We start from the raw sequence: 229,298 nt of genomic DNA on the forward strand, positions 1-229,298 counted from the left end.
CGCCTCGCTGACCCGCCACTGGCGGTTGGCGTCGCGGGTGTAGAAGTAGGCGGCGAGGCCGAATTCGCTGTCGTTGGCGTAGCGCACCGCCTCCTCTTCCGTATCAAACGGGATCAGCGCCGCCAGCGGGCCGAAGGTCTCCTCATGGGCGACGCGCATGGAAGGCGTCACGCCGGTGAGGATGGTCGGCTGGAAGAAGGTGCCGCCCAGGGCGTGCAGGTTACCGCCGGTCACCAGCGTCGCCCCCTGTTGGCAGGCGTCATCGATATGCTGCTGCACCTTGGCGACGGCGGCGTCGTCAATCAGCGGCCCCTGCTGGCTTGCGGCGTCCCGGCCGTCCCCGACCTGCAACTGCGCCACGGCGTCGGTGAGGTGGCGCACAATCTCCGGGTAAATACCGCGCTGCACATAGATGCGGTTGGCGCAGACGCAGGTCTGCCCGCTGTTGCGGAACTTGCTCGCCATGATGCCCTGCACCGCGGCCACCGGGTCGGCGTCGTCGAACACCAGGAACGGTGCGTTGCCGCCCAGCTCCAGCGAGAGCTTTTTAATCGTCGGCGCGCACTGTGCCATCAGCAGGCGGCCCACTTCCGTGGAGCCGGTAAAGCTCAGTTTGCGGATGACCGGGCTGGCGCAGAGCGTCTTGCCGACGGCCACCGCATCGCCCTGCACATGGATCAGCAGGTCATCCGGCAGCCCGGCGCGGCGCGCCAGGTTCTCCAGCGCGAAGGCGGTGAGCGGCGTCTGTTCCGCCGGTTTGACGATCATCGCGCAGCCCGCGGCCAGCGCCGGGGCGGCTTTGCGGGTGATCATCGCCGCCGGGAAGTTCCACGGGGTGATGGCGGCGCAGACGCCCACCGGCTGCTTGAGTACCAGAATGCGCTGGTGCGTCTGCGGCGGGGTAATCACGTCACCCTGCACCCGGCGCGCCTCTTCGGCAAACCAGCGGATAAAGGAGGCGGCATAGGTAATCTCGCCGCGCGCCTCGGCCAGCGGTTTGCCCTGCTCAGCCGTCAGGATCGCCGCCAGCGCGTCGCGCTCGGCCAGAATCGCCTGATACCAGGCGAGCAGGGTGTCAGCACGCGCCAGCGCGGTCTGCGCTTTCCACGCCTGTTGGGCCTGTGCGGCGCGCTGGATGGCGGCCTCCACGTCGGCGGCGTCCTGCTGTTTGACCCACGCCAGCACAGTGCCGCGCGACGGGTCAGTGACTTCAATAAACCCGGCCGGGGCGGGCTGGTTGGCTTCCGGCTGGCGAACCAGCGGGTGGTCGAGTAACGGATGCAATGCGATCATCGGGGGCCTCAACGTACGGTCAGGGAGTGGCTGAGAATATCCATCGCCTGCTGGAACTGGGCGTCCGGGATGGTCAGCGGGTAGAGGAAACGGATCACGTTGCCGTGCTGGCCGCAGGAGAGCAGCAGCAGCCCGGCGTCCATCGCCCGCTGCTGGACGGCGGCGCACAGCGCCTTGTCCGGCGCGCCGGTGGCCGGGTCGCAGAACTCCACCGCAATCATCGAGCCGAGGCCGCGGATGTCGGCAATCGCCGGGTTCTGCTGCTGCGCCAGGCCCAGCACTTCGCGCAGGTGCTGGCCGAGGTGTTCGGCGCGCTCACAGAGGTTCTCCTCCTGGATCACATCCAGCACCGCATGGGCGGAAGCGATCGCCAGCGGGTTACCGGCGTAGGTGCCGCCCAGCCCGCCGGGGGCCGGGGCGTCCATCACTTCGGCACGGCCGCAGACGCCGGAAAGCGGCAGGCCGCCCGCCAGGCTTTTCGCCATGGTGATCAGATCCGCTTTCACCTCCGGGAAGTGCTCCATCGCGAAGAGTTTGCCGGTGCGGGCGAAGCCGCTCTGTACCTCATCGGCGATCAGCAGGATGCCGTGCTGGTCGCACAGGACGCGCAGTTCACGCAGGAACGCGGCCGGCACCGGGCGGAAACCGCCTTCGCCCTGAACCGGCTCGAGGATAATCGCCGCCACCTGATCGGGCGCGATGTCACAGCTGAAAAGCTGGTCGATGCTCGCCAGCGCCTCTTCCACGCTTACGCCGTGCTGCTCGCTCGGGAAGCGGGCGTGGAACACCGACGGCGGCATCGGGCCGAAATCACGTTTGTAGGGGGCCACTTTGCCGGTCATCGCCATGGTCATCATGGTGCGGCCGTGGAAAGCGGCGGTGAAAGCGATCACCCCTGGGCGGCCGGTGTGGGCGCGGGCAATTTTCACCGCGTTTTCCACCGCTTCCGCGCCGGTGGTGAAGAAGGTGGTTTTCGCCGGGCCGCTGATCGGGGCCAGCGCGTTGATGCGCTCCGCCAGGGCGACGTAACTCTCATAAGGCACCACCTGATAGGCGGTGTGGGTGAAGGCGTTGAGCTGCTTTTCGACGGCTGAGATGATTTTCGGGTGGCGGTGGCCGGTGTTCAGCACCGCGATGCCTGCCGCGAAGTCGATCCACTGATTGCCCTCTTCATCCCACAGGGTGGCGTTCTCAGCACGGTTTACAAAAAAGTTACACATGACACCGACGCCACGCGGGGTAGCGGCGGCTTTTCTGTCATTAAGTTGCTGATGTTTCATGGCATTCTCCAGGGGCGGGCAGGGCCGCCGAAATAACGTGCATCAATGTTGTTAATTAGTAGCAGGGTCTATTAACATCAGGCGAGAGCCACTTAACGAAAACGGAGAGGGCCAATTGCGATCTTTACACGCGGATCTGCTTTTACAGCGTTTGCAGCTCACCACCGGCGGCCAGCTGCGGTTACGGGTCTGCCAGTGCCTGCGCACGGCGATTGCCGACGGCAGCATCCCGCCCGGCAGCCGCCTGCCCGCCACGCGGGATCTGGCGCGGGAGCTGGGGGTGTCACGCAACACCGTGCTCTACGCCTACGAGCAGTTGCAGGCGGAGGGCTATTTGCAGGCGAAAACCGGCAGCGGTACCTCGGTGGCGGAGATCCTGCCCGACAGCTACCTTATGGCCACCACCGGCCAGCCCGGCAGGCCGCACCGCTATGTGGAGGAGATGGAGCTGTCGCGGCGCGGCAGCAAACTCATGGGCTACGCCAACGCCTCGCCGCACCAGTGGGGCGCGTTTGTGCCCGGCGTGCCGGATGTGCGCGAGTTCCCGCACGCGCTGTTCAGTTCGATCCAGCGGCGCATCAACCGCGACCCGCTGCACCACCACCTCACCTATAGCCACCAGGGCGGCAGCTATGAGCTGCAACAGGAGTTGGTGGAGTACCTGCGCGTGACGCGATCGGTGCAGTGCGAGGTGGATCAGATCCTGATCACCGAAGGCACCCACCAGGGGATCGACCTGATCGCCAAAATGCTTTGCGATCCAGGGGATCGCGTCTGGTTCGAGGAGCCGGGCTACTGGGGGGCGCGCAATATCCTGCGCATCAACGGCGCGGACATTCTGCCGGTGCGGGTAGACCAGCACGGCATGGTGCCGCTGGCGGGCGGCAAGGGGCCGCCGCCGAAGCTGATTTTCGTCACGCCGTCGCACCAGTACCCGCTGGGCGCGGTGATGAGCCTGCCGCGCCGCAAGCAGCTTCTGGCGCTGGCGCGGGAGCAGGGGAGCTGGATCATCGAGGATGACTACGACAGCGAATTCCGCTTCGCCGGCAACCCGATCCCGGCGTTGCAGGGGCTGGAGCCGGACGCGCCGGTGATCTACCTCGGCACCTTCAGCAAAACCCTCTACCCGGCGTTGCGCATCGGCTACATGGTGTTGCCGAAACCGCTGGCGGCGGCGATGAAGCTGGCCTGTGCCGAGCTTTACCGCGGCGGCCATTTCCTGATCCAGACCGCGCTGGCGCAGTTTATGCGCGAAGGGCACTACAACGCCCACATCCGCCGGATGCGCCTGCTCTACGGCCGCCGCCGCGCTTACCTGGTGTCGCTGATTACCCGCTACCTCGGCCCGGAGTTTCTGCACGCCTATGACCATGACGCCGGGCTGCATCTGGTGCTGGTGCTGCCGAAAGGGTGTGACGACGTGAAAATCGCCGCCCATGCGCTGCGGCGCGGCGTCAGCGTGCGGCCGCTGTCGCAATATTTTATGCACCGCCAGTCGATGCGCGGGCTGCTGCTGGGCTTCGCCTGTGTGGAGGAGAGCGCGATGCTGCCGGCGTTTAACGTGCTGCGGGAGAGTTTGATCAGGGCCGGGCTGTGTCCGGCGGAGCCACATCCGGCTAATGTATTATCCTCAGGCTGAACAGGGGAGGCGGGCGTGCAGGGCGTTCCAGAGCAATTTGAGTACGAGACCGACCGGGCGCAGTTCCGGCAGCTTTCCGGCGTGGAGGGCGTCGAGCTGTACCGGGCGCATATCAGCCGCCATGTGTTTGAGCCGCATACCCACGAGGCGTTCGGCATCGGCACCATTGAGGCGGGGGCGGAGCGTTTCCGTTACCGCGGTGCGCAACATGTGGCGGGGCCTGGCTCACTGGTGCTGATGAACCCGGACGAACTGCACACCGGCCAGGCGGAAACCGAGGAGGGCTGGCGTTACCGGATGATCTACCTCGACCCGGCCCGGCTGGCGGCGATCGCCGGTGAGCCGGGCTGGTGGTTCAGTAACGAGGCGGTGCGCCGCGATCCGCACACCGCGCAACAGCTGGGCATGACGCTGGCGGCGCTCTGGCAGGCGGAAGATACCTTAACGGCGGACGGCCTGCTGCTGTCGCTGGTGGATCTGCTGCGGCCGCACGCCCGCAGGCCGTTGCCCGCGCGCCCGGATGCACCGCACCGGTTTGACCGGGTAAAAGCCTGCCTGCATGCCCGTTTCGCCGACCCCCTGACGCTGGCGGAGCTGGCGGCGGAGGCGGGGCTCAGCCCTTACCACTTCCAGCGCCAGTTCAAGGCGCATTTCCACGTCACGCCGCACCAGATGCTGATGGCGATCCGCCTCTACCGCGCCAAGCTGCTGCTGGCCGCCGGCGTCAGCGCCGCGCAGGTGGCCGCCGACGTCGGCCTCACCGACCAGGCGCACCTGACCCGCGCCTTCGCCAACCGCTACGGCGTAACCCCGGTGCGTTACCAGCGGGCGGTGGCGCAACGCTGAGGCCGTTGCGCACGCCGGTCGCATTGCGCAAGCTGGTACAATACCGGCCGCGCCGCCTGCGCTAAGGTCACGGTTTTCACGCGGGAGCAGTGGTTTATTATGATGGCAGGTGTCCTTTTTGCCCTGGCCGCAGGGCTGATGTGGGGGCTGATCTTTGTCGGCCCGCTGGTGGTGCCGGAGTACCCGGCGATGTTGCAGTCGGCCGGGCGCTACGTCGCCTTCGGGCTGATTGCGCTGCCGCTGGCGTGGTTTGACCGCCGCCGGTTGCGGCAACTGACGCGCGGCGACTGGGTGGAGGCGTGCAAACTCAGCGCGGTGGGGAACCTGCTCTACTACGTCTGCCTGGCGGGGGCGATCCAGCGCACCGGCGCACCCATCTCCACCATGATCATCGGCACCCTGCCGGTGGTGATCGCTGTCTCCGCCAACCTGTTTTACGGGCGGCATGAGGGGCGGCTGGCGTGGCACCGGCTGCTGCCGTCACTGCTGCTGATCGGGGCCGGGCTGTGCCTGGTGAATATCGCGGAGTTGCGCAGCGGCGGCGGCCCCACCGACATCGGGCGTTACCTGAGCGGCATCGGGCTGGCGCTGGTGGCGCTGGTCTGCTGGACGTGGTACCCGTTGCGCAATGCGCGCTGGATGCGGTCACACCCGCAACACCGCGCCGGTACCTGGGCCACGGCGCAGGGGCTGGCGGTGCTGCCGATGGCGCTGGTGGCCTATGCGCTGGCCTGCGGGCAGATGGCACTGACCAACGGCCCGTTCCCGCTGCCGTTCGGCCCGCGGCCGGGGCTGTTTATCGCGCTGATGGCGGCAATTGGCCTCTTCTGCTCCTGGCTCGGTACGCTCTGCTGGAGTGAGGCGAGCCAGCGGCTGCCGACGGTGCTGGTCGGGCCGTTGATTGTGTTTGAGATCCTGGCCGGGCTGGCCTACACCTTCCTGCTGCGCCAGAGCTGGCCGCCAGTGCTGACGCTGTGCGGCATCGCCTGCCTGATGATTGGGGTCATCAGCGCCATGCGCATCAAGCCGGAACCGCTGCCGGCCTGATGCGCAAAAGGGGGGTTATTTGGCGGGGTGCTCAGCAAGCCAGCGCTGCATCCGTTCAATCTCCGGCTGCTGCGCCGCGATGATCTCCTGCGCCAGTTTGCGCATCGCCGGGTCTTTGCCATATTTCAGCTCGGTGTTCGCCATGTCGATCGCCCCCTGATGGTGGGCGATCATCCCTTGCGCAAAGGCGATGTCCGGGTCGCTGGATTTCACCGCCTGCATCATGTCGCCATGCATGGCATTCATGCCGTTCTCATACGCCTGTTGCGAGGCGGACGCCGTGCCGCTGTGGTCATTGTGTGCGGCAGGGGCGGCACAGGCAACCAGCGGGGCCAGCAGCAGGCCCGCGGCCCAGGCTCGGTAACTACGCATCTTCTCTTCCTCATGTGAATGGGTTCGCCCTTCAAGGTAAACCTTGCCCTAAGGGCAAGGTCAAGGGCGGCTCACTCTTTCTGTGCGGCGGTGACGTGCAGATCGTTATGCTCCAGCGTTACCGGCCGCCCCTCCTGTGCCGAACGGTAGATCGCCTCGATAAAGATCTGATCCTGCAACCCCTCTTCGCCGGGCGTGCGCGGTGCGCGGTCGTTGCGCACGCAGTCGGCAAAGTGTTCAATCTCCAGCACAAACTGCGGCCCGGCGCTGAGTTTGCGCTCCTCCAGCGATTGCGCCTCGCCCTTGCGTTGCGCCACCGTCAGCCGCTGGCCGCTGTAAGCGAAGGCGTTGTCGAGTTTGACCCAGCCGTTTTCCAGCCGCACCGTCATCTCTTTGCCCTCGTGGGCCCCGTAGCTGGTGACGCAGTGCGCAATCACCCCGGAGCGGAAGCGCAACACGAAGCTGATGGTCTCCTCCACCTCAGCGTAGCGCGGGTCGCCGGTGGGGTTGACGGCCTGGGCATAGACCTCGATCGGGTTCTCGGCCAGCATCATGCGCACGCCGTTCAGGCAGTAGAGGCCGATGTCCGGCAGCGCGCCGCCGCCCGCCAGCCCCGCTTTAAAGCGCCACTGGCCGTCCGGCCCCATCATCTGCACGTTGGTGGCCTCAATGATGCGCGGCCGCCCCAGCTCGCCGGACTGCACCAGCCGCGCCGCCTCTTTGTTGAAGGCATCGAACTGGCAGCGGTAGGCGATCATCAGCTTCACCCCGGCCTGTTGGCAGGCATCGATCATCTCCTGCGCCTCCCGGGAGGTGTTGGCCATCGGCTTTTCGCACAGCACATGCTTCCCGGCGGCGGCCGCCGCCAGCACATGGTCGCGGTGCAGGCCGTTAGGGGTGACGATGTAGACCGCCTCAATCTCCGGGTTGTCGGCCATTTTCTGCATCTCGTCATAGCCGTAGATGGCGTCACTGCGGATGCCGTACTGGGCGGCCACGGTTTCCGCTTTCTCCCGGTAACCGGAGACTAGCGCCACCGGCCGGGCATTTTTGCTGCGGTGCAGCGCCGGGAGGATCTGGTTCAGCGTCAGCCGCCCCAGCCCGACCACCGCGAACCCGACGCGCTGCTCAGGCGGCAGCGCCACCGGCGGTGACGGCTCCGGCGTGTCCGCCGCGCCTTTCCAGTTGGGAAAAGTCACCTGCTCGCCGTCAACGCGGCCGCTGTCGATGCCGGACGGCGGCAACGGCGCACCGGCCGCCGGTAACGCATGGCCGATGGCCGTCGCCGGGCCGCGGTTCTCATAAGGAAAAGCCTGGTCATCACTCATACTTCCTCCAGTAGGGCGGGGTAAGTAGAGACTATAGACTATGGAAAAGCGGCAACGGAGGCGGGAGGAAGGCGAGACAGGCCGGGGAGCCGCCCGGCCTGTTCAGGGCACGGGCGGTCATGGTTATTTGATGTCAGCGGTTTTTACATCCTCCAGCTCGGTGGCCGGAATGACGTGGCCGGGCCAGTCGCTGCTGATGCGGTCGCCGATCTGCGCCGGGGTCATCGGGCGGCCGAGCAGGAAGCCCTGGAGGGTGTCGCAGCCCAGGCGGCTGAGGAACGCCTGCTGTTCCACGGTCTCTACCCCTTCGGCCACCACTTTCAGGTTCAGCGTCTGGCCCAGTGCAATGATGGCGGAGACGATGCTGGCATCCTCGTTATTGGTGGTCAGCTCGTTGATAAATGCCCGGTCGATTTTCAGCTCACTGGCGGGCAGCCGTTTTAAATAGAGCAGGCTGGAGTAGCCGGTGCCGAAATCATCAATCGACGCCTTGACCCCCAGATCCGTCAGCTGGTCGAGAATCGCCACGCTGACGTCCGGGTTGAGCATCGCGGTGGTCTCCGTGACCTCCAGCGTGAGTTTTTCCGCCGGGATCTGGTGGCGGGTGATGATATCCACCACTTTCTCCACCAGGTCCGGCTGCTCGAACTGCAACGCCGACAGGTTCACCGCCACGCTCCACTCCTGATGCCCCTGGCGGTGCCACTCGCTGAGCTGGCGGCACGCCTCGTTCAGCACCCATTCGCCCATCGGCAGGATAAGCCCGGTCTTCTCCGCCAGCGGCAGGAACACCGCCGGGCTGAGCATCCCGCTGCCGGGGCGCTCCCAGCGCACCAGCGCCTCGAAGCCGGACACCGGGCCGGAGGGTGCGGTGAATTTCGGCTGGTAGTGCAGGCGTAGTTCGTTGCGCTCAATCGCCAGCCGCAGGTCGTGCATCAGTTGCAATTGCTCCTGCGCATTGGCGTTCATCGATTTCTGGAAGAAGCTGTGGCTGTTGCGGCCGGAATTTTTGGTATGGTACATCGCCGCATCGGCGTTCAGCATCAGCTCCCGCTCGGTGAGCCCGTCACTGGGGTAGACGGCGATGCCGATGCTGATGGAAACCAGCAGCTCGTAGCGCGACACATTGAACGGCTGCTCAATCAGCATCACCAGCTGGGCGGCCAGCGTCGCGGCGTCGGCCGGGTCCGTTATCTCCATCAGCACCACAAATTCGTCACCGCCGAGGCGCGCCAGCGTGTCCTGCGTGCGCAGGCTGCCCTGGATACGCTCGGTCACGGCGATCAGTAACTGGTCGCCGATGTGGTGGCCGTAGGCGTCGTTCACCGCTTTGAAGCCGTCGAGATCCATAAACAGCACCGCGAACAGGGTGCCTTCGTGCTCCCCTTTCTGCAACGCCTGCTGGATACGATCTTCCAGCAGCAGCCGGTTCGGCAGCTTGGTCAGGTTGTCATGCAGCGCGAGCTGCATCAGCTCGCGGTTGGCCTGCTCCAGGGACTGCGCCAGGATCGCCGTGCGCGCCTGGAGGCGGGCGTCCAGCACCGACACCACCAGGGTGATCGCCAGCACCGCCAGCGTAAACACAATCACCACCACCGCCAGCCAGTTGGTGTTCACCCCGCCGTGGTGGGCCATGCCCGCCATGCTGCCCATCATGTGGAAGTTGGCGGCCGTCATGCCGGTGTAGTGCATCCCGACAATCGCCACGCCCATGATGATCGCCGCCAGCGCGCGCAGCAGCTTGACGTTGTTGACCTGGGTACGCAGCCGGAAGGCCATCCACAGCGCGCCTGCCGAGGCGAGCACCGCAATCACCACCGAGAGCAGCACCCAACGCAGGTCGTAGCTCATGCCCGGCATTACGCTCATCGCCGCCATGCCGGTGTAGTGCATCCCGGCGATGCCGCCGCCCATAATCAGTGAACCGGCCACCAGCCGCGGCAGGGAGAGGGCGGCGGCGGTGACAAACCAGAGGGCGAAGATCGACGAGGCGATGGCGATCAGCATCGACAAACCGGTGATCAGCGGGTCATAACTGATGGAAACCGGCAGGCTGAAGGCCAGCATGCCGATGAAATGCATCGACCAGATGCCGATGCCCATCGCCACAGAACCGCCGCCGAGCCACCAGCGGGCGGCGGCGCGGTCAGTGGTGGCGACGCGCCCCACCATGTCGAGGGCGGTATAGGACGCAAGAATAGCCACGATGAATGAGAACAGCACCAAAACATCGTTGTAACTGCTGGCAAGCATGACTTGCTCTCCAAATAACAGGGTAAGGGCAACCCTGCCCCGTTATTGCGTTGCAATGTCGGTCAGGCGATCGCCGGGAAGAATAAACATCACATCACCTTAACCATCAGGGTGTGGGCCGCGTCGTGGGGCAAAATTTTGGTTAAGTTTAATTATGTGATATTTCAAAACAGTACAGCGATATTAGCGACTTTTTCACCAACGTTAAACCAGCGTATCCGCGGTATTGCTAAACGTAACGAAAGTATAAAGTAAAAACAGTATTTATCATTAATAGGCCAAGTTTAGATGATTTTACTCGGTTGATTTGGCTTTAACCGCGATCGCCGGCGCGGGAAAGAGGCAGGGAAGGGGGGCCGGATTGACCGGGGCAGAATCAACTATAGTTACCGCTGGCCCCGTGTAATGACCCAGGAGACAGGCATGATCACCCTTCACCACCTCAATAACTCCCGTTCGCAGCGTATTTTGTGGATGCTGGAGGAGCTGGCGGTGCCCTACCAGATTGAGCGCTACCAGCGCGACCCAGACACCATGCTGGCCCCGGAGGCGCTGAAGAAGGTTCACCCGCTGGGGAAGTCCCCGGTGCTCACCGACAATGACCTGACGCTGGCGGAGTCCGGCGCGATCATTGAATACCTGCAAGAGACTTACGACGCACAGGGGCTGCTGAAACCTACCGATCACTTCGCGCGCCAGAGCTACCGCTACTGGTTGCACTATGCCGAAGGCTCGCTGATGCCGCTGCTGGTGATGAAACTGATCTTCAGCCGCCTGGGCAAGCCGCCGGTGCCGCTGCTGGCGCGGCCGATTGCCGGGGCGATTGGCAAAGGGGTGCAGAAGGCGTACCTGGACAAGCAGCTCGCCACCCACCGGGCTTACCTGGAGCAGCATCTGGCAGAGAACGCCTGGTTTGCCGGGGCGGATTTCAGCGCCGCCGATATTCAGATGAGTTTCCCGGTCGAGGGGCTGAACGCGCGGGGTGGGTTGTCCGGCTGCCCGCATCTCAGCGACTGGCTGAAGAAGGTGCAGGCGCGGCCCGCGTACCAGCAGGCGCTGAAACAGGGCGGGCCTTACCAGATCGCTGGCTGAACGGCGGAGAGCACGGGCCGGGCGGCCGCGTGGTTAACGCAGGCTGTCGTGACTGCGTTGTTTGATTAATACATTCTTTTACCGGCACCGACAAAATCCTGCCCCAGTGCGTGCAGCACGCGATGCAGCCAGGCGAAACGCGTGGCCGGTTTCGCAGGCGCTGGGGTGCGGGTGGTCTGGCCGGACGTCAGCGTCAGGGACAATTTCATGTTTCCTCCAGAGGTCAGGAAGTGCGGTAAACGTCAGGGGCATTGGGCGGCCCCGCAGTAAAGTGTGATGTGTATCACATGAAAATCCTACGCTTAACAATTCATCAGATCAATGGTTTTGTGATGAACATCACAAAAATATTGAAACCCTGTTTTATCCGGCAGGGCAGTGCCGCAGGCAGGCGTGTTGCGCAACAGATGCAGGAAATCTCCGCGCTTTCCGCTTTTTTTCTCACCGGCGAGCGATGTGATCCAGCCCGCAATTTCACCATTGCCGCTTAAATACGCAAACAACGCGAAAATGTCGCGATTCAGAGTTGAAAAAGCCCGCTGGCTCGCTGGATAATCGTTTGCCTTTTATTGTTCGCCCATTTTAATAACGTCTGGCGGGTACAAAGTTAATCGTTTGCCTTGTTTTCTGGCCTCCCTTTCAGAAAACGCGGTGCCAGGGAAGTAAACGCACGACGCCTTAACGGCATGAGGCCGTAACCACACCACGCACCGACATTCCAGGATCATTTTCAGAGGACATCAGCATGTCTAGCCATAACACCCAAGCGGGCGGCACCGTTCAGCCGACCGGCCCGCTGGATGCATTTTTCAAAATCAGCGCGCGCGGCAGCTCCGTGCGGCAAGAGGTTGTCGCCGGGCTGACCACCTTCCTGGCGATGGTTTACTCCGTCATTGTGGTGCCGGGCATGTTGGGCAAAGCGGGCTTCCCGCCGGCGGCGGTGTTCGTCGGCACCTGTCTGGTGGCGGGCATCGGCTCGCTGCTGATGGGGCTGTGGGCCAATCTGCCGCTGGCGATCGGCTGCGCCATCTCGCTGACCGCCTTCACCGCGTTCAGCCTGGTGCTCGGCCAGCACATCAGCGTGCCGGTGGCGCTGGGCGCGGTGTTCCTGATGGGGCTGCTGTTTACCCTGATCTCCGTGACCGGCATCCGCGCCTGGATTTTGCGCAACCTGCCGATGGGCGTGGCGCACGGTACCGGCATCGGCATCGGCCTGTTCCTGCTGCTGATTGCCGCCAACGGCGTCGGGCTGGTGGTGAAAAACCCGATTGACGGCCTGCCGGTGGCGCTGGGGGACTTCACCTCGTTCCCGGTGCTGATGACCTTGCTGGGCCTGGCCGCCACCATCGGGCTGGAGAAGCGCCGCGTGCCGGGCGGCATCCTGCTGGTGATTGTGGCGCTGTCGGTGATCGGGCTGATTTTCGACCCGGCGGTGAAATACCAGGGTCTGTTTGCGATGCCTTCCCTGACCGATGCCAACGGCCACTCCTCGATGTTCAGCCTCGACATCATGGGCGCGTTGCAGCCGGTGGTGCTGCCGAGCGTGCTGGCACTGGTAATGACGGCGGTATTTGACGCCACCGGCACCATCCGCGCGGTGGCCGGGCAGGCGAACCTGCTGGACAAGCAGGGCCAGATCATCAACGGCGGCAAAGCGCTGACCTCCGACTCCGTGAGCAGCATGGTGGCCGGGCTGGTGGGCGTTGCCCCGGCGGCGGTCTACATTGAATCTGCGGCCGGTACGGCTGCCGGCGGCAAAACCGGCCTCACGGCCACGGTGGTCGGTGTGCTGTTCCTGCTGATCCTGTTCCTGTCGCCGCTCTCCTACCTGGTGCCGGGCTACGCCACCGCCCCGGCGCTGATGTACGTCGGCCTGCTGATGCTGAGCAACGTCACCAAGCTGGACTTCACCGACTTTGTGGATGCGATGTCCGGCTTGCTCTGCGCGGTGTTTATCGTGCTGACCTGCAACATCGTCACCGGCATCATGCTCGGCTTCGGCGCGCTGGTGATTGGCCGGGTGATTGCCGGGGAATGGCGCAAGCTCAACGCCGGGACGGTGATCATCGCCGTCGCGCTGGCGGCGTTCTACGCCGGCGGCTGGGCGATCTGACGCGGCCACGGTGAGCAGGGGAGCCGGGCGGCTCCCCTTTTTTATGCCTGTGAATTCCCCTGCGGCGGCACATTCGCCCAAAGCGCACGCCTGGGTTTAACAGCCCGGCGGTTCTGGTCTACTATCACCCCTGCGAATGCCGGGCCGCCCGCGCCCGGCTGAAACTGATAATGATGACAAGAGCCCAAGGAACGCATGGAAATCTTTTTTACCATCCTCATTTTGATCCTGGTGGTGTCACTCTCGGGTGTCGTGACCAGAATGTTACCCTTCCAAATCCCTCTCCCCCTGATGCAGATCGCCGTCGGTGCCTTACTGGCCTGGCCCAATTTCGGCCTGCATGTCGACTTTGACCCGGAACTGTTCCTGGTGCTGTTTATCCCGCCGCTGCTGTTTGCCGACGGCTGGAAAACCCCGATGCGCGAGTTCCTGCACCACGGCCGCGAGGTGCTGGGGCTGGCGCTGATGCTGGTGCTGCTCACGGTGGTCGGCATCGGCTACCTGATCTACCTGATGGTGCCGAACATCCCGCTGGTGGCGGCGTTTGCGCTGGCGGCGGTGCTGTCGCCCACCGATGCGGTGGCGCTCTCCGGCATCGTCGGCAAGGGGCGCATCCCCAAATCGATCATGGGTGTGCTGGAGGGTGAGGCGCTGATGAATGACGCCTCCGGCCTGGTGTCACTGAAGTTCGCGATTGCGGTGGCGATGGGCACCATGGTGTTCACCGTCTCCGGTGCGACGGTGGAGTTCCTCAAGGTGGCGATAGGCGGCCTGCTGGCCGGGGTCGCGGTGACCTGGCTCTACAGTAAGTCGCTGCGCATCATGAGCCGCTGGAGCGGGGATGACCCGGCCACCCAGACGGTGTTCCTGCTGCTGCTGCCGTTCGCCTCTTACCTGATCGCCGAGCATATCGGTGTCTCCGGCATCCTGGCCGCCGTGGCCGCGGGGATGACCATCAGCCAGTCCGGCGTGATCCGCAATGCGCCGCTGGCGATGCGGCTGCGCGCCAACGGCGTCTGGTCGATGCTGGAGTTCGTGTTCAACGGCATGGTGTTCATCATGCTCGGCCTGCAGCTGCCGGGCATTCTGGAGACCTCGATCCTGATGGTCGAGAACGACCCGACCATCCCGACCTGGCAGCTCTTCGCCGATGTAGCGCTGATCTACCTGGCGCTGCTGATGCTGCGTTTTGTCTGGCTCTGGTCGATGAAAAAGCTCAGCAACCGCCTGCTGAAGAAGCGCCCGCTGATGTTCGGCAGCTACAGCACCCGCGAGCTGTGGGTGGCGTCCTTTGCCGGGGTGCGCGGGGCGATCACGCTGGCCGGTGTGCTCTCTATCCCGCTGTTCCTGCCGGATGGCGAAGCCTTCCCGTCACGTTACCAGCTGGTGTTCCTGGCCGCGGGGGTGATCCTCTTCTCGCTGATCGCCGGGGTGATTGCACTGCCGTTCCTGCTGCGCGGGGTGAAAACGGTGGATAAATCGGCCTATAAGCAGGAAGAGCACATGGCGCGCGCCGTGGCCGCCGAAGTGGCGATTGAGAGCCTGCACAAGATGGAGGAGCGCATCGCCGCCGATGCCGAAGAGAACATCGACGAGCAGACGGTGCGCGAGGTCAGCTCGCGGGTGATCGGCAACCTGCGCCGCCGCACCTACAACAAAGACGATATGGAAAGCATGCTGGTGGTGGAGAACCTCGAGCGCCGCTTCCGCCTCAGCGCCCTGCGTGCTGAGCGCGCCGAGCTTTACCACCTGCGCGCCACCCAGCGCATCAGCAACGAGACGCTGCAAAAACTGCTGCACGACCTCGACCTGCTGGAAGCGCTGCTGGTGGAAAAAGAGGTGTGACCCACGCGGCGCGGCGACCCGGCCGCGCCCGTTACTGACCCAGCGCCACGCGGGCCGCGTGGCGCGTGGCGTAGTTCACCGTCTCCCCCTCAATCACTCTCCCCTGCAATAACAGATGGCACACCGGCGCCTGCGGCCGGTTCAGCCGGTATTGCAGCAGGTGTACCGCCTCACTCCCCAGCTCACGGCAGGGCACCGCAATGCCGGTAACCGCCATGCCCGGGCCGTTTTCCAGGTGCCAGCGGAAATCGGTGGTGATCAGCGACATATCCTCCGGCACGCGCAACCGGCGGCGCGCCAGCACCCGCAACACGCCTGAGGCCATGCCCATGCAGCCGGGGAAAATCACCTCCGGCCAGCATGACACCGGGTGTGACGCCAGCCACGCCTCCAGCGCCTGTTCCGCCTCTTCTGCTGAAAAGCCCTCGGTGACAATCAGATCCTGTTGCGCATCAAAGGGCACATGGAAATGACGGTAGGCCTCCTGGATGCCGTGCAGCCGGGTGTAGAGGGTGTTGCGGCGCAGGCAGCTCAGGGAGAGGATGCGCCGGTGGCCGCGCCCGAAGACGTGGCGCACCGCGTTAAAGCCGATGGCGTAGTGGTCAGGCGAGATGGCGTCGAGGGCCATGTCGCGGTCCGTGGTATTGATCAGCACGCAGGGTTTATTCAGCGCCGCGGCCAGCCTGAAGATGGCGGCGTCATCGGTGCCGATGATGATTACCGCGTTGATCTGCTTGTTGCCCGCTTTGTCGAGAAAGGCTTCGATGTCCGCATGTTGCTCCTCCAGCCCGCAATAGCTGAGGCAGACGTTGTGCGCCGCCAGCGCCTCGGCGATGCCGCGCGTCACCTCGCGGTAGAAGAGGTCGCCACGCGGGTTGAAGGTGCGGCCCGGCGCAAACACCGCCACGTTGCCGAGCAGCAGCCGCCCGCCGGCCAGCGCATCCAGCACGCCGAGCTGGCGTGCGCAACGGAGGATCAGCTCGCGCGCCCGCTCGCTGGTGTAGGCTTTCCCCGCCAGCACGCGCGACACGGTGCTGACGGAGTAGCCCGTCAGGGCGGAAATTTTATCCATCTGTAGCTTGCCCGGCATAGGCGTGACCCCGCTCGCAATAAATTTCTGCAACTATTCTCAGAGAGAGTCTGCTGATTTATCAACCAAATCCCGGCCACCGGGCGGCCGGGATTCTGACCCTGGGATTCCTCTCACACATTCCGTTTGTGGCGCTTGCCCGGCTTCATTATGTTCCCGCTATCCCTTCACACAGTGGAATACAGGTGAGTTATGGAGAAGCTACGTTTCGGCATTATCGGCATCGGCAATATCGGCACGGTGCACGCCCGCTATCTGCTGGAGGGCGTCGTCCGCGATGCCTGCCTGGCCGCCGTCTGTGATAACGACCCGGCGAAACACCCGGCGATCCGGCAATTCGTGGGCGACGGCCTGCCATTGTTTAACGAGGCGGAGGCGATGCTCAGCAGCGGGCTGATCGACGCGGTGATCGTCGCCACGCCCCATTACGACCACCCGCGGCTGTCGATGCTCGCCATGCGCCACGGCATCCATACGCTGTGCGAGAAACCGGCCGGGGTCTATACCGCGCAGGTACAGGAGATGAACGCCTGCGCGCGCGAATGTGATGTGGTGTTCGGCATCATGTACAACCAGCGGCCCAACCCGCTCTACCAGAAAGTAAAAGCGCTGATTGCGCAGGGCGAGCTGGGCGAGATCCGCCGTTCTAACTGGATCATCACCAACTGGTACCGTTCGCAAAGCTACTACGACGCCGGGGGCTGGCGCGCCACCTGGAAAGGCGAGGGCGGCGGGGTGCTGCTCAACCAGGACCCGCACCAGCTCGACCTCTGGCAGTGGCTGGTGGGGATGCCGGTGCGGCTGCGCGCCTTCTGCCAGTTCGGCAAGTACCGGCAGATCGAGGTGGAGGATGAGGTCACCGCTTACGCCGAATACGCCAACGGCGCGACCGGGGTGTTTATCACCACCGTGGCGGAAACGCCCGGCACCAACCGGCTGGAGATCATCGGCGACCGCGGCAAAGTGGTGGTGGAGGAGGGGCGGCTGCGCTACTGGCGGCTGTGCGAGCCGGAACCGGCGTTCAACGCCCGCTGGCAGCACGGCTTCGGCGAGCCGGAGTGCTGGGAGGTCACGGTGCCGGTGGCCCCGCCTTACAGCGAGCACCATGTCATCACCGCCAACTTCTGCGCGGCGGTGCTGCGCGGCGAGCCGCTGATTGCGCCGGGGCCGGAGGGCATCCACGGCCTGACGCTCTCCAACGCCATGCACCTCTCCACCTGGACGGATGACTGGGTCTCGCTGCCGCTGAACGAGGCACACTATCTGCAGCTGTTGCAGGAGCGCATTGATGCCTCGGTGGCGAAACCCGCCGCCGGCCGCACGCTGGATGCCCGCGGCAGCTGGTGAGATCAGCGGGGCAGGCGGCCCGCGCGTGTATTCCGCCGCCCCCGCGGGCGGCACCCTGACAGGAAACGATCCGCAGAAAGGAGAGAGGTAATGAACCCTAATGACGGTATGCATTATGCACCGGTCGGCAAACCGGAACCGGTAGTGAAAGCCGGGGAGTTTGTGTTTGCCGCCGCCGCCCTCGACCACGGCCATATCTACGGCATGTGCAACGGCCTGCTGGAGGCGGGGGCCACGCTGAAATGGGTCTACGACCCAGACCCGGCGAAAGTGAATGCGTTTTTGAAACAGTACCCGCAGGCGCGGGCGGCGGCGTCGCTGGCGGAAATTCTGGCCGACAGCGAGGTCAGGCTGGTGGCCGGGGCAGCGATCCCCAGCCGGCGCTGCGCCCTGGGGCTGAAAGTCATGGCCGCAGGCAAAGACTACTTCACGGACAAAGCGCCGCTCACCAGCCTTGAGCAGCTCGCCGACGCCCAGGAAATGGTGGCGAAAACCGGGCGCAAATATGCGGTCTATTACAGTGAGCGGCTGCATGTGGAGAGCGCGGTGTTCGCCGGGCAACTGGTGCGGCAGGGGGCGATCGGCCAGGTGGTGCAGACGCTCGGCGTCGGGCCGCACCGCGAGGGGCAGGGCCGCCCCGGCTGGTTCTACGAGCGGCGCTATTTCGGCGGCATTTTGTGTGACATCGGCAGCCACCAGATCGAGCAGTTCCTGTTTTACACCGGCAACCGTGATGCCACCGTGGTCGCCAGCCAGGTGCGCAACGTCAGCCACCCGCAGTACCCGCAGTTTGAGGATTTCGGCGATGCCATGCTGCGCGGCGAAAACGGGGCCACCGGCTATTTCCGCTGTGACTGGTTCACCCCGGACGGGCTGCCGACCTGGGGCGACGGGCGGCTGACGCTGCTCGGCACTGAGGGCTATATCGAGATCCGCAAATACATCGACCTCACGCGCGGCGAGCAGGATGTGGTCTACCTGGTGAACCGGGCGGGTGAGTTCCGCTACCCGGTGGCCGGGCAGGTTGGTTTCCCCTATTTCGGCGCGCTGATCCTCGACTGCCTGCACCGCACCGAACACGCCATGACCCAGGCGCACGCCTTCAAGGCGGCGGAGCTGTGCGTGAAAGCGCAGATGCTGGCGAACGCAGGCCGCTAAAGGAGGCGCAGATGAACAGACTCAATGCCGCGATTGTGGGCGGCGGCGCAATCCACGTCTGCCACGCCGACGCGCTGCGGCAGGTGCCGGGCGCACGGCTGCAGGCGCTGGCGGAGATCGACAGCGGCACCGGGCAGGCGCTGGCACAGGCCTACGGCTGCCGCTTCTATCAGGATTACCACGCCCTGCTGCGGGATGATGAGATCGACGTGGTGCACATCTGTACGCCGCACCACCTGCACAAAGAGATGGTGATCGGGGCGCTGGCCGCCGGGAAGCATGTGTTTTGTGAAAAGCCGGTGGCGATGAACCGCCTCGAGGCGGCGGAGATCGCGGCGGCCGCGGCGCGCGCGCCGGGGCTGCTGGCGGTCTGCTACCAGAACCGGCTCAACCCTACCAGCCGCCAGATCCGGTGCGAGCTGGCGGGCGGCACGCTCGGCAAGATGCTCGGCATGAAGGCGGTGCTGACCTGGTCACGCGGCGGCGGCTACTACACCCGCAGCCCGTGGCGCGGCCGCTACGCCACCGAAGGCGGCAGCCTGCTGATCAACCAGGCGATCCACACGCTGGACCTGATGCAGTGGTTCGCCGGTGGGGTGACGCGGGTCAAAGGCGTGGTGGACAGCGGCGAGCTGGCGGCCGTCACTGAAGCGGAGGACAGCGCAATGGCGACACTGCATTTCCGCAACGGCGCGCGCGGCCTGTTTTACGCTAGCAACAGCTACACCACCGACGCCCCGCTGCTGCTGGAGATCCACTGTGAGGCGGGGATGCTGCAACTGCGGGACAACCAGCTCTGGCGCTGCTGCGCGGGCGGGCGCACCCATTTGATCAGCGACCCTTCGCCGGACGACGACGCCAAAGCCTATTGGGGGGCGGGCCATCTGGCGGCGATCCGCCAGTTTTACCAGACGCTGCACCACCCGACGGTTCCGGCGGACTATACCGCGGTGGATGAAGCCCAAAAATCACTGGCGATCGTGGAGGCGATATATCACTCCTCCCAGACCCGGCAATGGATAACAGTTAACCCGTAATTCATGCCTGACACTCTCTTTATAACTGACGCGAACTGTTTAATAAAAACGGGGTTACTCCTATTCCCTAAATAAATAATAACAGCCGGGTGCGCCCGGTATTTCCCTCTCTTACACACTGGACGATTATTATGGTCAAACCTACTGAACGCAGGGTCGGCTATGGCGTGGCGATCGGCTACGGCATTACTGACCTTTTCGGCGGCGGCGCTTTCGCCATTATTGGTACCTGGCTTCTCTTTTTCTACACCAGCTATTGCGGCCTGTCGGTGCTGGAGGCCGGCTCTATTTTCGCCATCGCCCGGGTCATTGATGCGGTATTAAGCCCGATTATGGGCTATATCACCGACAATTTCGGCAACACCTGGCTGGGGCGTAAATTTGGCCGCCGCCGCTTCTTTTTAATGCTCAGTTGCCCGTTGATGTTCTTATATGCGCTGCTGTGGCTCACCGACATGGGCTACTGGTATTATCTCGGCACTTATCTTTCGATTGAATTATTGTCGGCGATGGTGCTGGTGCCGTGGGAGACGCTGGCGGCGGAGATGACCCACCGCTACGAGGAGCGCAGCCGCCTGTCGGGCATGCGGATGATCTGCTCGCAGCTCGGCGGCTTTCTGGCGGTCTCGGTGCCGGGCCTGATTATGCAGTTCACCGGCAAAGATAACCCCTTCACCTATACCCTGACCGGCCTGATCTTTTCCTGCGTCTTCTGCATCGCGGTGTTTATTACCTGGCGCTGCACCTGGGAAGCGAAAGATATTGAACAGGAGAGTGACTTTAAAGCGGAAGTGCAGCGCAGCAGCGGGATGCTGAACCATTTAAAATACCTGGTGCAGGATCTTTTTTCCTCTTTCCGCATCCGTGCCTTCCGGCTGCATATTATTATCTACATCTTCTCGTTTACCGCGATGGATGTTTTCGGCGCTGTTTTTACCTATTACGTGGTCTATTGCCTGAGCCAGGATGCGGTGGCGGTCTCCGGCTGGTTAAGCATTGCGGCCTTTGCCTCGGTGCCCGGCACGTACGGCTTTATTCTGCTGCTGAACCGGTGGCATTTTACCCCGTCTGCCGCGCTGCGGCTCTCTTATGGCTGTATATTCAGCGTGCTGCTTTTCCTGTTTTTTGTCTATTACGGCCGGATTCAGGTGCCCGGCCTGGTTTTTTCCGCCGTCTTTGTATTATTGGGCGCGGCGCGCGCCGGGCTTTATTATATTCCGTGGAATATCTACAGCTTTATTCCCGATATTGATGAGATCGTCACCCAGCAGCGCCGTGAGGGCATTTTCGCCGGGGTCATGGTGCTGACCCGCAAAAGCACGGTGGCGGTCGCCATTCTGATTATCGGCATGGTGCTGGAGCAGGCCGGGTTCGTGAAAGGCAGCGGCACGCAGCCGGAGGGGGCATTGCAGGCGATTATCGGCCTGATGATTTTCGCCACCGGCGCGCTGCTGGCAGTGAGCTTCTACACCACCTATCCCTTCAAACTCACGCGGGAGACCCACCAGCTGCTGCTGAATGAAATCGCCCGGCGCAAACAGGGCGGCGACTGCCGCGACTGCGATGAGCCGACGCGGGTGGTGATCCGCCAGCTCACCGGTTATGAGTATGACGAGGTGTGGGGCGGCGAGGCGACGCGCCGCATTGTCGGCACGGTGACGCTCTCCGGCGCGAAATAGGGGGCAGCGATGTATACGCAATGGCCCGCGGAACAGGCGCGCGAGTGGTACCAACAGCAGCGCTGGGGCTGCGGCTTTAACTACCTGCCGCGCACGGCGGTGAACTGGCTGGAGATGTGGCAGGCGGAGAGCTTCGACCTGCTGACCATTGAGCAGGAGCTGCGCTGGGCGAGCCGCTACGGCTACAACCAGTTGCGCACCAACCTGCCGTTTACTGTCTGGCAGGCTGACCGCAACGGCCTGCTGAACCGCATCGACCGCTTTCTGGCAGTGGCTGACGCCTGCGGTTTTCAGGTGATGCTGACGCTGCTCGACGACTGCGCCTTCTCCGGGGATGAGCCGGTCACCGGGCGGCAGAAAGCGCCGCGCCCGGGGGTGCATAACAGCCAGGCCGCCGGCAGCCCCGGCCGGGCGAAGGTGCTCGACCCGGGCATCTGGCCGCAGATCAAAGCCTATGTGCAGGATGTTATCGGCTGCTTTGGCCGGGATGCGCGCGTCACGGTATGGGACCTCTACAACGAGCCGGGCAACGGCGGCATCTTCTGCGGCGTAAACCAGTACGCCGAGTATGACGACCGGCTGGCGATCTACGCCTTGTCGCTGATGATTGAGGTGTTCCGCTGGGCGCGGCAAGCCGTTCCCCGCCAGCCGCTGACGGTGGCCGCCTGGCACCTCCCCGACCGGCAGGCGTGCCATCAGGCGTTCCGTCACCCGATCGACGTCGCCGCGCTGCATTTGTCCGACGTGGTCAGCTACCACGCCTATGTGGATACGCCGGGGCAGGTGGCGCTTCTGGCGCGGCTGGCCGCCTTCCAGCGCCCGGTGCTCTGCACCGAGTGGCTGGCGCGCCACGTCGGCAGCGTGATGGAGGAGCAGTTGCCGCTGTTCCGGGCGCAAGGAGTCGCCTGTTACCACTGGGGGCTGGTGCAGGGCAAAACCCAGACCTGGCTGCCGTGGCCGGGCATCCCGCCGGATGACACCCCCGCCGGGCTGTGGTTCCACGATGTGCTGACGCCGGACGGCCAGCCCTTCAGCGAGCGGGAGATGGCGCTGGTAACACGGCTGAACCGGATGTGAAACCGCTGCGCCGGGCGGGTACCCGGCGCAGCGGTTCAGGGGATAAACATCAGTGGATCACCTGGGAGAGGAATTCGCGGGTGCGCTCCGATTTCGGGTGTGAGAAGAACTCCTGCGGCGGGGCCTGTTCGACGATTTCGCCGCGGTCCATAAAGATCACCCGGTCGGCCACGGTGCGGGCGAAGCCCATCTCGTGGGTGACGCAGAGCATGGTCATGCCGTCCTGCGCGAGGCCGATCATGGTGTCCAGCACCTCTTTCACCATCTCCGGGTCGAGCGCCGAGGTCGGTTCGTCAAACAGCATGATTTTCGGCTTCATGCAGAGCGAGCGGGCGATCGCCACGCGCTGCTGCTGGCCGCCGGAGATCTGCCCCGGGTATTTGTGCGCGTGCTCGGCAATCCTTACCCGCTTCAGGTAGTGCATCGCCAGCTCGTCCGCCTCTTTCTTCGGCATCTTGCGCACCCAGGTCGGGGCCAGCGTGCAGTTCTGCAACACCGTCAGGTGCGGGAAGAGGTTAAAGTGCTGGAACACCATGCCGACTTCGGTGCGCACTTTCTCAATGTTGCGCAAATCGTCATTCAGCTCGATGCCGTCCACCACGATGCGCCCCTGCTGGTGCTCCTCCAGGTGGTTGATGCAGCGGATGGTCGTGGACTTGCCCGACCCTGACGGGCCGCACAGCACAATGCGCTCGCCCTGTTTTACGTTGAGGTTGATGTCTTTAAGCACGTGGAACTGTCCGTACCACTTATTGACCGCTTCCAGCGTAATCATCATCTGTTTATCGTCTGTAACCCGATGGTCGCTCATGGTGTACCTCAGTGGTTGGAACGTCCGGTGTGAAAGCGCCTTTCCAGATGCTGGCTATAGCGCGACATGCTGAAACAGAAAACCCAATAGACCAGCGCGGCGAAGACGTAGCCCTCGGTGGACATCCCCAGCCACATCGGGTCAACGGTGGCCTGCTGCACACTGCTGAACAGGTCAAACAGGCCGATAATGATCACCAGGCTGGTGTCTTTGAACAGCGCGATAATGGTGTTCACCAGCCCCGGGATCACCATCTTCAGCGCCTGCGGCAAAATCACCAGCCCCTGCGTCTTCCAGTAGCCCAGCGCCAGGGACTCCGCCGCCTCGTACTGGCCTTTCGGCAGCGCCTGAAGGCCGCCGCGCACCACTTCCGCCACGTAAGCGGACTGGAACAGAATCACTCCGACCAGCGCCCGCAGCAGTTTGTCGATGCTGGTGCCCTCCGGCAGGAACAGCGGCAGCATCACCGAGGACATAAACAGCACGGTGATCAGCGGCACGCCGCGCCAGAACTCGATAAAGCAGATCGACAGAATACGCACCACCGGCAGGCGGGAGCGCCGCCCCAGCGCCAGCAGGATGCCGAGCGGCAGCGCCCCGGCAATGCCGATGGAGGCGATGATCAGCGTCAGCGTCAGACCGCCCCACTGGCGGGTCTCGACGCGCGGCAGGCCGAGGAAGCCGCCATACATCAGCCACCAGGTGAAGAGCGGGTAGACCACCGCCCAGCAGGCGATGTAACGCCCGCGCCGCGGCATCCCGCGCCAGAACATCAGGCCGACAGTGATCAGGCCCACCACCAGTGCGAGGTTGATGCGCCAGCGCTGGTCTGTGGGGTAGAGGCCATACATAAACTGGCCGAAGCGGGCGTGGATAAACACCCAGCAGGCACCGTCTTTGGTGCAGTCGGCGCGCGTGGTGCCGATCCAGTTGGCCTGGAACACCGCCCACTCCAGCAGCGGCGGGATAATCAGCCACAGCAACCAGAGGCAAAGCAGCGTCAGCAGGCTGTTGAACACACTGGAAAACAGGTTGCGGCGCGCCCAGCGCACCGCCCGGCCTACCGGGCCGGAAGGCGGTGCCGCGCTGCGTGATGGCGGGGGTAACGTCATGGTCATGGAAGCCTCTCAGCGCTCGACCAGCGCGATGCGCCGGTTGTAAACGTTCATCAGAAACGAGATCAGCAGGCTGATGATCAGGTAGACCGACATGGTCATGGCGATGGTCTCAATCGCCTGGCCGGTCTGGTTCAGCACTGTCCCGGCAAACAGGGACACCATGTCCGGGTAGCCGATGGCCGCCGCCAGCGAGGAGTTTTTCACCACGTTGAGGTACTGGCTGGTGAGCGGCGGGATGATCACCCGCAGCGCCTGCGGCAGTACCACCTGGCGCAGCGTCACCGGGTTCGGCAGCCCCAGCGACCGCGCCGCCTCATGCTGGCCGCCCGGCACCGACTGGATGCCGGAACGGATCACTTCGGCGATAAACGCCGAGGTATAGACCGACAGCGCCACGGTGAGCGCCGCCAGTTCCGGGATCAGCACCATGCCGCCGCGGAAGTTGAAGCCGCGCAGGGCGGGCAGATCCCAGTGCAGCGCCGCCCCGGACAGCATATGCGCCAGCAGCGGCAGGCCAACGATCAGCAGCAGCGCCCAGGGCCAGATGCGCCACACCCGGCCGGTGTGGATCTGGCGGAAGTGGTTGTAGCGGGCGAGGGCGGCAATCATTCCCACCGCCAGCAGCAGGGCAACGGCCCCGGCCAGCGCGCCTTCGCCCAGCTGGGGCGACGGCAGGTAGAGGCCGCGGTTGCTCATAAAGATCACGCCGAAGGCGTCAAGGCTCTGGCGCGGGCCGGGCAGGTTGCGCAACACCGCGAAATACCAGAAGAAGATTTGCAGCAACGGCGGGATATTGCGGAAGGTCTCGACATAGATCGTCGAGAGCTTGCGGATCAGCCAGTTGTCCGAGAGCCGCCCGAGGCCGACCACAAAGCCGAGCAGCGAGGCGAACACAATGCAGAGCACCGACACCAGCAGGGTATTGAGCAGCCCGACCACAAACAAACGGCCATAGGTGTCGCCCTGCTCGTAGTCGATCAGGTGCTGGATGACGCCGAACCCGGCGCTGTTATTCAGGAAGGCAAACCCCGAGGTGATGCCGCGGGTGGAGAGGTTAACAATCGTGTTGTGCAGCAGGTAGCCGCCACAGGCGAGCAGCAACGCTACCGCGATAATCTGGTAAATCCAGGCGCGTACCGCTGGGTTGGTCAGCGAGAGGCCGCCTTTTCCGGTTGGGCGTTGCGACATAACAGGAACCTCAGAGTGGGCGGTAAAGCCGGGGCTGGCGGTTAACAGGAAGAAACGCTCCGGCGGGGGTGCCGCCGGAGCCGGGCCGGGTTAACGTACCGTCGGCGCGTACTGGATGCCGCCCTGGTTCCAGAGGGCATTGAGGCCGCGTTTGATTTTCAGCTCGCTGCCCATGCCGACGTTGCGCTCAAACACTTCGCCGTAGTTGCCGACCTGCTTGACGATCTTCACCGCCCAGTCGTTCGGCAGCTTCAGGTCTTTGCCGTAGTTGCCCTCTTTGCCGAGCAGGTGTGCCATGTCCGGGGTTTTCGGGTTGGCGGCCAGCTGGTCCACGTTGGCAGAGGTCACGCCCATCTCTTCGGCGTTCAGCATGGCGAACAGCGTCCAGCGCACGATGGCCAGCCAGTCTTCATCACCGCGGCGTACCACGGGCCCCAGCGGCTCTTTGGAGATCACTTCCGGCAGCACGATGAACTCTTCCGGCTTGCCGAGTTTGATGCGCAACGCATAGAGCTGGGACTGGTCAGACGCCAGGGTGTCGCAGCGGCCGGAGTCCAGCGCTTTGGCGCTTTCGTCGGAGCGGTCAAAGGTCACCGGGGTGAACTGCATGTTGTTGGCTTTGAAGAAGTCCGCCACGTTCAGCTCGGTGTCGGTGCCTGCCTGTAAGCAGACGGTGGCACCGTCCAGCTCTTTAGCGCTTTTCAGGCCCGCTTTCTGGTGGGTCAGGAAGCCGATGCCGTCATAGTAGTTGACCCCGGCGAAGATCATGCCCATGCCGCCGTCGCGGGAGGAGGTCCAGGTGGTGTTGCGTGACAGGATGTCCACTTCGCCCGATTGCAGCGCGGTGAAGCGCTCTTTGGCGGTCAGCGGGGTGTATTTTACTTTGTTGGCATCACCAAAGACCGCCGCGGCCACGCCCCGGCAGAGATCCACGTCCAGCCCGGAGAATTTGCCGCTGGAATCGGCATAAGAGAAGCCCGGCAGGCCGTCACTGATGCCACACTGGATAAAGCCTTTTTTCTGCACGGCGTCGAGGGTGGCGCCGGCCTGCGCCTGGTGGGTCACGGTAATCAAGGAAGCAGCAGCAAGTAATGTCGAAAGCATCATCTTCTTCATAAAGCGTCCTGTGTGGCAAAGTCGGTGGGTTTTCATTATCGGCACACCCTGGTGCACCTTTTCTGTTCAGGGGCAAAAGCCCTGACAGGGTATTAGCAAAGGCAGTGCCAACTTTGAAAAAGCTTATGAATCAACGGCAGGAAAGCGGGAAAGGCAAATGATTCCCCGCAGTATGAAAGCTATAGCACCAAAAAGGTGCAGGCGCGCTTTTTTTGCCGCGTTCTGGCGCAAAAAGATGCATTCTGTGCCGCAGCTCACATCTTTAAGGTTAAAAAGCTTTTTAATCAAATGGTTAATTATCACCCTTCACGGGGATAACTTGTAAGAAATGCTTTGCCGGGCAATGGTTTTAAGCGTGATTATATGGCTCAGAATCAAAAAGGCGGGAAAGGCGGGCAAAAAGCGCGTTGGGCGCAGAGGTGGGGGCAAAGGCAGGATAAAAAAATCCCGGCCTGGGGCCGGGAGGGGCGTGTATCAGTAGAGCGACGGCGTGCCGGCGGGGCGGGTCTTGAAGCGGCGGTGCAGCCACATATATTGATCCGGCGCGCGCATGATCTCGCGTTCGACAATCCGGTTCATGTAGGCGGCGGCACTCAGTTCGTCATCCAGCGGGTAGTCCTGCAATGCCGGTTGGATCAGCAGTTCATAGCCGCGGCCATCTTCCCGGCGCACCAGCACCACCGGCACCAGCGCCGGTTTGGCCAGCCGGGCCAGCATAAAGGTGCCGCTGGTGGTGGCAGCCTGATCCACCGCAAACAGCGGGGCAAACACGCTGCCGCGCGGGCCGTAGTCCTGATCCGGCGCGAACCACACCGCTTCACCCCGTTTCAGGGCGTGCACCATGCCGCGCAGGTCTTTGCGGTCGAGCATCGCTTTGTTGGAGCGCATCCGGCCCCAGGTCTGGACCACTTCCATCGCTTTGTTATTGTGCGGGCGGTACATCGCCATCATCGGCTGGCAGAGGCCCATCGCGCGGCCGCCCAGCTCCAGGGACATAAAGTGGATGCCGATCACCAGCACGCCGCGCTGGTCCTGTTGTGCCATTTTCAGGTTATGCAGGCCGTTGACGTCAAACCAGCGTCTGACACGGCGGTCAGGCCAGAACCAGGCCATGCCGGTTTCAATCAGGCCCATCCCTAAGGATTCGAAATTGCTCACCACTTTGCGCTCCAGCAGGCACGGGTCCATGCCGGGGAAGCAGAGCTCAAGGTTACGGCGGGTAATAGAGACACGGCGCTTTAAAAAGCGCATTGAGGTGCGGCCCAGCCAGATCCCGAGGCGGTAGAGCACCGGGTAGGGCAGTTGCACCAGCAGGAACAGCACACCCAGCCCAAACCAGGTCAGCCAGTAACGGGGGTGCAGCAGGGCGCGGGTAAATCGTTGCGGTTTGATCATTAAGACAACTCATCCAGGCATTCAAGGGGGGCGTAACGCCTATCGAGCAGGCTCATCAGCGGTACGGGGGTGTAGACACTGTGAGGGGGCAATCGTTTAGAAAAATGCCTGAAATCACACAATCTTTACACAAAAGCGGAGATCGCGAGGTAAACCGGAAAGGGGTGTTTAGCGGGCGAGGCGACTTTCGGCGCGGAGTATATCACGGCGTGTTGTAAAGTTATCGCGGGCGGAATGAATAAAAAACGGGCGGCAGAAAATGCCTGAAAAGCGGGATCGCAGCCGATAAAAAAGGCGCTAATCCATGCCGATTAACGCCTTAGTCAACAGACAATTAACTGATCGGAATCAGTTCATGCCATATTTTTTCAATTTTTTGCGCAGCGTACCACGGTTGATACCCATCATCAGGGCAGCACGGGTCTGGTTGCCACGGGTGTATTGCATCACCATGTCCAACAGTGGCTGTTCAACTTCAGCCAATACCAGCTCATACAGGTCATTAACATCCTGACCGTTCAGTTGAGCAAAATAGTTCTTCAGTGCTTGTTTAACCGAGTCACGCAGGGGCTTTTGGGTCACTTGATCCTGAGAGTTTACGGTAGAAACGGTCAGTACGTCAGAATTCACGCGTTGTTCGAACATAGTTCTGTCAGCTCTTTTTTTACGCTAAGATTTTCGAAATATGCTTCCAACGCCTCCAGCTGTTCGCTGGCATCCTCTATAGCGTTGAAGGAGCGCCGAAACTGGTCATTTGGGGCATTCTCCTGGATATACCAGGATACGTGCTTACGAGCGATGCGGAATCCCTTGCCTGGACCATAAAAGCCGTGCAATTCCCGTACATGCTCAATCAACAAGCGCTTCACCTCACCGAGTGGCATGGGTGGAAGCAGCTCCCCTGTGTCCAGATAATGCTGGATTTCCCGGAAGATCCAGGGTCTCCCCTGAGCCGCGCGGCCTATCATCAGGGCATCAGCCCCCGTATAGTCGAGCACAGCCCTGGCTTTATGCGGGTCAGTAATGTCGCCATTCGCGATAACCGGAATGGAAACAGTCTGCTTAACTGTCCGAATGCTGTCGTACTCCGCGTTGCCGTTAAACAGGCAGGCACGGGTTCGGCCATGAATGGTCAGGGCCTGAATACCACAATCTTCAGCCAGTTGGGCAATTTCTACACAGTTACGATGTTCTGGTGCCCAACCAGTGCGAATTTTCAGCGTCACCGGCACGTCCACCGCGTTAACCACGGCGTGAAGGATCTGTTTCACCAGATCGGGGTACTGCAATAACGCAGAGCCTGCCAGTTTGCGGTTCACTTTCTTGGCCGGGCAACCCATATTGATATCGATGATTTGGGCACCATTTGCCACATTGATTCTGGCGGCCGCCGCCATATCCTCCGGGTCGCAGCCGGCAATCTGCACGGCCCGGATCCCGGGTTCATCTTCATGCACCATGCGCAAGCGCGATTTATCCGTCCGCCACACTTCCGGGTTGGAAGAGAGCATCTCAGAGACCGCCATCCCCGCGCCCATCGCGTGACATAACGCACGAAACGGCCGGTCGGTGACACCGGCCATCGGGGCGGCTATCAGGCAATTTGTTAGTTGGTGGTGTCCAATGCGCATAGACAAAATTTTGACCATACTGTGTCCGCAAGGGCGCGTATATTACGCATTTTTACGGCGATATGAAAGGCCAAACTTTGAACAATCCGCACGGGATTACCCGGAAAAGGTGACGGCTGTCACTTTCTTAAAAAATTTATCCATTAATAACAATAAGATAACTTTTATCGGTTAACAAATAACCACAAAAATAATCCCTATAACGCAGCATTTTATCTGCAAAAGCAGCAGAATCCGCCGTTATTGTAAGCGGGCGCAGGCAGGTTATCAGAAGATTACGTCGGGGTGCGGTTAAAGAATAACCAATGTAAGCGAAGCGGGGCACGGCAAAACGTGCGGTTTACCGGCCTGTGGATCACAGGCCGGAGAAAAGTGCCTTACTGAACCACCACGCGGCCATGCAGCGGCTGCACCGGGCGGTTATTGGCGTGGTGCATCAGCTGGACGAACTGGGACAACTGCGCCTGGGAGAGGGTCAGCGGCTTTTTCATCACCAGCCAGCGCACCCCTTCGGTGCAGGGCGGGGTGGTCAGGGAGCCGGAGAAGCGGTAGTGGGTGAGTGACGCCGGCAGCAGGGCGTTGAGATCCACTTTCTGGCTGAGCACCACCGGCTTATCCACCTGTTGCGGCAGGTTCTGCCACAGGGAGGCCAGCGCCGGGTTGGCCGCGCCGAGTTTGAACATGACCGCCACCACGGCTACTTCGCCGTTGGCATCGGCGTGCACCAGGTGCATCTCCAGCGGGAAGGATTTGCCCTTGATGGTGTTTTCGCTCGGCGCATGGAAGTGGAACTGTTGCAGGGTAAAGGTTTCGCCATCCAGCGTGATGGTATTGCCCGGCGGCACGTTGACCTGCACGGTGTGGCCGTTGTTGACGATGCTGTTCGGCGCAAGGCTGTATTTTACCTTCAGCGGGCGCGGGTGGGCGGTCAGGGCGTCATGGATGTCGATAGGCGACTGGTTGCGGCCCATTTCACACAGGTGGAAATCGCTGGAGAGGGCACCCCAGTGGGCGGGCGCGCCTTCGCCTTCATAGCCCCAGTGGGGGTGGGCATCAGCGACAGGGGCAGCCGCCGTGGTGTGATCAGCGGTAGCCGCATGGTCAGCCGTGGGTTCGGCAGCCACAGCGGGCAGGGCGGCCAGCAGCGAGGCGGCCAAAAACAGGGCGTGTTTCATCTCTTTCTCTCAGTCAGTGTCAGGGCGCGAAAATAAACCAGCCGGAAGCTCACCGGCGGATGCGGCGCGCAGAGTACACCTGCTTTTTCTGAGGAAAAGGGCAAATTGTGGCATTTCGGCCACCCGGAGGTGGCCGATTGTGCTGTGTATTCTCTATACAGCGAAGATATTAATTGTCTATTAACAGGATGTTAACGGCGGACGCCGGTGATGCGGCACCACTCCTCTTTCTCCGCCACCGGGTCGAGTTCGAACAGATCCCGGTAGGCTTCAGAGACGCTTTCCGCCTGGGTGGCGAGCACGCCGGAGAGGCCGAGGTGGCCGCCCTGCTTCGGCAGGCAGCCGATCAGCGGTGCCAGTTCGCGCAGCGGGCCGGCGAGGATGTTTGCCACCACCACATCGGCGCTGAGGTCAGCGGGCTGATCCTGCGGCAGGAACAGTTCCAGCCGCTCAGAGACGCCGTTGCGCTGGGCGTTGTCGCGGCTGGCCTGGATCGCCTGCGGATCGATGTCGATGCCGATGGCGCGCGCCGCGCCCAGCTTCAGCGCCGCAATGGCCAGGATGCCGGAGCCGCAGCCGAAGTCGATCACGGTTTTGCCCGCGAGATCCAGCCCGTCGAGCCACTGGAGGCAGAGCGCGGTGGTCGGGTGGGTGCCGGTGCCGAACGCCAGGCCCGGGTCGAGCATCACGTTAACGGCGTCCGGGTCCGGCACATCGCGCCAGCTTGGGCAGATCCAGAGCCGCTCGCCGAAACGCATCGGGTGGAAGTTATCCATCCATTCGCGCTCCCAGTCTTTGTCTTCCAGCTGCTCAATACGGTGAAGGAAGCCCGCGCCCAGCAGCGGTGACTGCTCCAGGATCGCGACCACCTCTTTCATGTCGGTTTCTGCGTCATACAGGCCGATGACGTCGGTGTCGCCCCAGAGGCGGGTTTCGCCCGGCAGCGGCTCAAACACCGGCGTGTCGTGGGTGTCCTGGAAGGTCACGGAGACCGCGCCGCTTTCAATCAGGGCATCGCCCAGGCTCTCCGCATCACTGCCGCGGGTGTTAATTTTCAGTTGAATCCAAGGCATGGCACTTCTCTTCTTTTATGATTGTGGCCCGGCTGCCGGCAGCGTGCTTACCGCTGCCTTACCGAACCGGTTACCGATAGTAAACGCTAGCAGGCTGAGCAGCAGCGACGGAATAATAGGGTGTAACCCGGCAATATGCAGATCAAGGCTTGCCAGCAGCGTGTAGCTGAGCGCCCCGGCTACCATTGAGCTTAGCGCACCGGTGGCGTTAGCCCGCTCCCAATAGAGGCCGAGCACCAGCGGCCAGAGGAACACCGCCTCCAGCCCGCCAAAGGCCAGCAGGTTAAGCCAGATGATCATCTGCGGCGGGTGCCAGGCGGCCAGCAGCACCAGCAGCCCCAGCACTAGGGTGGCGAGGCTGGTCATGCGCGTCAGGCGCTTTTCATGCTTCAGCGCTTCCGGCCGGGCGTTCAGGTAGAGATCCTTCACGATGGTCGCGGAGGACTGTAACAGCTGCGCATTGATGGTGGACATGATCGCCGCCATCGGCGCGGCCAGGAAGATCCCGGCGGCAAACGGCGGCAGCACCGCGATCATCAGCGTCGGGATCACCTGATCCGGAATGGTCAGATCCGGCAGGATCGCCCGCCCCAGCGCGCCCGCCAGGTGCATCCCCAGCATCAGCACCGCCACCACCACGGTGCCGAGCACGATGCCGCGATGCACCGCTTTGCTGTCACGGTAAGCGATGCAGCGCACCGCCGTGTGCGGCAGGCCGATCACCCCGAAGCAGACCAGCACCCAGAACGAGGCCATAAACGGCAGGCTGAGAATATCATCCCCGCCCTGCGGCGACACCAGCTTCGGGTCGATCTGCTGGAGTTTGCCCACGGCCGCGGGCAGCCCACCGGCGGCATGCACCACCGCCACCAGCAGCAGCACGGTGCCGAGCAGCATCACCAGCCCCTGCATCGCATCGTTCAGCACGCTGGCGCGGAAGCCGCCAAACGCGGTGTAGAGCGCGATGCTGATGCCGAAGATCAGCAGCCCGGTGTCGTAGGGAATGCCGGCCGCCGTCTCCAACAGGCGCGCGCCGCCGATGAACTGCACCGTCATCGCGCCGAGGAACGCCACCAGCAAACTGAAACTGGCGAGCCACACCAGCAGACGGCTCTGGTAGCGGGCGTAGAGCATGTCATTGAGCGTCACCGCGTTATAGCGGCGCGCCAGGATCGCGAACTTCTTACCCAGCACCCCCAATGAGAGCCAGACCGCCGGGAGCTGAATCATCGACAGCAACACCCAGCCGAGGCCATATTTATACGCCGCGCCGGGGCCGCCGATAAAGGAGCTGGCGCTGATGTAGGTGGCGGTCAGGGTCATCGCCAGCACAAAGCCGCCCATTGAGCGGTTGCCGAGGAAATATTCGGTGAGGAAGTTGCCTTTCTGGCGGCGGCGGTAGGCGATCACTGACAGCCCGAACACCAGCAGCAGATAACCGATCAGCGGCAGCAGCACATCAGTTTGCATGGTCGCGCTCCTCAAGCGGCATGTCGCGGAACACCACGCGCACCATCAGCCAGCAGAGCAGAATAAACAGCAGCGGCACCAGCAGGCAGGCCATCTCAAACCAGTGGGGCAGGCCGGTGATGCCCGGCGCATTGCCCGGCAGGTAAGCCGCCAGCACCCAGGCCAGCAGGTAGGCCACCGTCAGGCCGAGTGCCCAGCGCGCCTCCCGGTGGGCCTGAATAAATCGCGTATCCATAGCGTTTCCAAGTGAGTAAAGATGGGGGGATTGTACGGATTGCGCGGGGGTAGCCCAAAGATTTTCTGCGGCACCCGCTGTGGGGCGCCGCAGAAGTGAAGACCAACAGGGAAGGTTGAACTGAATCGGGAGACCCTGCGGCAGCCGGCTCCGTTTATTTACTGATGGTCAGCGGGATATTCACATTGGCTGACCAGACCGGGTTTTTCCATTGCGCAGCGATTAACGGCAGGGTGCCGTTGTACTCACCGCCTGGCAGGTGGGTATTATCTTCCGGGTGGTAACTCACTGACAGATAAATGCTGGGATCGGATGAGCCGCAGACAACAGCCGCGTTCACCGCCCGGCCTGCGCAGCCGCCCATTGACCGGGTGCCGCGCAGTGTTACGTTGTACGCCCGGTTTTGCGTGTCCACTACCTGGGTATGCAACCGGGTATCCCTGTCCCCTGTCCAGACCAGCGAGCGCGGGCCGACCTTATCGGAATTGGTGATAAAGGCGATGCCTTTGCTGCCCAGGTTATCCTTAATCACCAGCTTCGCGGTGGTCGGCGTGCTGCCGGTGTGGGTCAATGTCGTTTCATAGGTGGCGACCGGCTGGGCAGGCTGCGGCAGCTTCATGGCGGCGATCTGCTCACGCGCTTCAGCGCTGTAAGAGAGCGTCCAGAGGTCGAAGAACTCACGCAGGTCATAGCCGCTCAGGCGGCTGGCATTGACGGCGAACCAGTCAATTTTCTCCTGATTCTCATCCAGCATCGCTTTGTTTGCCCCCCGGTTATAGAGGTCGCGGTAGGCTTTGCCCAGTGCCGGGTAGAGATCCGGGTAACTCGCCAGCAACTGCCCGAACATATTTAAACGGCGTGACAGATCGCGATCGGTCGCAATATCCCAGCGCTGGCCCGCTTTAATCACGCTGCCGACCGCCTGCTGATCCCAGCTGAAGCCGAGTTCCGGGGCTTTTTTATGGCACTCATTCAGCGCGGCATAACCCCACTCTTTATAGCAGGCCGCCAGGGAATAGAGGTTAACCGTGACCTCAGTCAGCCCACCCCATGACCAGCCCATCTGGTAATGATGGCCATATTCATGCCAGCTGGCCCAGTTGCCGATATTTGGGATCGTCTTATACCGGCCGATCGCCACACGCCCGGCACCGCCGCCTGCCCAGCAGCAGGCGTCATAGCTCACCATAAACAGTGAGCGCGGCGGCTGATGCAGATCAGACGAGCCATCCAGCCCGTTCACCTTGTCATAGTTGATGGTGCGCGTCAGGTTTTCGCGCAGGGTTTTCAGGATGTTGGTGTCGGTTGAGCGGGCGAGCCTTTCCTGGCTGGCGACGTAGCGGCTGCGGCCATCAAAGAAGATGCCATAACCGCTCGGCATGGTTTGCTGAGTGAAGTCCACCCAGTCACGCTGGCTGTTGGCACCGAAAATAAACAGCGGATGGCGCTGCGAGCCGCCCTGCAGGATCTGCACCGGGACATAGGTATCCAGGTTTTTCATGTGCTTGTTGGTGTCTTTGCAACCCAGTAGCAGGATGCCGTCGTGAGGCAGCACATAGGTGGTGGTGCCGTTAGCCTTCAGCTCGGACTGATTGCTGGTAGGGCGCAGCAGGCCCAGGTCACCGTCCATCGCGGCATAACAGATGACGCCCGCCGGGACTTCCCCAGTTTTAATGGTAATCGCTTCACCGGCTTTGCCGTATTCACGCGTCAGGAAGAAGTTATTGCGATCCTGAACCGTAGTGCGGCCGCCCATCACGCTATTGCTTTCGGCCACCGGGAGATTGTAGTGGTCAGGGCTATGGGCCGGGTAAGTCTCCAGGGTACGTTTCAGCCAGAATAACGGGTCATTCGGGTTTTTCGCGCGCGCTTCCATCTCTCTGGAATTGTGCCCCATCTCCTCGATGGTCAAACCGAACTGGGCGATCGCTTCTTTAAACCCCTCGGAGGTTTGATAACCCGACCACCAGGCATCACCGATAAAAAAACTGCCTTCCGTGGGAAGATCATCCGGGAGCGTCGGCCCGACCGGGGTAGGGTTGATAATAAACGAGCCGGGCTCTGCCATCGCCGTGCCTGCACTGAACAATAACGCAACGGCCAGCGCGACCTGACTTAATTTATAACATTTCATTTATTATTCCTTAATAGAAAAATCCAATATTGTGATGATGTGTTATTAAACGCGATGCAGGCGTGCATGATAGGGGATTTAATAATATGCGTGAAATAACGGCGCGCTATCTTATCACCCTTTTAAACGCGTTAGCAGAACCGGTAACGGGAAAATGTATCGGATGGCGGGGAGTTATTGATGTAATTAATAATGCTCGTGCAATACAGACGTTATTTTAATAGCTTGGGATATTATTATCGCTGCAATCAGCTACGTTGCCGGTGACGTGGCCCCTGGCGGCGCAGTGGCGGCGGGGGCGGCCGCGGAGGTTAAGGTCAGCGCCGGGCATAACGCCGGTTTATTACCCTGTTAACCTTTCCTTTATTATTTTTCATTGTGAGATCTCATAGTGTTATATAACTGGTAATGCATGTTATGCAGGCGTTGTTATTGTCCTGGGGTAAAGCCATGAAAAAAGGCACGGTATAGCCGCATACTTTTCAAAAGAATTAACAGACTGAGAAGAGCAGGGGAAGGGGAACGTTGCGGGGCGTTACTGCGGTAAATAATAACGCCCGCATAAGGCGGGCGTTAAGTCAGGTGCTCAGGAAATTATTTTTCCTGCAGGCCCAGTTTCTTCTCCAGATAGTGGATGTTGGTGCCACCATGCTGGAAGTTTTCATCGGCCATGATGCGCTGCTGAAGTTCAACGTTGGTTTTGATGCCGTCGATGATCAGTTCAGCCAGGGCGTTTTTCATGCGGGCAATCGCCACGTCACGGTTTTCACCGTAAGTGATCAGTTTGCCGATCATGGAATCGTAATACGGCGGGACGGTATACCCGGCGTAAATGTGCGATTCCCAGCGCACGCCAAAGCCACCCGGCGCGTGGAAACGGGTAATTTTACCCGGGCTCGGCAGGAAGGTGTTCGGGTCTTCCGCGTTGATACGGCACTCGACCGCATGGCCCTGGATACGCACTTCGTCCTGAGTGATAGAGAGCGGCTGACCGGCAGCGATGCGCAGCTGCTCTTTGATCAGGTCCACGCCGGTGATCATCTCAGTGACCGGGTGCTCTACCTGAATACGGGTGTTCATCTCGATGAAATAGAACTCGCCGTTTTCATACAGGAACTCGAACGTACCTGCACCACGGTAGCCGATGTCCACACAGGCTTTGGCACAGCGCTCGCCGATGTAACGGCGCATTTCGCTGGTGATGCCCGGTGCCGGTGCCTCTTCCACCACTTTCTGGTGGCGGCGCTGCATGGAGCAGTCGCGCTCAGCCAGATAGATGGCGTTGCCCTGGCCGTCTGCCAGCACCTGGATCTCGATGTGGCGCGGGTTCTCCAGATACTTCTCCATGTACACCATGTCGTTGTTGAAAGCCGCTTTGGCTTCCGCTTTCGTCATGTTGATGGATTCTTCCAGATCTTTGTCACTGCGCACTACGCGCATACCACGGCCGCCGCCGCCGCCGGAGGCTTTGATGATGACCGGGTAACCGATGCGCTTCGCAAAGGCACGGTTCTTTTCCATGTCATCAGTCAGGGAGCCGTCGGAACCCGGGACAGTCGGTACGCCCGCTTTCTTCATCGCGTTGATCGCGGAGACCTTGTCGCCCATCAGGCGGATCGTCTCAGCTTTCGGGCCGATGAAGATAAAGCCGGAACGCTCAACCTGCTCGGCAAAGTCGGCGTTTTCAGACAGGAAACCATACCCCGGGTGAATCGCCACGGCGCCGGTGATCTCAGCGGCAGCAATGATGGCCGGAATATTCAGGTAACTTTTTACAGAAGGTGCCGGGCCGATACAGACGGTTTCGTCTGCCAGCAGCACATGTTTCAGATCGCGATCCGCGGTGGAGTGAACGGCTACGGTTTTGATGCCCAGCTCTTTACAGGCACGCAGAATACGCAGGGCGATCTCACCACGGTTGGCGATGACGATTTTATCTACCATGAGACGCCTCGTTATTCGATGACGACCAGCGGCTCGTCAAATTCAACCGGTTGACCGCTTTCTACCAGAATGGCTTTCACCACACCCGATTTATCAGCTTCGATTTGGTTCATCATCTTCATGGCTTCAACGATACACAGGGTATCGCCCGCATTCACTTTCTGGCCCACTTCGATGAACGGCTTGGCGTCCGGGCTTGGGGTGCGGTAGAAGGTGCCGACCATCGGCGAACGAACGATGTGACCGCTGACGGCAGCGGCAGGCGCCGGTGCGGCGTCTACAGTGGCAGCCGGGGCAACGGCAGCGGCCAGAGCCGGCTGTTGTTGCTGCATCGGCATGGCATACGCCTGCTGCATCATTGGGTAGTTCGGCACGGCCGGGGCACGACTGATACGAACTGATTCTTCACCTTCAGAAATTTCCAGTTCAGCGATGCCGGATTCTTCAACCAGTTCGATCAGTTTCTTGATTTTACGAATATCCATGAGTGTGATTCCGTACTCTTTTTGCTTGATTTAATTGGATTGTGACAAGCGGCGCGCCGCTGCCTGTAATGCAAAGGTATAACCGTCAGCCCCCAGTCCGCAGATGACGCCGACGGCAATATCAGAGAGATAGGAGTGATGGCGGAACGGCTCCCTGGCGTGCACGTTGGAGAGGTGAATCTCGATAAACGGGATCGCCACCCCCAACAGGGCATCGCGCAGGGCCACGCTGGTGTGCGTGAACGCCGCCGGGTTAATCAGGATAAAATCCGTGTTGCCACGCGCCTGATGAATGCGATCAATCAGGGCATGTTCCGCGTTGGATTGCAGGTGACTCAGGGCAAGGCCCAATTCGCTGGCCTGGGTTTCCAGACGGCTGACAATCTCGGGCAACGTCGTGTGCCCATACTTCTCCGGCTCGCGTGAACCCAGCAGGTTCAGGTTGGGGCCGTTAAGAAGTAAGATGTGAAACTTGTCTGCCATCGTGCGCCTATCTCCGTCAATTTGACCTGTATTCTAGAAAATAACCCGATGTCATCGTTTTGTCACCTATTTAGCGGCCAATCGCCTGTGCATTGGCCACCAAAGCGGGGCATTATAATGATATCGTGGCAAATCGCAGCTAAATACTGGTCTTATCAGCGAAGATAATCAACCCTTTATCGACATTAATCACTGATTTGGCCCCGGTTATGTGGTGCAGGACACAGAACGTTCAGGGGCATTAACGCCACCATTGCCTGACCTTTTTGTAACGGAATGCCAGCAATATCGCAGCAAAAACGGCATAAATCACCGGCTGGGGCGACACGGTTTTCACTGACCAGAGATAATGGATGGGCGTGAGGATCGCAATCAGATAGATGACGTTATGCAGCCGTTGCCAGTTTTTCCCCAACCGGCGCTGCGCGCCCATCGTCGAGGTGGCGGCCAGCGCCAGCAGCAGCAGCCAGCTGATGATGCCGAGCGTCAGGTAGGGGCGGGAGATCAGCTCACTGCCGAGCAGGCCGAGGTTATTGATGCCCAGCTCCAGGAAGGCGTAACTCAGCAGGTGCAGCGAGGCCCAGGCGAAACACCACAACCCGGTCAGGCGACGCACGCGGATCAACAGCGGCTGTTTGCCGTAACGCGCCAGCGGAGTGACCAGCAGCGTGGCCAGCAGCAATTTCAGGGCCATCCGCCCGGTAAAGTGCTGGATGTCTTTGGCCGGGTCGGCGCTGAAGCCGCCCTGGCTCACCGACCAGACCAGCCACACCAGCGGCAGCAACGCCGCCAGGTGGATCAGCACCTTCAGGCCGGTAATCTGTTTTGCCGTCAACCGTTTCACTCAGAAGTTCTCCCGCAGGTCGAGGCCCTGATAGAGCGACGCCACCTGATCGGCGTAGCCGTTGAACATCAGCGTCGGCTGGCGTTTCACATCCAGGATGCCGCCGCTGCCGATCACACGCTCCGTGGCCTGCGACCAGCGCGGGTGGTCAACATGCGGGTTCACGTTGGCGTAGAAACCATATTCATCCGGCGCAGAGAGGTTCCAGGTAGTCGGCGGCTGGTCGTGGGTCAGGCGGATATTCACAATCGACTTAATCCCTTTGAAGCCATATTTCCACGGCGTAATCAGGCGGATCGGCGCACCGTTCTGCGGCGGCAGTGTTTTGCCGTAAACGCCCACGGTGAGCAGGGTAAGCGGGTTCATCGCCTCATCGAGCCGCAGCCCCTCCACGTAGGGGTAGGCCAGCCCGCCGCCGATAAAGCGATCTTTCTGGCCGGGCATATGCTCCGGGTCGTAGAGCGTCTGGAACGCCACATAGCGTGCGTTGCCGGTCGGCTCGACCGCCTTAATCAGTTTGCCCAGCTCAAAGCCTACCCACGGCACCACCATCGACCACGCTTCCACGCAGCGCAGCCGGTAGATGCGCTCCTCCAGCGGGAAGCGCTTCAGCAGGTCATCCATGCTGAGGGTCATGGGTTTGCCGACCTCGCCGTCGATGCGGATTTTCCAGTCCGCGGTTTGCAGCGTCCCGGCGTTGGCGGCCGGGTCTGCTTTATCGAGGCCAAACTCATAGTAGTTGTTGTAGCCGGTAACTTTGTCTTCCGGCGTCAGCGGCCAGTCCGGCTGGTAGGCCGTGGGTTTGCTGAAATCCAGCGGCTTGCCGGGCGGGGCCTTGGGGGCCTCACTGCCTTTCAGCCAGGAGAGGATGTCAGCCCGCGCCGCGGCGGGCAGCGCCAGTGAGGCGGCGGAGATCCCCAGCGCCTGCATAATCCGGCGACGATCCATCATAAAAAGGGATTCCGGCGTGACATCAGACTCGGTGAGTTTACGGGGTTTGCGCATGGCGGCTTTTCTCCAGGAAAAACGGGCAATAGGTGAAGTATTGCTGTTAACCGCCATTCTGGCAGCTTACCCCGCCATTTGTTACACATTATCAGCCAGGCTGACAATGCGGTGACCAGACTTTACCCGCCGATGCGCACCAGCGTGCGGCCGGTGATGCGGTTGTCCATCAGCGCGGCGGCCGCGTCCGGTACCTGATCGAGGCTGATTTCCGTGGCGGCCTGCTCATAGAAGCGGGCAGGCAGCAAGCCGGCCAGCCGCTCCCAGGCCGTCTGGCGGCGGTGCAGCGAGGCGCGCACCGAGTCGATGCCCTGCAACCGGACGTTGCGCAGAATAAACGGCATCACCGTGGTCGGCAGCAGGTAGCCCCCGGCCAGCCCGCAGGCGGCCACCACGCCGTTATAGTTCATCTGCGCCAGCACGTTGGCGAGCAGGCGGTCACCCACGGTGTCGATCGCCCCGGCCCAGCGCTGCGTCTCCAGCGGCCGCGCCGCCTCGAAAAATTCCTCGCGCGGCAGGATCGTCGACGCGCCGAGCGCGCGCAGGTACGGATGGGTATGGGTGCGGCCGCTCACCGCCGTGACCCGGTAGCCCAGCTGGGCGAGGAGCGCCACGGCGGTGCTGCCGACGCCGCCGCTGGCCCCGGTGACCAGCACCTCGCCGCTCTGCGGGGCCACGCCGCCCTCTTCAAGCGCCATCACGCAGAGCATCGCCGTCAGCCCGGCGGTGCCGATGATCATGCTCTGGCGGGCCGACAGGGCAGGGGGCAGGGCCACCAGCCACTCCGCCGCGACCCGCGCCTGCTCCGCCAGCCCGCCCCAGTGGGTTTCGCCGACGCCCCAGCCGGTGAGCACCACCTGCTGGCCCGGGCGAAAGCGGTGGTCTTTGCTTTCACGCACGGTACCGGCGAAATCGATGCCCGGCACCATCGGAAAGTTGCGCACAATTTTGCCCTTGCCGGTGATTGCCAGCGCATCTTTATAATTCAGCCCGGACCAGCCCACGTCGACCGTGACCTCTCCCGCCGGCAGCCGGTCAGCCGCGATCTCCTGCACGGCGGCGGTGGTCTGCCCCTCATGTTGTTCCAGCACAAGCGCTTTCATACAGCCTCTCTCAATAAATATAAAAAATGAATTATTTGGGATAAGTGTTGTCAGTGTATGAATATAAACGCTCCGTTGCGGGAACAGGATGCGGCAGGACAAAAAACGCGAAGAACCCTGTTTTCGCCGTCAGCCAATACCGCCCCTGTGCGGCCATTAACGGAATAACCAGGCCGTTGCACGGGTTTACTGCCGATCGGGCCGGGCTATTCTGGTTTATAGTAGCGCGCCATGACGGAAGGCCGTCCTTTACTCAACCGCGGTACGCAAGGCACAGGGATGCGATTCACGACCAAACTTTCAGCCTTTATTACCCTGCTGGTGGCGCTGGCCATGCTGCTGATGCTGCTGGGGTGTGCGTTCAGCTTTTTTAACCTCAGCCACCAGCGGATGCAGAGCCGCCTCACGACGCTGGCCACCACCTTTGACCAGGCGCTGCTGAGCCAGCCGCCCGGCACGGTGCAGAACTGGCTGCCGCTGGCAATGCGCACCGTCGGCGTGGCCGAAGTGAAGGTCATCAACGGCCATAACCTGTTCTACCGGCTGGCTCTGCCGCCGGACACCCGCCAGCCGCCGCTGCCCGGTGACTACCGGGAGACCACGCTGCCGCTGTTGCAGCACCCCGGCTCCTTTATCCGGCTGACCTACCTCGACCCGATCGCCGGGTACACCCAGTCGATGCGCTCATCACTGCCCATCAGCGTCGCCATCCTGGTTATGATCGGCGTGATGGGGCTGAGCTACCGCTGGCTGACGCGGCAGATTGCCGGGTATGAGCAGCTTGAGGCGCGGTCACGGCAGATTTTGCGCGGCGAGCGCGACAGCGTAATGCAGGGTGACGTCCGGGAGTGGCCGCCGGCCGCCAGCAGCGCGCTGGACAGGCTGCTGCGGGAGTTGCGCGAGGTGCAGGAGGAGCGCGGCCGGGTGGATACCCTGATCCGTGCCTTTGCCGCCCAGGATGCGGGCACCGGCCTCAATAACCGCCTCTTTTTTGACAACCAGCTCACCACCCAGCTGGAAGATGCCGGGGCCTACGGCGTAGTGATGCTGATCCGCCTGCCGGATGTGGACACCCTGCGCGATATGCATGGCCGCCCGGCGGTGCAGGATCTGCTCAACGCGGTGGTCAACCTGCTCTCTACCTTTGTGATGCGCTACCCGTCGGCGCTGCTAGCACGCTACTTCGCCAGTGATTTCGCGGTATTGCTGCCGCACAGCACGCTGAAAGAGGCGGATGTGATCGCCGGGCAACTGGTGAACGCCGTGGGCGCGCTGCCGACCCACCCGATCGACCGCGACGCGCTGCTCTCGATCGGCATCAGCACCTACCGCTTCGGCCAGACGCCGGAGCAGGTGATGGACAACGCCGAACAGGCGGCGCGGCTCGCCTCGTTGCAGGGCAGCAACGGCTGGGTCGTGCATGACAGCCGGGTGCCGGAGCGCGGGCGCGGCAGCGTCCGCTGGCGCACGCTGCTGGAGCACACGCTGGCGCGCGACGGCCTGCGCCTCTACTGTAAACCGGCGGTGACCCGTGACGGGCAGCCGCACCATACGGAGATTTTGCGCCGTATCTTTGATGGCGAGCAGGAGCTGCCGGCGGCGGAGTTTATCCCGTTTGTGCTGCTGTTTGGCCTGGCCCCACGCTATGACCGTCAGACGCTGACGCAGATCCTGCCGCTGCTGGCGGCGTGGCCGGAGCAGCGGCTGGCGTTCCCGCTCACGGTGGACTCGCTGTTGCAGCGGCCCTTCCAGCAGTGGCTGCGCGATACGTTGCTGCAATGTGAAAAAAATCAGCGCCGCCGAATTATGATTGAACTTGCAGAGGCGGATCTCTGTCAACATATCGACCGGTTGCGGCCGGTGCTGCGGTTACTGCACGGGCTGGGGTGCCGGCTGGTGGTGGCGCAGGCGGGGCTGACGGTGGTCAGCACCACCTATATCAAATCGTTGCCGCTGGAACTGGTCAAGCTTCACCCGGGTTTGGTGCGCAGTATCGACCGCCGGGTCGAGAACCAGCTGTTTGTGCAGAGCCTGGTCAATGCCTGTGACGGCACCCAGGTGCAGCTGTTTGCCTCCGGGGTGAGAACCGCGGAAGAGTGGCAAACCCTGAAAGAGAAGGGGGTTCACGGCGGGCAGGGGGATTATTTTGCCGTGCCGGCGCTTGTTGAAAGAAGCAACAAAAAATATTCCCATAACTGATAGCAATACGCTGATCGATTGAGGCGAATTGACGTAGAATGAGCCAGCCCGCTGGCAAGGGTGTTGGTAAGTACACACCAACTTTGTGCCCCGGGCGACAAGTTACGCTTATCTTTTAGGCGGGACTGATGTGTCATGTAGTGCTTATGTGTGATGTGCGCGCCTTTATAATGTGCCAGCAGATCGACGCTGCAAGCGGTGCCGAAAAATCAGGGCAGCCCTTGTTTTATGGCCGATAAATTGTCAACATCGCAGACTATTTTTTCACCGGAGCAGTCGGTTTATGCGCCTTGTCGCTGCTTCGTGTGGTTGGTAAAGTAGGCGGATTTTATTTTCCGCCCCCAGCTTGCAGGATTATCCTTTCGTTATGTTTAAGAAATTCCGTGGCATGTTTTCCAATGACTTGTCCATCGACCTGGGTACGGCCAATACCCTGATCTATGTTAAAGGGCAAGGCATTGTACTGAATGAACCGTCGGTGGTTGCCATTCGCCAGGATCGTGCCGGTTCTCCCAAGAGCGTCGCGGCGGTCGGCCATGACGCCAAGCAGATGCTGGGGCGTACACCCGGTAACATCGCGGCCATCCGCCCGATGAAAGACGGCGTGATTGCTGACTTCTTTGTGACTGAAAAAATGCTTCAGCACTTCATCAAACAGGTCCACAGCAACAGCTTTATGCGCCCAAGCCCGCGTGTGCTGGTGTGCGTGCCGGTCGGCGCGACCCAGGTTGAACGCCGGGCGATCCGTGAGTCCGCGCAGGGCGCAGGCGCACGTGAAGTCTTCCTGATTGAAGAGCCGATGGCTGCGGCCATTGGTGCCGGCCTGCCGGTTTCTGAAGCCACCGGCTCCATGGTGGTGGACATCGGCGGCGGCACCACGGAAGTGGCGGTGATCTCCCTGAACGGCGTGGTCTACTCCTCTTCTGTGCGCATCGGCGGTGACCGTTTCGACGAAGCCATCATTAATTATGTGCGCCGTAACTACGGCTCGCTGATTGGCGAGGCCACGGCAGAGCGCATCAAACATGAGATCGGCTCCGCCTACCCGGGTGACGAAGTGCGCGAAATTGAAGTGCGCGGCCGTAACCTGGCAGAGGGTGTGCCGCGCGGCTTCACCCTGAACTCCAACGAGATCCTCGAAGCGCTGCAGGAGCCGCTGACCGGCATCGTCAGCGCGGTGATGGTCGCGCTGGAGCAGTGCCCGCCGGAACTCGCCTCGGACATCTCCGAGCGCGGCATGGTCCTGACCGGCGGCGGTGCGCTGCTGCGTAACCTCGACCGTCTGCTGATGGAAGAGACGGGCATCCCGGTGGTGGTGGCGGAAGATCCGCTGACCTGCGTCGCCCGTGGCGGCGGCAAGGCGTTGGAGATGATCGACATGCACGGCGGCGATTTGTTCAGCGAAGAGTAATCCGCGCAACATTTCATCAGCCCTGGGAAGGGGTAGCGCACGTCGCGGTGCGCAGGCACGACCGCTGTGTAACGGAATTGAGGGCGCATCCGCCTCAGGGTGCGCCGGCCAGCCCGGTTTACCTGCCTGTCCGGGCGTGCGCGGCGACCGTGCCGTGTGGCTAACCCCTTCTGTAGTCGAGGAATCCGCATAATTTATGAAGCCGATTTTCAGCAGGGGGCCTTCCCTGCAATTGCGTCTCTTTTTGGCGATTGTCGCGGCGATTGCCCTGATCATCGCCGACAGCCGTCTCGGTACCTTCATGAAGATCCGTACCTACATGGATACGGCCGTCAGTCCCTTCTATTTCCTGTCCAATGGCCCGCGCAAACTGCTCGACAGCGTCTCTGACACGCTGGCCACTCGCCAGCAGCTCGAGCTGGAAAACCGTGCGCTCCGCCAGGAGCTGTTGCTGAAAAACAGTGACCAACTGCTGCTTGGCCAGTTCAAGCAGGAGAATGCGCGCCTGCGTGAGCTGCTCGGCTCGCCGCTGCGCCAGGATGAGCAGAAGATGGTGACGCAGGTGATCTCCACCGGCACCGACCCTTACAGCGATCAGGTGGTGATCGACAAGGGCTCAGAAAACGGCGTCTATGAAGGCCAGCCGGTAATCAGTGACAAAGGCGTGGTGGGGCAGGTGGTGGCAGTGGCGAAATTCACCAGCCGGGTGCTGCTGATCTGCGACGCCTCCCACGCGCTGCCGATCCAGGTGCTGCGCAATGACATCCGCGTGATCGCGGCGGGCAGCGGCTGCGCCGACGATCTTCAGCTCGAGCACCTGCCGAGCAACACCGACATCCGCGTCGGCGACGTGCTGGTCACTTCCGGCCTGGGCGGCCGCTTCCCGGAAGGCTATCCGGTGGCGGTGGTCTCCTCGGTGAAAGTGGACAACCAGCGCGCCTACACGGTGATTCAGGCGCGCCCGACGGCCGGGCTGCAACGCCTGCGCTACCTGCTGCTGCTCTGGGGTTCCGACCGCAACGGCGACCTGCCGCTGCCGCCGGATGAGGTGCACCGCGTCGCCAATGAGCGCCTGACGCAGATGATGCCGCAGGTGCTGCCGCGTGCCAGTGAGATGGGGCCGCCCGCCCCGGCCGCGGCCGGCAGTACCGCGCCGGCCAATAGTGCGGCCCCGGCCGCCGCCGCACCGGCCCGCACCACGCCAACACCGGCGTCGCCCGCCAGGGGGACACAGCCATGAACCGCTACCGCAGCCACGGGCGCTGGATAATCTGGATCTCCTTCTTTGTTGCCATGTTGCTGCAAATCATGCCGTGGCCGGATCAGATCTACATGTTCCGGCCCTCATGGCTGACGCTGATCCTCATCTACTGGGTGATGGCGCTGCCGCACCGGGTGAATGTCGGCACCGGGTTTGTGCTCGGCCTGCTGATTGACCTGATCCTCGGCTCGACGCTGGGGGTCAGGGCGCTGGCGCTGGGGATCATCGCCTATCTGGTGGCGTTCAAGTTCCAGTTGTTCCGTAACATGGCCCTGTGGCAGCAGGCGCTGATTGTGATGCTGCTCTCCCTGGCGATGCACGTGGTAGTGTTCTGGGCGGAGTTCCTGGTGATTAACGTCTCGTTCCGCCCGGAAGTGTTCTGGAGTAGTGTGGTAGACGGCATCCTGTGGCCGTGGCTGTTCCTGTTGATGCGTAAAATCCGCCGCCAATTCGCCGTACAATGAGGACTGACATGACTTCGCTCTATCTGGCTTCCGCCTCCCCGCGGCGGCATGAATTGCTCTCCCTGCTTGAGATCCCGTTCGAACGACTGGTGGCTGACGTGGAAGAGGTGCGCCGCCCGGAGGAGACGCCGGAAGGCTATGTGCGCCGGCTGGCGCAGGACAAGGCGCTGGCCGGGGTGGCCGCCGCACCGCAGGATTTGCCGGTACTCGGTTCTGATACTATCGTGGTACTGGAGGGGCAGGTGCTGGAGAAGCCGCGTGAGGCGGCGCACGCCGCAGAGATGCTGCATGCGCTCTCCGGCAAACAGCACCAGGTGATGACCGCCGTGGCACTCGCCGACCGGCACGATCTGCTCTGCACGCTGGTGACGACGGATGTCACCTTCCGCGTGCTCTCCTCAGACGAGATTCAACACTATATCGCCGGTGGCGAACCCATGGACAAGGCGGGTGCCTATGGCATCCAGGGCAAAGGCGGCTGTTTCGTGCGGGCGATCCGCGGCAGCTACCCGGCCGTGGTCGGGTTGCCGCTGGTGGAAACACAGGAGCTGTTCAGCCAGTTTATGGCTGTCCGCAAGGTAAGGAGAGACCATGACCGCTGAATTACTGGTAAACATCACCCCCTCAGAGACCCGGGTCGCCTATATTGACGGCGGCATTCTGCAAGAGATCCACATCGAGCGCGAGGCCAAGCGCGGCATCGCCGGCAATATCTACAAGGGCCGCGTCAGCCGGGTGCTGCCGGGGATGCAGGCCGCCTTTGTGGACATCGGCCTCGACAAGGCCGCCTTCCTCCACGCCTCTGACATCATGCCGCACACCGAGTGCGTCGCCGGGGATGAGCGGAAAAATTTCCACGTGCGCGATATCGCCGAGCTGGTGCGCCAGGGGCAGGACCTGATGGTGCAGGTGGTGAAAGACCCGCTCGGCACCAAGGGGGCGCGCCTCACCACGGACATCACCCTGCCGTCCCGCTACCTGGTGTTTATGCCCGGCGCGGCGCATGTCGGCGTCTCCCAGCGCATCGCCAGCGAGGCGGAGCGCGACCGCCTGAAGAAAATCGTCTCGAAATACTGCGATGAGCAGGGCGGGTTTATCATCCGCACCGCTGCCGAGGGGATCGGGGCCGAGGAGCTGGCGCAGGACGCCGCCTTCCTCAAACGCCTCTGGACGAAAGTCACCGAGCGCAAAAAGCGCAACATCACCAAGTGCAAGCTGTATGGCGAAGTGGCGCTGGCGCAACGCATCCTGCGGGATTTTGCCGGCGCAGCGCTGGACCGCATCCGCGTTGACTCCCGCCTGACCTACGAACTGCTGCTGGAGTTCACCAGCGAATATATGCCGGAGCTGACCAGCAAGCTGGAGCACTACACCGGCAAGCAGCCGATTTTCGACCTCTACGACGTGGAGAACGAGATCCAGCGTGCGCTGGAGCGCAAAGTGGAGCTGAAATCGGGCGGCTACCTGATCATCGACCAGACCGAGGCGATGACCACCATCGACATCAACACCGGGGCCTTTGTCGGCCACCGCAACCTCGATGAGACCATCTTCAACACCAACGTCGAAGCGACGCAGGCGATCGCCCGCCAGCTGCGGCTGCGCAACCTCGGCGGCATCATCATCATCGACTTCATCGACATGAGCAACGAGGACCACCGCCGCCGCGTGCTGCACTCGCTGGAGCAGGCGCTGAGCAAAGACCGGGTGAAAACCAGCATCAACGGCTTCTCGCAGCTCGGCCTGGTGGAGATGACGCGCAAACGCACGCGCGAAAGCGTGGAACATGTGCTCTGCAATGACTGTCCAACCTGTCACGGCCGCGGCACCCTGAAAACGGTGGAAACGGTCTGTTATGAGATCCTGCGCGAAATCGTGCGGGTGCATCACGCCTATGATGCCGATCGCTTCCTGGTTTACGCCTCGCAGGCGGTGGGGGAGGCGCTGAAAGGCGAGGAGTCCCATGCGCTGGCAGAAGTGGAAATCTTCGTCGGCAAGCAGGTCAAAGTGCAGATCGAACCGCTCTATAACCAGGAACAATTTGACGTCGTCATGATGTAACCTGGCCGGCGGCACGAGGCTGCCGGCATGTTGTCGCCCCTGCGTCACGCATGGCTGTAAATTAATTTGATGTTGTTATCCCGTGTGATGACCGCGGGATGAAAGGAGAGACGCGTGAGGCGAGTGCCGGGAATTCTGTTAACCACCTGCGCCACCATTATTGTGATGGTGGCGTTGTTGATCAGTGGGTTACGGTTGGCGCTGCCGAAGCTGGATACCTTCCGCCCGCAACTGCTGAGCAAAATCGAGGCAGTGAGCGGCGTGCCGGTTAAGATTGAGAAAGTCACCGGCCGCTGGGAGCCGTTTGGCCCGACGCTGGAGATCACCGGCCTGCAGGCGCGCCTGCCCGATTCCCGCTGGAAGCTGGAGCGCGTGACGCTGGCGCTGGATGTCTGGCAGTCGCTGCTGCACTGGCGCTGGCAATTCCGCGACCTCACCTTCTATAACCTCCAGCTCGATCTGGACTCCACCCTCGGCGGCCGCGACCACCAGGGCAGCTCGGTGGAGCCGAATGAGATCAGCAACCTTTTCCTCAAGCAGGTGGACCACTTCGACCTGCGCAACAGCCGCATCTCTTTCCTCTCCCCGTCGGGGCCGCGCGCGGAGTTTGACATCCCGCAGCTCACCTGGCTCAACAGCGCCAACCGCCACCGCGCGGAGGGACAGCTCAGCCTCTCGACCTTTACCGGCCAGCACGGCGTGGTGCAGCTGCGTATGGATCTGCATGACAGCCAGGGGCTGCTGAACAACGGCACGGTCTACTTACAGGCGGACGGCGTCGATCTCAAACCCTGGCTGGGGCGCTGGCTGCGCCACAACACCGGGCTGCAAACCGGCAACGTCAGCCTGGCGGCCTGGTTACAGATTGAGAACGGCGAAATCGCCGGTGGCGATGCCCGCGTGCGGCAGGGGGAGGCGCGCTGGAATATCGACGGCCAGCCGCACCGGCTGGAGGTTGCGGATCTGGCGCTCCATGCCAGACGGCAGGGGCGCGGCTGGCAGTTTGATGTGCCGCAGCTGGCGTTGCAGACCGACGGCCAGCCCTGGCCCAAAGGCGGCATCTCCGCCTTATGGCTGCCGGAGAACACCGATTTCCTCGGCCCGCACCAGGGCGAGGAGCTGCGCCTGCGCACCCACGCAATCCAGATCGAGCGGCTCGGGCCGCTGCTGCCGATGGTGGCCTTCCTCTCGCCCAACCTGCTGGACCGCTGGAATGATCTGAAACCCGCCGGGCGCATTGACGCCCTGGCGCTCGACATCCCGCTCAGGCAGCCGGAGCTGACCCGCTTCCAGGCCACCTGGCACGACGTCAGCTGGCAGCACTGGAAAGTGTTGCCGGGCGTCAGCCATTTTGCCGGGACACTGCGCGGTAGCGTGCCGCAGGGGCAGCTGGCGCTGAACCTCAACGACAGCCTCCTGCCCTATGGCGAGATGTTCCGCGCGCCGCTGGAAGTGCACCGCGCCCGGGGGACAATCGGCTGGGTCAACAACCGCGATCAGCTGGCGCTGTGGGGCCGCGGGCTGGATGTGCAGGCGCGCTCGCTGTGGGCCACCGGGGATTTCCGCTACCTGCAACCCACCAACGGCACGCCGTGGCTCTCTATCCTCTCCGGCATCCGCCTCTATGACGCAGGTGACGCCTGGCGCTACTTCCCGGAGCCGCTGATGGGCACCCATCTGGTGGACTACCTCAGCGGGGCGATCCAGGGCGGGCAGGTGGACAACGCCACGCTGGTCTACGCCGGGAACCCGCACCTGTTCCCCTATAAACATAACGACGGGCAGTTCCAGGTCTGGGTGCCCCTGCGCGCCGCGACCTTCCGCTTCCAGCCCGGCTGGCCGGCGTTGCAGAACCTGGACATCGACCTCAACTTCCTCAATGACGGCCTGTTTATGAAAGCGGCGCAAACCGCGCTGGGGCAGGTCAGGGGCAATAATGTGGTGGCGGCGATCCCGGATTACCTGAAACAGAAGCTGCTGGTGGATGCCGATATCCAGGGCGCGGGCAAAGAAGTGGGGAATTACTTCAACCAGACGCCGCTGAAAGGCTCGCTGGGCGCGGCGCTGGATGAGTTGCAGATCGGGGGGGACGTCAGTGGGCGCTTACATCTCGATATTCCGTTGAACGGCAAGCAGGTCAGGGCCACCGGTGAAGTGCAACTGGCCAACAACAGCCTGCTGGTCAAACCGCTGAGCACCACCATTCACGACCTGAGCGGCCGCTTCCGCTACGACAACGGCAACCTGCAAAGCGAGCTGATGCAGGGCACCTGGCTCGGGCAGCCGCTGGCGGTGGACTTCTCCACTCAGGAGCAGCCGCAGAGCATGGGCATCAACGTTAATCTGGCCGGTAACTGGCAACCGGCGAAACTGCCCGGCCTGCCTGCCGCCGCAGTGCCGGCGCTGGGCGGCAGCGCCGCCTGGAAAAGCCAGGTGGGCATCACCCTGCCGCACCAGGGCCAGGCGCAATACAACATTGACGCGACGGTTGACCTTAAAGGCGTCAGCAGCCGCTTGCCAGCCCCGCTGGCAAAAGCCCCGGGCGAGCCGCTGCTGCTCACCGCCAACGCCAAAGGCGGCCTGAAAAGTTTCGACCTCACCGGGCACGTCGGCAAAGAGAACGCCTTCAACAGCCGCTGGCTGCTGGGCGACGCCCTGACCCTCGACCGCGCCGCCTGGCAGCGCCACAGCGCGAAGGTGCCGCCGCTGCCGGGCAACAGCAGCCTGACGCTCGACCTGCCGGCGCTGGACGGCGAGCGCTGGCTGGCGCTGTTCTCCCCGGCGCAGGCCGTGCCTGCGGCCACCCGCGCGGCACCGGGGCTGGCGTTCCACTTCCCGAAACAGGTAACGCTGGCTACCCCGCTGCTGGAGGCAGGCGGGCAGAGCTGGCATAACGTGGCGGTGAACACCACGCAGCAACTGGGCGGAATGCAGGCGCAGGTGCACGCCGATGAGGCGGACGGCACCCTGAAGATGGCGGAAAATGCGCCGTGGCAGGCGGATATCCGCTACCTTTATTATAATCCGCAGTTTACGGCGACCGATGGCAACGGCGGACAGGCCGCAGCCGGCAGCAACCCGTTCGGCGGGAAAATCTCCTTCAATGGCTGGCCGTCGTTGATGCTGCGCTGCCAGAGCTGCTGGTTCTACGGCCAGAACGTCGGCCGGGTCGAGGGGGATTTCACGCCGCAGGGCGACACCCTCTCCCTGAGCCACGGGCTGGTGGACACCGGCAAAATGCGCCTCACGGTGGATGGGCGCTGGCAACAGGGGGAAGCCGGGTCACGTACCGGGCTGAAAGGCAAACTCCAGGGGGCGAAAATTGATGACGCCGCCGCCTGGCTCGGCCTCTCGACGCCGCTGAAAGCCGCGCCGTTTAACGTGGACTTTGACCTGCACTGGCAGGGCGAACCCTGGAAACCGGCCATCCCGACGCTGAACGGCACGCTGAACAGCGCGCTGGGCAAAGGCGAAATCGCCGATCTCGGCGGTGGCCGCGCCGGGCAGTTGCTGCGGCTGATCAGCTTCGACGCGCTGCTGCGCAAGTTGCAGCTTGATTTTAGTGACACCTTCGGTAAAGGTTTCTATTTCGACTCCATTAAATCCACCATCTGGATCAAGGATGGCGTGCTGCATACGGATGACCTGCTGGTGGATGGGCTGGCCGCCGACATCGCCATGAACGGCCAGGTGGACCTGGTGCGCCGGCAGATTGAGATGGAAGCGGTGATCGCGCCGGAAATCTCCGCCACGGTGGGGGTCGCCACGGCGTTCGCCATCAACCCGGTGATCGGCGCGGCCGTGTTTGCCGCCACCAAGGCGCTGGCACCGCTCTGGAATAAAATCTCCCTGATCCGTTACCACATCAGTGGTAACTTGGATCAGCCCAAGATTAATGAGGTGTTGCGCGAGCCGAAAGCGGCCGGGGCGAAGTAGCCGGGCGCAACATCCCCGAATCCGGTGCGCCGCACCGGAACCCCATAACAATGAGTGAAGATACTATGAGCCTGGCCTTTGCTAGTGAGCAGTTACTTACTGCGAACAACCTTACGCACCAAGACCTTTCCTCGGTATTGGGTCAACTGGCTGAGCGTCGGCTCGACTATGCCGACCTCTATTTCCAGTCCAGCTACCATGAAGCCTGGGTGATTGAAGACAGCATCATCAAAGACGGCTCCTACAACATTGACCAGGGCGTCGGCGTACGCGCGGTCAGCGGTGAGAAGACCGGCTTTGCCTATGCCGACCAGCTGACCCTGAACGCGCTGAACCTGAGCGCCCAGGCGGCGCGCAACATCGTGCGTGAAAACGGCAGCGGGAAAGTCCATGCGCTGGGGGCGGTCAACCACACCGCGCTCTACCCGCTGCTTGACCCGCTGCAAAGCCTGCCGCGTGAAGAGAAAATTGCCCTGCTGCACCGGGTGGACAAGGCGGCCCGCGCCGCTGACCGCCGTGTGCAGGAGGTCAGCGCCAGCCTGACCGGCGTCTATGAAACCGTGCTGGTGGCGGCCACGGACGGCACGCTGGCGGCGGACGTGCGCCCGCTGGTGCGGCTCTCGGTGAGCGTGCTGGTGGAAGAGGACGGCAAGCGGGAGCGCGGCTCCAGCGGCGGCGGCGGCCGTTTCGGCTATGACTTCTTCCTGGAGAATGAAAACGGCGAAGTGCGGGCGGAAGCCTGGGCGCGTGAAGCGGTGCGCATGGCGCTGGTGAACCTCTCCGCCGTCGCGGCCCCGGCCGGGGCGATGCCGGTGGTGCTGGGCGCAGGCTGGCCGGGCGTGCTGCTGCATGAAGCGGTGGGCCACGGGCTGGAAGGGGACTTCAACCGCCGCGGCACCTCGGTCTTCAGCGGCCAGATGGGTGAACTGGTGGCCTCTGAGCTGTGTACCGTGGTGGATGACGGCACGATCCAGGGGCTGCGCGGCTCGCTGGCGATCGACGACGAAGGCGTACCGGGCCAGTACAACGTGCTGATTGAGAACGGCATCCTGAAAGGCTACATGCAGGACAAGCTCAACGCCCGCCTGATGGGCGTCGCGCCGACCGGCAACGGCCGCCGTGAATCCTACGCGCACCTGCCGATGCCGCGCATGACCAACACCTACATGCTGGCCGGGCAGTCCACGCCGGAAGAGATCATCAGCAGCGTGGAGTTCGGCCTCTATGCGCCGAACTTCGGCGGCGGCCAGGTGGACATCACCTCCGGCAAGTTCGTCTTCTCCACCTCGGAAGCCTACCTGATCGAGAAAGGGCGCATCACCAAACCGGTGAAAGGCGCGACGCTGATCGGCTCCGGTATCGAGGCGATGCAGCAGATCTCGATGGTCGGCAACGACCTCGCGCTCGACAAGGGCGTCGGCGTCTGCGGCAAAGAGGGGCAGAGCCTGCCGGTGGGCGTCGGCCAGCCGACGCTGAAACTCAACACCCTGACCGTCGGCGGCACCGCCTGATTCACCCTCTGCAACACACCGGCTGCCCGCACCTGCGGGCAGTCTGCTTTCCGGCCCGGCGTTTTACTCCTCCAGCGGCTTCTGTTCGCGGTACTGCTTGAACAGCGTCCCGACCTGATTGAAATACTCCGTCAGGTAGTTGATGCAGACCTGCACCTTCAGCGGCAGCTTGTCCTTTTCGGTATAGAGCGCATAGACCGGCCGCGGGTCGGAGTGGTAGCGCGCAAACAGAATCTCCACCTCACCGGCGTTAATCTCATCAATGATCCACATCAGCGGCACATAGGCGATGCCCGCCCCGGCCTTGAGCCAGCGGATCATGGTCTGTGAATCATTGGTGACAAAGCGCCCCTGCGGGCTGAGGCGGGTGGTGATCCCCTCCGGGGCAATCAGCTCAAACTCGCTGTCCGGCCGCACGCTGTACTCCAGCCAGGAGAAGTTGACGATGTCCGCCGGTTTCTCCGGCGTGCCGTGCTGGTTGAGGTAGCTGCGCGCGGCGCACACCACCATCGGCATCGAGCCGAGCCGTTTGGAGAAGAGGCTCGAATCCTGCAACGCGCCGACGCGGATCACCACATCCAGCCCGTCGGCGATCAGGTCAGGCGCGGGGATGCCGGTGACCAGGTTCACCGTCAGGCCGGGGTATTCGCGCATCATGTCGGCGGTCATGTTCGCCAGCACATTCTGCGCCATGGTGGAGGAGCTGCCGATGCGCAACGTGCCGGTGGGGGTGTTGTTGAAGGCGTAGAGCTGCTCATGCACCTCCAGCACATCCTGCAGCATCCGGCGGCAGCCCTGGTAGTAGATCTTGCCCGCTTCCGTCAGCCCGATGCTGCGGGTGCTGCGGTTCAGCAGCTTGACCTGCAGCTCATTTTCCAGTTTGGAGACGGTCTGGCTGATAGAGGAGACACTCATTTCCAACTGTCGCGCCGCGGCGGTAAACGAACCGCACTCCACAACTTTGGCAAAAACGGACATGCGCTTGAGTCGTTCCATTATTCACTCTGGCTTAAAAGTGATTTAGATCACATAAGGTAGATAGATTGATAACAACAACGCTACCATAGCGGGACGGGTAACGTGCCTTTGATTGAACGAATCTTTCGCCAATCAATCTCCCTCGCGACACCTCCGCACTGCCTTCAGTTTACTTTTTCTTAACAGCTTTCCGGCCTCTCCCGGTGGAAGGTGCCGGATATTGCCTAAAATAGCTGAAGACCCGGCGCGGTATGGTGAGGTATTCGCCCGGCAGAGTAAACAATAAGGAATAAATGATGAGTCTGCTTCCGGTAATGGTGATTTTCGGATTATCGTTTCCCCCGGTTTTTTTCGAGATCCTCGCTGCGCTGGCGCTGTTTTTCCTCCTGCGGCGGCTTCTGCAACCCACCGGGATCTATGATTTTGTCTGGCACCCTGCACTGTTCAATACAGCGCTGTACTGCTGTCTGTTCTATCTGATTTCTTGTCTCTTTGTCTGAGGTCGCTGTGAAAACCCTTTCTATAAAAATAATCCGTATTGCGATCACCCTGCTGCTGGTCATCCTCGCCGCCATCGCGATTTACCGCGCCTGGGTGTTCTATACCGAATCCCCCTGGACGCGTGACGCCAAGTTCACTGCTGACGTGGTGGGCATTGCGCCGGACGTCACCGGGCTGATTACCGATGTGCCGGTGAAAGATAACCAGCTGGTGAAAGCGGGGCAGATCCTGTTTACCGTGGACAAGCCGCGCTACCAGCAGGCGCTGGAAGAGGCAGAAGCGGACGTCGCCTACTACCAGGCGCTGGCCGCAGAGAAGAAACGGGAAGCGGGCCGCCGCGTGCGCCTCGGCATCCAGGCGATGTCGCAGGAGGAGATCGAGCAGTCCAACAACTCGCTGCAAACCGCCCAGCACCAGCTGGCGAAAGCGGTGGCCGTGCGTGACCTGGCGAAGCTCGACCTCGAACGCACCGACGTGAAAGCCCCGGCGGATGGCTGGGTCACCAACCTCAACGTCCACGGCGGCGACTACATCACCCGCGGCTCCACCGCTGTGGCGCTGGTGAAGAAAAACACCTTCTACATTCTGGCCTACATGGAAGAGACCAAGCTGCCGCAGGTCAACATCGGCGACCGCGTGGAGATCACGCCGCTCGGCAGTAACCGCATTATGCACGGCACGGTGGACAGCATCGCCGCCGGGGTGAACAACAGCAGCAGCACGTCGGACAGCAAAGGCATGGCGACCGTGGACTCCAACCTGGAGTGGGTGCGCCTGGCGCAGCGCGTGCCGGTACGCATCCGGCTGGATGCCGCCGACCAGTCGCACCCGTACCCGGCCGGGACCACCGCCACGGTGGTGATCACCGGGGCCAACGACCGTGACGTGACCCATGAGTCGCCGTTTGTGCAGTTCCTGCACCGTTTGCGTGAGTTCGGCTAAGGGGCAGCGATGAAAAGCCTCAACGTTGAGTTTCCCTTTCCGCGGATGCGGTTTGCGCTCAAGCTCACTTTTGCCATTCTGTTTGCGCTGATCCTCGGGTTCCATCTGGAACTGGTCACGCCGCGCTGGTCAGCGATGACCGCCGCGATCGTGGTGGCCGGCCCGGCGTTTGTCGCCGGCGGCGAGCCATTCTCCGGTGCCATCCGCCACCGCGGCTGGCTGCGTATCATCGGCACCTTTATCGGCTGCCTGGCGGCGCTGGTGATCATGATCGCCACTATCCGCGCGCCGGTGGTGATGCTGCTGCTCTGCTGCATCTGGGCGGGCTTCTGCACCTGGTGGTCGTCGCTGGTGCGGGTGGAAAACTCCTACGCGCTGGGGCTGGCCGGGTATACCGCGCTGATTATCGTCGTCACCTCTGCCAACACCCCGCTGCAAACGCCGCAGTTTGCCGTGGAGCGTTGCAGTGAAATCGTGCTCGGCATCGTCAGCGCGGTGATCGCCGACCTGCTCTTCTCGCCGCGCTCCATCAAAGCGGACATCGACCGGCTGGTGGAGAAGCTGCTGGTGGACCAGTACCGGCTGATGCAGCTCTGCCTCGGCTCCGCCGAGCGGGAAACCGTGGACAAGGCGTGGGCCGACCTGGTGAAAAACAGCAACGCCCTGAACGGGATGCGCAACCACCTGATGATGGAGTCCTCGCGCTGGGGGCGCGCCAACCGGCGGCTGAAGGCACTGCATACCCTGTCGCTGACGCTGATCACCCAGGCGTGCGAAACCTACTTCATCCTGATGAACCACCCGGATGAGATCTCCCCCAGCGTCCGCAGTTTGTTCGATGAACCGGCCGACACGCTGCCGGAGATACACAAGCGGATGAAAATGCTGCGCCACCTGCTCACCGACAACGCCGGTGCGCCGGTCACCGTGACCAGCTGGGTCGGGGCCGCCTCCCGTTACCTGCTGCTGGCGAAAGGGGTGCGCACCAACAGCAGCATCAACAGCGTGGAAGAGGGGGTGCTGAGCGACGAAGTGGTGATCAAACCCGCCTCCGCCGAACGCTACCACGCGATGATCAACGGCCTGCGCACCTTTGCCGCCACCGCGGCGGGCAGCCTGATCTGGCTCTGGACCGGCTGGACCTCCGGCAGCGGCTTTATGGTGATCATCGCCGTGGTCACCGCGCTGGCGATGCGCACCCCGAACCCGCGCATGATGGCGATGGACTTCGTGCTCGGCATGATGGTGGCGATCCCGGTCGGCTCGCTCTACTTTATGCTGATCCTGCCCGCCACCCAGCAGAGCGTGTTGCTGCTCTGCCTCTGCCTCGGCGTGCTGACCTTTATCTGCGGCGTTGAGGTGCAGAAGCGGCGGCTCGGCACCCTGGGCCTGCTGGCGGGCAGCATCAATATTCTGGTGCTGAGCAACCCGATGAAGTTCAACGTCACCAGCTTCCTCGACAACGCCACCGGCCAGTTCATCGGGGCGGGCGTGGCACTGGTGGTGATCCTGCTGATCCGCGACAAATCCAGAGAGCGCACCGGCCGCACCCTGCTGAACCGGCTGATGAGCAGCGCGGTGTCGGCGCTGACCACCAAGGCGTCACGCCGCCGCGAAAACCACCTGCCGGCGCTCTATCAGCAGCTGAACCAGTTGCTGGTGATGTTCCCGAATGACATCGCCAAATACCGGCTGGCGCTGACGCTGATCATCGCGCACCAGCGGATGCGGCAGGCGGAGATCCCGGTGAATGAGGAGCTCTCTGCGTTCCACAAACAGATCCGCAACACCGCCGACCATGTGGTCACCGCCTCCAATGACGTCAAGCGCCGTTACTACTACGACCGGCTGCTGAAGGAGCTGAATGAGTACCAGCAAAAACTGGTGCACTACGACGCGCCGCGGCAGGTCACCGAGCCGGTGAAGCGGCTGGCGGACATGCTGCACAAGTACGAAAACGCGCTGCTCAGCGTGTGACACCCAAGCCAGACGCCCGTCTGGCTTTTTTTTGCCCTGCGATCCCGCCGTTGTGCTAATCCGTTAATTTCACTGGGTTTTGGCTGGAGCTGCACGCGTCATCTCCATGCCATGAGAAGCCGCTATACTTAACCGACAGGTTTGGTTTTCACGCGGCACGGTGGCCGCGTGCACATCAGGAGAAGAGTATGGCGAGCAATGACAGCCTGAAAAATAACGACTTATTCAAAACCGGTTACTTTGTGGCGGGCGAGTGGCGGCAGGCCGGCGAAACCTTTGAGGTACTCAACCCCGCCACCGGCGAGGTGGTAGCGCAGGTGGCGAAAGCCGGGGAGGCGGAGACCAATGCCGCCATTGCCGCCGCCGCGGAGGCGCTGCCCGCATGGCGCAGCAAAACTGCCAAAGAGCGTTCAGAAATTCTTTACCGCTGGTATCAGCTGATTCAGGAGAACAAAGCGTTCCTGGGTGAGCTGATGGTGGCGGAGCAGGGCAAGCCGCTGAAAGAGGCGCTGGGCGAAGTGGACTACGCCGCCGGCTACATCCAGTGGTTTGCCGAAGAGGCGAAACGCGCCAACGGCGAAATCATCCCCGCCGCGAAAAGCGGCGCGCGCATCCTGGCGACCCGCGAGCCGATCGGGGTGGTGGCGGCCATTACCCCGTGGAACTTCCCGCTGGCGATGCTGACGCGCAAACTCGGCCCGGCGCTGGCAGCAGGCTGCACCGGGCTGATTAAACCGGCCAACAACACGCCGCTCTCCGCCTTTGCGCTGCTGGCGCTGGCTGACCGCGCCGGGGTACCGAAAGGCGTCCTGAACGGCGTGGCGGGCGACACCCACGCCATCAGTGACGCCATCATGGCCAGCAAAACCGTGCGCAAAATCTCCTTTACCGGCTCCACCGAGGTCGGCAAAACGCTGGTGCGCAACGCCGCCGACACCATGAAAAAGGTGTCGATGGAGCTGGGCGGCAACGCGCCCTACATCGTGTTTGACGATGCCGATCTTGAGCTGGCGGTACAGGGGGCGATTGTCAACAAATTCCGCAACAGCGGGCAGGTCTGCGTCGCCACTAACCGCTTCTATATCCAGGACGGCATCTACGACGACTTCGTCAGCCGCCTGGGGGAAGAGGTGAAAAAACTCAAGGTCGGCAACGGCATGGAAGAGGGCGTGGTGGTCGGCCCGCTGATTGAGCCGAAAGGGGTGGAGAAGGTAGAGCAGCACGTCAGCGATGCCCTGGGCAAAGGCGCGCGCGTCATCACCGGCGGCGAACGCCACGCGCTGGGCGGCAACTTCTACCAGCCTACGGTGCTGGCGGATGTCACCGACGAGATGAAGGTGGCCCATGAGGAGACCTTCGGCCCGCTGGCGGCCTGCCTGCGTTTCAGCACCGAGGAGGAGGTGATCCGCCGCGCCAATGAGAGCGAGTTCGGGCTGGCGGCCTACTTCTACACCCAGAACCTGCAACGGGTGTTCCGCGTCTCGCAGGCGCTGGAGAGCGGGATGATCGGCATCAACGAGTGCTCCGTCTCCACCGAGCTTGCGCCGTTCGGCGGCGTGAAAGAGTCCGGGCTGGGGCGTGAAGGCTCGGTGCTGGGGCTGGAAGAGTATCTGGAAGTGAAAACCCTGCACCTCGGTAACCTGTAACGGCCACCCTTGCCTTGCGGGCGATCACAGTAACTATTTCAACAGGATGGAGTCAGTGCATGGGGAAAGTGGTTTTCGACTTTAATCAGATACCGGATCTGCCCCGGTTTTACGGCGAATTTGCGCGGGAGTTTGCGCTGGGCGACGGTTTCGAGGCAAATCTGGATGCGCTGTGGGATGTGGTGACAGGCCGCCTTGGGCTGCCGGTGGAGATTGAGTTCGTCAACCTGAATGCACGCAAAAAGCGGCGTTTCGGCGCGCTGGTGCTGCTGTTTGAAGAGGCGGAAGAGGAGCTGGAGGGCGGCCTGCGCTTTAATATCCGCCAGTAACGGCCGGGGCCGGGCCGGCCACAGGGCGGGTTCCGCGCCCCCCGGCCGGCCACGCCCGGCGATCAGTAGTCTTTGGCTTCAGCCAGTTCGCGCAGGTACTGGAAGATCTGGCGGAACGCTTTCGGCGGCTTGTTGGCAGCCTTCTCTTTCTGGGCGTTACGCACCAGCGCACGCAGTTGCTGGCGGTCGGCGTCCGGGTAGAGCGCCAGCACGTCCGGCACCGCGTCATCACCCTCTTCAACCAGGCGGTCGCGCAGCCCTTCCAGTTTATGGAACAGGGAGACCTGCTGGTTGTGGCGGTTTTTCAGTTTGTCGAGGGCGGTCTGGATCGGCTCCGGATCGCGGGCGCGCAGCATTTTGCCGATCAGCTGTAACTGGCGGCGGCGGCCCTCTTTCTTGATGCGCTGCGCCAGTTCAATGGCGGCGCGCAGGTCTTCATCCAGCGGGATTTTGTCGAGGGCGTTTTTGCCCAGCTCCATCAGCTCTGCGCCGAGGTCTTTCAGCGCTTCGGCATCACGTTTAATTTCGCTTTTGCTGACCCAGATAATCTCGTCGTCTTCTTCGTTTTCATTCTCAGGGACGTCGTCGAGCCAGTCTTCGTGTGGTTTGTTCATGGGGACTCCAAAAAAAGAGGCTAATCCTATCAGGTTGTCGGCGTGGATCGCCAGCGACAGCCGGATTTAGCAGCAAAGATCGCGCCTTTAGCGCCATTATTATGGCGCAGGCCCGGGCAGTTTGCGGGCAAAGATGCCCGGCGGGGTGGCGGCCGCCATCAATTTGTCTGAATCTCTGTTAGACTCAAGCCTATCAATCAGGTGTAAAACGCCGTGGACGTGGAGCGGGAACCCGGGCAAACCCAGCCGGTTCCCGGACGATTATCTCATTAATTATGGCAGATCGATGAAAGTAGTCACTCAAGTTGCAGAGCAGCGTAAAACGCTGGAACAGGCGGTTGCCCGCGCGCTGGAACTGGCGCAGGCCGGGGCCGATCAGGCTGAAGTGGCCGTCAGTAAATCCACCGGGATCAGCGTCAGCACCCGGTTCGGCGACGTGGAAAACGTGGAGTTCAACAGCGATGGCGCGCTGGGCATCACGGTATACTGGCAGAACCGCAAGGGCAGTGCCTCCTCCACCGATCTCAGCCCGGAGGCGATAAGCCGCACCGTGCAGGCGGCGCTGGACATTGCCCGTTATACCTCGCCCGACCCGTACGCCGGGGCGGCTGACCCGGAGCTGCTGGCGTTTGAGGCACCGGATCTCGACCTGTTCCACCCCACCGAGCTGGACGCCGAACGCGCCATTGAGCTGGCGGCGCGGGCGGAGCAGGCGGCGCTCTCCGCCGACAAACGCATCACCAACAGCGAAGGCGGCAGCTTCAACAGCCATGTCGGCATCAAGGTATTCGGCAACAGCCACGGCATGTTGCAGAGCTACTGTTCGAGCCGCCACTCCATGTCGAGCTGCGTGATCGCCGAGCACAACGGCGACATGGAGCGCGACTACGCCTACACCATCGGCCGCGCGATTGACGACCTGCAAAGCCCGGAGTGGGTCGGGGAAGAGTGCGCCCGCCGCACCCTGTCTCGCCTTTCGCCGCGCAAACTGGCGACCATGAAAGCGCCGGTGCTGTTCGCTTCGGAAGTGGCGACCGGCCTGTTCGGCCACCTGGTCGGGGCGATCAGCGGCGGCAGCATCTACCGCAAATCGAGCTTCCTGCTCGACAGCCTGGGCAAGCCGATCCTGCCGGAGTGGCTGACCATCGAGGAGCACCCGCACCTGCGCAAAGGGCTGGCCTCCACGCCGTTCGACAGCGAAGGGGTACGCACCCAGCGCCGCGACATCGTCAAAGACGGCATCCTGCAAACCTGGCTGATGACCAGCTACTCAGCGCGCAAACTCGGCCTGAAGAGCACCGGCCACGCAGGCGGCATCCATAACTGGCGCATTGCCGGGCAGGGGCACGACTTCACCGCCATGCTGAAACAGCTCGGTACCGGGTTGCTGGTCACCGAACTGATGGGCCAGGGCGTCAGCGGCGTCACCGGCGACTACTCGCGCGGCGCGTCCGGCTTCTGGGTGGAGAACGGCGAAATCCAGTACCCGGTCAGTGAGATCACCATCGCCGGTAACCTGAAAGAGATGCTGCGCAATATCGTCAGCGTCGGCAGTGACATCGAAACCCGCAGCAACATCCAGTGCGGCTCGGTGCTGCTGCCGGAGATGAAAATCGCCGGCGAATAACGCATCGACGGATAGACCTCATCTTCCCCTAAAAACGGGCTGCCCAGGCAGCCCGTTTTTTTATTTCCCCGCCCCCATGCCGTTTGCGGAATCCGTGGTTTTGCGAATTGGATCTCTCCTGCCTATTTCATTTCCAGTTTGAACTGGAAAAAGTGCGTCTACACACTGCGCCCGGCTGCGCGTAGGGTAAAGCCACACCCAGAATAACCGGCAGGGAGAGAGGCGCCGTGAAGAATGAAACCGCACCGGGTAATGAGGCCGTCAGGGTGGATACCGCTATGGCAAATATCAGGGCGCAGCAAGTGCTGGCAGAAATAATGGCGTTGCTCGGCCGCAAGGCTATTTACCCCAACGCCGTGCAGCAGCAGATGCTGGATTCCCATATCCGCGCCATGGTATTGCGCTCGCTTACCGGCGAGCCGCTGCCGGAGGTGGAAAAAGATCTGTTTGAGGATATTTCCGCTGACTCGATGGCAATGGCGGAACAGGTCGTAGAGGGCGTCGGGAATTTACCGATTGAAGAGGCCTATTTGCTCTCCGTGCATTTTGAAGTGGCGAAAGAGAATACCCGCGATAACAACCTTTAATCTGAATCAGGGGATAACAATGGATATTACCGTAGTGATTGGCGACCGGCTGGGCAAAGGGCAGAAAGTGGCGCAGGGCGTGGAAGCGGCAGGCGGCAAGGCGGTGGTGGTGCCGGGCATGGCCGCGGACATGAAACTGGGCGACGTGATGAAAGCGGAAGGCGCGACCTTCGGCATTTCATTCTGCGGCAGCGGCGGCGCGGGGGCGATTACCGCCCAGAATAAATATGGTTATAAAGCGCGGCACGGCATGCGCTCGGTGGACGAAGGCGTCACGGCGATTAATGACGGCTGCACCGTATTAGGTTTCGGGTTTATGGATAAAGAGGAACTGGGCCAGAAACTGGTGGAAGCCTGGCGCAAGAAATTCGGCCAGACGCCATGAAACAGCATTACACCACCACCGTTCAGGTACAGGGAAAAGGTGAAACCAAAGCGGCGGCGTTTTCAGCCGCATTAAGCCAGGTGCAGCAGGCGGTTATGCGTTCCACAGAGAATATCCTGTTGCGTATTGAGCCGCAGGATCTGCGGGTAATAAAAGCGGAAGAGAAAATCACGCGGGAGAAATTCCTGTTTTTCTTTCTGCCGCGTGAAAAGCGGCACTATCAGGTGCTGCTGGAAATAACGGTCAACGTGACCGCCATTAATACCGGGCAGGTCACGTTCGCCACTTTATAAACAGCTGGGCGGGAAATTAAGGAGTCCTGATGTTTTTTATTATTCTGCTTAAGTCGCTGGTGATCGGCGGGCTGGTGGGCGTCGGTGTCGGGGCCGGGGCGGCGCGCATGTTCCATGCGCCCACGGTGCAGGGCATGGGCGCGTTCCGCACCCTGGGCGAGTTGAACGCCTGCGAGGGCGACCCGGCGTCACACTTCTCGTTCGGCCTTGGCTTCTTCTTCAACGCCTGGGCCTCCTCTGTGGCGGCCGGGGCCTTCACCCAGGACGTTGACCACCGCATCATCCCCAACTGGGGGGCGGCGGCAATCATGATGAAAAACCGCAACCTGGCGGAGACCCTGCACGACCCGCGCAAAATGGCGCTGGCCTGTGGGCTGATCGGCATGGTGGTGGTGGCGTTCCTCAATACCACCGCCTCGGCGGTGCCGGCGGCGCTCCAGGTCACGGCGGTGAAAGTGCTGGTGCCGGCCGCCAACCTGCTGGTGAACACCGTGATGCCGGTAATCTTCTGGCTGGCGGCGATCGATGCCGGGCGGCGCTCCGGCTTCTGGGGCACGGTGTTCGGCGGGCTGGCGCAGCTGATCATGGGCAACGCGGTGCCGGGGCTGGTGCTCGGTATCCTGATCGGCAAGGGCGTGGAAGAGAGCGGCTGGAACCGCGTCACCAAAATCATGATGGCGGTGATTGTGCTGCTGTTTGTGCTGAGCGGCTTCTTCCGCGGCTTTGACATGAAACTGCTGCAATCCTTCACCCTCGGCGTGCCGGGCTGGCTCGACCATATCCACAACACCTTGAGCGGGAAATAATCATGACGACCCTTATCACTGAAAAAGTGGAACAGCAGGAGAAAGCCGGGTTCTGGTACGCCGACTGGTCTTTCCCGATCTTTGTCGGCCTGCTCTCCTCCGGGGTGTTTGCCGGTACGCATATGTACTACCTCTACGGCATCGGCGCGTTCAACGAAGTGGCCTTTGTCTCGATGCTGCGCGCCGGGATGGACACCGGCGTCTACGGCGCGGTGGCCGCCTTCGGGGCGAGTTTCCTGTTTGCCCGCATCATTGAAGGCTCGCTGGTCGGCGTGCTGGACATCGGCGGCGCGGTGCAGACCGGCGTCGGGCTGGGTATCCCGGCGCTGCTGCTCGGTGCGGGCATCGTCTTCCCGGTGGAGAACTTTGTGGCGTCGCTGATCACCGGGCTGGTGGCGGGGCTGGCAATCGGCTACCTGATTATCCTGGCGCGCAAATTCACCATCAACCAGAGCAACTCCACCTACGGCGCGGATGTGATGATGGGCGCGGGCAACACCTCCGGGCGCTTCCTTGGGCCGTTGATCATCCTGTCGGCAATTGCTGCCTCGATCCCGATCGGCATCGGCTCGCTGCTGGGCGCGCTGCTCTTCTACCTCTGGCAGAAACCGATCACCGGCGGGGCGATCCTCGGCGCGATGATCTTCGGTGCCATTTTCCCGGTGACCCTTTCCTGATGGCGGGCAACATGATGGATCTGATGTTTCGCCGGGCGCGGCTGCCGGACGGCAGCCTGACCGATCTGGCGGTGCAGGATGGCCGCATCGTCGCGCTGGGCCACCTGCCGGAGACAATGGCAGCAGAGAAAAGCGTGGATCTGGCGGGCGCGGCCTACCTCAGCGCCGGCTGGATCGACAGCCATGTGCACTGTTACCCGGCGTCGCCGATCTACCATGACGAGCCGGATCGCGTCGGCATCGACGGCGGCGTCACCACGGTGGTGGACGCAGGCAGCACCGGCGCGGATCAGGTCGGGGATTTCCACCGCCTGACGCGCCCGGCGCGCACCCGGGTGCTGGCGCTGCTGAATATCGCCCGCACCGGCATCGTGACGCAGAACGAGCTGGCCGACATGGCGCAGATCGACGGCACGGCGGTAACGCAGGCGATCCATGACTACCCCGGCTTTATCATCGGGCTGAAGGCGCGCATGAGCAGCAGCGTGGTGGGGCAGAACGGCCTGCGGCCGCTGATCCGCGCCAAGCAGATCCAGCGCGACAACGGCGATTTACCGCTGATGGTGCACATCGGCAACGATCCGCCGGATCTGGACGGCATCGCCGATCTGCTCACGGCGGGCGACATCATCACCCACTGCTACAACGGCAAGCCGAACCGCATCCTGACGCCGCAGGGCGCACTGCGCGGCGCGGTACGGCAGGCGATGGAGCGCGGCGTGCGGCTCGACGTCGGCCACGGCAGCGCCAGCTTCAGCTTTGCGGTGGCGCAGCAGGCGATCACCCTCGGCATCCTGCCGCACACCATCAGTTCCGACATCTACTGCCGCAACCGCTTACAGGGGCCGGTACACAGCCTGGCGGCGGTGATGTCCAAATTCCTGGCGCTCGGCATGACGCTGCCGCAGGTGATCGACTGCGTGACGGTAAACGCCGCCCAGGCGCTGAAACTCCACGGGCGCGGGCGGCTGGCGGTGGGGGAGGCGGCGGATCTCACGCTGTTTACCCTCAGCGACGCGCCGCAGATCTACGCCGATGCCGACGGCATCACCATGAACGCGCCACAGCATCTGGTGCCGCTGGCGGCGGTGGTCGCCGGGGCGCTCTATCCAACGCAAGAAGGGAATGCCCATCATGTCTTCTGAAACCACGGCAGAGAACCGCACGCCGTCACTCTATGAGAAATACCAGCTGAAACAGGTGATCAACGCCTCCGGCCGCATGACCATCCTCGGTGTCTCCACGCCGGAACCGGCAGTGGCCGAGGCGGTGAACTACGGCCTCAGCCACTTTTTTGAGATGAAAGATCTGGTGGTGAAAACCGGCGCCTACATCGCCGGGCTGCTGAACGCCGAGGACGCGGTGATCGTCTCCTGCGCCTCGGCCGGGATCGCGCAGTCGGTGGCGGCGGTGATCGTCAAAGAGAGCGATCACCTGCTGGTTAACCTGCACAGCGCTGCCCATGACGTGCCGGATGAGATCGTGCTGCCGAAGGGGCATAACGTCAATTACGGCGCGCCGGTCGGCACCATGGTGGCGCTGGGCGGCGGAAAAGTGGTGGAAGCGGGCTACGCCAACGAATGCTCGGCGGCACAGCTGGCGGCCGCCATCACCCCGCGCACCGCCGCGCTGCTCTACATCAAGTCACACCATTCGGTGCAGAAAAGTATGCTGACGGTCGCCGAGGCAGCGGAGGTGGCGCACCGCCACCAGTTGCCGCTGATTGTCGATGCGGCGGCCGAAGAGGATCTCACCTGTTACTACGAGATGGGCGCAGACCTGGTGATCTACAGCGGGGCCAAGGCGCTGGAAGGGCCGTCGAGCGGGCTGGTTGTCGGCCGCGCCCGCTATGTCGCCTGGGTGCGCCGCCAGTCCGAAGGGATTGGCCGGGCGATGAAAGTCGGCAAAGAGGGCATCCTGGGGCTGACGGAGGCGATCGAGCGTTACGTGCACCGCGCACCGGTGAGCGGTCAGGCGCTGGTGGAGAAGATGACGCCGTTTATTGAGCGCCTCAACAGCCTGCCGGGCGTCAGCGCACGCGTGGTGTGGGACAGCGCCGGGCGTGACATCGCCCGCACCGAGATCGCCTTTGATGAGGCCGCGCTGGGGTGGCGCACCGGTGACATCGTGCAGCAGCTGAAAACCGGCGAGATCGCCATCTACTTCCGCGGTTACCGCGCCAATGAGGGCAAGATTGAGGTGGATGTGCGCAGCGTTACCCCGCCGCAACTCACCACCATTTACACCTGCCTCGCCACCCTGCTGGAGAAACGCCCGTGAAAACTGCCTCCTTAACCCCCAATTACTACCGTGACCGCGTCTGCCTGAATGTGCTGGCGGGCAGCAAAGCCAATGCGCAGGCGGTGTATGACGCCGCCGAAGGGCATGTGCTGGTGGGCGTGCTGTCAAAAAACTACCCCGATGTGGCCTCGGCGGTCGCGGACATGCGCGACTACGCGGCGCTGATCAACAATGCTATTTCCGTCGGGCTGGGGGCGGGTGATCCGCGCCAGTCGGCGATGGTCGGGCAGATCGCGGCCGCGCTGCAACCGCAGCATGTGAACCAGGTCTTCAGCGGCGTCGGCAGCAGCCGGGCGCTGCTCGGCCAGACGGAGACGGTGGTCAACGGGCTGATCTCGCCTGCCGGCCGCGCCGGGTGGGTCACCATCTCCACCGGGCCGCTGAGCAGCGCGCGCGAGGCGGCGGTGGTACCGGTGGAGACGGCGATCGCAATGCTGAAAGAGATGGGCGGCAGCTCGGTGAAATATTTCCCGATGGGCGGCCTGAGCACGCGGGAGGAGTTCGCCGCCGTGGCCCGCGCCTGTGCCGCGCAGGATTTCTGGCTGGAGCCGACCGGCGGCATCGACCTGGAGAACTTCACGCCGATCATGGCGATCGCGCTGGAGGCGGGGGTGAGCAAAATTATCCCGCATGTCTACAGTTCCATTATCGACAGCCAGAGCGGCGATACCCGCCCGTCGGCGGTCGCCGATCTGCTGGCGCAGCTGCGCGCGCTGGTGGGCTAAACCCTCTTACACAGGAGAGACGCCGTGAAAACACGCACTGCCCTTTGTCTGGTGCTGGCGATGGTCAGCGCGCCGCTCTGCGCTGACGCCGCCCGCTACGCCTATGTCGGCACCTATAACCCCAACGGCGAAGGCGTCTACCGCTTTGCCGTCAACCCGGAGGACGGCAGCCTCAGCGCGCGGACGCTGGTCAGTGGCGTCAGTAACCCGGCGCAGCTGGTGGCAAACGCCGCAGGCACGCTGCTGTTCGTCGGCAGTGAGGTCGCGGATTTCAACGGCGGGCAACAGGGCGGGCTGAGCGCTTACCGCATCAACCCGCAGGACGGCAGCCTGACGCTGCTCAACCAGGTGACCTCCGCCGGGCAGGGGCCGGTGTGGCTGTCACTGACGCCGGATGAGAAATTCCTGCTGGTGGCGAACTATGTCAGCGGCAGCGTCGCCGCCTTCCCGGTGGCGGCCGACGGCAAACTCGGCGCGGCGGTGTCGGTGCAGCAGCAGCAGGGCGAACCGGGCGCGGCGCGGCCGGCAGCGGCAGTTGAGGGGAGTTTCGCCATCAGCGATCATAACGGGCCGCACGCCCATATGATCGAAAGCGATCCCAGCGGGCGGTTTGCCTTCTCCACCGATCTGGGGCTGGACAGGATCTACCAGTGGCGGCGCGATCCGGCTACCGGCGCGCTGACGCCCAACGATCCGCCGTTTATCCCCGCGGCCTCACCGGGGGCGGGGCCGCGCCACCTGGTGTTCCACCCCACGGGCGACACGCTGTTTGTGATCGCCGAGGAGGCGTCGGTGGTCACCAGTTACCGCCTCAACCGTGAAACCGGCACCCTGACGCCCCTGCATAGCCTCTCCTCGCTGCCGCCGGAGTATCAGGGCACCAGCTTTGCCGCCGGGCTGGTGCTCGGGCGTGACGGCAAAAACCTCTATGTCGCCAACCGCCTGCACAACAGCATCGGCCAGATTGCGGTGACGCCTGAGGGCGGGATGCGCTGGGTCGGTGAAGTGTGGACGCGCGGTGACTACCCGCGCAGCCTGACCCTCGACCCGGCCGGGAAAACGATTTACGTCATGAATCAACGCAGCGATAACATCACCCGCTTCCGGGTCGATCCAACGCATGGCACACTGACGTTCACCGGGGATTACACGCCGGTGGGCAGCCCGTCCCAGCTGATCATGGTGCCCTGAGGCAGCCGCGCTGCGCTCCGGTGCGAACCGTTACCCCCAACCCTGGAAGAGGATTATGGTGCGCTTTCCCTATCAACGCCTGGCCCATCTGTTTGATGCGTTGCAGGATGAGATCCTGCCGCAGGAGGAGCTGGCCAAGCGGTTTGACGTCTCGACCCGCACCGTGCGGGCGGACATCACGGCATTGAATGAGATCCTGATCCGCTACGGTGCGCAGTTCGTGCATACGCGCGGCAGCGGTTACCAGTTACGGGTCGAGGACGCGGCGCTTTTCCGCGCGCTGCATCAGCCGCATGCGGCGGTGCCGAAAATCCCGCGTACGGCGGCTGACCGGGTCACCTGTCTGCTGGTGCGCTTCCTCACGTCGCCCTTTTCGCTGAAGCTTGAAGAGCTGGCGGATGCCTGGTTTGTCAGCCGTGGTACGCTGCAAAATGACATGGCCGAGGTGCGGGAGCATCTCGCCCGCTACCCGCTGACCATCGAAACCAAGCCGCGCTACGGCATGAAGCTGTTCGGCAGCGAGGTGGCGATCCGCGCCTGCCTGACCGACCTGCTGTTCCAGCGGCAGGATGAGCACAGCACCGCGCTGCTGCACACCCCGGCGGTGCTGGCCGTGGCGCAGATGCCGCTGCTGGCCGCCGCGCTGCACCAGGGGCTGACGCAGGCGGGCATCCGCCTCACGGACGAGGGCGAGCACTACCTGACGCTCTACTGCGCGGTGGCGCTCAAACGCATCAGCGACGGCTACCCGCTCTCCGATTTCCACGCTGACGAAGAGGATGAGCCGGTGCGGCAGGTCTCCTCCTCGCTGGCCGCGCAACTGCGCCAGTGGGCAGGCAAAGAGATCGCCGCAGCCGAAGAGGCCTACCTGCGGGTCAACATCGCGGCGCGGCGCATCCAGGCGGCGCAGCCCACGGCGATCAATGCCGATGACGAAGAGGCGCTGGTGGATTACCTGCTCTCTTACATCAACGCCCACTACAACTACGATTTACAGGGCGATGAGCAGTTGCGCGCCGACCTGCTGACCCACATCAAAACCATGATCACGCGGGTGAAGTACCAGATCGCCATCCCGAACCCGCTGCTGGCGAACATCAAACAGCACTACCCGATGGCCTACGACGTCACGCTGGCGGCTATCTCCAGCTGGGGGAAATACACCCCCTACAGCCTGAGCGAAAATGAGATCGGCTTTCTGGTGCTGCACATCGGCGTCGGGCTGGAGCGGCATTATGACATCGGCTACCAGCGCCACCCGCAGGTGCTGCTGGTGTGCGACACCGGCAACTCCACCATCCGCATGGTGCAGGCGCAGGTCAGCCGCAAATACCCGCAGCTGGTGATCACCCGCATCATCACGCTGCGCGACTATGAGCAGCTCCGGCAGATCGACGAGGACTTCGTCATCTCCACCGCGCGGCTGGCGGAACGCAACAAGCCGGTGGTGGTGATGTCACCTTTCCCCACGGAGTTCCAGCTTGAGCAGCTCGGCAAGCTGGTACTGGTGGACCGCACCCGGCCCTATATGCTGGAGAAGTTTTTCGATGCCGGGCATTTCCTGATCCTCGACCAGCCCCTGAGCCAGGAGGCACTGTTCCGCCGGGTCTGCGGGCAACTGGAGCGGGAAGGGGTGGTGGACGCGGAGTTCTACGCGTCGGTCACGGAGCGGGAGGCGATTGTCTCCACCATGCTGGGCGAGGGGATTGCGCTGCCCCACGCGCTGGGGCTGCAGGCGAAAAAAACCGTGGTGGTGACGGTGCTCTGCCCACCGGGCATCGACTGGGGGCAGGGGGAGACGGCGCAGGTGATTTTCCTGCTGGCGATCAGCAAAGCGGATTATGAGGAGGCGATGGCGATCTACGACCTGTTCGTTACCTTTGTGCGCGAGCGCGCCGCCAGCCGGTTGCTCGGCAGCCGCGACTTTGAGAGCTTCAAAGCGATCGCCACCGAGAGCCTGAGCCGGATTTAGGTCACTCTTCGTCGAAACCGGAGTTGAACAGTTCCACCACCGCCGCCAGCGCGTTGACCTCGTCCGGGCCGCTGGCCTCGATTTCGATGCGCTGGCCTTTGGGCGAGTCCAGCATCAGCAGGGCGATCACGCTGCTGGCCTCTGCCTCAATCCCCGCGTCGTTGCGCAGCATCACTTCGGCGTCAAAGCTCTGCACCAGCTCGAACAGCTTCATCGCCGGCCGGGCGTGCATCCCGAGCCGGTTTTTGATCTCCACCGTGTGTTTCACCGTCATAGTTTGCGTTTTTCCAGCGTGCGATGGCGGGACTGCACATTCTTCCCGCGGGAACGGAAATAATCTGCCAGCTGCTCAGCCACATACACCGACCGGTGTTTGCCGCCGGTACAGCCGATGGCGACGGTCAGGTAGCTGCGGTTATTGGTTTCGAGCATCGGCAGCCACTGTTCAAGGTAGCTGCGCGTCTGGTAGATGAAGTTATGCACTTCCGTATGCCGGTCAAGGAAGGCGGCGACCGGGCGATCCAGGCCGGTCATCGGGCGCAGTTTCGGGTCCCAGTGCGGGTTCGGCAGGAAACGCACGTCAAACACGTAGTCGGCATCGATCGGGATGCCGTGCTTGAACCCAAAGGACTCAAACACCATCGTCAGCTCGCGCTCACGTTTGCCCAGCAGGCGGGTGCGCAGCATCTCGGCCAGCTCATGCACTGACATCTCCGAGGTGTCGATCAGCAGATCGGCGCGGGATCGCAGCGGTTCCAGCAGCTCGCTCTCCTCGTCAATGGCGCTCTCCAGCGACAGGTTGCGGGCGGAGAGGGGGTGCAGGCGGCGGGTGTCGCTGTAACGGCGGATCAGAGTGTTGCGGTCGGCATCAAGGAACAGCAGTTGCGGTGAAAAGCTCTCCGGCAGCTGGGACATGGCGTGCTCAAAGATTTCCGGTGTTTCCGGCATGTTGCGCACGTCAATGCTGACGGCGGCGGAGGTGTTGCGCTCCACCAGTGCATGCGCCAGCTGCGGCAGCAGCACCACCGGCAGGTTATCGACGCAGTAAAAGCCCATATCTTCAAGCGCGCGCAAGGCAACAGATTTACCCGAACCGGAACGGCCGCTGACTATCATCAGCACCATGTGTCACTCCCCCTGGCAATTCACTCTTAGCATGTTTTTGACCAGCGCCGGGGGTCAGCCCGGCCCGCCGGCTATTCAGTAATGATCTGGTACAGCTCTTCGTCACTCTGGGCGGCGCGCAACCGGCGGCAGACGTTTTTGTCCGCCAGCCGTTTTGCCACCAGCGACAGGGTGTGTAAGTGGGTTTTGCATTGGTCGGCCGGCACCAGCAGCGCAAACAGCAGGTCAACCGGCTGGTTGTCGATGGCGTCAAACGGGATCGGCTGATCCAGGCGGATGAACACGCCCACCGCGCGCAGCGTGTCCTCTTCCAGCTTGCCGTGAGGAATCGCAATGCCGCTGCCGATGCCGGTACTGCCCATCCGCTCGCGGGTCAGCACCGCTTCAAACACCACCTGCGGGGGCAGGCTGAGCTGCTTGGCGGCCAGTTCGCTGACGATTTCCAGGGCGCGTTTCTTGCTGGAGCAGTGGACGCCGCTTTTGGTGCACTCTGCGCTGAGCACAGTGCTTAACTGCATAACAGTATCGTTTATCATCTCATCTTTCACTTAAGCGCCCGGGTCACGCCTGATGGCTTATCGGCCCGTTACCCCGGGGCAACGAGCCGATTGTCAGGCGATGTAGCGCAACTGGCTACAGTGAGTTTCAGTGCTGTTTTAGCTTGTCTTTGTGTTTATTCAGCTGCCGTGACAGCTTGTCGATCAGGCCGTCAATGGCCGCGTACATGTCTTCATGTTCCGAGGTGGCGTGCAACTCGCCTCCATTCACGTGCACCGTTGCTTCGGCAATTTTGTGCACTTTTTCCATGCTGAGTATCACATGAACCTGATTGATCCTGTCGAAAAATTGCTCAAGTTTGGCAAATTTCTGGGTGACAAAATCGCGCAGGGGGTCGGTGATTTCAACGTGGTGTCCGGTGATGTTGAGCTGCATAATGTCTTCCTTCTCTGTTTAGGTCAAACCAGTTGTTTGCGTTGGTTCGACGGCGGGATGGACAAAGACTCTCGGTATTTTGCCACAGTACGCCGGGCAACCATGATGCCCTGGTCGGCGAGCAGGGTCGCCAGCTTGCTGTCGCTCAGAGGTTTCGCGGGGTTTTCTGCCGCAATTAATTTCTTCACCAGGGCGCGGATGGCGGTAGAGGAGGCCTCGCCGCCGCTGTCCGTGCTGACATGGCTTGAGAAGAAATACTTCAGTTCAAAAATGCCGCGCGGGCTGTGCAGGAACTTCTGCGTGGTCACGCGGGAAATGGTGGATTCATGCATATCGACAGCCTGGGCGATGTCCGCCAGCACCATCGGTTTCATGTACTCCTCACCTTTCTCAAAGAAGGCCTGCTGCTGCTCCACGATGCAGCGCGTGACCTTCAGCAGCGTCTCGTTGCGGCTCTCCAGGCTCTTGATCAGCCATTTGGCCTCCTGGAGGTTGCTGCGGATAAACTGGCCGTCGCTGTCGTTGCGGGCAGACCCGCCGAGCGCGGCGTACTGCTGGTTAATCTTGAGCCGCGGCACGCTGTCCGCGTTCAGCTCCACTGCCCAGACGCCCTGATGCTTGCGCACCAGCACATCGGGGATCACATACTCCGATTCGCCGGTATTGATCGACTGGCCGGGACGCGGGTCCAGCGACTGAATCAGCTGCATCGCTCCCTTAAGTGTATCCTCTTTTAGCCGGGTCGAGCGCATTAAGCTCCGGAAGTCGTGGTTGCCGAGCAGGTCAAGGTGTTCGCTGACAATCAGTTTCGCCTCCGCCAGATAGGGCAGGCCGGGCACAAACTGCGACAGCTGGATCAGCAGGCAGTCGCGCAGGTCCCGCGCCGCCACGCCGATCGGGTCGAAGCGCTGCACCCGCTTCAGCACCGCTTCCACCTCGTCCATGGTGACGTTGTCGTCGCCGATGCTCTCGAGGATCTCATCCAGCGAGGCGGTGAGGTAGCCGGTGTTGTCCACTGCGTCCACAATCGAGGTGGCGATGGCGGCGTCGGTGTCGGAGAAGGGGGTCAAATCCACCTGCCACATCAGGTAATCCTGCAGCGTCTGGGTGGTTTCGCCCTGGTAGACCGGCAGCTCGTCGTCGCTGTAGTCGGTGCCGGTGCCGGACGGGGTGCCGGCGGTGTAGATCTCATCCCAGGTGGCATCCAGCGGCAGCTCCTCGGGCATATCCTTCTGCTCCAGGGCCTCGCGGGTGTCGAGGGCCTCGCTGTCGTTGCTCTCTTTGGCGTCGATCTCGTCGTGGATGTCCGTCTGTTCCAGCAGCGGGTTGCTCTCTAATGCCAGTTGGATCTCCTGCTGCAGTTCAAGCGTGGAGAGCTGCAACAGGCGGATCGCCTGCTGGAGCTGGGGGGTCATGGCCAGTTGCTGGCTAAGCCTGAGTTGCAAACCTTGCTTCATAGAATGGATTCAATGTCCTTACGGGTAACGGCGCCGGCCGGTGCCGGTCAGAGGCGGAACTCTTCGCCCAGGTAGACGCGTTTGACCTGTTCGTCAGCCAGAATATCGCTGGGTGAGCCGTGGGCGATCAGACGCCCCTGGCTGACGATATAGGCGCGCTCGCACACATCGAGGGTTTCCCGCACGTTGTGGTCGGTAATCAGCACGCCCAGGCCGCTGTCACGCAGATGTTCAATGATTTTTTTAATGTCGATCACCGAGATCGGGTCAACCCCGGCGAAAGGCTCATCCAGCAGGATGAATTTCGGGTTGGCGGCCAGCGCGCGGGCTATCTCCACGCGGCGGCGCTCCCCGCCGGAGAGCGCCTGGCCGAGGCTGTCGCGCAGGTGGGTGATGTGGAACTCCGCCATCAGCTCCTCGGCGCGGTCACGGCGCTGCTCGCTGGTGAGGTCGTCCCGGATCTCCAGCACCGCCATCAGGTTGTTGTAGACGCTGAGGCGGCGGAAGATCGAGGCCTCCTGCGGCAGGTAGCCGATGCCGCGGCGCGCCCGCGCGTGCAGCGGCAGCAGGCTGATGTCCTCATCGTCGATGACGATGCGCCCGGCATCCCGCTGGACGATGCCCACCACCATGTAGAAGGTGGTGGTCTTGCCGGCCCCGTTCGGGCCGAGCAGCCCGACAATCTCACCGGAGTTCACCGTCAGGCTGACATCCTCCACCACTTTACGGTTTTTGTATGCTTTGGCGAGTTTTTCTGCGATTAAGGTGGCCATAAATAATCAGTTGCTCTTCTTCTGTGCGCCGGACGTGTTGCCCTTGTCCTGAAGTTGCGTCGGGATTAACACAGTGGTAACACGTTTGCCCTCATCACTGAAGGCCTCCATCTGCTGTTTTTGCACCAGATAGGTGATGCGGTCGCCTTTCACGTTGCTGTCGAGCTGCTCCAGATAGGCGTTGCCGGTCAGGGTGACGAAGTCATTCGCCAGCTCGTAACGCATCTTCTGGGAGCGGCCCTTCACCGGTTTGCCGTTCTCCTGTAACTGGTAGAAGGTCACCGGGTTGCCGTAGGCTTCGATCACCTCTTTGCCCTGCTGGCCCTGCGGGCGGATCACCACCACCTTGTCGGCTTTGATCTCAATGCTGCCCTGTTTGGCCACCACGTTGCCGGTAAAGGTCACGGTGTTGCCTTCCATGTCCAGCGCCTGCTGCGCGGAGTCGATATGGATAGGCTGGCTGGTGTCATCTTTCAGCGCAAAGGCCGGCACGCTCACAGCCAGAAGCGAACTGACCATCAGCAGGTTACGGAGCGGGGGTTGAATTCTGGATTTCATAGTAGGTGTTTACCTTTTCGATCAGCTGTGCTGTTTTATTCCGCAAATTGCCGCGCATTTTCAATCCTTTGGAGGTGAAGGCCGCCCCGTAGAGGGTTACTTCATCATCCGAGGAGACATCCTGGGTCACCAGGTTCACCTGGGCATTGTCCGTGTTGATCCGCTGTAATTGCGAGGTGGTGGTCAGGCTGGTGACCTCAACATGGCCGTACAGGTAGAGCATCCGGTCTTTGGTTAGCTTGGCACGATCGGCGCGAACCGACCAGGTCGGCACGGTGTTGGCGTCATAGAGCGTCATCACCGGCGTGGTGAACCAGCTCAGTTCTTCCGTTGTATAGTATTTGACCTCGTCCGCCACCAGTTTGTAGTTCAGTTTGCCGGTCGGGTCGTAGACCACGGTCACGGTGTGCTGGCTCTGGTAGGTCGGGTCCTGGGTGTTGAGGGCTGACGGGGCCGCGTCGTCATCGGAGTCGGCCAGGTTGAGGCCGATCAGGATCAGGGCGGCGAGGCCCAGCAGCAGGGTGAGCCACAGTTTTGGTCTGCTCATATGGAAAGCCCCCTGGCATCCTCCAGCTTGCCCTGCGCCAGCAAAATCAGGTCACACAGTTCGCGCACCGCCCCTTTGCCGCCGCTGATGCGGGTGGTGTAGTGGGCGCGCGGCAGCAGCATCGGGTGGGCATCTGCCACGGCCACCGACAGCCCCACTTCCGCCATCACCGGCCAGTCGATCAGGTCATCGCCGATGTAGGCGACCTGCTCAGGCCGCAGCGCCAGTTTTTCCAGCAGTGCGCGGAACGCCAGCAGCTTGTCGGACTGGCCCTGATAGAGGTGGCGGATGCCGAGGGTGGCCGCGCGGTCTTCCAGCAGCTTCGCCGAGCGGCCGGTAATAATGGCGACGTCCACATCGGAGGTCAGCAGGCAGCGGATGCCGTAGCCGTCGCGCACGTTGAAGGCCTTCAGCTCTTCGCCGTGGTTGCCCATGTAGATCAGGCCGTCGGACATCACGCCATCCACGTCACAAATCAGCAGGCGAATCTGTTGCGCCCGTTCCAGTACTGCGGCACTGACCGGGCCGTAACAGGTATTCACCGTTGCTGTAGTCTCACTCATTTACCCTTTCCTTCATTAAACTACGCCAGCGCGCAGCATGTCATGCATATGTACCACACCAAGCAACTGGTCGCCATCGGCAACCATCAGGGCAGTAATATGCCGGGATTGCATGGTATTCAGGGCATCCACCGCCAGGGTGCCGGGGCGGACCCGCAGGCCGCCGGGCGTCATCACATCGGCGATGCGCGCCTGGTTGAAGTCGATGCCCATATCAATAATGCGGCGCAGGTCGCCGTCGGTGAAGACGCCTTCGATTTTCATCAGGTCGTCACAGATTACCGTCATGCCGAGGTTTTTGCGCGTAATCTCCAGCAGCGCGTCGCGCAGCGTGGCGTCCCGGCTGACGTGGGGGATCTCACTGCCGCTGTGCATAATATCACTGACGTGCAGCAGCAGTTTGCGGCCCAGTGCGCCGCCGGGGTGGGAGAGGGCGAAATCCTCTTTGGTGAACCCGCGCGCCTCCAGCAGCGCCACGGCCAGGGCATCGCCCATCACCAGCGCCGCGGTGGTGCTGCTGGTGGGGGCCAGCCCCAGCGGGCAGGCCTCCTGCGGCACATGCACGCAGAGGTGGAGGTCTGCCGCCCGGCCCATGGCGCTTTCCGGGTTGCCGGTCATACAGATCAGCGGCACCTGCAGCCGTTTCAGCACCGGCACCAGCGCCAGAATCTCATTGGACTCGCCGGAGTTGGAGAGGGCAAGCACCACATCCTGCGCGCTGACCATGCCGAGGTCACCGTGGCTCGCCTCGCCGGGGTGGACGAAAAAGGCCGGCGTGCCGGTGCTGGCGAAGGTGGCCGCCAGCTTGCGGCCGATGTGGCCGGATTTACCCATGCCCATCACCACCACTTTACCGGGGCAGGTGAACATCATCTCGCAGGCGCGGGTGAAGTGGTGGTTGATGTACTGGTCAAGCTGGGCCAGCCCCTCCCGCTCAATGCGCAGCACAGTTTTGCCGGCCTGCTCAAAGTTGAAACCGGGGTGGAGTTCAAAATTCGCCATGATGGTATCCTGACTGTTTTACAGGGCGGGGCCGCCGGGGAGCAGCAGCCACGCAAGATAAGCCATAAAGCCGCACAATAACAGCGCCCCCGCCAGGCGGCCGATGCGGTGCCGGCGCATCAGACATAAACCGGCCAGCACGCCGCTGACCGCCAGCATCACCCAGTAGTCGCGCTGGAACGCCGCCGGCGCAAAGTGGCCGGGCGCGATCAGGGCCGGGATGCCGAGCACTATACAGAGATTAAAGATATTGGCGCCTATGATATTTCCTAAAGCAATATCATCCTCGCCTTTCAGTGCCCCGGCGATAAGCGTCGCCAATTCGGGCAGGCTGGTGCCCACCGCAATCACCGTCAAACCAATCACCAGCTCGCTGACGCCGAAGTAGCGGGCAATCAGCGTTGCGTTATCCACAATCATCCCGGCGGAGAGCGGCATCATCACAAATGCCAGCACCAGCCAGAGCACCGCCACGGTGCTGCTGCCGTCCTGCGGCAGTTCGGCAATCTGCTCCGCCGTCAGGGTGTCGGTGCCTTCACGCTGCGCCAGCCGGGCGAGCTTCAGCGACATCAGGCAGAAAAAGGCGGCCCCGAGCAGCAGGATCACGCCGTCGAGCCGGGTGAGCTGTAAATCTGACAGCAGAAACCCGCACATCACGGTAATCGCCAGCATCAGCGGCAGCTCCCGGCGCAGAATGTCGGACTGCACCCGCAGCGGGTGGATCAGCGCCGCCGCCCCCAGAATCAGCAGGATGTTCACAATGGTAGAGCCGAGGGCGTTACCGATCGCCAGATCGCGCTGGCCGCCCACGGCCGCCGTGGCCGACACCACCAGCTCCGGCAGGGAGATGCCAATGCCCACCACCGTGATGCCGGTGACCAGCGGCGGCACCCCGATGGCCCGCGCCAGCACGGCTGCACCATACACCAGACGATCGGCCGCGTAACATAGGAGAAGTAAACCAACGATCAATAGTACGGTCGCAAGCAGCATGCGGAATCCTTTATTCGGTATAATCCCCTGTTCGTTGGTGAATCAGAAGGTCAAAACCTATTGTCCGAATCAATGATAAACTGACTACAGCCGGCCGCGAACCCGCACCGGCGATAACGCTAAGATTTATCCGCTAATTTTGACTGTGCAGGCCATAAAAGTAAAACCCAGGTCAAGTTTAGCGGGAACGGCAGTAAGGTTTTGTAAAAATACGGCGCGCAGGCGCCTTTGCTTTAACATCAGGGGAGGTGTCACAGCGACACGCCCCACAAGGGATCGCAAGAATGAACCAGAAGGCATCGAATCTGGTGGAGATCAAAGGCATCAGTTTTGTGCGCGGCGATCGCCCCATCTTCGAAAAAATCAATATGACGGTGCCGCGCGGCAAAGTCACCGCCATCATGGGCCCCTCCGGTATCGGTAAAACCACGCTGCTGCGCCTGATCGGCGGGCAGCTCGCGCCGGATGAGGGTGAGATCTGGTTTGATGGTGAAAACATCCCCACCCTTTCACGCCGCAAGCTGTACGCGACACGCAAGAAAATGAGCATGTTGTTCCAGTCGGGGGCGCTGTTTACCGATCTTAATGTGTATGAGAATGTCGCGTTCCCGCTGCGTGAGCACAGCCAGCTCCCGCCGGAGCTGCTGCACACCACGGTGATGATGAAACTGGAAGCGGTCGGGCTGCGCGGGGCGGCGAAACTGATGCCCTCCGAGCTTTCCGGCGGCATGGCCCGGCGCGCGGCCCTGGCGCGCGCCATCGCCCTTGACCCGATGCTGATCATGTTCGATGAGCCGTTTGTCGGCCAGGACCCGATCACCATGGGGGTGCTGGTGAAGCTGATTGATGAGCTGAACCATGCGCTGGGCGTCACCTGCATTGTGGTGTCGCATGATGTGCCGGAAGTGCTGAGCATTGCCGACTATGCCTATATTGTGGCGGAGCAGCATGTGGTCGCCGAAGGGACCCCGGCCGAGCTGCAGGCCAATACCGACCCCCGTGTGCGCCAGTTCCTCGACGGCATCGCCGACGGGCCGGTGCCGTTCCGTTTCCCTGCCGGTGATTACAAAGCCGGTCTGCTAGGATAAGGGAGTCCATACACTGATGTTTATTCGTACACTGGCGTCATTAGGGCGTCATGGAATTTCGTTGTGCCTCGCCTTCGGCCGCGCCGGGCTGATGATGTTCGGCGCACTGGCCGGGGTGCCGCAGCCGCGCAAACATGGGCCGCTGCTGGTCAGGCAGCTCTACAGCGTCGGCGTGATGTCGCTGTTGATCATCGCCGTCTCCGGCCTGTTTATCGGCATGGTGCTGGGGTTGCAGGGCTACCTGATCCTCACCACCTACAGCGCCGAGAGCAGCCTGGGGATGATGGTGGCCTTGTCGCTGCTGCGTGAGCTGGGGCCGGTGGTCACCGCGCTGCTGTTCGCCGGCCGCGCCGGTTCCGCCCTGACGGCGGAAATCGGGCTGATGAAGGCCACCGAGCAGCTCTCCAGCATGGAGATGATGGCCATCGACCCGCTGCGCCGGGTCGTCGCGCCGCGCTTCTGGGCAGGGCTTATCAGTATGCCGCTGCTGACGGCGATTTTCGTCGCGGTCGGCATCTGGGGCGGTTCACTGGTGGGCGTGGACTGGAAAGGCATCGACAGCGGCTTCTTCTGGTCTGCGATGCAGAACGCCGTGGACTGGCGGCAGGATCTGGTTAACTGCCTGATTAAAAGCGCGGTATTCGCCATTACCGTGACCTGGATCGCACTGTTCAACGGTTATGATGCGGTGCCGACCTCACAAGGGATCAGCCGGGCAACGACCCGTACCGTGGTGCACTCGTCATTGGCGGTGCTGGGATTAGATTTTGTGCTGACGGCACTGATGTTTGGGAACTGAGAATGCAAACGAAAAAGAGTGAAATCTGGGTTGGGGTATTCATGCTGATTGCGCTGGGCGCCATCTTATTCCTCTGCCTGAAAGTGGCCAATATTACGTCGATGCGCACCACGCCGACCTACCGCATCTACGCGACCTTCGACAACATCGGCGGGCTGAAGGCCAGCTCACCGGTGAAAATCGGCGGCGTGGTGATTGGCCGGGTAGCGGACATCACCCTCGACAAGGGCTACTCGCCGCGCGTGGCGATGGACATCGACGAAACCTATAACCAGATCCCGGACACCAGCTCGCTGGCGATCCGCACCTCCGGCCTGCTGGGGGAGCAGTATCTGGCGCTCAACGTCGGGTTTGAGGACCCGGACATGGGCACCGCCATCCTGAAAGAGGGCGGCACGATTCAGGACACGAAGTCCGCCATGGTGCTGGAAGATCTGATCGGCCAGTTCCTGTACAAAAGCGGCGGCAATGATGACGCCGCCAAACCGGGTGCGGAGGCGGCGGCTCCGGCTGCGGCCCCGGCTGTACCCAGCAATTAAGAGGAAATCTGCATGTTTAAACGTTTATTGATGGTGGCGTTACTGGTGGTGGCCCCGCTGGCAAACGCGGTAGATCAGACCAACCCGTACCGGGTCATGGATGAGGCGGCGCAGAAAACCTTTACCCGCCTGAAAAACGAGCAGCCGAAAATCAAGCAGGACCCGAACTACCTGCGTGAGGTGGTGCGCGAGGAGCTGCTGCCTTACGTCCAGGTGAAATATGCCGGTGCGCTGGTGCTGGGCCGTTACTACAAAGAGGCGACCCCGGCGCAGCGTGACGCCTACTTCAAGGCGTTTGAGGATTATCTGGCGCAGGCCTACGGCCAGGCGCTGGCGCTCTACCACGGCCAGACGTACCAGATCGCCCCTGACCAGCCGCTGGGCGATGCGAACATCATTGCCATCCGCGTGACCATCATCGACAACGGCGGCCGCCCGCCGGTGCGCCTCGACTTCCAGTGGCGCAAAAACAGCAAAACCGGCAACTGGCAGGCGTATGACATGATCGCCGAAGGGGTGAGCATGATCACCACCAAGCAGAACGAGTGGGCTGACATCCTGCGCCAGCAGGGCGTTGACGGCCTGACCGCCCGCCTGAAAAGCGCGGCTGCCCAGCCAATCACCCTCGACCAGCAGAAATGATGAGCGACACCTCGCCGTTACAGTGGGAATCCCTGCCGCAGACGCTGGTACTGAAAGGCGATCTTGACCGCGAAACGCTGCTGCCGTTATGGCAGCAGCGCCACACCCTGCTGGCGGGCAAGCGGGTGCTTGACCTGTCTCAGCTGGAGCGCGTGGACTCGCCCGGCCTGGCGCTGCTGGTGCATCTGCGTGAAGAAGCGGAAAAACGCGGTGCCCCGCTGGCGCTGACCGGCATCACCGACCGGCTGGAAACCTTGATTACGCTTTACAATCTCGACGGGATAATTCCTGTCAAGGCGGCAACTTAGCCGCGGTTTTTCGCCTGTTTACAGCACAATAGCCCCAAAGCCCCTGTAAGAAAGCCTTTGCAGGGGCTTTTTCTTTGTTTAAGAGTGCGCCGGATTCAACTAAGATGGTCGGCTGATATGATCCCCTTTTAGACAGAATCGACTCCTATGGATACTCAAGAAATCAAAGATGTTCTGATGCAGGCGCTGGCACTGCAGGAAGCCCATGTGACCGGTGACGGCAGCCACTTCCAGGTGATCGTGGTTGGCGCGCAGTTCGACGGCATGAGCCGTGTGAAAAAGCAGCAGGCTGTCTACGCCCCGCTGATGGAATACATCGCCGACAACCGCATCCATGCCCTGTCGATCAAAGCCTTTACGCCCGAAGAGTGGAAGCGCGACCGCCTGCTGAACGGCTTCTGACGCCGGGCACCCGCTCCGCCCTTTGCGACCTTATAAAGTTAAACACTGAGAGCTGTCATAATGGATAAATTTCGTGTGCAGGGCCGTACCCGTTTGAGTGGCGAAGTGACCATCTCCGGGGCCAAAAACGCCGCCTTGCCGATCCTGTTCGCTGCTTTGCTGGCTGAAGAGCCGGTAGAGATCCAGAACGTTCCCCACCTGAAAGACATCGACACCACCCTGAAGCTGCTGACCCAGCTGGGCACCAAAATCGAGCGTAACGGCTCGGTGTTTGTTGATGCCAGTGGCGTGAATGAGTTCACCGCACCCTATGAGCTGGTGAAAACCATGCGTGCCTCTATCTGGGCGCTCGGCCCGCTGGTGGCCCGTTTCGGCCGCGGCCAGGTGTCGCTGCCGGGGGGCTGTGCCATCGGCGCACGCCCGGTTGACCTGCATATCACCGGCCTGGAGCAACTCGGCGCGGAGATTAAGCTGGAAGAGGGCTACGTGAAAGCCTCAGTGGAAGGTCGCCTGAAGGGCGCGCACATCGTGATGGACAAGGTCAGCGTCGGCGCGACCGTGACCATCATGAGCGCCGCCACCCTGGCGGAAGGCACCACCATTATCGAGAACGCCGCGCGTGAGCCGGAAATCGTTGATACGGCGGGCTTCCTGAATGCGCTGGGCGCAAAAATCACCGGTGCGGGCACCGACAAGATCACCATCCAGGGCGTTGAGCGCCTGGGCGGCGGCGTCTACCGCGTGTTGCCTGACCGCATTGAAACCGGCACCTTCCTGGTGGCGGCCGCCATCTCCGGCGGTAAAGTGGTCTGCCGCGAAACCCGTCCGGACACGCTGGACGCGGTGCTGGCGAAGCTGCGCGAAGCCGGGGCGGACATTGAAGTCGGTGAAGACTGGATTAGCCTCGACATGCACGGCCAGCGCCCGAAAGGGGTAAACATCCGCACGGCGCCGCACCCGGGCTTCCCGACGGATATGCAGGCCCAGTTCAGCCTGCTGAACCTGGTGGCAGAAGGCACCGGCATCATTACCGAGACCATCTTCGAAAACCGCTTTATGCACGTGCCGGAGCTGATCCGCATGGGCGCGCACGCGGAGATCGAGAGCAACACCGTGATCTGCCACGGCGTGGCCCAGCTCTCTGGGGCGCAGGTGATGGCGACCGATCTGCGCGCCTCCGCCAGCCTGGTGCTGGCAGGCTGCATCGCGGAAGGCACCACGGTGGTGGATCGCATCTACCACATCGACCGTGGCTATGAGCGCATTGAAGACAAACTGCGCGCACTGGGTGCCAACATCGAACGCATCAGCGGCGAGCAGGCATAAGCCAGACGGCAATAAAAAAGCCGGCACAGGGAGACCTGGCCGGCTTTTTTTATGGTGCTGCGTAACCGCGCGCCGCCTACTGGGACGGGTACTCCTGAATCGTCACCTGCAACGTCTGCTTGTTGCCGTTGCGCATGATCTCCACCGGGATCACCGAGCCGGGGCGGATTTCCGCAACCTGGTCCATCGTCTCAATCGCGGAGATAGCGGGCTTATGGTTGAGGCTCACAATCACATCATTGACCTGCATCCCCGCTTTGGCGGCCGGGTCGTCCGGCGTCACCTCATTCACCACAATGCCCTGAAGGCGGTCCAGGCCGGTATTCGGCGTGTGCATCGGGCTGATTTCGCGGCCGCCGATGCCGATAAAGCCGCGGATCACGCGGCCGTCACGGATCAGCTTCTCCATAACTTTGGTGGCCAGCGCGGTCGGGATGGCAAACCCGATCCCCTCCGGCGTTTCGCCGTCGTTGCTTTTGTCAAAGGAGAGGGTGTTGATGCCCACCAGTTCGCCCAGCGTATTCACCAGCGCGCCGCCGGAGTTACCGCGGTTGATGGAGGCGTCGGTCTGCAGGAAATTCTGCCGCCCGGACGGGCTGAGGCCGATGCGCCCGGTGGCGCTGATGATCCCCTGGGTGATGGTCTGCCCCAGGTTATAGGGGTTGCCGATCGCCATCACCACATCCCCCACGCGCGGGACGCGGTGGGTATTGATCGGGATTGCCGGCAGGGCGGCGGCATCAATTTTCAGCACCGCCAGATCGGTCAGGCTGTCGGAGCCGACCAGCAGCGCCTCAAAGACCCGCCCATCCTGCAACGCCACGATGATCTGCTCGGCGTCATTGATCACATGCTTGTTGGTCAGGATGTAGCCCTTGTCATTCATGATCACGCCGGAGCCGAGGGTGCGGATCTCCAGTGAATTGCGCGAGGCGTTGCCCATGCTGCGGTTATAGACGTTAACCACCGCCGGGGCGGCGTGGCGTACCCCTTTGTTATAGCTGAGAGGTTGCTCATCATCGCTGGTAAATTGCGCCGGAAACAGGGATTCCGCCATGGGCAGGCGCAAGGCCGGCAGGGAAAACAGCAAAATGCCGGCAACAATAAGGCCCAGGAGAATAGAACGCAGTAACTTAGCAAGCATCGGCTCAGGTCATCAGGGGAGGTGAATGGGGGCGAGGATAGCACGAAGTGTTGGGCACGGCAGCGCGCCGTGCCCACTTTTCACGGAAATCAGCGCAACAACAAATAGATATTGTCGTTGCCGCGTACCACGTTCAGCGCCACCAGTTGCGGTTTCGCCTCCAGCACGGCGCGCAGCTCCGCCAGGGTGCGGGTGCGCTCACGGTTAACGCCGATGATCACATCGCCCTTTTGCAGGCCGATGGCCGCCGCCGGGGTGGAAGGGGCGACGCTGACCAGCACCACACCTTTGTCACCGGCGGTGGTGGCACCGTCCGTCAGCCCGGCGCCCTGCAGCGCCGGGGAGAGCGCCGCCGCAGAGGCCGCCTCGGTGCTGGTTTGCAGCGTCACGCTCACCTCCAGCGGCTTACCGGCGCGCAGCAAACCGATCCGGACGGTTTTGCCCGGCCCGGTGGTGCCCACTTTGGCGCGCAGCTCCGCGAAGCTCTCGATCGTCCGGCCATTCAGGGAGACCAGCACATCGCCCGCCTTGATCCCGGCTTTGGCGGCGGCCGACCCCGGCAGCACCTCATTGACGAACGCGCCGCGCTGCGCATCGAGCTTAAAGGCTTTTGCCATGTCCGCATTCATCTCACTGCCTTTGATGCCGATCATGCCGCGCTTCACTTCCCCGAACTCAATCAGCTGCTTGCTGAGGTTCTGCGCCATGTTGCTGGGGATGGCAAAACCGATGCCGATATTGCCGCCGCCGGGAGCCAGGATCGCCGTGTTGATGCCGATCAGCTCGCCGTTCAGGTTAATCAGCGCGCCGCCGGAGTTGCCGCGGTTGATGGAGGCGTCAGTCTGGATGAAGTTCTCCAGCCCCTCCAGGTTCAGCCCGCTGCGCCCCAGCGCCGAGATGATGCCGGAGGTCGCCGTCTGGCCGAGGCCGAACGGGTTGCCGACCGCAATCGCAAAATCCCCGACCCGCAGCTGGTCGGAATCCGCCATCTGGATCGCCGTCAGGTTTTTCGGATTGTCGAGTTGCAGCAGGGCGATGTCAGTCTGATCATCTTTGCCGAGCAGTTTGGCCGCATATTCGCGCCCGTCATTGAGCTGAACCTGAATTTTTTCCGCATTGTTGACCACATGGTTGTTGGTCAGCACATAGCCTTTGGCCGCATCGATAATGACGCCGGACCCCAGCCCTTCAAAAGGCGTGATGCTCTCATTGTCGGAGGGGGCGTTCGGGCCAAAGAAATATTTGTACTCTTCCGGCAGGCGCTGATGCTCAACCTGCGTGCCGGACACATGCACACTGACCACGGCCGGCAGGGCCTTTGCCAGCATCGGTGCCAGGCTCGGCAGCGGCTGCCCGGCCACGGCAACCGGCAGCGCGGCCGCCCCCGTCTGCGGCGCAAACAGGGCCAGGCCAAGGGCGAGGCTCAGGGCACTGGATAGTAATTTCATCTTCATCGGTGGGCTCTCCCGCAACCTGCGGCAAAAAAACGATAAGAAACAATCGGTATTTTCCGCGCCGCGAAGACGGCGCTGGTTAAAACACAGTGCCTGTTAAAACACAGTGCCTGTTAAAACACAATCTGGGGTCACACACACCCTCATTTGTTAACACAGGCTGTCATTTAACAATAAGGGACTGATTTTCGGTTGTCATGTCTGATGTGTGAAATTGCAGGGCCGGTCGGCAGGGGGAGAACCGGCAGCAGGGCGCTGCCGGCGTACAGGGCATCAGGTGCGGCGCGTGCGCTCACCGCGCAGCAGGCCGGAGGCGCTGTCAGAGTAGTCGCGCGGCATCTCTACCGGTGCCTGGTCGTTGTCCGCTTCGGCTTCCGTCAGGCGGTAGCGGAACGGGTTGTCCTGCGTCGGCATGTCCGGCAGCAGGTTGTTGGAGCTTTTTGCCATGTGCTGATAGAGCTGGCGGTAGTCGGTGGCCATGTTGTCCAGCAGCTCCGCGCTGCGGGCGAAGTGGCTGACCAGCTCCTGGCGGTACTCTTCCAGCTCGGTTTTGCTTTTTTCCAGTTCGTTTTGCAGTACCTGCTGCTGCCGCAATTTACGGTTGCCGAAACGCATCGCCAGCGCGCCGATAATCAGGCCGGCGACCAAACCAATAAGTGCATACTCCCAGGTCATAATGACTCCTATGTTACTCTCGTTGTCCAGTAGGGCTTTTTCACTTAACTTTTTCACTTAATAATACTCACTATAACCGTTAACCTTGTGTCAGTGGAATCCTGACGGGTCTGAACCTGAGGGAAGACGGATTTTTTCATGACCGGCACGGCAGGCAATTGCAGCGAAGTCGGGGGGAACAGGCCCCGAAGCGCGGCGAAACACCGATAACTTTTTTCTCACGGAACGTCGAAAAACATGCAATCCATTACGCCCCTTGCACGCTATCACCAGGCGCTGGACGCCGGGGATTATCAACCGGATGACGTGCAGCGTCAGGCCGTCACGCAACTTGATGCCATCTACCATGCGCTGATTGCGCAAAAACCTGAGGCACCGCGCGCACCGGGCGGGCTGTTTGCCCGCCTGATGGGGAAAAAGCCGGCACCGCAGCAGCCGGTGCAGGGGCTCTACATGTGGGGCGGCGTCGGGCGCGGCAAGACCTGGCTGATGGACATGTTCTTCCACAGCCTGCCGGGTGACCGTAAAATGCGGCTGCATTTCCACCGCTTTATGCTGCGGGTGCATGAGCAGCTCACGCAGCTGCAGGGGCAGGAGAACCCGCTGGAGACGGTGGCAGACCGCTTCAAAGCAGAGACGGACGTGCTCTGTTTCGATGAGTTTTTTGTGTCGGACATTACGGACGCCATGCTGCTGGCCACGCTGTTGCAGGCGCTGTTCGCCCGCGGCATCACGCTGATTGCCACCTCCAACATCCCGCCTGACCAGCTCTACCGCAACGGCCTGCAGCGCCAGCGCTTCCTGCCGGCCATCGATCTCATCAACGCCCACTGCACGGTGATGAACGTCGACGCCGGCATCGACTACCGCCTGCGCACCCTGACCCAGGCCAACCTCTGGCTCGCCCCGCCCGACAGCGCGGTGGATGACCAGCTCAGCACCATATTTGCCCGTCTGGCCGGTAAGCCGGGTGAGCGCGGCAAGGTGCTGGAGATCAACCACCGGCCGCTGCCGGTACTGGCCGAGGCGGAAGGGGTGGTGGCGATCGACTTCCATACCCTGTGCGAAGAGGCGCGCAGCCAGCACGACTACATCGCGCTCTCCACGCTCTACCACACGGTGCTGGTGCATAATGTCAGGGTGATGGATGCCGCCAACGAAAACGCCGCCCGCCGCTTCCTGGCGCTGGTGGATGAGTTCTATGAGCGCCATGTGAAACTGGTGATCTCGGCGGAGGCGGGGATGTATGAGATCTACCGCGGCGAGCGCCTGAAATTCGAGTACCAGCGCTGCCTGTCACGCCTGCAGGAGATGCAGAGCGAGGAGTACCTGCGGCTGCCGCATCTGCCCTGATGGGCGCTGTTTCTCTGCCCGCCGGGCATAGGGCAGAATTTATGCATTTACGCCAAAAAAGCAGTCGACCTTTGTGGGGGACTTCTCTATAATCTTGCGACCCCACGTTACAACAAAGTTTTTTTCCCGAAACTTTATTAGTGCCGGCATAGGCTATTCGAAGGGGTAGGTTTGCTGGACTTGATGGTCGTGTGAACCTCCAACACTGTTAATTAAGCGTTTGGGTGTTCGCCAACGTGTAACTTAAATTGGGTAAGCTTTTAATGAAAACTTTTACAGCTAAACCGGAAACAGTACAGCGTGACTGGTTCGTAGTTGACGCAAGCGGCAAGACCTTGGGTCGCCTGGCCACTGAACTGGCTCGCCGTCTGCGTGGCAAGCATAAAGCGGAATACACTCCGCACGTTGATACTGGTGATTACATCATCGTTCTGAACGCTGAGAAAGTTGCTGTTACCGGCAACAAGCGTAACGACAAGATCTATTACCATCACACCGGCCACATCGGTGGTATCAAACAAGCGACCTTTGAAGAGATGATTGCCCGCCGTCCTGAGCGTGTGATTGAGATCGCGGTTAAAGGCATGCTGCCGAAGGGCCCGCTGGGTCGTGCTATGTACCGTAAACTGAAAGTTTACGCGGGTAACGAGCACAATCACGCGGCACAGCAACCGCAAGTTCTTGACATTTAATCGGGATTATAGGCAATGGCTGAAAATCAATACTACGGCACTGGTCGCCGCAAAAGCTCCGCCGCTCGCGTTTTCATCAAGCCGGGCAGTGGTAACATCGTAATTAACCAGCGTAGCCTGGAACAGTACTTCGGTCGCGAAACTGCCCGCATGGTAGTTCGTCAGCCGCTGGAACTGGTCGACATGGTTGGTAAATTTGACCTGTACATCACCGTTAAAGGTGGTGGTATCTCCGGTCAAGCTGGTGCTATCCGTCACGGTATCACCCGTGCACTGATGGAATATGACGAGTCTCTGCGTGGGGAGCTGCGTAAAGCTGGCTTCGTTACCCGTGACGCCCGTCAGGTTGAACGTAAGAAAGTCGGCCTGCGTAAAGCACGTCGTCGTCCTCAGTTCTCCAAGCGTTAATTTCCAGCTGCTTATTGCAGCGGAAACAACGACAAAAACCCGGTGTCTCACCGGGTTTTTTTATGCCCGCAAACCGGCCACTTCCTCTCTTATTTGCCGGTTGACATACAATTCACGCTGAAATCGCCGTTGCTCCGCCACAAAACAGGCAAAATCTGGTAAACTAACAACACTTTTGCGCCTGAGCGCCGAGCAGTTTGGTTGGTTCTTTGCCCTGAGGATCGCCTGTCTCTTCAGGCTGGTCTGCGAGGCTGCTGGCTGGCGATGCATGATTCAGGATAGCAGCCTGATCGTTGGCTATTCGCACTGTTTTCTAGATAAACTTGGAGGTTTACATGGCTGTCGCTGCCAACAAACGTTCGGTAATGACGCTGTTCTCTGGCCCGACCGACATCTTTAGCCATCAAGTACGTATCGTACTGGCGGAGAAAGGTGTCAGTGTCGAGATTGAGCAGGTAGATATGGGAAATCTGCCGCAGGATCTGATTGACCTCAACCCTTATCAATCTGTACCTACGCTGGTTGATCGTGAACTGACGCTGTATGAATCCCGCATCATCATGGAATACCTTGATGAGCGTTTCCCGCATCCGCCGCTGATGCCGGTTTACCCGGTGGCGCGTGGCGAAAGCCGTCTGATGATGCTGCGCATCGAGAAGAACTGGTATTCGCTGATGGACAAAATCGAACAGAGCAGTGGCCAGGAAGCAGAAGCAGCCCGTAAACAACTGCGTGAAGAGTTACTGGCAATCGCACCGATTTTCGGCCAGGCCCCCTACTTTATGAGCGAAGAGTTCAGCCTGGTGGATTGCTACCTGGCGCCGCTGCTGTGGCGCTTGCCGCAACTGGGCATTGAGCTTATCGGCGCCGGCTCCAAAGAGCTGAAAGGGTACATGACCCGCGTCTTTGAGCGTGATGCCTTCCTGGCTTCACTGACCGAAGCCGAACGCGAAATGCGTTTACATACTCGGGGTTAATGAGATGGAGATGTCGCACATGTCTCCGCGTCGTCCTTACCTGCTGCGTGCATTCTATGACTGGCTGCTCGACAACCAGCTCACGCCGCACCTGGTAGTGGATGTCACGCGCCCAGGTGTTATGGTGCCGATGGAGTTTGCCCGTGACGGCCAAATCGTGCTGAACATTGCACCGCGCGCGGTAGGGAATCTGGAGCTGGGCACGGACGACGTCCGTTTCAATGCCCGCTTCGGGGGTGTGCCGCGTCAGGTGAATGTACCGATTGCCGCCGTACTGGCGATCTACGCCCGTGAAAACGGTGCCGGTACCATGTTTGAGCCGGAACCTGCCTACGAAGAAGAGGGCATGTTCGATGTGTCTGAGGGCGAGAGTGAAACGCCGGAACCGACCATGTCGGTGATTGACGGCGATCGTCCCGACAACAGCAACGATCCGGACTCGGATGACGAGCCGCCGCAACCGCCGCGCGGCGGTCGCCCGGCCCTGCGGGTAGTGAAGTAAGCCTTTGCACCGCATCAGAAAGCCCCGCTCCGGCGGGGCTTTTTTTATGGCATCACGCCCATAAAAAAAGGGGCCGCGAAGGCCCCTGCCGGAGGAATGAGCGGTAAAACGCGCCGCTTACACTTCCAGGTAGTTCATGATGCCGTCTGCCGCTTTACGGCCTTCCGCAATCGCGGTGACCACCAGATCGGAGCCGCGCACCGCATCGCCACCGGCGAAGATTTTCGGGTTGCTGGTCTGGAAGGCGTTCTCGACCGCTTCCGGTGCCACGATGCGGCCCTGGCTATCCAGCTCCACATCGTGCGCCGCCAGCCACTCCATGCTGTGCGGGCGGAAACCAAACGCCATCACCACGGCGTCAGCGTCCATGATGTGCTCGGACCCCGGCACAATCTCCGCACGGCGGCGGCCCGCGGCATCGGCCACGCCCAGCTGGGTGCGTACCATCTTCACGCCGCAGACCCGGCCCTGGCTGTCGAGCACGATGCTCAGCGGTTGCACGTTGAATTTGAACTCCACACCCTCTTCACGCGCGTTTTTCACTTCACGGCGTGAGCCCGGCATGTTCTCCTCATCACGGCGGTAGGCGCAGGTCACATGGGCCGCGCCCTGACGGATGGAGGTGCGCACGCAGTCCATCGCCGTATCGCCGCCGCCCAGTACCACCACGCGCTTGCCTTCCATATTGATGTAAGGCTCATCCGCCTGCGCCTCAAAGCCCATCAGCTGCTTGGTGTTGGCAATCAGGAACGGCAGTGCATCGTACACGCCCGGCGCGTCCTCATTTTCCAGGCCGCCGCGCATCGACTGATAGGTCCCGACGCCGAGGAACACCGCGTCATACTCGGCCAGCAGCGCTTCCAGCGTGATGTCTTTGCCCACTTCGGTATTGAGCTGGAACTCAATGCCCATGCCGGTGAAGATCTCACGGCGGGTGGTCATTACCGATTTTTCCAGCTTGAACGCCGGGATGCCGAAGGTCAGCAAGCCGCCGATCTCCGGGTGGCGGTCATACACCACCGCTTTCACGCCGTTGCGCGTCAGCACGTCGGCACAGGCCAGCCCGGCCGGGCCGGCACCGATAATCGCCACGCGTTTGCCGGTCGGCTTCACGTGGGACATATCGGGCCGCCAGCCCATCTCGATCGCCTTATCGTTGATATAGCGCTCGATGTTGCCGATGGTGACCGCGCCGAACTCATCGTTCAGCGTACAGGAGCCTTCACACAGGCGATCCTGCGGGCAGACGCGGCCGCACACTTCCGGCAGGCTGTTGGTCTGGTGGGCGAGGTCAGCCGCTTCCATGATGCGGCCTTCGTTCGCCAGCTTCAGCCAGTTCGGAATATAGTTATGGACCGGGCACTTCCATTCGCAATAAGGGTTACCGCAGGCGATGCAGCGATCGGCCTGCGACTGGGCCTGGGTATCAGAAAACGGCTCATAAATTTCTACAAACTCAATTTTCCGAATCTTCAGCGCTTTCTTTGGCGGATCAACGCGCTGCAAATCGATAAATTGATAAACGTTTTGACTCATCGAAAACCTCTTACTGCGCTTGGACCCGCAGCTCAGCTGCGGAACGACTGCGGTGACCCAACAATGCCTTCACATCACTGGACTTCGGTTTCACCAGGGCGAACCTGGCCGCCCACATTGGCCAGTTGGCGAGGATCTCTTCGCCGCGGCTGGAGCCGGTAAGCTGCACATGTTCGGTGATCAGGCCGCGCAGGTGCTCTTCATGGATGGCCAGCTGGTCCACGTCCAGAATCTCGACCAGCTCCGGGTTGACGCGTTTACGGAATTCGCCATCCTCGTCCAGCACGTAAGCGAAGCCGCCGGTCATGCCCGCGCCGAAGTTGACGCCGGTTTTGCCCAGCACGCAGACGATGCCGCCGGTCATGTATTCACAGCCGTTGTCGCCGATGCCTTCCACCACGGTGATCGCCCCGGAGTTACGTACCGCGAAGCGTTCACCCGCCCGGCCTGCCGCGAACAGCTTGCCGCCGGTCGCGCCATAGAGGCAGGTGTTGCCGATGATGCTCGCCTCGTGGCTGCGGAACGCTGAACCCACTGGCGGGCGCACCGAGATACGGCCGCCGGCCATGCCTTTGCCGACGTAGTCGTTGGCGTCGCCGGTCAGCATCAATTCCACGCCGCCCGCATTCCAGACGCCGAAGCTCTGCCCGGCGGTGCCGGAGAAGTAGGCTTTGATCGGGTCAGAAGCCATGCCCTGATCGCCGTGCTTCTCAGCAATGGCCCCGGAGAGCAGCGCGCCCACGGAGCGGTCGGTGTTACGGATGTCAAAGTAGAAGGTCTTGCTCTGACGCTGCTCAATGTGCGGTGCCGCCTGCTCCAGCAGGGCTTTGTTCAGCAGGCCCGGGTCAAACGGCGGGTTGCTGTGCTCGGTGCAGTAGCGCGCCTTGCCGGGTTGCGGCTGGGCGGTGGCCAGCATCGGGGCCAGATCGAGCTTGTTCTGCTTGGCGGAGAAGCCTTCCAGCTCCTCCAGCAGGTCGGTGCGGCCAATCAAATCCACCAGGCGGCTGACGCCCAGCGACGCCATGATTTCACGCGTTTCCCGTGCGATGAAGTGGAAGTAGTTCGTCACACGCAGCGGCAGACCGTGGTAGTGGTCGCGGCGCAGTTTGTCATCCTGAGTAGCAACACCGGTGGCACAGTTGTTCAGGTGGCAGATACGCAGGTATTTGCACCCCAGCGCCACCATCGGGCCGGTGCCGAAGCCGAAGCTCTCTGCACCAAGAATTGCGGCCTTGATGATGTCCACGCCGGTTTTCAGTCCACCATCCACCTGCAGACGGATTTTGTGGCGCAGGCCGTTGGCCACCAGCGCCTGTTGCGTCTCGACCAGCCCCAGTTCCCACGGGCAGCCGGCATACTTCACCGACGAAAGCGGGCTGGCCCCGGTGCCGCCGTCATAGCCGGCGATGGTGATCAGGTCGGCGTAGGCTTTCGCCACGCCGACGGCAATAGTGCCGACGCCCGGCTCAGAAACCAGCTTCACCGAAATCAGCGCTTTCGGGTTGACCTGTTTCAGGTCAAAGATCAGCTGGGCCAGATCCTCGATCGAATAGATGTCGTGGTGCGGCGGCGGGGAGATCAGCGTCACGCCCGGCACCGAGTAACGCAGCTTGGCGATATACGGCGTCACTTTATCACCCGGCAACTGGCCGCCTTCGCCCGGTTTTGCACCCTGGGCCACTTTAATCTGGATCACGTCCGCGTTGACCAGGTAAGCCGGTGTCACCCCGAAGCGGCCGGAAGCGACCTGCTTGATGCGTGACACCTTATTGGTGCCGTAACGCGCCGGGTCTTCGCCGCCTTCACCGGAGTTAGAGAAGCCGCCGAGGCTGTTCATCGCTTCCGCCAGAGACTCATGCGCCTCCGGGCTGAGTGCGCCGATCGACATCGCCGCGGTATCAAAGCGGGTGTAGAGGTTCTCCGCCGGTTCAACCTGATCCAGTGGGATCGGCTGGCCGGCAGGCTTGATCGCCAGCAGATCGCGCAGGGTCGAGACCGGGCGCTCATTCACCAGTTTGGCGTACTGCTGGTAGTCGCTGTACTCGCCGGTATGCACCGCGTTTTGCAGGGTGCGTACCACGTCCGGGTTGTACATATGGTACTCGCCGCCGTAAACGAACTTCAGCAGGCCGCCCTGATCCAGCGGTTTACGCTTGAGCCAGGCACGTTTCGCCAGGTTTTGCAGATCCTGTTCGAAATCGCTGAAGTTGGCCCCGCCGATGCGGCTGACCACTCCCTGGAAGCAGAGGTCGCTCAGTTCACGGTGCAGGCCGACCGCTTCAAACAGCTTGGCGCAACGGTAGGAGGCCACGGTCGAGATGCCCATTTTGGACATGATCTTGTACAGGCCTTTATTGATGCCGTTGCGGTAGTTCAGCATCACTTCACGGTATTTCTTGTCAATGGCGCGGGAGTCCACCAGCTTCGCCAGCGTCTCGTAAGCCAGGTACGGGTAGATGGCTGTGGCACCGAAGCCGAGCAGCACCGCAAAGTGGTGCGGGTCACGGGCGCTGGCGGTTTCAACAATCAGGTTGGCGTCGCAGCGCAGGTTCTTCTCGACCAGACGGGTCTGGATCGCGCCTACGGCCATCGGGGCCGGCACCGGCAGGCGGGCCGGGGAGATGGCACGGTCAGAGAGCACCAGCAGCACCGCGCCGTCACGCACTTTGTGTTCCGCCTGATCGCACAGGTTGCGGATCACCGTTTCCAGATCCTGTTGCGCCGGGTCATAGGTGAGATCCAGCGTTTCCGCGCGGTAGTATTCCCCCTCCAGCGACGTCAGCTGGGTGAAGTCAGAGTAGAGCAGAATCGGCGACTTGAAGCTCAGGCGGTGAGACTGCCCCTCGGCTTCGAAGAAGACGTTCATCTCGCGGCCGATGCTGGTTGCCAGCGACATCACATGCGCTTCGCGCAGCGGGTCGATTGGCGGGTTGGTCACCTGCGCGAACTGCTGGCGGAAATAGTCATAGATCAGGCGCGGGCGGCTGGAGAGCACGGCGAACGGCGTGTCATCCCCCATGGAGCCGACCGCCTCCTGGCCGTTCTCACCCAGCACGCGGATGATCTGGTCCAGCTCTTCGCTGCTGTAGCCGAACTGCTTCTGGTAAGTCTCCAGTTGCGCGTCGTCCAGCTCGCGGCGGCCGACCTGATCTTCCGGCAGGTCTTCGAACGGCACCAGGCGTTTGACGTTCTTCTCCATCCACTCTTTGTACGGGTGGCGGCTTTTCAGGTCGTTGTCGGTTTCCGCAGAGTGCAGGATGCGGCCGCTGCGGGTGTCAATCACCAGCAGTTCACCGGGGCCGACACGCCCTTTTTCGATCACTTCGTCGGGCTGGTAGTCCCAGATGCCGACTTCCGAGGCACAGGTGATCAGCTTGTCTTTGGTGATCACATAGCGCGCCGGGCGCAGGCCGTTACGGTCGAGGTTACAGGCGGCGTAGCGCCCGTCAGAGAGCACGATACCGGCCGGGCCGTCCCACGGCTCCATATGCATGGAGTTGAAGTCGAAGAAGGCGCGCAGGTCGCTGTCCATGTCCGGGTTTTGCTGCCAGGCAGGCGGCACCAGCAGGCGCATGGCGCGCACCAGATCCATCCCGCCGCTCAGGAACAGCTCCAGCATGTTGTCGAGCGAGCTGGAGTCGGAGCCGCTTTCATTGACGAACGGGGCGGCGTCCTGCAAGTCCGGGATCAGCGGGGTTTTGAATTTATAGCCGCGTGCACGCGCCCACTGGCGGTTACCGGCAATGGTGTTGATCTCGCCGTTGTGCGCCAGGTAGCGGAACGGCTGCGCCAGTTTCCAGCGCGGCACGGTGTTGGTGGAGAAGCGCTGGTGGAACAGGCAGATGGCCGATTCCAGGCGCAGGTCAGCCAGGTCGAGGTAGAAGCGCGGCAGGTCGGCCGGCATACACAACCCTTTATAGATTGTCACCAGGTTCGACAGGCTGCACACGTAGAATTCGTTGTCCTGAATGCGCTTTTCGATACGGCGGCGCGCCATATAGAGGCGGCGTTCCATATCGCGCGGGCGCCAGCCGGCGGGCGCATTCACAAAGATCTGCTCAATACGGGGCAGGGAGGAGAGGGCAATCTCACCGAGCACGTCAGGGTTGGTCGGCACGTCGCGCCAGCCCACCACCGACAGGGTCTCGTTTTGCAATTCCTCTTCGACAATGCGGCGGCTTGCGCGGGCATCGTCCTCATTTTTGCTGAGGAACATCATCCCGACGGCGTAGTTCTTGGCCAGACGCCAGCCACGCTCTTCGGCCACCATACGGTAGAAGCGGTCAGGTTTCTGCAGCAGCAGGCCGCAGCCGTCACCGGTTTTACCGTCGGCAAGGATTGCACCACGGTGTTGCATACGCGCCAGCGCATGAATGGCAGTACGTACCACCTTGTGGCTAGGTTCGCCTTCTATGTGGGCGATCAGGCCGAAACCACAGTTATCCCTCTCTTGGGATGCATCGTACAACATATCAGGAACCTCCCCAGGCTCTGCGTGACTCTTACTGCCGACGGCAAGGGGCGAATCTTCAGGAGGGGCAGGGCGTGGCCTGCATGACCGGCACGCAGATGCGCGGCCTGACGTCCTCCGTCGATGGCCTCTTGTGATGGCGCTCACAAGTGGGTTATGACTTGTTTAATGAGGGAGTCTTCAATAACTGCATAAGTATGACGAGTTGTTGCTTCGTCGAGAATGCTTCCAGCGGACGTCCAACTTATCGAGAAAGAACATGCAGGTCAAATATCTCTTCAGAGTGGGCTTTTCGATGATTTTTTTGATTTAAGCCGATGATTTGTAAAAGAAATAGGGGTGTTTTTATCGGTCAGAAAGTCGCCGTTGGAGAGGGTTGGATGTGAGCTGTATCACTATAGTGCAAGGCCCAAATCTCTGCACCATGCTAGTGCGGGTGGTAATGCCAGAATTATATTCTGGTAAACCCCCGTTGTATGTGGTTTGCCACTGTTTTTTGCCCCTTCATTTTCTCTCATGATCCCCTGTCAGAAGATAAGAAGAATTCATCTCATTAAACGTGAATTAATTATCATTTATAGTGAATTTTTATTCTTGATAATGATGAAGGGCGGGGGAGTTGACCGGCATCAGCATAGGAAAAGTGATTTCCTGCTAGCGTGTTGGCTTTTTTCTGAGGCCAAAATACCATCATGCAACTGCCTGAATTAGTCAATATGTTCGGCCCCTACCTGCAGCGCCGGTTTGGTGAAAAAGTCCATAAACTGACGCTGCACGGCGGCTTCAGCTGCCCCAACCGTGACGGCACGCTGGGCCGCGGCGGCTGCACCTTCTGCAACGTCTCCTCCTTTGCCGATGAAGCGGCACAACAGCTCAGCATTGCGGATCAGCTGGCGGTGCAGGCGGCCAGGGTCAACCGCGCGCGCCGCTACCTCGCCTATTTCCAGGCCTACACCAGCACCTATGCAGAAACCCAGCAGCTGCGGCAGATGTACCAGCAGGCCTTGCAACAGGCGGAGATGGTGGGGCTGTGCGTCGGCACCCGGCCGGACTGCGTGCCGGATGCGGTGCTCGACCTGCTGGCCGGGTATCAGCAGCAGGGCTATGAGGTGTGGCTGGAGCTGGGGCTGCAAACCGCCCATGACGCCACCCTGCGGCGGATTAACCGCGGCCACGATTTCGCCTGCTACCGGCAGACGGCACAGCGCGCCCGGGCGCGCGGCATCCTGGTCTGTGCGCATCTGATTGTCGGCCTGCCGGGCGAAACCGGGGCGATGGCGCACCAGACGCTTAACCGGGTGCTCGACACCGGCCTCGACGGGATAAAACTCCACCCGCTGCATATCGTCACCGGCAGCACGCTGGCGCGCGCCTGGCAGGCCGGGCGGCTGGCGGCGCTGCCGCTGGAGGCGTACGTGCAGGTGGCCGGTGAGCTGGTGCGCCACACCCCGCCGGAGGTGGTGTTCCATCGCCTCTCGGCCAGCGCGCGCCGCCCGACGCTGCTCGCCCCCCTGTGGTGTGAAAACCGCTGGACGGCCCAGGTGGAAATCCACCGCTATCTGCAACAGCATGGCGGGCAGGGCGCGGCGCTGCCGGGTAACCGCACCTTCCGGCCGCCGGCCGCTAAATTTGCGTAATATCTCGCAGCCTGAATAATCTCTTGGTGCCTCATGCGGTTGGTGCCCGCCCCACCGGCCAAAGTACGGTATGATTCAGCGCAGGATGTCTGACAGGAGCGGGTATGAAGCAAATCAGGGCGCTGGCCCAATATTACGTGGATCTGATGGTGAAACTGGGGTTGATCCGGTTCTCACTGTTGCTGGCCTCAGCGTTGGTGGTGCTGGCGATGATTGTCCAGATGGCCGTGACCATGCTGTTGCGCGGCCAGGTGGAAAGCATCGATGTGGTGCGCTCCATCTTCTTCGGCCTGCTGATCACGCCGTGGGCGGTCTATTTTCTGTCGGTGGTGGTCGAGCAGCTGGAAGAGTCGCGCCAGCGCCTCTCCCGGCTGGTGGACAAGCTTGAAGAGATGCGCCACCGTGACCTGGAGCTGAACCATCAGCTTCAGGAGAACATCACCCAGCTCAATCAGGAGATCACCGACCGCATCAAAGCGGAAGAGGCGCGCCTCGCGGTGGTGGACAAGCTGAAGCTGGAGATGGCGCACCGTGAACAGGCGCAGATTGAGCTGAGCCAGCAATCGGCGCTGCTGCGCTCCTTCCTCGACGCCTCGCCCGATCTGGTCTATTACCGTAATGAAGACAAAGAGTTTTCCGGCTGCAACCGGGCAATGGAGCTGCTGACCGGCCGCAGCGAGAAGCAGCTGATCGGCCTTACCCCGTATGACGTCTACACGCCGGATATCGCCGCAAAAGTGGTGGAGACCGATGAGAAAGTGTTCCGCCATAACGTCTCTCTGACCTATGAGCAGTGGCTGGTCTACCCGGACGGGCGCAAAGCCTGCTTTGAGCTGCGCAAGGTGCCGTTCTATGACCGCATCGGCAAGCGCCACGGGCTGATGGGCTTCGGCCGCGATATTACCGAGCGTAAGCGCTACCAGGACGCGCTGGAGAACGCCAGCCGGGAAAAGACTACTTTTATCTCCACCATCAGCCACGAGCTGCGTACGCCGCTTAACGGCATTGTTGGCCTTAGCCGGATCCTGCTCGATACTGAACTCAATGAAGAGCAGCACAACTACCTGAAGACGATCCATGTCAGTGCCATTACCCTCGGCAATATTTTCAATGACATCATCGAGATGGATAAAATCGAACGCCGTAAAGTCCAGCTGGATAACCAGCCGGTCGATTTCACCGGCTTTTTGGCCGACCTGGAGAACCTGACCGGCCTGCTGGTGCAGCCGAAAGGGCTGAAATTTGTGATGGAGCCGCACCCGCCGCTGCCGGAGAAGATCCTCACTGACGGCACCCGTCTGCGCCAGATTTTGTGGAACCTGATCGGCAATGCGGTGAAATTTACCCAGCAGGGGCAGATTGTGGTGCGCGTCTGGCATGAGCCGCATAACCGCCTGCGCTTCGAGGTGGAAGACTCCGGCATGGGCATCCCGCAGGATGAGCAGGACAAGATCTTCGCCATGTACTATCAGGTGAAAGACCAGCACGGCGGCAAGCCCGCCACCGGCACCGGCATCGGGCTGGCGGTCTCACGGCGGCTGGCGCAGAGCATGGGCGGGGACATCACCGTACACAGCCAGCCGGGGCAGGGCTCCTGTTTCACCCTGACCATTACCGCGCCGTCGCTGGAGGAGAAACCCGCCACCCGTGAAGAGCCGGAACCACTGCCGCTGCCGGCGCTGCATGTGCTGCTGGTTGAGGATATTGAGCTGAATGTGGTGGTCGCGCGTTCGGTGCTGGAGAAGCTCGGCAACAGCGTTGAGGTGGCGATGAACGGCCACGATGCCCTCGCCATGTTCAACCCGGATGAGTTTGACCTGGTGCTGCTGGACATCCAGCTGCCGGACATGACCGGGCTGGATATTGCCCGCACCCTGCGCGAACAGTATGTCGATCAGGTGCTGCCGCCGCTGGTGGCCCTGACGGCCAACGTGCTGAAAGACAAAAGCGAATACCTTGAGGCAGGCATGGATGACGTGCTGAGCAAACCGCTCTCCGTCCCGGCGCTGACTGCCATGATTAAACACTTCTGGGATCATCCCCCACGCCATTCCGGCAAAAAAACGGAGCCAAAAAGTATGCAAACCAACGAATCACTCCTCGATGTTGCGATGCTGGAGCAGTACATGGATTTGGTCGGGCCGCAGCTTATCCACCAGAGCCTGGAGATGTTCGAGCAGATGATGCCGGGTTACCTGGCGGTGCTGGATTCCAACATGACCGCGCGCGATGAGAAAGGCATTGCGGAAGAGGCGCATAAGATCAAGGGCGCGGCGGGCTCCGTCGGGCTGAAGCATCTCCAGCAACTGGCGCAGCAGATCCAGACGCCGTCACTGCCGGCCTGGTGGGACAATGTGCAGGATTGGGTTGATGAGCTGAAACAAGAGTGGCCGCACGATGTGCAGGTGCTGCGTGAGTGGGTGGCGAAGGCGGAGCAGGAGTAAGCGCCGACGCATCAGAAAATCAGGGGGTCATAGAAAAAAATGACCCCAGCCTAAGCCGGGGTGCGCGAATACTGCGCCAACACCAGGGAAATCGGTAACCCACGAACATTCTTATCAGGGTTTTCGGCATCGCAGGGTTTGGTAACTTTTCACAATAAAATTTTACTGTTTTTCAACAATAGCAAATGTCGCCGCGTTTGTTCAAGGAAACATTAAAATCTGTGATGTAGATTAGTCTTTATTCGTACAAAACTTCAAGCAGTTGTTTTAAGAAATTTCGGAGGCTAGGAATGAAAAGGATTGGGGTCATCCTCTGCGGGCAAAATTTTTCGGATAAAAATGAGATCCAGGAAGCAAAATTAGTGCTGAACGCCCTGGAAAAGTGGGGCGCGGCGGCCGTTTTTCTCACTTTTTTACAGGCGCAAAATGATGATAATGAAGGTTTTTATAAGGGTGTAGCAGAAGATGAGAAAAGGGGGTTAACCCCCCTGACTGGACTGACCTCTTACCCCTTGTCTGATATCTCAGAAATAGAAAAATTTATGCCGGAAGCGCTTATCATTTTGTCTGCAAAGAGTGTACCGGTTTACTTTAAAACGAAAGAAAATAGCGACGAAATGCCTCCTGAAAGCGCCGGTTATATGGACTTACTGAAGAAAATACATAAGGAAAATATAACTATTGGCTTGGTAGAGAAAAGTGCGATTTTGGCCCCCTTACTGGTGGGCGGCCCGGTCAGGGTCACGCTGGGGAACGATCCCGATAGTGCTGAACTGATTGAGGAACTGGGCGGGGAGGCAGTGATTTGTCCTGCTGACGATATTGTGATTGATGATGAGCAGCACATCATGACGACCCCGGGATTTCTGGCCGGCGGTACTGTCGAAGAAATTTCACAAGGAATTGATAAGCTCGTAACACGTATTTTAGGTGAGTGACTATGTGGCGTAAGCGTCCTCAAGGCGGCCGGACAAGCTGGCTGAGCGCAATCAAATGGCTGGTGTCCGGCGTGGTGGCGTTATGGGCAGGGTTAATCCTGCTTTTTTCATTTTTGCCGGTGCCCTTTTCTGCCGTGATGCTGGAGCGCCAGCTCAGTGCCTGGTTCTCCGGGGACGTCAGTTATGTGGCCCATTCCGACTGGGTGCCGAGGGAAGCGATCTCGCCGGCCATGGCTCTGGCGGTAATGGCCGCCGAGGATCAGCGCTTCCCGGAGCACCGCGGCTTTGATGTAGAGGCCATTCAGTCGGCGCTGTCGCATAACCAGCGCCGGGGCAGTTCGCTGCGCGGGGCGTCGACGCTGTCACAGCAGACGGCGAAAAACCTGCTGTTGTGGGATGGGCGCAGCTGGGTACGCAAAGGGCTGGAAGCGGGGCTGACCGCCGGGATCGAACTGGTCTGGACGAAGCGCCGCATCCTGACGGTTTACCTTAACATTATTGAGCTGGGTGACGGGGTATTTGGCGTGGAGCAGGCGGCCCGCACCTATTTCCATAAGCCCGCCAGCCGCCTGACCGCCTCTGAAGCGGCGCTGCTGGCCGCCGTGCTGCCTAACCCGCATATCTATAAAGTCAACGCGCCCTCGGCCTACGTGCTCCGCCGCCAGCAGTGGATTCTGCAGCAGATGCGGCAACTGGGCGGGGAGGGGTTCCTGCGGGCGCACCAGCTGTAGGGAAACATCCCTGGTGCAGAAAACACCTGTGGCAGAAAACATCGGTGGTAATAAACACCTGTGTAAGCAGCGCCTGTAACAGGAAACACCCGTGGCAGGAAACATCTGTTGCAGGGAAATGTGCAGGACAGCGTGCAAAAAAACGGGTGCCATAAAGGCACCCGTCCGGTATCACGTCTGGTCAGGATCGTGCGGTTATTTCAGATCGGTAAAGGCAGTGGTGACATGCTTCACCCCGCTGACCTGGCTGGCAATCTGCGCGGCGGACTGGCCCTCCTGCGGCGTCACCAGCCCCAGCAGGAACACTTCACCATTCTCAGTCGTCACTTTCACATTCGAGGATTTCACCGAATCACTGGTCAGCAGCTGCGAGCGCACTTTGGTGGTGATCCAGGTGTCTGACGAGGCAGTGCCCAGGCTCACCGGGGTGCCCTGGCGGATCTCGTTGTAGACTTCGCGCGCGCCGTCCACGCCCATGGCGATCTGTTTGGCGCGGGTGGCGAGGTCAGTGGACGGTGCCTGGCCGGTCAGCAGCACTTTGCCCTGATAGGCCGTCACCACCACGCGGGCCTCTTTCTTCAGCTGCTGATCTTTACTCAGCGCATTGCCGACGCGCGCTTCCAGTGTTTCATCATCAACCTGCGTCCCTACGGTGCGCGGGTCGGTCGCGGTTTTGGTGGCCACGGCTGCACTGCCGACCACCACCGCCCCGACGCAGCCCTGCAACAGCAGGGCGCTGCACAATACAGCGAGTGTTACTCGAACCTTCATGGGTGCTCCTTAATCATCCTGGTGAGGGAACAGGGTGTTATCTATCAGATCACACAGGCAATTCACGGTGAGCATATGCATCTCCTGAATGCGTGCGCTGCGGTGGGAGGGAATACGGATCTCGACATCCTGTTGGCCGAGTAACCCCGCCAGTTCACCGCCATCGTACCCGGTGAGCGCGACAATCGTCATATCACGGGTGACCGCTGCTTCAACCGCTTTCACAATATCACGGCTGTTGCCGCGGGTCGAAATCGCCAGCAGCACGTCACCGGCGTGGCCCAGCGCGCGCACCTGTTTGGCGTAGACCTCATCATGCAGCCGGTCATTGGTGATGGCCGTCAGCACAATGTTGTCCGCGCTCAGGGCGATGGCGGGCAGGCTGGGGCGCTCAGTCTCAAAACGGTTGATCATGCTGGCGGCAAAATGCTGCGCGTTGGCAGCCGAGGTGCCGTTGCCGCAGCAGAGGATCTTGTTACCGTTCAGCAGGGATTGCACCAGCGTCAGGGCCGCACGGGAGATGGCATCGGGCAGGGCTTCCGCAGCTGCGATCTGGGTTTGGATGCTTTCAGTAAAGCAGGCTTTGATTCTTTCCAGCACGTGAGTTAATCCAGTCAGTAAAGGGGCCGGGCAGAAGCACCGGCTAACAATTCATTCCGCAGTGAAGGCGTTGGGCAACCACTCCAGGCTTTCCCCGGTGATCGCCAGCACATCAAAACGGCAGGACGAGGTTTCAAAACTGGCCTGCCGCCGGGCCAGCCAGACGCGGGCCGCATGTAGCAGACGCTGCTGCTTCTGCCGGGTAATGCTGGCCGCCGCACCGCCAAAGGCACCATTGCGCCGGTAACGCACTTCCACAAACACCCAGGTGCCCCGGTCGCGCATGATGAGGTCCAGCTCACCGCCGCGTACCGTGACGTTGGCCGCCTCAAACCGCAGGCCGGCCCGTTCAAGGTAACGGCGCGCCTGTTGCTCATAGGTGCGGCCGGTGTCACGTGTCCCTGTCAGTGCGTTCAGCATGGCGTCTGTCCTGTCTTCATGCTGAGGGGAGGCGGCTGCTCCCCCCGTTACCCGGCCGGGGCGGCTTCCCCGGCGCGGGCCGTCAGTTGGCGGAGACCAGCGAGCCGCCGCGGTATTGCAGCCACGGCAGCTGGCGGTGGACCACACAGTCATTGTTGGCGCTCAGGCCGCCGGTGGTGCCGGACAGCTGGAAGCCGGGGATCTGGCGCAGCTCAGCGAAGTGGTTCGCCAGCGTCCAGGCATCCATGCCCATGGCGTAGAGCCGCACCAGCGAGTAGTCATTGCGGAACTGTGCGCTGGCCTGCTGCATCAGCTGCGGGTTGGCCCCGGCCAGCAGCGGGATGTCGCTGAACTGCAGCCCTTCCATCTCCAGCCGGTAGTCCGGCCCCGCCCCGGCCTGGTAGCTGCGGGAGCTGGCGTAGAGCGCGGTTTTGCTGCGGGAGCTGGTGGACATGTCGATCATCGGCTTGATCAGCGTCATCTCATCCTGTGTGGCGATGATATAGACCGCATCCACATTGCCGGACGGTGCCGCAGAGCCGGTGATCTCCGCCTCTGTCGGCGGGGCCGGGATGGTGATACCGCCGATGGTCACGCCCTGTTGCTCCGCCGGGGCAGCAACCGGTGCCGGGTTAACCGGCGTGCCGGTCAGGCGGATGCCTGCGCCGCTGTTGATCGCCTGTTTGAGTTCACCGGCAGAGCCGAAGCCCTGTTTCAGCACCGTCTGGCCGCCCTGTTTCTGCCATTCGTCGGCAAAGGCGGTGGCGATGCGGTCGCCGAGGCTGCCGCGCGGGGCCAGCACCAGCGGCATCTGCTTGTGCTGTGCCCAGATGTGGCGGGCGGCGTCGCGCGCTTCATCTTCCGGCGAGAGGGCGAAGTAGCAGAGGTTCGGCAGGTTGGTGACCTTCTCCGGCTGGTTCAGCGCCAGGATATTCAGCGGCGTCTGCACGGTGGCGAGCTGCTCCACATTGCTTTTCAGCAGCGGGCCGACCACCAGCGTGGCGCCATCCTGCTGGGCCTGCGCCAGCAGCGCGGGCAGCGGCTGGCTGTCAGTGTCATAGACTTTGACCTGCGCGTTGCTCACGGCAGGTGCCGGGGCGACGGGGGCAGGTGCCGGTGCTGCCGGGGCCGCGGCCGTGTCCGTTGGCGGCGCAGAGGGGCTGACGGCGGCATTTGGGTCAGCCGGGGCAGCGTTCGGATCGGTTGCCGGGTCAACCGGGGCCGGTGCAGCCGGTGGTGGGGTCAGCGCGCCGTTCTGCGCGGCGGTAAAGCCCTGCTGGATCGCATTGCCGAACACCTGCGCCTGGCCGCTCAGCGGCAGCAGCAGGGCGATTTTCGCCGTGGACGCCTGCTGGAAATTGAGCACATTGTTCAGCGGTGTCGGCAGGGTTTTGGCCGCCGGGTTTTGCGGGTAGCGGGTCTGCCACTCCCGGATGCCGGCTTTCAGGGCATCCGGGTTCTGCCGGTTATCCTGATAGACATGCAGCAGATCGAGCCAGCCCTGCAGCACGTTCTCATCGGCGTTGATCGCCAGCGTGCTGAGATCCTGGGCCGTGAGCTGCGTCAGCGCTATCCAGGTGCGGTCGAGGTTTTCCTGATGCGGCTGGCCGCTCAGGGTCGGCTCCTGCGCAATATAGGCACGGATCAGCGGCAGGCCGGGGCGCGCCTGGCTGGCGGCAATCAGCGCCTGATAGTAACGCGCCCGCTGGGGGGCGGAGAGCAGATCGGGCTGGAGGGCATTCAGCGTGGTGGCGGCCGCCGGGGCATTCCCCTGGGCCAGTTGCAGTTCAGCGGCCAGCAGTTGCTGTTCCCGCTGTTGGACATCACTGAGCGCTTGCGGTAGTTTGCCCAGCTGTTCGGCTGCCTGCGGCAGCTTCTTCTCATTGAGCAGGGCGCGAATGGCGAGTAATTGCCAGTCAGCCTTGTTATCATCGCCGCTTTGCTGCATCTGTTGCAGATAGTAATCAGAACCGGCCGTTGCCGCGTCCTGGATATTGGCAACCGGGGCCTGCGACGTGGGGCCCTGACAGCCGGCGGCGATCAGGGCGGCCAGCAGAACAGGCACAAAGCGCCCTTTACGGCGTCGAACGAGATGTGAGGAAAGCATACTGTATCCAGTGATGTTTTTTTCAAGATGCTCAATATTAAATCGGCATTCCGGACGAAACAATGAATCAACACAATCAGGCAGTGATTTCTGCATCAACGCTTTATGTCGTGCCGACCCCGATCGGTAACCTGGGTGACATCACCCAGCGTGCGCTGGCGGTCCTTCAGGGCGTGGATCTGGTTGCTGCTGAAGATACGCGCCATACCGGCCTGCTGTTACAACATTTTGCAATAAATGCGCGACTCTTCGCACTTCACGACCACAATGAGCAGCAGAAAGCGGAGCTGTTGCTGGCGAAGTTGCAGGAAGGGCAGAGCATTGCGCTGGTTTCCGATGCGGGCACCCCGCTGATCAATGATCCGGGCTACCACCTGGTGCGCCGCTGCCGCGAAGCCGGCATCCGCGTGGTGCCGCTGCCGGGAGCCTGCGCGGCGATTGCGGCGCTCTCGGCGGCGGGCCTCGCCTCAGACCGCTTCTGCTATGAAGGGTTCCTGCCCGCCAAAACCAAGGCGCGCAAGGATACGCTACAGGCGCTGATTGAGGAACCGCGCACGCTGATCTTTTACGAGTCCACCCACCGGTTGATCGACAGCCTGACCGACATGGTGGCGGTGCTGGGGGCGGATCGCTACGTGGTGCTGGCGCGTGAGCTGACCAAAACCTGGGAGTCGATCCAGGGCGCGCCGGTGGGGGAGCTGCTGGCCTGGGTGCGGGAAGATGAGAACCGCCGCAAAGGGGAGATGGTGCTGATCGTCGAGGGCCACAAAGCCACGGAAGAGGCATTACCCGCCGAGGCGCTGCGCACGCTCGCCTTGTTGCAGAAGGAGTTGCCGCTGAAAAAAGCGGCGGCGCTGGCGGCGGAAATCCACAATGTGAAAAAGAATTCGCTCTATCGTTACGCCCTTGAGCAACAAGAGGGTGACATTCAGGACGAAACCCCCTAATATGCGCGCCGGAGTTGACCAGACAGTCGCCGCTTCACTGCCGTCCCTTTCGGGGGAGACAGGTGGAGGGGAGGAAAGTCCGGGCTCCATAGGGCAGGGTGCCAGGTAACGCCTGGGAGGCGCAAGCCTACGACAAGTGCAACAGAGAGCAAACCGCCGATGGCCCGCGCAAGCGGGATCAGGTAAGGGTGAAAGGGTGCGGTAAGAGCGCACCGCATGGCTGGCAACAGTTCATGGCACGGTAAACTCCACCCGGAGCAAGGCCAAATAGGGGTTCACATGGTACGGCCCGTACTGAACCCGGGTAGGCTGCTTGAGCCAGTGAGCGATTGCTGGCCTAGACGAATGACTGTCCACGACAGAACCCGGCTTACCGGTCAACTCCACTCCATAAAGAAAAGCCCGGATCAGGCAACTGATCCGGGCTTTTTGCATTCAGCGTTACCGGCCTTCCCGGCACGGCTCAGGTTGCCGGGGGAACCGGGGAACGCTGCGTCTCTCTTTTCCATACTCTCTGATATGACGTACGGCGTATCATGACGAACAAGGTTGCTGTGCGCAGGCAATGCCTGTCTTCACCTGCCGCAAGGGCGACGGGCAAGGGGTAATCAGGTTGGCAGATCGATCAGCAGGGCGCGCATTGCGCTCTCAGCCACGATGGTCAGGCTCTGCTCTTTATAGATGAATGCGCCGTCGCCACAGGCCAGCAGCTGCTGCTCATCCCCGGCGGCGTTGTGCGCCTGCACCCGGCCGTGGATCGATTGCAGGTAGGCGCGCGGCCCGTTAAGCGTCAGCGTGTGGCGCTCACCGGCATGCAGGTCGAGCTGATGCACCCAGGCCTGCTGGCGCAGTTGCAGGCTGCCTTCCGCGCCGTCAGGCGAGGCGATCAGCTGGCAGGGCGCGCTGCGCAGGGCCAGATGCTGAAGTGTGTCACTCACCCGCTCCGGGCAGGCGTCCAGCCAGAGCTGCATCCGCGTCAGCGGCTGGTCAGTGCTGACGTTCTGTTCGGTGTAGGTCACGTCCTGCCGGGTCGCCAGCATCAGCGCCTCGCCCGCCTGGGCGCGCAGATGGTTGCCGAGGCTGTCGCGGTACTCCGCTTCGCCCTGGAGGATCAGGTTCAGCACATCCACGCGCGGGTAGCTGCGTGGTTGCAGGGCGGCACCGGGCGCCAGCACTTCCTGGTTCAGGACGCGTAACGCGGCGTAGCCCATCAGTTTCGGGTCAAAGTAGTGGCCAAAAGAGAAGGTGTAGCGGGCTTTAAGCCAGCCAAAGTCCGCTTTCCCGCACTGTGTGGCTGCTCTGCACGTAATCATGACTGTGGCTCTCATTATTCAACAGGGAAATGGTAAGCGTCTGGACGCCGGATTGTTAGCCAGTTAATCTGGTTGGCATATTCAAAAATCCTGACAGAGAACAACATGGCCAAAGATCGGGCGTTGACGCTGGAAGCGTTGCGGGTAATGGATGCAATAGATCGTCGCGGCAGTTTTGCAGCGGCCGCGGATGAGTTAGGCCGCGTGCCGAGCGCCCTGAGCTACACCATGCAGAAGCTCGAAGAGGAGCTGGATGTGGTGCTGTTTGACCGTTCCGGCCACCGCACCAAGTTCACCAATGTCGGGCGGATGCTGCTGGAGCGCGGCCGGGTACTGCTGGAAGCGGCCGACAAACTCACCACCGACGCCGAAGCGCTGGCACGCGGCTGGGAAACCCACATCACCATCGTCTGCGAGGCGCTCTCGCCTGCGGTGCAGCTCTTCCCGCTGATTGAGCGGCTGGCGCAGAAGGCCAACACCCAGGTGTCGCTGCTGACAGAAGTGCTGGCCGGGGCGTGGGAGCGGCTGGAACAGGGGCGGGCGGACATCGTCATCGCCCCCGATATGCACTTCCGCTCGTCGTCTGAGATCAACAGCCGCAAGCTCTACAAGCTGATGAGCGTCTATGTGGCTGCGCCGGACCACCCGATCCACCAGGAGCCGGAGCCGCTTTCAGAGATTACCCGCGTGAAATACCGCGGCATCGCGGTGGCGGACACCGCCCGTGAGCGCCCGGTGCTGACGGTGCAGCTGCTCGACAAACAGCAGCGGCTGACGGTCAGTACCATTGCTGAAAAACGGCAGGCGTTGCTGGACGGGCTGGGCGTGGCGACCATGCCCTACCCGATGGTGGAGCAGGACATCGCCGAAGGGCGGCTGCGGGTGGTGAGCGCGGAGTACAACCGCGAAACAGACATCATCATGGCGTGGCGGCGTGACAGCATGGGCGAGGCGAAGGCCTGGATGCTGCGCGAAATCCCGAAACTCTTCCAGCACCTTCAACAGTAGTTGTGCCGACGCCGGGCATAAAGCCCGGCGTCGCGATCCCCTTTATTACCACCCATCCCTGTTACAACCCGTCCGTTTCCCCGTCCGGCTCCGGCGTGCCGAAGCGCGTGTCGCGCCCATGCTCCGCCAGCAGGTTCTGTTCCGGCCCGATGGAGATCACCCCGGCCGGGTTGATGGTTTTATGGCTGCGGTAGTAGTGGTTGCGGATGTGCGCCAGATCCACCGTCTCCTCAATGCCCGGCATCTGGTAGATGTCACGCAGGAAGCCATAAAGGTTGGGATAGTCGCTGATCCGGTGGCGATCGCACTTGAAGTGGGTCACATAGACCGGGTCGAAGCGCACCAGCGTCGTCCAGAGCCGCAGGTCAGCTTCGGTCAGCTGGTTGCCCGTCAAATAACGCTGCACGCCGAGGATCTGCTCCAGGCGATCCAGCGCCTCAAACACCCCTTCCACCGCGGTGTCATACGCGGGCTGGCTGGTGGCGAACCCGACTTTGTAGACGCCGTTGTTAACCTTGTCGTAGATCCAGCTGTTGAGGTCATCGATCTCCTCGCGCAGCATCGCCGGGTAGTAGTCACCGGCGCGGGCGCCCACGGCATCAAAGGCGCTGTTGAACATGCGGATGATGTCCGCCGACTCATTGCTGACGATGGTCTGCTGCTGTTTATCCCAGAGTACCGGCACCGTCACGCGGCCGGTGTACTCCGGCTCCGCTTTCAGGTAGAGCTGGTAGAGGTAGTCGAGCTGGTAGAGATCGTCACCGGTGGCCGCCGGGAAATCACGGCCGAACGTCCAGCCGTTCTCCAGCATCAGCGGATGCACCACCGAGACCGGGATCAGCGTCTCCAGCCCTTTGAGTTTGCGCATCAGCAGGGTGCGGTGCGCCCACGGGCAGGCCAGGGAAACATAGAGATGGTAACGGCCCGGCTCCGCGCGGAAGCCGCCACGGCCATGCTCGCCCGGTTCGCCATCCGCCGTGACCCAGTTACGGAACTGTGAGGTCGAGCGCTTGAAATGGCCGCCGGTTGATTTGGTGTCGTACCAGGTGTCCTGCCAGACGCCGTCAACTAATTGTCCCATTTTTTCTCTCCTTCCTTCAGTAGGGCACAGAGGCAAAAAGGGTAAGGCGGGAACGGCCCGGCACTTACCCCTTGTCATGCGTGATGTATCGTGGTGCGTTAAGTGTAGCGGATCATGCCCGGCTTAAGGTTTTCGCCGCCAGCAGGCGCTTTTTCAGCAGCGCATCCAGGCTGAAGCTGCCGGCACCGGCCACGCCCAGCGCCAGGAAGCCACCGGCGATCGACAGGTTCTTCATAAACATCATCTGGTTCACCCCTTCCGCAAAGTTGCTGTGGAAGATCAGCGCCGTCAGGATGGTGAAGAGTGCGGTAATCACGGCCGTGGTGCGGGTCAGGAAGCCGAACAGAATCGCCAGGCCGCCGCCGAACTCCAGCAGAATGGTCAGGGGCAGCATAAAGCCGGGGACGCCCATGCTCTCCATATATTGCTGGGTGGCGCTGTAACCGCCGATTTTGCCGTAGCCTGCGGTGATAAACAGAATCGGCATCAGGATGCGGGCAGCCAGCAGGCCGGTATCTTCTAATTTCTTCATCATCTTCTCCAAGGTTTTTCGCCGGGGGCATACCGCACCCGTTCGGGATTTATCACGCCTCAGGCCAGGTATCACGCGGCCTCAGGCTGTTCTGCTGTTCGATGGAGAGAAGTGTAGGGGAGGCGATGAAAAGATGTAAGCAAGGAAAACTGCTGGTTTATATCAAAAAAACTGAGTAAGTCGCGGGGCAGAAAAAGGCAGGAAAAAGAACACGGTAGCGCAGGGGCTACCGTGGGGAGAGCGTATTGCGGATCAGTTTAACCGTGCCCCAGATGCCGACGGCACGGCGGCCCCACTGCATCACCTTATTGGGGTGACGGGCAGTGTAGACCGCCATCAGGCTGGAGCCGATGGCGAGGTACTTTTTCATCCCCATCAGCTTGATCCAGCCCCGGTCGTAGGGCGCGGTCGCCACCAGCCACTGGTCACACTCATCCGTCAGATCTGCGCGCTGTTCCTGAATCAGGTAGAGCAGGCGCAGTTTTTCCGCATGGCGTTCACGTGGTCTCATGGGATTTTCTTCTCCAGCAGGGCGCGGTCAATCTGCAACTGACGGCGCGTGGCCCCGAGCAGCGTGGAGTTCTTGGCTTTTATCAGCGTCCAGGTGCCGATGGCTACCGCCAGCGCCAGCAGAATGCCGGTGGTGATCCACAACGCCGGTTGGCGGTAGGCCGGGTCAATCGCCCAGAAGATCAGCACCAGTAAACTGACCAGGCCAAACGCCAGCAGGATTAATGAGATACCGGTCATCAGCAGCAGCTGAACCAGGTGGGATTTCTCCTCTTCCAGTTCCAGAACCGCCAGTTTCACGCGGGTTTCAACAATGCCAACCACGGTGGTGACAACACGGTGCGCAACATCCAGGGCCCCTTTGCCCGGGCCCTGGGGTTCATTAGGTTTGCGATAATCCGTCATATCAGCGTCGTGCAATCAGAACGCCAATGATCACGCCGACAGCAGCGCCGATGCCGACCCCTTTCCACGGATTATCATGGACGTAGGAATCCGCCTGGCTGGCGATCTCTTTGGTCTGGTGGACAACTTTGTCACTGGTGTCGCTCAGGCGCACACGGGTATCTTTCAGCGTGCTTTCCGCACGGCTGCGAAGGCGGTCCCACTCGGCCAGCGGCTTCTCAGAGGAGGAGCGAAGCACATCTTCCAGCGTATCGGCCAGTGACTTGAGTTCTGCACGTAAACTATCCGAGGTGTAATCTTTTGCCATCAGGTGACTCCTTCATTTACAGGACGGTCTTGTTAACATAGAGGATTTCCGGCGGTGCGCAAATGCGATAAATCTGGTTGATTCTTCACGCTTTTTACCCTGCCTTCACGCGGCCGGAAGGGGGCTCAGGCCCGCCTGCCGCGGTCTGGTACTGCCGGCCGGTTTACTGCCCGGCTTCGCGCAGCTCAGCGATCGCCTCTTCCAGTTTTTTCTGACGCACGGCAATTTTTTCCTTATCGCCGCTCGCCTGTGCTTCCTTCAGATCTTGCTGACGTTCTGCCACTTCCTGTTGTTTCTCTTTGACCTTATCCGCTTTTTCATCGGCCAGGCTCTGGGCGGTGCAGTTGGCTTTTATCTGCGTCAGGGCTTTTTGCAGGCCATCCAGCCGGTTGCGGTTGCCCTGTTCGCGGGCGTGCGCCATCTGCTGCTCAATCGCCTGCGCCTTGCTCTCGCAGGTTTCCACCGGCGCGGCGGCACATGCCGCTGAAAACAGCGACAAAGAAACAAAGAGTGTCAGGGGAGCGCGAAACGTCATCATCCGGTTCCTTATTCAACGTGGGGCAGGGGTTCTCTCCTGGCCTGCCACCCTGTTAAGCATAGACGGGAATTACGCATCCCCCCAAAAAAACAGGCTTTTTCGGAAAAGTTTTGTGCGGGAGGGCAAAAAAAACGCGCCGTATCCGGCGCGTCGGTAAACAGGCAGCGGCATCGGCTAACCGATACGCAACTGATCACGGGTCAGCTTTTTTACCCAGGTCTGCTCCGCGCTGACGGCGTGCTGCTCCACGATGTAGCCCTGCGGCAGGATCACCGAGAGCGCCTCACGCGCCGCCTGCTGCTGCTGGGGCGAGGCCAGCCGGATGATCAGCGTATCATTCTCCGGTGTAATGCTTTTGATGCGGATGCCGCGCTGGTCAAGGTTCTGGTAGACGAAAAAGCCGTCCGGCAGGGAGAGCCCGTGCCGCTCAGGGCGGATCGACAGGGCGTTCTCCTGGCTGTTGCCGCGCGGCAGCGCCAGCAGGCCGAGCACGGCGAAAGCCAGCATCAGGCAGAACAGCCACTGCCAGCGCAGCGGGGAGCTCAGAAAGGGGAACTTCATGCGTTATTTCCTTTGTCTGAACTGCCTTGCTTCTTACGCCACAACACCACCAGCGAGCCAATCAGGCCCAGCACCAGCAGCACCAGCGGCAGCATCATCAGGCAGAACATCAGTTGATCTTCATATTTCAAAAACAGCGGCGTTTTCCCGAGGAAAAAGCCCATCGTGGTCAGGATCACCACCCACAGGAAACCGCTCATCCAGTTAAAGAACTGGAAGCGGCCGTTGCTCAGGCCGGAAAGCCCGGCAATGGTGGGCAGCAGCGTACGCACGAACGCCAGGAAACGGCCAATCAGCAGGGCGGAGAGGCCATGCCGGTGAAACAGGTTATGCGCCCGCTGGTGGTACTGGGCAGGCAGGTGCGACAGCCAGCTCTGCACCAGCCGGGTATTGCCGAGCCAGCGCCCCTGGATATAACTCAGCCAGCAGCCGAGGCTGGCGGCGGTGGTCAGCACCAGCAGCGTCAGCGGGAAATTCATGGTGCCTTTGGCAATCAGCACGCCGACCAGGATCAGCAGACTGTCGCCCGGCAGGAACGCGGCGGGCAGCAGGCCGTTTTCCAGAAACAGAATAATAAACAAGAGAATATAGATGGCCCACACCAACGTGGGGTCAGCCAGCAAGTCAAAATTTTGGTGCCACAAGGCGTGCAGCAGCTCTTTAATGATGTCCATGTAGCGCGTCCGGAAACTCCATTACTCTTTTAAGCCCGGTTTCCACAGCGGCATCCTGACTGTGTTTCTTACCGGCCCGTTAAGGGGCGGAGGGCGGAGGTATCGCGGCAGGGGCCGAGACGTAACTTTTCCACGTATTATCTGAGGTTTACCGGTTTTTTGGGGTGTAGCGCTTAAAAACGGGTAAAAAAAGTGGTCTAACTGTAACAAAAACCGTCAGAACGAAACAGCAGTAATCACATGGCTTCAATCATGTTTACACTGCATTGTATTAAGGCGGGAAAAAGACAGGCGGGTTTTACATAAATTGACATAAACCCCGCAACAGAAAAAAACCGGCCGGGGCCGGTTTCAGGGAGAAAAGGGTTATTTAGGCAGGCTCAGGTGGCTTTCGAGGTGAACCACCGGGTTTTCCGCAAACAGGTAGCGGTCAACGTTGAACTCGAAATCGTCAGTGGTGGCGTGGAACAGCATCTGCTTGGTGTTCTCCAGGTGCTGCCACATCGCCAGCTTGGCGGCGTGCGGGTCTTTGCGCATCAGCGCTTTCAGGATCTGGTCATGATCCTCGCACCAGCTCTCGATCGACTTATCGTCGATGTGCTCATGCAGCTTCAGCCAGTAGGGGTTATGCACCCGCTGGCTCCACATCTTCTCAACGATGGTGGCCATCGCGCTGTTTTGCGTCGCCAGCGCCACCTGCACATGGAATTTCAGATCCCACTGGGAGTCGCGGAAGCGGTCTTCCTGCCGGGCGTGCTCCTGAATCTCCATCAGTTGCACAATGTCCTGTTTGGTGACCTGGGTGGCGGCAAACTCTGCGATGTTGCTCTCAATCAGCTGGCGCGCCTGCAACAGCTCAAACGGGCCGACGCTGGCAAACTCCATCTCGGCGCTCGGCATCACCAGGTGTTTCTGTTTGCTGGAGACCACATGGATGCCCGAGCCTTTGCGCACCTCCACATACCCCTCCACCTCCAGCATGATGATCGCCTCGCGCACCACGGTGCGGCTGACGTTCATCTCCTCAGAGATGTAGCGCTCTGCGGGCAGTTTCTCGCCCACCGGATAGACGCCGGACTCGATACGCTGTTTAAATTCTGCGGCCAGTTGCTGGTAAAGCCGTCGCGATTCGGTGAATTCCATGGCAGTGCTCTTGGGTAAAGGGTAAGTGGGAAAGCCGGCGGTGATGATAGCAAGATATGCCCGGCTTGTTCACCTCCGTTCGGCGCGCCCGGCATAACCTGTTATACCACTTTACTATAGCGCAGCGGCGGGAGGCGGCCTATGTCACAGGGCGCAAAAACGAAAAAACCCGGCAACGACGCCGGGTCAGTAAACAGGGGCAGAATGCCGGTCACGCTTTTGCCGTCACCGGCAGCTCGGCGGCGGGTTCCAGCTCCGCGGCCGGGCGGTTTTTCAGTACCGTCCAGATCACCACCGCGCCCAGCAGGTCAAACACCGCCAGCGCCGCGAACAGCGGGCTGAAGCCCAGGGTATCCGCCAGTGCGCCGACCACCAGGGCAAACATGGTGCTGGCCGTCCAGGCCGCCATGCCGGTCAGGCCGTTGGCGGTGGCCACTTCGTTACGGCCGAACACGTCAGACGACAGGGTGATCAGTGAACCGGAGAGCGCCTGGTGGGCGAAACCGCCGATGCACAGCAGTGCAATTGCCGCGTAGGGGCTGGTGAAGAGGCCGATGGTGCCGGGGCCAATCATCAGTACTGCGCCCATGGTCACCACCAGTTTGCGTGACACAATCAGGTTCACGCCAAAGACGCGCTGGAAGAACGGCGGCAGGTAACCGCCGACGATGCAGCCGAGGTCAGCGAACAGCATCGGCAGCCAGGCAAACATCGCGATCTCTTTCAGGTTGAAGCCGTAAGCTTTGAACATGAACAGCGGGATCCAGGCGTTAAAGGTGCCCCAGGCCGGTTCCGCCAGGAAGCGCGGCAGGGCGATGCCCCAGAACTGGCGGTTTTGCAGGATCTGCCAGGCGCTCATCTTTTTGGCGTTATTGGTCTGGTGCTGCGCTTCCTGGCCCTCCAGGATGTAGCTGCGCTCTTCGCTGCTGAGTTTCTTCTGGTCTTTTGGGTGTTTATAGAAGATGAGCCAGCAGAGCGCCCAGGCCAGGCTCAGCACGCCGGTGATGATGAAGGCCATCTCCCAGCTGTGCGCCACAATCGCCCAGACCACCAGCGGCGGGGCGATCATCGCGCCGATCGAGGAGCCGACGTTGAAGTAGCCCACGGCAATCGACCGCTCTTTCGCCGGGAACCATTCGCTGCTGGCTTTCAGCCCGGCCGGGATCATCGCCGCCTCGGCCATGCCCACCGCGCCGCGCGCCAGCGCCAGGCCGCCCCAGCTGCTGGCCAGCGCCGTACACATACAGAAAATGGCCCACATCACGGCGAACATCGCATAGCCGATCTTGGTGCCGAGCACATCCAGGATGTAGCCGGCGACCGGCTGCATCACGGTGTAGCAGGCCGAATAGGCCGCTACGATATAGGAGTACTGCTGCGTGGTGATGTGCAGCGTGCTTTCGAGGGTTGGTGCAGCAACCGCAATGGCGTTGCGCGTCAGGTAGCCGAGCACGGTGCCGACGGTCACCAGTGCGATCATGTACCAGCGCAGCCCTTTGATCTTACGCATATAACTCACTCCCAGTCATCTGATAGGCGATGGGTGCCGCGGATGCGGCCCCAGGACTCAACGGCCTTCCCCAGGGAGCGGCCGTTGGCGCTTCGTATAATTTTTATGGGGGAAGCCCATCTGCCGGGGCTTCTGCCGGCGCGCACCGCTTAAGCGTGCCGGAAAGGGGCTGCGCCCGGCTCCGCCGTGGCAGGCAAACGGAGCCGGTGCAGCACAAAACGCAAGCACCTTAACTTGTCATACAGATTTAAAAGTTGAGTGACATCACAAAACCCATTTTTCAATTAGGGAATACTGGTAGCCCGCTGTGAAGGGTGAGACAGCGCACGCATTTTTGTGATAATCATTAAATTACGCCGTCGCGGGGCGGTTTCAGCAGGCAGCCGGCCATCCACAGAATTCGCTGGACGCCCCCTGAAATTGGTGTGATAACTTTGTCCATAAGACAGAACCTGTTTCGAAAGCAAGGTGAGGAACCTACTATGTCGTCATTTATGACCGAAGATTTTCTGCTCGACAGTGAGTTTGCCAAACGGCTCTACCACGATTATGCCAAAGACCAGCCGATCTTTGACTACCACTGTCACCTGCCGCCGGAGCAGATCGCCCAGGACTATCAGTTCAAAAATTTGTATGACATCTGGCTGAAAGGCGATCACTACAAATGGCGGGCGATGCGCACCAACGGCGTGGCGGAACGCTTCTGCACCGGCGACGCCTCTGACTGGGAAAAATTCCTCGCCTGGGCCGACACCGTGCCGCACACCCTCGGCAACCCGCTCTACCACTGGACGCACCTCGAGCTGCGCCGCCCGTTCGGCATCACCAACACACTGCTCTCCGGCGACACCGCTGAACCGATCTGGCAGCAGTGCAATGCGCTGCTGAGCCAGCCCGCCTTCAGCGCGCGCGGCATCATGAAGCAGATGAACGTGAAGCTGGTCGGCACCACCGATGACCCGGCCGACTCCCTGGAGCACCATAAAGCGATCGCCGACGACCAGAGTTTTGACATCAAAGTGCTGCCGAGCTGGCGGCCGGACAAGGCGTTCATCATTGAAGCGCCGGGCTTTACCGACTACCTGACCCGCCTCAGCGCGGCGGCGGACGTCGCCGTGACCCGCTTCAGCCATCTGTGTGACGCACTCACCGCCCGGCTCGACCACTTCGCCGCCCACGGCTGCAAAGTCTCTGACCATGCGCTGGACGTGGTGGTCTACGCCGAGGCCGATGAGGCGACGCTGGACGGCATCCTCGCCCGCCGCCTGGCCGGTGAGCAGCCGGACGCAAAAGCGTGCGCCCAGTTCCGCACCGCGGTGCTGCTGTTCCTGGCGGCTGAATACCAGAAACGCGGCTGGGTGCAGCAGTACCACATCGGCGCGCTGCGCAATAACAATACCCGCATGTTGCAGGCGATCGGGCCGGACATCGGCTTTGACTCGATCAACGACCAGCCGCTGGCGGAGCCGCTCTCCCGCCTGCTGGACGCCCAGGCGCGCAACAATGCGCTGCCGAAAACCATTCTCTACTGCCTGAACCCGCGTGATAACGAAGTGATCGGCACCATGGTCGGCAACTTCCAGGGCGAGGGGATGCCGGGCAAGATGCAGTTCGGGTCCGGCTGGTGGTTCAACGACCAGAAAGACGGGATGCAGCGCCAGATGACCCAGCTCGCCAACCTCGGCCTGCTGAGCCGCTTTGTCGGCATGCTGACCGACAGCCGCAGCTTCCTCTCCTATACGCGCCATGAATATTTCCGCCGCGTGCTCTGCCAGATGATGGGGCGCTGGGTCGAAGATGGCGAAGCACCGGCCGATATTCAGCTGCTGGGCAGCATGGTGAAAAACATCTGCTTCGATAACGCGAAAAACTATTTCGCCATCGAGCTGAACTGATTCGCCCCTGAAGTGATGCCGTGGGCGGATCGCTCCGCCCGTTTACCCCTTGTCAGGCGACGGCCGTGAAAGGTTGATTATGCAAAGCATGATAAAAATACACTCTCTGGATAATGTCGCGGTCGCGCTGCGCGACCTGGCCGCCGGTGAAACCGTGACGCCGGGCGGGCAGCCGCTGGTGCTGCCGCAGGCGGTGGCCCGCGGCCACAAGATCGCCCTGCAACCGATTGAGGCGGGGCAGAACATCATCAAATATGGCCTGCCGATCGGTCATGCGCTCACGGCGATTGCCGCCGGGGAGCACATCCATTCACAGAACGCCAAAACCAATTTAAGCGATCTGGACGAGTACCGTTACCAGCCGGAAGCCGCGCCGCTGCCGGCACAGCCGGCGGATCGCGAGGTGCAGATCTACCGCCGCGCCAACGGCGCGGTCGGCATCCGCAACGAGCTGTGGATCATCCCCACCGTGGGCTGCGTTAACGGCATCGCCCGGCAGATCCAGTCCCGTTTCCTGAAAGAGACAGACGACGCACCGGGGATCGACGGCGTACACCTGTTCGGCCATACCCTGGGCTGCTCGCAGCTCGGGCAGGATCATGAGAACACGCGCACCATGCTGCAAAACATGGTGCGCCACCCCAACGCCGGAGCGGTGCTGGTGATCGGGCTGGGGTGTGAGAACAACCAGGTGGACGTGTTCCGCAGCACGCTGGGCGAGATTGATGAGTCACGCGTGCGCTTTATGGTCTGCCAGCAGCAGGATGATGAAGTGGAAGCGGGGCTGGAGGAGTTGCGCGCGCTCTACCAGGTGATGCGCGATGACCGCCGGGTGCCGGGCAAACTCAGCGAGCTGAAATTCGGGCTGGAGTGCGGCGGCTCGGACGGCCTCTCCGGCATCACTGCCAACCCGCTGCTGGGGCGCTTCTCCGACTATGTGATTGCCAACGGCGGCACCTCGGTGCTGACGGAAGTGCCGGAGATGTTCGGCGCAGAGCGCATCCTGATGAGCCGCTGCCGCGACGAGCTGACCTTCGACAAAACCGTCAGCATGGTCAACGACTTCAAGCGCTACTTCATCGCCCATAACCAGCCGATCTACGAAAACCCGTCGCCGGGCAACAAGGCGGGCGGCATCACCACGCTGGAGGAGAAATCCCTCGGCTGCACCCAGAAAGCGGGGCAGAGCCAGGTGGTGGACGTGCTGAAATATGGCGAGCGGCTGAAAACGCCGGGGCTGAACCTGCTGAGCGCACCGGGCAACGACGCCGTCGCCACCAGCGCGCTGGCCGGGGCGGGCTGCCATATGGTGCTGTTCAGCACCGGGCGCGGTACGCCCTATGGCGGCTTTGTGCCGACGGTGAAGCTGGCGACCAACAGCGAGCTGGCCGCCAAAAAACCGCACTGGATCGACTTCGATGCCGGCCAGCTGATCCACGACAAGCCGATGGATCAGCTGCTCACGGAGTTTGTCGATCTGATCGTGGCGATCGCCGACGGCAAACTCACCTGCAACGAGCGCAATGACTTCCGCGAGCTGGCGATCTTCAAGAGTGGGGTCACGCTTTAGGATCGCACGATCGGATCAGCCGCAGGGGGTGTCACGCAATTGTCACCCGCGGCCGTACTGGCTAACATAGAAACAGCGTTTCATATCCGGCGCTCTCCCTGGGAGCGCCGTTTCTTTTGGCACGGCGGGCATCGGGCGGGGCAGAGCGTATGACGTTTTACGGGTTTGCGCAGGGAATGGGGGTGCTGGCGTTTCTGGTCGGCATCACGATGTTTTTCAACCGTAACGACCGCCGCTTCAAGCAGCAGCTCGCGACCTACAGCGCCATTATCGGCACCCACTACTTTCTGATGGGCGCGCACTCCGGGGCGATCAGCGCCTGGCTCAGCGCCATCCGCACCCTGGCTGCCCTGCGTACCCGCAATGTGTGGGTGATGTGGCTGTTCATCGCCCTGACGCTGGGGCTGGGGCTGGGCAACGCCCACCACCTGATGGAGGTGCTGCCGATCTGCGGTACCGCCGCCAGTACCTGGGCGCTGTTCCGCACTGCCGGGCTGACCACCCGCTGCGTGATGTGGTGCTCTACCTGCTGCTGGGTGGCGCATAACATCTGGCTCGGCTCAATTGGCGGCTCGCTGATTGAGGGCAGCTTCCTGCTGATGAACGGCATCAACATCATCCGCTTCTATCGCCTGCAACGGCGCGGCATCGACCCGTTCAAAGTGGAAAAAGCGTTAAAGCAGGAAGAGGGCGCGGCCGCCCCCTCCGGCAAAGCGGGTTAATGGGGGGCATCCGGGGCCAGCGCCAGCGGCGGCAGGTGGGAGAAGGTGTTCAGCAGCCCTTCGCCCCAGCCTTTGCGGATGGTGGCAAAGTAGGGGTGCTGCTCAGTGATGCGGTACTGCTGCGCCACGCTGAAACTCTCTTTCGGGTAGATCAATGCATCCAGCGGCAGCCCGACCGAGAGGTTGCTGCGCAGGGTGGAGTCCATTGAGATCAGCGCGCACTGCATCGCCTGCTCCAGCGGCGTGTCGTAGGTCAGTACCCGGTCGATGATCGGCTTGCCATATTTGCTCTCCCCGACCTGAAAATAGGGGGTGTCGTGGGTCGCCTCGATGAAATTCCCCTCGGCGTAGATCTGGAACAGCCGCATCTCCTCGCCGTTAATCTGCCCGCCGAGCAGCAGGCTACAGCTGAAATCGGTCACCCCGCCCTGGTTGGCCCCGCCGTCGCGCGCGATCACCTCGCGCACCGTCTCGCCGAGCAGGGTCGCGGCGTCATACAGCGAATGCACGTTCATCAGGTTGCGCTGCTCCGGGTCCTGCGCCCGCCGGGTCAGCAGGCTGATGATGCTCTGGGTGGTCGCCAGATTCCCGGCGCTTTGCAGCACCAGTACCCGCTCGGCGCTCTGCTGGAAAATGTGCAGCTTGCGGAAGGTGGAGATATGGTCCACCCCCGCGTTCGTGCGCGAATCTGAAACAAACACCAGGCCGGATGCCAGCCGCATCGCCACACAGTAAGTCATAGAGCGCCCTTTCGTTGTCAGCCTTCATGATTGCCATTGGGATTGTGATTGCGGCAGGGTTTCCACCGACTGCACCGCCGCCACGGTGTGCATCGCCTCTGACCCGCCGCCGAGCCGGATGCCGCGCACCGGGCAGGCGTCCAGGTAGTCGATGCCGATCGCCAGCTTCAGGTGCTGGTCGGGGCGGCAGGTATTGTTGGTGACGTCAAAGCTGTGCCAGTGCCCCTCCAGCCAGACCTCGGCCCAGGCGTGGGTCGCCACATGCTCCGAGTCCTCTGAGTATAGATAGCCACTGACATAACGCGCCGGAATATGCAGGCTGCGGCAGCAGGCCAGAAACACATGGGTGTGGTCCTGGCAGACGCCCTGGCCGGCCATAAAAGCGTTGCTGGCGCTGTCGGTCACGCTGGTGGTGCCGGGGCGGTAGGGCATCCGGTGCAGCAATTCATTCATCATGTCGCAGAGCGCCAGGTACTGCGACTGCGGCGCATGGAAGCGCGCGGCGAAGTCGCGGATCGGCAGATCCGGCTGGGTCAGCGGGCTGCAACGCAGGAATACCAGCGGCGACAGCGCGCCTTCCCCCTCCTCTTCGGTGCTGCCGGCGATCTCCACCACCCCCTGCGCTTCGATGGTGATCGCCTGGTGCGGCTGGTCGAGCGTCAGCACATGCAGCACGTTGCCGTAGGCGTCGGAGGTTTCCGTCGCCTCTGCCGGCAGCGCCAGCGACCACGACAGAATATGTTGGTGGCAGGAGTCCTGCGGCGTCAGGCGCAGGTATTGGGTGCTGCGTTTCACCTGTTGCGCATAGGTGTAATGCGTGCAGTGGTTGATGGTCAGTTTCATTCCGCCTCCAGATAGGAACGGTGGATGCCGTCCGCGATGCCGTTGAGTTTGGTCAGGAAATGCGTGAGCCATTCATCCAGCCCCGGTTGCAGCACATCCTCCAGCGTGCTGAAGCGCAGCTCAGCGTAGAGGGTGTGCACCCTGAGGCGGGCCGGGTTGCCGCGGGTGCCGCCGATCAGCGCCAGTTGTTCCATCATGTCGCTGACGCAGGCCAGCAGCGAGCGCGGCAGCTCATCCCGCAGGATCAGCAGCTCGGCAATCCCCTCGCGGCTGAACTGCTGCTTATAGAGGCTGTGGTACGCCTCGCGGGCGCTCACGGCGCGCAGCAGCGTCTCCATGCGGTAATACTCGCGCACCGGGTCGTGGTCGTCGTCCAGCAGCTGGTGTTTCACGGCGAGCAGGCGCGCCGTGCTGTCTGCCCGTTCGAGCAGGGTGCCGAGCCGGATAAAGCAGAGCGCGTCACTGCGCAGCAGGGTGCCGGACATCGCGCCGCGGAACAGGTGCGTGCGCTCTTTCACCCAGTCGAAAAAGGCGTCCGTGCCCACTGAGGCGACCCCGCGGCGGCGGATCAGTTTCATCTCGATCCAGGAGGCGTTGATCGACTCCCACACCTCAGACGAGAGGCTGCCGCGCACCGCGTGGGCGTTGTTCCAGGCCATCTGCAGGCAGCTGAAAATACTGCTGGGGTTAAGGGTGCTGAGGGCGAAAAAGTCGAGCAGGCTGGCCATCGTCAGCTGCGGGTAGTTCGCGTCGAACAGCGCCTGGGTGCCGCTGATGTGGAGCGGCACCTGAAGATCGTGCGGGCTGTTGTCACGGATCGGCATCAGCGAGAGTTTGTTGGTGACGTCCAGTATCCGGGCGGTGTTTTCCGCGCGCTCCAGATAGCGCGCCATCCAATAGAGTTCACTGGCAGTGCGGCTCAGCATTCGTCATCCTCCAGAACCCAGGTGTCTTTGGTGCCGCCGCCCTGCGAGGAGTTCACCACCAGCGACCCCGCCGCCAGCGCCACCCGCGTCAGGCCGCCCGGCACCAGCCGGATCTCCGCGCCGGTCAGGGCGAAGGGGCGTAAGTCGATATGGCGCGGGGCCAGCCCGTCGCTGACAAAGGTCGGGCAGGTGGAGAGCGCCAGCGTCTCCTGGGCGATGTAGTTTTCCGGCCGGGCAATCAGCCGGTCGCGGAAATCGGCGATCTCCTGTTTGCTGGCTTTGGGGCCAATCAGCATGCCGTAGCCGCCCGCCCCGTGCACCTCTTTCACCACCATCTGATCCAGCCGGTCAAGCACATACGACAGCTCCGCCGGGCGGCGACACTGCCAGGTCGGCACGTTGTTCAGGATCGGCTCCTCCGCCAGGTAGTAGCGGATCATCTCCGGCACATAGGGGTAGACCGATTTGTCATCCGCCACGCCGGTGCCGATGGCATTCGCCAGCACCACGCCCCCGGCGCGGTAGACCGACAGCAGCCCCGGCACGCCGAGCATGGAATCGGCACGGAACGCCAGCGGGTCGAGGAAGGCGTCATCAATCCGCCGGTAGATCACGTCCACTTTGCACGGCCCGGCGGTGGTGCGCATAAACACCGCGCCGCTTTTCACGAACAGGTCAACGCTCTCCACCAGCTCCACGCCCATCTGCTGCGCCAGAAAACTGTGCTCAAAATAGGCGCTGTTGAAGCGGCCCGGCGTCAGCACCACCACCGTCGGGTCATTGACCGGTGAGCTTTCGCGCAGGGTCTGCAACAGGTGCGACGGGTAGCGCTCCACCGGCGCGATGCGCTGCTCGGCGAACAGCTCCGGGTAGAGCCGCATCATCATTTTGCGGTTCTCCATCATGTAGGAGACGCCGGAGGGGGTGCGCAGGTTGTCTTCCAGCACGTAGTAGTGGCCGTCGCTGTTGCGCACCATGTCGATGCCGGCAATGTGCGCGTAGATGTCACGGTGGAGGTTCACCCCCTGCATACAGGGCTGGTACTGCTCGTTCGCCAGGATATGCCCGGCCGGGATCAGCCCGGCCTTGAGGATGCGTTGGTCGTGGTAGATGTCATGCAGGAAGGCGTTCAGCGCCTGCACCCGCTGGCGGATGCCGCGGTCGAGCATCTCCCACTCACCGGCCGGGATGATGCGCGGCACGCTGTCAAACGGGATCAGGCGTTCGGCGCCGTCATCCTCGCCATAGACGTTGAAGGTAATCCCGACCCGGTGGAACAGCAGCGCCGCCTCCTCGCGTTTGCGCTGGACGGCCTGCTGATCGGCCTGTTGCAGCCACTGCCAGTAAGCGCCGTAATGGTTGCGGTGGCGGCCTTGCGCCATCAGCATTTCATCAAAAAAAGGTGATGCGTCGAGCTCGATCCTAATCATTCATACCTCGCGGGCAAGACAAGCGGTTCAGGTCGCGTGAAGTGCCACGCATAAAGTGTGCCAGCGGGGAAAACCGGGCGGGCAACTCACAGAAAAGGACGTCTTGGCACCGTTTCGGTGCGGGAGGTCAGCGGGATGCCTTACGCGAGAGCAACCGGGCGCAAGGGGAAAAGGGTGACAACGTAAGTATGGGTGCCGCAGGGGGAAACGGACAGGGGATACGGAATTAATGTTTCACAGGCGGGGAACCGGTATGCCGTGGCGGCATACCGGCAGCGGCCATCAGCGGCGCACGGCGATCGCTTCGATCTCGATCTTCACATCTTTCGGCAAACGGGCGACTTCCACGCAGGAGCGCGCCGGGAACGGGGCGTCGTGCTCGTTGAAGAAGGCTTCGTAGGTGGCGTTGACGGTGGCAAAGTCGTTGAGGTCTTTGACGAATACCGTGGTTTTGACGATGTCGGCCACCTTCAGGCCCGCCTGTTCCACAATCGCTTTGACGTTCTCCAGCGACTGGCGCGCCTGGGCGGCGATGTCGTCCGCCACGGCGCCGGTTTTCGGGCAGACCGGGATCTGGCCGGAAGTAATGATCATACTGCCGAGGTCCACACCCTGGACATACGGGCCGATGGCGGCCGGGGCGAGTTCAGTGCTGATAGTACGGGACATGACGTCTCCTGGTTATGGGTTAATCATCCACGGCATTATAAGGAGGCGGCGGCGGAATAGACAACTCACGCCGCCGCGCCGTTGTCAGTCGTTATTCAGCACCACCTGGCGGCTGAACGCTTTCTCGCAATAGTTGCAGGTCAGGCGCACGTCGCCGTCACGGGCAGTCACGCTGAAGCGCGAGGCCACCGGCTCGCTGCGGCTGATGCAGTTGCCGTTCGGGCAGCGCAGCACGCCGTGGATCTGCTCCGGCAGCGCCGGCATGATTTTGCCCACCACGTCATAGTCATCGATGCGGTTGACGGTGGCGTCCGGCGCGTAGAGCGCGAGCTGGTTTACCTGCTGCTCGGTCAGGAAGGTGTTCTCGATTTTGATGATGTCTTTGCGGCCCAGCGCGTTGGAGGGCAGGTTCAGCCCGATGGTGATGCGCTGCTCGGTTTCCGTCAGCTTGAACAGCGTCAGCAGCTTGAACCCGACCCGCGCCGGGATGTGGTCGATCACCGTGCCGCATTTGATCGCTTCTACCTGCAATTTGTTTTCATGACTCATGGTTGCGCCTCCTTCAGGCCGTCAGATCAGCGGGTAAGTCAGGGGTCAGCACCAACGCCAGCAGCGCCTGGCGGGCAAAGATGCCGTTACCGGCCTGTTGGAAATACCAGGCGTAGGGGGTTTTATCGACGTCCGGGGTGATCTCGTCGATGCGCGGCAGCGGGTGCAGCACTTTGAGGTTGTCACGCGCGTTTGCCAGGTCAGCGGCGCGCAGCACAAACTGCGCTTTGACGTTGGCATATTCCGACGGGTCGAGCCGCTCTTTCTGCACGCGCGTCATGTAGAGGATGTCCAGCTCCGGCACCACTTCTTCGATGTTGTCATGCAGGCTGTATTCGATGCCGCGCTCTTCGAGCATGGCGAGGATGTACTCCGGCATCGCCAGCGCATCCGGGGCGATGAAGTAGAAGCGGTTGCCCTCGAACTTCGCCAGCGCCTGGGTCAGGGAATGTACCGTGCGGCCATATTTCAGGTCACCCACCATGGCGATGCGCAGGTTATTCAGCCGCCCCTGGGTTTCGCGCAGGGTGAAGAGATCCAGCAGCGTCTGGGTCGGGTGCTGATTCGCGCCGTCCCCGGCGTTCAGCACCGGCACGCCGCCGGAGAACTCCGCCGCCAGCCGCGCCGCGCCCTCCTGCGGGTGGCGCATCACAATCGCGTCCACGTAGGTGCTGATCACTGAGATGGTGTCGGCCAGCGTCTCGCCTTTTTTGCCGAGTGAGGTGTTGCTGCTGTCAGAGAAGCCTACCACCGACGCGCCCAGCCGGTGCATGGAGGTTTCGAACGAGAGGCGGGTACGGGTTGAGGCCTCGAAGAAGCAGCTGGCGACCACGCTGTGCTTCAGCAGCTCCGGCTGCGGGCGCGCCTTCAGGGCGGCGGCGGTGTCGAGCACCAGCTCCAGCTCTTCGCGGCTGAGGTCGTTAATCGAGATGATGTGTTTGTGGTACAGCGGATTGGCCATGGTCGCTCTCCTGGTCGTTCCCCGGTTACGGGGCGTGGGCGTCTTAGGGGTCATGCCGCCAAAACGCAGACAAAAAAAAGCCCCTCAATGAGGGGCTTTCTGCGATCGGGCAACGGGAGGAAAAACGGCAACACGCCCCTGCGGGGGCAGGGCGGTAAGGCGATGGTTAACCATAGCAACAGCAGCGTTTTTCATGGATTCTCCCGGCAAATTGTGGCGCATTATACGCACGCCGTTTTACTCTGCAAGATCAAACTTCACACTTTATCCTAACAGCGCAATCGATTGTCTGCCCCGTTTCTGTAGGATGCGGCGATAGCCGGAAACGTTACCCCGATCGCGGTGCGCCGGCCCGTGCGGCGTATAATGAAACGTTATTTCACTTTAACCAGGGGCGATCATGATTACCGGGAATATCCACTCACTGGCACTGCTGCCATACCTGCCTGCACCGTTGTGTGCGGCGATTGATTATGTAAAACAACAGATTAATGACGACACACCCACCGGCAAACACAGCATCTGCGGCAGCGATGTGTTTGTGCTGATCTCGGAAGACACCACCGAACCCACGGCGCAGCGGCGGGCGGAGTACCACGCCGAGTATCTGGACATCCAGATCGTGCTGCGCGGCCAGGAGGGGATGACCTTCAGCACCCGCCCGGCCGGTACACCGGAGACCGACTGGCTGGCGGACAAAGACATCGCGTTCCTGCCCAAGGGGGAACAGGAGCGGACGGTGGTACTCCAACAGGGCGATTTTGTGGTGTTCTACCCCGGTGAAGTGCATAAACCGCTGTGCGCCGTGGGCGAAGCCGCCCCGGTACGCAAAGCGGTGATCAAGATGCGCGTCAGCGCGCTGTAAGCGCTGGTTCCGGCTATTTCACCACCAGCAAATCAGCAAAGCGGGTGGTGTAGGCGGGCGAGAGCATCGCCCGCCGCATCTGCCAGCTTTTCTGGCTGCCCTGCCCGGCGAACCAGAGGGTGCCGCGGCCGCTGCGGTTCAGGCGATCAATAACCTGCATCAGCGCCTCGCTGTTGGCGCGCGGGGCCAGCTCATCAAACAGGCCGAGCTGCGCTACTCCTTCGTCGAAAAAGTCCCCCAGCATCACGCCCGCTTTCATGTAGCGATACCCCTCCTGCCAGATGCGGTCGAACGCCTGCATCGCCAGCGCGAGGATATCCCGCGTGTCGTGGGTCGGCGTCTGGCACTGGGCGCTGGCGTGCGGGGTGTAGTGGTCGCCGCTGGCGTCGTGCGGGCTGGTGCGGATAAACACCGTGACCTGGCGGCAGTAGCGGCGCTCGCCGCGCAACTTCTCCGCCGCCCGTTCGGCGAAGGCGCATACCGCCTGCCGCACCTCCTCCCGCGCCGTGAGCCGGTGGCCGAACGAGCGGCTGCACACGATCTGCTGTTTGGCATCGGGCATTGGCTCCAGCGCCAGACAAGGCTCGCCGCGCAGCTCGCGCACCGTGCGCTCCAGCACCACGCCGAACTGCTTGCGGATAAGCCCGGTGTTGGCCTGCGCCAGATCGAGCGCGGTGTGGATGCCCATTACCTCCAGCTTTTTGGTAAGGCGGCCGCCGATGCCCCACACCGCCGACACCGGCACCAGCGCCATCAGTTTGCGCTGGCGCAGCGGGTCACTGAGATCCACCACGCCGCCGGTTTTGCGCCAGCGTTTGGCGGCATGGTTCGCCAGCTTCGCCAGGGTTTTGGTCTGGGCGATACCCACGCCCACCGTCACATGCGCCTCTTTCCGCACCCGCGCCTGCACCCGGCGGCCATACTCCTCCAGCGGCATCAGCCGCGCCATGCCCTGCAACAGCAGCCAGCTCTCATCGATGGAGTAAATTTCGGTGGCCGGGGCCATCTCTTCGAGGATGGTCATCACCCGGTTGGAGATGTCGGCGTAGAGCGCATAGTTGGAGCTGAAGACCTGCACGCCGTGTGCCCGGAAATAGTCCCCCAGCTTAAAATAGGGGTCACCGGTCTTCAGCCCGAGCCGCCGCGCCTGATCGTTACAGGCGATCACGCAGCCATCATTATTGCTCAGCACCGCCACCGGCTTGCCCCACAAATCGGGCCGGAACACGGTTTCGCACGAGGCATAAAAGCTATTTACATCAACCAGGGCGAACATAGTGGCGGCTGGCAGCGGGGGAGATGCTGAACATCTCAATAGAGCGGAAAAGCAGCATAAACGTGGCTCCTGAATTTACTGTATATAAAAACAGTACCTTTGAAGCCCGTTTTTATCAAGATGCCGGGTCACTTATTCAATTAAGGCGATGAGCGCCCTCAGCAAGCCGGTTATCGTGCGGTGGCGTTCATTTACGCGTTCTACGCCGATAAAATCGCGGCTTTCATAAACGGCGCTCTCCCGGTTAAAAAACAGAATATCCATGTCCGTTTCACCGATGACCACACCATTTTTTAACGCATCAGGAAACAGTTCAGGCACGGCGTGTAAATTGGCTGATTGTTTACGTAAATCCCGCTCATCCTCTTTATCATCGAAATAACCAAATAACCGCACGCCGTTAAGATCAAAGCCATTCATTTGCCGCAAGAACGGCAGATAACTTTCAGCAAAATGATCGCCGCCCAGGGTGACTAATACCTGGTGACAAGCGCTGACCTGATCTTCACGAATCCCCGCCTGGTCTTCATACCCGGTATCCGCATAGGATTGCGCTATGTCATGCAGCGCAGCAATAAGCGTCACGAGTTCCTGTTTTTCACTGTTCATGGTTGCCTCTGCGGATAAATTTTCCCTTTAGGGATGGGCCAATAAACGGATTTTGTCTGCCCATACTCTAATTCATTCACTATGCGCCGTTGGGCATTGGTGAAAACCGTATGTTCAGGATGGTTTTTAATCAAAACAAGATTATGAAAATCATTCGTTCCTGTGTCATCTAAAGGAATTTTATGATGTACAGACCACCCGCGAATGGGTATTTTTCCTTTTGCCATTTTAGCGCGTTGAGCAGGCGTAAAACGTATTAATGAGTCAGGATCCGTCGCCAGGAGTTTCAGAAAATCAGGCCGAACGCTATTGTTAAATTGTTTTCTCAACGCCTGGTAGTCATCACGTTTCCTGCGTAAGTAATCGATTTTTACTACGCTGATTTGTTCTAAAAACCGCTGTTTACCTTTCGCTTTTCCCAGGTAACTGTGCAGTTTTTCCAGCTCGCTTATGGACATCGTATTGCCTGTACGACGCACTGCCAGCAAGAGAGAAGATAAAGCAATCGCACTGCCGGCCGTTTTTTCATTGAGTATCTCGCTATAACCCTCTATTGCCTCACCACCTAAAGCCTGCGCTGTCTCCGCAAATGCCGCGATATTGCCGTTATAAATGCCGCCGGCAGCCAATAAGCGCCCGACAGATTTGCTGTTCAGCATTTTCCCTGCCTGAGCAAGTTGCTCTGGTTCCGTATAAGCACTGCCGTAGGCAAACCGCTGCGTGGGTGCAGCCTTAACGCCCCTCCGTGCGGCGACGGCCCGGTTATAGCCGGTGATCACCTCATGGCTATACCAACTGTGATGGCTGCTTTGGTCACTACACACCAGGTCGCCATGTTCATCAACATAAAAAGGGTGATCGGATGCGCGCCAGGGTGCCATCAGATTGATGCCAACCAGCCAGCCAATTTCAAGCCAGTGCTTCACCCTGTCGTAGACAGGATCGGCATAGCCTGCCGGGGCGCGCCGCCAGGTTTGTTTGCCTGAACAGAGACGAGGGGGCAGTTCAAAGAAGCCACAACAGGCGTAATGGCAGGGATCAAGGTCATAATGGGTTTCTACCTTCTCCAGCGCCTTCCTGGGTGAAAGAATCAACGGAAACGCTTCTGGTGGGAGCACTCGTTCAATATCACGGCTTTGGTAAAGGGTAAACATAGGTCATTGCTTATCCATAATGTATGTAAGGATAAGTCAGGATATTACGCCGCAGCGGGAAAAATGCATCAGACATGTGTATGACAGCGCGCACATTTTTGCCAGGGGATGCCACCGGCAGCCATAAGCCGGTTTTTCATCAATCCCGGCATAAAAACGATTTACATCAACCAGGGCGAACATAGTGGCGGCTGGCGGCGGGGGAGATGATGTAGGTCACGACCCCGAAGATATGCAGATCCTGGCCGTCGCGGATGACGATCGGCGTATAGGCCGGGTTCATCGGCACCAGCGCCCAGAAGGGGCGGGTTTGCAGGCATTTGATGGTGAACTCACCGTCAATGGCGGCGATCACGATGTCGCCGTCAGCGGCGGTCAGGGCGCTGTCGACCATCACCAGATCGCCGTCACGCACGTTGGCGTCAATCATGGAATCACCCGCCACCCGCAGGAAGTAGGTGGCGGAGGGGTGGCGAATCAGCAGTTTGTTGAGGTCGATCCGCTCCTCAACAAAATCCGCCGCCGGCGAGGGAAAGCCCGCCGGGATAACCACGTTAAAATGCGCTGAAAACGCCTCATCGGCCTGAAGAACGGCTTTGATGAACTGCATAGGGAAAACCCTTTCTTATACTGTTTATGTGTACAGTATTTTGCATTTTCCCAGGCTGATCAAGGCTGCCTAAAGTGAAATCCGCTTATGCGGCTGATTACCGGAGGAATTTTCATCGCCATCAATGCTGGATCCACACCACCTGCCACGGCGTCAGCGTCATTTTGCCGGTGAAGGGGGTGTCGGAAATCAGCTCGTGGCCCTGCTCATCCAGCGCCAGCCCGACCTTATGGTCGGTCACGTTGATCACGCAGCTGATGCGGTCTTCGTTTTTTGGGTCGTAACGCTCGAGGCCAAACAGCGATTTGCCGAGGTCCAGCACCCGCTGGCCGGAAGAGGGCGCAAAGGCCGGGTGGGCGCGGCGCAGGCTGATCAGGTGGCGCAGGCCGCTGTAGACTTTCGCCCGCAGGCTCTCCGGGTTCGCCAGCTCCGCTTCCACTTTTTCCACATCCAGTTTTTGGCGGTTGATGCGGCGGTTAATCCCCGACTGGTGCATCCCGTCGACGTCGTTCTCGCTGCCGAGCAGGCTGTGGTAATAGAGCGCCGGGACGCCGACAAACGAGAGCAGCAGCGACTGGGCCGCAATGAATTTTTTCGCCTTCAGCCCGTTGCTGTCCTGCTTTTCGGTCAGGGCGCTGAGGTAGTTGATGTTCAGCTCATAGGGCGAGAAGGTGCCGTCGCCGTTGTCTTTGTGCGACACGCGCCCCTCTTTGCGGATCACCTCCTGCGCCATGAACTGCCGTTCGCTGTCATCCAGGAAGGTCTCGGTCGGCCGCAGGCCGATGCCGTCATGGCTGGCGAGGAAGTTGAAGAAGGTGGTCTCAGGGTAGCGCGCCTCGGCGCTCAGCCCGTGCGCCCATTTGGTGAGCACGGTGGTGTCCTGCCGCAGAAACGCGTGCAGCGTCAGCGGCGGCAGCGGGAACTGGTAGACCATGTGCGCTTCGTCGCCGTGGCCGAAATAGCTGATGTTCTCATGGTGCGGCACATTGGTTTCGGTGATCAGCCGGGTGCCGGGGATGACGTAATCCAGCACCGTGCGCCAGACCTTGATGATGTTATGCGCCTGCGGCAGGTGGATGCAGCGCGTGCCCGGTTCTTTCCAGATGTAGCCGATGGCGTCGAGGCGGATCGACTGCCCGCCGCTGGCGGCATATTGCAGCAGGATGTCGATGCTCTCCAGCAGCACCTGCGGGTTGTGGAAGTTGATATCGATCTGGTCGTCGCTGAAGGTCGTCCAGAGGTAGACCATCTCCCCGTTGGCCTTGGTCATCGGCGTCAGCAGGCGGGAGGAGCGGGGGCGCACCACGCGGCTGTAATCCAGCGCCGGGTTGGCGGCGATCAGGTAACCGGCGTAGTTCGGGTCATCATGCATAAAACCGCGTACCCAGTCGCTGGAGCGCGAGACGTGGTTGATCACGCAGTCAAACATCAGGTTAAACTTTTTCGACAGGGTTTTCAGGTCGCCCCAGCCGCCCAGGTGCTCATCAATCAGGCGGTAGTCGATCACGCTGAAGCCATCATCCGAGCTGTAGGGGTACATCGGCAGGATGTGGATGTCGGTAATGATTTCGTCGAAGTGGTTGCGGGCAAACTGGTTGAGGGTCGCCAGCGGCTTCTCATCCGCGTGGTGGAGGCTGTCGCCATAGGTGATCAGGTAAACGGTGTTGCCGTCGACCCAATGCGGGTTGGGGTGCTTACCATATTGCCATTTGGCGACCAGCCGGAAGATTTGCCGCAGCACATCGCCGATGTGTTCACGCGGGTAGACGTAGCCAAGCAGCTTCTCTAACCGTTGCGCAAATTCCAGTTTGTTGGCGCTCATAACCCTTCCTTTTTGTCGGCTGGTATCAGAAAAAGGGTAGTCGAAAATTAAGCGGAACGGCGGTAAAAGCAGCGGAAAAGTGCAAGCTGATGTGAAGGCGGGCGGCGCAGAAACCTGCGCCGCCGGGGGGATTACGCCTCAGGGGCGAGGGTGGCGACCATCACCGCTTTGATGGTGTGCAGGCGGTTCTCCGCCTGGTCAAACACCACGCTGTGCGCCGACTCAAACACCTCGTCGGTGACCTCCATGCCGCCGTGTAACCCGTACTGTTCGGCCATCTGTTTGCCGAGCACGGTCTGGTCATCATGGAACGCCGGCAGGCAGTGCAGGAACTTCACCTGTGGGTTGCCGGTTTGCTTCACCAGCGCCATGTTGACCTGGTAATCACGCAGCAGGGCGATGCGGTCCGGCCAGCTCTCTTTCGGCTCACCCATCGACACCCAGACGTCGGTGTAGAGGAAGTCCGCCTGCGCCACCCCGGCACCGCACTCCTCCGTCAGGGTGATGTCACCGCCGTTCTGCTGCGCCAGCGCCTTGCACTGTGCCACCAGCGCGGCATCCGGCCAGCAGGCGGTGGGGGCCACCAGCCGCAGGTCCAGCCCGACCAGCGCCGCCGCTTCCAGCAGCGAATTGCCCATGTTGTTGCGCGCGTCGCCGAGGTAAGCGAGCTTCACCCCCTGCAACGGCCGCCCCGGCAGGTGCTCTTTAATGGTGAGCAGATCCGCCAGAAGCTGGGTGGGGTGGAACTCGTCCGTCAGGCCGTTCCACACCGGCACCCCGGCCTGCTCTGCCAGCGTGGCGACGATCGCCTGGCCGTGGCCGCGGTACTGGATGCCGTCATACATGCGGCCCAGCACCCGGGCCGTGTCTTTGATCGATTCCTTGTGGCCGATCTGGCTGCCGCTGGGGCCAAGGTAGGTGACGCGCGCACCCTGGTCAAATGCGGCAACTTCGAAAGAGCATCGGGTGCGGGTCGAGTCTTTTTCGAAGATGAGCGCAATATTTTTGCCGGTGAGGCGCGGTGTTTCCGTGCCCTGTTTTTTCTCTGTTTTCAGGTCTGCGGCGAGATCGAGCAGGGCGGTGATCTCGGCGGGGGTGAAGTCCAGCAATCTGAGGAAATGACGTTTATAGAAGGCACTCATCGCGCGGTTCTCCAGGCATTTTGGCAGGTTGATGTTGAATTAAAATTCACATTATATGTATGAATATTCAATTGCAACCCCGTCTGACAAATCTTTCGTGTTTGTTGTGGAGGCGATGGCGGCGCTGTGGGAGAATGCGCACAGATACGCCCACTGACTGAGGACTTAGGCATGGCAAACCGCGAATTGCTGGACGAACAGCGTGAAGAAACCCGTCTGATCATCGAAGAACTGCTGGACGATGGCAGCGATCCCGATGCGCTTTACACTATTGAACACCATTTCTCGGCAGAGAAGTTTGAGGTGCTGGAGCAGGCCGCCGTGGAAGCTTTCAAGCTGGGTTATGAAGTGACCGACGCTGAAGAGCTGGAAATTGAAGACGGCACCAAGCTGATGTGCTGCGACGTGATCAGCGAAGTGGCGCTGAAGCCTGAAATCATCGACGCGCAGGTGGAGCAACTGGTGGCGCTGGCTGAGCGCTGCAACGTGAACTACGACGGCTGGGGCACCTACTTCGAAGACCCGGACGGCGAAGAGGGTGACGAGTATGACGAAGACGACATCATCGACGAAGATGATGACGGCAAACGTCACTGATCCTGAGCCGCAATAAAAAAGCCCCGTAAAGGGGCTTTTTTTATGGGGGCCGGTTGCGCCGTTACAGCGTGTCGCCGTTGCTGGCGATCACCTGCTTATACCAGTCGAAACTGGCTTTGCGGGAGCGGGCCAGGGTGCCGGTGCCGTCGTCATGTTTGTCGACGTAGATAAAGCCGTAGCGCTTGCTGTACTGGCCGGTGGTGAAGGAGACGCAGTCGATGCAGCCCCACGGCGTGTAGCCCATCAGCTCGACGCCATCTTCCGTGACCGCTTTCATCATCTGCTCAATGTGCGATTTCAGGTACGCGATGCGGTAATCGTCGTTGATGCTGCCGTCGGCCGCGGGCTTGTCGATGGCACCGAAGCCATTTTCCACAATAAACAGCGGCTTCTGGTAGCGCTCATAGAGCAGGTTCAGCGAGTAGCGCAGGCCCACCGGGTCGATCTGCCAGCCCCAGTCCGAGGCTTTCACATGCGGGTTCGGCACGCTGCCGGGGAAGCTGACGATGCTGTTGCTCTCGCTGCTGATCTGGGTGGAGACGGCGTTGCTCATGTAGTAGCTCAGGCCGATGTAGTCGGTGCAGCCTTCACGCAGGGTCTGCTCGTCGCCCGGCTCCATCTGGATGGTGAAGCCGCGGCGCTCCCACTCTTTCAGGATGTAGGCCGGGTAGTAGCCGCGCACCTGCACGTCGGTGAACAGGAAGCGCTCACGCATCGCCTCCACCGAGTAGATCATGTCATCCGGGTGGCAGGAGTAGGGGTAGATCGGCACGCAGGCCAGCATACAGCCAATCTGGAACGCCGGGTTGATCGCATGGCCGAGTTTCACTACCTGGGCGCTGGCAACAAACTGGTGGTGCAGCACCTGGTACATCGTCTCTTCCGGGTTTTCATGCTCGGTGAACACCACGCCGGAACAGCAGTAGCCAAACAACGGGTAACGCCAGTCGCGCTGGTTGTTGATCTCGTTGAAGGTCATCCAGTATTTCACTTTGTGCTGGTAGCGCTGCATCACCACTTCGCTGAAGCGCACAAAGAAATCCACCACTTTGCGGTTTTTCCAGCCGCCATACTCCTTCACCAGGTGCCACGGCATCTCGAAGTGCGACAAGGTAATCACCGGCTCAATGCCGTACTTCAGCAGCTCGTCGAACAGGTCATCATAGAATTGCAGGCCGGCTTCGTTCGGCTGGGCGTCGTCCCCGTTCGGGAAGATGCGCGTCCAGGCAATGGAGGTGCGGAAACACTTGAAGCCCATCTCCGCGAACAGCGCCACGTCCTCTTTGTAGCGGCCGTAGAAATCCACCGCCTCATGGTTCGGGTAGGAATAGCCTGCCTGGATGCCGTCGGTCATCACCCGGTCCACGCCGTGCGCGCCGCCGGAGAGCACGTCCGCGATGCTGACGCCTTTGCCGCCCTGATCCCAGCCGCCTTCAACCTGATGCGCCGCGACCGCGCCGCCCCACAGGAAGTTACCCGGTAAACCTTGCTTTGCCATGTTGCTCTGCTCCCATTTGGTCAATTAAAACCAGTCTGGCAAAGCGGGGAAATAAAGTCACGTTATAACACCGCGGCCGCCGCGTAATATGTCACCCGGAAATAACAGCCTGTTTTTTCCGGGCAGCCACGCGGGGCAGGGGAAATATCAGGGCAGGGGGATCTGGCGGGCCAGTTTTTTACCCAGGGTTTCGAGGATATACAGCACCGGGATCTGCGTGGTGATATTGTGGTTCCCCGGCAGCAGCACATAGGGCATATGGTAAGGGATATTCAGATCCGCCAGCCGCGCCAGTGAGGAGTTTTCCCCGTTGGTAATACTGATGATTTTGCAGTGATGCAGGTTAAACTGGCTGGCAATGCGCAGGATCTCCTGCGTCTCACCGGAAACAGACAGAATAATCGCCACCGCCTGCCGGTACATATCGCTGTTGACCGGATAATAGGGGTCATCAATATGGGTGCTGAATTTCCCGACATTGGAAAAGAAACGCGCGCCATATTTTCCCAGCGTGCCGGAGGTGCCCGCACCGACAAAAATAATCCGTTCGTTGTCGGCAATAATGGCCGCCGCCGCATTTAACCGCTGGTCAAATTCATCATTATCGATGCTGCGGAAATAGTGGACGATCTCACTGATGCCGAATTCCGGCACCGTGGCCTGTGCCTGTTGCAGGAACAGCTTGTAACGTACGCGGAATTCCGAATACCCGGCATAGCCCATTTTTTTGCAGAACCGCAGGATAGTGGTGGTGGAGACGCCCACTTCCTCCGCCAGCTCGCGGATGGTCATGTAGATCACCTGCTGCCGGTGCTTGAGCACATAGTGGTAGACCAGCAGTTCCAGCTCGTTCAGGTGAGAGATTTCTTGATAACTAAACATCACGCGGTTCCGGGGTGAAAGGAGAGGGCGTGCAGCGCGGTGCCCGCAGGTTACAGCGTTTTCAGCATGGTGACTTCGCAGTCCACATGGCCGGTGTTGCCGAGCGGCCCCTCGATATGGGCGAAGCCCAGGCGCTCATACAGCGCCACGGCCTGCGTCAGGCTGGCGGTGGTCTCCAGGTAGCAGCGGCCGAAGCCCTGTTCACGGGCAAACGCCATCGCCTGCAACGCCAGCTTTTTCGCCAGCCCCCGGCCGCGCAGCACCGGCAGGAAGTACATTTTTTGCAGTTCGCAGAGATCCTCTTCGCCCCCGGCCAGCGGGGCGATGCCGCCGCCCCCGGCGATCGCGCCGTCCGCCTCAATCACCCAGTAGGCACTGCGCGGCTGGCTGTAGAGATCGTAGAGATGATCCAGGTTCGGGTCAGAGACGGTGTAGCCCTTGTCCGCTGTCAGGCCGAACTCGGCAGAAACCCGGCGGATCACCTGCGCGATGGCGGCGTTGTCTGCGGCGGTCAGGGGGCGGATGACGACACGTGACGGCGTTGCAATGGTCATGATGGTGTACTCAGGCAGTTAAACAGGGCAAAAGTGTGTGCCGCCACGCACCTGCGGTGCCGGGATGGGCGGTCACATGATCCGGTTACTATTACGCACTCTGTCACAAATTCAAAATAAAAAAGCCAGCCCGGAGGCTGGCTTTGTCGCGGTGAGGCGGCGGTTACAGCGCGGCGATGGTCGCCTGCTGCTCCAGCAGTTTCACCTTGGCCTGGGCACAGGCGTCGAGGCGCTCACGCTCTTTCGCCACCACGGCTTCCGGCGCGCGCGCCACAAAGCCTTCGTTGGCAAGCTTGGCTTCAATGCGGCTGACTTCCGCATCCAGCTTCGCCACTTCCTTCGCCAGACGATCCAGCTCGGCGGCTTTGTCCACCAGGCCGGCCATCGGGATCAGCAGCTCAGCGCCTTCCACCAGCTTGGTCACCGACACCGGGCCTTTATCGCCGCCGGCCAGCAGCGTAATGCTGTCGAGGCGCGCCAGGGATTTGATGAAGCTCAGGTTTTCGGTCACGCGGCGTTGCGCATCGGCGTCGGCACCGCGCAGCAGCACCTCCAGCGGTTTGCCCGGGGCGATGTTCATCTCGGCGCGGATATTACGCACGGCGATGATCGCCTGCTTGATCCACTCCAGATCGGCCAGTGCCTGCGCGTCAACCTGCTCTGCGTCATAGGCCGGGAACGGCTGAAGCATGATGGTGTCGGCAGTGATGCCTTTCAGGGTTTTCACGCGCTGCCAGATGGTCTCCGTGATAAACGGAATGATCGGGTGCGCCAGGCGCAGCAGCGCTTCCAGCACCGTCACCAGCGTGTGGCGGGTGCCGCGCAGCTCTGCCTCGGAACCGCCGTTCATCACCGGCTTGGCCAGCTCCAGGTACCAGTCACAGAACTGGTTCCAGGTGAACTCATAGAGAATACCGGCAGCCAGGTCGAAGCGGTAGCTGTCCAGCGCCTCGCGGTAGGCTTTCACCGTCTGGTTGAACTCCGCCAGGATCCAGTGATCCGCCAGCGAAAGCTGCATCTCGCCGCCGTTCTGGCCGCAGTCCTGATCTTCGGTGTTCATCAGCACGAAGCGGCTGGCGTTCCACAGCTTGTTACAGAAGTTGCGGTAACCTTCCAGGCGCTTCATGTCCCAGTTGATGTCGCGGCCGGTGGAAGCCAGCGCCGCCAGCGTGAAGCGCAGGGCGTCGGTGCCGTGCGGCTCGATGCCGTTCGGGAACTGCTTCTCGGTGCGCTTGCGGATCTTCTCCGCCAGCTGCGGCTGCATCATGTTGCCGGTGCGCTTCTCCAGCAGATCCTCCAGCGAGATGCCGTCGATCATGTCCAGCGGGTCAATGACGTTGCCTTTGGACTTGGACATCTTCTGCCCTTCGTCGTCACGGATCAGGCCGGTCATGTAGACGGTGTGGAACGGCACCTGCGGCTTTCCGTTTTCATCTTTCACGAAGTGCATGGTCATCATGATCATGCGGGCAATCCAGAAGAAGATGATGTCGAAGCCGCTCACCACCACGCTGGAAGGGTGGAACGCTTTCAGGTCAGCGGTCTGATCCGGCCAGCCCAGGGTGGAGAAGGTCCACAGCCCGGAGGAGAACCAGGTGTCCAGCACATCTTCGTCCTGACGCAGCGCGACAGTGGCGTCGAGGCTGTTTTCGCGGCGCACTTCCTCTTCATCACGGCCGACGTAGACGTTGCCCGCCTCGTCATACCAGGCCGGGATGCGGTGGCCCCACCAGAGCTGGCGGGAGATGCACCAGTCCTGGATGTCACGCATCCAGCTGAAGTACATGTTTTCGTACTGCTTCGGCACGAACTGGATTTCGCCCTGTTCCACCGCTTCCACCGCCACTTTCGCCAGCGGGGCAGTGCGCACGTACCACTGGTCGGTAAGCATCGGTTCGATCACCACGCCGCCGCGGTCGCCATACGGCACCGTCAGGTCGTGCGGTTTGATCTCGTCCAGCAGGCCCTGTGCGTCAAAGGCTGCCACCACCGCTTTACGCGCGGCGAAGCGCTCCAGCCCCTGGAATTCCGCCGGGATGGCGTTGCTCCACTCGCTGCTCTCGCGGCCGTTGGTGTCGAACACCTCGGCCACAGCGCGGACGTCGCCGTCGAAGGTCAGGATGTTGATCATCGGCAGGCCGTGGCGTTTGCCGACTTCATAGTCGTTGAAGTCGTGCGCCGGGGTGATTTTCACGCAGCCGGTGCCTTTCTCCATGTCGGCGTGCTCGTCACCCACGATCGGGATGCGGCGGCCCACCAGCGGCAGGATGATCTCTTTGCCGATCAGGTCTTTGTAACGCGGGTCTTCCGGGTTCACCGCCACGCCGGTATCACCCAGCACCGTTTCCGGGCGGGTGGTGGCGACCACCAGGTAATCTTTGCCTTCGGCCGTTTTCGCGCCGTCCGCCAGCGGGTAGCGCAGGTGCCACATGGAGCCTTTGGACTCGCGGTTCTCGACTTCCAGGTCGGAGATCGCGGTGCGCAGTTTCGGGTCCCAGTTCACCAGGCGTTTGCCGCGGTAGATCAGGTCTTCTTTGTAGAGGCGGACAAACACCTCTTTCACGGCCAGGGAGAGGTTCTCATCCATGGTGAAGCGCTCGCGCTCCCAGTCCACGGAGTCACCGAGGCGGCGCATCTGGCGGGTGATGGTGCCGCCGGACTCCGCCTTCCACTGCCAGATCTTGTCGATGAAGGCGTCACGGCCGTAGTCGTGGCGGGTTTTGCCCTCTTCCGCGGCGATTTTACGCTCAACCACCATCTGCGTGGCGATACCGGCATGGTCGGTACCCGCCTGCCACAGGGTGTTTTTCCCCTGCATACGCTGGTAGCGGATCATGGTGTCCATGATGGTTTGCTGGAAGGCGTGACCCATGTGCAAGCTGCCGGTGACGTTCGGCGGCGGGATCATGATGCAGTAGCTCTCCTGGCTCTCGTCGCCGTTCGGCTTGAAGTAGCCCTGCTGCTCCCAGTGCTCGTAGAGCGGCTGTTCGATGTCTTGCGGGTTATATGTTTTTTCCATTTCGCTTCGGTATCAGTAAGTTGGCGGCTGTGCCGTGGTCAAATGAAAGCCGACGCTGCGATAGGCTTTATAGCGGTCGCGCGCCAACTGTTTCAGGGAATCCGGGTAAGGGACGAAGTCTATCACTTCATGGAAAGCGGTGGCAAAATCTGCGAACTGCGGCATCAGGCTGATCAGCAGGTCACGCGGGGCGTTGCCGCGTTTGCCCGGCCAGCAGATCTCCACCGGCGCGCCGTACCGCGGCCCTTCGCCCGCCAGGTTATGCGGCACGAAGGCATCCGGTTCGCGCTGCCACAGCGCATCGTCCAGCCGCTGCGCCTGCTGCTGGTCCTCACAGGCGATCAGCACCCGCTTGCCGGCGCGCCAGCGGGCGGCCGCCAGGTCACAGGCCAGCGCCTCATGGGCGATCATCCCGGTCGCGTCGGTTTCACTCTCCAGAAGGTAGAACGTTGCGTTTTTCATTGGTGATGCCATTGGTCAATCGATAGGGACGGGTGCCGGAACAGAAGGGCGGCGCGTTGCCGCCCCGGTACGGCTTGCCGCCGGGCAGGGTCGCCCGGCGGAAGAGGCGGTTACTCGTCGCCGCTCATGCCGGCGCGGTTCAGCAGGAACTGGGTCAGCAGCGCCACCGGGCGGCCGGTTGCGCCTTTGGCTTTGCCGGAGCGCCAGCCGGTGCCGGCGATGTCCAGGTGCGCCCACGAATATTTGCGGGTAAAGCGGGACAGGAAGCACCCGGCGGTGATCGCGCCGCCGGCACGGCCGCCGATGTTGGCCATGTCGGCGAAGTTGGAGTCCAGCAGCTCCTGGTACTCTTCGTGCAGCGGCAGCCGCCAGGCGCGGTCGCCCGCCTGCTCCGAGGCGCTGATCAGCTCATGCGCCAGCGGGTTGTGGTTGGACATCAGCCCGGTGAGCTGGTGGCCGAGGGCCACCACGCAGGCACCGGTCAGCGTCGCCACGTCGATCACCAGCTCCGGGTCGAAGCGCTCGACGTAGGTCAGGGCGTCACACAGCACCAGGCGGCCTTCGGCGTCGGTGTTGAGCACTTCCACCGTCTGGCCGGACATGGTGGTGAGGATGTCACCGGGGCGGAACGCGCGCCCGCCCGGCATATTCTCACAGCCCGCCAGCACGCCGACCACGTTCAGCGGCAGGTGAAGCTCCGCCACCACGCGCATCACGCCGTAGACTGACGCCGCGCCGCACATGTCATACTTCATCTCGTCCATGCTGTCGGCGGGCTTGATGGAGATGCCGCCGGAGTCAAAGGTCAGCCCTTTGCCTACCAGCACAATCGGCTTAGCGTCCGGGTTTGGATTGCCCTTATATTCCATCACTGACATCAATGATTCGTTCTGCGAGCCCTGGCCCACCGCCAGATAGGCGTTCATACCCAGCTCTTTCATCTGCTGTTCGCCGATGACGCGGGTAGTGATGTGGGTGCTGAACGCGTCCGCCAGCTGGCGCGCCTGCGAGGCGAGGTAAGCGGCGTTACAGATGTTCGGCGGCATATTGCCGAGGTCTTTGGCGGCCTTCACCCCGGCGGCAATCGCCAGCCCGTGCTGGATGGCGCGCTCACCGCTGGTCAGCTCGCGGCGGGTCGGCACATTGAACACCATTTTGCGCAGCGGGCGGCGCGGCTCAACTTTGTTGCTTTTGAGCTGGTCAAAGGTGTAGAGCGACTCTTTCGCTGTTTCTACCGCCTGGCGCACTTTCCAGTAGGTGTTCCGGCCTTTGACGTGCAGCTCCGTTAAGAAGCAGACCGCTTCCATCGACCCGGTGTCATTCAGGGTGTTGATGGTCTTCTGGATCACCTGTTTGTACTGGCGCTCATCCAGCTCGCGCTCTTTACCGCACCCGATAAGCAGGATGCGCTCGGAGAGAATGTTCGGCACATGGTGCAGCAATAAGGTCTGGCCTACTTTGCCTTCCAGCTCGCCGCGGCGGAGCAGGGCGCTGATGTAGCCATCGCTGATTTTATCGAGCTGCTCGGCGATGGGCGACAGGCGGCGAGGTTCGAAAACCCCGACTACAATACAGGCGCTGCGCTGCTTTTCCGGGCTACCGCTTTTTACACTGAACTCCATGCACTCTCCTGAATCTTAAAGACAACGACGGGAGCTACGGCTAGAATGACGCACTCCGTAACAAACTCTCGTCATTGTGTTAACTGCGGATGTTAACCTGAACGGCGTAATTTATTCTGTTTTCGGCGGCTATAGGTATGTTCCTATAGGGCACCCTAACACGAGATGTTTTAATGCTATTTTAGCTATGAAGGTGGCCATATGATGAGAATAAATGGCGCATTAGCGAAGAAACTAGCGATTTTCCTGCAAAAAGACAAGTTTTCACAGGCGTATTAAGCGTGATCATCATTAGATATCTGGTACGGGAAACCTTCAAAAGCCAGGTTGCGATCCTGTTCATCCTGCTGCTGATCTTCTTCTGTCAGAAGCTGGTCAGGGTGCTGGGCGCAGCCGTCGATGGCGATATCCCAACAAATCTGGTCCTCTCCCTGATGGGGCTGGGCGTGCCTGAAATGGCACAACTCATCTTGCCGCTCAGCCTGTTCCTCGGGCTGCTGATGACCTTCGGCAAGCTCTACACCGAAAGTGAAATTACCGTGATGCACGCCTGCGGGCTGGGCAAAAAAGTGCTGATTGTCTCCGCGCTGCTGCTGGCGCTGCTGACGGCGGTGGCGGCGGCAGGCAACGCTTTCTGGCTCGGCCCCTGGTCGTCAAAACACCAGGATGAAGTGCTGGCGGAGGCCAAGGCCAACCCGAGCATGGCGGCGCTGGTGGAGGGGCAGTTCCAGCCCTCGCAGGACGGCAACGCGGTGCTGTTCGTCGGCAGCGTGAAGGGCAAGGAGTTCCATAATGTGTTCCTGGCGCAGTTGCGCCCGAACGGCAACCAACGCCCGTCGGTGGTAGTGGCGGATCGCGGCCACATGGAGCAGCGCGCCGACGGCTCACAGGCCGTGACCCTGAACCAGGGCACGCGTTATGAAGGCACCGCGATGCTGCGTGATTTCCGGGTGACCGATTTCAACAACTACCTGGCGGTGATTGGCCACCAGGCGGTGAACCTCGACAACACCACCGAAGCGGAGCAGATGAGCATGGGCCAGCTGTGGCAGGCCACCACGCCGGATGCGCGCGCCGAGCTTCACTGGCGGCTGACGCTGGTGTTCTCCGTGCTGCTGATGGCGCTGATGGTGGTGCCGCTCAGCGTGGTGAACCCGCGCCAAGGCCGGGTGCTGAGCATGCTGCCGGCGATGCTGCTTTACCTGATCTTCTTCCTGCTGCAAAGCTCGCTGCGCTCCAACGGCGCAAAAGGCAAGTTCGACCCGATGGTGTGGATGTGGGCGACCAACGCCGCCTACTTCGTGCTGGCGCTGGCCCTGAACGCCTGGGACACGGTGCCGGTGCGCCGCCTGCGCGCCCGTTTTAAAGGAGCCGCGTAATGTTTGGGGTATTGGATCGCTACATCGGGAAAACCATCTTTAACACCATCATGATGACGCTGTTCATGCTGGTGTCGCTCTCCGGCATTATCAAGTTTGTCGATCAGTTGCGCAAAGTGGGGCAGGGCGGCTATTCCGCCACCGGCGCGGGGCTGTACACCCTGCTGAGCGTGCCGAAGGACATCGAGATCTTCTTCCCGATGGCGGCACTGCTGGGCGCGCTGCTGGGGCTGGGCGCACTGGCGACCCGCAGTGAGCTGGTGGTGATGCAGGCGTCCGGCTTCACGCGGATGCAGATCGCCGCGTCGGTGATGAAAACCGCCATCCCGCTGGTGCTGCTGACCATGGCGATCGGCGAGTGGGTCGCGCCGCAGGGCGAGCAGATGGCGCGTAACTACCGGGCGCAGATGATGTACGGCGGCTCCCTGCTCTCCACGCAGAGCGGGCTGTGGGCCAAAGATGGCCCGGACTTTATCTTCATTGAGCGCCTCTCCGGCGAGAATGAGCTGTCCGGCGTCAATATTTATCACTTTGATAAAGAGAACCACCTGCTGTCAGTGCGTTACGCGGCGAGCGCCACCTTTGACGCCGATGCCCGCGAGTGGAAGCTCTCGCAGGTAGACGAGTCAGGGCTGGGCGGCAAATTCATTACCGGCCACCAGACGCTGAACGGCGTATGGAAAACCAACCTGACGCCGGACAAGCTGGGCGTGGTCGCCCTCGACCCGGATGCGCTCTCCATCAGCGGCCTGCGCAACTACATCAAATACCTGAGCCAGAGCGGGCAGGAGTCGAACCGCTACCAGCTCAACATGTGGAGCAAGATCTTCTCCCCGCTGTCCGTGGCGGTGATGATGCTGATGGCGCTGTCGTTTATCTTCGGCCCGCTGCGCAGTGTGCCGATGGGCGTGCGGGTGGTCACCGGGATCTGCTTCGGGTTCCTGTTCTACGTGCTGGACCAGATCTTCGGCCCGCTGAGCCTGGTGTATAATATTCCGCCGGTTCTTGGTGCCTTGCTGCCAAGCCTGCTGTTTTTACTGATAAGCGTCGGGTTGTTGTTGAAGAGACGCTAGTTTTCTTCCCCCGATACGCAAAAAAGCCCCAGATTGGGGCTTTTTTATTTTTGCGGGAATGCAGGCCGCGCCCCTTACTCCTGCCGTGAAAACACCGAGATCACCGCGTCAAGGTGTGCCTTCATCGCCCGCCGTGCGCCTGCGGCATCCCCCGCGTCGATGGCTTCCAGGATCGCCCGGTGCTCCTGCTCGGAGCGGTGCGGCATGTCGTCCGGCGTGTAGTTCCGCTGCAACACCCGGAACATGCTGCCGTAACGGTGGCCGAGCAGGTGGCCGATGATGAACGCGTAAGCCGGGTTGCCGCTGGCCTGGGCGATGCGGATGTGGAACAGCCGGTCGCCGGGGTGGGTTTCCGATCCGGCGCGGTTGTCCTCGCAGTTGCGCAGGTAAGCGGCGCGGATGGCGGCACGCTCCTCTGCGCTGGCGTAACGGGCCGCCAGCGCGGCGGTTTCCGGCTCTATCAGGCGGCGGGCCTGCAACAGCGAGAAGGGCGGCAGCTCGCTGTTGAGGTCGAGATCGATCCCCAGCTCCTCGTCCAGCTCGCCCCACTGGCCGCGCCCGGCCTGCGCCATCACCGGCTCCGGCGAGGCGGTCACCGGCGGGTGGCGCACAATCACCCCGTTGCCGACCTTCACATCCACCAGCCCCACCACCTCCAGCGCGATCAAGGCCTCCCGCACCGAGGCGCGGCTCACCTGCAACTGGGCCGCCAGATCGCGCTCCGACGGCAACCGGCTGCCGGGCGGGAACTCCCCGTTTTCAATCAGCCCGCGCAGCTGATCGGCTATCTGCCGGTAAAGCCGTGGGTTTTCGAGCCTGGTAATCGGCATGGTCCCTTCTCCCTGTGGTCGGTTAAGCGATTCAGCCACCAATTCCCATTGATGCTCCTTGAGGAATTGTTAGCAGCATGTAAAAACTGAATCCGCGTTGATGATGTTTTGTGCAGCCGGTGCCATCTTAGCAAACCCCGCCGCCGGGTAAGCAACACATTCTCACTGAGTGGCCTGACCTTCAGGCTCTTTTTACCCGGTCAGTGGCCTGACCATTAGACCTGACAGCGAGGCACCCATGACCCAGTTTACCGCCCTGCGCGTTGAAGACATCCGTTTCCCCACCTCGCAGGCGCTGGACGGCTCCGACGCCATGAACCCGGACCCGGACTACTCCGCCGCCTATGTGATCCTGGAAACCGATGACCCCAACCTCAGCGGCCACGGCCTGACCTTTACCATCGGCCGCGGCAATGAGATCTGCTGTGCGGCTATCCGGGCGCTGGAACACCAGATCATCGGGCAGTCGCTAGAGGCCATCACCGCAGACATGGGCGCGTTCTGGCGGCGCTTCACCAGTGACAGCCAGCTGCGCTGGATCGGGCCGGACAAAGGCGCGATCCACCTGGCGACCGGCGCGGTGATCAACGCCGTCTGGGATGCGTGGGCGAAATCCTGCGGCAAGCCGCTGTGGCAACTGGTGGCGGACATGTCGCCGGAGGAGCTGGTGCGCTGCATCGATTTCCGCTACCTCACCGACTGCATCACGCCGGAGCAGGCGCTGCGGCTGCTCACCGAGCGCGCCGAAGGGCAGGCGCAACGGCGCGAGAAACTACTGGCGGAAGGCTACCCCTGCTACACCACCTCGGCGGGCTGGCTCGGCTACCCCGACGAGAAGCTGCGCCGCCTCTGCCAACAGGCGGTGGACGCCGGGTTCTCCTTCCTGAAACTCAAGGTCGGGCGCGACCTGGAAGATGACATCCGCCGGGTGCGCATCGCCCGCGAGGTGATCGGCCCCGACCGCCAGTTGATGATCGACGCCAACCAGGTGTGGGAAGTGGAGGAGGCGATCGACTGGGTCAACAAACTCGCCTTTGCCCGGCCCTGGTTTATTGAGGAGCCGACCAGCCCGGATGACATCGAAGGCCACCGCAAAATCCGGGAGGCCGTCGCGCCGGTGAAAGTCGCAACCGGCGAGATGTGCCAGAACCGCATCATGTTCAAACAGTTCATTATGCGCGGTGCGATCGACGTGGTGCAGATTGACGCCTGCCGGATGGGCGGCGTGAATGAGGTGCTGGCGGTGATGCTGATGGCCGCGCGTTATAACCTGCCGGTCTGCCCCCATGCGGGTGGCGTCGGGCTGTGTGAGTACGTGCAGCACCTCTCGATGATCGACTACCTCTGCATCGCCGGGACGCATGACGGGCGGGTGATTGAGTATGTGGACCACCTGCATGAGCATTTCGTCACGCCGTGTGAGATCCGCGGCGCGGCCTATATGCCGCCCCGTGCGCCGGGCTTCTCGATTGAGATGCACGCCGCCTCCCTCGACCAGTACCGCTTCCGGGGGTAACGATGCGCATCGATGCCCACCAGCACTTCTGGCGCTACCAGCCGCAGGAGTATGGCTGGATCAGTGACCAGATGGCGGTACTGCAACGCGATTTCCTGCCCGGCGATCTGTGGCCGCTGCTGCAACAACAGCAGATCGACGGCTGCATCGCGGTGCAGGCGCGCCAGAGCCTCGACGAGACGCTGAGCCTGCTGGCGATGGCGGAGGTTAACCCCTTTATCGCGGGCGTGGTGGGCTGGCTGCCGCTCACCTCGCCGGTGCTGGCCGACGTACTGGCCCCGTTGCAGGATTTTCCGGCGCTGCGCGGTGTGCGGCACCTGGTACAGGATGAACCCGACCCGGCGGCGTGGCTGCAACAGGCGGCACTGGCCCCGGGGATGCAACTGATTCAGTCACGCGGCTATGTCTATGAGCTGCTGGTGACCCACCGCCACCTGGCGGAGGCCACGGCGTTCGCGGCGCGTTATGACCGCCACTGGCTGGTGCTCGACCACCTCGGCAAACCAGACATCGCCCGCGGCGCGGCGCATTGGGCGCAGCAGATTGCGCCGCTGGCCGCGCTGCCGCATGTCGCCTGCAAGCTCTCCGGGTTGGTGACCGAAGCGCCCGGTTTCCGCTGGACGCCCGCGCTGCTGCGGCCATTTATCGACGCGGCGCTGGAGGCGTTCGGGCCCGGCCGGCTGCTGGTCGGGTCGGACTGGCCGGTCTGTTTACTGGCGGGGGAGTACGCGGACGTCACTGACCTTTGCGGGCAGGCGCTCTCCGCCCTCAGCGACGCCGAGCGCGCCGCCATCCTCGGCGGCAACGCCTGCCGCCTCTACGGCTTACAGGAGCCAGACTATGCACCTTAACCTCACTGACAAGGTCGTAATCGTCACCGGCGGCGGTTCCGGCATCGGCGCGGCGATCTCCACCACGCTGGCCGCGGAGGGCGCGATCCCGGTGATCGTCACCAACACGCCGCCGGAGCCGGGTTTTCTGGCGCAGCTTCAGCAACAACAACCGGCCGCCTGCGTGATCCTCGCCGATCTCTGCCAGGAAGCAGACTGCCGCCGCGCCGTGGCCGAGACGCTGACGCGCTTCAACCGCCTCGACGGGCTGGTCAACAACGCCGGGGTGAATGACGGCGTCAGCCTGGAGGCGGGGCGCGAGGCGTTCATCGCCTCGCTGGAGAAGAACCTCGTCCACTACTACCTGATGGCGCACTTCTGCCTGGATGCCCTGCGCGCCAGCCGCGGCAGCATCGTCAACATCAGCTCCAAAACTGCGCTGACCGGGCAGGGCAACACCAGCGGCTACACCGCCGCCAAAGGGGGCGTGCTGTCGCTGACGCGGGAGTGGGCGGTGTCGCTGCTGGAGGACGGCATCCGCGTGAACGCGGTGATCCCGGCCGAGGTGATGACGCCGCAGTATGAGCGCTGGATCGACACCTTCGACCAGCCGCAGCACAAGCGCGACAACATCACCGCGCGCATCCCGCTCGGCAAACGCATGACCACGCCGCAGGAGATCGCCGACACCGTTGTGTTCGCGCTTTCGCCGCGCTCGTCGCACACCACCGGCCAGTGGCTCTCGGTGGATGGCGGCTACACCCACCTCGACCGGGCGATCACATGAGGATCTGTCAGGCGCTCGACCTGGTCGACTCCCCGGCGCTGATTGCCGAGTATCAGGCGCACCACCAGCGCATCTGGCCGGAGGTGGCGGCGCACCTGCGGCAGCACGGCATTCTCGACATGGAGATTTACCGCCTCGGCACGCGGCTGTTTATGGTGATGGAGGTGAGTGACGCCTTCGATCCGGCCGCCTTTGCCGAAGCGAGCGACGCCAACCCGCACATCCAGCGCTGGGAGGCGCTGATGTGGCACTACCAGCTTCCCACCCCGTGGACCCCACCGGGTGATAAATGGGTGACGATGGACCGCCTGTTTTCCCTTGCGGATCAACCCGCAGCGCAGTAGCCCGGCGCATTACGCGCCATTGATGCGTTATCCACCCTGGATCAAGGAGTTAACATGCTAGTCAACAAGAGTGCGTCACTGCCGGGCAATACCGGCCAACTGGCCACCAGCGGGCGCTGGGCGCTGATGCTGGTCACCAGCCTGTTCTTTATGTGGGGGTTGTCCTATGGCCTGCTGGATGTGTTGAACAAACATTTCCAGGAGACGTTGCACGTCACCAAGGCGCAGTCCGGCCTGTTGCAGGCGGCCTATTTCGGTGCCTATTTCCTGGTGGCGCTGCCCGCCGGGCTGTTTATGGACCGTAAAGGCTATAAAGCGGGGATTCTGGTCGGGTTGTGCCTGTATGCCGTGGGCGCGCTGCTGTTTGTGCCTGCCGCCTCCGCCAACAGTTTTGCGCTGTTCCTGCTGGCGCTGTTTGTGATCGCCAGCGGGCTGGGCTGCCTGGAGACGGCGGCGAACCCCTACGCCACGGTGCTGGGTGACCCGGCCGGGGCGGAGCGTCGGCTGAACCTGGCGCAGTCGTTTAACGGGCTGGGGCAGTTTATCGGCCCGATGATCGGCGGCACGCTGTTTTTCTCCGCCACGCAGGCGCAGGGCAGCGGGCAGGAGTCGGTGAAGATGACCTATGTGGTAATTGCCGGGCTGGTATTGGTGATCGCCTTCCTGTTCAGCCGCACCCGGTTACCGGACATCCGCGAGAGCGGCGACGCACCGGGGGAGGCACCGCGCGGCCTGTGGCAGCACCGGCACTTCGTCGGCGGGGTGGTGGCGCAGTTCTTCTATGTGGCGGCGCAGGTCGGCGTCGGGGCGTTCTTTATCAACTATGCCACCGAGCACTGGCATAACGTCTCGAACCAGAGTGCGTCTTATCTGCTGTCGGTGGCGATGATCAGCTTTATGGTCGGGCGCTTCTTCAGCACCTGGCTGATGGGGCGGGTGGCGGCCACGACGCTGCTGATGCTCTATGCGCTGGTGAATATCGTACTGTGCGGGTTGGTGGTGCTGAGTATTGAGAACGTGTCGGTGATTGCGCTGGTGGCGGTGTTCTTCTTTATGTCGATTATGTTCCCGACCATTTTCGCGCTGGGCGTGAAGAATATGGGTGTGCATACCAAGCGCGCCAGTTCGTTCATGATTATGGCGATTGTCGGCGGCGCGATCATGCCCTACTTCATGGGGGCACTGGCAGACCATTACCACACGGCGATCTCCTACCTGCTGCCGATGGCCTGTTTCGCGGTGGTGTTTATGTACGGGCTGAGCCAGCGCCGGGCGCAAAAGGCGGGGCATTAACCGATAGCCGCTGTCAGATTAGCGATAACCAGGGCGACCTGAGCGTAGCAGGTCGCTGTGGGAGCGTCGCGGTAAGGTCGGAGACTCACGGGGCGACCAGCGGGCGAGGCGTCCCTCCGGGAACCTCGTCCGCTGTTTCCCCTGTTAATGGGCTTGGTGGGTCGCTGTGGAAGTGTCGCGATAAGGTCGGAGACTCACGGGGCGACCAGCGGGCGAGGCGTCCCTCCGGGAACCTCGTCCACTGTTTCCCCTGTTATCGGGCTTGATGAGTTGCTGTGGGAGCGTCGCGGTAAGGCTGGAGGCTCACGGGGCGACCAGTGGGCGAGGCGTCCCTCCGGGAACCTCGTCCACTGTTTCCCCTGTTAATGGGCTTGATGGGTCGCTGTGGGAGGTGTTGCGGCAGGGCTAAAGTTTAACGGGGCATTATGACCGCTGTGGGAGCGTCGCGTTAAGTCCGGAGACTCACGGGGCGACCAGCGGGCGAGGCATCCCTCCGGGAACCTCGTCCACTGTTTCCCCTGTTATCGGGCATTGTGAGTTTCTGTAGGTATATCAGTCACGCGTCAGTCGTGGCTGTTGTTATTCACCAGCGCCGTGACCAGATCGTTTACCCCGTCACTCATATTGGTGAAGCGCGTCAGTTCGGTGCGCGTCACCACCACGAACACGCCGATGTTCTTCTTCGGCACCATCGCCATATAGGTAATGAACCCGCCACCGCCGCCGGTTTTCTGGATGATGGTCGGGCGGCCGTTTTTCGCCGCCATTGTCACCCAGCCCAGCCCCAGCGCATCCGCCTGGCCTGGCACGTCCATGCCTTTCAGCGAGACCAGCTCACTGCGGCGGAAGTACATGGTCTGGTCACGCGTGGCGACCACCGACGGCGCGCGGCCGTTGGATGCCAGGAACTGCTGCATCCAGCGCTGCATATCTTCCGGCGTGGAGTAGACGCCGCCACTGCCCGCCGCCGCGACAGTGCTGCGGCAGGCGCTGCTGCCTTTGCCGACCATCAGCCGCGCGCACTGTGCCGCGGTCGGCGTGAAGGTGGTGTTGACCATGCCGAGCGGGCCGGTGACCTTCTCGCGCAGCAGGGTGGGGTAGGGCTTACCGGCGGCGTTGGAGAGCGCATCGGCCAGCAGGTCATAGCCTAAGTTGGAGTAAGCGGCATGCACGCCCGGCGGCACGGTGATTTTGGCGGAGCGCAGGTATTGCCAGCGGTTGGCCTCGGTCGGCCAGGTGAACACCGTGCGCCCGGCCTTGCCGCCCGGCTGCTCACGCGGCAGACCGCTGGTGTGAGTGGCGAGGTTCAGCAGGGTAATCGGCTGGCGCGCGTTATAGGCGGGCACACGGGCGCCGCGCGGTGCGTATTTCTTCAGCGGGTCAACGAGCCGGACTTTGCCTTCATCCGCCAGTTTCACCATCACTTCGCCGGTCATCAGCTTGGTCAGCGAGGCGATGCGGATCATCGAGTCCGGCCGCGGGCGCAGGTCGTTACCCGGCTGGGTTTCCCCATAACTGCGGAACACCTGTTGGTTGTTATCAATCACCACCAGCGCCATGCCCATCGCACCGCTGTTATAGAAAATGTGCTCTGCAAAGCTGTCCACGACCTGCGAGGTCAACTGCGCCTGGGCAAAGCCGCGCACCGGCAGCGCCGCCGCAACCAGCCCGAGCAATAAAGAGGGGAGTAATTTAGCCAATCTGGTTTCCATGAGAGGCAAGAGACAAGTGGCGATTATCATAATGGCAACCGCCGCGTCTGACAGGCAGAAAATGCGGCCGATACTAAAAAAAGTGTGAACAATCCTCACGCCCGCGTTGCGCATGCCTGGCGGGGCAGGGTGATGAAGCGCTGAATTTTTCGTCACTTAAGCGCAGACAAAAGGGATAACAGTTGCATGGCGATCCTGGGCAGGTATAATGCACCCGTTTTCCGCATACTACTTCAGTGCCGAAGTGGCGAAATCGGTAGACGCAGTTGATTCAAAATCAACCGCCGCGAGGCGTGCCGGTTCGATTCCGGCCTTCGGCACCATCGAGTACGTATGAACAATCAAACCACCGCAAGGTGGTTTTTTTGTTTCTGGGGGTTGGGGATAAGGCTTCATGCGTAATAGACATTTGAGCATATCTGATTCTAACAACCCTTCAAGATTAATTAACTTGAATCGAAAATTAAGTTTCTAAAATTAAGCTATTACTTAGAAACTCAAACTAAATATATAATTTGAAGGGTAGTATTTAGAAGATATAAAATCTTCACTTTAAGATAAATATAAAATTTTTATGCTTTACTTTAACGCATGTAGATTTTTTAAATAAAATGCTGTTCCTAAGCAATTATTTTTATATAAATTATTATTTATGAAACAAATGGGTTTGCTTGTAAATTCTTTTATGTAAAATGAATTTTTAGAATTTAATTAACTTATATGCAGTGATTGAGAGTCTTGCTCTATAGCAAGACTCTATTAAAATTTAAATTTTTATAAAATGGCGCTCCACTTAGTTAATATAATTTCAGCCGCTGATTTTATTTTATCAATAATTACTTTACGATGGTTTTTTTCATGTTCACTATGTGCACAAATGACTAATTCGACAAGCAGATTATGGTCTTTGTCAGATGGATCAAACTTGGGTAGATCGAGATGCTTAAATATGTCCGCTACTTGAATAGAAACATTATGTGAGTTTATCCATTCTTGGACCGTAGCAGAATTCAATAACCCACAAAGGTAGTAGGCGGTTTCTTTATCATCAAAAGAAGCAAAATAAACTTTATGGTCAGGAATATAAGGTCGGGAACCAATAATAGGAACAATAGCATCACTTACAACTGCTGAATAAAAGGATGATGACATCTCAGGCCATATTACTTTCCATGGCTTAAAAGTATATTCTCCAATGTTGTAAATAGCATGAAAAGGAGCATCTTTCATTTGCAAACGATACGTCGATCTATTTGATAATAACTTTTCGAATGATCTAAACCACCCGGATGTTTTCTTGTATTTTGATGAGTTAAGAGCGTTTTCTGCACTAATGTAATCTGCTGTTGAGATCCCTTTATTTGGTACAAAAGTGTATAACCGTTCAGTGCTATAGTTAGGTGAGCTAAGTTTCAAATAACATTCTTCAAAATCGCTAGCTCCTTTAATAAGTGGGTAAAGCATATCTGGTTCTATCCACACCTGCTTTTTAGGGCCAATATCTTTACGTCCAGCTTCAGGTCGGCTCTGTATTTGAACTAATTCGCCATTATCTTGCAAAACTGGAACAAAATATACCCCATTAAGATCAGTAGTAATTCCTTTACGACCTTTTACCCAATCGCATTGCTTAGATAAATATTTAATAGACTCGAATCTTCCAGGCGGTAAAATAGCCCAAGGTGATCCAGGCTCATTGACTGGAAATGCTTCTTTTTCCTCTGCTTCTATACGTGAAGAAACTTCATTCAGCGATAGAGAGGATTTGATAGACTTCGTTTTACCATTGGCCGCTTTCCATACTTGATATTTTACTGGATAAACCGCTTCTTTGTATGCCTTTTTAAAAATAGCAACCGTAGTATGGTTGCTTGCATCCTCAAAAGGTTTTAAAGCTTTCATATCATCGACTGAAATAGGCTGTAGATGCATTGAGTTTTCAAGCTTTGGTTCAATTTTGAATGTTCTGAAACCGGCGGAAGAAGGGTTCTTAAAAAGCGTTCCAGTTATTACAAAAGCTAATTTCCCTTCATTTTTAAGCCATTTGTCTGCAACGGTATAAGTAATCATAGCAGAAATATCGAGTTCATTTCCGCCATGTCTTTTTGTGTTTGAAAATATCCCATACTGTTCACAAGTCGGCTTAACACGCTCGCGATAAAGATTTGGTAATTTAGACCAGCGGACCCATGGTGGATTACCAATTACCATATCAAACTGACCTGCTGTAGCAGACCAGAAAAAGTTTCTGACAAGCCTGAACCAAATGCCATTCCATTTCTTTTTATGTAAATTTAAAACTTGATCATATGTATAGCGAAGAGAAACGTCCCATTTTTCAAGAAGTTGACCATCTAACACACCAAATTTCAACATTAATTTTTTTGAATCATTATATTCAAGGCCTGATTCAACATGTTGTCCCATCCGCTCGAAAACCTCATCAAGTAAATTGCGGTCTAAAGCAAGTTTTGATGGTAAATGGATATCCAGTTTTGCAAATTGGCTACCAATTTTATATTCAACAATATGATCATCTTTTTGATCAGGAGAAGCTGCGGGTGAATAAATAGCATCAGCCATAAGTACTGGGACTTCGAAAGAAACACCTGGGCACTGCGCCAAAAGATCGGCAATTTCTATTAAGAAATTTACCCTTGCTGTTTGGACAGCCAATGGATTTAGATCAAACCCCCAAACGCTTTCGCATAAAATTTTTAGGGTCTTACGTGCATCCCATTTTTCTTTTAATGCAAGTTCTCGCTTAAGCCTTATTACCGCAAGTAAGAATGCACCGGAACCACAAGTCGGATCTAATACTCGTTGATTTAAAAAATCTTCTTCTGAAACTTTTTTTAAAGTAAAATCTACTAGCCAATCCGGAGTATAAAATTCACCTAAGCTTTGCCTAAGTTTGCTGGGGACAAGCCCTTGATATAGATCGCGTAATACATCACGTGTTCTTTCTAAATGATCAAGCCTATAAAGGGATAGAACAGATAACAATCTACGTAGGGATGGTATTAATTCAGAGGCGGAATTTTCTTTTCCTAAATCTATATACCAGCTAAAAATAGCTTCTTCTATGAAGCCATTAATTCCTGCATCTTTGAATAATGCAGAACGTTCTATCGAGTTATCTAAAAAAGATAATAATTGGCTATCATCTTTTAATGTGGCCATACTTTGAGCCGGTTGTTCAATTGCAGTCAACCCATGAGCGGAAATTATTTCAGCTGCAATAAGCTTAATCAGCATTGAATTATATGTGTGAATTATGAACAAACGTGCTGAAATCGAATGCTCACTTTTTCCCGCCCATTTGAATGTCAACTCGTTATTGATTGCCTCAGCCTGCAACGCTGACATATCAGCAACCTGACCGTACATAGTTCTCCATTCTTCATAAAGCATTGATATTTTATTATTGCTATGGGTATCTAAAGCATTTTGGAGACCTGAAGATAAACTCTGCATAAACTTTCTGGCATTTTCTGAGCCAAGGCCAAAATCTGCTAATAAGTTATCAGTAGTTAAAGCTTTTCGCGTATCAGAGCGAAATGCATCTAATACCATTTCAACCGATTCAAAAGAAAATGGCATCAGGTGCTGACTTTTTATATTCCCGTCTACCAATTGTGCAAAGCAAATATGTTCACCATCAATAGCTATTCCAATAAAGTCAGATTCAGGGATGCCTGTATTAGCCGATTTACGTTGAATATAAATCTTAAGCCGATCATGCATGGCACTTTTAAATGCGGCACTTTCTTTATTACCATGAAATAATCCGGGCGCTTTATACTCTATAATGACATGGTTTAAACTAGCGTCATTGCGATCCCGTTCCGCATTTAAATGAAGCCCAGTGGCATCTTCAATGGCTTTGTTCCATGCAAATCGCACTTCTTCTTCATTCTGCCATGGTTTTAAACGTTTTTCTTGGATGGCTTCAAAAGCAGATTGATTCATTATAAAGGCCTGTATATAGGTATATGATAAATACTATAAAAAACATAAATGCTATTTTAATACATTAAAAAGCCTATGTCTTCTTTAGAGAGTTACATTAATTTTACTAAATCATTACAAGAAATAATAGTCCGCTTTGTTAAAAAATAGTTCAAGCTAAGTGTTTTTTCAATCATCAAATCAGAATGTTACTCAGAATGAAAGAAGATTATAAGCATAGTAATATATTGTACTATAAAATATTTTGTACAAAAGGTAAACTGTTTAGAAAACTAGCAATAATTACCATACCTAGAGGTTTATGGTATCCTGGGGCTACGGTATGGCAGACGTATGTATGATGCCACATGATTGATCCTCAACACATATATACATATATCTTATTTGGACTGCTAGTTAGATATTGCTGTTGTTAAAGCCCTGAAATTGTCGTCCTGTAAAGGAATCATACTGACTTTTTAGTTTGTTATTTAATCAATGTCATCTCCTATACCCGCTTCCCCGCCACCCCGTCAATAAACTCCCACACCTGCTTCTGTTTCCACTTAGAAAGCTTCTCCACCCGGCGCAGTGCCTGCATCAGCTCCGGTTCCGCTTCGTCCTGAGGTTTCTCTTCCGGTACTTCTTTCGCCATCAGCACAATGCACCCCTTCATCACGCGCACATCCACCTCCGTGCCGGTATCAAACCCCGCAGCGGCCAGCCACCTTCCTTTCATGATCACCGCCGGAATCCGGCTGTAATCTGGATAACGGCTCGCATAACCGACTCTTAAATGGCGATTACTTTCTTGGGTGGCTTCTGTTACTGAATTTTCTGCAATACAATCCTGAGCAGCCATGATAACTACCTCGTTTAGTTGTTGCGGTTAGCGGTAAAGGTGTGTTGCACCACATCTTTGCCGCGCTTTATTTACCCTGTAAAAATAACCAGTCAGACAATAAAAAGCCAGATGAAAATAAATGAAAATCATCGGCGAAATAATGCGGCATGTATTCCTTTTTTACTGGGGTAAATAAAAGAAAATCTGAAAAGTTTAAATATAATAAGGAACGAAATAGAAGCATGCCTTATTATTTCAGCTCAAATCATGCAGATCTTTATCCAGCGGTGGGGTGAGCGAAATATCTAAGAATTCTACCTCTAACCCCTGGCGCTCTGGGGTGCAGCACATCACACCGACTTTCACCGTTCCTGCCGGGAAATAGCTTAAGCGCAGCAGCGGCCAGTGTCGGCCGTCGGTGGAGTACTGCAACCGCAGGCTGTCGCCTTTGCGGGTCAGGCGGAGCCAGAAGGTGCGCGGGTCGCCGGGGAAAATGCCGGTCGCCCAGTCGGAGTGGCCGAGCGTCAGCACGCTGCCGATGGCAGGCGCGCCGTCATTGTACTCAATACCCGCTTTCAGCCAGTGATGGTCATCGGCCATCAGCATGATCCCGGCCTGATCGTAGAGCATGTTGAAATCCGCACACACTTTTACCTGAAAGGTGAAGTCTTCGGTGACTTCCGTGGCGTAGATGTGCCCGGAAAAGCGTTCGAAGCCGTACCAAGTCTTGCGCCAGAAATCGGTGTGAGCATCCGTGACGACCGTTAATTTATCGTTCTGGTAGTGCCACTGTTGCGGTTCGTTAATCCAGGAAAACGTGTTGCGCATCGGGTCTCCGGGGGCAGGCAGGGAATAATAGGGAAGAGTGTATGCACTGGCAGGGGAGAATGGCGACGGTAAGGGCGGAAAAAGTAAAGTCTCTGAGATATATCAAATTACGGGAACGAACAGCTTGCCGGACGAGTGAATAGAGGGTGCGGAAACGCTGCCCGCCTTGCGGCGGGCAGGCATTCACCTTTATTCAGAACCCAAAATCACCCAAACCGCTCGGCACGGAACGTGGCGAGCATCGGGTGTTTTTCGCCGGTGAGGATTTCATCGGCCAGCAGTTCGCCGACGATCAGCGCCAGGGTAGCGCCGGAGTGGGTAAACGCCACAAAGCAGCCGGGCACGCGCGCCAGTTCGCCGAGTACCGGGTTGCCGTCGCCGGGGATCGGTTTGGGGCCGAGTTTCCAGCTCGCGGCCTTGAGCGCTGTGCCGTCGCCGACCAGCGCGCCCGCTTCCTGCATCAGCTTGTCGACCACGCTTTCGGCAATGGTGTAGCGGCCGTCCGGTTGCTGCACAATGTCCTCTTCATACCAGTCGTGGTCTGCCGCCAGCGTGCTGCCCGGGTTGGGGCGGATGGCGGCGCGCGGCGTGTTCATCACCACTTTCAGGCCGTGCGCGGTGGGCTGGCTGATGACCAGCATCGAAACCGGCGAACCGTTGGGAATGGTGACGCCGAGCGGCGCGACCACCTCCGGCGTCCAGGGGCCGCAGGCCACCAGCACCGCGTCGGCCCGCAGTTCGCCTTTATCGGCGCTGCGGATGCCGCAGGCGCGCCCGTTCTCGGTCAGCACCTCCGCTTTCCCGGCCTGCTCGACTATCTCACCGCCCAGGTCGCGGAACTGTTGGGCGAGAAACTCAATTAAATGCGGCAGGCTTACCCAGCCTTCGCCGGGGTTGAAGATCGCGGCGTCCGCCACCACGCGCGGGTTAACGCGGCTGTCCACCGCCGCTACACCGTCAGCATCGACCAGATGGGAGTCGTAGCCGTGCGCCTTCTCGTAGGCGTGGCGGGCGCGGGTACCGGCGGCGTCGTTCGCTGCCCAGCAGAGGCCGCCGTCAAAGCGCAGCCAGTCGCGCGTCGGGTCTTGCGCGAACAGCGTGCGGTAGCGGTCGATGCCCGCCATCCGCAGTGCGTGGTAGGGCAGGGTACGCTCGCCCGCCGAGTTCAGCCACGACAGCGACCGGCCAGAGGCCCCGGAGCACAGCTCCGCTTCCGTCACCAGCGTCACCTGCGCGCCCCGTTTTGCCAGTTCCAACGCTGTAGAGACACCCAGCACGCCGCCGCCCAGTACCACGACTTTTTTATCTGAATTCAGAGACATTGTTCTGTTCCTTGCAATAAGAGGAAAAGGGAACGCCGTTCAGGCGTTGCGCACCGCAAAGCGCGCATGGAGATCGTCAATCAGCCGCAACACCGCCAGCGCCTCGCGGGCCTCTACCGGGGCGGGTGCGCCGTCATGCAGGGCGCGCGCCAGTTGCTGGTAAAAGGCGGGGTAGTTGCCGCGCTCATGGGGCACCGGCTGAGCGTTATCGCCCTCGCCGAGCGCGCCCCACTGGGCGGCAGGCGTCACGCCGTAAGCCGCATCGGTGGGCGTCATCCCCGCCGCCAGCGACGGCTCCTGATTATCCAGCCCCCAACTGGTGAAAGCGGCGCGGCTGCCGAGCAGGTGGAAACGCGGGGCCGGGCGCGCCGCCTGGCCATTCATCCACAGCCGGGAGCGCACGCCGTTCTCATGCAGCAGCGAGACGAAGGCGTCTTCATCGCTGTCAGAAATCGCCGGGGAGCCGTAACGCGCCAGCTCCGCTGAGGCCTCGCGCACCGGGCCGAACAGCTGGATCGCTTGATCGATCAGGTGGCTACCGAGATCCAGCAGCAGCCCGCCGCCCTCCGCGAGGGTGACGCGGTCGCGCCAGTTGCCGAACCCCTCCGGCCGCCACCACTCAAAGCGTGACTCAAAACTGCGCACCCGCCCCAGTTGCTCCTCTGCCAGCAGGCGCTTCAGCGTCAGGAAGTCGCCGTCCCAGCGGCGGTTATGGAACACCGTCAGCAGCGTGTTGTTGGCCTGCGCCTCGGCGATCATCGTCTCGGCTTCGGCGGCGTTGGCAGCGAACGGCTTATCCACCACCAGGTGCAGGCCGCGGCGGCTGGCGTCATGCGCCTGCTGGGCGTGCTGCGCAGGCGGCGTGCCGAGCACGATCAGGTCAAGGGCCAGCGCGCCGCTGTCGATCTGCTGCATCAGCGCATCCCAGTCGGCAATCAGGCGCGCCTGCGGGTAGCGCTGTTGCGCGGCCTGGCGGCGTTCCGCGTTGCCGGTGACAATCGCCGCCAGGCTGAAGTGTGGGTCAGCGGCCAGCAGCGGCGCGTGGAACACCTGCCCGGAGATGCCGAAGCCGACCAGCGCGGTGCGGATAACCGGGGATGAAACCCGTTGGTGCGTCATTACAGAACCTCCGAAAGAAAACGTTGCAGGCGCGGCGACTGCGGCCGGTCAAAAATCGCGTCCGGCGGGCCGAACTCGACGATCTCGCCTTCATCCATAAACACCACCTGATCGGCCACGCGGCGCGCGAAGCCCATCTCATGCGTCACCACCGCCATCGTCATGCCGCGCTTGCAGAGGTCTGCCATCAGCGAGAGCACGCCTTTGACCAGCTCCGGGTCGAGGGCGGAGGTCGCCTCATCAAACAGCATCACTTCCGGGTCCATCGCCAGCGCGCGGGCAATCGCCACCCGCTGCTGCTGGCCGCCGGAGAGGTCGCGCGGCCGGTGGTCGGCGCGCTGGCCGAGGCCCACCTCCTCAAGCCGCTGGCGAGCGATCGCCATCGCCTCGGCTTTCGGCATCCCTTTGACTTTCCAGGGAGCGAGCGCCACGTTCTCCAGCGCGCTGTGGTCAGGGAACAGGTTAAAGTGCTGGAATACCATGCCGATGCGCAGCCGCAGCGCGTCGGGCTTCTCACGCAGTACCGACTTGCCCGCCAGCAGCACATCGCCGGACTGCGGCTCATGCAGCCGGTTGATGCCGCGCAGCAGCGTTGACTTGCCCGAGCCGGACGGGCCGATGATGCAGGTGGTGGAGCCGGGCGCGATCTTCAGCGACACCTTGCGCAGCACCTGCACCGGCCCGTAGGCCAGCGTCAGGTCGCGCAGCTCCAGGCTGGCACCGTGGTAGGCTCCGGCGGGGGTATGGGGTTGGGTCATCATTATTGTCCTCGCTCGGTGATCAGCGGGTTGATCGCGCCGCCGGTCAGGGCGGGGGCGGGCTTTTGCTGCACCTCGGCCACCTCTTTCAGCCCGCTTTGTGGGGCGGTCAGTCGGCGGCGGCCGGTGCGGTAGCGCACATCGATATAGTTCACCGCATGGGTCAGCGGCACGGTGATGATCAGGTAGAACAGGCCCGCCAGCAGCAGCGGCGAGAGGTTGCCGGTGAGCACGGCGGCATCCTGCCCGACGCGGAACAGCTCGCGCTGGCCGGTCATCAGCCCCAGCAGGTAGACCAGCGAGGAGTCTTTGATGATGGCGATGAACTGGTTGACGATCGCCGGCAGCACGCGGCGGATGCCCTGCGGGATAATCACCAGCCGCATCGCGCGGCCGTAGCTCATGCCGAGCGCGCGGCAGGCCTCCATCTGGCCTTTCTCAATGCTCTGGATGCCGGAGCGGAATATCTCGCCCATATAGGCGCTGGCGATCAGGCTCAGGGCAAAAATGCCGAGCGGATAGGGCGTCGGCCCAAAAATCTGATAGCTGAAGCGGGCAAGCCCCTGACCAATCAGCAGGATGGTTAAAATCGACGGCAGCCCGCGGAACAGGTCGGTATAGAGGCGCGCCGGGACGCGCAGCCAGCGCGACGGCGAGATGCCCATCAGCGCCAGGATCAAGCCGAACAGCGTGCCGAGGATAGTGGCCGCCACGGAGATAATGAGGGTGTTCACCAGCCCGGTGCTGAGCAGCTGCGGCAGCACCTCGAGCATCGACGGCAGGTCAAAAAAGGTGCGGGAAAGTACAGTTAACAGATCCATAGCCGTATCTCACTGAAAGCGGGTGACGGGCGCGCCCATCACCTGTTGAGCGGACTGAACGCAGGGCGTTCGCGGAGTTACTGGGGCAGGTACTGCTTCGGCAGCGGCGAGCCGGGGAACCACTTCTCGTAAAGCTGTTTCCAGGTGCCGTCCTGCATCGCGTCTTTGATGGCTTTATCCAACGCAGCTTTGAACGCCGGTTTATCTTTGGCGATCGCCACCCCGGCCGGGGCATCGAAAGAGGGAATATCCGCCGCCGTGACCAGTTTGAAGCGTTCGGCGTAGCTTTTGGCGGCCTCGTTATCGAGGAAAATCGCGTCCAGCGTGCCGTTGTTCAGCGCGGAGACGGCGGCGTTATTGTCGGGGAAGCGCACCACATCGGTCTGTTTAAAGTGCTGGATCGCATAGGCCTCCTGCAGGGTGCCCTGCACCACACCCATTCGCTTGTTCGCCAGCGTCTCTACGTTTTTCACGCCGGAGTCACTGCGCGTCAGCACCGTGAGGAACCCCACCAGGTAGCCGGTGGAGAAGTCCACGGTTTTGGCGCGTGCCGGGGTGATGCCGATGGCCGCGACGCCCGCGTCATACTGGCCGTTGGCGACCGCCGGCAAAATGGCGGTGAAGTCCTGGCCGATAAAATCGACCTGCTCGATCCCGAGGCGGTGCGCGACGTTCTTGAAGAACTCCACATCGAAGCCGGTGAACTGGCCGGTTTTGTCGGTGAAGGTGTAGGGTTTGGCGTCCCCGAGGCTGGCAACCCGCATATGGCCCGGCTCGATCAGGCCGTAGGGGTTGTTGTCTGCGGCATTCGCGCCGAAGGAGCAGAAAGCGATCGACGCAAACAGCGTGGCGGCCAGGGCAGGCAGGCGGTGGTGCAGGTGGTTGTGCGATGTCATAAGCTCGTCCGTTTTTGTCAGGTGTAAACATCAGAGTCTGTTGAACCGGCGGCGTTATGGTAATATGAGACCGGTCTCAACGCAGGTGACTGTTTGGCCCTGTGACTCAAGTGAGACCGGTCTCAAGCAGTTGTGTGATAATAAGCACAGCGCTTTTGGAGCGTCAACATTGATGTTAACAACTTGTGATACAATTTCATTATGACCAACATTCTGCCCCAGATTAAAGCGCCGACCGTTGCCGATGTGGCGCGGGCTGCCAACGTTTCCAAAGCCCAGGCGGCCCGCGCGCTGGGTGGATATGGTGCTGTCAGCGAAGAGGTGCAGACGCGGGTCAACCTCGCGGCGGCGCAGCTCGGCTACCGGCCCAATGAGCTGGCGCGCAGCATGAACACCGGCCGCTCTAACACCATCGGCGTGATCGTCGGGGACATCGAGAACCCGCACTTCGGCCTGGCGCTACGCGGCATGGCAGACGTGGCGCGGCTGGCGGGTTACCACCTGCTGCTGAGCAACAGCGACGAGCAGCTTCCGGCTGAGCAGGACGCGGTTCACGTGATGCTGGAGAAGCGCGTCGACGGCATCATCGTCGCGCCGTGCAGCTCCGCAGCGGGCGATAACGCGCACCTGGCGCAGATCCTGGCGGCGGGGCGGGCGCTGGTGCTGTTCGATCGCGCCGTGGAAGGGCTGGAGGTTGAGGCGATCTGCGCCGATTTCACCGCCCCGGCGCAGGAGGCGACGCGGAAACTGCTTGAGGCGGGGCACCGGCGCATTGCGTACGTCACCAGTATGCGCTGCGCCGAGCCGTGGCGTTACCCGGAAGATTTCGGCCTGACGCCGGTGGCCCAGCGCGTCGGCGGCATGGAACAGGCGTTCGCCGATGCCGGGGTGGCATTCGATCCCGCGCTTATCAAGGCCAACGCGCTGGATGACGCCTCCATCGCGCGGATTGTGGAGGAGCTATGGCAACTCGCCGCACCGCCGACGGCGCTTATCGCTTCCGACAGCCTGATCGCCATGTCACTGCTGCGCGAACTGAGCCAGCGCGGCCTGCGCATCCCGCAGGATCTCTCGTTCGTGATGTACGACAACTTCCCCTGGACGGAGATCGTCAACCCGCCACTGACCGTCGTCGCCCAGCCGGTCTATGAGATGGGCCGCGAAGCCGCCCGCCGCCTGATCGCCCGCATCAAAGGCGAAGAGCCGGGGCCGATGGTGCCCTTTGCGGCGGAATTGCTGGTCAGGGGGTCGATTGGGGAGGTGTGAGGAACACACTTTATATCGGGAATAGCAGGCGTTTAATTCCCTGCCTGCTATAAGTTATCGATAAAAATATGTTCCCGATGAAAAGCCAAATGCTCCTGACTTGGCGAAAATTGGTCTGCGTGGCGTATTCTTACGCCCTCATATTTTAAAAAGTTATCCTGCACAGAGACGCTTTTTAAATTTTTAAGGTGAACGGATAATACCAGCTCTAAATTTTCATTGAGGGTAATAAGCCCTTGGTCAAAAGCACGATCATGGAGATTGGAGAGGCATAAACCATTCCTCGGGTCTAAGCGATACGACGCATCCTTCGTCCAAGGGCGAATATGGCTGGCAATAAGTAAAATAGGATCTTCTAGCCCGGTAATACAGCAACGGTTGTCATATGCTTCCAAAACACGTTTACGGAAGAGTTGCTGACCAATACGGGTTTTCACCGGCCTGATTTTTTCCTGGCCTGTAAAATCAACGAGCTTCTCCTCTTTTCTTTCCGGAGTGGGTGGTTCAAACATCGCCATTACCGATTGGCACTTGCGCTCGAACTTATCAGGGTCTTGATTCATCTCTTCCCATAATTGCCGGTCGGCTTTAGACGCACCCGTTAAACCCGTACGGCCGGAGTTTGTAATAAAAGGATCTAAACTGGCGATATTGACTAATTTCATCGCCAGGGCGGAAGGGGTTCGACCAATTAAATTAGCATAATGTTGAATAGTGGCATTTTTGGAATGCATTTGCCCAAAAGGCAGTTGGCTATAGAGAGTAAAAGCCACTAACAGTTGTTCACGCGTCCAGAGGCTATTTAATGTTTGATGCGGTTTTGGATCGCGCGTTATTGAATGATCGTTAAGATCAAGCTCCAGGCGATCGGCCAGGATCTGTCGTTCACTTTCTGAAAAATATTCGCTTAAGATCTGTTGCGCTAATTGCGCGATCAGATCCTTTTCATCGCACAATAGCTGATAGGTTTCTTTATCAAATCCACCTGTGGCATGGTGTGCAATCAACTCTTTGCTTGACGGCCCCTTGCGGCCCTTTTGTGGCATGTAGAATTCAGCATTTTGCACTTCCCAAAAGCTCTCATTCTGCAATCGCCAAAATGGCATCTCAGGGTAGTGCGTGTGCCGTTGTGGCCCTACGTCGTTCAACAGGGATAACAGCGGGCTGTGTACTTCTTCACCATAATTAAACAGCCGGTCATGCCCTTTCTGATACGCCGACAGCACATACAACAGTAACAGCGGTTTATGTGGAGCGCGCTGCCCGTTCTTCTTCCATACGGTAAGGTGAGCAATGGCATTTTTTAATAATGTGCTGTTGTGCATGGCAAAGATCCGTCTGACAAAGAAAGTGCGATCATGCTCGAAAAAGTTGGTATCAACAAGCGAGCGCCTGTAACCATACCCATCTCATCAACATGCTTTTGTATGATTGAAGGTAGTTTTATACTGCAAACTAATTGTTCTGATTAGGATTAGCAGGCTATGGATAAGGAAGTGGGTTACACGGTTATTGCTGAGAATGATGAGTCACAGTGGCAGGACCAAACGGGCGCGGTCTATCACTTTCCCAAGCGTTACTTAGGGATGTTAACGCCGGGTACGCGGGTGGTGTATTACAAAGGGCGGATAAAAGACAAGCAGTACGCGGTCAAGCGGTTGAGCGATCAGCCCCACTATTTTGGCATCGCGACCATCGGACAGGTTTACCAAGACAAAAGCAGTAGCAAAGGCGATCACTTCGCATTAATAGAAAATTATCAGATATTTAAGACGGCAGTTCTGGCGAAAACAGACGCCGGCTACTACGAAACCATCCCTGAGAATCGCCAATCTAACTATTGGCGAGATGGCGTGCGGGCCATTAGCCAGCAAGATTATGATGCGATTATTGCTGCCGCGCAGTTTGCTCCCGTGAACACACCAGCCACGCCACGCGTTCAACCAGATAATGAAACGGATGAAGAGAGCTTAGTCTCCGGCGTGGAAGGCCAAATGCGCATGAAGTATGTGCCGTTTTACGAACGTAATCCGAAATTGAAAGAGCAGGCCAAGCAGATCCACGGGACTACGTGCTGCATCTGTGATTTTAACTTTGGCGAGTTCTATGGCGAATATGGCGAAGGCTTTATTCATATTCACCATCTGGTGCCGATCTCTGAAGGCGAGGGGCAGGAAAAAACGGTGAACCCTGCGACTGACCTGGTGCCGGTCTGCCCCAACTGCCACAGCATTATCCATCGTAAGAAGAACCGCACCCTCTCTATCGCTGAGATGAAAGCGATGATCGCTGCCCAACGTCGTTAAAAACCCGCCGCTGCTTATACAGCGGCGCGCTGATTACTCCTGCTTCTTCAACTCCGCCAGCACATCAGTGCGGCATTTGGCGGGGTCTTTGGCCAGGGCGATGCGTTGGTCTTCGTCGAGGTCCATAAAGGCGTCGACCACATCTTCGGCTTCGTCATCCTGGAACTCCGGTTTGTTCATGGCGGAGGAGGAGACGCCCCGGCCTGAGCGGACTTTCAGCTGATCGAGGTAGTGATCGCTGTCGCCTTTGCCGCTGTCCGCTTTGATCTCTTCACACAAGCTTTCGATATACATCCCGGTATGGCTGTGTGGGTCGTCCACCGCATGGGCCAGAGAAGAGGCCGCCAGCAGGGCGGAGAATACCAATACTTTTTTCATTGCTGCTCCTTCTTGAGGGGCCGGGCATCGTTGTGCCGGCGTCCGGTGGAAACGGTGATGATCATCGCTTAAACCATCAGTGAAGCGTCCGTTAAGTATCGGACAAATTGCGAAAACGACAACGCGCCGTTGCAAAGGCACAAAGCAGGGGTGCTACGCTTTTCAGACCCTTTCCCCACCTTCTTCCCCGCAGGCGGGGCGTGGGCTGTGCTATGGTCGGGGAGGGTTATACTTCGTGATGATGTTTTCATCCGTTCACCAATAAGGGACTGAAAGGTATGTCTAAATTTTTTATGAACGACCGTAAGAACCTGATTAATGACGCGATCGACGGCGTGATCCTCAGTGCGCCGCACGCTAACCTGGCGCGGCTGGAGGTCGACCCGGCGATCCGCATCGTGGTGCGCCGCGACTGGGACAAGCAGCAGGTCGCGCTGATCTCCGGCGGCGGCTCCGGCCATGAACCGGCGCACGTCGGCTTTGTGGGGAAAGGGATGCTGACCGCCGCCGTCTGCGGCGATGTGTTCGCCTCGCCGAGCGTGGATGCGGTGCTGAATGCCATCGTGGCGGTGACGGGTAACGCCGGTTGCCTGCTGATCGTCAAGAACTACACCGGCGACCGGCTGAACTTTGGGCTGGCGGCGGAGCGCGCCAAGAGCCTGGGGTATCAGGTTGATCTGGTGATGGTCGGCGACGACATCTCCCTGCCGGACAACAAGCAGCCGCGCGGCATCGCCGGGACGGCGCTGGTGCACAAAATTGCCGGGTATGCGGCGGCGCAGGGGCAGTCGCTGGCGGAGGTCAAGGCGCTGGCGCAGCAGGCGATCGACGCCACCGCCAGCATCGGCGTGGCGATGGCGGGCTGTAACCTGCCGGGCGAAGGCGATGAGGAGTCCGAACGCATTGCGCCGGGCACCGTTGAGCTGGGGCTGGGCATCCACGGGGAACCGGGCGTCAGCACGCTGGAGACGCAGAACAGCCGCGAGATCGTCGCGACGCTGGTGGAAAACCTGCAACGCGCCGTGGATAAAGAGGCGCGGCTGGCGGTGCTGATCAACAACCTCGGCGGCACCTCGCCGCTGGAGATGGCGCAGATTACCAAAGAGCTGGCGCACTCCGGGCTGGCAGACGCCATCGACTACCTGATCGGCCCCGCGCCGATGGTGAGCGCGCTGGACATGAAAGGCTTCTCGCTCTCGGCCATCGCACTCAATGAGACCTTCGAAACCGCCCTGAAAGCAGAAGTGGAAGTCGCCGGCTGGCAGCCGCTGGTGAAACTGGCCCCGGTGCCGCAGCAGAAAGCGGAGAAGGTCAGCCGGCACGTGAACGTGGAACCCTCCGAGAATCCGCAGGTAAAACAGGTGGTCGCCACCGTCACCCAGACGCTGATCGATCTGGAAGGCGCGCTGAACAAACTGGATGCGCAGGTGGGGGACGGCGACACCGGCTCGACCTTCGCCTCTGGCGCGAAAGCGATCGCCGAGCTGAACGAGGCGGGCAAGCTGCCGCTGGCAAACCTGGCTGAGCTGTTCGCGTTGGTGGGCGACCGCCTGGCGGTGGTGATGGGCGGGTCAAGCGGCGTGCTGATGTCGATCTTCTTTACCGCGGCCGGGAAGAAGATCGAAGAGGATCAGGGCGTTGCCGACGCGCTGCTCGGCGGGTTGCAGCAGATGAAGCACTACGGCGGGGCGGATCTCGGCGATCGTACCCTGATCGATGCGCTGCAACCGGCATTGGAGGCGCTGAAAGCCCAGGGTGACCTCGCTGCCGCGGCGAAAGCCGCGAAAGAGGGCGCGGAAGCCACGGCGAAAATGCAGAAAGCCAACGCCGGGCGCTCGGCTTACCTCAGCAGCAACAGCCTGGACGGCATCAAAGATCCGGGTGCGGTGGCGATCGAGAAGGTGTTTGACGCGCTGACCCAGCCCTAATCCTCCTGCGTTACCGCGATATGACTCACCGGCTGGGGAGACCCGGCCGGTGTTGCGATCCGCTTCCCACGCCGTTCCCCGCAGCCGCAATCGATTTACCTTTTCTATGTTACCGGTATCACAAAAAACAGGAATCGTAATAGCTAAAGGAAATCTGAGAATCGTTATTGGTGTCGCGCTGGCCTATAACCTCAGTTCCCACGGCGCAGCGGGCGTCGCCTGTTTCACTCACTGGAGCGAACATGACTCAGACACCTCTTCCCCAACGACTCACGGTAAAAGAAAAAGTCGGCTACGGCCTCGGCGATATGGCGAGCCATATCGGGCTGGATAACGTCATCATATTCCTGACCTTTTACTACACCGATGTGGTCGGCCTGCCTGCCGTGTTCATCGGCACCATGTTTTTGCTGGCGCGCATCGGTGACGCCATCATAGACCCGGTGATGGGCCTGCTGGCGGATCGCACCTCGTCACGCTGGGGCAAGTTCCGCCCCTACCTGCTGTGGCTGGCGGTGCCGTTCGGCGTGAGCTGTATGCTCACTTATGCGGTGCCGGAATCGCTGTCGCTGGGGGCGAAGATGGTGTTCGCCACCGTGACCTACTGCTTCATGATGCTGATGTACACCGCCATTAACATCCCTTACTGCTCGATGGGCGCGGTGATCACCGCCGATAACGAGCAGCGCATCTCGCTGCAATCCTACCGCTTCTTCCTGGCGACAGTGGGCGGCGCGCTCTCTACCTTCTTTATGCTGCCGCTGGCGCACTATCTGGGCGGTGATGACAAACTGCTGGGCTACCGCTGGGCGATGGCGATCATGGCGGCGGCCGCGATCGTGATGTTCCTGATCTGCTTCTGGACGACCCGCGAACGCATCCAGGCGAAGCCCTCCCACGCGCACTTTATGGCAGACCTGCGTGACCTCTGGCAAAACGACCAGTGGCGGGTGGTGGCAGTGCTGGTGCTCACCAACATCGCCTTTGGGGTGATCCGCCTCGGCGCGCTGATGTACTACGTCACCTATGCCCTGGGGGACGCCGCGCTCTTCTCCTGGCTGCTCGGCGCGCACATCGCCGGGAAAGGGGCGGGCAGCGCCCTGTCAAAAGTGCTGACGCGCGGGCGCAGCAAAATCACCGTGTTCGCCGGGGCGGCGATGATGGCGGGCGTGCTCAGCATCGCGATCTTCTTTATGCCGCCGTCGCTGGCGCTGCTGGTCGGCATGATGTTCCTGGTCTCCACCTTCTACCAGATCACCACCACGCTGATGTGGGTGATGATGGCGGACGTCGCCGATTACGGCGAGTGGAAGCAGGGCAAACGCATGGACGGCACCATCTTCTCCACGCTGCTGGCGGTGCTGAAGATGGGCATGGCGATCAGCGGCGCGATCGTCGGCTGGACGCTGGGCCTCAGCGGCTACGTGCCCCACGCCGCCGAGCAGAACCCGCAGGCGCTGTTCAGCATCATCGCGCTGTTCAGCCTGGTGCCGGGCGTGCTCTCGTTTATCAGCGTGATCGCGTTGCGCTGGTACCGGCTTAACGATGCCACCATGAGTGACATCAACCTGCATAAAGCCGTTTTACAGGGTGACAACTAAAGGAGCGACAATGAGTTTACTGACGCAAGAAAACCGCATTCTGTGGCAATTTGATAACCAGACGCTGGTGGTAGAGCCGTGGGGCCGCAACAGCCTGCGGGTGCGCGCCACCTGCCAACCGGCATTAGAAGACGAACGCTGGGCGCTGCTGCCGCCGGACGCGGCAGAGGGCGTCACTGTCAAAGAACAGGACGGCACGTTGACGCTGCGCAACGGCAAGGTGAAGGCGGTGCTGAACAGCCAGGGGCGGCTGGCGTTTTACAACCAGCGCGACGAGCTGGTGCTGGAGGAGTTCTGGCGGCAGCGCGGCAGCGTCGGCGTCGGGGCGGTGGAGAAGGCGCAGGACAAATACATCAGCGCCCTGAAGCTGGACGCGCGGGCGTTCCGGCCGATCCCCGGCGGCAAGCACCAGCTTACGGTACGGTTTGAGGCGCGCCCGGACGAGAAAATCTACGGCATGGGGCAGTACCAGCAGCCGGGGCTGGATCTCAAAGGCTGCGTGCTGGAGCTGGCGCAACGCAACTCGCAGGCCAGCGTGCCCTTTATGGTGTCGAGCCTTGGCTATGGCCTGCTGTGGAATAACCCGGCGGTGGGCGAGGTGCATTTCGCCAAAAACCTGACGGAGTGGCGCGCGCAGGTCACGGCGCAGATGGACTACTGGATCACCGTTGGCGATACGCCCTCTGAGATCACCCGCCAGTACGGCAAGGCCACCGGCACCGCGCCGCCGATGCCGGCATTTGCCACCGGCTTCTGGCAGTGCAAGCTGCGCTACCGCACACAGGAGGAGCTGCTGTCGGTGGCGCGCGAATATAAGCGCCGCCAGTTGCCGATCTCGGTGATCGTCATCGACTTCTTCCACTGGCCGAAGCAGGGGATGTTCTGCTTTGACGAGCGCAACTGGCCCGACCCGAAAGCGATGGTCAGCGAACTGAAAGAGATGGGCATCGAGCTGATGGTCTCGATTTGGCCGACCATCGATGCCACCACCGACAACTACAAGCAGATGAAGGCCAAAGGCTACCTGGTCAACAGCGACCGCGGCGTGTCGGTGAACCTCGATTTCCTCGGCAATACCACCTTCTTCGATGCTACCCACCCCGGCGCGCGGCAGTATGTGTGGGATCAGGTGAAGCAGAACTACCACGCGCACGGCGTCCGCTGCTTCTGGCTGGATGAGGCGGAGCCGGAGTACCGCGCCTACGACTTCGACAACTACCGCTACCACCGCGGCCCGGTGCTGGAGGTGGGAAATATCTACCCGCGCGACTTCGCCCAGGCGTTCTGGGACGGGCTGCGTGCCGAGGGCGAGCAGGAGATCATCAACCTGGTGCGCTGTTCATGGGCGGGCAGCCAGCGCTACGGCGTGCTGGCGTGGTCGGGGGATGTGCATTCGTCATTCGGGTCGCTGCGCAACCAGCTGGCGGCCGGGCTGAATATGGGCATGGCTGGGATGCCGTGGTGGACCACCGACATCGGCGGTTTCCAGGGTGGCCACGTGGAAGACCCGGCATTCCATGAGCTGCTGCTGCGCTGGTTCCAGTGGGGCGTCTTCTGCCCGGTGATGCGGCTGCACGGCTACCGTGAACCCCATGAGTCACCGGCGCAGCGTTTTGACAGCCACGGCGTGGCCCAATGTGACAGCGGCGCGCCGAATGAGGTGTGGAGCTACGGCGAGCAGAACCTGGCGATCATGGCGGCCGGACTGCAACTGCGTGAGAAGCTGCGCCCCTATATCCAGCGCCAGATGGCGGTGGCCCATGCCCATAATGACCCGGTGATGCGCCCGCTGTTCTTCGACTTCCCGCAGGAGGCGGAGAGCTGGCAGGTGGAAGACCAGTATATGTTCGGGCCGGATATTCTGGTGGCACCGGTGCTCCATGCCGGGGAGCGCTGCCGCCGCGTCTGGCTGCCGGCCGGGGCCAACTGGCAGGATCTGCACGGGGAAACTTACTCCGGCGGCCGCTGGGTAGAGGCTGACGCGCCGCTGGAGGCGATCCCGGTGTTCCTGCGGCAGGGCGCGCTGGTGGTGGCTGAACTGCGCTGACCGCGCCGCCCTCCTGGGGGATGCCGGTAATGCATCCCCCGCTGCGCTTTGCTACTCTTTTCCCTGCACTTTGCTATGCTGACCTCCCTTTCTTCTGCCCGGAAACCGCATGAAATCCTCCGCTGTGACCCTCGATGATGTCGCCCGTCAGGCGGGTGTCTCTTACCAGACCGTCTCCCGCGTGATCAATCAGGCACCCCATGTGTCGGCCAAAACCCGCCAGCGGGTGGAGGCGGCGATGGCGGCGCTGAACTATGTGCCGAACCGGGTGGCGCAACAGCTGGCGGGGAAACGCACGCAGGTGCTGGGGCTGGCTACCAGTTCGCTGGCGCTCCATGCGCCGTCACAGATTGCCGCGGCGATTGAGCAGCGCGCCGGAGAGGGGGGCTACAGCCTGGTGATGGCGATGGTGCGCGGCAGCGGGCCGGACGCCTGCCGCCAGGCGTTGCAGGAGCTGCGCGCCCAGCGGGTGGACGGCGCGCTGATTAACGCGCCGCTCGGCCGTGATGACGCGGCGGCGCTGGCCGGGGCCGCCGGGGCGTGGCCGCTGCTGTTCCTCGACACCGACCCGGCGGGCACCGTGCCGTGCGTGCTGTTCGACCCGGCCGAGGGGGCGCGTTGCGGGGCGCACCACCTGCTGCAACAGGGGCACCGGCAGATCGCGCTGCTGGCAGGGGAGGCGCACTCCATCTCCGCGCAGCTCCGCTTACAGGGCTGGCAGCGCGCGCTGGCAGAGGCGGGGCTTGAACCGGTGGCGGTGCAGTATGGGGACTGGAGCGCGGCAGAGGGTTACCGGCAGACGCAACAGCTGCTGGCGAGCGGGACGGCATTCACTGCGGTGCTGGTGGCGAACGACCAGATGGCGCTGGGCGTGCTGCGCGCCTTGCATGAGGCGGGACGGCCGATCCCGCAGCAGGTGTCGGTGGTGGGGTATGACGATACGGCGGACAGCGCCTTCTTCTACCCGCCGCTGACCACCGTGCGGCAGGATTTCAGATTGCTGGGGGCGCAGGCGGTGGACACGCTGCTGGCGGGCATGGAGGGCGATATGCGCAGCCTGACCCTGCCGGTGGCGCTGGTGGAGCGCGGCACCACCGGCAGGTGCCGCTGAGCAGGGTCAGGCGAGGGACGTGACCGGCTGCTCCTGTACCCCCGGGATTTCGTGGGCAAATTCAATCGCGTTACGGCCATTGTGTTTGGCCCGGTAGAGCGCATTGTCCGCGTGGGTCACCGCCGCCACCCAGTCACGATCGTCCAGCGAGGCAATGCCGATGCTGAGCGTGACATGGGTTGAGACATCTTCATTAAAGACGTGCGGAATCTCCAGCCCCAGCACCTCCTGCTGGATGCGTTGCGCGATCTTCTGTGCGTAAGCGCGCTCCACGTGGGTCAGCAGCACCATAAACTCCTCCCCGCCATAGCGCACCACGATGTCCCGCGAGCGCACGTTGTCCCGGATCGCCGCAGCCACCCGTACCAGCGCCTGGTCGCCCATGGTGTGGCCGTAGTTGTCGTTGTAGGCCTTGAAGTGGTCGATGTCCATCAGCAGCACAAAGTGGCTCTGCGGCCGCACCGGCGCGGTTATCGAGGCCCAGCGGTTCTCCAGCCCACGGCGGTTATAGAGGTTGGTCAGCGGGTCAAGCATGCTGAGATCGCTGAATTTTTCCCGCTCAATATAGAGGTTATCCACCAGGCGGCGGGTAAAGGCATCACTGCGCTTCTGCATCAGATGGTGCAGGGAGAAACCCACCATCGGCAGCGCAATGGTGAATAAGATGCGAATAATATTATGGAATTGATCCAGATATATCACCATGATCGCCGCCGGTAACACATGCAGGCAAAAGGCCGTAAAGTTACCGGAGAGGGCAATAGCACTAATAAAAAATACGCTAAATAAACTCAGCAGCAGAAAGTTTTTATCATCCGGCATAATCTGGTGATATTTGAGCGTGATATGCCACGCCCATAATATGCCCATCGCGATTGAATAGATATTCAGGACTCTGTCGAGCCGGTAAGCGCGCAGCAGGGTAAACAGCAGGCCGGTCACGCCCAGCACGGCAACCAGCACCGCCGGCAGGGTAATCAGCGTCAGATTATCCACCGTGGTGAGCATAGTAAAAATGGACGATGCAGTATTAAGGAATAAAAAGAGTAATAGGGAAAGACGATGCCTACTTTTGACAAGCTCGTCATAGGAATGCAAATTCATATCATTTCACTCTGGTTAAACGCTATCAGTCTGAAAATAGTAATAAATTAAAGAAACGTTATTTCTGCGAATGCCTACGGCCGGAAAACGATTAACCGTCGTGACTATTTGCTTAGTAATTATTTAGTTGTGGCTAAGAGGGCAAATTACCATTTTTGTATTGCAGTGTCATCTTTGTACAAGATTTCTCAGAAAAGGGTGAAAAACCGGCATTGATGCTATATGATATTAATTCTCATTATCACTTCATTGTTAAGGGAATTAAGATGGTGGCAGCGATGATAACGGTGTGCGGAATGTGGAGCCTGGTGTGGTGCCTGGGGCGGAAACTGTCAGGGGCATGGGGCGTGCTGGTGCCTTGCGCACTGTTGCCGGTGCTGGCGATGATGGAGATAAGCCTGGATACGCTGCGGCTGCTGGTGATGGGGGCGATGCTGGTAACGCTGGGGATGCTGTTCAACCGGCACTTGCGGCACTACATTCTGGTGCCGTCCTGCATGGCGCTGGCGGGCGGGCTGGCGGCGATGTCACTGAATTTTAACCTGCTGAGCTAGGCGGGGAAGTAACTATGAAAACAGGGGGATAACATGGAAACGGAGAAACAGATGCTTGTTTACTGCTTTTATGGGGGAATCTTATGGGGATAAAACAAGAAGGTAACGCTGGGGGAAGAGACAAGCGAGAAATCATGTGGTGCGAAGAGAGGGACTTGAACCCTCACGTCCGTAAGAACACTAACACCTGAAGCTAGCGCGTCTACCAATTCCGCCACCTTCGCACAGATGATTCTGCTTTTTACTCGTTGTAATCTATATCACCGCATGGTGCGAAGAGAGGGACTTGAACCCTCACGTCCGTAAGAACACTAACACCTGAAGCTAGCGCGTCTACCAATTCCGCCACCTTCGCATTATGCCCTGCGATATAAATCATGTGGTTATTTGGTGCGAAGAGAGGGACTTGAACCCTCACGTCCGTAAGGACACTAACACCTGAAGCTAGCGCGTCTACCAATTCCGCCACCTTCGCATTCCAAGTGCACTACCGGAGTAATGCCACCACGGAGGCGAATTCTAGAGATTTTCGCCGGGGCGTCAATAGTTATTTCCGTCATATGACACGACTGCTGCAAAAACCATCAGAAAAAGTGCAGATTGCGCGTTTTAGCAGCTTACCTCGCCTCCATCTGCTGCAAAAGCGCCGCCAGCCAGTCCAGCATCACCCGCACGCGGGGCGCAATAAACCGGCCGGGCGGGTGCATCAGCCAGACCGGCATTGGCGGCGGCGCGGTTTCCGCCATCACTTCCACCAGCTCCCCGGCGGCCAGTTCGCGCTGTAAGGCGTGGCGCGCCGCCTGGATCAGGCCAAACCCGCTGCGCCCGGCGGCGATATAGGCGTCTGCCCCGCTGACGTTCAACGCGCAGGGCAGCCGCACCACCGTGGTTTCATCATTCTGGCGGAACTCCAGTGCCTCCGCCTGCTGGCCGGGCCGGAAGAGGTAACCCACCATGCGGTGGCCCGCCAGCGCCTGCGGCGACAACGGCCGCCCATATTCCGCCAGATACCCTGGCGAGGCGCAGGTGACCTGCGGCAGCGCCGCGCGGGCATGGGTCACCAATTGTTCTTCCGCTGACGGCCAGGCGCGCAGCACGCAATCGACGCCGTGGTGCAGCAGGTCAATGGCGCTGTCATTGGCGGTGATCGTCACCTCAATCTGCGGGTAGCGCGCGGTAAATGCCGGCAGCGCCGGGATGACGACCTCGCGTGCCAGCGAGTGCGGCATATCCACCCGCACCTTGCCCTGCGGCTGGCGGCGCTGGTGGGCGAACAGGGCATCGGTTTCGGCCAGCGCATCCAGCAGTTGCAGGCAGCGGTGGTAGTAGATCTCCCCTTCATCGGTGATGTGCAGCCGCCGCGTGGTACGTACCAGCAGGCGCACGCCCAGCCGCAGCTCCAGCCGTTTCAGGGTGGTGCTCACCGTGGCGCGCGGCAGGTTCAGGTCTTCCGCCGCCCGGCTGAAGCTCTGTAATTCCACAATGCGGGTGAAGATCCGCATGGCCTGGATCTGATCCACAACGCCTCCGATTGTTGGTGATTTCTGAACAGTGCTGAGCAGAGAGCATGATTTATCTTCCCCAGAGAAACAACCAGACTCTTTCCACTGACACATCACTGAGGAAAATACGATGCAACAGCGCCAACTGGGAAAAAAGGGGCCGGTGGTTTCAGCGATCGGGCTGGGCTGCATGGGCATGAGCGACTTCTACTCCACCGGCAGCGACCAGAAAGAGGCGATCGCCACGCTGCACCGGGCATTGGAGCTGGGGGTGACGATGCTGGACACCGCCGACATGTACGGGCCGCACACCAATGAAACGCTGATCGGCAAGGCGATCAAGGGCAAACGGGATCAGGTCTTCCTGGCGACCAAATTCGGCATCCTGCGCGACCCGGCCCAGCCGTCACTGCGCGGCGTCAGCAGCCGCCCGGACTATATCCGCCGCTCGGTAGAAGGCAGCCTGCAACGGTTGCAGGTCGGGACGATCGATCTCTACTACCAGCACCGGGTCGATCCTGCGGTGCCGGTGGAAGAGGTGGTCGGCACGCTGGCCGATCTGGTGCGTGAAGGCAAGATCCGCTACATCGGCCTGAGCGAGGCCTCCGCCGACACGCTGGCACGCGCCTGCGCGGTGCACCCGATCACGGCACTGCAAACGGAGTATTCGCTCTGGACGCGGGATGTGGAGCAGGGGATTCTGGCCGCCTGTGAACGGCTCGGCGTGGGGTTTGTGCCTTACAGCCCGCTGGGGCGCGGCTTCCTGACCGGGGCGATCGCTTCACCAGACGATCTGGCCGGGGATGATTTCCGCCGCGATAACCCGCGCTTCAGCCCGGAGAACTTCAGCCGTAACCTGGCACTGGTGGAGAAGGTAAAGGCGCTGGCACAAGAGAAGGGAGTGACCCCGGCACAGCTGGCGCTGGCCTGGGTGCTGGCGCAGGGGGAACACATTGTGCCGATCCCGGGCACCAAGCGCCGCCGCTACCTGGAAGAGAACATCGCCGCCCTCGATGTGACGTTACATCACAGCGAACTGGCGGCGATTGAGGCCATCTTCCCGTATCACGCGGCCGCCGGCGGGCGGTATCAGGACCACGTGATGCCGATGCTTAACGCTTAGCTTTTTTCTTAGAGGCGCGCGGCGGACGGCCCAGCTCAGCCTGGTACACCTTGAAGCGGCCGGTTTGCGCCAGCACTTCATGGCTGCCGAAGGTGGCGTCCAGGATGTCGGCATACGGCAGGAAGGCGTTCGCCACGATGCGCAGCTTGCCGCCGATGTGCAGGTGGCTGGCCGCGCCGCGGATCAGCATTTCAGCCGCGTGCAGGCTGGTCTGCAACCCTTCGTGGAACGGCGGGTTGGAGACGATCATGTCAAAGCGCCCGCGGATGTCGGAGTAGACGTTACTGGCGATCACGTTGCCTTCCAGGCCGTTGGCGGCCAGCGTGGCGCGGCTCGCTTCCAGCGCGGCGGCGTTGACGTCACTCAGCGTCAGCTTCACTTTCGCAAAGTGGGTGCCCAATACCGCGCCGACCACACCGGCCCCGCAGCCGATGTCCAGCACCGTGCCTTTGATGTCTTCGCTGAAGGTGCCCAGCAGCAGCATACTGCCCGGGTCGAGCGCATCACGGCTGAAGACGCCCGGCAAAGTTTTCACCGTGACGTCCGCCACCACATAGGATTGCCACCAGTCGTCGGCATCAAATTCCGGCTGCTGTTCCAGGCGGCCGTGGTAGAGGCCGCAGCGGCGCGCGCTGTCGATCTTCTGCAAGGTACAAAGTTCTTCCAGCATCGGTTCTGCGCTGCGTACCCCGGCGCGGTTTTCGCCGACCACAAACACTTCCACGCCCACCGGCAGCAGGGACAGCAGGTTAAACAGCTGGAACTGCGCCTCCTGCTTGCTCTTCGGCCAGTAGTAGATCAGCGTATCGCAGCCGCTGACGAACTCAGCATCCGCCAGCAGACCGTACTGAACCTTTTCCCCCAGCGCCTGGCTCAGCATCTGTCCGTGATGATATTGGTTGGTATGGACACGCACCTCCGCGGCTTCAAGCTGGGCGGGCAGGCTGTCTTGTAAGTCGCCGGCAAACAGCACGCGGCGCTCGGTAAATTCATCAGTGTGGCGCAGTATGACTTCACTGGCGGGGGTTAATGCAGACATCAGGGTAAGGCTCCTTAAGAAGATGACCGGGGATTATAGAGGTTTGTTGGCGCATGTTCGATGGGTTTGCTAGCATAGCGCGGCACATTTGGGTGCTTGGCAGGGTTTGGCATGGCAACGCGACGCGACATACTGTTACAACAACTGGGTATCACGCAGTGGACGCTGCGCCGCCCGGCGGTCTTGCAGGGTGAAATCGCCGTCCACCTGCCGGACGACACGCGGCTGCTGATTGTGGCCGATGACCTGCCGCCGCAGGATCACCCGCTGTTGCAGGACGTCCTGCACGCGCTGGCGTTACAACCGCACCAGGTCTACAGCCTGACGCCGGATAACGTGGCGATGCTGCCGGAAGGCACCCGCTGCACCAGCTGGTGTCTCGGCCTCCGGACACCGCCCGCCCTTGAAGGCGTGCAACTTTCCAGCCCGGCGCTGCCGGTGCTTTCCCAGGACGCGGGCGCGAAGCGCGCGCTATGGCAGCAGATTTGTGACCATGAACAGCATCTCCACCCTGACGCCGGACGACCATCCGCGCGCTATGCAGATTGAACGCGCCAGCCACGCTTTTCCGTGGAGTGACGCCACCTTCGCCTCCAATCAGGGCGAGCGCTACCTTAACCTGAAAATCGAAAGTGGCGGCCAGATGGCCGGGTTCGCCATCACCCAGGTGGTGCTGGACGAGGCGACGCTGTTTAACATCGCCATCGACCCGGCCTTCCAGCGCCGCGGCCTCGCCCGTGAACTGCTGGCAGCACTGATCGCCCGGCTTGAGGCGCGCGGCATCCATACCCTCTGGCTGGAAGTACGCGCCTCCAACCAGGGTGCACGCGCCCTGTATGAGCAGCTCGGCTTTAACGAGGTCTCCCTGCGCCGCAACTACTACCCTACCGCCACCGGCCGCGAAGACGCGGTGATTATGGCGCTGCCGGTGTAATTGCACCGGATGACTGACGGAGCCGGAACAGAGCGCACAATATTCCATCATTGATTGTCTCTGCCGGGTAAATCATAGAAAATAGCGCCCCATAATTTATTCCTTCCGCTTTGCCTGCTGCCGTTCGCGGCGCGATGTTCCTGTCGCAGGGCGGTACAACTATAGAAACGTGAAAATGTCTCCAAGTGAATACGCCCGCGAAGTGGCCAAACGCCGCACCTTCGCCATTATCTCTCACCCCGATGCGGGTAAAACCACCATCACCGAGAAGGTGTTGCTGTTCGGACAGGCGATCCAGACCGCCGGGACGGTGAAAGGCCGCGGCTCCAACCAGCACGCGAAATCGGACTGGATGGAGATGGAAAAGCAGCGTGGTATCTCCATTACCACCTCGGTGATGCAGTTCCCTTACCGTGACAGCCTGGTCAACCTGCTGGACACCCCCGGGCACGAAGACTTCTCGGAAGATACCTACCGTACCCTGACGGCGGTGGACTGCTGCCTGATGGTGATCGACGCCGCGAAAGGGGTTGAGGATCGTACCCGTAAGCTGATGGAAGTTACCCGCCTGCGCGATACGCCGATCCTGACCTTTATGAACAAACTCGACCGTGACATCCGTGACCCGATGGAAGTGATGGACGAAGTCGAGCGCGAGCTGAAGATCGCCTGTTCGCCGATCACCTGGCCGATCGGCTGCGGCAAGCTGTTCAAAGGGGTTTACCACCTCTATAAAGATGAGGTTTACCTCTACCAGACCGGTAAAGGCCACACCATCCAGGAAGTGCGCACGGTGAAAGGGCTGAATAACCCGGATCTGGACGCCGCCGTGGGTGAGGATCTGGCCGCGCAACTGCGTGATGAGCTGGAGCTGGTGCAGGGCGCGTCCCACGAGTTCGAGCGTGAAGCCTTCCTGAACGGTGAACTGACGCCGGTGTTCTTTGGTACCGCGCTGGGTAACTTCGGCGTAGACCATATGCTGGATGGCCTGGTGGAGTGGGCGCCGGCCCCGATGCCGCGTAACACCGATACCCGCGAAGTCACCGCGGCGGAAGAGAAGTTCACCGGCTTTGTGTTCAAGATCCAGGCGAACATGGACCCGAAACACCGTGACCGCGTGGCCTTTATGCGCGTGGTCTCCGGCCGCTATGAGAAAGGCATGAAGCTGCGCCAGGTGCGCACCGGCAAAGATGTGGTGATCTCCGACGCGCTGACCTTTATGGCCGGTGACCGCTCCCACGTCGAAGAGGCCTACCCGGGCGACATCCTCGGCCTGCACAACCACGGCACCATCCAGATCGGCGACACCTTCACCCAGGGTGAAGATATGAAGTTCACCGGCATCCCGAACTTTGCGCCGGAGCTGTTCCGCCGCATCCGCCTGCGTGACCCGCTGAAGCAGAAACAGTTGCTGAAAGGGCTGGTACAGCTCTCAGAAGAGGGCGCGGTACAGGTGTTCCGCCCGATTGCCAACAACGACCTGATCGTCGGCGCGGTAGGGGTGCTGCAGTTTGACGTGGTGGTCGCCCGCCTGAAGAGCGAGTACAACGTCGAAGCGATCTACGAGTCAGTGAACGTCTCCACCGCCCGCTGGGTAGAGTGCAGCGACGTGAAGAAGCTGGAAGAGTTCAAGCGTAAGAGCGAGCTGAACCTGGCGCTGGATGGCGGTGACAACCTCACCTACATCGCCCCGACCATGGTAAACCTCAACCTGACCCAGGAACGTTACCCGGAAATCAGCTTCCGCAAGACCCGCGAACACTAATCACTTCCCCAGGTGACTGTTTAAAAAAACGGCAGAGATGCCGTTTTTTTATGCCTGTTCCCCCGCACACATCTCCCCAAAATACGCCGGGTTTTTGACGGTTTTTTACGCGCGCCCTCGTTTTTTTCGCCATTTTTTGGCCATTTTCACCCCGGAAAGCTCAGACTAGTCTGCATTTCCCCGCTTTTCTTCAATTTTTCAACCACACACGCCGTTTTGGACTATATTTAATTTGTGCCCGGCGAAAAGCGCCATAAAGCACTGAAGTTAACAAGGATGGCAGCAAGTTATAAGGCAGTTATGCTAAAAAGCAGTTTTTAATCCTTATAAACAGGCTATGCCCAGGAAGCCCGGTACGGAAACCGGACAGGTCACGGAGAGGATGAAGCGCGCAGGCGCGGACCCATAAGACCACCGAATGTTTAGCTTTTGAGACGCACACGCTGCAAGTTTCCGACGTGCATAAAACGTGAAATTGTCCCGGGATGAGCTGTTAAGCCCATCCGGCAGTGGGGAATCACAACATAAAGGAATGAATCGATGAAAAAGTCTAAATTTGCCTATTCAATGATGGCCGTGGTGTTGAGCTCTGCGCTGGTAGGCGGTAATGCCCTGGCTGAAACCATGACAAGCAAGACTGAGAACGCCGCGGACACCGCCGGCGCGAAAATCGATAGTTCGGTCAACAAAGTCAGCAACTACATGGGCGACAGCGCCGTCACCGCCAAGGTGAAAAGCGCGCTGGTGGATGACGATGCGATCAAAAGCACCGACATCTCCGTGGACACCACCAACGGTGTAGTGACGCTGAGCGGTTTTGTGGCCAGCCAGGCAGAAGCGGATAAAGCCGTTGCCGCCGCCAAAAAAGTGGAAGGTGTGAAGTCTGTCAGCGACAAGCTGCATGTGCGTGACGCGAAAGAGCAGTCCGCCAAGGCCTACGCAGGTGACACCGCCACCACCGGTGAAGTCAAAGCCAAACTGCTGGCTGACGACATCGTGCCGTCCCGTAACGTGAAAGTGATCACCACCGAAGGTGTGGTTCAGCTGACCGGTACCGTTGAGAACAAGGCCCAGTCTGATCGCGCGGAAAGCGTTGCCAAGGCCGTTGACGGCGTGAAGTCCGTGAAAAACGACCTGCAAATCAAACCATAAGTTCTGCTGAATTGATGATGTAACGGCTGCCCTGGTTGCAGGGCAGCATCCAGCGTGACCAAAACCAAAAAAACAGACGCCCAACAGCATGAAAAAGCGCGCGAAAGTCAGGCAGGATTCTGATTTAACGCTATCTTTTTTAATAAGGTTTCGTTTGGTAATGAAATCTCTGTGCTGTGCAAGGGCATTCCAAATTTTAATAAGGTAAGGAGAGATTTTATGTTTCGATGGGGCATTATCTTTTTAGTCATCGCACTGATCGCCGCAGCACTGGGCTTTGGTGGACTGGCAGGTACTGCGGCATGGGCTGCGAAAATCGTCTTCGTCGTCGGTATTATCCTGTTCCTGGTCAGCCTGTTCACCGGTCGCCGGCGCTCATAGCGATGCTGTAAACCGCCTTTGACCTCTCGCCGCGGAGGGTAAATCATGAATAGCGACATCGTGGCTGGCAAATGGAAACAATGGAAAGGCCAGATGTGGTTATACTGGGCAGCGCTGACCGACAGCGACGGAGCCTGGGTTGCAGGAAGCAACGATTTATTCACCGGAGTTATACAGGAAGATTACGGCAGGGAAGAATACCGGGTATCCTCATCCTCACATGCGGATAACACCAGGTAACGGGGTAAAGGTTGGGATACAGAATACCGATCACGCTGGGGAACATTGAATCCCTGGCCTATAAACCCTACCAGCCGGGCAAAATCGCGCTGGTATGCGAAGGGGGCGGGCAACGCGGAATATTCACAGCCGGTGTGCTGGATGAATTTCAACGTGCCCGCTTCAATCCTTTTGACCTGCTGATCGGCACCTCTGCCGGCGCACAGAATCTCTCCGCCTTTGTCTGCCAACAGCCCGGCTACGCCCGGCGCGTGATCTCCCGCTACACCACCTCTCCCCAGTTTTTTAACCCTTTGCGCTTCGTGCGCGGCGGGCACCTGATCGATCTCGACTGGCTGGTCGAGGTGACCGCCGACCGGATGCCGCTGGCGCTGGAAGCGGCGGATGCCTGGCTGGGGGACACGCGTGAATTTTTGATGTGCGCCTGCCGCAGCGATGACTACAGCCCGACCTATTTTTCGCCGACGCGCGAGAACTGGCTCTCGGTGCTGAAGGCGTCCAGCGCCATCCCCGGCTTCTACCGCATGGGTGTTGAGCTGGACGGCATCAGCTATCAGGATGGCGGCATCAGTGACGCCATCCCGGTTGAAGAGGCGTACCGCCGCGGCGCGGACACCATCATCGTGATCCGTACCGTGCCGTCGCAGATGTTCTACGCCCCGCAGTGGATGAAGCGCATGGAGCAGTGGCTCAGTGAAAGCAGCCTGCAACAGCTGGTGCACATGATGCAGCACCACGAGAAAAGCTACCGGCGCATCCAGCAATTTATTGAGAACCCGCCGGGCAACCTGCGGATCTTTGAAATCTACCCGCCGAAACCGCTGGCCAGCCGGGCGCTGGGCAGCAAAGTGTCGGCGCTGAACCGTGATTACCACCTCGGGCGGCGCTGCGGGCGCTATTTTCTGGCGACCGTGGCGCACTGGCTGCTGCCGCGGGATGGGCAGCCGGATCTGCCGGTGAGCGCCCCGGCCGCGACGGTGATCCCGGAAGAGCCGGCCAACACGCCGCTGATCACCGACTCGCCGCTGGTCTCGGCGGTGAGTGATGCGGTCAGCGGCCTGCTGGCGGATGCGCCGCCGGTGGCCGACAACGAAGATCCGGATGATAAGGAGCAGGCAGGATGAGCGCGCCGCACTACTTTATAGATACCCACTGCCACTTTGATTTCCCGCCGTTTGTCGGGGAGGCGGCTGCCAGCGTGGCCCGCGCGGCTGACCACCAGGTGCGGCAGATTATCGTCCCGGCCGTGACAGCCGATCGTTTTGACGGCGTGCTGGCACTGGCAGACCGGCACGACGCGCTGTTCGCCGCCCTGGGGCTGCACCCGCTGTTTATCACACAGCATGACGATGCGGCGCTGGCGCGCCTGGCCGCGCACCTGAAACAGCCGCCCGCGACGCTGGTGGCGGTAGGGGAGATCGGGCTGGATCTCTATATGGACAACCCGCACTTTGAGCGGCAGAAGGCGCTGCTGGAAGATCAGCTCCATCTGGCGAAACAGGCCAATCTGCCGGTGATCCTGCACTCCCGCCGCACCCACGATCAGCTCTTCTCGCTGCTGCGTAAACAGGCGCTGCCCGCCACCGGCGTGGTACACGGCTTTGCCGGCAGCCTGGCGCAGGCGCAGGCCTTTGTGAAACTCGGCTACGCCATTGGCGTCGGCGGCACCATCACCTACGAGCGGGCGCAAAAAACCCGTAAGACCATCGCCGCGCTGCCGCTCTCCTGCCTGCTGCTGGAGACGGACGCGCCCGACATGCCGCTGGCCGGGTACCAGGGCCAGCCCAACCGGCCGGAACGCGCCGCGCAGGTGTTTGAGGTGCTCTGCCAGTTGCGCCCGGAGCCGCCGGAGACGATTGCCGCCGCCCTGAACGCCAACACCCGCCGGGTATTTAACCTGCCGCTGCTCTCCGCCTGACCTTGCTTTGCACGCCGCCTCAGTCTGAAAAGCAATGTGAAAATAATCACATCTCTCCTTCGGTTACCCGTTTTACTTTTCACATAGTCCACGAATTACGGCGCAGCGCGCGGAAATCCTTTCTCTTCTCAATGTGACTATTATAACATCATCGCCGGCGCGCCGGGCCGCTTACCCCGGCGGGCAGCGTTCACACACCGGGCCGGACGGCCTGGTGTACACTCATTATCATTGATCACTTTCTGAGCATAAAACGATTATCTTGTGATACCTGTCACAGTTAATCTAAACGCGTTACAATTGGCTTTAAGATTTTGTGAATCAGAACACATAACAGTCCCCTGTGCTCATGGTTCAATAGCCAGTAACGGCCCGGTGTTTGCCGGCCAGCGCGGTGAGAAGGAACTCAACCGTGGCCCGCCTTGCAGGCCGGCTGCGCTCTCTTCATGGAACCAAGTCCGCTCGCCAACCTGTGGAACGCGTTGCCCATGAAACCTCAGAAGTGATCGTGGCCATCAGCAACGAAATGTTGGAGAGTCATATGACCGATTTAACCGCCGCAGCGCAACGCGCGCTGAGCCTCATGGATTTAACCACCCTGAACGAAGACGATACCGATGAAAAGGTGATCGCGCTGTGCCGCCAGGCCAAAAGCCCGGCCGGTAACACCGCTGCCATCTGCATCTATCCGCGTTTCATCCCGGTGGCCCGCAAAACCCTGCGCGAGCAGGGCACCCCGGCGATCCGCATCGCGACCGTCACCAACTTCCCGCACGGCAATGATGACGTTGAGATCGCCCTGGCTGAAACCCGCGCCGCCATCGCCTACGGTGCGGACGAAGTGGACGTGGTCTTCCCTTACCGCGCCCTGATGGCCGGCAATGAGCAGGTCGGCTTTGAGCTGGTAAAAGTCTGCAAAGAGGCCTGCGCGGCCGCCAACGTGCTGCTGAAAGTGATCATCGAAACCGGTGAGCTGAAGCAGGAGGCGCTGATCCGCAAGGCGTCTGAAATCGCCATCAAGGCGGGGGCGGACTTCATCAAAACCTCCACCGGGAAAGTGCCGGTCAACGCCACGCCGGAAAGCGCTGCGCTGATGATCCAGGTCATTCACGATCTGGGCGTGGGCGACACCGTGGGCTTCAAACCGGCCGGCGGCGTGCGCACGGCGGAAGATGCCGCCGAGTTCCTGGCGATTGCCGACCGCATCATGGGTGAGGGCTGGGCCGATGCGCGCCATTTCCGCTTCGGTGCCTCCAGCCTGCTGGCCAGTTTGCTGACCACGCTCGGCCACGCCACCGCGAAATCCAACGGCGGCTACTGATGTGAATGCCGCACCGGGTCACCGGGGCGGCCTCGTTATTTGATGCGTCATGCAGGGGGACACCTTGTTTCTGGCTCAAGAAATTATTCGAAAAAAACGGGACGGCCAGCCGCTGACCGCCGACGAGATCGGCTTCTTCATCAACGGCATTCGCGACAACCAGGTCTCAGAAGGGCAGATCGCCGCACTGGCGATGACAATTTACTTCCATGATATGAACATGGCCGAGCGCGTGGCGCTGACCATGGCAATGCGGGATTCCGGCACCGTGCTGAACTGGGCGGGGCTGGGGCTGAACGGCCCGGTGGTGGACAAGCACTCCACCGGCGGCGTCGGCGATGTCACCTCCCTGATGCTCGGCCCGATGGTGGCCGCCTGCGGCGGCTATGTGCCGATGATCTCCGGGCGCGGCCTCGGCCACACCGGCGGCACGCTGGACAAGCTGGAGGCGATCCCGGGGTTTGACATCTTCCCCGACGACCAGCGCTTCCGCACCATTATCAAAGAGGTCGGGGTAGCGATTATCGGCCAGACCAGCTCGTTGGCCCCGGCGGACAAACGCTTCTATGCGACGCGTGACATCACCGCCACCGTGGATTCCATTCCGCTGATCACCGCCTCGATTCTGGCGAAGAAACTGGCTGAAGGGCTGGACGCGCTGGTGATGGATGTTAAAGTCGGTTCCGGTGCCTTTATGCCGACCTATGAGGCGTCAGAAAACCTGGCGCAGGCGATTGTCGGCGTGGCAAACGGGGCAGGCTGCAACACCACCGCGCTGCTCACGGACATGAACCAGGTGCTGGCCTCCAGCGCCGGGAATGCGGTTGAAGTGCGCGAAGCGGTGCGCTTCCTGACCGGCGACTACCGCAACCCCCGCCTGTATGAGGTCACGATGGCCTTGTGCGCCGAGATGTTGCTGTCGGGCAAACTGGCGAACGATGAGGCCGAGGCCCGCACCAAATTGCAGGCCGTGCTCGACAATGGCGCGGCGGCAGAGCTGTTTGGCCGGATGGTGGCTGCCCAGCGCGGCCCCACCGATTTTATTGAGCACTATGACCGTTACCTGCCGGCGGCAACGCTGAGCAAACCGGTATATGCAACGGAAAACGGCATCGTCAGCGCGATGGATACCCGCGCGCTGGGCATGGCTGTGGTGGCACTGGGCGGCGGCCGCCGCCGCGCCAGCGATACCATCGACTACAGCGTCGGCCTGACCGCGATGGCGCGCCTGGGCGACCAGGTGGACACCCAGCAGCCGCTGGCGATGATCCACGCCGCCAGCGAAGAGGCCTGGGAGCAGGCGGCCGCGGCCGTGCGTGCTGCCGTGACGCTGAGCGATCGCGCACCTGAGGCGACGCCGGTGGTCTGCCAACGCATCCGGGCGTAATGGTCATCCTTTAGCACCCTCTGTGGCCCGGCTGTCAGCCCGCCGCAAAACGCGTGAAACACGCAGGAGAGCAGAATGAAACGTACTTTTATCATGGTTTTAGACTCTTTCGGTATCGGCCACAGCGCTGATGCGGAGAAATTTGGCGACAAAGGCTCAGACACCCTGGGCCACATCGCTGAAGCCTGTGCGCGCGGCGACGCCGACGTCGGCCGCAAAGGGCCGCTGACCCTGCCGAACCTGAGCCGCCTGGGCCTGGGCAAAGCAGCTGAAGCCTCCACCGGCACCTTCCCGGCCGGGCTGGACAAAAACGCCGACATCATCGGCGCTTATGCCTACGCCAGCGAACTCTCCTCCGGCAAGGACACGCCGTCCGGCCACTGGGAGATCGCCGGGGTGCCGGTGCTGTTTGACTGGGGCTACTTCAGTGACACCGAAAACAGCTTCCCGCAGGAACTGCTGGATAAGCTGGTAGAGCGCGCCAACCTGCCGGGCTACCTCGGCAACTGCCACTCCTCCGGTACTGTGATCCTCGACCAGCTCGGCGAAGAGCACATGAAAACCGGCAAGCCGATCTTCTACACCTCGGCTGACTCCGTGTTCCAGATCGCCTGCCACGAAGAGACCTTCGGGCTGGAGAAACTGTATGAACTGTGCGAAATCGCCCGTGAAGAGCTGACCGAAGGCGGCTACAACATCGGCCGCGTGATTGCGCGCCCGTTCATCGGCAACAAGCCGGGTGAGTTCCAGCGCACCGGTAACCGCCACGACCTGGCCGTTGAGCCGCCGGCCCCGACCATCCTGAAAAAGCTGGTGGACGAGAAGGGCGGTGAAGTGGTCTCCGTGGGTAAAATCGCGGACATCTATGCCCACGTCGGCATCACCAAAAAAGTGAAAGCCACCGGGCTGGACGCGCTGTTTGACGCCACCGTCACCGAGATGAAGCAGGCGGGCGACAACACCATCGTCTTCACCAACTTCGTTGACTTCGACTCCGCCTACGGCCACCGCCGTGACGTACCGGGCTACGCCGCCGCGCTGGAGCTGTTTGACCGCCGCCTGCCGGAGCTGATGGAGCTGGTCGGCCCGGACGACATGCTGATCCTCACCGCGGACCACGGCTGTGACCCGACCTGGACCGGCACCGACCACACCCGCGAGCACATCCCGGTGCTGATCTACGGCCCGAAAATCAAGCCGGGCTTCCTCGGCAAGCGTGACACCTTCGCGGACATCGGCCAGACCGTGGCCAATTACTTCGGCCTCTCGCCGATGGAATATGGCAAATCGATGCTGTAATCTTTGCCTGCGCCGCCTCCGGGCGGCGCTTTTTTACCGATGATTAACGCCACAACTGGCAGAATAAGGAATGAATTATGGCTACGCCGCATATCAATGCTGAAATGGGTGATTTTGCAGACGTGGTACTGATGCCGGGCGACCCGCTGCGTGCCAAGTACATCGCTGAGAACTTCCTGGAAGATATCCGCCTGGTGAACGAAGTGCGCGGGATGCTGGGCTACACCGGCACCTACAAAGGCCGCCGCATCTCCGTGATGGGCCACGGCATGGGCATCCCGTCCTGCTCCATCTACGCCAAAGAGCTGATCACCGAGTTCGGCGTGAAGAAGATCATCCGTGTCGGCTCCTGCGGCGCAGTGCGCAGCGACGTGAAACTGCGTGATGTGGTGATCGGCATGGGTGCCTGCACCGACTCCAAAGTGAACCGCCTGCGTTTCAAAGACCACGACTATGCGGCGATTGCGGACTTCGACATGGTGCGCAACGCGGTAGACGCGGCGAAAGCCAAGGGCGTCCCGGCGCGCGTGGGCAACATCTTCTCTGCTGACCTGTTCTACACGCCGGACCCGCAAATGTTCGACGTGATGGAGAAGTACAACATCCTGGGTGTTGAGATGGAAGCCGCCGGCATCTACGGCGTGGCCGCCGAGTTCGGTGCCAAAGCCCTGACCATCTGCACCGTGTCTGACCATATCCGTACCCATGAGCAGACCACCGCCGAAGAGCGCCAGACCACCTTCAACGACATGATTGAAATCGCGCTGGAATCTGTGCTGCTGGGCGACCAGGAGTAAGTTTCCCCGCCTTCAGCAAAAAGCGCCCCACGGGGCGCTTTTTTTGTGCTCAGGGTTTTTCCGGCGGGGTCTCTTCGGCCGGGACCTCTTTCTCCTGCAGCGGGGTGCTGGCGGTGAGCAGGAAAGGGGACTGCTGCCAGCGGCTGCGGCGGTGTTGCAGCAGGGTGCGCGCCAGGATGATACCGATCGCCAGCGCCAGCAGCATCATCAGGCGCAGCAGGTTGGTGGTGTTGTCCACCTGTTTGGATTCGGTCGCCAGGACGTGGGTGTCGAGCGTGATGCGCAAAAAGCCGGCTGGGTCAGCGCGGTCGCCTATCGGCTCTACAATCTGGTGGTTGAAGTAGCTGCCGGCGCGCTTGCCGTCCAGCGCCAGGCGGTCACGCACCGGCACCGTCTCCCCGGCGTGCGCCACCAGCGTGCCGTCCAGCTGGTAGACCGCGGCATCCAGGATGCGGCTGTTGTCATCCGTCAGGCGACCGAGCAGCGCGCTGATCTTATCGCTCTCCACGTTTTCATTGTCGCTGTCCATCAGCGGTGCCAATGAATAGGCCACCTGCCGGGCCAGCGTCTGCGCCAGCTCCTCAACCTGCTCGGAGCGCGCCATCTGGTGGCTCAGGCTGAAGTAGGAGGCACCCTGCATCAGCCCCACCAGTAAGGCCACGCAGATCAGCACGATCACCGTACGGTGCAGGCGGAACGTAAATTTGGCTCGGGCCATGCCGTTTCCTTCAGGGGGATTTCATCAGTTTAATGTTGCCAGAAGCAAGGGCGATAGGATAGCTTGATGCGGCGTTTTAACGAGAGCCACGTTCGCCGTGCCCTGTGGGGCTGCCTGCTTTCCGCGTTATCAGTTAAATCCATGCCGGATCGTTCAGTATCGTGAACCTGCCGGCACTCTTAACCCAGTTTATCATGACCCCTCTGCACCCCTACAGGAGTTAACGATGTCTACCAGTCTGACCTATTGCGATCTTCCGGCGGAGATTGATCAATGGCCGGGGCTACCCCTTTCATTAAGCGGTGATGAAGTGATGCCGCTTGACTATCGCGCCGGCCAGACGGGGTGGCTGCTCTACGGCAAAACGCTGGATAAGCAGACTGTCACCCGTTTCCAGCGTGAACTGGGCAACGCGCTGGTGATCGTCAGCGCCAGGTGCATCGGGGCGTACTGTGTGGCCCGCATCGCCGGGACGCTGACACCGGCAATTACGGCACTGGCAGACCGCTACCAGTTAGATGTCGCGCCGCTCGGCAAACTGCCGGATCTGCGGATGCCGGGCCTGCTGGTGATGGACATGGACTCCACGGCCATTGAGATTGAGTGCATCGATGAGATCGCTAAGCTGGCGGGCGTCGGTGAGCAGGTGGCGGAAGTCACTGAACGCGCGATGCGCGGCGAGCTGGATTTCACCGCCAGCCTGCGCCAGCGCGTCGGCACGCTGAAAGATGCCGATGCCAACATCCTGAAAACCGTGCGTGACCGCCTGCCGCTGATGCCGGGGCTGACGGAGATGGTGACCCGCCTGCAGGGCTTCGGCTGGCATGTGGCCATCGCCTCCGGCGGCTTCACCTACTTCGCCGAGTACCTGCGCGACAACCTGGGCCTGACGGCGATTGCCGCCAATGAGCTGGAGATCCGCGACGGCAAACTCACCGGCAATGTGCTGGGGCCGGTTGTGGATGCCCAGTACAAGGCGGACACGCTGCTCTCGCTGGCGGAGAAGCTGGAGATTCCCCCCTCCCAGACCGTGGCCATCGGCGACGGGGCCAACGACCTGCTGATGATCCAGGCCGCCGGGCTGGGGCTGGCCTACCACGCCAAGCCGAAAGTCTATGAGCAGGCGCGCGTCTGCATCCGCCATGCGGATCTTACCGGCGTGCTGTGCGTCCTGAGCGGCAGCGTCCGCGATGTGATTTAAGGACTGGTTATTTATACAGTTAGCGGGGTATAATCGGGCCTTGTGCGGCGTGCGTGTGCGCCGCTTTTCAGGGCGCCCCCGGCGCTGCAAAACGATGAGGTAGGCTGTGGCTAAAGCTCCAAAACGTGCGTTTGTCTGTAATGAATGTGGCGCGGATTACCCGCGCTGGCAGGGGCAGTGCAGCGCCTGCAACGCCTGGAACACCATTACGGAAGTGCGCGTGGCCGCCTCGTCGTCGTCCGCCCGTACCGAGCGTTTCAGCGGCTACGCCGGTGATGCGGGTATCAGCAAAGTGCAGAAGCTCTCCGACATCAGCCTCGAAGAGCTGCCGCGCTTCTCCACCGGCTTTAAAGAGTTTGACCGTGTGCTGGGCGGCGGCGTGGTGCCGGGCAGCGCCATCCTGATCGGCGGCAGCCCCGGCGCGGGGAAAAGTACCCTGCTGTTGCAGACCCTGTGCAAGCTCTCCGAAAACATGAAGACGCTCTACGTCACCGGCGAGGAGTCCCTCCAGCAGGTGGCGATGCGCGCCCACCGCCTCGGCCTGCCCACCGCCAACCTCAATATGCTCTCGGAAACCAGCATCGAGCAGATCTGCCTGATCGCCGAGCAGGAGCAGCCGAAGCTGATGGTGATCGACTCCATCCAGGTGATGCACATGGCGGAGATCCAGTCCTCGCCCGGCAGCGTGGCGCAGGTGCGGGAAACCGCCGCCTACCTGACCCGCTTTGCCAAAACGCGCGGCGTGGCGATCATCATGGTGGGCCACGTCACCAAAGACGGCTCGCTGGCCGGGCCGAAGGTGCTGGAGCACTGCATCGACTGTTCGGTACTGCTGGACGGCGACGCCGACTCCCGTTTCCGCACCCTGCGCAGCCACAAAAACCGCTTCGGTGCGGTCAACGAGCTGGGCGTGTTCGCCATGACCGAGCAGGGGCTGCGCGAAGTGAGCAACCCGTCGGCCATCTTCCTCAGCCGCGGCGATGAGATCATGTCCGGCAGTGCGGTGGTGGTGATCTGGGAAGGCACCCGGCCGCTGCTGGTGGAGATCCAGGCGCTGGTGGACCACTCGATGATGGCGAACCCGCGCCGGGTGGCCGTGGGGCTGGAGCAGAACCGGCTGGCGATCCTGCTGGCGGTGTTGCACCGCCACGGCGGCTTGCAGATGTCCGATCAGGATGTGTTTGTGAACGTGGTGGGCGGCGTGAAGGTCACGGAAACCAGCGCCGACCTCTCGCTGCTGCTGGCGCTGGTCTCCAGCCTGCGTGACCGGCCGCTGCCGCAGGATCTGGTGGTGTTTGGCGAAGTGGGGCTGTCGGGGGAGATCCGCCCGGTGCCGAGCGGCCAGGAGCGCGTCTCTGAGGCGGCCAAACACGGCTTTAAACGCGCCATTGTGCCGCACGCCAACGTGCCGAAAAAACTGCCGCCGAATATGCAGGTGTTCGGCGTTAAAAAGCTGGCGGATGCGCTGTCGATCCTCGACGAATTATAACACCGGCGCTTCAACGTCGCCGTGGTTGTGATAGGGTGGTTTAATGCCCTGAACAAGAGGATCGGCGATGTCGCAGTTTGATTACCTGAAGACGGCCATTAAGCATAAGGGATGCACCCTTCAGCAGGTGGCGGATGCCAGCGGAATGACCAAAGGCTATCTGAGCCAACTCCTTAATGACAAGATAAAAAGCCCCAGCGCGCAGAAGTTACAGGCGCTGCACCACTTCCTGGGGCTGGAGTACCCGCATCGCGAGAAAAAGATCGGCGTGGTGTTTGGTAAATTTTACCCCCTGCACACCGGCCACATCTATCTGATCCAGCGCGCCTGCAGCCAGGTGGATGAGCTGCATATCGTAATGGGGTTTGACGAACCGCGCGACCGCCACCTGTTTGAGAACAGCTCCATGTCCCAGCAGCCCACGGTGAGCGATCGCCTTCGCTGGCTGCTGCAAACCTTCAAATACCAGAAAAACATCCGCATCCACGCCTTCAATGAAGAGGGCATGGAGCCGTACCCGCACGGCTGGGACGTCTGGAGCCGCGGCATCCAGGCGTTTATGTCGGAGCAGGGCATCGAGCCGAACACCATCTACACCAGCGAAGCGCAGGATGCCCCGCGTTACCGCGAGCATCTCGGCATCAATACGGTGCTGATTGACCCGCAGCGCTCCTTTATGAACATCAGCGGCACGCAGATCCGCCAGAACCCGTTCCGCTACTGGGATTACATTCCGACTGAGGTCAAACCCTTCTTCGTGCGCACCGTGGCGATTTTAGGCGGCGAGTCGAGCGGCAAATCGACGCTGGTCAACAAGCTGGCCAATATCTTCAACACCACCAGCGCCTGGGAGTATGGCCGTGATTACGTCTTCTCCCATCTGGGCGGCGATGAGATGGCGCTGCAATACTCAGACTACGACAAGATCGCGCTGGGGCAGGCGCAGTACATCGATTTCGCGGTGAAATATGCCAACAAAGTGGCGATCATCGACACCGATTTCGTCACCACGCAGGCCTTCTGCAAAAAGTATGAGGGGCGCGAACACCCCTTTGTGCAGGCGCTGATTGATGAGTACCGGTTTGATCTGGTGATCCTGCTGGAGAACAACACGCCTTGGGTGGCGGACGGCCTGCGCAGCCTGGGCAGTTCAGTGGATCGGCAAAGTTTCCAGCAGCTGCTGGTGCAGATGCTCAACGAAAATAATGTCGAGTTCGAGCATGTCGATTCGGCGGACTATGACCAGCGTTTCCTGCGCTGCGTGGAGCTGATCCAGCAATTGCTGGGGATGCGGCCGCACTAGGCGGCATACTGAACGCGCATAAAAAAAGCCCGCATTGCGGGCTTTTTTGATCGGCTCAGAAGGGCACTTATTTGGCGATCTTCTTGTACTTGATGCGTTTCGGCTCCAGCGCGTCCGCGCCCAGGGTCCGTTTTTTGTACTCTTCGTATTCGGTAAAGTTACCTTCGAAGAATTCCACCTTGCCCTCATCCTGGTAGTCGATGATGTGGGTGGCGATACGGTCAAGGAACCAGCGGTCGTGCGAGATTACCATCGCGCAGCCCGGGAACTCCAGCAGGGCGTTTTCCAGCGCGCGCAGGGTTTCGATGTCCAGGTCGTTGGTCGGTTCGTCGAGCAGCAGCATATTGCCGCCTACCTGCAGCAGCTTCGCCAGGTGCAGACGGCCGCGCTCACCGCCGGAGAGTTCGCCGACGCGTTTGCCCTGATCCACCCCTTTGAAGTTGAAGCGGCCGACATAGGCGCGGCTCGGCATCTCAAAGTTACCGATGCGCATGATGTCCTGGCCGTTGGAGACCTCTTCCCACACGGTTTTTGAGCCATCCATGTTGTCACGGAACTGGTCAACCGAGGCCAGTTGCACGGTCTCGCCCAGCGTGATGCTGCCGCTGTCCGGCTGCTCCTGATTGGAGAGCATGCGGAACAGGGTCGATTTACCGGCACCGTTCGGGCCGATGATGCCGACAATCGCCCCTTTCGGCAGCGAGAAGCTCAGGTCATCAATCAGGACGCGGTCGCCGTAGGATTTGCTGAGGTGCTCCACTTCCAGCACCTTGTCACCCAGGCGCGGGCCAGGCGGAATGAACAGCTCGCTGGTCTCGTTACGCTTCTGGTACTCCACGCTGTTGAGTTCTTCAAAGCGGGCCAGACGCGCCTTGCCTTTGGACTGGCGGCCTTTGGCCCCCTGGCGCACCCACTCCAGCTCTTTCTCAATGGATTTGCGGCGGGCGGCTTCCGCAGAGGCTTCCTGCGCCAGGCGCTGGTCTTTCTGCTCCAGCCAGGAGGAGTAGTTGCCTTCCCACGGGATACCCTCGCCGCGGTCCAGCTCCAGGATCCAGCCGGCGACGTTGTCGAGGAAGTAACGGTCGTGGGTGATCGCCACCACGGTGCCTTCGTAGTCGTGCAGGAAGCGTTCCAGCCAGGCCACGGACTCGGCGTCCAAGTGGTTGGTGGGTTCGTCGAGCAGCAGCATGTCCGGTTTTTCCAGCAGCAGGCGGCAGATCGCCACGCGGCGGCGCTCACCCCCGGAGAGGTTGCTGATTTTGGCATCCCACGCCGGCAGGCGCAGCGCATCGGCGGCGCGCTCGAGCTGGTTGTCGAGGTTGTGGCCATCATGGGACTGGATAATCGCTTCCAGTTCGCCCTGTTGTTTCGCCAGCTTGTCGAAGTCAGCTTCCGGGTCGGCGTAGGCGGCGTAGACCTCGTCCAGACGGGTCAGGGCATTTTTCACCTCGGCGACCGCTTCCTCGATCGACTCGCGGACGGTCTGCTCCAGGTTCAGCTGCGGCTCCTGCGGCAGGTAGCCAATTTTGATGCCGGGCTGCGGGCGCGCTTCGCCTTCGATGTCTTTATCGATGCCCGCCATGATGCGCAGCAGGGTGGATTTACCGGCACCGTTCAGGCCCAGCACACCAATTTTGGCGCCGGGGAAGAAACTGAGGGAGATGTTTTTCAGGATATGACGCTTCGGCGGAACCACTTTGCCGACGCGATGCATGGTATAGACGTATTGAGCCACGTTGAATTGAGCCTCTTTATCAGACCGGGTATTGGAATTCGGCTGCGGAGTGTAGCCCGTTTCCGGGCGCGATAACAGCCGAACGCATTGACCACCCAGTATAGCGTGGATGGCTGCCGCTGACTGCCGCTAAACGCGCGGCAAATGCCGGGCAACGCACATCTCCGGCCTTTTTCGCGGCGCTTACCGGCCGGTGACGTGGATACCGCTGGTAAGCTGCCCGGCCAGCCGCGCGACGTGATGAATCACCTGGTTATTCTGGCAGCCGACTTTGCGCCGGATATTGCCTTTATAGAGCGATACCGTCTTCTGCTGGATGTTCAGCCGCGCGGAGATTGCCGGGGTCGGCTGGCCCGCCATCCACATGCTCAGCACCTGCGATTCCGACCGGCTGAGCGACAGCGGCGAAAGATCGACATGGCCAGCGTCGTCCGGCGCGGGCACCGCAGGCAGGCACTGGTGCAGCAGCGGGTGCAGGGTCAGCGGCCGGGCGGATTTGGAGAGGATCACAATATTATTGCGGAGGGAGACAAACTCCCGGTAATTCGCCTGTTCACAGGCCAGCAGAATCACGAACTGGGTCGTGGGGTAGTCATCAATTATCTGCCGGAATGCAGTGATGCCCGCTGGGGTTCGGCAGAAACAGAGCTCATTAATAAAGACGGCCTGCGGCATCATCAGGCCGATATTCTCCCGCAGCGCGGAGAGGGTTTTGATTGCCAGCATCTCCTGCGCGGGCAGGCCCCTCTCGAGCAGGAGGGTAGTAAAGGCCAGCCGGGTAAAATGGCACGGGTCGACAATAATGGCAGACATAATATTTCCCTGTAATGTCAAAAGGCGGCAATACACGCAGCGGGTTTTCCTCTGCGCTATTTCTCGTCCAGGCTATTTTTCGTCCACGAAAAGAGAAGGTAATCACCGGACGTAACTGTCCGGCCACCGGTGCAGTAATAGGGCAGGGGCCGCAGGCTGTAAAGCGGGGCTGCCCAGATTGAGACGCCCTGATGCCAGATTGAGACGTTATGAACGATGGCGGGCCAAACCATCACCGGTTTTTAACGAACATATTGTTAACCGCACACCAACTGGCGCTTCACGTTGTGTGCCCTGTCACGACACGCAGGGGCATGGGCGCGTGTAAATTTTGTGGCTTTCACCGGCGCGTCCTTCAATTTTTGTGATGAATAGATTAGCGTTACTGGGCAAGGGGCCGGCAGGGCGGCCGGCAGAAAATGCGCGCGGCGGGGCAGTGCCCCGTCAGCCGACACACAGCGAGGGTAAGAGCAGATGGTCAAGGTGGACAAACGAAGGTTTCTGGCAGTGGGGATCTGGCTGGCGGTAATGGCCGGCAGCGCCCATGCCGATTCACTGGACGCACAGCGCCAGCGCTATCAGCAGATCAAACAGGCCTGGGACAACAAGCAGATGGATACCGTCGCGCAGCTGATGCCGACGCTGCGGGATTACCCGCTCTACCCCTATCTGGAGTACCGCCAGCTGACGGAAGACCTCGGTACTGCGGTCTCGATGCATGTCACTGCATTTATTAAAGAACACCCGACCCTGCCGCCCGCGCGGTCGCTGGCGTCACGTTTCGTCAATGAGCTGGCGCGGCGTGAAGACTGGCGCGGTGTACTGGCCTTCAGCCCGGAGCCGCCCAAACCGGTGGCGGCCCGCTGTAACTACTACTACGCCAAATGGGCGACCGGCCAGCAGCAGGTGGCCTGGGACGGCGCGAAAGCCATCTGGCTGACCGGGAACTCGCTGCCCGCCAGCTGCGATAAGCTGTTCACCGTCTGGCAGCAGGCCGGTAACGTGACCCCGATTACCATCCTGGCGCGCATCGGTTTGGCGATGAAAGAAGGTAACAGCAATCTGGTTAATTTCCTGGCGAAACAGTTGCCTGATGATTACCAGACCATGGCCACGGCGCTGGCGACGCTGCAAAACGACCCGGACAGCGTGGAGAGTTTTGCCCGCACCGTGGGGCCGACCGATTTCACCCGCCAGGCGGTGACGCTGGCCTTTGAGCGCGTGGCGCGTGAAGATGCCGAAAACGCCCGCTCAATGCTGCCGGTGGTTGCCCGGCTGCAAAAGATGAGCGACAGCGAAAAGCTGGCGCTGGAGGAGGCGATAGCCTGGCGGCTGATGGGCAGCGACGTCACTGCCGAGCAGGCCGCCTGGCGTGACAGCGTGATCCTGCGCAGCCATACCACCTCGCTGCTGGAGCGCCGTGTGCGCATGGCGTTGGGTGCGGGCGACCAGCGCGGGCTGGCCACCTGGCTGAACCGGCTGCCGGAAGAGGCGCAGCAGAAAGATGAGTGGCGCTACTGGCGCGCCTCGGTGCTGATCGATCAGGGCCGCCGCAGCGAAGGCGAGGCGATGCTGCGTTCGCTGATGCAGGCGCGTGGCTTCTACCCGATGGTAGCGGCGCAGAAACTCAACGTCCCTTACACCATCCGGGTTGAGCCGTCGGCCGCGCCGGACAACCGCACCGCGGCGTTGCCGGGCATCGCCAGGGTGCGCGAGCTGATGTACTGGGGCATGGATAACCTGGCGCGCACCGAATGGAGCTACCTGGTGGCGAGCCGCAATAAAACCGAACAGGGGCAGCTGGCGCGTTACGCCTTTAACCAGGGCTGGGCTGACCTGAGCGTGCAGGCGACCATCACCGGCAAACTGTGGGACAACCTGCAAGAGCGCTTCCCGATGGCCTGGGTGCAGGAATTCCGCACCAATACGGAAGGGAAGGGGATTACGCCGAGCTATGCGATGGCGATTGCCCGCCAGGAGAGTGCCTGGAACCCGAAAGCACAGTCGCCGGTCGGCGCGGCCGGGCTGATGCAGGTGATGCCGCGCACCGCAGAGCATACGGTGAAGATGAGCAACATCCCCGGCTACTCCAACAGCAGCCAACTGCTTGACCCGCAAACCAATATCCTGATCGGCACCAGCTATCTGGAGTATGTTTACCAGATGCTCGGCCGTAACCGCATTCTCTCTTCCGCCGGTTATAACGCCGGGCCGGGGCGCGTCACCACCTGGCTGGAAAACAGCGCCGGGCAGGTTGATGCGGTGGCATTCATCGAAAGTATTCCTTTCTCTGAAACCCGCGGATATGTTAAAAATGTGTTGTCATATGATGCGTTTTACCGCTATTTCATGCACCGCCCGGCGAAAGTGCTGACGGATGCAGAGTGGCAGAGGCGTTATTGATTTCGGTTGGGTTATGGTATGCTGCTGTACTAGTTAAATAGTATGGCAGCAGATTATGGCGCAATTAATCCTTAATGATCCGGCTCTTTCCCAACAAGGCAATGAAGACTGGCTGCGCTTTGTCGCGCTGCTTCAGCAGGCGTTTGCCGAAAACCGGCACCCGCAGCTGTTGCAGCTGTTTCTGACTCCTGACGAGCGCACCTCCCTGGGCACGCGGCTGCGGATTATCGAAGAGCTGATGCGGGGCGAACTGAGCCAGCGTGAGCTGAAAGGGGAGCTGGGTGTGGGCATTGCGACCATCACCCGCGGCTCCAATAGCCTGAAAAGCGCCACGCCGGAGCTGAAGCAGTGGCTGACGGAGCAATTGCTCGACGGCCCGGCCTGATCAGTGCGTGCGGCTGCGCTGCTGGTAGACCGCGTTGTGGAACGGGGCCAGCGCCAGCACCAGCGCCTGATGGTAAACGCGGGTACGGCTCAGTACCCCGGCAGTAAACAGGCCGATGGCACCGCCGCGGCGCTTCACATCCGCAATGCCGCTGAGTTTCGCCATCTCTTCCCCGAGTTCGCTGCCCTGATGCACCGCCTGCAGGATCTTCTCCGGCAGCATCAGGCTGGCTGAACGCGACTCCCCGCGCTGGTGCATGTTCTCAATCACCATCCACGCGAAGGTCATCTCTTCTTCAATACCGGCTTCAATGCCGACCCAGAAATCCGCCTCCGGGCGCACCTGACGGGCTGAAATCACCCGGTGGCGCGCCCCGGTGCGGGTTTCCACATTGCCGATCGGCTGGGCAGGCACGCCGCTGTCGACCTCAACGCCTTCCACACGGCAGGTGCCCGCGCCGAAAACGTCTTCAAAAGCCTGAAGGACAGCGTCAAGTTTGGCGGGATTGGTTGTTGCGGCGACCACGTGGTACATACAGATTTCAGCATCCATTGGTAAATTTCACGCAGTATAACGGAAAACACACATGCTACAGGTATATCTTGTTCGCCACGGCGAAACCGAATGGAATGCGGCGCGCCGCATTCAGGGGCAGTCAGACAGCGCCTTGACCGCCAAAGGCGAGCAGCAGGCCCGGCAGGTGGCGCAGCGCGCCCGCTCGCTCGGCATTACCCATGTGATCGCCAGCGATCTGGGCCGCACACGCCGCACCGCAGAGATCATCGCGGATGCCTGTGGCTGCACGGTGATCCTCGACCCACGCCTGCGCGAGCTGCATATGGGCGTGCTGGAGGAGCGGGAGATCGACAGCCTGACGGCCGAAGAGGAGGCGTGGCGCAAGCAGATGGTGGACGGCACGCCGGATGGCCGTATCCCGCAAGGGGAGTCGATGACGGAGCTGGGCGCACGGGTGCGTGAAGGGCTCGACAGCCTGCTGGAATTGCCGGAAGGCAGCGTGCCGCTGGTGGTCAGCCACGGCATTGCGCTGGGCTGCCTGCTGGGCACCATTATCGGTTTGCCGCCTTATGCGGAACGCCGGTTGCGGCTGCGTAATTGCTCGATTTCCCGCGTCGACCACCAGCAAAGCCCCTGGCTGGCACCAGGCTGGATTGTGGAGAGTGCGGGCGATGTCTCGCATCTGGATTTGCCCGCACTGGACGAGTTGCAGCGTTAACGGCGGATCGGGATCAGGTAATCACACGTCACTTCTTTGGGCGGGCGTGTGGTGAGATCGCCTTTCGGGTAGAAGCGCTCGATGTCATGCCCTTTGCGGCGGGTCATCTTCAGCAGCGGCAGGCAGGTGCCATACAGCATCAGGATAAAGTCCTGGAAGGCGCTGAGCGGCCCCTCATAGTGGAACAGGGCATATTCGCCGCCCTGCAACACCACCGGCTGCCCCTCCTGCACCGTGGCGGGCAAATGCTCCGGCAGCAGGGCGGTGGTGTAAAACACCTCCTGCTCATCATCTTTTTCCTGGCTCGGGCGCGCATGGTGCAGGCCATAGAGCACCGGCGGCAGGGCAGAGACCTGGCCCAGGAACTGGCCCCAGAACTGCGAGCGCAATTCGGCGCGGAACGTCGAGAGCTGCTCCAGGGTACAGGTATAACTCTGCGTCAGCCCCACCAGGTGCTGCTCCGGCAGCGTGATATAAGCCGGCTGCGGCAGCGGGACGTTATCCAGCCGGATCGGCGGGCAGATGCCGTAAGAGTGCCAGTCTTCTGCCCGGCGGTAGAGCGCCGGCGTCTGGGCAAACTGTTTCTTGAAGGCGCGCGTAAACGTCTGCTGGGAGTCAAAACGGTATTGCAGGGCGATGTCGAGGATCGGGCGGCTGGTCAGCCGCAGCGCAACCGCAGCCTTGGAAAGACGGCGCGCACGGATATAAGCACCAATCGCATTCCCTGTAACATCCTTGAACATACGTTGCAGATGCCATTTGGAATAACCGGCTTTGGCTGCCACATTGTCAAGGGAGAGCGGCTGATCAAGGTGGCTTTCCAGCCAGCTAAGCAGATCGCGAATAATTCCGGCTTGATCCATGGATCGTCCTCATTGAACTAAGATTGGCGCAACTGATTTGACGCCGCATGATAGCAATTTTTTCAGGTTAAGACTTCTGAAGATTTTTTTGATCTGGCGTGCTATTGGCAGTTAAAAATAGACAGAATTATCCGTTTTTGTGAACACGGTGTGTCGTAGCAGACGAAAAAAATCGGGCTGGTACACAGGCTAAAAGGGAGTAAGTCGATGAAAAGCAGTTGGATATTATGTTGCAGCCTGCTGTTGGGCAGCATTGGGGCCGCACAGGCGGAACAGGTCGGGGAAGTGGATACCGTGTTTAAGCTGTTTGGCCCGGACCACAAAATCGTCGTCGAAGCCTTTGATGACCCGGATGTGAAAAATGTCACCTGCTATATCAGCCGGGCGAAAACCGGCGGTATCAAAGGGGGGCTGGGCCTGGCGGAGGACACTTCTGACGCGGCCATCTCCTGCCAGCAGGTCGGCCCGATTGAGCTGAGTGACAAAGTCAAACAGACGCAGGACAAAGGCGTGGTGGTGTTCCAGAAACGCACCTCGCTGATTTTCAAAAAGCTTCAGGTGGTGCGTTTCTATGATGAGAAACGTAACGCGCTGATCTACCTGACCTACTCCGACAAGGTAGTTGACGGCTCACCGAAAAATGCCCTGAGCGCGGTGCCGATTATCCCGTGGAGCGGGCGCTGAGCGCATAAAAAAGCCGGCACAGGTGCCGGCTTTTTTAACGCTGCAGAGAGTTACTCTTCCAGATCACCACAGAAGCGGTAACCTTCGCCGTGAATGGTGGCGATGATTTCCGGCGTGTCCGGCGTGGATTCAAAGTGCTTGCGGATACGGCGGATGGTGACATCCACGGTGCGGTCATGCGGCTTCAGCTCGCGCCCGGTCATCTTCTTCAGCAGTTCGCCACGGGTCTGGATCTTGCCCGGGTTCTCACAGAAGTGCAGCATGGCGCGGAACTCGCTGCGCGGCAGCTTGTAGTGATCGCCCTGAGGGCTGATCAGCGAGCGGCTGTTGATGTCCAGCTCCCAGCCGTTGAAGCGGTAGCTCTCCACCAGGCGGCGCTCTTCACCGGTGCTCGCCAGGTTCATGGTACGGGAGAGCAGGTTGCGGGCGCGGATCGTCAGCTCACGCGGGTTGAACGGCTTGGTGATGTAATCATCCGCGCCGATCTCCAGGCCGAGGATCTTGTCCACTTCATTATCACGGCCGGTCAGGAACATCAGGGCGACACTCGCCTGTTCGCGAAGCTCACGGGCTAACAACAGGCCATTTTTCCCAGGCAGGTTGATATCCATGATAACGAGGTTGATGTCGTTTTCAGACAGGATCTGGTGCATCTCCGCACCGTCATTGGCCTCATAGACCAGGTAGCCTTCGGCCTCAAAAATGGTCTTTAACGTATTACGAGTGACCAACTCGTCTTCGACGATCAGGATTTGCGGGGTCTGCATGTTTGCTACCTAAAATTGCCAACAAATAGAAAATAGGAAGTACAGAAGTCTTTGTTCTCATGGAGCTGTCTGCGGCGATGACCGTCAACTCACCTTGCTACCCGACTAAAGTACGTAAATGTGTTCTTGATGCACTTTCCATCAACGTCAACAACAACGCCAGCCTGGTTGGGGAAGATACGCTAACAGCGCCAAGGGGACCAAAAGAGGCGCACATCCTAACCCCATTAACAGCAATATAACAGTGTGTATCGAATTTACCACCCATCAAAACTACGCTTTGTTGACATATATCAAGTTCAATTGTAGCACGTTAACAGATTGGTGATAAACACTTCGTAGAATGCCGGGTTTAGTCACAGTTTCCCGATTATTCATGCGCTTTTAATGCGGATTAATAGGGGCGATTAATATTAATTATCTATGAAAAAGATAAACTATATCCGTTTGATTTATAAAATAATCATCAGCATAAATAAACGCATGTTTTATCTTAAACATTTTTAATCATGAAACGCATTATTCCGCACTCTGCCCGCAGGAAATGGCCCCGCTGTTTATGTTAATGCACTGTAAAATTAGCGTAACTGGTCAGCATCACCCTGACAAGGTAAAGTAATGGGCGTTTCTCTCTTTCTAATCTGTTGAGCCTGCCATGCAACTGCATATTATTTTAGTCTCCCCCGCCCGTGCTGAAAATGTCGGCGCGGCAGCCCGCGCCATGAAGACCATGGGCTTCCATTCACTGCGTATTGTTGACAGCGATGCGCACCAGCGGCCGGAAGCGGGCTGGGTCGCCCACGGCTCCACGGAGATCCTGGAGAATGCGCAGCATTACCCGACGCTGGAGGCGGCGCTGGCGGACATCGACCTGACCATCGCCACCACGGCGCGCAGCCGCTCACACTACCACTACTATTGCACGCCGCAGGAACTTCAGGCGCAGCTTGAGGAGAAGCAGCACTGGGTTCACCATGCGGCGCTGGTGTTTGGCCGGGAGGATTCCGGGCTGACCAATGACGAGCTGGCGCTGGCCGACCTGCTGACCGGCGTGCCGATGCAGGCTGATTACCCGTCACTGAATCTGGGGCAGGCGGTGATGGTCTACTGTTACCAGCTTTCGGCCCTACACCAGCAGGCGCAGGCAGTGGTGCCCGCCGCGGAGCCGGGGCAGCTCGGCGCGTTGCGCAGCCGGGTTATGCAGCTGTTGCCGCAGCTGGCCTGCGAGGATGACCAGAAAATGGTCGCCTGGCTCAACCAGCGGCTGGGCAGTGTGTCGCAGCGCGACACCGCCATGCTGCACCGTTTGTTGCATGACATCGAAAAAAAACTCGCTGACTGAGCGCTGAGGATTCTACTGCCCCGCAGGGATCAGGCAGTGGGATCGTCTGTGTGCTCTCCTCTCATCATGCGATATGAGGGGGCAGGCGCGCTTTTGCAAAGCGTTCGCTCTGCGGGCCGCGTCGCGCTTCCCGGCATCGCCCGGAGAAATAATTTGACTTGAAAGGGCGATTGCTTTAGCTAATAGGGGAGACAGATAAATCGGACAGACAGACTCCATGCGACACATCAGCCTGAACACCACAATTATTACCACCACCGCTACCACAGGTAACGGGGCGGGCTGACGCGTACAGGAAAAACAAGAAAAAAGCCCGCACCTCACAGTGCGGGCTTTTTTTTCGGCATAAATTCAGGAGAAACCAGAAATGCGAGTGCTGAAATTTGGCGGGACCTCGGTAGCGAACGCGGAGCGCTTTTTACGCGTGGCCGATATTATGGAAAGCAACGCACGTCAGGGACAAGTCGCCACCGTCCTGTCTGCCCCGGCGAAGATCACCAACCACCTGGTGGCGATGGTGGAAAAAACGGTAGCCGGGCAGGATATTCAGCCAAACATCAGTGATGCCGAGGGTATTTTCTCCGAGCTGCTTGCCGGGCTGGCACAGGCACAGCCAGGGTTTGATCTGGCCGGGGTCAAAGCTTTTGTGGATCAGGAGATCGCCCAGCTGAAGCAGAAGCTGCACGGCATCGCCCTGCTGGGGCAGTGCCCCGACGGCGTGAACGCGTCGATTATCTGTCTGGGCGAGAAGCTCTCCATCGCCATCATGGAGGCGGTGTTCATCGCCAAAGGCTACCCGGTTACGGTGATTAACCCGGTTGAGAAGCTGCTGGCGCAGGGGCACTATCTGGAATCCACCGTGGACATCACCGAATCCACCCTGCGGATCTCCGCCGCCGCTATCCCCGCTGACCACATCATCCTGATGGCCGGGTTTACCGCCGGCAATGAGAAGGGCGAGCTGGTGGTGCTGGGGCGCAACGGCTCTGACTACTCGGCGGCGGTGCTGGCCGCCTGTCTGCGTGCCGACTGCTGCGAGATCTGGACGGATGTCGACGGCGTCTACACCTGCGACCCGCGCACCGTGCCGGATGCGCGGTTACTGAAGTCGATGTCCTACCAGGAGGCGATGGAGCTCTCCTACTTCGGGGCCAAAGTGCTGCACCCGCGCACCATCACGCCGATTGCCCAGTTCCAGATCCCGTGCCTGATCAAAAACACCGCCAACCCGCAGGCACCGGGCACGCTGATTGGCGGCGACAGCCATGACGAGGCCAACCCGGTCAAGGGCATCACCAACCTCAACAACATGGCGATGTTCAACGTCTCCGGGCCGGGGATGAAAGGCATGGTCGGCATGGCGGCGCGGGTCTTTGCCGTGATGTCCCGTGCCGGGATCTCCGTGGTGCTGATTACCCAGTCCTCCTCGGAATACAGCATCAGCTTCTGCGTGCCGCAGAGCGATATGGCGCGCACCCGCCACGCGCTGGAGGAGGAGTTTTATCTCGAGCTGAAAGATGGCCTGCTGGAGCCGCTGGATGTGATGGAGCGGCTGGCGGTGATCTCCGTGGTCGGCGACGGCATGCGCACCCTGCGCGGCATCTCCGCCAAGTTCTTCTCGGCGCTGGCACGGGCCAACATCAATATCGTGGCGATCGCCCAGGGCTCGTCTGAGCGCTCCATCTCGGTGGTGGTCAACAACGATGACGCCACCACCGGTGTGCGCGTCAGCCACCAGATGCTGTTCAATACCGATCAGGTGATCGAAGTGTTTGTGATCGGCGTGGGCGGGGTCGGCGGGGCGCTGATCGAACAGATCCACCGCCAGCAGGCCTGGCTGAAGCAGAAGCACATCGATTTGCGCGTCTGCGGCATTGCCAACTCCCGCGCAATGCTGACCAACGTACATGGCATCGCGCTGGAGAGCTGGCGTGATGAGCTGGGCGCTGCGCAGGAGAGTTTCAACCTTGGCCGGTTGATCCGGCTGGTGAAGGAGTACCACCTGCTGAACCCGGTAATTGTGGACTGCACCTCCAGCCAGGACGTGGCCGACCAGTACGCCGATTTCCTGGGCGACGGTTTCCACGTGGTGACGCCGAATAAAAAGGCCAACACCTCGTCGATGAACTACTACCACCAGTTGCGCAAAGCCGCACAGGGGTCACGCCGCAAATTCCTCTACGATACCAACGTCGGCGCGGGGCTGCCGGTAATCGAAAACCTGCAAAACCTGCTCAATGCAGGCGATGAGCTGACCCGTTTCTCCGGTATTCTCTCCGGCTCGCTCTCCTTTATCTTCGGCAAGCTGGACGAGGGCATGTCTCTCTCTGCGGCCACCTTGCAGGCAAAAGAGATGGGCTACACCGAGCCGGACCCGCGTGACGATCTCTCCGGCATGGACGTGGCGCGCAAGCTGCTGATTCTGGCACGCGAGGCGGGCTATACGCTGGAGCTGAATGAGATTGAGGTGGAGCCGGTGCTGCCTCCAACCTTCGACAGCCAGGGTGACGTGGCCACCTTCCTGCAACGCCTGCCCACGCTGGACGAGGCGTTCGCCCGCCGGGTGGCGGAGGCGCGTGACGCCGGGAAAGTGCTGCGTTACGTCGGGGCGATTGAAGAGGGGCGCTGCAAAGTGAAAATCGCGGCCGTTGACGGCAACGACCCATTGTTTAAAGTGAAGAACGGCGAAAATGCGCTGGCGTTCTACAGCCGTTACTACCAGCCGCTGCCGCTGGTGCTGCGCGGTTACGGCGCGGGGAACGACGTCACCGCCGCCGGTGTCTTTGCAGATCTTTTACGCACACTGTCATGGAAGTTGGGGGTTTAATATGGTTAAGGTGTATGCACCGGCGTCAATCGGTAACGTCAGCGTAGGTTTTGATGTGCTGGGTGCGGCCGTGTCACCGGTGGACGGCACCCTGCTGGGCGACTGCGTCAGCGTAGAGGCGGCCGCCACATTCAGTCTGCGTAATGAGGGGCGTTTCGTCAGCAAACTGCCGGATGACCCGAAAGAGAACATCGTCTACCAGTGCTGGCAGCGTTTCTGCCAGGCTGTGGGCCGGGAGATCCCGGTGGCGATGACGCTGGAAAAAAACATGCCCATCGGTTCCGGCCTCGGCTCCAGTGCCTGCTCGGTGGTCGCCGGGCTGATGGCGATGAACGAATTCTGTGACCGCCCGCTGGACGAAACCACCATGCTTTCCCTGATGGGCGAGCTGGAAGGGCGCATCTCCGGCAGCGTACATTATGACAACGTCGCGCCCTGCTACCTGGGCGGCCTGCAACTGATGCTGGAGGCGGACGGCATCATCAGCCAGCCGGTGCCGGCGTTTGATGACTGGTTCTGGGTGATGGCCTACCCGGGCATTAAAGTCTCTACCGCGGAGGCGCGCGCCATTCTGCCCGCGCAATACCGCCGCCAGGATTGCATCAGCCACGGGCGCTACCTGGCGGGCTTTATTCACGCCTGCCACACGCGCCAGCCGCTGCTGGCCGCCAAACTGATGAACGACGTGATCGCCGAACCTTACCGCACGCGCCTGCTGCCCGGCTTTGCTGAGGCACGCAAGGCCGCCGGTGACATCGGCGCGCTGGCCTGCGGGATCTCCGGTTCCGGCCCCACGCTGTTTGCCGTCTGCAATGAGGCCGCCACCGCGAAACGCATGGCGGAATGGCTGCAAAACCACTACCTGCAAAATGATGAAGGTTTTGTTCATATATGCCGTCTGGATACCACCGGCGCACGACAATTAGGATAAGACATGAAACTCTACAACCTGAAGGATCATAACGAACAAGTCAGCTTCGCCCAGGCGGTCAAGCAGGGGTTAGGCAAACAGCAGGGGCTGTTCTTCCCGCTGGAGCTGCCGGAATTCGAGCTGACGGAGATCGATCGCCTGCTGGAGCAGGATTTCGTGACCCGCAGCGCCCGCATCCTTTCTGCTTTTATTGGCGATGAGATCCCGGCTGACACGCTGGAAGAGCGGGTGCGTGCGGCCTTCACCTTCCCGGCCCCGGTGGTCAAGGTAGAAGAGGACATCGCCACGCTGGAGCTGTTCCACGGCCCGACGCTGGCATTCAAAGATTTCGGCGGCCGCTTTATGGCGCAGATGCTGGCGCTGGTCTCCGGCAACCAGCCGGTGACGATCCTGACCGCCACCTCCGGTGACACCGGTGCCGCCGTGGCCCATGCCTTCTACGGCATGGAAAACGTCCGCGTGGTGATCCTCTACCCGCAGGGCAAAATCAGCCCGTTGCAGGAGAAACTCTTCTGCACCCTGGGCGGCAATATCCATACCGTGGCAGTGGACGGTGACTTTGATGCCTGCCAGGCACTGGTCAAACAGGCGTTTGATGATGAAGCGCTGAAGCAGCAACTCGGTCTCAACTCCGCCAACTCCATCAACATCAGCCGTTTGCTGGCGCAGATCTGCTACTACTTCGAGGCGGTGGCCCAGTTGCCGCAAGAGGCGCGTAATCAGCTGGTGGTGTCAGTGCCGAGCGGCAACTTCGGTGACCTGACGGCCGGGCTGCTGGCGAAATCGCTGGGCCTGCCGGTCAAGCGCTTTATCGCCGCCACCAACGCCAACGACACCGTGCCGCGTTTCCTGCAAGCCGGTGCATGGCAGCCGCAAACCACCGTGGTTACCCTGGCGAACGCCATGGATGTCAGCCAGCCGAATAACTGGCCGCGGGTGGAAGAGCTGTTCCGCCGTAAAACCTGGCAGCTGAAAGATCTCGGCTTTGGCGCAGTCAATGATGAAACCACCCGGGAAACGATGCGTGAATTGGATCAGAAAGGTTACCTTTCTGAACCCCACGCCGCTATCGCCTACCGTTTATTACGCGATCAACTGCAGGAGGGGGAATTTGGCCTGTTCCTGGGGACGGCGCACCCGGCGAAATTCAAAGAGAGCGTAGAAGCGATTCTTGGTAAGGCGCTGGATTTGCCGGACGCGTTAGCCGCGCGCGCCGGGCTGCCTTTATTGTCACACACGCTGCCCGCTGACTACCTGAAAGTAAGAGAATTTTTACTGAATATTCCTGCATAAATTTCTCCTCCTCTCTTTTCGGAAAAAGGCCATTTTTTAATGGCCTTTTTTTATACGCAAAAATTATTCAGCTTTGCATGTAACAAACTTCTCAACTTTAAATCTTTTTAGGTGAGTTAGGCTAAGTTATTTTACCCGGAGAAGGATGTAGCGATATCTAAAGTGATAACGTGCCTAAAACGCTCATGAGGCAGCAATGAAAGAAAGACGTTCCCCGTTATTCGACTACAACCTTATCCGAATTATGGATGAGGTCATTGCCGCAGGGAGCGCGTCTAAAGCCGCAAAGCGTTTGAACCTTTCCACTTCTGCCGTGAGCCTTTCTCTGAGCCGGCTGCAAAAACATTTTGGGCAAGAGTTGTTCATTAGGACCGGCACCGGTCTCAAACCGACGCCCTCGGCATTGGAAATTAACCGTTCATTCAGGCAAGCTATTGATATAGTTGATAATATAATAGACGTCTATCAAAAGGAGGAGAGTCATTTAGATTTTTTGCGGATAACCGGATCAGATTTTATAGAGGCCTATTACCTCTCTCAGTTAATTGAGGAGGGCTATTTACAGATAAATAATCTCGTTTTTTATACCTCCACCCATCAAGATGAGTTTGAATTAACCGATAGCCTGCTGCAAAACAAAACCGACCTGGCGTTAACATTTATGCCACTTGTTCATGAGTCAATAATATCGGAGAAAATAGAAAGCTTGCAAAGATTTGTCGCCATTTGCCGCGACGACCATCTGCTGGATGCCGATAAAGCGATGACACTGGCCAACTATTATGCCCTGCCGCATGCGGCATTAAATGGGGAAGTGGCTGATATGGAGACCACTTTATTAGGCAGCCTTATGCATATAAACCATGAGTTCCGGGGAAAGCGCAAGATCGCTTATCGGTCTAACAGTTTCACCGGCATTATCAGCGCCATTGAAAAAAGCGAGATGATTGCCATTGTCCCGGCAGATATCGCCCATTTTCTGATTCATAAAGAGAAACGGAAGCTGAAGCAGATAAATCTTCCGCCCGAATTGGAACCGTACCCGGTTAATGTGTATGCCAACCATTATGTTAATTCTGCTTACCATTCTTCAATTGAAACCCTGCTTTCAAAATTAAAAGCCATTAAATAGTAGTTTAAGCCCTCATTAAATATTTCTCTTTTACCCCACCGTTAAAAAACACGAGAGAAATGACCTCTCCGGTTAATAACATGTTTAATCGCCATCGGGCTAACAGATAATTATTTTTATAGGCGTGTCACATATAAAAAGAGAGTGTGCGTGATTTGCCGCAGGGCAACCAGAAGCCTAGACTCCTTTTCAGCAAGTCAATCTCGTCTTATTCACGTTATGAGGGTTCGGTATGAACACAACAATGGTAGAAAACTTTGCTTTTATGGAATTTGAATTGCTGCTGGTTATTCTTATTATGGCGTCCTGGGGCGGCGTTATCCGTGTCCTGTTGCAAAAGGACAGCTTATCCAGAGAGCATCTGGCGCGCCGCTGTATTGCCCAGGTCATTATCTCCTGCTTCAGCGGCTTTATTCTGAGTGTGCTGGGTCTGGAGCGTGGCTTAAGCTCACACATGATTATCATGATGGCCGGGCTTGGCGGGGCATTTTCCGGGACGCTGTTAACGGCAGCCGGTGAACGCATTAAGAATATCATCGGTGGTAATGCAGTCGTGATTAAATAATCCCGGTATATACCTAACCAAAAAGGAGAACAGGACGTTCTCCTTTTTATCCCGGTTATATCAAGGCCACACGTGTTGTTATCCAGCCATAAATAAATGCCTCATTCTTCTCCCTTTTCTCCACCAATTCAAGGTAGTAATTTCCCTGGCTACAATTCAATGAGGTAATTAACGCATTCTCACCGTGCGGTGCCCTTTTTTTAAGGAAGCTTGTCAGCGCGGAGAGGGATTTTTTACCCAGCACCCCATCCACCGCAATATCGGCATAATATTTTTGTTGATTATTATAGGCATTCAGCCAGCGCTGTAGCCATTTTATCGGGAGGGCCGGCCCGGTATTGGTTCCCGTGTCACACAGCTCCAGGGCCAGGATCGGCGCAACGTCATGCACCTTGTCAAACCCCGGTTTCCGCCAGTAGTCATCCTCCAGAATCAGGTAGGCTTTCTCCTTAGAAAGATCTTTCATATCACCCATATAGCCATGCTTACGGGCAACCTGTTCAGTGATACCCCAGCAGGTTGGGCCACCCATATCATGGGGGTGATCAACATAATGCCCTTCTTTTTCCATAATGCTATTAATCACAGGATTGGTAAACATGAGGATTCCCCTTGTTCATACTCTGCTAATACAGGAAGAAAAGGGTGCCGAGCGCAATTAAAAAGAGAATCAGGGCACCACTTGTCAGATAAAGGCCCTTACGGTGATAAACCATTTCCGGCGCCTTTTCTATTTTCTCTATCTGCACCGTATCATTGACCCGTATACCTGAGCGCGGGACGGTAATAAAAAAGTCATCCAGTCCCAGGGTTTTGAGATCTTTGCGGATTAAATAGAGTGTTTGGGTCAGGCTGGCATCGCTGGCAAATTGGCTGCGTTTCCCCCAGAGCGCCTGAGAAAGCGATGACTTTTCAATCACGTCTTCATTCGCATGTTCAATGATATAGCTGAGGCAACGTGCCCGCATGGACGTGAGCTTTATAATGACATCACTGTCCACTAATTTCAGTTCTTTAGCATTCTCATTGAAAATACACATCTTATTCAGAAGATAGTTGCTCATCATATTAAGCTCTCTTATGTGTTGCGTTCATTGCTGGAACGGATGGACTTTTAAAAGAGTAATTGCGTTTGCACAATAATCTAGTTCTGAGATGGATAAAACATTGTCGTTTATTTTATTCTGTGGAGCACTTCAATAAAAACCACCCTTTTTGAATTTTGCTAAAAACCCTTTTGAGTTTTACTCAAATTATATTTTTTGAGCGTAATTTATCGCGATAATTATGTATTTGGCCGTAACATAATATGTCAGCCTAAGAACAGGAAAATTAATGTTTCCTTCTTCCGGGACAGGTAAATGATGTGGGGAGAACGCGGCCCGGCAATGAAGGGAAGGGCATTTTCCTTTTCTCAATACATAGAGGGATCTTTATTATCTGGGTAAGTGATTCTTCACATAATAATTTTGATGTGGTGTGATTTGTTTTCGTGGCGGTCAGGGCGAAAAATAACGTCCACAGCGAAATGCTGTTTGATGTTTTCTCACACCACATAAGGTAAATAAAATGGCGACAAGTAAACTTATTCAAGCTGATGACCTGACTGAGCAGTCCTATAAGATGGATGGTTTTGATCCGGCAACGGAAACGGTGAAATACAGCACCACCTCTGCGCGGGTTACTAAACCCGTTTACAACAAATATAACACCGCGAATAAACCTAAAGTCTTTGGTTATTATACGGACTGGTCACAGTATGACGGCCGGTTACAGAGCGGTGGTTCCACCGGGATTGAAGCGCGCGGTCGCGGGTATGATTTAGCGAATGTTTCCCCTACGGCTTATGACAAAATTATTTTAGGTTTTCTGGGTATTGTTGGGGATCAGGGAGAAAAACAACAAACCGTGGCTAATGCCGCGCAGCAGGCCAATAAAAAAGAGAATGAAGTGACTTTCCTTGACCCGTGGGGTGATTTCGCATCATCCACCAACTGCGGCCTGGATAATCCGGGCTGGGTCGAGCTTTCTCTTTCCTCACTGACACAGGCCAATGCCAAAGGGGTTGTCGGCGGCCTGCGCGATCTGCAGAAAAAAGCCAAAGCACAGGGCCATAACCTGGTGCTTTCTTTGAGCATCGGCGGCTGGACGCTGAGTAACGGTTTCCACAATATGGCGAAAACCGCCGCAGGCCGCAGCGCCTTTGCCAAAAGCACCGCCGGTTTGTTCAAACGCTTCCCGATGTTCAGTGAAGTGGACCTTGACTGGGAGTACCCGAACAACATCGGGAACAACAACCCGCACGGCCCGGAAGACGGGGAAAACTATGCGCTGCTGATCGCCGAGCTGACAAAAGAGTTTGCGGCGATCAACCGCAAGGACATCAAAATCAGTATCGCCTGTTCCGCCGTGCCCAGCACCCTGGAGCACAGCAACATCAAAGGCCTGCTGGCGGCCGGCCTTTATGGCCTGAACGTCATGACCTATGACTTCTTCGGGACGCCGTGGGCCGAAACGCTCGCTCACCATACCAACCTGCATGCGCTGGAGAAAGACGGCTGGGGCGTGGATACCGCCGTGGATTACCTGATTTCACAAGGGGTGCCGCGCGATCGCATCAACGTGGGCTATGCCGCTTATACCCGTAACGGCCAGAACACGGAGATCGAGAGCTTCTCCCCGCTGAAAGGGAGCTATAAGCCGACCGAGGGCGAAAAAACCACCGGTACCTTTGAGAGCGGCACCACGGAATGGTATGACCTGATCAATAACTACATCGATCTGGAAAACCAGAAAGGGCGCAACGGCTTTAACGTCTACACCGATCAGGTGGCAGATGCTGATTATCTCTATAACCCACAAAGCAAACTCTTCCTGTCATGCGAAACCCCGCGCTCAGTAAAAGCCAAGGGTGAATATGTGGCAGAGAAAGGGCTGGGCGGGCTGTTCACCTGGACCATCGACCAGGATAACGGCGTGCTGGTCAACGCGGCCCGTGAAGGCCTGGGTTGCAGCATCAGCAAAAAAGTGATCGACATGTCCCCGTTCTATTTTGAGGGCATCAACGTCAGCGGCACCGTACCGGATGAACCGGCTGCGGAAGAAGAAGAGGCCGGTGCTGAGAACCGTGCGCCGGTAGCCGCGATCGACCTTCAGGTTGTGGGCGGCTCGAAAGTGCGCCTGAGTGGTGCCGGTTCTCACGATCCGGATGATGATGAGATCAGCTACCTGTGGACAGTGCCGGCCGCGATCGCCGTGGCGGACAAAACCGCCTCAAGCCTGGAATTCACCGTTCCGGACGTGGTGAGCGAAGCCAGCTTCACCTTCTCGCTGGCAGTGACCGACAGCAAAAACGCCAGCTCCACGCTGGAAACCTTTGTGCTGACGGTGATTGCCGCCAGTGAAGAAGATTACGCTGACAACGAGCACGAAGAAGAGGAAGAGCCTGCCGGGACGCCGGAAGAGCCGGAAGAACCTGTCGCACCGGCCGGTGATACGCCTCACCCGCTGTGGGAAAAAGCCAAAATCTACACCGGCGGGGAAACCGTCAGCTGGAAAGGCACCAACTACCAGGCCTCCTGGTGGACCCAGGGTGACGAGCCGGGTACCGAGCAAGGCACCGGCGCGGGCCGCCCGTGGGTGGCGAAAGGCACCTACTAAACGTATACCGTTATACGTACATCTTCAGCCGGGCATCTGCCCGGCTTTTTCTTTCTATTTCGCATCCTGCTGGGCGCGGGTAAACACATACTCATTGCCCTGGGAACGCGCCTCGTCAAAGCGGTAACCTTCCAGGTCAAACGCTTTAAGCTGCTCCGGCTGTGTCAGTTGCCGGGTAATAATGAAGCGGCTCATCAAACCACGCGCTTTTTTGGCATAAAAACTGATCACTTTATAACTGCCGTTTTTCTCATCCAGGAACACCGGCTTCACCAGTTCCGCCTGAAGCTGTTTAGGTTTCACCGCGCGGAAATACTCATCAGAGGCGAGGTTCACTACGACATTGTCCCCCTGGGCGGCCACCGCTTCGTTCAGGGCATCGGTGATGATCGTTCCCCAGAATGCGTAGAGATCCTTGCCGCGCGGGTTGTCCAGCTTCGTGCCCATCTCCAGCCGGTAAGGCTGCATCAAATCCAGCGGGCGCAGCAGGCCATAGAGGCCGGAAAGCATCCGCAGGTGCTGCTGGGCAAAATCGAAATCCTGTTCGCTGAAGCTGTGCGCTTCCAGCCCGGTATAGACATCGCCTTTAAACGCCAGCAGCGCCTGGCGGGCGTTGTCGGGCGTGAAGTCCGGCGTCCAGTGTTGAAAACGCCCGGCGTTGAGGTCAGCGAGTTTGTCACTGATGCTCATCAGGCTGGCGATCTGCGGCGGGGTAAGCGCCCGGCAACGTTCCATCAGCTGCTGGCTGTGGTCCAGCAGCAGGGGCTGCGTATAGCGGCGGGTCGCCAGCGGGCTTTCGTAATCCAGCGTTTTGGCCGGGGAGATAATCATCAACATAACGCGGTGTCCTCTGTTTTTCAGGCGCTACTTTACCAAATGCCCGGTAAAAAAGGGGCGATGAGTTTGATAGGGCAGACCGGCTCAGCGCTCCTGCTCCCAGATGCCCGGCGTAAGCTGCTTGTGCAAGGCCGGGTAATGGGCCGCATTGAACACCGGCTCCCGGCCGATCCGGCGCTGGCGGTGATAATCTTTGATAACGATGAGCGCCACCCCGGAGAGCAGCAGCAGCGCCGTCAGGTTGGTGAGGGTCATCAGCGCCGTGGCGATGCTCGCCAGCGGGTAGATCCACCCGGTGTCCCAGAGGATGCCGGCCGCCGTCGCCAGCAGCACCAGCGTGCGCAGCAGGGCCAGCCCCACCGGGCGGTGGCGGGTCAGGAACAGCAGGTTATTTTCGGCATAGGCGTAGTTGGCCAGCATGGCGGTAAAGGCGAACAGGAACACCACCAGCGTGACCATCGGGCTGCCCCACAGGCCGGAAAAGGCGGCAAACGCCTCCGGCGTCAGGGTGATGCCGTGCGACAACGTCTCCCGGCCGGGTGAGCCGGCCAGCAGCATAATCAGCGCCGTGGCGCTGGAGATCATCACCGTGTCTATCACCACACCGAGCATCTGCACATACCCCTGGGAAACCGGGTGCGGCGGCACCGCCTGGGCGGAAGCCGCGGCATTGGGCGCAGACCCGAGCCCCGCCTCATTGGAGAACATGCCGCGCTGGGCACCCTGGGTTATCGCCTGTGAGATGCCGTACCCCATCGCCCCGGCCGCTGCCTGCTCGGCACCGAACGCGCCGCGGAACACCGCGAGGAACACCCCGGGCAGGGCGGAGAGGTGGGTCGCCATCGCCCAGCCGGTCAGGGCCAGGTAGAGCAGCAGGATCAGCGGCACCAGCACGGCACAGCAGCGGGCGATGCGCGGCAGCCCGCCCGCCAGCACCACACCCCCCAGCGCCACCACCCCCAGCGCCAGCAGCAGGGGAGGGCAGTGCAGGGCATAACGGTTAGCGGCGGCCATGACATTGGCCTGCAAAGTGTTAAACGCAAAACCAAAGGCGAAGATCAGCAGCAGGGCGAACATCACCCCCATCCAGCGCATCCCCAGCCCTTTCTCCATATAACAGGCGGGGCCGCCGCGAAGATGGCCGCGGCTGTCGCGGGTGTGGTAAAGCTGGGCCAGGGTGCTCTCCACCAGCGCGGTGATCATGCTCAGCCAGGTCATGGCCCACATCCAGAAAATGGCACCCGGCCCGCCGGTGTTAATAGCCACCGCCACCCCGGCCAGGTTACCGGCCCCGACGCGCGCCGCCAGCGTCAGGCAGAGCGCCTGCCAGGCAGAGAGGCTGCCGGGCCGGGAGACGCGGGCGCGCTTCAGCACGCGGGCCATCTCCGGCAGGTGGCGCAGCGGCAGGCCGCGGGTACGGTAAGTAAAGTAGAGACCGGCCCCGATCAGCAGATAGATAAGAATGGAATCCCAAAGCAGGGCATTAAGAAACTCCATCAGTTCTGTCATGAAAAACCTCGTTGACGGCCCCCGGCAGGCAGGGGGCCGATGACCACCCTGCTGCCCGGCCGTGGTGTGAACCTGACATTCAGCGCGACTTTACCATGAAGCGCGCGGTGCTGCCTGTCAGAACGATTGGCCCGATCTGCTTGAATTCCGGCTGCATTTTTGCCGCATGCCGGTGTGCTGAAATGGGCAAGGTTTTCGCCGATATCGTGCCTTGCGCGGCCTCTTCGGCATGTTATTATCAGGCAACGGCAAGGCCTCCCGGCCTCCATGAATACCCATCCTATGAGAAATGCCAACATGACCAATAAACTGACTGCCCTGCGCCAGCTGACTACCGTGGTTGCGGATACCGGCGATATCGCAGCGATGAAGCTTTATCAGCCGCAAGATGCCACCACCAACCCGTCTCTGATCCTGAACGCCGCCCAAATCCCGGAATACCGCAAACTGATCGAAGAAGCGATCGCCTGGGCGCGTGACCAGAGCAACGATCACGATCAACAGATTATGGACGCCTCTGACAAACTGGCGGTCAACATCGGTCTTGAAATCCTGAAGCTGATCCCGGGCCGCATCTCCACCGAAGTGGACGCGCGCCTCTCCTATGACACCGAAGCGAGCGTCGCCAAGGCCAAGCGCCTGATGAAGCTCTACAACGACGCCGGCATCAGCAACGATCGCATCCTGATCAAACTGGCCTCTACCTGGCAGGGCATCCGCGCGGCAGAACAGCTGGAAAAAGCGGGCATCAACTGTAACCTGACGCTGCTCTTCTCCTTCGCCCAGGCGCGTGCCTGTGCCGAAGCCGGTGCTTACCTGATCTCCCCGTTCGTGGGCCGTATCCTCGACTGGTACAAAGCCAACGGTGAGAAGAAAGAGTTCGAATCCCACGAAGATCCGGGTGTGGTTTCCGTTACCGAGATCTACAAATATTACAAAGAGCATGGCTATGACACCGTGGTGATGGGTGCCAGCTTCCGTAATATCGGGGAAATCATTGAACTGGCCGGCTGTGACCGCCTGACCATCGCCCCGGCGCTGCTGAAAGAGCTGGCGGAAAGCGAAGGCACGCTGGAGCGCAAACTCTCCTACACCGGTGAGATCAAAGATCGTCCGCAACCGCTGACCGAGCCTGAGTTCTACTGGCAGCACAACAGCGACCCGATGGCCGTGGAAAAACTCACGGACGGCATCCGCAAATTTGCCGCGGATCAGGAAAAGCTGGAAAAAATGATCGCCGACCTGCTGTAAGGCCGGGCAAGGATCAGAAAAAGGCGGCCCCGGCCGCCTTTTTTTATGCCTGAAGGATCAGAATTCGTATACTTAAGCGAACAGAGTATGAGTAAAAGGTGAAGAATGAATACATTACGCATTGGTCTGGTGTCGATCTCCGATCGCGCCTCCAGCGGGGTTTATCAGGATAAGGGAATTCCCGCCCTGCAAACGTGGCTGGCAGCGGCGCTGACTTCGCCGTTTGTGGTGGAAACCCGCCTGATCCCGGATGAGCAGACGCTGATCGAACAGACCCTGTGCGAGCTGGTGGATGAGAGCGGCTGCCACCTGGTGCTGACTACCGGCGGCACCGGCCCGGCACGGCGGGATGTGACCCCCGACGCGACGCTGGCCGTGGCCGACCGGGAGATGCCGGGCTTCGGCGAACAGATGCGCCAGATCAGCCTGAACTTTGTGCCGACCGCCATCCTTTCCCGGCAGGTGGCGGTGATCCGCAAACAGGCGCTGATCATCAACCTGCCCGGCCAGCCGAAGTCGATCCAGGAGACGCTGGAAGGGCTGAAAGATGAGAGTGGAAAGGTAATTGTACACGGCATCTTTGCCAGCGTGCCTTACTGCATTCAACTGCTGGAGGGGCCGTATATCGAAACCGACCCTGCGGTGGCAGCAGCTTTCCGCCCTAAAAATGCAATCCGCGAAACAAAAAACTAAAGTTCAGCCTTTTCTGTCATAAGCTGCCCCGGCGCTGGTGTGTAAATAAATTGCCGATATAGTCATGTTAACTTTACAGACAATCGGCAATTTTTATTCTGGCCCGCGTGGTGAATTATGATCCCTGAAGAATCCCGTCGCCTTAACCGGCAAGATGTCAAAACCCTCTCCCTGGCAGCCCTCGGCGGCGCGCTGGAGTTTTACGACTTCATTATCTTCGTCTACTTCGCGGCAATCCTCGGCGATCTCTTCTTTCCGGCGCAGATGCCGGAGTGGCTGCGGCTGGTGCAGACCTTCGGCATTTTTGCCGCCGGCTATCTGGCGCGCCCGCTGGGCGGCATCATCATGGCCCATTTCGGAGATAAAGCCGGGCGGAAGAAGATGTTCAGCCTCAGCATCCTGCTGATGGCGCTGCCGACGCTGGCGATGGGCCTGCTGCCGACCTACGCCTCTATCGGCATCGCTGCGCCGCTGTTGCTGCTGTTGTTGCGGATGCTGCAGGGCGCGGCGATCGGTGGGGAAGTGCCGGGCGCCTGGGTGTTTGTGGCTGAGCATGTGCCGCGCCGCCATACCGGTTTCGCCTGCGGCACGCTGACGGCCGGGCTGACGGCCGGCATCCTGCTCGGGTCATTGGTGGCGGCCCTGCTGAACAGTGTGCTGACCCCAGAAGCGCTGGTGCAGGGCGGCTGGCGCATCCCGTTCTTCCTCGGCGGGGCATTCGGCCTGGGGGCGATGTACCTGCGCCGCTGGCTGAAAGAGACGCCGGTGTTCACGGAAATGCAGCAGCGCAAAGCGCTGGCGCAACAACTGCCGCTGAAAACCGTGCTGACGGCGCACCGGCGCGGGCTGGTCATCAGCATGCTGGTGACTTGGCTGCTCTCCGCCGGGATTGTGGTGGTGATTCTGATGACGCCCACCTTCCTGCAAAAACAGCTGGCCGTGCCCGCCGCGCTGGCCTTGCAGGCCAACTGCCTGGCGACGGTGGCGTTGCTGGTGGGCTGCATTGTGGCCGGGGCGCTGGCGGACCGCATCGGCGGCGGCAACACGCTGATCGGCGGCTCCCTGCTGCTGGGCGGCGGTTGCTGGGCGTTCTACCACCTCGCTTCGGCAGATGTTGTGACCCTGTTTGCCTCTTATATGCTGGCCGGGTTCAGCGTCGGGGTGGTGGGGGCGGTGCCGTTCGTGATGGTGCGCGCCTTCCCGGCGGAGGTGCGTTTTACCGGCATCTCCTTCTCTTATAATGTGGCCTATGCGGTGTTTGGCGGGCTGACGCCGATCTGCGTCACGCTGATGATGCGCGTGACGCCCATGGCCCCGGCGTACTACGTGCTGGCACTGGCGGTGATCGGCGTCGGGGTCGGGCTGGCGCTGAAGCGGCTCTCCCCGGTGGGCGCACCCCGCGCCGCGCTGGCGCAGGATTAAGCGCCTGCGGAAATAAAAAAGCCCTGAGAACCAGGGCTTTTTTTATGGTCAGGCCGGTTCGCCGATGGGCAGCACCGTGCGCCCGAACTGCTCTTTGAGTACCTCCGCCATCGCCAGATAGATGGCGCTCGCCCCGCAGACGATGCCTTCATACCCGGCAAGCCGCAGCAGGCCGGCATGGCCGGTGAGGTTGCCGATCGCCAGCATCGCAAACAGCAGCGTCAGGCTGGCGAAGACAAACTGCATCACCCGGTTGGCGCGCAGGGTGCCGAAAAACATAAACAGCGTAAACACCCCCCACAGCGCCAGGTAGCCGCCCAGCGTTTCGCCGTCGCTGGCCTGGGCCAGCTCCAGTCGCGGCAGCAGCAGAATGCCCACCAGGCTGAGCCAGAACGCGCCGTAAGAGGTGAAGGCGGTCATGCCGAAGGTGTTGCCCTTTTTGAATTCCAGCAGCCCGGCGAGGATCTGTGCCAGGCCGCCGAAAAACAGCCCCATGCTCAGCACAACGGCGGTCAGGGCGCAAAAGCCCGCATTATGGAGATTAAGCAAAATCGTGGTCATACCGAAACCCATCAGCCCAAGCGGGGCGGGGTTGGCGTAGTGCGTGGTGTGCATAGGTCCTCTGCATCACAAAAAGAGTGGGTAACCCGGTTTGAAAACGGGAAAAATGCCCCGATAACAGCCTCATCGGTGCAAGGCGCGCCATCATAATCAGCGGCAAATGGGCAAACATTGATCCGGAAAGGAAGAAAACGCATTTTTTTTTCATCTTTCCCCCTTGATGCCGTCGCGCTTGGCCCCATCTTATTTGCAACCGCAGTTGCTAATCGCGGGCAAGCCGGACATATCGGGCGTTGAAAACGAAGAAGCCGCCCGCATATCCATTAGCAACCTGATCGAATATGAATATTTAGTGGAGACGTTTAGATGGGCAAAATTATTGGTATCGACCTGGGTACAACCAACTCTTGTGTGGCAATCATGGACGGCACTCAGGCTCGCGTGCTGGAGAACAGCGAAGGCGACCGTACCACGCCTTCTATCATTGCTTATGCGCAGGACGGTGAGACCCTGGTAGGTCAACCGGCTAAACGTCAGGCTGTCACTAACCCGCAAAACACCCTGTTTGCGATCAAGCGCCTGATCGGCCGTCGCTTCCAGGACGAAGAAGTCCAGCGTGACAAAGGCATCATGCCTTACCAGATCATCAGCGCAGACAACGGTGACGCCTGGATCGACGTAAAAGGCCAGAAAATCGCACCGCCGCAGATCTCGGCTGAAGTGCTGAAAAAAATGAAGAAAACCGCCGAAGATTACCTGGGCGAGCCGGTTACTGAAGCGGTCATCACTGTCCCGGCTTACTTCAACGATGCACAGCGCCAGGCGACCAAAGACGCCGGCCGCATCGCGGGCCTGGAAGTCAAACGTATCATCAACGAACCGACCGCAGCAGCCCTGGCTTACGGCATGGACAAAGGCATGGGCAACCGCACCATCGCAGTCTATGACCTGGGCGGCGGTACTTTCGATATCTCCATCATCGAGATCGATGACGTTGACGGCGAAAAAACCTTTGAAGTGCTGGCGACCAACGGCGACACCCACCTGGGTGGTGAAGACTTCGACAGCCGTATGATCAACTACCTGGTGGATGAGTTCAAAAAAGAGCAGGGCATCGACCTGCGCAACGATCCGCTGGCGATGCAGCGCCTGAAAGAAGCGGCAGAGAAAGCGAAGATCGAGCTCTCCTCCGCACAGCAGACCGACGTGAACCTGCCGTACATCACCGCAGACGCGACCGGCCCGAAACACATGAACATCAAAGTGACCCGTGCCAAACTCGAGTCGCTGGTAGAAGATCTGGTGGCGCGCTCCATTGAGCCGCTGAAAGTGGCACTGCAGGATGCCGGTCTCTCTGTGTCTGAGATCAACGACGTGATCCTGGTCGGCGGCCAGACCCGTATGCCGATGGTGCAGAAAAAAGTGGCAGACTTCTTCGGCAAAGAGCCGCGCAAAGACGTCAACCCGGATGAAGCAGTGGCCATCGGTGCTGCGGTTCAGGGCGGCGTACTGAGCGGTGACGTGAAAGACGTGCTGCTGCTGGACGTTACCCCGCTCTCCCTGGGTATTGAAACCATGGGCGGCGTGATGACTCCGCTGATCACCAAAAACACCACCATCCCGACCAAGCACAGCCAGGTGTTCTCGACGGCAGAAGACAACCAGTCCGCCGTGACCATCCATGTGCTGCAGGGTGAGCGTAAGCGTGCCGCGGACAACAAGTCCCTGGGCCAGTTCAACCTGGACGGCATCCAGCCGGCACCGCGCGGTATGTCGCAGATCGAAGTCACCTTCGACATCGATGCCGACGGTATCCTGCACGTGTCTGCGAAGGACAAGAACACCGGTCGCGAGCAGAAGATCACCATCAAAGCCTCTTCCGGCCTGAGCGATGAAGAAGTGCAGAAAATGGTGCGTGAGGCAGAAGCCAACGCCGAGTCTGACCGTAAGTTTGAAGAGCTGGTACAGACCCGCAACCAGGCTGACCATCTGGTGCACAGCACCCGTAAGCAGCTGGAAGAAGCCGGTGACAAACTCTCTGCGGAAGACAAAGCCCCGATCGACGCCGCGCTGAAAGATCTGGAAGCGGCGCTGAAAGGCGAAGACAAAGCGGACATCGAAGCGAAAATCCAGGCGCTGGTGCAGGTTTCCGGCAAGCTGCTGGAAGTGGCCCAGGCTCAGGCCGGTGCGGCTGAAGGCCAGGCGACCGACGGTGCCAAAAAAGAAGATGACGTGGTTGACGCTGAGTTCGAAGAAGTCAAAGACAAAAAATAATCGCCCTTAAGCGGGCACAGCAGCGGCAGGGCCGGCAACCCGGTAGTGCCGCCGCTGTTGATAACCAGGCACGGGCGTCGGGGAAACTCTACGCCCGTGCACGCATGTTGAGGGCAGGACAACAGAATGGCGAAGAAAGACTATTACGAGATTTTAGGCGTTTCCAAAACAGCGGAAGAGCGTGAGATCAAAAAGGCCTATAAACGCCTGGCGATGAAATATCACCCTGACCGCAATCAGGGCGATAAAGAGTCGGAAGCCAAATTCAAAGAGATCAAAGAAGCGTACGAGATCCTGACGGACGCCCAGAAGCGTGCGGCTTACGACCAGTACGGCCACGCCGCCTTTGAGCAGGGCGGTATGGGCGGCGGCGCAGGCGGCTTCGGCGGCGGCGCGGACTTCAGTGACATCTTCGGCGACGTGTTCGGCGACATCTTTGGCGGCGGCCGTCGTCAGCGTGCCAGCCGCGGCTCCGACCTGCGCTATAACATGGAGCTGACGCTGGAAGAGGCAGTACGCGGCGTCACCAAAGAGATCCGTATCCCGACGCTGGAAGAGTGTGACATCTGCCACGGCAGCGGTGCGAAACCGGGCAGCTCCCCGGTCACCTGCCCGACCTGTCATGGTGCCGGTCAGGTACAGATGCGCCAGGGCTTCTTCACCGTGCAGCAGGCGTGTCCGCACTGCCAGGGGCGCGGCCAGATCATTAAAGACCCGTGCAACACCTGCCACGGCCACGGCCGGGTAGAGAAATCCAAAACGCTGTCGGTGAAAATCCCGGCAGGCGTGGACACCGGTGACCGCATCCGCCTGGCGGGTGAGGGTGAAGCCGGGGAGCACGGCGCACCGGCCGGCGATCTCTACGTTCAGGTGCAGGTAAAAGCCCACCCGATCTTTGAGCGTGAAGGCAATAACCTCTACTGCGAAGTGCCGATCAACTTCGCGATGGCTGCACTGGGCGGGGAGATTGAAGTCCCGACCCTGGATGGCCGCGTGAAGCTGAAAGTGCCGACAGAAACCCAGACCGGCAAACTGTTCCGTATGCGCGGCAAGGGCGTGAAATCGGTACGCGGCGGTGCCCAGGGCGACTTGCTGTGCCGCGTGGTGGTGGAAACCCCGGTCAACCTGAACGAAAAACAGAAACAGCTGCTGCGTGAACTGGAAGAGAGCCTTGGCGGCCCGTCCGGTGAAAACAACAGCCCGCGGTCGAAATCCTTCTTTGACGGCGTGAAAAAGTTCTTCGACGACCTGACCCGCTGATACGCCCACGCAGGTAATGTAAAAAAACCAGATGGTTAGCCATCTGGTTTTTTTTATCTCTGCGTTATACGCCCGCATGTTCTGCCGTTATTTACTTACTTCGGTTATCCCGAATCAAAGATGTCTTAAAAGCGACTTTTAACGATGAGTCGAAATGCGTACCCTTTGGGCTTCTGGTTTAACCTGATTATAAATATAAGGAAGGCACCCGTGCGTAACACCATCAGGCATTTTTTCAATATGGAAGCCTCAGGCGGCATTGTGCTGATTGTGGCGGCGATCATTGCACTTATCATGGCGAACTCGCCGCTGCATGAGACCTATTTATGGCTGATCAACACCCCACTGCCGCTGCATCTCGGCAGCTATGATCTCAGCCACTCTTCATTGTGGTGGATCAATGATGCCCTGATGGCGATCTTCTTCCTGCTGGTCGGGATGGAGGTAAAGCGTGAATTGATGGAAGGCTCGCTGGCCGGGCTGAACAAAGCCATTTTCCCGGTGATTGCGGCATTGGGCGGCATGATTGCGCCATCCCTGATCTATCTGCTGTTTAATGCCGGGGATGAGGTGACGCGTACCGGCTGGGCGATCCCGGCCGCCACGGACATCGCGTTTGCCGTCGGGGTAATGGCGCTGCTCGGCAGCCGCGTCCCCAACAGCCTGAAGGCGTTTCTGCTGGCGCTGGCGATCATCGACGATCTCGGCGCGATCGTGATTATCGCTCTGTTTTATACCTCCCACCTTTCACTGGCGGCGCTGGCGGGCGCGGCGGTGACCATCGCGGTGATGGCGGTGATGAACTGGCGCGGCGTTAACGCGCGCACGCTCTACCTGCTGCTGGGGGCGGTATTGTGGGTCTTTATCCTGCAATCGGGCATCCACGCCACGCTGGCGGGGGTGATTACCGGTTTCCTGATCCCACTGAACCACGGCCACAAGTTCTCGCCGCTGCGCGAGCTGGAGCACCAGTTGCACCCGTGGGTCTCGCGCCTGATCCTGCCGCTGTTTGCCTTTGCCAATGCCGGGATCTACCTGGGCACCGTGTCGCTGGCGGGGCTGTTCTCTGATCTGCCGCTCGGCATTATCGCCGGGTTGTTTATCGGTAAACCGCTGGGAATTACGCTGATCTGCTGGCTGGCGGTAAAAACCGGCATCGCCCGGCTGCCGGGGGACATCACCTTCAAACACATCAGCGCGGTGTCGGTGCTGTGCGGCATCGGCTTTACGATGTCGATCTTCATTGCCGGGCTGGCGTTCGGCCATGACGATCCGGTGCTGATCAACTATGCCAAACTGGGTATCCTGGGCGGCTCCCTGTTGGCGGCCTGTTTCGGTTACCTGGCCCTGAGCCGGGTGCTGCCGGCCAAACGCCCTGCCTGACGCACCTGCGTCCGGGTTACCTGCCGGCAGACAGGGCAGTCTGCCGGTTATGAGGCTCTGTCATGCGTATGTCTCATCTCAATTTTAATCACCTTTACTACTTCTGGCACATCTGCAAAGCCGGGTCGGTCTCCGGCGCGGCTGAGGCGCTGTTCCTGACACCCCAGACCATCACCGGCCAGATCAAGGCGCTGGAGGAGCGGCTGGGCGGCAAGCTGTTTAAACGCCAGGGGCGTGGGCTGGTGCCCTCTGAACTGGGGCAGCTGGTGTTCCGCTATGCGGATAAGATGTTTATGCTCAGCCAGGAGATGCTGGATATTGTTAACTACCGCAAAGAGCCGAGTAT

At 60.4% G+C, this 229,298-nt stretch carries 212 protein-coding genes, 4 tRNA genes, 1 other RNA gene, 1 pseudogene and 1 other annotated feature (1 of these 219 running past the window's edge); of the genes and pseudogenes, 111 read left to right on the top strand and 107 right to left on the bottom strand.

What is annotated here, in order from left to right; all coding sequences use genetic code 11:
• Positions 1 to 1,293, bottom strand: a 1,293-nt coding sequence (locus CYR32_RS04440; RefSeq protein ID WP_101822999.1) for an NAD-dependent succinate-semialdehyde dehydrogenase, incomplete at its 3' end; no start/stop codon positions are given.
• Between the two features lie 8 nt (positions 1,294 to 1,301).
• Positions 1,302 to 2,573, bottom strand: a complete 1,272-nt coding sequence (locus tag CYR32_RS04445) for a 4-aminobutyrate--2-oxoglutarate transaminase (protein WP_101823001.1) — start codon at positions 2,571 to 2,573, stop codon at positions 1,302 to 1,304.
• Positions 2,574 to 2,688: 115 nt separating this feature from the next.
• Between CYR32_RS04445 and pdxR the strand changes: the two genes are divergently transcribed.
• The 3 genes from pdxR to CYR32_RS04460 all read left to right on the top strand — a co-directional run bounded on the left by pdxR (position 2,689) and on the right by CYR32_RS04460 (position 6,105).
• Entirely contained in the window at positions 2,689 to 4,212 is a 1,524-nt protein-coding gene (pdxR, locus tag CYR32_RS04450; RefSeq protein WP_101823003.1) for a MocR-like pyridoxine biosynthesis transcription factor PdxR, read from the top strand.
• Positions 4,213 to 4,227: 15 nt separating this feature from the next.
• Entirely contained in the window at positions 4,228 to 5,058 is an 831-nt protein-coding gene (locus CYR32_RS04455) for an AraC family transcriptional regulator (RefSeq protein WP_101823005.1), read from the top strand.
• 99 nt (positions 5,059 to 5,157) lie between these two features.
• Entirely contained in the window at positions 5,158 to 6,105 is a 948-nt protein-coding gene (locus CYR32_RS04460; protein WP_101823007.1) for a DMT family transporter, read from the top strand.
• A gap of 15 nt (positions 6,106 to 6,120) precedes the next feature.
• Here the strand turns inward: CYR32_RS04460 and copM are convergent, their stop codons facing one another.
• From copM to CYR32_RS04475, 3 genes are all read right to left on the bottom strand, one after another.
• Entirely contained in the window at positions 6,121 to 6,477 is a 357-nt protein-coding gene (gene copM / locus CYR32_RS04465; protein WP_101823009.1) for a CopM family metallochaperone, read from the bottom strand.
• Positions 6,478 to 6,548: 71 nt separating this feature from the next.
• Positions 6,549 to 7,805, bottom strand: a complete 1,257-nt coding sequence (locus tag CYR32_RS04470; protein WP_101823011.1) for a Gfo/Idh/MocA family protein — start codon at positions 7,803 to 7,805, stop codon at positions 6,549 to 6,551.
• Positions 7,806 to 7,928: 123 nt separating this feature from the next.
• The gene (locus CYR32_RS04475) at positions 7,929 to 10,058 is read right to left on the bottom strand and encodes a putative bifunctional diguanylate cyclase/phosphodiesterase (RefSeq protein ID WP_101823013.1); all 2,130 of its coding nucleotides are present in this window, start codon (positions 10,056 to 10,058) and stop codon (positions 7,929 to 7,931) included.
• A 423-nt stretch (positions 10,059 to 10,481) separates the two neighbouring features.
• Between CYR32_RS04475 and CYR32_RS04480 the strand changes: the two genes are divergently transcribed.
• Entirely contained in the window at positions 10,482 to 11,150 is a 669-nt protein-coding gene (locus CYR32_RS04480) for a glutathione S-transferase family protein (protein ID WP_101823016.1), read from the top strand.
• A 65-nt stretch (positions 11,151 to 11,215) separates the two neighbouring features.
• Here the strand turns inward: CYR32_RS04480 and CYR32_RS21640 are convergent, their stop codons facing one another.
• A complete protein-coding gene (locus CYR32_RS21640) occupies positions 11,216 to 11,359 on the bottom strand; it encodes a hypothetical protein (RefSeq protein WP_165698180.1) in 144 nt (47 codons plus the stop codon).
• A 78-nt stretch (positions 11,360 to 11,437) separates the two neighbouring features.
• On the opposite strand from CYR32_RS21640, the gene CYR32_RS04485 reads away from it, so the two are divergent.
• From CYR32_RS04485 to CYR32_RS04495, 3 genes are all read left to right on the top strand, one after another.
• A complete protein-coding gene (locus CYR32_RS04485) occupies positions 11,438 to 11,641 on the top strand; it encodes a hypothetical protein (protein WP_146000667.1) in 204 nt (67 codons plus the stop codon).
• Between the two features lie 254 nt (positions 11,642 to 11,895).
• Positions 11,896 to 13,263: an NCS2 family permease gene (locus tag CYR32_RS04490; RefSeq protein WP_101823020.1), complete on the top strand. Its 1,368-nt coding sequence runs from the start codon at positions 11,896 to 11,898 to the stop codon at positions 13,261 to 13,263.
• 195 nt (positions 13,264 to 13,458) lie between these two features.
• A complete protein-coding gene (locus CYR32_RS04495) occupies positions 13,459 to 15,108 on the top strand; it encodes a Na+/H+ antiporter (RefSeq protein ID WP_101823022.1) in 1,650 nt (549 codons plus the stop codon).
• A gap of 31 nt (positions 15,109 to 15,139) precedes the next feature.
• Here CYR32_RS04495 and CYR32_RS04500 read toward each other — a convergent pair whose 3' ends face one another.
• Entirely contained in the window at positions 15,140 to 16,198 is a 1,059-nt protein-coding gene (locus tag CYR32_RS04500) for a LacI family DNA-binding transcriptional regulator (RefSeq protein ID WP_101823024.1), read from the bottom strand.
• A 192-nt stretch (positions 16,199 to 16,390) separates the two neighbouring features.
• Here CYR32_RS04500 and CYR32_RS04505 point away from each other — a divergent pair, with 192 nt between their 5' ends.
• The 5 genes from CYR32_RS04505 to CYR32_RS04525 all read left to right on the top strand — a co-directional run bounded on the left by CYR32_RS04505 (position 16,391) and on the right by CYR32_RS04525 (position 22,496).
• Positions 16,391 to 17,545: a Gfo/Idh/MocA family protein gene (locus CYR32_RS04505; RefSeq protein ID WP_101823026.1), complete on the top strand. Its 1,155-nt coding sequence runs from the start codon at positions 16,391 to 16,393 to the stop codon at positions 17,543 to 17,545.
• A gap of 90 nt (positions 17,546 to 17,635) precedes the next feature.
• Entirely contained in the window at positions 17,636 to 18,703 is a 1,068-nt protein-coding gene (locus CYR32_RS04510) for a Gfo/Idh/MocA family protein (RefSeq protein WP_101823028.1), read from the top strand.
• Positions 18,704 to 18,714: 11 nt separating this feature from the next.
• Positions 18,715 to 19,740: a Gfo/Idh/MocA family protein gene (locus CYR32_RS04515; RefSeq protein WP_101823030.1), complete on the top strand. Its 1,026-nt coding sequence runs from the start codon at positions 18,715 to 18,717 to the stop codon at positions 19,738 to 19,740.
• Between the two features lie 131 nt (positions 19,741 to 19,871).
• Entirely contained in the window at positions 19,872 to 21,419 is a 1,548-nt protein-coding gene (locus CYR32_RS04520; RefSeq protein ID WP_101823032.1) for an MFS transporter, read from the top strand.
• 9 nt (positions 21,420 to 21,428) lie between these two features.
• On the top strand, positions 21,429 to 22,496 hold the full coding sequence (locus CYR32_RS04525; protein ID WP_101823034.1) for a glycoside hydrolase 5 family protein: 1,068 nt from the start codon (positions 21,429 to 21,431) through the stop codon (positions 22,494 to 22,496).
• Positions 22,497 to 22,545: 49 nt separating this feature from the next.
• On the opposite strand, the gene CYR32_RS04530 is transcribed toward CYR32_RS04525, so the two are convergent.
• From CYR32_RS04530 to acuI, 18 genes are all read right to left on the bottom strand, one after another.
• A complete protein-coding gene (locus tag CYR32_RS04530) occupies positions 22,546 to 23,307 on the bottom strand; it encodes an amino acid ABC transporter ATP-binding protein (protein ID WP_101823036.1) in 762 nt (253 codons plus the stop codon).
• A gap of 8 nt (positions 23,308 to 23,315) precedes the next feature.
• A complete protein-coding gene (locus tag CYR32_RS04535; protein WP_241523755.1) occupies positions 23,316 to 24,419 on the bottom strand; it encodes an amino acid ABC transporter permease in 1,104 nt (367 codons plus the stop codon).
• A gap of 15 nt (positions 24,420 to 24,434) precedes the next feature.
• Entirely contained in the window at positions 24,435 to 25,613 is a 1,179-nt protein-coding gene (locus CYR32_RS04540) for an amino acid ABC transporter permease (RefSeq protein ID WP_101823040.1), read from the bottom strand.
• A gap of 90 nt (positions 25,614 to 25,703) precedes the next feature.
• Positions 25,704 to 26,729 carry an amino acid ABC transporter substrate-binding protein gene (locus tag CYR32_RS04545; protein ID WP_101823042.1) on the bottom strand — a complete coding sequence of 342 codons (1,026 nt, stop codon included), beginning with the start codon at positions 26,727 to 26,729 and terminating at the stop codon, positions 25,704 to 25,706.
• A gap of 474 nt (positions 26,730 to 27,203) precedes the next feature.
• Complete coding sequence (gene lpxP / locus CYR32_RS04550) at positions 27,204 to 28,124, bottom strand: kdo(2)-lipid IV(A) palmitoleoyltransferase (RefSeq protein WP_101823044.1); 921 nt, start codon at positions 28,122 to 28,124, stop codon at positions 27,204 to 27,206.
• A 348-nt stretch (positions 28,125 to 28,472) separates the two neighbouring features.
• Complete coding sequence (fis, locus tag CYR32_RS04555) at positions 28,473 to 28,769, bottom strand: DNA-binding transcriptional regulator Fis (RefSeq protein WP_000462905.1); 297 nt, start codon at positions 28,767 to 28,769, stop codon at positions 28,473 to 28,475.
• Positions 28,751 to 29,755, bottom strand: a complete 1,005-nt coding sequence (dusB, locus tag CYR32_RS04560; RefSeq protein ID WP_101823046.1) for a tRNA dihydrouridine synthase DusB — start codon at positions 29,753 to 29,755, stop codon at positions 28,751 to 28,753. The genes fis and dusB overlap by 19 nt, the downstream gene beginning before the upstream one ends.
• Before the next feature lie 377 nt (positions 29,756 to 30,132).
• Complete coding sequence (locus tag CYR32_RS04565) at positions 30,133 to 30,930, bottom strand: carbonic anhydrase (protein ID WP_165698181.1); 798 nt, start codon at positions 30,928 to 30,930, stop codon at positions 30,133 to 30,135.
• Between the two features lie 191 nt (positions 30,931 to 31,121).
• Complete coding sequence (gene prmA / locus CYR32_RS04570; RefSeq protein WP_101823048.1) at positions 31,122 to 32,003, bottom strand: 50S ribosomal protein L11 methyltransferase; 882 nt, start codon at positions 32,001 to 32,003, stop codon at positions 31,122 to 31,124.
• A gap of 15 nt (positions 32,004 to 32,018) precedes the next feature.
• Positions 32,019 to 33,473 carry a sodium/pantothenate symporter gene (panF, locus tag CYR32_RS04575; RefSeq protein ID WP_101823050.1) on the bottom strand — a complete coding sequence of 485 codons (1,455 nt, stop codon included), beginning with the start codon at positions 33,471 to 33,473 and terminating at the stop codon, positions 32,019 to 32,021.
• Positions 33,463 to 33,708, bottom strand: a complete 246-nt coding sequence (locus tag CYR32_RS04580; RefSeq protein ID WP_101823052.1) for a YhdT family protein — start codon at positions 33,706 to 33,708, stop codon at positions 33,463 to 33,465. The genes panF and CYR32_RS04580 overlap by 11 nt, the downstream gene beginning before the upstream one ends.
• Before the next feature lie 154 nt (positions 33,709 to 33,862).
• Positions 33,863 to 35,842 carry a M60 family metallopeptidase gene (locus CYR32_RS04585; protein WP_101823054.1) on the bottom strand — a complete coding sequence of 660 codons (1,980 nt, stop codon included), beginning with the start codon at positions 35,840 to 35,842 and terminating at the stop codon, positions 33,863 to 33,865.
• A gap of 594 nt (positions 35,843 to 36,436) precedes the next feature.
• Complete coding sequence (gene accC / locus CYR32_RS04590) at positions 36,437 to 37,786, bottom strand: acetyl-CoA carboxylase biotin carboxylase subunit (RefSeq protein WP_101823056.1); 1,350 nt, start codon at positions 37,784 to 37,786, stop codon at positions 36,437 to 36,439.
• A gap of 11 nt (positions 37,787 to 37,797) precedes the next feature.
• On the bottom strand, positions 37,798 to 38,271 hold the full coding sequence (gene accB / locus CYR32_RS04595; RefSeq protein ID WP_101823058.1) for an acetyl-CoA carboxylase biotin carboxyl carrier protein: 474 nt from the start codon (positions 38,269 to 38,271) through the stop codon (positions 37,798 to 37,800).
• A 30-nt stretch (positions 38,272 to 38,301) separates the two neighbouring features.
• Entirely contained in the window at positions 38,302 to 38,754 is a 453-nt protein-coding gene (gene aroQ / locus CYR32_RS04600) for a type II 3-dehydroquinate dehydratase (RefSeq protein WP_072933401.1), read from the bottom strand.
• A 241-nt stretch (positions 38,755 to 38,995) separates the two neighbouring features.
• Complete coding sequence (gene msrQ / locus CYR32_RS04605; protein ID WP_101823060.1) at positions 38,996 to 39,598, bottom strand: protein-methionine-sulfoxide reductase heme-binding subunit MsrQ; 603 nt, start codon at positions 39,596 to 39,598, stop codon at positions 38,996 to 38,998.
• Positions 39,599 to 40,603 (bottom strand): protein-methionine-sulfoxide reductase catalytic subunit MsrP, encoded by a 1,005-nt coding sequence (msrP, locus tag CYR32_RS04610; RefSeq protein ID WP_101823062.1) that lies wholly within the window; start codon positions 40,601 to 40,603, stop codon positions 39,599 to 39,601. It abuts the gene before it with no gap.
• 122 nt (positions 40,604 to 40,725) lie between these two features.
• Positions 40,726 to 41,706 carry an acrylyl-CoA reductase (NADPH) gene (gene acuI, locus CYR32_RS04615; protein ID WP_101823064.1) on the bottom strand — a complete coding sequence of 327 codons (981 nt, stop codon included), beginning with the start codon at positions 41,704 to 41,706 and terminating at the stop codon, positions 40,726 to 40,728.
• 279 nt (positions 41,707 to 41,985) lie between these two features.
• On the opposite strand from acuI, the gene csrD reads away from it, so the two are divergent.
• The 8 genes from csrD (at position 41,986) to tldD (ending at position 54,549) form a co-directional block, all read left to right on the top strand.
• Positions 41,986 to 43,905: an RNase E specificity factor CsrD gene (csrD, locus tag CYR32_RS04620; protein ID WP_101823067.1), complete on the top strand. Its 1,920-nt coding sequence runs from the start codon at positions 41,986 to 41,988 to the stop codon at positions 43,903 to 43,905.
• A gap of 367 nt (positions 43,906 to 44,272) precedes the next feature.
• Positions 44,273 to 45,316: a rod shape-determining protein MreB gene (mreB, locus tag CYR32_RS04625; RefSeq protein WP_003855260.1), complete on the top strand. Its 1,044-nt coding sequence runs from the start codon at positions 44,273 to 44,275 to the stop codon at positions 45,314 to 45,316.
• A 196-nt stretch (positions 45,317 to 45,512) separates the two neighbouring features.
• Positions 45,513 to 46,556, top strand: coding sequence for a rod shape-determining protein MreC (gene mreC, locus CYR32_RS04630; RefSeq protein ID WP_101823069.1), 1,044 nt, complete (start codon positions 45,513 to 45,515; stop codon positions 46,554 to 46,556).
• Positions 46,553 to 47,041 (top strand): rod shape-determining protein MreD, encoded by a 489-nt coding sequence (mreD, locus tag CYR32_RS04635; protein ID WP_101823071.1) that lies wholly within the window; start codon positions 46,553 to 46,555, stop codon positions 47,039 to 47,041. Before mreC ends, mreD begins: the two co-directional genes overlap by 4 nt.
• A gap of 8 nt (positions 47,042 to 47,049) precedes the next feature.
• Complete coding sequence (locus CYR32_RS04640; RefSeq protein WP_101823073.1) at positions 47,050 to 47,643, top strand: Maf family protein; 594 nt, start codon at positions 47,050 to 47,052, stop codon at positions 47,641 to 47,643.
• Positions 47,633 to 49,102, top strand: a complete 1,470-nt coding sequence (rng, locus tag CYR32_RS04645; protein WP_101823076.1) for a ribonuclease G — start codon at positions 47,633 to 47,635, stop codon at positions 49,100 to 49,102. The genes CYR32_RS04640 and rng overlap by 11 nt, the downstream gene beginning before the upstream one ends.
• 114 nt (positions 49,103 to 49,216) lie before the next feature.
• Positions 49,217 to 53,038: an AsmA2 domain-containing protein YhdP gene (gene yhdP / locus CYR32_RS04650; protein WP_101823078.1), complete on the top strand. Its 3,822-nt coding sequence runs from the start codon at positions 49,217 to 49,219 to the stop codon at positions 53,036 to 53,038.
• Positions 53,039 to 53,103: 65 nt separating this feature from the next.
• Positions 53,104 to 54,549 (top strand): metalloprotease TldD, encoded by a 1,446-nt coding sequence (gene tldD / locus CYR32_RS04655; protein ID WP_101823081.1) that lies wholly within the window; start codon positions 53,104 to 53,106, stop codon positions 54,547 to 54,549.
• A 63-nt stretch (positions 54,550 to 54,612) separates the two neighbouring features.
• On the opposite strand, the gene aaeR is transcribed toward tldD, so the two are convergent.
• Positions 54,613 to 55,545: an HTH-type transcriptional activator AaeR gene (aaeR, locus tag CYR32_RS04660; protein WP_101823084.1), complete on the bottom strand. Its 933-nt coding sequence runs from the start codon at positions 55,543 to 55,545 to the stop codon at positions 54,613 to 54,615.
• Positions 55,546 to 55,823: 278 nt separating this feature from the next.
• Between aaeR and aaeX the strand changes: the two genes are divergently transcribed.
• The 5 genes from aaeX to CYR32_RS04685 all read left to right on the top strand — a co-directional run bounded on the left by aaeX (position 55,824) and on the right by CYR32_RS04685 (position 60,922).
• Positions 55,824 to 56,027, top strand: coding sequence for a p-hydroxybenzoic acid efflux pump operon protein AaeX (gene aaeX / locus CYR32_RS04665; RefSeq protein ID WP_101823087.1), 204 nt, complete (start codon positions 55,824 to 55,826; stop codon positions 56,025 to 56,027).
• Between the two features lie 7 nt (positions 56,028 to 56,034).
• Entirely contained in the window at positions 56,035 to 56,970 is a 936-nt protein-coding gene (gene aaeA, locus CYR32_RS04670) for a p-hydroxybenzoic acid efflux pump subunit AaeA (RefSeq protein ID WP_101823090.1), read from the top strand.
• 9 nt (positions 56,971 to 56,979) lie between these two features.
• Complete coding sequence (gene aaeB / locus CYR32_RS04675) at positions 56,980 to 58,947, top strand: p-hydroxybenzoic acid efflux pump subunit AaeB (RefSeq protein WP_101823092.1); 1,968 nt, start codon at positions 56,980 to 56,982, stop codon at positions 58,945 to 58,947.
• Between the two features lie 188 nt (positions 58,948 to 59,135).
• The gene (locus CYR32_RS04680) at positions 59,136 to 60,593 is read left to right on the top strand and encodes an NAD-dependent succinate-semialdehyde dehydrogenase (protein ID WP_101823095.1); all 1,458 of its coding nucleotides are present in this window, start codon (positions 59,136 to 59,138) and stop codon (positions 60,591 to 60,593) included.
• A gap of 59 nt (positions 60,594 to 60,652) precedes the next feature.
• Positions 60,653 to 60,922: a barstar family protein gene (locus tag CYR32_RS04685; RefSeq protein WP_101823098.1), complete on the top strand. Its 270-nt coding sequence runs from the start codon at positions 60,653 to 60,655 to the stop codon at positions 60,920 to 60,922.
• Positions 60,923 to 60,984: 62 nt separating this feature from the next.
• On the opposite strand, the gene yjgA is transcribed toward CYR32_RS04685, so the two are convergent.
• Positions 60,985 to 61,536 (bottom strand): ribosome biogenesis factor YjgA, encoded by a 552-nt coding sequence (gene yjgA, locus CYR32_RS04690; protein ID WP_101823100.1) that lies wholly within the window; start codon positions 61,534 to 61,536, stop codon positions 60,985 to 60,987.
• Between the two features lie 286 nt (positions 61,537 to 61,822).
• Here yjgA and pmbA point away from each other — a divergent pair, with 286 nt between their 5' ends.
• The 11 genes from pmbA (at position 61,823) to CYR32_RS04745 (ending at position 72,100) form a co-directional block, all read left to right on the top strand.
• A complete protein-coding gene (gene pmbA / locus CYR32_RS04695; RefSeq protein WP_101823103.1) occupies positions 61,823 to 63,163 on the top strand; it encodes a metalloprotease PmbA in 1,341 nt (446 codons plus the stop codon).
• A 278-nt stretch (positions 63,164 to 63,441) separates the two neighbouring features.
• Complete coding sequence (locus CYR32_RS04700; protein ID WP_101823106.1) at positions 63,442 to 63,750, top strand: glycine dehydrogenase; 309 nt, start codon at positions 63,442 to 63,444, stop codon at positions 63,748 to 63,750.
• A 19-nt stretch (positions 63,751 to 63,769) separates the two neighbouring features.
• On the top strand, positions 63,770 to 64,135 hold the full coding sequence (locus CYR32_RS04705) for a glycine-rich SFCGS family protein (protein ID WP_101823108.1): 366 nt from the start codon (positions 63,770 to 63,772) through the stop codon (positions 64,133 to 64,135).
• On the top strand, positions 64,132 to 64,428 hold the full coding sequence (locus CYR32_RS04710) for a DUF4312 family protein (RefSeq protein ID WP_101823111.1): 297 nt from the start codon (positions 64,132 to 64,134) through the stop codon (positions 64,426 to 64,428). Before CYR32_RS04705 ends, CYR32_RS04710 begins: the two co-directional genes overlap by 4 nt.
• Before the next feature lie 29 nt (positions 64,429 to 64,457).
• The gene (locus CYR32_RS04715) at positions 64,458 to 65,234 is read left to right on the top strand and encodes a DUF4311 domain-containing protein (RefSeq protein WP_101823113.1); all 777 of its coding nucleotides are present in this window, start codon (positions 64,458 to 64,460) and stop codon (positions 65,232 to 65,234) included.
• 2 nt (positions 65,235 to 65,236) lie between these two features.
• Positions 65,237 to 65,911, top strand: a complete 675-nt coding sequence (locus CYR32_RS04720) for a DUF4310 family protein (RefSeq protein ID WP_101823116.1) — start codon at positions 65,237 to 65,239, stop codon at positions 65,909 to 65,911.
• 11 nt (positions 65,912 to 65,922) lie between these two features.
• Positions 65,923 to 67,056 (top strand): amidohydrolase/deacetylase family metallohydrolase, encoded by a 1,134-nt coding sequence (locus CYR32_RS04725; protein ID WP_101823532.1) that lies wholly within the window; start codon positions 65,923 to 65,925, stop codon positions 67,054 to 67,056.
• Positions 67,046 to 68,191, top strand: coding sequence for a DgaE family pyridoxal phosphate-dependent ammonia lyase (locus tag CYR32_RS04730; RefSeq protein ID WP_101823119.1), 1,146 nt, complete (start codon positions 67,046 to 67,048; stop codon positions 68,189 to 68,191). Before CYR32_RS04725 ends, CYR32_RS04730 begins: the two co-directional genes overlap by 11 nt.
• Entirely contained in the window at positions 68,188 to 68,937 is a 750-nt protein-coding gene (gene dagF, locus CYR32_RS04735; RefSeq protein WP_101823122.1) for a 2-dehydro-3-deoxy-phosphogluconate aldolase, read from the top strand. Before CYR32_RS04730 ends, dagF begins: the two co-directional genes overlap by 4 nt.
• A gap of 60 nt (positions 68,938 to 68,997) precedes the next feature.
• Positions 68,998 to 70,128, top strand: a complete 1,131-nt coding sequence (locus tag CYR32_RS04740) for a lactonase family protein (protein ID WP_101823533.1) — start codon at positions 68,998 to 69,000, stop codon at positions 70,126 to 70,128.
• A gap of 55 nt (positions 70,129 to 70,183) precedes the next feature.
• Positions 70,184 to 72,100 (top strand): BglG family transcription antiterminator, encoded by a 1,917-nt coding sequence (locus CYR32_RS04745; protein WP_165698182.1) that lies wholly within the window; start codon positions 70,184 to 70,186, stop codon positions 72,098 to 72,100.
• A gap of 1 nt (position 72,101) precedes the next feature.
• Here CYR32_RS04745 and npr read toward each other — a convergent pair whose 3' ends face one another.
• The 11 genes from npr to CYR32_RS04800 form a co-directional block, all read right to left on the bottom strand.
• A complete protein-coding gene (npr, locus tag CYR32_RS04750; protein ID WP_101823125.1) occupies positions 72,102 to 72,374 on the bottom strand; it encodes a PTS phosphocarrier protein NPr in 273 nt (90 codons plus the stop codon).
• Positions 72,371 to 73,225 carry an RNase adapter RapZ gene (gene rapZ / locus CYR32_RS04755; RefSeq protein ID WP_101823128.1) on the bottom strand — a complete coding sequence of 285 codons (855 nt, stop codon included), beginning with the start codon at positions 73,223 to 73,225 and terminating at the stop codon, positions 72,371 to 72,373. The genes npr and rapZ overlap by 4 nt, the downstream gene beginning before the upstream one ends.
• 71 nt (positions 73,226 to 73,296) lie before the next feature.
• Positions 73,297 to 73,773, bottom strand: coding sequence for a PTS IIA-like nitrogen regulatory protein PtsN (gene ptsN / locus CYR32_RS04760; protein WP_175558180.1), 477 nt, complete (start codon positions 73,771 to 73,773; stop codon positions 73,297 to 73,299).
• 97 nt (positions 73,774 to 73,870) lie between these two features.
• A complete protein-coding gene (hpf, locus tag CYR32_RS04765) occupies positions 73,871 to 74,158 on the bottom strand; it encodes a ribosome hibernation promoting factor (RefSeq protein ID WP_101823132.1) in 288 nt (95 codons plus the stop codon).
• A gap of 23 nt (positions 74,159 to 74,181) precedes the next feature.
• Positions 74,182 to 75,615, bottom strand: a complete 1,434-nt coding sequence (rpoN, locus tag CYR32_RS04770) for an RNA polymerase factor sigma-54 (protein WP_101823137.1) — start codon at positions 75,613 to 75,615, stop codon at positions 74,182 to 74,184.
• Between the two features lie 47 nt (positions 75,616 to 75,662).
• Positions 75,663 to 76,388: an LPS export ABC transporter ATP-binding protein gene (gene lptB, locus CYR32_RS04775; RefSeq protein WP_101823139.1), complete on the bottom strand. Its 726-nt coding sequence runs from the start codon at positions 76,386 to 76,388 to the stop codon at positions 75,663 to 75,665.
• Positions 76,389 to 76,394: 6 nt separating this feature from the next.
• A complete protein-coding gene (gene lptA, locus CYR32_RS04780; RefSeq protein ID WP_101823142.1) occupies positions 76,395 to 76,946 on the bottom strand; it encodes a lipopolysaccharide ABC transporter substrate-binding protein LptA in 552 nt (183 codons plus the stop codon).
• On the bottom strand, positions 76,915 to 77,493 hold the full coding sequence (gene lptC, locus CYR32_RS04785; RefSeq protein WP_101823145.1) for an LPS export ABC transporter periplasmic protein LptC: 579 nt from the start codon (positions 77,491 to 77,493) through the stop codon (positions 76,915 to 76,917). Before lptC ends, lptA begins: the two co-directional genes overlap by 32 nt.
• Positions 77,490 to 78,056 (bottom strand): 3-deoxy-manno-octulosonate-8-phosphatase KdsC, encoded by a 567-nt coding sequence (gene kdsC, locus CYR32_RS04790; protein ID WP_101823148.1) that lies wholly within the window; start codon positions 78,054 to 78,056, stop codon positions 77,490 to 77,492. The genes lptC and kdsC overlap by 4 nt, the downstream gene beginning before the upstream one ends.
• Before the next feature lie 15 nt (positions 78,057 to 78,071).
• Positions 78,072 to 79,058, bottom strand: coding sequence for an arabinose-5-phosphate isomerase KdsD (gene kdsD, locus CYR32_RS04795; protein ID WP_101823150.1), 987 nt, complete (start codon positions 79,056 to 79,058; stop codon positions 78,072 to 78,074).
• An 18-nt stretch (positions 79,059 to 79,076) separates the two neighbouring features.
• Entirely contained in the window at positions 79,077 to 80,051 is a 975-nt protein-coding gene (locus tag CYR32_RS04800; protein ID WP_101823153.1) for a calcium/sodium antiporter, read from the bottom strand.
• 284 nt (positions 80,052 to 80,335) lie between these two features.
• Here CYR32_RS04800 and mlaF point away from each other — a divergent pair, with 284 nt between their 5' ends.
• The 7 genes from mlaF to murA all read left to right on the top strand — a co-directional run bounded on the left by mlaF (position 80,336) and on the right by murA (position 85,155).
• On the top strand, positions 80,336 to 81,139 hold the full coding sequence (gene mlaF / locus CYR32_RS04805) for a phospholipid ABC transporter ATP-binding protein MlaF (protein ID WP_072931719.1): 804 nt from the start codon (positions 80,336 to 80,338) through the stop codon (positions 81,137 to 81,139).
• 16 nt (positions 81,140 to 81,155) lie between these two features.
• Positions 81,156 to 81,938: a lipid asymmetry maintenance ABC transporter permease subunit MlaE gene (gene mlaE / locus CYR32_RS04810; RefSeq protein WP_101823156.1), complete on the top strand. Its 783-nt coding sequence runs from the start codon at positions 81,156 to 81,158 to the stop codon at positions 81,936 to 81,938.
• 2 nt (positions 81,939 to 81,940) lie between these two features.
• Complete coding sequence (gene mlaD, locus CYR32_RS04815; protein WP_101823159.1) at positions 81,941 to 82,477, top strand: outer membrane lipid asymmetry maintenance protein MlaD; 537 nt, start codon at positions 81,941 to 81,943, stop codon at positions 82,475 to 82,477.
• A gap of 12 nt (positions 82,478 to 82,489) precedes the next feature.
• Positions 82,490 to 83,119 carry a phospholipid-binding protein MlaC gene (gene mlaC / locus CYR32_RS04820; RefSeq protein ID WP_101823162.1) on the top strand — a complete coding sequence of 210 codons (630 nt, stop codon included), beginning with the start codon at positions 82,490 to 82,492 and terminating at the stop codon, positions 83,117 to 83,119.
• Positions 83,119 to 83,427, top strand: coding sequence for a lipid asymmetry maintenance protein MlaB (gene mlaB, locus CYR32_RS04825; protein ID WP_101823165.1), 309 nt, complete (start codon positions 83,119 to 83,121; stop codon positions 83,425 to 83,427). The genes mlaC and mlaB overlap by 1 nt, the downstream gene beginning before the upstream one ends.
• A 147-nt stretch (positions 83,428 to 83,574) precedes the next feature.
• Entirely contained in the window at positions 83,575 to 83,829 is a 255-nt protein-coding gene (gene ibaG / locus CYR32_RS04830; RefSeq protein WP_101823168.1) for a BolA family iron metabolism protein IbaG, read from the top strand.
• 60 nt (positions 83,830 to 83,889) lie between these two features.
• Entirely contained in the window at positions 83,890 to 85,155 is a 1,266-nt protein-coding gene (gene murA, locus CYR32_RS04835; protein ID WP_101823171.1) for a UDP-N-acetylglucosamine 1-carboxyvinyltransferase, read from the top strand.
• Positions 85,156 to 85,231: 76 nt separating this feature from the next.
• Here murA and degS read toward each other — a convergent pair whose 3' ends face one another.
• The 3 genes from degS to zapG form a co-directional block, all read right to left on the bottom strand.
• On the bottom strand, positions 85,232 to 86,299 hold the full coding sequence (gene degS / locus CYR32_RS04840; RefSeq protein ID WP_101823173.1) for an outer membrane-stress sensor serine endopeptidase DegS: 1,068 nt from the start codon (positions 86,297 to 86,299) through the stop codon (positions 85,232 to 85,234).
• Between the two features lie 89 nt (positions 86,300 to 86,388).
• Positions 86,389 to 87,753, bottom strand: coding sequence for a serine endoprotease DegQ (degQ, locus tag CYR32_RS04845; protein WP_101823176.1), 1,365 nt, complete (start codon positions 87,751 to 87,753; stop codon positions 86,389 to 86,391).
• 273 nt (positions 87,754 to 88,026) lie between these two features.
• Positions 88,027 to 88,428 (bottom strand): Z-ring associated protein ZapG, encoded by a 402-nt coding sequence (gene zapG, locus CYR32_RS04850; protein ID WP_101823179.1) that lies wholly within the window; start codon positions 88,426 to 88,428, stop codon positions 88,027 to 88,029.
• 237 nt (positions 88,429 to 88,665) lie between these two features.
• On the opposite strand from zapG, the gene zapE reads away from it, so the two are divergent.
• The 5 genes from zapE to sspB all read left to right on the top strand — a co-directional run bounded on the left by zapE (position 88,666) and on the right by sspB (position 92,360).
• Positions 88,666 to 89,781 (top strand): cell division protein ZapE, encoded by a 1,116-nt coding sequence (zapE, locus tag CYR32_RS04855; protein WP_101823182.1) that lies wholly within the window; start codon positions 88,666 to 88,668, stop codon positions 89,779 to 89,781.
• 263 nt (positions 89,782 to 90,044) lie between these two features.
• Positions 90,045 to 90,473, top strand: a complete 429-nt coding sequence (rplM, locus tag CYR32_RS04865) for a 50S ribosomal protein L13 (RefSeq protein ID WP_072931751.1) — start codon at positions 90,045 to 90,047, stop codon at positions 90,471 to 90,473.
• A 15-nt stretch (positions 90,474 to 90,488) separates the two neighbouring features.
• The gene (rpsI, locus tag CYR32_RS04870) at positions 90,489 to 90,881 is read left to right on the top strand and encodes a 30S ribosomal protein S9 (protein ID WP_011091939.1); all 393 of its coding nucleotides are present in this window, start codon (positions 90,489 to 90,491) and stop codon (positions 90,879 to 90,881) included.
• Positions 90,882 to 91,216: 335 nt separating this feature from the next.
• Complete coding sequence (gene sspA / locus CYR32_RS04875) at positions 91,217 to 91,858, top strand: stringent starvation protein SspA (protein ID WP_101823184.1); 642 nt, start codon at positions 91,217 to 91,219, stop codon at positions 91,856 to 91,858.
• Between the two features lie 4 nt (positions 91,859 to 91,862).
• Positions 91,863 to 92,360: a ClpXP protease specificity-enhancing factor gene (gene sspB, locus CYR32_RS04880; protein ID WP_101823187.1), complete on the top strand. Its 498-nt coding sequence runs from the start codon at positions 91,863 to 91,865 to the stop codon at positions 92,358 to 92,360.
• A gap of 117 nt (positions 92,361 to 92,477) precedes the next feature.
• Here sspB and CYR32_RS04885 read toward each other — a convergent pair whose 3' ends face one another.
• On the bottom strand, positions 92,478 to 93,896 hold the full coding sequence (locus CYR32_RS04885) for a glutamate synthase small subunit (RefSeq protein WP_101823190.1): 1,419 nt from the start codon (positions 93,894 to 93,896) through the stop codon (positions 92,478 to 92,480).
• Between the two features lie 10 nt (positions 93,897 to 93,906).
• Positions 93,907 to 98,367, bottom strand: coding sequence for a glutamate synthase large subunit (gene gltB, locus CYR32_RS04890; RefSeq protein ID WP_101823193.1), 4,461 nt, complete (start codon positions 98,365 to 98,367; stop codon positions 93,907 to 93,909).
• Between the two features lie 692 nt (positions 98,368 to 99,059).
• Between gltB and mnmL the strand changes: the two genes are divergently transcribed.
• The 4 genes from mnmL (at position 99,060) to mtgA (ending at position 104,117) form a co-directional block, all read left to right on the top strand.
• Positions 99,060 to 100,004 carry a tRNA modification radical SAM protein MnmL/YtqA gene (gene mnmL, locus CYR32_RS04895; RefSeq protein WP_101823196.1) on the top strand — a complete coding sequence of 315 codons (945 nt, stop codon included), beginning with the start codon at positions 99,060 to 99,062 and terminating at the stop codon, positions 100,002 to 100,004.
• Positions 100,005 to 100,108: 104 nt separating this feature from the next.
• On the top strand, positions 100,109 to 102,448 hold the full coding sequence (gene arcB, locus CYR32_RS04900; protein WP_101823199.1) for an aerobic respiration two-component sensor histidine kinase ArcB: 2,340 nt from the start codon (positions 100,109 to 100,111) through the stop codon (positions 102,446 to 102,448).
• A gap of 290 nt (positions 102,449 to 102,738) precedes the next feature.
• The gene (locus tag CYR32_RS04905) at positions 102,739 to 103,386 is read left to right on the top strand and encodes a type 1 glutamine amidotransferase family protein (protein WP_101823202.1); all 648 of its coding nucleotides are present in this window, start codon (positions 102,739 to 102,741) and stop codon (positions 103,384 to 103,386) included.
• A 2-nt stretch (positions 103,387 to 103,388) separates the two neighbouring features.
• Positions 103,389 to 104,117 (top strand): monofunctional biosynthetic peptidoglycan transglycosylase, encoded by a 729-nt coding sequence (gene mtgA, locus CYR32_RS04910; protein WP_101823205.1) that lies wholly within the window; start codon positions 103,389 to 103,391, stop codon positions 104,115 to 104,117.
• Positions 104,118 to 104,312: 195 nt separating this feature from the next.
• Here the strand turns inward: mtgA and dolP are convergent, their stop codons facing one another.
• The 4 genes from dolP to CYR32_RS04930 form a co-directional block, all read right to left on the bottom strand.
• Positions 104,313 to 104,888: a division/outer membrane stress-associated lipid-binding lipoprotein gene (gene dolP, locus CYR32_RS04915; protein ID WP_101823208.1), complete on the bottom strand. Its 576-nt coding sequence runs from the start codon at positions 104,886 to 104,888 to the stop codon at positions 104,313 to 104,315.
• A gap of 9 nt (positions 104,889 to 104,897) precedes the next feature.
• Positions 104,898 to 105,488 (bottom strand): DnaA initiator-associating protein DiaA, encoded by a 591-nt coding sequence (gene diaA, locus CYR32_RS04920; protein WP_072931769.1) that lies wholly within the window; start codon positions 105,486 to 105,488, stop codon positions 104,898 to 104,900.
• 51 nt (positions 105,489 to 105,539) lie between these two features.
• The gene (locus CYR32_RS04925; RefSeq protein WP_101823211.1) at positions 105,540 to 105,908 is read right to left on the bottom strand and encodes a YraN family protein; all 369 of its coding nucleotides are present in this window, start codon (positions 105,906 to 105,908) and stop codon (positions 105,540 to 105,542) included.
• Between the two features lie 82 nt (positions 105,909 to 105,990).
• Positions 105,991 to 108,015: a penicillin-binding protein activator gene (locus CYR32_RS04930; RefSeq protein ID WP_101823214.1), complete on the bottom strand. Its 2,025-nt coding sequence runs from the start codon at positions 108,013 to 108,015 to the stop codon at positions 105,991 to 105,993.
• Positions 108,016 to 108,077: 62 nt separating this feature from the next.
• On the opposite strand from CYR32_RS04930, the gene rsmI reads away from it, so the two are divergent.
• Together rsmI and rnpB are read left to right on the top strand one after the other, a co-directional pair.
• A complete protein-coding gene (rsmI, locus tag CYR32_RS04935) occupies positions 108,078 to 108,962 on the top strand; it encodes a 16S rRNA (cytidine(1402)-2'-O)-methyltransferase (protein ID WP_101823218.1) in 885 nt (294 codons plus the stop codon).
• A 10-nt stretch (positions 108,963 to 108,972) separates the two neighbouring features.
• Positions 108,973 to 109,351, top strand: an RNA gene (gene rnpB, locus CYR32_RS04940) — RNase P RNA component class A.
• A 219-nt stretch (positions 109,352 to 109,570) separates the two neighbouring features.
• Here rnpB and CYR32_RS04945 read toward each other — a convergent pair.
• Complete coding sequence (locus CYR32_RS04945; protein WP_101823220.1) at positions 109,571 to 110,275, bottom strand: pirin family protein; 705 nt, start codon at positions 110,273 to 110,275, stop codon at positions 109,571 to 109,573.
• A 105-nt stretch (positions 110,276 to 110,380) separates the two neighbouring features.
• On the opposite strand from CYR32_RS04945, the gene CYR32_RS04950 reads away from it, so the two are divergent.
• On the top strand, positions 110,381 to 111,283 hold the full coding sequence (locus CYR32_RS04950; protein WP_101823222.1) for a LysR family transcriptional regulator: 903 nt from the start codon (positions 110,381 to 110,383) through the stop codon (positions 111,281 to 111,283).
• 61 nt (positions 111,284 to 111,344) lie between these two features.
• On the opposite strand, the gene CYR32_RS04955 is transcribed toward CYR32_RS04950, so the two are convergent.
• From CYR32_RS04955 to CYR32_RS05000, 10 genes are all read right to left on the bottom strand, one after another.
• On the bottom strand, positions 111,345 to 112,364 hold the full coding sequence (locus CYR32_RS04955; RefSeq protein WP_101823224.1) for a glutathione S-transferase family protein: 1,020 nt from the start codon (positions 112,362 to 112,364) through the stop codon (positions 111,345 to 111,347).
• Between the two features lie 112 nt (positions 112,365 to 112,476).
• A complete protein-coding gene (locus CYR32_RS04960; RefSeq protein ID WP_175578803.1) occupies positions 112,477 to 112,896 on the bottom strand; it encodes a DoxX family protein in 420 nt (139 codons plus the stop codon).
• 226 nt (positions 112,897 to 113,122) lie between these two features.
• Positions 113,123 to 113,407: a YqjK-like family protein gene (locus CYR32_RS04965; RefSeq protein WP_101823226.1), complete on the bottom strand. Its 285-nt coding sequence runs from the start codon at positions 113,405 to 113,407 to the stop codon at positions 113,123 to 113,125.
• A complete protein-coding gene (locus CYR32_RS04970; RefSeq protein ID WP_101823228.1) occupies positions 113,404 to 113,811 on the bottom strand; it encodes a phage holin family protein in 408 nt (135 codons plus the stop codon). The genes CYR32_RS04965 and CYR32_RS04970 overlap by 4 nt, the downstream gene beginning before the upstream one ends.
• A gap of 1 nt (position 113,812) precedes the next feature.
• Positions 113,813 to 114,118 (bottom strand): ElaB/YgaM/YqjD family protein, encoded by a 306-nt coding sequence (locus CYR32_RS04975; RefSeq protein WP_072931784.1) that lies wholly within the window; start codon positions 114,116 to 114,118, stop codon positions 113,813 to 113,815.
• Between the two features lie 163 nt (positions 114,119 to 114,281).
• Positions 114,282 to 114,656 (bottom strand): DUF1090 domain-containing protein, encoded by a 375-nt coding sequence (locus CYR32_RS04980; protein ID WP_101823230.1) that lies wholly within the window; start codon positions 114,654 to 114,656, stop codon positions 114,282 to 114,284.
• 174 nt (positions 114,657 to 114,830) lie between these two features.
• Positions 114,831 to 115,163 (bottom strand): EnvZ/OmpR regulon moderator MzrA, encoded by a 333-nt coding sequence (gene mzrA, locus CYR32_RS04985; protein WP_241523756.1) that lies wholly within the window; start codon positions 115,161 to 115,163, stop codon positions 114,831 to 114,833.
• A gap of 50 nt (positions 115,164 to 115,213) precedes the next feature.
• Entirely contained in the window at positions 115,214 to 115,891 is a 678-nt protein-coding gene (locus CYR32_RS04990) for a DedA family protein (protein ID WP_101823235.1), read from the bottom strand.
• A gap of 366 nt (positions 115,892 to 116,257) precedes the next feature.
• The gene (gene exuR / locus CYR32_RS04995; protein ID WP_101823236.1) at positions 116,258 to 117,034 is read right to left on the bottom strand and encodes a transcriptional regulator ExuR; all 777 of its coding nucleotides are present in this window, start codon (positions 117,032 to 117,034) and stop codon (positions 116,258 to 116,260) included.
• 211 nt (positions 117,035 to 117,245) lie between these two features.
• Positions 117,246 to 118,544, bottom strand: a complete 1,299-nt coding sequence (locus CYR32_RS05000; protein ID WP_101823238.1) for an MFS transporter — start codon at positions 118,542 to 118,544, stop codon at positions 117,246 to 117,248.
• A gap of 482 nt (positions 118,545 to 119,026) precedes the next feature.
• Here CYR32_RS05000 and uxaC point away from each other — a divergent pair, with 482 nt between their 5' ends.
• From uxaC to CYR32_RS05015, 3 genes are all read left to right on the top strand, one after another.
• Positions 119,027 to 120,439, top strand: coding sequence for a glucuronate isomerase (gene uxaC, locus CYR32_RS05005; RefSeq protein ID WP_101823241.1), 1,413 nt, complete (start codon positions 119,027 to 119,029; stop codon positions 120,437 to 120,439).
• Positions 120,440 to 120,518: 79 nt separating this feature from the next.
• Positions 120,519 to 122,009 carry a UxaA family hydrolase gene (locus CYR32_RS05010; RefSeq protein WP_101823243.1) on the top strand — a complete coding sequence of 497 codons (1,491 nt, stop codon included), beginning with the start codon at positions 120,519 to 120,521 and terminating at the stop codon, positions 122,007 to 122,009.
• A 149-nt stretch (positions 122,010 to 122,158) separates the two neighbouring features.
• Positions 122,159 to 122,731 carry a YgjV family protein gene (locus CYR32_RS05015; protein WP_101823245.1) on the top strand — a complete coding sequence of 191 codons (573 nt, stop codon included), beginning with the start codon at positions 122,159 to 122,161 and terminating at the stop codon, positions 122,729 to 122,731.
• Here CYR32_RS05015 and CYR32_RS05020 read toward each other — a convergent pair.
• From CYR32_RS05020 to pyrB, 7 genes are all read right to left on the bottom strand, one after another.
• Positions 122,728 to 123,471: a proteasome-type protease gene (locus tag CYR32_RS05020; protein WP_101823247.1), complete on the bottom strand. Its 744-nt coding sequence runs from the start codon at positions 123,469 to 123,471 to the stop codon at positions 122,728 to 122,730. The genes CYR32_RS05015 and CYR32_RS05020 overlap by 4 nt on opposite strands.
• A gap of 24 nt (positions 123,472 to 123,495) precedes the next feature.
• Positions 123,496 to 124,314: a transglutaminase family protein gene (locus tag CYR32_RS05025; protein ID WP_101823249.1), complete on the bottom strand. Its 819-nt coding sequence runs from the start codon at positions 124,312 to 124,314 to the stop codon at positions 123,496 to 123,498.
• Positions 124,311 to 125,240, bottom strand: a complete 930-nt coding sequence (locus CYR32_RS05030; RefSeq protein ID WP_101823251.1) for an alpha-E domain-containing protein — start codon at positions 125,238 to 125,240, stop codon at positions 124,311 to 124,313. The genes CYR32_RS05025 and CYR32_RS05030 overlap by 4 nt, the downstream gene beginning before the upstream one ends.
• A complete protein-coding gene (locus tag CYR32_RS05035; protein ID WP_101823254.1) occupies positions 125,234 to 126,670 on the bottom strand; it encodes a circularly permuted type 2 ATP-grasp protein in 1,437 nt (478 codons plus the stop codon). The genes CYR32_RS05030 and CYR32_RS05035 overlap by 7 nt, the downstream gene beginning before the upstream one ends.
• A 282-nt stretch (positions 126,671 to 126,952) precedes the next feature.
• On the bottom strand, positions 126,953 to 127,339 hold the full coding sequence (gene ridA / locus CYR32_RS05040; protein WP_101823257.1) for a 2-iminobutanoate/2-iminopropanoate deaminase: 387 nt from the start codon (positions 127,337 to 127,339) through the stop codon (positions 126,953 to 126,955).
• Positions 127,340 to 127,423: 84 nt separating this feature from the next.
• Entirely contained in the window at positions 127,424 to 127,888 is a 465-nt protein-coding gene (gene pyrI / locus CYR32_RS05045; protein WP_101823259.1) for an aspartate carbamoyltransferase regulatory subunit, read from the bottom strand.
• A 13-nt stretch (positions 127,889 to 127,901) separates the two neighbouring features.
• Positions 127,902 to 128,849, bottom strand: coding sequence for an aspartate carbamoyltransferase (gene pyrB / locus CYR32_RS05050; protein ID WP_101823261.1), 948 nt, complete (start codon positions 128,847 to 128,849; stop codon positions 127,902 to 127,904).
• A gap of 400 nt (positions 128,850 to 129,249) precedes the next feature.
• Here pyrB and CYR32_RS05055 point away from each other — a divergent pair, with 400 nt between their 5' ends.
• Positions 129,250 to 129,714: a NanQ anomerase/TabA/YiaL family protein gene (locus CYR32_RS05055; RefSeq protein WP_101823263.1), complete on the top strand. Its 465-nt coding sequence runs from the start codon at positions 129,250 to 129,252 to the stop codon at positions 129,712 to 129,714.
• A 13-nt stretch (positions 129,715 to 129,727) separates the two neighbouring features.
• Here CYR32_RS05055 and umuC read toward each other — a convergent pair whose 3' ends face one another.
• The 6 genes from umuC to argF all read right to left on the bottom strand — a co-directional run bounded on the left by umuC (position 129,728) and on the right by argF (position 136,327).
• Positions 129,728 to 130,990, bottom strand: a complete 1,263-nt coding sequence (gene umuC, locus CYR32_RS05060) for a translesion error-prone DNA polymerase V subunit UmuC (RefSeq protein WP_101823265.1) — start codon at positions 130,988 to 130,990, stop codon at positions 129,728 to 129,730.
• Positions 130,991 to 131,122: 132 nt separating this feature from the next.
• The gene (locus CYR32_RS05065; protein ID WP_101823267.1) at positions 131,123 to 131,599 is read right to left on the bottom strand and encodes a YrhA family protein; all 477 of its coding nucleotides are present in this window, start codon (positions 131,597 to 131,599) and stop codon (positions 131,123 to 131,125) included.
• A complete protein-coding gene (locus CYR32_RS05070; RefSeq protein ID WP_101823269.1) occupies positions 131,596 to 132,753 on the bottom strand; it encodes an HNH endonuclease signature motif containing protein in 1,158 nt (385 codons plus the stop codon). Before CYR32_RS05070 ends, CYR32_RS05065 begins: the two co-directional genes overlap by 4 nt.
• 166 nt (positions 132,754 to 132,919) lie before the next feature.
• On the bottom strand, positions 132,920 to 133,363 hold the full coding sequence (gene umuD, locus CYR32_RS05075; RefSeq protein WP_101823271.1) for a translesion error-prone DNA polymerase V autoproteolytic subunit: 444 nt from the start codon (positions 133,361 to 133,363) through the stop codon (positions 132,920 to 132,922).
• Between the two features lie 121 nt (positions 133,364 to 133,484).
• Positions 133,485 to 135,185, bottom strand: coding sequence for a sugar phosphorylase (locus CYR32_RS05080; RefSeq protein WP_101823273.1), 1,701 nt, complete (start codon positions 135,183 to 135,185; stop codon positions 133,485 to 133,487).
• A 131-nt stretch (positions 135,186 to 135,316) separates the two neighbouring features.
• Entirely contained in the window at positions 135,317 to 136,327 is a 1,011-nt protein-coding gene (argF, locus tag CYR32_RS05085; protein WP_101823275.1) for an ornithine carbamoyltransferase, read from the bottom strand.
• Between the two features lie 171 nt (positions 136,328 to 136,498).
• Between argF and rraB the strand changes: the two genes are divergently transcribed.
• Positions 136,499 to 136,924 carry a ribonuclease E inhibitor RraB gene (gene rraB / locus CYR32_RS05090; RefSeq protein ID WP_101823277.1) on the top strand — a complete coding sequence of 142 codons (426 nt, stop codon included), beginning with the start codon at positions 136,499 to 136,501 and terminating at the stop codon, positions 136,922 to 136,924.
• Between the two features lie 61 nt (positions 136,925 to 136,985).
• On the opposite strand, the gene CYR32_RS05095 is transcribed toward rraB, so the two are convergent.
• The 6 genes from CYR32_RS05095 to pepA all read right to left on the bottom strand — a co-directional run bounded on the left by CYR32_RS05095 (position 136,986) and on the right by pepA (position 144,961).
• Entirely contained in the window at positions 136,986 to 138,422 is a 1,437-nt protein-coding gene (locus tag CYR32_RS05095) for a 6-phospho-beta-glucosidase (RefSeq protein ID WP_101823279.1), read from the bottom strand.
• Positions 138,423 to 138,569: 147 nt separating this feature from the next.
• Positions 138,570 to 139,304: a MurR/RpiR family transcriptional regulator gene (locus tag CYR32_RS05100; RefSeq protein WP_101823281.1), complete on the bottom strand. Its 735-nt coding sequence runs from the start codon at positions 139,302 to 139,304 to the stop codon at positions 138,570 to 138,572.
• Positions 139,305 to 139,354: 50 nt separating this feature from the next.
• Positions 139,355 to 139,858, bottom strand: a complete 504-nt coding sequence (locus CYR32_RS05105) for a GNAT family N-acetyltransferase (RefSeq protein WP_101823283.1) — start codon at positions 139,856 to 139,858, stop codon at positions 139,355 to 139,357.
• A 163-nt stretch (positions 139,859 to 140,021) separates the two neighbouring features.
• A complete protein-coding gene (locus CYR32_RS05110) occupies positions 140,022 to 142,877 on the bottom strand; it encodes a valine--tRNA ligase (protein WP_101823284.1) in 2,856 nt (951 codons plus the stop codon).
• Between the two features lie 12 nt (positions 142,878 to 142,889).
• On the bottom strand, positions 142,890 to 143,339 hold the full coding sequence (locus CYR32_RS05115) for a DNA polymerase III subunit chi (RefSeq protein WP_101823286.1): 450 nt from the start codon (positions 143,337 to 143,339) through the stop codon (positions 142,890 to 142,892).
• A 110-nt stretch (positions 143,340 to 143,449) separates the two neighbouring features.
• Complete coding sequence (pepA, locus tag CYR32_RS05120; protein WP_101823287.1) at positions 143,450 to 144,961, bottom strand: leucyl aminopeptidase; 1,512 nt, start codon at positions 144,959 to 144,961, stop codon at positions 143,450 to 143,452.
• 281 nt (positions 144,962 to 145,242) lie between these two features.
• Here pepA and lptF point away from each other — a divergent pair, with 281 nt between their 5' ends.
• Positions 145,243 to 146,340 (top strand): LPS export ABC transporter permease LptF, encoded by a 1,098-nt coding sequence (lptF, locus tag CYR32_RS05130; protein WP_101823291.1) that lies wholly within the window; start codon positions 145,243 to 145,245, stop codon positions 146,338 to 146,340.
• Positions 146,340 to 147,413 carry an LPS export ABC transporter permease LptG gene (gene lptG / locus CYR32_RS05135; RefSeq protein ID WP_101823293.1) on the top strand — a complete coding sequence of 358 codons (1,074 nt, stop codon included), beginning with the start codon at positions 146,340 to 146,342 and terminating at the stop codon, positions 147,411 to 147,413. The genes lptF and lptG overlap by 1 nt, the downstream gene beginning before the upstream one ends.
• Positions 147,414 to 147,487: 74 nt before the next feature.
• Here lptG and CYR32_RS05140 read toward each other — a convergent pair whose 3' ends face one another.
• On the bottom strand, positions 147,488 to 148,243 hold the full coding sequence (locus CYR32_RS05140) for a FadR/GntR family transcriptional regulator (protein ID WP_101823295.1): 756 nt from the start codon (positions 148,241 to 148,243) through the stop codon (positions 147,488 to 147,490).
• Positions 148,244 to 148,481: 238 nt separating this feature from the next.
• Here CYR32_RS05140 and CYR32_RS05145 point away from each other — a divergent pair, with 238 nt between their 5' ends.
• The 5 genes from CYR32_RS05145 to CYR32_RS05165 are packed head-to-tail and all read left to right on the top strand — an operon-like array spanning position 148,482 to position 153,013.
• Entirely contained in the window at positions 148,482 to 149,759 is a 1,278-nt protein-coding gene (locus CYR32_RS05145) for an L-fuconate dehydratase (protein ID WP_101823297.1), read from the top strand.
• Between the two features lie 2 nt (positions 149,760 to 149,761).
• A complete protein-coding gene (locus CYR32_RS05150) occupies positions 149,762 to 150,610 on the top strand; it encodes an amidohydrolase family protein (protein WP_101823299.1) in 849 nt (282 codons plus the stop codon).
• Positions 150,600 to 151,376: an L-fucose dehydrogenase gene (locus CYR32_RS05155; RefSeq protein ID WP_101823301.1), complete on the top strand. Its 777-nt coding sequence runs from the start codon at positions 150,600 to 150,602 to the stop codon at positions 151,374 to 151,376. Before CYR32_RS05150 ends, CYR32_RS05155 begins: the two co-directional genes overlap by 11 nt.
• Entirely contained in the window at positions 151,373 to 151,720 is a 348-nt protein-coding gene (locus CYR32_RS05160) for an L-rhamnose mutarotase (protein WP_101823303.1), read from the top strand. Before CYR32_RS05155 ends, CYR32_RS05160 begins: the two co-directional genes overlap by 4 nt.
• A 54-nt stretch (positions 151,721 to 151,774) precedes the next feature.
• The gene (locus CYR32_RS05165) at positions 151,775 to 153,013 is read left to right on the top strand and encodes a sugar MFS transporter (protein ID WP_101823305.1); all 1,239 of its coding nucleotides are present in this window, start codon (positions 151,775 to 151,777) and stop codon (positions 153,011 to 153,013) included.
• 563 nt (positions 153,014 to 153,576) lie between these two features.
• On the opposite strand, the gene ampH is transcribed toward CYR32_RS05165, so the two are convergent.
• Complete coding sequence (ampH, locus tag CYR32_RS05170) at positions 153,577 to 154,725, bottom strand: D-alanyl-D-alanine-carboxypeptidase/endopeptidase AmpH (protein WP_101823307.1); 1,149 nt, start codon at positions 154,723 to 154,725, stop codon at positions 153,577 to 153,579.
• A gap of 238 nt (positions 154,726 to 154,963) precedes the next feature.
• Here ampH and CYR32_RS05175 point away from each other — a divergent pair.
• A tRNA-Leu gene (locus CYR32_RS05175) sits at positions 154,964 to 155,048 on the top strand.
• A gap of 451 nt (positions 155,049 to 155,499) precedes the next feature.
• On the opposite strand, the gene CYR32_RS05180 is transcribed toward CYR32_RS05175, so the two are convergent.
• From CYR32_RS05180 to CYR32_RS05215, 8 genes are all read right to left on the bottom strand, one after another.
• Positions 155,500 to 158,697 (bottom strand): Eco57I restriction-modification methylase domain-containing protein, encoded by a 3,198-nt coding sequence (locus CYR32_RS05180; protein WP_101823309.1) that lies wholly within the window; start codon positions 158,695 to 158,697, stop codon positions 155,500 to 155,502.
• Between the two features lie 487 nt (positions 158,698 to 159,184).
• On the bottom strand, positions 159,185 to 159,538 hold the full coding sequence (gene symE, locus CYR32_RS05185; RefSeq protein WP_101823311.1) for an endoribonuclease SymE: 354 nt from the start codon (positions 159,536 to 159,538) through the stop codon (positions 159,185 to 159,187).
• Positions 159,539 to 159,775: 237 nt separating this feature from the next.
• Positions 159,776 to 160,348, bottom strand: coding sequence for a DUF1349 domain-containing protein (locus tag CYR32_RS05190; protein ID WP_101823313.1), 573 nt, complete (start codon positions 160,346 to 160,348; stop codon positions 159,776 to 159,778).
• Positions 160,349 to 160,554: 206 nt separating this feature from the next.
• Entirely contained in the window at positions 160,555 to 161,670 is a 1,116-nt protein-coding gene (locus CYR32_RS05195; protein ID WP_101823315.1) for an NAD(P)/FAD-dependent oxidoreductase, read from the bottom strand.
• A gap of 39 nt (positions 161,671 to 161,709) precedes the next feature.
• Complete coding sequence (locus tag CYR32_RS05200) at positions 161,710 to 162,789, bottom strand: Gfo/Idh/MocA family protein (protein ID WP_101823317.1); 1,080 nt, start codon at positions 162,787 to 162,789, stop codon at positions 161,710 to 161,712.
• Positions 162,789 to 163,547, bottom strand: coding sequence for an amino acid ABC transporter ATP-binding protein (locus CYR32_RS05205; protein WP_101823319.1), 759 nt, complete (start codon positions 163,545 to 163,547; stop codon positions 162,789 to 162,791). The genes CYR32_RS05200 and CYR32_RS05205 overlap by 1 nt, the downstream gene beginning before the upstream one ends.
• Positions 163,548 to 163,549: 2 nt before the next feature.
• Positions 163,550 to 164,368: an amino acid ABC transporter permease gene (locus CYR32_RS05210; protein ID WP_101823322.1), complete on the bottom strand. Its 819-nt coding sequence runs from the start codon at positions 164,366 to 164,368 to the stop codon at positions 163,550 to 163,552.
• 77 nt (positions 164,369 to 164,445) lie between these two features.
• The gene (locus tag CYR32_RS05215) at positions 164,446 to 165,264 is read right to left on the bottom strand and encodes an ABC transporter substrate-binding protein (protein ID WP_101823324.1); all 819 of its coding nucleotides are present in this window, start codon (positions 165,262 to 165,264) and stop codon (positions 164,446 to 164,448) included.
• A gap of 201 nt (positions 165,265 to 165,465) precedes the next feature.
• Between CYR32_RS05215 and CYR32_RS05220 the strand changes: the two genes are divergently transcribed.
• A complete protein-coding gene (locus tag CYR32_RS05220; RefSeq protein WP_101823326.1) occupies positions 165,466 to 166,530 on the top strand; it encodes a LacI family DNA-binding transcriptional regulator in 1,065 nt (354 codons plus the stop codon).
• 47 nt (positions 166,531 to 166,577) lie between these two features.
• Here the strand turns inward: CYR32_RS05220 and CYR32_RS05225 are convergent, their stop codons facing one another.
• Positions 166,578 to 167,366, bottom strand: a complete 789-nt coding sequence (locus tag CYR32_RS05225) for an HNH endonuclease (RefSeq protein WP_241523757.1) — start codon at positions 167,364 to 167,366, stop codon at positions 166,578 to 166,580.
• 30 nt (positions 167,367 to 167,396) lie between these two features.
• Positions 167,397 to 167,855, bottom strand: a pseudogene (locus CYR32_RS22025) (phosphorothioated DNA-binding restriction endonuclease); the annotation flags it as partial.
• Between the two features lie 159 nt (positions 167,856 to 168,014).
• Here CYR32_RS22025 and CYR32_RS05230 point away from each other — a divergent pair.
• Positions 168,015 to 168,836, top strand: coding sequence for an HNH endonuclease (locus tag CYR32_RS05230; RefSeq protein ID WP_101823328.1), 822 nt, complete (start codon positions 168,015 to 168,017; stop codon positions 168,834 to 168,836).
• A gap of 33 nt (positions 168,837 to 168,869) precedes the next feature.
• Here the strand turns inward: CYR32_RS05230 and CYR32_RS05235 are convergent, their stop codons facing one another.
• On the bottom strand, positions 168,870 to 169,214 hold the full coding sequence (locus CYR32_RS05235; protein ID WP_101823330.1) for a hypothetical protein: 345 nt from the start codon (positions 169,212 to 169,214) through the stop codon (positions 168,870 to 168,872).
• 278 nt (positions 169,215 to 169,492) lie between these two features.
• Here CYR32_RS05235 and CYR32_RS05240 point away from each other — a divergent pair, with 278 nt between their 5' ends.
• The 4 genes from CYR32_RS05240 to CYR32_RS05255 all read left to right on the top strand — a co-directional run bounded on the left by CYR32_RS05240 (position 169,493) and on the right by CYR32_RS05255 (position 175,901).
• A complete protein-coding gene (locus CYR32_RS05240; RefSeq protein ID WP_101823333.1) occupies positions 169,493 to 171,142 on the top strand; it encodes a dihydroxyacetone kinase subunit DhaK in 1,650 nt (549 codons plus the stop codon).
• 242 nt (positions 171,143 to 171,384) lie between these two features.
• On the top strand, positions 171,385 to 172,743 hold the full coding sequence (locus CYR32_RS05245; protein ID WP_101823335.1) for a glycoside-pentoside-hexuronide (GPH):cation symporter: 1,359 nt from the start codon (positions 171,385 to 171,387) through the stop codon (positions 172,741 to 172,743).
• A 10-nt stretch (positions 172,744 to 172,753) separates the two neighbouring features.
• Entirely contained in the window at positions 172,754 to 174,790 is a 2,037-nt protein-coding gene (locus CYR32_RS05250; protein ID WP_101823337.1) for a glycoside hydrolase family 31 protein, read from the top strand.
• 109 nt (positions 174,791 to 174,899) lie between these two features.
• Positions 174,900 to 175,901 (top strand): LacI family DNA-binding transcriptional regulator, encoded by a 1,002-nt coding sequence (locus CYR32_RS05255; RefSeq protein WP_101823339.1) that lies wholly within the window; start codon positions 174,900 to 174,902, stop codon positions 175,899 to 175,901.
• A gap of 6 nt (positions 175,902 to 175,907) precedes the next feature.
• Here the strand turns inward: CYR32_RS05255 and CYR32_RS05260 are convergent, their stop codons facing one another.
• Complete coding sequence (locus CYR32_RS05260; protein ID WP_101823341.1) at positions 175,908 to 177,005, bottom strand: GGDEF domain-containing protein; 1,098 nt, start codon at positions 177,003 to 177,005, stop codon at positions 175,908 to 175,910.
• A 266-nt stretch (positions 177,006 to 177,271) separates the two neighbouring features.
• Here CYR32_RS05260 and CYR32_RS05265 point away from each other — a divergent pair, with 266 nt between their 5' ends.
• The gene (locus CYR32_RS05265; protein ID WP_101823343.1) at positions 177,272 to 177,559 is read left to right on the top strand and encodes a DUF1435 domain-containing protein; all 288 of its coding nucleotides are present in this window, start codon (positions 177,272 to 177,274) and stop codon (positions 177,557 to 177,559) included.
• Between the two features lie 137 nt (positions 177,560 to 177,696).
• Here the strand turns inward: CYR32_RS05265 and CYR32_RS05270 are convergent.
• From CYR32_RS05270 to CYR32_RS05285, 4 genes are all read right to left on the bottom strand, one after another.
• A tRNA-Leu gene (locus CYR32_RS05270) sits at positions 177,697 to 177,783 on the bottom strand.
• Between the two features lie 44 nt (positions 177,784 to 177,827).
• Positions 177,828 to 177,914, bottom strand: a tRNA-Leu gene (locus tag CYR32_RS05275).
• Between the two features lie 33 nt (positions 177,915 to 177,947).
• Positions 177,948 to 178,034: transfer RNA gene (locus tag CYR32_RS05280), tRNA-Leu, on the bottom strand.
• A gap of 142 nt (positions 178,035 to 178,176) precedes the next feature.
• A complete protein-coding gene (locus CYR32_RS05285; protein WP_101823345.1) occupies positions 178,177 to 179,079 on the bottom strand; it encodes a LysR family transcriptional regulator in 903 nt (300 codons plus the stop codon).
• Positions 179,080 to 179,191: 112 nt separating this feature from the next.
• On the opposite strand from CYR32_RS05285, the gene CYR32_RS05290 reads away from it, so the two are divergent.
• On the top strand, positions 179,192 to 180,184 hold the full coding sequence (locus CYR32_RS05290) for an aldo/keto reductase (protein ID WP_101823347.1): 993 nt from the start codon (positions 179,192 to 179,194) through the stop codon (positions 180,182 to 180,184).
• On the opposite strand, the gene rsmC is transcribed toward CYR32_RS05290, so the two are convergent.
• Complete coding sequence (rsmC, locus tag CYR32_RS05295) at positions 180,174 to 181,223, bottom strand: 16S rRNA (guanine(1207)-N(2))-methyltransferase RsmC (protein ID WP_101823349.1); 1,050 nt, start codon at positions 181,221 to 181,223, stop codon at positions 180,174 to 180,176. The two genes, CYR32_RS05290 and rsmC, sit on opposite strands and share 11 nt — an antisense overlap.
• A gap of 111 nt (positions 181,224 to 181,334) precedes the next feature.
• Here rsmC and CYR32_RS05300 point away from each other — a divergent pair, with 111 nt between their 5' ends.
• The 12 genes from CYR32_RS05300 (at position 181,335) to deoD (ending at position 192,417) form a co-directional block, all read left to right on the top strand.
• Entirely contained in the window at positions 181,335 to 181,772 is a 438-nt protein-coding gene (locus CYR32_RS05300; RefSeq protein ID WP_101823351.1) for a DNA polymerase III subunit psi, read from the top strand.
• Positions 181,717 to 182,157 (top strand): ribosomal protein S18-alanine N-acetyltransferase, encoded by a 441-nt coding sequence (gene rimI, locus CYR32_RS05305; RefSeq protein ID WP_101823353.1) that lies wholly within the window; start codon positions 181,717 to 181,719, stop codon positions 182,155 to 182,157. The genes CYR32_RS05300 and rimI overlap by 56 nt, the downstream gene beginning before the upstream one ends.
• Positions 182,158 to 182,332: 175 nt before the next feature.
• Positions 182,333 to 183,922 (top strand): peptide chain release factor 3, encoded by a 1,590-nt coding sequence (gene prfC, locus CYR32_RS05310; RefSeq protein ID WP_101823355.1) that lies wholly within the window; start codon positions 182,333 to 182,335, stop codon positions 183,920 to 183,922.
• Between the two features lie 540 nt (positions 183,923 to 184,462).
• A complete protein-coding gene (gene osmY, locus CYR32_RS05315) occupies positions 184,463 to 185,074 on the top strand; it encodes a molecular chaperone OsmY (protein ID WP_101823356.1) in 612 nt (203 codons plus the stop codon).
• Between the two features lie 219 nt (positions 185,075 to 185,293).
• Positions 185,294 to 185,455, top strand: a complete 162-nt coding sequence (locus CYR32_RS05320; RefSeq protein WP_072928640.1) for a DUF1328 domain-containing protein — start codon at positions 185,294 to 185,296, stop codon at positions 185,453 to 185,455.
• Positions 185,456 to 185,500: 45 nt separating this feature from the next.
• The gene (locus CYR32_RS05325; RefSeq protein WP_101823359.1) at positions 185,501 to 185,695 is read left to right on the top strand and encodes a CsbD family protein; all 195 of its coding nucleotides are present in this window, start codon (positions 185,501 to 185,503) and stop codon (positions 185,693 to 185,695) included.
• An 11-nt stretch (positions 185,696 to 185,706) separates the two neighbouring features.
• On the top strand, positions 185,707 to 186,819 hold the full coding sequence (locus CYR32_RS05330; protein ID WP_101823361.1) for a patatin-like phospholipase family protein: 1,113 nt from the start codon (positions 185,707 to 185,709) through the stop codon (positions 186,817 to 186,819).
• The gene (locus CYR32_RS05335) at positions 186,816 to 187,613 is read left to right on the top strand and encodes a TatD family hydrolase (protein ID WP_101823363.1); all 798 of its coding nucleotides are present in this window, start codon (positions 186,816 to 186,818) and stop codon (positions 187,611 to 187,613) included. The genes CYR32_RS05330 and CYR32_RS05335 overlap by 4 nt, the downstream gene beginning before the upstream one ends.
• A 541-nt stretch (positions 187,614 to 188,154) precedes the next feature.
• Positions 188,155 to 188,934, top strand: coding sequence for a deoxyribose-phosphate aldolase (deoC, locus tag CYR32_RS05340; RefSeq protein WP_101823537.1), 780 nt, complete (start codon positions 188,155 to 188,157; stop codon positions 188,932 to 188,934).
• Between the two features lie 64 nt (positions 188,935 to 188,998).
• Positions 188,999 to 190,321 (top strand): thymidine phosphorylase, encoded by a 1,323-nt coding sequence (gene deoA, locus CYR32_RS05345; protein WP_101823538.1) that lies wholly within the window; start codon positions 188,999 to 189,001, stop codon positions 190,319 to 190,321.
• Positions 190,322 to 190,396: 75 nt separating this feature from the next.
• Complete coding sequence (gene deoB / locus CYR32_RS05350; protein WP_101823365.1) at positions 190,397 to 191,620, top strand: phosphopentomutase; 1,224 nt, start codon at positions 190,397 to 190,399, stop codon at positions 191,618 to 191,620.
• A 77-nt stretch (positions 191,621 to 191,697) separates the two neighbouring features.
• A complete protein-coding gene (gene deoD / locus CYR32_RS05355) occupies positions 191,698 to 192,417 on the top strand; it encodes a purine-nucleoside phosphorylase (RefSeq protein WP_101823367.1) in 720 nt (239 codons plus the stop codon).
• A gap of 49 nt (positions 192,418 to 192,466) precedes the next feature.
• On the opposite strand, the gene CYR32_RS05360 is transcribed toward deoD, so the two are convergent.
• Positions 192,467 to 193,135, bottom strand: a complete 669-nt coding sequence (locus CYR32_RS05360; RefSeq protein WP_101823369.1) for a YtjB family periplasmic protein — start codon at positions 193,133 to 193,135, stop codon at positions 192,467 to 192,469.
• A gap of 226 nt (positions 193,136 to 193,361) precedes the next feature.
• Here CYR32_RS05360 and serB point away from each other — a divergent pair, with 226 nt between their 5' ends.
• From serB to nadR, 3 genes are all read left to right on the top strand, one after another.
• Complete coding sequence (gene serB, locus CYR32_RS05365) at positions 193,362 to 194,336, top strand: phosphoserine phosphatase (RefSeq protein ID WP_101823370.1); 975 nt, start codon at positions 193,362 to 193,364, stop codon at positions 194,334 to 194,336.
• Between the two features lie 106 nt (positions 194,337 to 194,442).
• Positions 194,443 to 195,825: a DNA repair protein RadA gene (gene radA, locus CYR32_RS05370; protein WP_101823371.1), complete on the top strand. Its 1,383-nt coding sequence runs from the start codon at positions 194,443 to 194,445 to the stop codon at positions 195,823 to 195,825.
• 67 nt (positions 195,826 to 195,892) lie between these two features.
• On the top strand, positions 195,893 to 197,128 hold the full coding sequence (gene nadR, locus CYR32_RS05375; RefSeq protein WP_101823372.1) for a multifunctional transcriptional regulator/nicotinamide-nucleotide adenylyltransferase/ribosylnicotinamide kinase NadR: 1,236 nt from the start codon (positions 195,893 to 195,895) through the stop codon (positions 197,126 to 197,128).
• Between the two features lie 67 nt (positions 197,129 to 197,195).
• Here the strand turns inward: nadR and ettA are convergent, their stop codons facing one another.
• Positions 197,196 to 198,863: an energy-dependent translational throttle protein EttA gene (gene ettA, locus CYR32_RS05380; protein ID WP_101823373.1), complete on the bottom strand. Its 1,668-nt coding sequence runs from the start codon at positions 198,861 to 198,863 to the stop codon at positions 197,196 to 197,198.
• Positions 198,864 to 199,046: 183 nt separating this feature from the next.
• On the bottom strand, positions 199,047 to 199,676 hold the full coding sequence (gene rcsA / locus CYR32_RS05385) for a transcriptional regulator RcsA (RefSeq protein WP_101823374.1): 630 nt from the start codon (positions 199,674 to 199,676) through the stop codon (positions 199,047 to 199,049).
• 483 nt (positions 199,677 to 200,159) lie between these two features.
• Between rcsA and sltY the strand changes: the two genes are divergently transcribed.
• Both sltY and trpR read left to right on the top strand, forming a co-directional pair.
• Positions 200,160 to 202,079: a murein transglycosylase gene (gene sltY, locus CYR32_RS05390; protein WP_101823539.1), complete on the top strand. Its 1,920-nt coding sequence runs from the start codon at positions 200,160 to 200,162 to the stop codon at positions 202,077 to 202,079.
• Between the two features lie 55 nt (positions 202,080 to 202,134).
• The gene (gene trpR / locus CYR32_RS05395; protein ID WP_101814901.1) at positions 202,135 to 202,464 is read left to right on the top strand and encodes a trp operon repressor; all 330 of its coding nucleotides are present in this window, start codon (positions 202,135 to 202,137) and stop codon (positions 202,462 to 202,464) included.
• On the opposite strand, the gene yjjX is transcribed toward trpR, so the two are convergent.
• Entirely contained in the window at positions 202,465 to 202,998 is a 534-nt protein-coding gene (gene yjjX, locus CYR32_RS05400; protein ID WP_101823540.1) for an inosine/xanthosine triphosphatase, read from the bottom strand. It abuts the gene before it with no gap.
• Between the two features lie 52 nt (positions 202,999 to 203,050).
• Between yjjX and gpmB the strand changes: the two genes are divergently transcribed.
• Positions 203,051 to 203,698 carry a 2,3-diphosphoglycerate-dependent phosphoglycerate mutase GpmB gene (gene gpmB, locus CYR32_RS05405; protein WP_101823375.1) on the top strand — a complete coding sequence of 216 codons (648 nt, stop codon included), beginning with the start codon at positions 203,051 to 203,053 and terminating at the stop codon, positions 203,696 to 203,698.
• Here the strand turns inward: gpmB and robA are convergent.
• Entirely contained in the window at positions 203,695 to 204,561 is an 867-nt protein-coding gene (robA, locus tag CYR32_RS05410) for an MDR efflux pump AcrAB transcriptional activator RobA (protein ID WP_101823376.1), read from the bottom strand. The genes gpmB and robA overlap by 4 nt on opposite strands.
• Positions 204,562 to 204,768: 207 nt before the next feature.
• Here robA and creA point away from each other — a divergent pair, with 207 nt between their 5' ends.
• Complete coding sequence (creA, locus tag CYR32_RS05415; protein WP_101823377.1) at positions 204,769 to 205,245, top strand: protein CreA; 477 nt, start codon at positions 204,769 to 204,771, stop codon at positions 205,243 to 205,245.
• A 50-nt stretch (positions 205,246 to 205,295) separates the two neighbouring features.
• Here creA and arcA read toward each other — a convergent pair whose 3' ends face one another.
• On the bottom strand, positions 205,296 to 206,012 hold the full coding sequence (gene arcA, locus CYR32_RS05420) for a two-component system response regulator ArcA (RefSeq protein WP_072928659.1): 717 nt from the start codon (positions 206,010 to 206,012) through the stop codon (positions 205,296 to 205,298).
• 77 nt (positions 206,013 to 206,089) lie between these two features.
• Between arcA and yjjY the strand changes: the two genes are divergently transcribed.
• From yjjY to CYR32_RS05460, 8 genes are all read left to right on the top strand, one after another.
• Entirely contained in the window at positions 206,090 to 206,254 is a 165-nt protein-coding gene (yjjY, locus tag CYR32_RS22070) for a YjjY family protein (RefSeq protein ID WP_420912821.1), read from the top strand.
• Positions 206,255 to 206,667: 413 nt separating this feature from the next.
• Positions 206,668 to 207,354, top strand: a complete 687-nt coding sequence (locus tag CYR32_RS05430; RefSeq protein ID WP_101823379.1) for a tRNA/rRNA methyltransferase — start codon at positions 206,668 to 206,670, stop codon at positions 207,352 to 207,354.
• Positions 207,355 to 207,571: 217 nt separating this feature from the next.
• The gene (gene thrL, locus CYR32_RS05435; RefSeq protein ID WP_101823541.1) at positions 207,572 to 207,640 is read left to right on the top strand and encodes a thr operon leader peptide; all 69 of its coding nucleotides are present in this window, start codon (positions 207,572 to 207,574) and stop codon (positions 207,638 to 207,640) included.
• Positions 207,579 to 207,696 (top strand) — a sequence feature (Thr leader region). Its footprint overlaps the gene before it by 62 nt.
• 25 nt (positions 207,697 to 207,721) lie before the next feature.
• A complete protein-coding gene (thrA, locus tag CYR32_RS05440; protein ID WP_101823380.1) occupies positions 207,722 to 210,181 on the top strand; it encodes a bifunctional aspartate kinase/homoserine dehydrogenase I in 2,460 nt (819 codons plus the stop codon).
• Position 210,182: 1 nt separating this feature from the next.
• Positions 210,183 to 211,112 (top strand): homoserine kinase, encoded by a 930-nt coding sequence (thrB, locus tag CYR32_RS05445; RefSeq protein ID WP_072928662.1) that lies wholly within the window; start codon positions 210,183 to 210,185, stop codon positions 211,110 to 211,112.
• Positions 211,113 to 211,115: 3 nt separating this feature from the next.
• Positions 211,116 to 212,405, top strand: coding sequence for a threonine synthase (gene thrC, locus CYR32_RS05450; protein WP_101823381.1), 1,290 nt, complete (start codon positions 211,116 to 211,118; stop codon positions 212,403 to 212,405).
• Between the two features lie 196 nt (positions 212,406 to 212,601).
• The gene (locus CYR32_RS05455; protein WP_101823382.1) at positions 212,602 to 213,537 is read left to right on the top strand and encodes a LysR family transcriptional regulator; all 936 of its coding nucleotides are present in this window, start codon (positions 212,602 to 212,604) and stop codon (positions 213,535 to 213,537) included.
• 232 nt (positions 213,538 to 213,769) lie between these two features.
• The gene (locus CYR32_RS05460; protein ID WP_101823383.1) at positions 213,770 to 214,102 is read left to right on the top strand and encodes a phage holin family protein; all 333 of its coding nucleotides are present in this window, start codon (positions 213,770 to 213,772) and stop codon (positions 214,100 to 214,102) included.
• 55 nt (positions 214,103 to 214,157) lie between these two features.
• On the opposite strand, the gene CYR32_RS05465 is transcribed toward CYR32_RS05460, so the two are convergent.
• Positions 214,158 to 214,703 (bottom strand): glycoside hydrolase family 108 protein, encoded by a 546-nt coding sequence (locus CYR32_RS05465; RefSeq protein WP_101823384.1) that lies wholly within the window; start codon positions 214,701 to 214,703, stop codon positions 214,158 to 214,160.
• Between the two features lie 25 nt (positions 214,704 to 214,728).
• Positions 214,729 to 215,169, bottom strand: coding sequence for a winged helix-turn-helix domain-containing protein (locus CYR32_RS05470; RefSeq protein ID WP_101823385.1), 441 nt, complete (start codon positions 215,167 to 215,169; stop codon positions 214,729 to 214,731).
• 502 nt (positions 215,170 to 215,671) lie between these two features.
• On the opposite strand from CYR32_RS05470, the gene CYR32_RS05475 reads away from it, so the two are divergent.
• A complete protein-coding gene (locus CYR32_RS05475) occupies positions 215,672 to 217,762 on the top strand; it encodes a glycoside hydrolase family 18 protein (RefSeq protein WP_101823386.1) in 2,091 nt (696 codons plus the stop codon).
• 54 nt (positions 217,763 to 217,816) lie between these two features.
• Here the strand turns inward: CYR32_RS05475 and yaaA are convergent, their stop codons facing one another.
• On the bottom strand, positions 217,817 to 218,599 hold the full coding sequence (gene yaaA, locus CYR32_RS05480) for a peroxide stress protein YaaA (RefSeq protein WP_101823387.1): 783 nt from the start codon (positions 218,597 to 218,599) through the stop codon (positions 217,817 to 217,819).
• Between the two features lie 84 nt (positions 218,600 to 218,683).
• The gene (locus CYR32_RS05485) at positions 218,684 to 220,108 is read right to left on the bottom strand and encodes an alanine/glycine:cation symporter family protein (RefSeq protein ID WP_101823388.1); all 1,425 of its coding nucleotides are present in this window, start codon (positions 220,106 to 220,108) and stop codon (positions 218,684 to 218,686) included.
• Between the two features lie 297 nt (positions 220,109 to 220,405).
• Here CYR32_RS05485 and tal point away from each other — a divergent pair, with 297 nt between their 5' ends.
• The 3 genes from tal (at position 220,406) to CYR32_RS05500 (ending at position 223,474) form a co-directional block, all read left to right on the top strand.
• Positions 220,406 to 221,359, top strand: a complete 954-nt coding sequence (gene tal / locus CYR32_RS05490) for a transaldolase (protein ID WP_101823542.1) — start codon at positions 220,406 to 220,408, stop codon at positions 221,357 to 221,359.
• Between the two features lie 105 nt (positions 221,360 to 221,464).
• Positions 221,465 to 222,052 (top strand): molybdopterin adenylyltransferase, encoded by a 588-nt coding sequence (gene mog / locus CYR32_RS05495; RefSeq protein WP_101823389.1) that lies wholly within the window; start codon positions 221,465 to 221,467, stop codon positions 222,050 to 222,052.
• Between the two features lie 117 nt (positions 222,053 to 222,169).
• A complete protein-coding gene (locus CYR32_RS05500) occupies positions 222,170 to 223,474 on the top strand; it encodes an MFS transporter (protein WP_101823390.1) in 1,305 nt (434 codons plus the stop codon).
• A gap of 48 nt (positions 223,475 to 223,522) precedes the next feature.
• On the opposite strand, the gene satP is transcribed toward CYR32_RS05500, so the two are convergent.
• Positions 223,523 to 224,089 carry an acetate uptake transporter gene (gene satP, locus CYR32_RS05505; RefSeq protein ID WP_101823391.1) on the bottom strand — a complete coding sequence of 189 codons (567 nt, stop codon included), beginning with the start codon at positions 224,087 to 224,089 and terminating at the stop codon, positions 223,523 to 223,525.
• A 312-nt stretch (positions 224,090 to 224,401) separates the two neighbouring features.
• Between satP and dnaK the strand changes: the two genes are divergently transcribed.
• The 4 genes from dnaK to nhaR all read left to right on the top strand — a co-directional run.
• Positions 224,402 to 226,309 carry a molecular chaperone DnaK gene (gene dnaK, locus CYR32_RS05510; RefSeq protein ID WP_101823392.1) on the top strand — a complete coding sequence of 636 codons (1,908 nt, stop codon included), beginning with the start codon at positions 224,402 to 224,404 and terminating at the stop codon, positions 226,307 to 226,309.
• Between the two features lie 126 nt (positions 226,310 to 226,435).
• Entirely contained in the window at positions 226,436 to 227,569 is a 1,134-nt protein-coding gene (dnaJ, locus tag CYR32_RS05515; protein ID WP_101823393.1) for a molecular chaperone DnaJ, read from the top strand.
• 240 nt (positions 227,570 to 227,809) lie between these two features.
• Positions 227,810 to 228,952: a Na+/H+ antiporter NhaA gene (gene nhaA / locus CYR32_RS05520; protein ID WP_241523758.1), complete on the top strand. Its 1,143-nt coding sequence runs from the start codon at positions 227,810 to 227,812 to the stop codon at positions 228,950 to 228,952.
• Positions 228,953 to 229,014: 62 nt separating this feature from the next.
• Positions 229,015 to 229,298 carry the beginning of a transcriptional activator NhaR gene (nhaR, locus tag CYR32_RS05525; RefSeq protein WP_101823395.1) on the top strand. Its footprint extends 613 nt past the window's final position, so only the first 284 of its 897 coding nucleotides appear in the window; the start codon lies at positions 229,015 to 229,017; its stop codon lies off the right edge, out of view.

The sequence above is a fragment of the Chimaeribacter coloradensis genome (assembly GCF_002858715.1).
In the GTDB taxonomy this organism is placed as follows: Bacteria; Pseudomonadota; Gammaproteobacteria; order Enterobacterales; family Enterobacteriaceae; genus Chimaeribacter; species Chimaeribacter coloradensis.

Coding starts and splice junctions, on each gene's coding strand:
- CYR32_RS04445 (WP_101823001.1), bottom strand. CDS start 2,573: ATGAAACATCAGCAACTTAATGACAGAAAAGCCGCCGCTACCCCGCGT.
- CYR32_RS04460 (WP_101823007.1), top strand. CDS start 5,158: ATGATGGCAGGTGTCCTTTTTGCCCTGGCCGCAGGGCTGATGTGGGGG.
- copM (WP_101823009.1), bottom strand. CDS start 6,477: ATGCGTAGTTACCGAGCCTGGGCCGCGGGCCTGCTGCTGGCCCCGCTG.
- CYR32_RS04470 (WP_101823011.1), bottom strand. CDS start 7,805: ATGAGTGATGACCAGGCTTTTCCTTATGAGAACCGCGGCCCGGCGACG.
- CYR32_RS04475 (WP_101823013.1), bottom strand. CDS start 10,058: ATGCTTGCCAGCAGTTACAACGATGTTTTGGTGCTGTTCTCATTCATC.
- CYR32_RS04480 (WP_101823016.1), top strand. CDS start 10,482: ATGATCACCCTTCACCACCTCAATAACTCCCGTTCGCAGCGTATTTTG.
- CYR32_RS21640 (WP_165698180.1), bottom strand. CDS start 11,359: ATGAAATTGTCCCTGACGCTGACGTCCGGCCAGACCACCCGCACCCCA.
- CYR32_RS04485 (WP_146000667.1), top strand. CDS start 11,438: ATGAAAATCCTACGCTTAACAATTCATCAGATCAATGGTTTTGTGATG.
- CYR32_RS04490 (WP_101823020.1), top strand. CDS start 11,896: ATGTCTAGCCATAACACCCAAGCGGGCGGCACCGTTCAGCCGACCGGC.
- CYR32_RS04495 (WP_101823022.1), top strand. CDS start 13,459: ATGGAAATCTTTTTTACCATCCTCATTTTGATCCTGGTGGTGTCACTC.
- CYR32_RS04500 (WP_101823024.1), bottom strand. CDS start 16,198: ATGCCGGGCAAGCTACAGATGGATAAAATTTCCGCCCTGACGGGCTAC.
- CYR32_RS04505 (WP_101823026.1), top strand. CDS start 16,391: ATGGAGAAGCTACGTTTCGGCATTATCGGCATCGGCAATATCGGCACG.
- CYR32_RS04510 (WP_101823028.1), top strand. CDS start 17,636: ATGAACCCTAATGACGGTATGCATTATGCACCGGTCGGCAAACCGGAA.
- CYR32_RS04515 (WP_101823030.1), top strand. CDS start 18,715: ATGAACAGACTCAATGCCGCGATTGTGGGCGGCGGCGCAATCCACGTC.
- CYR32_RS04520 (WP_101823032.1), top strand. CDS start 19,872: ATGGTCAAACCTACTGAACGCAGGGTCGGCTATGGCGTGGCGATCGGC.
- CYR32_RS04525 (WP_101823034.1), top strand. CDS start 21,429: ATGTATACGCAATGGCCCGCGGAACAGGCGCGCGAGTGGTACCAACAG.
- CYR32_RS04530 (WP_101823036.1), bottom strand. CDS start 23,307: ATGAGCGACCATCGGGTTACAGACGATAAACAGATGATGATTACGCTG.
- CYR32_RS04535 (WP_241523755.1), bottom strand. CDS start 24,419: ATGACGTTACCCCCGCCATCACGCAGCGCGGCACCGCCTTCCGGCCCG.
- CYR32_RS04540 (WP_101823040.1), bottom strand. CDS start 25,613: ATGTCGCAACGCCCAACCGGAAAAGGCGGCCTCTCGCTGACCAACCCA.
- CYR32_RS04545 (WP_101823042.1), bottom strand. CDS start 26,729: ATGAAGAAGATGATGCTTTCGACATTACTTGCTGCTGCTTCCTTGATT.
- lpxP (WP_101823044.1), bottom strand. CDS start 28,124: ATGATCAAACCGCAACGATTTACCCGCGCCCTGCTGCACCCCCGTTAC.
- fis (WP_000462905.1), bottom strand. CDS start 28,769: ATGTTCGAACAACGCGTGAATTCTGACGTACTGACCGTTTCTACCGTA.
- dusB (WP_101823046.1), bottom strand. CDS start 29,755: ATGCGCATTGGACACCACCAACTAACAAATTGCCTGATAGCCGCCCCG.
- CYR32_RS04565 (WP_165698181.1), bottom strand. CDS start 30,930: ATGAAACACGCCCTGTTTTTGGCCGCCTCGCTGCTGGCCGCCCTGCCC.
- prmA (WP_101823048.1), bottom strand. CDS start 32,003: ATGCCTTGGATTCAACTGAAAATTAACACCCGCGGCAGTGATGCGGAG.
- panF (WP_101823050.1), bottom strand. CDS start 33,473: ATGCAAACTGATGTGCTGCTGCCGCTGATCGGTTATCTGCTGCTGGTG.
- CYR32_RS04580 (WP_101823052.1), bottom strand. CDS start 33,708: ATGGATACGCGATTTATTCAGGCCCACCGGGAGGCGCGCTGGGCACTC.
- CYR32_RS04585 (WP_101823054.1), bottom strand. CDS start 35,842: ATGAAATGTTATAAATTAAGTCAGGTCGCGCTGGCCGTTGCGTTATTG.
- accC (WP_101823056.1), bottom strand. CDS start 37,786: ATGGTAGATAAAATCGTCATCGCCAACCGTGGTGAGATCGCCCTGCGT.
- accB (WP_101823058.1), bottom strand. CDS start 38,271: ATGGATATTCGTAAAATCAAGAAACTGATCGAACTGGTTGAAGAATCC.
- aroQ (WP_072933401.1), bottom strand. CDS start 38,754: ATGGCAGACAAGTTTCACATCTTACTTCTTAACGGCCCCAACCTGAAC.
- msrP (WP_101823062.1), bottom strand. CDS start 40,603: ATGCGCAAACCCCGTAAACTCACCGAGTCTGATGTCACGCCGGAATCC.
- acuI (WP_101823064.1), bottom strand. CDS start 41,706: ATGAAAGCGCTTGTGCTGGAACAACATGAGGGGCAGACCACCGCCGCC.
- csrD (WP_101823067.1), top strand. CDS start 41,986: ATGCGATTCACGACCAAACTTTCAGCCTTTATTACCCTGCTGGTGGCG.
- mreB (WP_003855260.1), top strand. CDS start 44,273: ATGTTTAAGAAATTCCGTGGCATGTTTTCCAATGACTTGTCCATCGAC.
- mreC (WP_101823069.1), top strand. CDS start 45,513: ATGAAGCCGATTTTCAGCAGGGGGCCTTCCCTGCAATTGCGTCTCTTT.
- mreD (WP_101823071.1), top strand. CDS start 46,553: ATGAACCGCTACCGCAGCCACGGGCGCTGGATAATCTGGATCTCCTTC.
- CYR32_RS04640 (WP_101823073.1), top strand. CDS start 47,050: ATGACTTCGCTCTATCTGGCTTCCGCCTCCCCGCGGCGGCATGAATTG.
- rng (WP_101823076.1), top strand. CDS start 47,633: ATGACCGCTGAATTACTGGTAAACATCACCCCCTCAGAGACCCGGGTC.
- tldD (WP_101823081.1), top strand. CDS start 53,104: ATGAGCCTGGCCTTTGCTAGTGAGCAGTTACTTACTGCGAACAACCTT.
- aaeR (WP_101823084.1), bottom strand. CDS start 55,545: ATGGAACGACTCAAGCGCATGTCCGTTTTTGCCAAAGTTGTGGAGTGC.
- aaeX (WP_101823087.1), top strand. CDS start 55,824: ATGAGTCTGCTTCCGGTAATGGTGATTTTCGGATTATCGTTTCCCCCG.
- aaeB (WP_101823092.1), top strand. CDS start 56,980: ATGAAAAGCCTCAACGTTGAGTTTCCCTTTCCGCGGATGCGGTTTGCG.
- CYR32_RS04680 (WP_101823095.1), top strand. CDS start 59,136: ATGGCGAGCAATGACAGCCTGAAAAATAACGACTTATTCAAAACCGGT.
- CYR32_RS04685 (WP_101823098.1), top strand. CDS start 60,653: ATGGGGAAAGTGGTTTTCGACTTTAATCAGATACCGGATCTGCCCCGG.
- yjgA (WP_101823100.1), bottom strand. CDS start 61,536: ATGAACAAACCACACGAAGACTGGCTCGACGACGTCCCTGAGAATGAA.
- pmbA (WP_101823103.1), top strand. CDS start 61,823: ATGAAAGTAGTCACTCAAGTTGCAGAGCAGCGTAAAACGCTGGAACAG.
- CYR32_RS04700 (WP_101823106.1), top strand. CDS start 63,442: ATGGCAAATATCAGGGCGCAGCAAGTGCTGGCAGAAATAATGGCGTTG.
- CYR32_RS04705 (WP_101823108.1), top strand. CDS start 63,770: ATGGATATTACCGTAGTGATTGGCGACCGGCTGGGCAAAGGGCAGAAA.
- CYR32_RS04710 (WP_101823111.1), top strand. CDS start 64,132: ATGAAACAGCATTACACCACCACCGTTCAGGTACAGGGAAAAGGTGAA.
- CYR32_RS04715 (WP_101823113.1), top strand. CDS start 64,458: ATGTTTTTTATTATTCTGCTTAAGTCGCTGGTGATCGGCGGGCTGGTG.
- CYR32_RS04720 (WP_101823116.1), top strand. CDS start 65,237: ATGACGACCCTTATCACTGAAAAAGTGGAACAGCAGGAGAAAGCCGGG.
- CYR32_RS04725 (WP_101823532.1), top strand. CDS start 65,923: ATGATGGATCTGATGTTTCGCCGGGCGCGGCTGCCGGACGGCAGCCTG.
- CYR32_RS04730 (WP_101823119.1), top strand. CDS start 67,046: ATGTCTTCTGAAACCACGGCAGAGAACCGCACGCCGTCACTCTATGAG.
- CYR32_RS04740 (WP_101823533.1), top strand. CDS start 68,998: ATGGTCAGCGCGCCGCTCTGCGCTGACGCCGCCCGCTACGCCTATGTC.
- CYR32_RS04745 (WP_165698182.1), top strand. CDS start 70,184: ATGGTGCGCTTTCCCTATCAACGCCTGGCCCATCTGTTTGATGCGTTG.
- npr (WP_101823125.1), bottom strand. CDS start 72,374: ATGACGGTGAAACACACGGTGGAGATCAAAAACCGGCTCGGGATGCAC.
- rapZ (WP_101823128.1), bottom strand. CDS start 73,225: ATGGTGCTGATGATAGTCAGCGGCCGTTCCGGTTCGGGTAAATCTGTT.
- hpf (WP_101823132.1), bottom strand. CDS start 74,158: ATGCAGCTCAACATCACCGGACACCACGTTGAAATCACCGACCCCCTG.
- rpoN (WP_101823137.1), bottom strand. CDS start 75,615: ATGAAGCAAGGTTTGCAACTCAGGCTTAGCCAGCAACTGGCCATGACC.
- lptB (WP_101823139.1), bottom strand. CDS start 76,388: ATGGCCACCTTAATCGCAGAAAAACTCGCCAAAGCATACAAAAACCGT.
- lptA (WP_101823142.1), bottom strand. CDS start 76,946: ATGAAATCCAGAATTCAACCCCCGCTCCGTAACCTGCTGATGGTCAGT.
- lptC (WP_101823145.1), bottom strand. CDS start 77,493: ATGAGCAGACCAAAACTGTGGCTCACCCTGCTGCTGGGCCTCGCCGCC.
- kdsC (WP_101823148.1), bottom strand. CDS start 78,056: ATGAGTGAGACTACAGCAACGGTGAATACCTGTTACGGCCCGGTCAGT.
- kdsD (WP_101823150.1), bottom strand. CDS start 79,058: ATGGCGAATTTTGAACTCCACCCCGGTTTCAACTTTGAGCAGGCCGGC.
- CYR32_RS04800 (WP_101823153.1), bottom strand. CDS start 80,051: ATGCTGCTTGCGACCGTACTATTGATCGTTGGTTTACTTCTCCTATGT.
- mlaF (WP_072931719.1), top strand. CDS start 80,336: ATGAACCAGAAGGCATCGAATCTGGTGGAGATCAAAGGCATCAGTTTT.
- mlaE (WP_101823156.1), top strand. CDS start 81,156: ATGTTTATTCGTACACTGGCGTCATTAGGGCGTCATGGAATTTCGTTG.
- mlaD (WP_101823159.1), top strand. CDS start 81,941: ATGCAAACGAAAAAGAGTGAAATCTGGGTTGGGGTATTCATGCTGATT.
- mlaC (WP_101823162.1), top strand. CDS start 82,490: ATGTTTAAACGTTTATTGATGGTGGCGTTACTGGTGGTGGCCCCGCTG.
- mlaB (WP_101823165.1), top strand. CDS start 83,119: ATGAGCGACACCTCGCCGTTACAGTGGGAATCCCTGCCGCAGACGCTG.
- ibaG (WP_101823168.1), top strand. CDS start 83,575: ATGGATACTCAAGAAATCAAAGATGTTCTGATGCAGGCGCTGGCACTG.
- murA (WP_101823171.1), top strand. CDS start 83,890: ATGGATAAATTTCGTGTGCAGGGCCGTACCCGTTTGAGTGGCGAAGTG.
- degS (WP_101823173.1), bottom strand. CDS start 86,299: ATGCTTGCTAAGTTACTGCGTTCTATTCTCCTGGGCCTTATTGTTGCC.
- degQ (WP_101823176.1), bottom strand. CDS start 87,753: ATGAAGATGAAATTACTATCCAGTGCCCTGAGCCTCGCCCTTGGCCTG.
- zapG (WP_101823179.1), bottom strand. CDS start 88,428: ATGACCTGGGAGTATGCACTTATTGGTTTGGTCGCCGGCCTGATTATC.
- zapE (WP_101823182.1), top strand. CDS start 88,666: ATGCAATCCATTACGCCCCTTGCACGCTATCACCAGGCGCTGGACGCC.
- rplM (WP_072931751.1), top strand. CDS start 90,045: ATGAAAACTTTTACAGCTAAACCGGAAACAGTACAGCGTGACTGGTTC.
- rpsI (WP_011091939.1), top strand. CDS start 90,489: ATGGCTGAAAATCAATACTACGGCACTGGTCGCCGCAAAAGCTCCGCC.
- sspA (WP_101823184.1), top strand. CDS start 91,217: ATGGCTGTCGCTGCCAACAAACGTTCGGTAATGACGCTGTTCTCTGGC.
- sspB (WP_101823187.1), top strand. CDS start 91,863: ATGGAGATGTCGCACATGTCTCCGCGTCGTCCTTACCTGCTGCGTGCA.
- CYR32_RS04885 (WP_101823190.1), bottom strand. CDS start 93,896: ATGAGTCAAAACGTTTATCAATTTATCGATTTGCAGCGCGTTGATCCG.
- gltB (WP_101823193.1), bottom strand. CDS start 98,367: ATGTTGTACGATGCATCCCAAGAGAGGGATAACTGTGGTTTCGGCCTG.
- mnmL (WP_101823196.1), top strand. CDS start 99,060: ATGCAACTGCCTGAATTAGTCAATATGTTCGGCCCCTACCTGCAGCGC.
- arcB (WP_101823199.1), top strand. CDS start 100,109: ATGAAGCAAATCAGGGCGCTGGCCCAATATTACGTGGATCTGATGGTG.
- CYR32_RS04905 (WP_101823202.1), top strand. CDS start 102,739: ATGAAAAGGATTGGGGTCATCCTCTGCGGGCAAAATTTTTCGGATAAA.
- mtgA (WP_101823205.1), top strand. CDS start 103,389: ATGTGGCGTAAGCGTCCTCAAGGCGGCCGGACAAGCTGGCTGAGCGCA.
- dolP (WP_101823208.1), bottom strand. CDS start 104,888: ATGAAGGTTCGAGTAACACTCGCTGTATTGTGCAGCGCCCTGCTGTTG.
- CYR32_RS04925 (WP_101823211.1), bottom strand. CDS start 105,908: ATGCTGAACGCACTGACAGGGACACGTGACACCGGCCGCACCTATGAG.
- CYR32_RS04930 (WP_101823214.1), bottom strand. CDS start 108,015: ATGCTTTCCTCACATCTCGTTCGACGCCGTAAAGGGCGCTTTGTGCCT.
- rsmI (WP_101823218.1), top strand. CDS start 108,078: ATGAATCAACACAATCAGGCAGTGATTTCTGCATCAACGCTTTATGTC.
- CYR32_RS04945 (WP_101823220.1), bottom strand. CDS start 110,275: ATGATTACGTGCAGAGCAGCCACACAGTGCGGGAAAGCGGACTTTGGC.
- CYR32_RS04950 (WP_101823222.1), top strand. CDS start 110,381: ATGGCCAAAGATCGGGCGTTGACGCTGGAAGCGTTGCGGGTAATGGAT.
- CYR32_RS04955 (WP_101823224.1), bottom strand. CDS start 112,364: ATGGGACAATTAGTTGACGGCGTCTGGCAGGACACCTGGTACGACACC.
- CYR32_RS04960 (WP_175578803.1), bottom strand. CDS start 112,896: ATGAAGAAATTAGAAGATACCGGCCTGCTGGCTGCCCGCATCCTGATG.
- CYR32_RS04965 (WP_101823226.1), bottom strand. CDS start 113,407: ATGAGACCACGTGAACGCCATGCGGAAAAACTGCGCCTGCTCTACCTG.
- CYR32_RS04970 (WP_101823228.1), bottom strand. CDS start 113,811: ATGACGGATTATCGCAAACCTAATGAACCCCAGGGCCCGGGCAAAGGG.
- CYR32_RS04975 (WP_072931784.1), bottom strand. CDS start 114,118: ATGGCAAAAGATTACACCTCGGATAGTTTACGTGCAGAACTCAAGTCA.
- CYR32_RS04980 (WP_101823230.1), bottom strand. CDS start 114,656: ATGATGACGTTTCGCGCTCCCCTGACACTCTTTGTTTCTTTGTCGCTG.
- mzrA (WP_241523756.1), bottom strand. CDS start 115,163: ATGCTGGCTTTCGCCGTGCTCGGCCTGCTGGCGCTGCCGCGCGGCAAC.
- CYR32_RS04990 (WP_101823235.1), bottom strand. CDS start 115,891: ATGGACATCATTAAAGAGCTGCTGCACGCCTTGTGGCACCAAAATTTT.
- exuR (WP_101823236.1), bottom strand. CDS start 117,034: ATGGAATTCACCGAATCGCGACGGCTTTACCAGCAACTGGCCGCAGAA.
- CYR32_RS05000 (WP_101823238.1), bottom strand. CDS start 118,544: ATGCGTAAGATCAAAGGGCTGCGCTGGTACATGATCGCACTGGTGACC.
- uxaC (WP_101823241.1), top strand. CDS start 119,027: ATGTCGTCATTTATGACCGAAGATTTTCTGCTCGACAGTGAGTTTGCC.
- CYR32_RS05010 (WP_101823243.1), top strand. CDS start 120,519: ATGCAAAGCATGATAAAAATACACTCTCTGGATAATGTCGCGGTCGCG.
- CYR32_RS05015 (WP_101823245.1), top strand. CDS start 122,159: ATGACGTTTTACGGGTTTGCGCAGGGAATGGGGGTGCTGGCGTTTCTG.
- CYR32_RS05020 (WP_101823247.1), bottom strand. CDS start 123,471: ATGACTTACTGTGTGGCGATGCGGCTGGCATCCGGCCTGGTGTTTGTT.
- CYR32_RS05025 (WP_101823249.1), bottom strand. CDS start 124,314: ATGAAACTGACCATCAACCACTGCACGCATTACACCTATGCGCAACAG.
- CYR32_RS05030 (WP_101823251.1), bottom strand. CDS start 125,240: ATGCTGAGCCGCACTGCCAGTGAACTCTATTGGATGGCGCGCTATCTG.
- CYR32_RS05035 (WP_101823254.1), bottom strand. CDS start 126,670: ATGATTAGGATCGAGCTCGACGCATCACCTTTTTTTGATGAAATGCTG.
- ridA (WP_101823257.1), bottom strand. CDS start 127,339: ATGTCCCGTACTATCAGCACTGAACTCGCCCCGGCCGCCATCGGCCCG.
- pyrI (WP_101823259.1), bottom strand. CDS start 127,888: ATGAGTCATGAAAACAAATTGCAGGTAGAAGCGATCAAATGCGGCACG.
- pyrB (WP_101823261.1), bottom strand. CDS start 128,849: ATGGCCAATCCGCTGTACCACAAACACATCATCTCGATTAACGACCTC.
- CYR32_RS05055 (WP_101823263.1), top strand. CDS start 129,250: ATGATTACCGGGAATATCCACTCACTGGCACTGCTGCCATACCTGCCT.
- umuC (WP_101823265.1), bottom strand. CDS start 130,990: ATGTTCGCCCTGGTTGATGTAAATAGCTTTTATGCCTCGTGCGAAACC.
- CYR32_RS05065 (WP_101823267.1), bottom strand. CDS start 131,599: ATGAACAGTGAAAAACAGGAACTCGTGACGCTTATTGCTGCGCTGCAT.
- CYR32_RS05070 (WP_101823269.1), bottom strand. CDS start 132,753: ATGTTTACCCTTTACCAAAGCCGTGATATTGAACGAGTGCTCCCACCA.
- umuD (WP_101823271.1), bottom strand. CDS start 133,363: ATGCAGTTCATCAAAGCCGTTCTTCAGGCCGATGAGGCGTTTTCAGCG.
- CYR32_RS05080 (WP_101823273.1), bottom strand. CDS start 135,185: ATGAGCGCCAACAAACTGGAATTTGCGCAACGGTTAGAGAAGCTGCTT.
- argF (WP_101823275.1), bottom strand. CDS start 136,327: ATGAGTGCCTTCTATAAACGTCATTTCCTCAGATTGCTGGACTTCACC.
- rraB (WP_101823277.1), top strand. CDS start 136,499: ATGGCAAACCGCGAATTGCTGGACGAACAGCGTGAAGAAACCCGTCTG.
- CYR32_RS05095 (WP_101823279.1), bottom strand. CDS start 138,422: ATGGCAAAGCAAGGTTTACCGGGTAACTTCCTGTGGGGCGGCGCGGTC.
- CYR32_RS05100 (WP_101823281.1), bottom strand. CDS start 139,304: ATGTTTAGTTATCAAGAAATCTCTCACCTGAACGAGCTGGAACTGCTG.
- CYR32_RS05105 (WP_101823283.1), bottom strand. CDS start 139,858: ATGACCATTGCAACGCCGTCACGTGTCGTCATCCGCCCCCTGACCGCC.
- CYR32_RS05110 (WP_101823284.1), bottom strand. CDS start 142,877: ATGGAAAAAACATATAACCCGCAAGACATCGAACAGCCGCTCTACGAG.
- CYR32_RS05115 (WP_101823286.1), bottom strand. CDS start 143,339: ATGAAAAACGCAACGTTCTACCTTCTGGAGAGTGAAACCGACGCGACC.
- pepA (WP_101823287.1), bottom strand. CDS start 144,961: ATGGAGTTCAGTGTAAAAAGCGGTAGCCCGGAAAAGCAGCGCAGCGCC.
- lptG (WP_101823293.1), top strand. CDS start 146,340: ATGTTTGGGGTATTGGATCGCTACATCGGGAAAACCATCTTTAACACC.
- CYR32_RS05140 (WP_101823295.1), bottom strand. CDS start 148,243: ATGCCGATTACCAGGCTCGAAAACCCACGGCTTTACCGGCAGATAGCC.
- CYR32_RS05145 (WP_101823297.1), top strand. CDS start 148,482: ATGACCCAGTTTACCGCCCTGCGCGTTGAAGACATCCGTTTCCCCACC.
- CYR32_RS05150 (WP_101823299.1), top strand. CDS start 149,762: ATGCGCATCGATGCCCACCAGCACTTCTGGCGCTACCAGCCGCAGGAG.
- CYR32_RS05155 (WP_101823301.1), top strand. CDS start 150,600: ATGCACCTTAACCTCACTGACAAGGTCGTAATCGTCACCGGCGGCGGT.
- CYR32_RS05160 (WP_101823303.1), top strand. CDS start 151,373: ATGAGGATCTGTCAGGCGCTCGACCTGGTCGACTCCCCGGCGCTGATT.
- CYR32_RS05165 (WP_101823305.1), top strand. CDS start 151,775: ATGCTAGTCAACAAGAGTGCGTCACTGCCGGGCAATACCGGCCAACTG.
- ampH (WP_101823307.1), bottom strand. CDS start 154,725: ATGGAAACCAGATTGGCTAAATTACTCCCCTCTTTATTGCTCGGGCTG.
- CYR32_RS05180 (WP_101823309.1), bottom strand. CDS start 158,697: ATGAATCAATCTGCTTTTGAAGCCATCCAAGAAAAACGTTTAAAACCA.
- symE (WP_101823311.1), bottom strand. CDS start 159,538: ATGGCTGCTCAGGATTGTATTGCAGAAAATTCAGTAACAGAAGCCACC.
- CYR32_RS05190 (WP_101823313.1), bottom strand. CDS start 160,348: ATGCGCAACACGTTTTCCTGGATTAACGAACCGCAACAGTGGCACTAC.
- CYR32_RS05195 (WP_101823315.1), bottom strand. CDS start 161,670: ATGTCTCTGAATTCAGATAAAAAAGTCGTGGTACTGGGCGGCGGCGTG.
- CYR32_RS05200 (WP_101823317.1), bottom strand. CDS start 162,789: ATGACGCACCAACGGGTTTCATCCCCGGTTATCCGCACCGCGCTGGTC.
- CYR32_RS05205 (WP_101823319.1), bottom strand. CDS start 163,547: ATGACCCAACCCCATACCCCCGCCGGAGCCTACCACGGTGCCAGCCTG.
- CYR32_RS05210 (WP_101823322.1), bottom strand. CDS start 164,368: ATGGATCTGTTAACTGTACTTTCCCGCACCTTTTTTGACCTGCCGTCG.
- CYR32_RS05215 (WP_101823324.1), bottom strand. CDS start 165,264: ATGACATCGCACAACCACCTGCACCACCGCCTGCCTGCCCTGGCCGCC.
- CYR32_RS05220 (WP_101823326.1), top strand. CDS start 165,466: ATGACCAACATTCTGCCCCAGATTAAAGCGCCGACCGTTGCCGATGTG.
- CYR32_RS05230 (WP_101823328.1), top strand. CDS start 168,015: ATGGATAAGGAAGTGGGTTACACGGTTATTGCTGAGAATGATGAGTCA.
- CYR32_RS05235 (WP_101823330.1), bottom strand. CDS start 169,214: ATGAAAAAAGTATTGGTATTCTCCGCCCTGCTGGCGGCCTCTTCTCTG.
- CYR32_RS05240 (WP_101823333.1), top strand. CDS start 169,493: ATGTCTAAATTTTTTATGAACGACCGTAAGAACCTGATTAATGACGCG.
- CYR32_RS05245 (WP_101823335.1), top strand. CDS start 171,385: ATGACTCAGACACCTCTTCCCCAACGACTCACGGTAAAAGAAAAAGTC.
- CYR32_RS05250 (WP_101823337.1), top strand. CDS start 172,754: ATGAGTTTACTGACGCAAGAAAACCGCATTCTGTGGCAATTTGATAAC.
- CYR32_RS05255 (WP_101823339.1), top strand. CDS start 174,900: ATGAAATCCTCCGCTGTGACCCTCGATGATGTCGCCCGTCAGGCGGGT.
- CYR32_RS05260 (WP_101823341.1), bottom strand. CDS start 177,005: ATGAATTTGCATTCCTATGACGAGCTTGTCAAAAGTAGGCATCGTCTT.
- CYR32_RS05265 (WP_101823343.1), top strand. CDS start 177,272: ATGGTGGCAGCGATGATAACGGTGTGCGGAATGTGGAGCCTGGTGTGG.
- CYR32_RS05290 (WP_101823347.1), top strand. CDS start 179,192: ATGCAACAGCGCCAACTGGGAAAAAAGGGGCCGGTGGTTTCAGCGATC.
- rsmC (WP_101823349.1), bottom strand. CDS start 181,223: ATGTCTGCATTAACCCCCGCCAGTGAAGTCATACTGCGCCACACTGAT.
- CYR32_RS05300 (WP_101823351.1), top strand. CDS start 181,335: ATGGCAACGCGACGCGACATACTGTTACAACAACTGGGTATCACGCAG.
- rimI (WP_101823353.1), top strand. CDS start 181,717: ATGAACAGCATCTCCACCCTGACGCCGGACGACCATCCGCGCGCTATG.
- prfC (WP_101823355.1), top strand. CDS start 182,333: ATGTCTCCAAGTGAATACGCCCGCGAAGTGGCCAAACGCCGCACCTTC.
- osmY (WP_101823356.1), top strand. CDS start 184,463: ATGAAAAAGTCTAAATTTGCCTATTCAATGATGGCCGTGGTGTTGAGC.
- CYR32_RS05320 (WP_072928640.1), top strand. CDS start 185,294: ATGTTTCGATGGGGCATTATCTTTTTAGTCATCGCACTGATCGCCGCA.
- CYR32_RS05325 (WP_101823359.1), top strand. CDS start 185,501: ATGAATAGCGACATCGTGGCTGGCAAATGGAAACAATGGAAAGGCCAG.
- CYR32_RS05335 (WP_101823363.1), top strand. CDS start 186,816: ATGAGCGCGCCGCACTACTTTATAGATACCCACTGCCACTTTGATTTC.
- deoC (WP_101823537.1), top strand. CDS start 188,155: ATGACCGATTTAACCGCCGCAGCGCAACGCGCGCTGAGCCTCATGGAT.
- deoB (WP_101823365.1), top strand. CDS start 190,397: ATGAAACGTACTTTTATCATGGTTTTAGACTCTTTCGGTATCGGCCAC.
- deoD (WP_101823367.1), top strand. CDS start 191,698: ATGGCTACGCCGCATATCAATGCTGAAATGGGTGATTTTGCAGACGTG.
- CYR32_RS05360 (WP_101823369.1), bottom strand. CDS start 193,135: ATGGCCCGAGCCAAATTTACGTTCCGCCTGCACCGTACGGTGATCGTG.
- serB (WP_101823370.1), top strand. CDS start 193,362: ATGTCTACCAGTCTGACCTATTGCGATCTTCCGGCGGAGATTGATCAA.
- nadR (WP_101823372.1), top strand. CDS start 195,893: ATGTCGCAGTTTGATTACCTGAAGACGGCCATTAAGCATAAGGGATGC.
- rcsA (WP_101823374.1), bottom strand. CDS start 199,676: ATGTCTGCCATTATTGTCGACCCGTGCCATTTTACCCGGCTGGCCTTT.
- trpR (WP_101814901.1), top strand. CDS start 202,135: ATGGCGCAATTAATCCTTAATGATCCGGCTCTTTCCCAACAAGGCAAT.
- yjjX (WP_101823540.1), bottom strand. CDS start 202,998: ATGTACCACGTGGTCGCCGCAACAACCAATCCCGCCAAACTTGACGCT.
- gpmB (WP_101823375.1), top strand. CDS start 203,051: ATGCTACAGGTATATCTTGTTCGCCACGGCGAAACCGAATGGAATGCG.
- robA (WP_101823376.1), bottom strand. CDS start 204,561: ATGGATCAAGCCGGAATTATTCGCGATCTGCTTAGCTGGCTGGAAAGC.
- creA (WP_101823377.1), top strand. CDS start 204,769: ATGAAAAGCAGTTGGATATTATGTTGCAGCCTGCTGTTGGGCAGCATT.
- arcA (WP_072928659.1), bottom strand. CDS start 206,012: ATGCAGACCCCGCAAATCCTGATCGTCGAAGACGAGTTGGTCACTCGT.
- yjjY (WP_420912821.1), top strand. CDS start 206,090: ATGACCGTCAACTCACCTTGCTACCCGACTAAAGTACGTAAATGTGTT.
- CYR32_RS05430 (WP_101823379.1), top strand. CDS start 206,668: ATGCAACTGCATATTATTTTAGTCTCCCCCGCCCGTGCTGAAAATGTC.
- thrA (WP_101823380.1), top strand. CDS start 207,722: ATGCGAGTGCTGAAATTTGGCGGGACCTCGGTAGCGAACGCGGAGCGC.
- thrB (WP_072928662.1), top strand. CDS start 210,183: ATGGTTAAGGTGTATGCACCGGCGTCAATCGGTAACGTCAGCGTAGGT.
- thrC (WP_101823381.1), top strand. CDS start 211,116: ATGAAACTCTACAACCTGAAGGATCATAACGAACAAGTCAGCTTCGCC.
- CYR32_RS05455 (WP_101823382.1), top strand. CDS start 212,602: ATGAAAGAAAGACGTTCCCCGTTATTCGACTACAACCTTATCCGAATT.
- CYR32_RS05460 (WP_101823383.1), top strand. CDS start 213,770: ATGAACACAACAATGGTAGAAAACTTTGCTTTTATGGAATTTGAATTG.
- CYR32_RS05465 (WP_101823384.1), bottom strand. CDS start 214,703: ATGTTTACCAATCCTGTGATTAATAGCATTATGGAAAAAGAAGGGCAT.
- CYR32_RS05470 (WP_101823385.1), bottom strand. CDS start 215,169: ATGATGAGCAACTATCTTCTGAATAAGATGTGTATTTTCAATGAGAAT.
- CYR32_RS05475 (WP_101823386.1), top strand. CDS start 215,672: ATGGCGACAAGTAAACTTATTCAAGCTGATGACCTGACTGAGCAGTCC.
- yaaA (WP_101823387.1), bottom strand. CDS start 218,599: ATGTTGATGATTATCTCCCCGGCCAAAACGCTGGATTACGAAAGCCCG.
- CYR32_RS05485 (WP_101823388.1), bottom strand. CDS start 220,108: ATGACAGAACTGATGGAGTTTCTTAATGCCCTGCTTTGGGATTCCATT.
- tal (WP_101823542.1), top strand. CDS start 220,406: ATGACCAATAAACTGACTGCCCTGCGCCAGCTGACTACCGTGGTTGCG.
- mog (WP_101823389.1), top strand. CDS start 221,465: ATGAATACATTACGCATTGGTCTGGTGTCGATCTCCGATCGCGCCTCC.
- CYR32_RS05500 (WP_101823390.1), top strand. CDS start 222,170: ATGATCCCTGAAGAATCCCGTCGCCTTAACCGGCAAGATGTCAAAACC.
- satP (WP_101823391.1), bottom strand. CDS start 224,089: ATGCACACCACGCACTACGCCAACCCCGCCCCGCTTGGGCTGATGGGT.
- dnaK (WP_101823392.1), top strand. CDS start 224,402: ATGGGCAAAATTATTGGTATCGACCTGGGTACAACCAACTCTTGTGTG.
- dnaJ (WP_101823393.1), top strand. CDS start 226,436: ATGGCGAAGAAAGACTATTACGAGATTTTAGGCGTTTCCAAAACAGCG.
- nhaA (WP_241523758.1), top strand. CDS start 227,810: ATGGAAGCCTCAGGCGGCATTGTGCTGATTGTGGCGGCGATCATTGCA.